Below are 230,686 nucleotides of genomic sequence, written 5' to 3' on the forward strand. Positions count from 1 at the left end.
TACAGCTACGTTGTTCGTTGTAGCGGTAACGGTTGAGGGTGACAAGATGAATTTCGCGATCGCTAATGACACGCTTCATGATGTCGCGAGCGCTCATCGTCTTCTTGAATTTACGAGGGTAAGCAACGGTCATGATTTTGTATCGTTTTGTAAACGGCTTCCCGTATTCTAACGGAGTTTTTTGGCTCTCTTGGATTTGGTGGGTAAAATGTATTCTAAGATACATTCCTCCTAGAGAGGGGGTGGAACGAACCACAAAGACACAAAGGACACAAAGATCGATCAATCCTATGTAAGTTAAACTTATCACACACAACCTAGAAGAGCCGTTTTTTCCCGATCTGGCAAGGGATTGGCAAGTGGCCAGCTTTTTTCAGTGACCAGTGAAAGATAAGCTGCCCGCGCATTTAAATTGCTTGTGGAGATGAGATACTCTTTACTGTTGGCTCTTGCAAGAGTAAAGAGATTGGGGGGAGATTCGGCTAATCTAAGAATAAGCGGTTAAAATGCGTCTTAGCTTATCAAGGACAACTAGAACTGTCTATGAACACATTTACTCCCCATCAAATTGTTAGTTTATTCTGCAAAAATCGAACTTTATACGGAGAAGTAATTCAGGTTATCGAAAGTCGTTCGGCTCTTTGGGTGCGTCCTCTTTGGTTAATTATAGCCGATAATTTTGAGGCCATTGATGTGCGGGAATGCTCCGATTTAATTCTACCTATCAACTTATTTAACCCCGCCTTAGATACGGAAGTTTTACCCCTATTTTCTCAAGCAATTAAAGATAATTATATCGCCAATATTTCCTATCCTCTCCAGGACTTTGTGCAGAAAGTTTGTCAAAATTATCCCGAATATTTTCAGAAAAATCTATGATTGATGAAGGTTACGTTAAATACAATTGTACTTGGATTCCTGACCGTCCCTTAATAAGCTCAGAGATTGCAGAATTAAATTATTGGCGCAATCGCCTCTATCGACTGGGATTAATCGGTCAATACGATAACGGAATCGGTTTTGGGAATGTGAGTCAACGAGGAAAAATAGACAAAGAAATCATTATTTCTGGCACTAACACCGGGGGGATTCCAGTATTAAATGAATCCCATTACACCACAGTTATAGACTACGATTGGCGAGAAAATCGGGTCACTTGTCGGGGAACAATTGCCGCTTCTTCGGAAACTCTCACTCATGGAGCAATTTATGAAGCGAATCCCCAGATCAATGGGGTGATTCATATTCATCATCGCCCCCTGTGGCAAAATTTAATGTATCGAGTGCCGACCACTCAAGAAAATATCGCCTATGGAACCCCAGAAATGGCCGCAGAAATTATCCGTTTATGTCAAGAAGAGCGTCTAGAAGAGCAACAAATTTTAGTGATGAGTGGTCATGAAGAAGGAATTATCGCCTTTGGGCAGGATTTAGCAAAAGCGGGCAATTTATTATTATCCTATTACCAGCAATCTCAATCATCTTGAAAGTGACCTCCTTTCCAACTAACCGCCGGGGAGACAAAAGTGGTTTTGATTTAGTCGTTTTCATGTTAACTTATTCTGTAGATTTTCGTTTTTAAGGAATGCCATCGTGATCAACATCTTCCATCATCTATCTGTCTCGATCGACTTTTCGCCTCTTACCAATGTCTTGATGACTATTTCCGAGCAAGACGTGGATATCATCGGCAATGTCCAGAAAGCCTTCTCAAATTTCGTCAAAACTGGGCAAGCATGGGCCCTATTAATCGGTTTCATTGCCGGTTATATGTTTCGAGGTTTTACTTCTTATTAGCTTTTCGCCTATGGGCATTCAGCCAGAGCGAGCAATTCTTGCTATTCTTATGTTTGTAGGGTTGGAGATTTTTCTAACCTGAAGCGGTAATGCTATCAGCGCCGGATTATTCCCCAAAATTGTCCAGCATATTTTGGTTAACTTTATCCACAATCATCTAACGAAAACAGTGACAGCAAAGAAAACTTGGAGCGATCGCTTTGAAGGTAGTCTCCATCCTACGATCGTAGAATTTAACGCCAGTATTGGCTTTGATATCGAATTAATCGAGTATGATCTCACCGGATCGATCGCTCACGCTAAAATGCTCGCCTATACGGGTATTATCAGCTCCGAAGAAGCAGATAGTCTCGTCTCTGGATTGGAACAAATTCGTCAAGAATACCGCACCGGCAACTTTAACCCCGGCATCGATCAAGAGGACGTGCATTTTGCCGTGGAACGTCGTTTAACCGAGATTGTGGGAGATGTGGGCAAAAAACTGCACACGGCCCGTTCGCGGAATGATCAGGTAGGAACGGATATACGTCTGTATCTTAGACAACAAATTGATGATATTAGGCAAGAAATTCGCAATTTTCAGCAAGCTTTAGTCAATCACGCTGAAAACCATCTGGAAACCCTGATCCCCGGTTACACCCACCTACAGCGCGCTCAACCGATTAGTTTAGCCCATCATCTCCTCGCTTATTTTCAAATGGCCGAACGGGATCACCAAAGATTAGGGCAAATTCGCGCCAGGACTAATATTTCGCCTCTAGGATGTGGCGCTTTAGCAGGGACGACTTTTCCGATTGATCGTCATTACAGTGCCAATTTACTCGATTTTGAGCAGGTGTATAACAATAGTCTCGATGGAGTCAGCGATCGAGATTTTGCCATTGAATTTATGACGGCCGCTAGTCTGATTATGGTCCACCTGAGCCGTTTGAGCGAAGAAATGATTCTCTGGTCTTCCCAAGAATTTAGTTTTATCACTCTCACCGATAGTTGTGCCACGGGATCTAGCATTATGCCCCAGAAAAAAAATCCCGACGTTCCCGAATTAGTGCGCGGCAAAACAGGGCGGGTTTTTGGGCATTTACAGGCGTTATTGACCTTAATGAAGGGTTTACCCCTAGCCTATAACAAAGACTTGCAGGAGGACAAGGAGGCGTTATTTGATGGCGTTAAAACCGTGCGGATTTGTTTGCAAGCGATGACGGTACTTTTAGCCACCGGGATTCAATTTAAAACCGACCGATTAGCTAACGCGGTGGCGGAAGATTTTTCTAATGCGACGGATGTGGCGGATTATTTAGCCAGTAAGGGAATTCCCTTCCGAGAAGCTTATAATTTAGTCGGGAAAGTCGTTAAAAGCAGTTTGGCAGCGGGTAAGTTATTAAAAGATTTAACCCTGACGGAATGGCAAGAATTACATCCGGCTTTTGAGTCCGATATCTACGACGCGATCGCTCCTCGTCAGGTGGTAGCAGCCCGTAATAGCTATGGTGGCACAGGTTTTGAACAAGTGCGATCGGCTTTAATTCAAGCTAAAGCCATTCTCGATCATGATTGATATTGTTAGGGGTTTTGGGGTTTTGGGGTTTTGGGGTATTAGTTAAAATTTCCCTATCTCCCTATCTCCCTATCTCCCTATCTCCCTATCTTCCTATCTCCTAATTCCTATGGGTCGTGTTTGGCATTTTATTAAAAGTGTGATGGGAATTATCTTTCGTCATCCTGTAACTGGGGTGACAATGATTCCGCTGCTTGCTGATGGTACAATTGTTTTAATCCGACGCAGAGACACCGGCAAATGGGCCCTACCGGGGGGAATGATCGATTGGGGGGAAGATATTTTTAATACTGCCCAAAGGGAATTAAAAGAGGAAACAGGATTAAATTTAGTCAGTTTAGGGCGTTTAGTCGGGGTTTATTCCTCTTTTGAGCGTGATCCGCGCATTCACTCCATTTCATTGTTAATTGAAGTGACGGCCGCGGGGAATTTTCAGATCAAAGATACATTAGAAGTTAGCGAGGTGAGAGCTTTTAGCGTCGAAACTTTACCTCTAGGCAATCTCAGTCACGACAATGATCGCCAACTAGAAGATTATCTCAGGGGTGCCACTGTAGTGGCTTGATTTTTTTCTAGTATCTGCGACCCTAAGTAGCTGGTTATAATTAAATTAAAAATAGATTTTAGGTTCGATCCCCCCCAACCCCCCTTAAAAAGGGGGGAGAAGAGTTCATAGTAGGGTGGGTTAGAAGGCAACAATCTAGGCGTTAAAGTCAATCTAACAATCCGTCGTAACCCACCGCTTTAGTCAACCGAAAGGATGTTTGATTTATGTTTGAAAATAAAATTGATCAGGTTTTACACGCGTTATAAGGAGATGTTGGGATGAAGTATATGTCTCTAGATGATATCTGTGAGATGGTTACAGATGGAACTCATGCCTCATTTAAGGACTCTGGTAAAGGGTTTCCATTTTTAACCGTCAAAGACATGACAGAAAACGGGTTGGACTTTAGCGGATGTATTCATATTAGCCAGGAGGAGTATGATCGCGCTGATGCTGGAAACTCAGCACCAAAGCTGGGTGATGTCCTTTTCTCTAAAGATGGAACAGTTGGAAAAGTTTGCGTAGTTAGAGAGAAGCGAGAATTTGCCGTACTCTCATCAATTGCAATCCTAAGACCAAAAAAAGAGATTGCGGATAGTAGTTATTTAGGCTATATATTAGGTTTCCAGAAAACTATTGATGAAGCATCAAAGAGAAAAACTGGTTCAGCTGTTCGCAGAATTATTCTCAAAGACTTAAAACAAGTAGAAATCCCCCTCCCACCCCTCGAAGAACAGCGAAGAATTGCGGCAATTTTAGATAAAGCGGATGGGGTGCGACGCAAGCGCAAAGAGGCAATTCGTTTGACTAAGGAGTTATTGCGATCAACTTTCCTAGAGATGTTCGGTGATCCTGTTACTAATCCGAAAGGGTGGGAGATTGTAAAGTTAGAAAAAGTATCAGAAAGTATTAGCTATGGAATTACTGCGTCTGCGGATTTTGTACCTACTGCCACTAAAATGCTTAGAATTACTGATATTCAAAATGGTGAAATTAATTGGGAAAGTGTACCGTTCTGCTCAGGTGATAAAAAAGATATACAAAAATATTCTATAGTTTCTGGTGATATCGTTTTTGCTAGAACTGGAGCAACAACAGGTAAGAGTTTTTTAATTCGTCACTGCCCTGAAAATACTTTATTTGCATCATATTTAATAAGAGTCAGACCATCTAGCTTGATAAGTCCTGAATATTTAGCATATTTTTTTAAAACTGAGTTCTATTGGAAGCAAATCCAACAAAATTCCAGTGGTTCAGCTCAACCTGGTGTTAATTCCAGTAAGCTCAAGGAATTATTAATTATACTTCCCCCTATTGAGCTTCAAAAAGGTTTCGCAAGATTAGATATATTTATTCAAAATAATTTAATGAAGATGAATAACTTTCTGCATCAGCAAGACAATCTCTTTAATTCCCTTTTACAAAAGGCATTTAGGGGGGAACTGTAGCCATGGCAGCCGGCGGATTACTACCATAATCTTGTGGGAAATGCCATTAAAAAAGACCGTTGGACAATTAACCAAGATTCAGCTACCGCCGCGGCGACTTCGACCTCTGCGGTTTTCGGGTGGTGTGCGGTGCTGGGAGGACTTTGTAACCCTTTTTCTCTTTTTTCCCTTTTTACCCTTATTCCCTATTTTTTCTCTTTTCCTTTCTTTCCCGCTCTTAGGCGGGTCGATTTTTTTGAGAAAATGGCGTTAATGTTAAATTTTATACTAAATCCAGTTATTAAAAACTGATTATTTATTCCCCCTTTTGTCTTTTGCATGAGTAGAAAACGGGTTTCTCCGAGAAACCCGTTTTCTGTGCATTACTCAACGGATTTAAAAATTAGGTAAAACCCTACACTCAGCCCCCAGGAAAAACTTTTTGCCGCATACCCTAAATATTGGCTTTCTCTCTTTAACGGCTGATTCCGCGAAGTTGCTGCAGAAGTTGATCAAGAATGTCTTCCATCTCTTCCGGGCTTCTGCCCATCCTGACCGGTCCGCGCAGAAACTCTTTAACCGTTATCTTTTTATCGCGGAAGTCACGGACAAAATTATAGATTTTTTCGGTGGATTGAACTTGTAATTTCATCTCCTCTAGCATTTGCTCAATCGGGTCGATGCCATCCTTCTCACAAGCGCGGCTGGCCCTCACCATCTCGCCTTCCGGGGTATTTCGCACCGAGCGCAGTTCTCTTTTCAGGTTCTCGTATTGCTTTTTAAGTAGTTCGTTATTGGTTTCAACCCTCTCGCACTGTCGTTGGAGGTCGCTTTCCGATGAGCCTTCAACCTCGAAAGTGTCCCCCATTTGATACTGTCGTTCGATTTCGAGCAGTTTGGCAATATCTCCCTCTTTATAGGCACGGTTGACTTCCTTCATAATCTCGTTGTGACGCATCCGAGTTTCGGGGTCTGTAACCTTGTCGGGGTGAAAAATCTCGGCCATTCTCAGGAAAGTGCGGCGTATTTGTCTAGATTCAGGAGATTTAGGCGAGCTTTCAGGTGATATCTCTGTTCCATCCTCGTGACGGTTATAGGAGTCTCCCCCAGAGAAGAAATCCTGCGCGGATTGCTCCGATGATCCTTCTGGTTCTTCGTCTCCGAAAAGTTCGTCTAGTTCTTCATCTCCATCCTCAAATTTCGGGCTAATCACCCCCGTTAACTGAAGTGTCTCGTAAATTCCGAGAATGCTTTTTTTTGTCTGCTGCCCCATTTTTCTAGCAGTGAGGATTTCGTCAAAAAGGGCGTGTATTTCGCGGTCGAGGTCGGTAAGTTTTTCATAGAGAGGTTGCCCTCTCTGGAAAATCTCCGTCGCTAAGGAACGCATCTGGTCGAGGAATTTCTTCAGTTCGTTGCGTTTTCTGCCAATCTGCTTGAGGAGCCACTGATGCTCCTCCTCTAAAGCTTGGAGACGAAAATGTAGGGAAGACAGAGCCAAGGAAGGAGAGGTAGGCGAATCAGAGGAGTTCGGTGATTTCGGCTTTTTAGATCTGGTCATTACTTTGGGGTGAAAGCATATTGTCCATTCTACCAAGCCAGAAGGAGCCGCATTCCTAAAACTCACCCTTGGCTCATTTTGTTGTTTCTCCCCACTTCCATCACCCCATCACCCCTGCTCCAGCACCCTACGGAAACCTTTTTAAGTGGCTAGAAGCTAGATATATCAATGGTCTTAATTAATTCTTATCAATCGAATTAAATTTTTGTAAATAAAATTCTCGCTCGGATTAATTATTTTTTCCAAATTCCGCTAGACTTATTTAGTAAGTTCAATCGAGATTCAATATTCCATAGCTAAATTTCTATAGCACGGGCTAGAGGGAAAGTTTAGCGAGGGATTCCTTTACCCATAATTCAGCACACATACTTGCTTTAGCAAGCAGGTAGGAGGACTCTATGTCAAATTTTTCGAGACGGAAATTTTTAACCACGGCGGCAGTTTCAGCGGCAGGGGCTGTTGTCCTCAAAGGTTGTTTGGGTAATCCCCCCGACACTACGGGTGGAACCACCACCACCGCGCCCGCTGCCCCGGTTGCTTCTCCCGTCGCCATCGCCCCGGAACAAGCTCCTGAAACCACCAAAATTAAATTAGGTTATATTCCTATCGTTGAGGCCGCACCCTTAATTATTGCCAAGGAAAAAGGCTTTTTTGCTAAATACGGGATGCCCGATGTGGAAGTCTCCAAACAAGCAAACTGGGGATCCGCTAGAGATAACGTCGAAATTGGGGCAGATGCGGGCGGAATTGACGGGGGACAGTGGCAAATGCCCATGCCTTACCTAATTTCTGAGGGACTAATCACTAAAAATAACGTTAAAGTCCCCATGTATGTGTTAGCGCAGTTAAACACCCAGGGTAACGGAATTGCGATCGCGGGTAAACACGAGGGCAAAAATATCGGTTTAGACCTGAAACCCGCCAAAGATTACATCCTCGCCATGAAAACGACGGGAACTCCCTTCAAAGCTGCCTATACTTTCCCGAAAGCTAACCAAGACTTCTGGATTCGTTACTGGTTAGCCGCCGGTGGTATTAACCCCGATACGGATATTAACCTAATTGCCGTACCCGCAGCCCAAACCGTGGCCAACATGAAAACGGGAACCATGGATGCGTTTAGTACCGGCGATCCTTGGCCAGCGCGAATTGTGGCTGATCAGATCGGTTTTATGTCAGCTTTAACCGCAGAAATCTGGCCCTATCACCCAGAAGAATACCTCGCTATCCGCGCCGATTGGGTGGATAAAAACCCGAAAGCCACCAAAGCGGTGTTAAAAGGAATTATGGAAGCGCAGCAATGGCTCGATCAAGAGGCAAATCGGGCAGAAGCGGCGGCAATTCTCGCTAAACCGGCTTATTTCAACCTCAAAGAAGAAATTATCGCCGGTCCCCTCAAAGGAATGCAGAAAATGGGTGACGGTAAACCGGAAATCACCGACAAAAATAAAGGGGTTTTCTACTGGAAAGATCCCGCCGGTAGCGTTTCCTATCCCTACAAGAGTCATGATCTCTGGTTTTTAACCGAAAGTGTTCGTTGGGGTTTCTTGCCGAAAGAAACTTTAACCACTGCCTCAACATTAATCGACAAGGTTAACCGCGAGGATCTTTGGAAAGCGGCAGCTACAGAATTAGGAGTTCCCGCAGCTGATATTCCCACCAGTACCTCCCGGGGTGTCGAAAAATTCTTTGATGGCAAAACTTTTGATCCTGCCAATCCCCAAGCTTATCTCGATAGTTTGGCGATCAAAAAATAGCGAGCTTTTCTCGATAGGCTAGGGGCATAAAATATCTAGTCTATCAATCCCAAAAATGTTTTCTTCTCTTCCCAATCAAGTAACTTTATCTTCAACAAAGGAAAACGGCAAAATGGCAAGTAGCGTCAGCAGAACAGGTAAAGGTGGTTTCAACTTCGGTAAATTCTGGAAAAAGCATTCCCATGACATTCTTCCCCCCATTATCGGTACCCTGGGTTTTCTGATTGTTTGGCAATTAGTCTCGATGGTGGGATTAATCAAATTACCCCCCCCATCCGACCTAATCACCAATGAACGGACTCGTACTTATTTAATGTATCCTTTCTTTGATCGTGGGGGCATTGATAAAGGACTATTCTGGCAAACTTTAGCCAGTCTGCAACGGGTATTAATCGGTTATTCTTTAGCCGCAGTGGTGGGTATTGGCGTTGGGATTATGGTCGGTTTAAATTCCTTCTTAAATAAGGCACTCGATCCCCTTTTCCAATTCCTGAGAACAGTTCCTCCTCTTGCTTGGGTTCCCCTATCTTTGGCCGCTTTACAACAAAACCAACCAGCTGCTTTATTCGTTATCTTTATTACCGCAGTTTGGCCGATTTTGATTAATACCACCGTCGGTGTCCAACAAATTCCCCAAGACTATATCAACGTTAAACAAGTCTTGCAATTGTCCAGCAAAAAATTCTTTTTCAAGATATTAATTCCCTCGGCACTTCCCTACATATTCACTGGTTTGAGAATTGCGATCGGTTTAGCTTGGTTAGCAATTATTGCGGCTGAAATCGTTATGTCGGGTATCGTCGGTATCGGTTTCTTTATCTGGGATGCCTACCAAAATAACTACATCAGCGATATTATTCTTGCGCTGTTTTATATCGGTGGTGTGGGTTTATTACTCGATCGCTTTATGGCTTGGTTGCAAAATCAAATCGTTCGTCAATAGGGAATTTATGGGGAAACTTTCCCCATTTTTCAAATAACTGAAACTTGAGCCAATTTAAGGAGAAAAAAACTATGAGTTTGTTTGTCGCTGTCGATAACATTGATAAAGTATTCCCCCTCAGTAGTGGCGGTGAATATGTGGCCTTGAAAGGTATCGATTTACAGATCAAAAAAGGGGAATTTATCTCCCTTATCGGTCACTCCGGTTGTGGAAAATCTACCCTCTTAAACATGATCGCTGGTTTAGATTTGCCCACGGAAGGGGTGGTGACTTTGCAAGGTCAAAGCATTAAAAAACCAGGACCAGATCGCATGGTAGTCTTCCAAAACTATTCCCTTTTACCCTGGTTAACCGTCAAAGAAAATATCACTCTAGCCGTCGATCAAGTTCTCGCCCAACTATCAGAAGACGAAAGAAAAGCTGAAGTCGAAAAATATATCGATCTGGTCAATCTTCGTCATGCAGTGGATAAACGTCCCAACGAATTATCGGGGGGGATGAAACAACGGGTAGCGATCGCTCGCGCCCTAGCCATCCGTCCGAAAGTCCTCCTTTTAGATGAACCCTTTGGGGCGTTAGATGCCCTGACTAGAGGTAATCTACAGGAACAGTTAATGCAGCTGTGCGAAGAATACCAAATGACCTCGGTAATGGTGACGCACGATGTGGATGAGGCAGTTCTATTATCCGATCGCATCGTCATGCTCACCAACGGCCCCGGCTCAAAAATTGGCGGTATTTTGGAAGTAGATATCCCCCGTCCCCGCAAACGCATGGAAGTGGTGGAACACCCCAGTTACTACAGTCTCCGGAGTGAAATTATCTATTTCCTCAACCAACAAAAACGGATCAAAAAACTACGCGCTCGCAAAGTCGAAGTAATTGCCCGTCACGGTTTAGAAAAAGTCAATCTAGAGATCGGTTTTGTTCCCCTCACCGCTTGCGCGCCCCTAGCAGTGGCCAAAGAAAAGGGATTCTTCACTAAACATGGTCTAGATGAGGTAAATTTGGTCCGGGAAACCAGTTGGCGAGGCGTTGTGGACGGGATCGCGGGGGGATTCCTCGACGGGGCGCAAATGCCTTCAGGAATGCCCACCTGGTTAACCGTCGGTGGTTATCAGGAGCAACCTTTGCCGATTGTCAGCGCCCTGACTATGACTCGTAACGGTAACGGTGTCACCCTCGCTAAACGCTTCTATGACGAGGGGGTGATTGACGGTAACGCCTTAAGACAGATGCTATTGGAATCGAGGGATCAGCGCCATATTTTTGGCATTGTTCACCCCTCCTCGATGCACAATTTGCTCCTGCGTTACTGGTTAGCGGCAGCGGGAATTGACCCCGATAAAGACGTTCACCTCGAAACTATTCCCCCGGCCCAAATGGTGGCCGACCTGAAAACCGGTAGTATTGACGGTTACTGTGTCGGTGAACCTTGGAATCTCAGGTCCGCCATGGAGGGTATCGGTTACACCGTCGCCACCGACTTAGAAATCTGGCAGGGCCACCCGGGTAAGGCCCTGGGAGTCCGGGAAGATTGGGCCAATAAATACCCTAATACCCACGTCGCTTTAGTTAAAGCACTGCTGGAAGGTTGTCGCTACTGTGCCGAGGAAGGGAATCAGGAAGAAATTCGTCGAATCCTCGCCAGTCGTCAGTACCTTAGTACCAATATCGATTATATCCAACTGGGTGATCCCAACTCCTATGCGTGCAGTCTCGATCGACCGATGAAAGAATATGCACACCATCTGTTCTATGGAGATGGGGTAAATCGTCCCAGTCGTACCGAACACCTCTGGATGATGACCCAAATGGCTCGCTGGGGCCACATTCCTTTCCCCCGTAACTGGGTAGAAATTCTCGAACGCGTCTGTCGGGTGGGTGTTTTTAGTACCGCGGCCCGGGAATTGGGTCTAGGGGATATTAAATATCGTCGCACACCGATCCTTTTATTCGATGGTATCGAGTTTGATGCCGAGGATCCGATCGGTTATCTCAATAGTTTAGAGATCAAACAAAACGTCACTATGGCCGAAGTGGCTATTGATGCTCGTCCTAGTGCCAGTGAATCCCGCAAAATTGCCTAAAAATCGACTAAGGGGATAATTCCTAGCCAATTATCCCTAGCCATTGCTCCTATTATCTAATTTCCCCCAAAGACTAATCATGTACACCACCACCGACACCGTTAACCGGGCAACCCAGACCCCCACTAAAGAAGCTTTTGTTACCATTGAAGGAGTTTCTAAGGTTTATCCCACTCCCAGAGGCCCCTACACCGTCCTCAAGGATGTTAATCTCAGCATCAATGAAGGTGAATTTATCTGCGTGATCGGTCACTCTGGTTGCGGTAAATCGACCCTATTAAATATGGTGTCGGGTTTTTCTTCTCCCACCGATGGCATCGTTAAAGTTAACGGTAAGACAATTACTAAACCCGGTCCCGATCGCATGGTAGTGTTTCAAAACTATGCTTTATTGCCTTGGTTAAGCGTTTTTGAAAATGTCTATCTCGCGGTAGACGCGGTGTCTCCCAATGCTCCAGAGGCACAAAAACGCTCGATCGTGCGCGACCATTTAGCTATGGTGGGTTTAACCGAAGCTATGGACAAAACCCCTCCCCAAATCTCCGGGGGGATGAAACAACGGGTTTCGATCGCCCGGGCCCTTTCTATCCGTCCGGAAGTGTTGATTCTTGATGAACCTTTCGGCGCTTTGGATGCGATTACCAAAGAGGAATTACAGGAAGAATTGCTGAAAATCTGGCAAGATAAACGCTGTACGGTCTTGATGATTACCCACGATATCGATGAGGCTCTTTTCCTCGCTGATAAGCTGGTAATGATGACCAATGGACCGGAAGCGAAAATCGGCGAAGTGATGAATATTCATTTCCCCCGTCCCCGCGATCGGGAGAGAATTATGGAGGATCCGGAATATTATCGTCTGCGTAACTATGCCCTCGACTTCCTCTATAATCGTTTCGCTCACGATGATGTTAGCTAGATGTGAGCATTTGTATTAGTTTTGGGTGCGGTTGACTTAATAGCGATCGCACCTAGATTTTTTTTCTAGGGAAGCCTTCTTCAAGTAAAATTATTTCTAAGTAGGTAGATTTTAAAAATTGTCAGATACCCCCCTTATTAAGGGGGCAGGGGGGATCAACGCCCCCCTTATTAAGGGGGGATCAAGGGGGGATCAACGCCCCCCTTATTAAGGGGGCAGGGGAGATCAACGCCCCCCTTATTAAGGGGGCAGGGGAGATCAACGCCCCCCTTATTAAGGGGGGATCAAGGGGGGATCAGCTTACTTATTAACTAAATAGAACAATTAGCAATAAAATACAATAATAATTTTTACTTTTTACTTAATTGATCATGCTCAAACAGATACGGAAACTACTTATCAATTTTGGTCAACAATGGCGCGATGAAGATTTCATGAGGTCGATTCATCTCATTGAAAACATAGTTTCTAAGGTTTTATCCGTAGCCTTAATTGTTGTTATTATTGTTTCTCTTTATGATCTAGTAGTTATCTTAATCCAAGATTTATTTACTACGGAACCCGTCGGTTTTTTTAGTAAAACTTTAATTGAAATCTTCGGATTATTTCTCAATATTTTAATCGCCTTAGAGTTATTAGAAAACGTCACTGCTTACTTAAGAAAACACATCGTACAGGTTGAATTAGTCGTAGTTACGGCTTTAATTGCCATCTCTCGAAAAATTATTATTTTCGATCCCAAGAAATACAGTAAAGATGATTTAATTGCGCTCACCGTGGGAACCTTAGCTTTAGCGGCAAGTTATTGGTTAATCAGAAAAGTTAATCGCGATAATCGCTCTTGAAGTAGTGATTGAATACCTAGACAGAATTAATCACAGATATTTTTTACTTCTGGAGTTGAGCAGTTCTGGGGTTCTCTCCTGCCAGAGTGTCAATTTAATTTTGTCCAATTACTGATTAGGGAAAGGGGTAGATTTAGAAAACCTAACCCTTATAAATATTTACTCGACTCTGGAAATATTACCTGCTTTAATCCAACCTTCGCGACCATCGGACAGACGCACGCGATGCCATTGCCCATCGCTGCTGGTTCCCACCACACTGACTTTAGTATTATAATCCAGACCGCCGAGACGAGTGGATTCACTGGTAGGTTCCGAGCGCAGACTTAAACCGCTTTGCCATGTCACCCGCGCTTGATAACCCTCGGATGTGGTTTCTTTTTTTGTTTCTTCGGGACTGGGTTTCGGGGCAGCTTTTGGTGCTGGGGCAGCTGTGGGAGACTCTTTCACCTCAGCTTGGGGTTGTTCTTGGACGGGAGTAGTGGGGATGGGTTTAGCGGCTTTTTCCTCCTTAGTTTCCTCTTTTTTCTCCTCGGTAAAGACGGGTTTAGGAGGATTAGAATTCATACCAGAGAGAAGTATATAGGCGACAGCAGTGGCCCCACCGACTAAAATGAACACTCCCAGGACAAAACCAACCATAAATTGTAATAAACCAGATAAACGCTTCATATTGGTGCTAAATTAACTGTTAGGATTAACATTAAAACGATCATCGCGAGAGGCTAAACGAGCTTTACCGGACTTGGCCCAATCCTGTAGAAACTGGATCTGTTCTTGAGCAGTGCGGGCTAGGGGTATAATCTGACTAGCGGCCTCAAGCACATCATCGGTGCTAAAGTCGCGATTTTGACTAAACCCGATGTGCATCGCTTCCACGATGGTTTGTTCGATTTCTGCCCCCGAAAAATCGGGAGTTTCGTAGGCTAGTCGCTTTATATCATAACTTTTTAGATTATGGGGCCGGACTTTCCCTAAATGAACGCTAAAAATCTCCTCGCGGGACTTTTGGCTAGGTAGTCCGACAAAAAATATCTCATCGAAGCGTCCTTTTCGCAACATTTCCGGGGGCAAAGATTGGATGTTATTAGCCGTAGCGACGACAAAAACTGGCGATTGTTTCTCCGCTAACCAAGTGATAAAAGTCCCGAAAACCCGTCCGGTGGTTCCTCCGTCGCCTTTTCCCTCCGCTCCGGCGAAAGCTTTATCGATTTCGTCTATCCACAGCACACAGGGGGCTAAAGCTTCGGCGAGATTAATCATCTGACGGGTACGCGATTCCGATTCTCCCACCAATCCGCCAAATAAACGCCCCACGTCTAGACGTAGTAGCGGTAAGTGCCAATGATGGGAAATAGCTTTCGCTGTCAGGGATTTACCCGTTCCTTGAATTCCCACCAATAGTAAACCCCGGGGATTGGGTAAACCGTAGGCGCGGGCGCGTTCACTAAAAGCACCACCGCGACGAATCAGCCAATCTTTGAGATTATCTAGGCCGCCGATGTCAGAAATCTGCTCTGTGGCGGGATAAAAGTCCAATATCTGGGTTTGACGAATCGATTGGCGTTTTTCTGCCAAAATTAATTCCACGTCCTCTGGCTCAATTTTGCCGTGACTGGCTAAACATTTAGCTAAAACCCGACGAATTCTCTCTAGGGATAATCCTTGGGCAGAAAGCACTAATTCATCGAGGAGTGGTTCTTTGACGGGTTGTCCGGTGGCAGCGATTAATCGCTGAATTTCCTGTTTAATTTCTTCGCCACTGGGGAGGGGAAAATCGACGACGGTGATTACTTCGGTGAGATCCGAGGGGATAGACAGTTCGGAAGCGACGATAATTAGGTTTTTAGGCTGAGATTTCAGGGAACGGGCAAGATTACGCAATTTTCTGGCGATGGAAATATCTTCGAGAAAGCGCTGGAAATCGCGTAAAATCATGATGGCGGCGATGTTAGTCGGCAGCTTTTCGACGAATTCAAGAGCTTGCAGGGGATTACGCCGAGCAAAGTTCTCATTATTGGGATTATCTTGATAACCATCCACAAAATCCCAGACATAGACAGCACGGTTATTGCTCTGTTTGGCAATATCGGCGATCGCTTTTTCGAGACGTTCTTCTTCTAAGGTGGTAATATAGATGAGAGGATAGCGCGCCCGCAGCAGTAATTGAAATTCTTCACCAAAGCTCATAGCTATTCGTCTATAGTTTTTGCTATTTATGTCGTCATCAGAAAATATAGCAGTTAGCCGTCAGTCAAATAACGATAGTAGGTAATCTGTACTACATTTTAAGATAAGTTAAGCTCGTCTATAAAAAGATTTTAAAAAAACCAATTTACGCTTGTATTTTTTTAAATGTATGGTATAGTGTCATTGCCTTAATCGAGATTAAACCTGTATTAACTAAATCAATATCTTGTTAATTAGATTAAGCTTTAGTAAATTAAATCAGCCCATTAGGAGGGTAAGCCAATCTTAACAATCCTTGATCAAATAAACTTTATGTGAGTTGCTTACCCAGAGGCCGGTTCAGGCATATTTAAGTAGAATTTGCCATCTCAATTGTTAAGCAAAAATCAACCAAATGGGTCGAGTTCGTAACTATGATGATTGACTGGTATCACTTGAAATGCCGACGCGGATCACAAGTCAATTGTCAATAGCGTTTGAGATGCTCTCACCCTGGCCTATTAGGGGTTAACCACAGAAACCAAAAACCTAACTAAAGCTTTTTAAAGTTACTCATTCCTGTAGCTATATAACTAAAATAAGTAACTTTTGCCACCGATAGATTTTAAGAACGTTAAGTACCTAAGCAAAATTAATTACACATTTCGATAAAGCTTTTGCCTCTTGCCTATTGCCTCTTGCCTGTTTTCACTAGGAAATTTATTTTGCACGACTACTTATCAGGTATAATCAAGATATGAAGCTAGTTGAACGTCATATTATCAGTCAAAACCATCCCTTCTGGTCAGAAATCGACCATTATGCCTTTTTGTCAAAAAATTTGTTCAATCTAGCTAACTACCATTATCGCCAATATTTCTTTGAAAACTCCCAAAAACTGAGTTTCAATCAACTCTATTATCTGGTATCTAAAACCTCAGATTATTTAGCTTTACCCACGAAAGTGAGCAAGCAGATAATCAGAAGATTGGAGCAAGCTTGGGTTAGTTATTTTGCCGCTTTTAGAGCTTGGAAAAAACACCCTGAAAAATTTTTAGGAAAACCCAAAATTATTAAGTATAAGGACAAAACCAAAGGAAGAAACCTGCTGATATATTCTCAGGAATCAATTTATAAAAAACCTCTAAAAGAAGGAATTTGTCACTTGTCTATGAGCGACTTAAAAATTACCACTTCCCGAAGAGAAATAATTGAGGTGAGAATTGTCCCCAAAAGTAGCTGTTATGTCATTGAAATAGTCTATGAAAGACGGTCGGAAACCACAGATAAACAAGAGATAGCTGGGATAGATTTAGGAGTTAATAACTTAATGGCTGTAACTACAAATCAAACAGGTGTAGCACCTCTTTTGGTAAATGGCAGACCGTTAAAAGCAATTAACACCTTCTACAACAAACAACGTTCCCGCTTACAATCTCAACTGAAAACCCAAAATAATCAACCCTCATCTAAGAGATTGCTATTCCTGACCCATAAACGAAACTGTCGAGTAGAAAATTATCTACACACAGCCAGTAAAAGAGTAATAGATTGGTGTACTATTCATCAAATAGGGACGTTAATAATTGGGCATAATGAGTGGATGAAACAATCTCTTAATCTAGGAAAAAGGAATAATCAACAATTTGTCAATATTCCCCATAATAGATTAATAGAAATGTTAACCTACAAAGCTCAATTAAAAGGAATAAAAGTTATAATAACTGAAGAATCCTATACCTCACAATCCAGTGCTTTAGATAGGGATGAGTTACCGAAATATGGTGAAGAAAAACCATTATTTAAGGGAAAAAGGTTAGCTAGGGGACTTTATAAAATGGAAACAAATCAGTTGTTAAATGCCGATGTCAATGGGGCATTTAACATCATTAGAAAAGTAATTCCTGATGTCATTGACCAGGGAATAAAGGGTTTGCCGTTTAATCCTGTAGTGCTTGACCCACTACGAATGACTAAGCTTTCAGGCTTTTAAGTAAGTTTGAGTAAGTTTAGTTGAGCGGTAACAAAAGTTAGTCATAGGTTGGCCGTTTCTTTTCTGTAAATTAATTTCAGCCTTTCTCACAACCATTTCCTAAGGAGGGTTCAATTCATGTTTAAACTAGCTGCAGACTTTTTATCTTTGGATTTTCTCTGCCGACCAAATCAGAAAAATAAGCCAGAAAGTAAGGTTCTTCGGTTTGTCTTATGCAATGGACGGGGTTATAAGGAATGAAACCTTTATAGAGACAGACATTGCCGCAATTTTTGTCAATTGTTTGCGATCTGGAGCGAACTAATCAATTAAATCTCTTGCCAGATAAGGATTGAGTCGATTTATGCCCCCCTATCGAACCATACCAAGTCCCGAAGAGCCGAAAGTAAATTTAAGGCTCTTCTAGGTTCTGTGTGATCAGCTCAACTTACCATAGAAGCGATCGATCTTTGTGTCCTTTGTGTCTCTGTGGTTCGTTCCACCCCCTCGCTAGGAGGAATGTATCTTAGAATACATTTTACCCACCAAATCCAAGAGAGTCAATTTAACTCTTTGCCAATTTCTCAAATCATGAAAGAGGGTAAAGTTTTAGCGATAATTCTCCGACGAAAGTTTAACCAAGAGGGAGTTCATTTCCTAACTCCCGATGATTTTTCCGGCTCTTCGGTTTGTGTTATGCAATGGACGGGGGTTATAAGGGATGAAACCCTTATAGAAACAGACATTACCGCAATTTTTGTCAATTGTTTGCGATCTGGAGCGAACTAATCAATTAAATCTCTTGCCAGATAAGGATTGAGTCGATTTATGCCCCCATATCGAACCATACCAAGTAACGAAGAGCCGAATTTCAACAGGAGATTAGCACATTTATTCAACCCGAACAGGAGGGAGTTATGCAGATTACCACCAGTGGGATGCGCCGAGGTTTAGAACAGAGTTTAGCAAGAGAAAGAAATCTAATTATTCGTCTGATTAAACGTAAGTTAGGAGCTATTGATGTGGCTCTAGAGAGTTGGATTATAACCTTAAATATTGATGCTCTGGAACGAGTGGGAGAAGCTTTATTGGATTTTTTGACAGTGGAGGATTTAACTAATTGGTTAAATGCTTTAGACGCTTAGTATTTTTCTATTAAACTTCACAGAAGGATATTTATTGTTATGGGTATAACTTTTGAAAATGCTATCCAGCAAACTCAAGATTTACTAAGTCAAATTGAGTTTTTAGATACCGATACAATCACTCAGGAAATTACTGAGTTAGTCTCAACAGAAAATGGAGCCAGAGGATTCTTTGTTACTTATTCAACCAGCGATTTATCCTATACGGAATATCCTAGTTTGGAGGTAATCACCGCTTTAAAAACTTCCCCGACATTGGTGAATGAATTATTAGTTAAAAATCTGGTCATGTCCACGGCAATGGTCATCTATCATCGCAGTCAAGGAGACGAAGAAAATGCTCGAGGTTCTGAGAAAGTCCAAGAAAAAACCAGTCAACTAATTAAGCAGTTATTATCGCCAGCCTTGGGGGAAAAATTACGACAATTAGCTACCAGTTTAAACACAGGACAAGGAGAATATCAAGCCTTTCTAGAACGCTGGGGATATGACGATTGCCAACGTCAAGCGATCACAGAAATTATTCAAACTTTTCTTTAGTAACTAGCTGATTTTTTCCCAAAGATTTCGACCAAAATAGGGAACGATCGGTTAGAGGAATTAACTCTTTTACCTCTTGTTTGCTGCTAAAATGGCTTATTGAAGTCAATCGGCTCTCTTACTCTTGTTGTGATAAGTTTAACTTATATAAGACCGATCAATCTTTGTGTCCTTTGTGTCTTTGTGGTTCGTTCCATTCGCTCGCCAGTGGGAATGTATCTGAGAATAGATTTTACCCACCAAACCCAAGAGAGCCGCAAATCTCTGGCAAAGGCCTTAGGGGGTTTTGCCATAGCCGCCACAAAACCAAGGCATTTAACCACTGTACCAGTATTTCTTAGTCAACTTCCGGGAGGTAAAACCCCAAGCCGATGATGGGATTTGAACCCACGACCAATTGATTACGAATCAACTACTCTACCACTGAGCTACATCGGCACATTGCCAGTTCCCGATTATATCACGGACAATAGATACAAAGCTAGAAAGATTTTTTTATGAGCAAATCCCCTCGACTCGATACCCAAAAATACGCCCGCTTGAAAGAGGAAGCGGCCAATCCCTACCGAGGTCTGCGGCAGTTTATCTATCTCGGTTTAGGTGCTTCCGGTTTTATTGGTGCGGTGGTTTTTCTGGCCCAATTAGCGGCAGGCAGGGACGTAGCCACCGCTTTACCCAATTTTGCCCTACAAATCGGTGTGGTGGCCCTGATGATTTGGTTATTTCGTCGGGAGAAAAAAGCTGGCGGTTGAGGGAGTAGCCACCGATAGCCAAAACAGTCTCTTGCCCCAGAGAATAAAAGTTAACATTAACTCCAGTCTTTTCGTGTTATGATCGAGGCGAGAGTCAAGATTGGTGTTCAAGTTCGTTTTCAGTATTAATTCGGTAAGTCTTTTACTTTAGTATTGTTCGGCTTCTCCCTGAATTTTGTGTCTCCACACCGTTTCGAGTATTGTTCGAGGATTCAAGTATTATGTCTATTTTTGTTGGTAATCTCTCTTACGAGATTTCCCAAGATGATCTGGTCGAGGTCTTTCAAGACTACGGCAAGGTCCAAAGAGTCCATATTCCCGTTGAGAAAGAGACAGGCCGCAAACGCGGTTTTGCCTTCGTGGAAATGGAAAATAAAGCCCAGGAAGCCAAAGCGATTGAGGCACTAGATGGCGCTGACTGGATGGGGCGATCAATTAAAGTTAACGAAGCCCGCGAGCGTGAAGAGCGTGCGCCCTTCAATGGTGGTGGTGGTGACAGAAAAAAACGCTATTAAGCTTTTTTTGTGAATAATTGTGGGAGGGTGGACAGGGTTCACCCTTTTTTTGTCGTTAATTAGGGTTTGCGGCAAAAAGTTTTTCGTGGGGGCAGGGTGTGGGGTGTGGGGTGTGGGGTGTGGGGTTTTACCCATTTTCAGGGGGTCAGTTACCTAATTTTCAGGGAAAAAGTACCTGAATTTTACCCCCGATCACTCCAAGGGTCAGCACTTTTTGAGGTAAAAAAAGTCTAAAAACCTTATCTAACAAGGTTTTTAGATTTATTCAGCAAACCCCAAGTAAACTATAAGGGATATCGCCATCAGATTCTGATCGGCGATCGACTCTTTCTGTGTTATGATCGAGGCGAGAGTCAAGATTGGTGTTCAAGTTCGTTTTCAGTATTAACTCGGTAAGTCTTTTACTTTAGTATTGTTCGGCTTCTCCCTGAATTTTGTGTCTCCACACCGTTTCGAGTATTGATCGAGGATTCAAGTATTATGTCTATTTTTGTTGGTAATCTCTCTTACGAGATTTCCCAAGAGGATCTAACCGGTGTCTTTGCAGAGTACGGCAAGGTTAAAAGAGTCCATATTCCCGTGGATCGGGATACGGGCCGCACACGCGGTTTCGCCTTCGTGGAAATGGAAAATAAAGCCCAGGAAACCAAAGCAATTGCCGCACTGGATGGTGCTGAATGGATGGGGCGATCAATTAAAGTTAACGAAGCCCGCGAGCGTGAAGAGCGCGCACCCTTCAATGGTGGTGGTGGTGACAGAAAAAAACGCTATTAGGCTTTTTTTGTGAATAATTGTGGAAGGGTGGACAGGGTTCACCCTTTTTTTGTTGGTAATTGCGATCGCTGATCCCCTCAAAACCAATAGAAATCTAAATGTCTGAGTCTCTCCAAAAGGTAACAAGTAAACTATAAAGGATATCGTCATCAGGTCTGATCGGCGATCGACTCCCGAATATATGGACAACAAAAACCCATGGAGACAACCTCTACCCTAGCTGATGGGCGTGAAGCACTTCAATGCCCCACTTTAGTTGAAGACGATCGCACCGGCATGAGTCCCGAAACCCTAAAACGGGCTTTTCTGGACAATCTATTTTATTTGCAAGGGGTTAACCGCACTAATGCCAGTCCCTACAATTACTATGTCGCCCTTGCCTACACCGTTCGCGATCGCCTGCTGCGTCGTTTTCTGAAATCCACCGACACCTACAAACAAGAAAAAGTTAAACTCGTCTGCTATTTCTCCGCCGAATTTCTCATGGGGCGGTATTTAGGTAATAATCTCGCTAATTTGGGTATTTACGACCTAATCAAAGAGATGATCGAGGAATTAGGTCTTGATTTTGAGGAAATTATCGAACAGGAACCAGATCCCGGCCTCGGCAACGGCGGTTTAGGGCGTTTAGCGGCTTGTTTCCTTGATTCTCTCGCTTCCTTGGAAATTCCCGCCATCGGCTACGGTATCCGCTACGAATTTGGCATTTTCCATCAAATGATCCAAGACGGTTGGCAGGTGGAAATCCCCGATAACTGGCTACGCTTCGGCAATCCTTGGGAATTACCCCGTCCCGATGAAAGTGTGGAAGTAAAACTGGGTGGCCGGACGGAAATCTATCACGATGATAAGGGACAAGAACGGGTACAATGGCTGCCGGAACGTCGGGTTTTAGCCATTCCCCACGATACCCCCGTCCCGGGTTACAAAACCAACACGGTTAATGCTTTGCGTCTCTGGAAAGCAGAAGCAAGTGAATCGTTTAATTTTGAGGCTTTTAACGCCGGGTTATACGATCAATCCGTGGCCGAAAAAATGGACGCGGAAACCATTTCTAAAGTCCTTTATCCCAACGATAATACCCCCGCCGGTCGCGAATTACGTCTCGCCCAACAATACTTTTTTGTGGCCGCTTCCCTGCAAGATTTAATTCGCATTCACCTAAAAAGCCACAAAAATCTGCAAAATTTCCACGAAACCGCCGCTATTCAACTAAACGACACTCACCCCGCCATTGCGATCGCTGAGTTAATGCGTTTGTTAGTGGATGAAAACGGCTTAGAATGGTCAAAAGCTTGGGCAATTACCCAAAAAACCTTCGCTTATACCAATCATACCCTATTGCCAGAAGCCCTAGAACGTTGGTCGGCGGATCTGATCGGGAAATTGCTACCCCGACATCTAGAAATTATCTACCTGATTAATCACTTTTTCCTCGACGATGTGCGGACTTGGTTTCCCGATAACGAGGAATTATTGGGCAAATTGTCGATAGTTGAAGAAGCTGGTTGGGGTAATAAACAAATTCGCATGGCTAATTTAGCCTGTGTGGGTAGTCACTCGATTAACGGAGTCGCTGCCTTACACACGGAGTTACTGCAAAAAGACACCCTGAAAGAGTTTGCTATGCTCTGGCCAGAAAAATTCTACAATAAAACCAATGGTGTCACCCCGCGCCGGTGGATTTTATTGAGCAATCCCCAATTATCGGCACTATTTACCGAAAAAATCGGCGATAATTGGTTAAAAGACCTGAAGGAATTGCGAAAACTGGAACAATACCTTGATGATCCTGAATTCCGTCAGCGTTGGTATGAAATTAAACAGGCGAATAAGGCCGATTTAGCGGCTTATATGCTGAAAACCCGCAATATCGAAGTGGATGTTAATTCGATTTTCGATGTGCAGGTAAAACGGATTCACGAATACAAACGCCAACATCTGGCAGTTCTGCACATTATCGCCCTTTATAATCGCATTAAACAGAACCCTCAGATCGATATTGTGCCGCGCACTTTTATCTTTGGTGGTAAGGCAGCCCCCGGTTACTTTATGGCGAAGTTAATTATTAAGTTAACTAATGCTGTGGCTGAAATTGTGAATAAGGATCCTGATGTCAGAGGTCGTTTAAAATTGGTTTTCCTGCCTAACTTTAACGTTTCTTTGGGTCAACGCATCTATCCGGCGGCGGATCTTTCCGAACAGATTTCTACGGCGGGTAAGGAAGCTTCCGGAACCGGTAATATGAAGTTTGCCATGAATGGCTCCCTCACCATTGGGACTCTGGACGGCGCTAATATCGAAATTCGCGAGGAAGCAGGGGCAGAAAATTTCTTCCTTTTTGGCTTGACAGCAGAAGAAGTTTATGCTAAGAAAGCACACGGTTATGAACCGATGAGCTATTACAAAAATAATCGCGAATTGAAGGGAGTGATCGATCGAATTAAGAGTGGTTATTTTAGCCATGGTGACCAGGAATTATTCAGGCCGATCGTTGATTCTCTCCTCTACGATGACCAGTATATGCTTTTAGCTGATTATCAATCCTACGCTGATTGTCAGGAACAGGTAAGTGAAGCTTATCGCGATCGGGACAAGTGGACGCGGATGTCGATTCTTAACTCGGTTCGTATGGCTAAATTCTCTAGCGATCGCACAATCTGGGAATATTGTCAAGAGATTTGGAAAGTTAATCCGGTCAAGATTAGTTTAGAGGATTAAAAAACTCGGTCAAGTTCGGGTTTAGTCTTTGACTAGCCCGAATTCTGGAACCGTCGCCCCCAAAATGCTTTGTGAAAAGGATGAAATTTATTATTTTTTGCTATCCAAAAACTGGGTCAACACTTTTGAGTTTTAGGGTGAATGATTCGGGGAGCTTTTTGATTATGAGGAAAAATATAAATGTCAGTAATAATTGAACAAAACCTAGGGGAAATTTTAGCTCAAATTAATCACAAATTAGAGAATTTACAAAAAGATGTTACAGACATCAAAATTGAGTTAACAGAAGCTAAGGGGGAAAGACGGGTATTAAAGGTGGAAATCGATAACCTGAAGCAAGATGTTAAGGCAATTAAAGGTTCACAACAGGCTCAAATTTGGACATTAATTGGTATTTTAATTACGGCGGTAGGAGGGTTTTTAGTGGCAGTGGGTAGGTTTGTTATTTCCGGTAATCCTTAATTACAATACCGTCTAAACTATGATTGAGAGTGATTAAATGATCGACTATGATTAGATTGTTTTTAGACAATCACACAATCACAAAAATCCTATTCATTTGATTCCCAATTACTAAGGATATTCTAAGAATAAATTTTGAAAAGTATGGTTATCCTGCCAGCGATAGATTGAAAAATCGCGGCGATCTGACGTTAAAATTCTCCCGTGTCCTAAGTTTTCAGCTAATACTACTAATGAAGCATCAGCTAGATCCATTGGTATATCTTCATAACGGTCTATGAGTTGTTCCATTCGTCTAACATGATTTGATTGTAATTCAAATACTTCAAAACCACCTGCTAAGAAATTTTGAATAAATAGCAGTTGAGCATGATTACCGAGACGAGTTAGCAAAAGGTAACAAGTTTCGGTGACAACACACCAGGTTGTTATTAGGGGTTCTCGCAATCTTTGAATTACAAGCTGTGCTTGCTGATGATGATTATCTTGCTCATTGGCGAGAGCCAACCAGAAGCCTGTATCAACTATAATCATGTTTGGCTGACCATTCTTCCTTCAGGATGGTTTTATAATTAGTAGAAAGATCGGGCGAACCTTGTCCACACCCAATAAAACCGCTTTCTTTCAGCACTTTAAGGGAATCTGAGTTGCGCGGGTGTAGTTTGGTATATTGTTGCTCAATAACTTGATTGAGCAGGGTAGTGATATCCTGATCGCTATGTTGTTGGATGTAGGCGAGTTTTTCCCTTTGTTCTTGGCTAAGATGGATGGTGATGTCCATAGTCTTTCTCCTTAATAATGTCTAAACTATGATTAGAATAATTGAACGATAAACTATGACTAGGTTATCCTTTGTCCTAGACAATCACGAATATTTATTGTATCACATTATAGCGTTTCTCACACCTGTGTGGCACAGTGAAACCTTTGCTGATTAAACTTTTCACCATCGACAATGTACCTCTTGCGAACAGGAAACGCTATATATCATAGGGTTGGTCTCTCAAAAAAAAATCACAGTCCATCACATAATCACATCAATCACAGTACAGACAATGATGGAAAACTATGCAACAGGGTTAGAAGAACAAGGAAATAATACTCCTGCGGCTTGGTTACGGGATATAAAGTATAGAATCTTGTTAAGTACCTAAGCAAAATTGATTACACATTTCGATAAAGCTTTTGCCTTTTGCCTCTTGCATGAGTGCCTATCCTAACCAAGAAATTAATTTTGCACGACTACTTATGTAGAAGTCTAAAGCATGATCTATATGATTATTTAATTGACTGTCATTCTAGCCTGACCTATAATCATGGAAAGCTCAATCAGGAAAGTGAAAATGAGACAGGTACTTACAGCGAGAATTTTTCAAGAAGATAATTGGTTTGTTGCCCAATGTTTAGAGGTTGATGTTGCTAGTCAAGGGGAAACAGAAACCGAGGCGTTAAACAATCTGCAAGAGGCTTTAGAATTACATTTTGAACCGCCTTGTGCAACAGTTATTCCCCGATTACAGAAGATAGAGGTAGAAATCAATGCCGCTTAAGCCTTTATCTTATCGTGAGATTAAACGCAAGTTGGAAGCGGCAGGGTTTGAAGTTATTAGTCAAAAGGGGAGTCATGTTAAGTTTGCCAAGGATACTCCCGAAGGAAAAATGACAACGATTGTTCCCTGTTATAAGGAGGTAACAATCGGTACAATTAGCAGTATTTTAAGGCAAGCGGGATTAAGGGTTGATGAGTTTGAGCGTTTATAGTTAATATCCTCTATAGCATTCTGTGTCATAATCGCCCTATATCAAGGGGACTCATCCTATCATAGAGTCATCCGCCAAAAAACATCATAGTCCCTCATTCAATCATTCTAATCACAGTACAGACAATGAATGAACAACGCGCCCAAGCATATATTAATTTAATTAAACAGTTGCTCGCTTGTACTGATGATGAGGAACGAACTAATATTCTGCAAGCAAATCAGGAATTGATTGATCCCGAATTTTTGCAGGTGATGGAAAACTATGCAACATGGTTAGAACAACGAGGAAATCATAATCCTGCGGCTTGGTTACGGAATATAGCGCAACAGTTGGGGCAGTTTCTCACCCTTCGACTGGTCAATACTGGATTTAGGGCAAACGCATCTAAATTCTAGATTCCTTATCTAATAAGACTTTCAGCGTTTCAGAAAAAATCAACCATGATCTCGAAAACCCTTATCCAGCCTACCTTTCAAAAATAAGATGCGTTCCCCCTGATACTGGATTTAGGGAGATTGTATTTTTTGAAAAGCTATAATATAATTAATTATGATTATTCAGATAATATTGTTCAATGACTATGACCAAAACTAATCTTGCCAAAAATCTCAAAGAAGCTTACCGAGTTTGTAATCTTGATCCTCTAAGGGGTGAAGCTATGAAACGATATTATGTTGATTTATCAAAAGTTCGCAATACCAAAGCTATAGGTCAAGTTGATACAATTCTTGAATTTCAAGAACCTGAAAAATTTACAACAATTTTATTTACAGGTCATCGTGGCTGTGGAAAAAGCACAGAATTAAGGCGAATTCAGGAAAGATGGCAAGAAAAATATTTTATTATTTATTTAGAAGCTGATCGGGAAATTGACATTGAAGATGCGCGTTATATAGACTTATATTTAGTATTAATTAAGCAAATTGAATATGAACTCAGACAACGAGGAATTAAGTTTGATGATGAACTTCTGGGTAATTTTGAAGCTTGGTTTAAAGATATCACAGAAGAAACAGAGGAAACCGTTGAGAAGTCTGTGAGTATGTCGGGAACTTTAGATGTTAGTTCCTCTCCCTTTCCTATTCCTTTTGTAGCTAAATTATTAGTGAAATTATTAGCACAAATTAAAGGGTCTGATAAACGTAAAAAAACAATTCGTCAAACCTTGGAACAAGATATTTCTCGCTTACAAGCTGATGTAAATTTTTTACTAGATGATGGGTTTAGAAAATTACAGCAAAAATTTCCTCAATATCAAGGATTTTTAGTAATATTCGACAATTTAGATCGAGTAACACCAGAAGTAGGCGATCATTTATTTTTCGATTATGCAGCACAGTTACAAGCCTTGGGATGCAATATTATTTATACTGTGCCAATTTCTACAATCTATTCAGCTAAAAAAGTCAATAATTTTTTCGAGAACTCTAATATTGTCCCGATGATCAATATCTACAATTTACAAAGAAATAAGCCCGATTTAGACTATCAAGAAGAAGCCTTAAAAGCTGTTGCTAAATTAATTGAAGTTAGGGTTAATGTTCAGGATATTTTTGCTAATTACGATGATTTATTAAGTTTAGCTAAAGCTAGTGGCGGTCATGTTAGACAACTAATGCAAATGATGAGAACTGCTATTACTTCAGCAAATGCAAAAGGCGGCTCTAAAATTGATAGTGAAGACGTACAAACTGCCATTAAACAAGTACAATTTGATTTTGAAAGAGTCATTCCTGATGAGCATTATACTCATTTAGTAAATGTCTATTTAAACAAGGAAATTAATAACAATCAAATTGGACAACTTATGTTATTTAATACTTCTGCCTTAGAATATAATGGTAATGATAGATGGAACTATATCAATCCAGTTGTTGAATCTATTCAAGCTTTTAAAAAGGTATTAAAAAATGTTAGAAACTAAATCTTTCTCTATTTCTAATCATCGTTTATTTTTAGTAAAAAATCAGCAGAGATTAGCTGAGTTACTAACTTTTATTGATTTTGCCGAAGGATTAACTATTGGCTTTATTGAAGTTAACCGCAATGAGGAAGCTAACTGGATAGTTGAGAGTTTAATGAATAATTCTCAATGTCAAAATATACAATTTATTGTTTTAAATATAGATGATTCTCAGGTGCGTTTTTTATTAGATGAAATTTTAAACTATTTATCTAAAAATCCCCCTTTAGAAGATAAAAAGCAAGTGTTAATTATCAAAGGATTAGAAAATTCTATCGGATTTAAGGATTATCCCCCTATTTTACAAAATCTCAATTTTGTTAGAGACGCTTTTACTTATGATGTTCCTTATCCCATATTATTTTGTTTACAAAACGATACTATTACTAGATTTGCTAGATTTGCCCCTGATTTTTGGGCTTGGAAATCAGGTATTTTTAAGTTTGAATCTCTACCAGAAGAAAAAAATATTGATCGTCAATTTGTGAATTTTGCTCGGGTTCTTGAACGAGATGGAGTATCAGAAACTCAAGCAAGAATTGATCTATTAACTAGATTATTTGCAGAGTATTCAGCAGAAAAAAATATATCTATGATGATAACAACTTTACAGCAATTAGGGGTTGCTTATTACCGTAGAGGAGAGTTACAAAAAGCGGAAGAATCTTTGCTAGAAGCTTGGAATTTAAGTAATCAAATAACATCATTAGAACCGACAAAAGTAGCCACTCTTGAGACCTTGGGTTATGTATATAAGAAATTAAAGAAATATGAGGAAGCAGAAACAATTTATCAACAGGTTTTGAATGTTTATTCTGAGCAAAATTTTTCTCAAAAATGGGCTAAAATTCAAAATAGTTTAGGTAATGTTTATCTTGACAAGAATCAAGGCAGTAAAGCTGATAATTTAGAAAGGGCGATCTCTTGTTTTAATTCTGCTTTAGAAGTATATACCCGTGATAGCTTTCCTTCTGAATGGGCAATGACACAAAATAATCTGGGGGTTGCTTATAGTAATCGCATCAGAGGGGAAAGAGCGGATAATTTAGAGTTAGCTATTGTTGCTTATAACCAGTCTTTAGAAGTATATACCCGTGATAGCTTTCCTGAACAATGGGCAATGACACAAAATAATCTGGGCAATGCTTATAGTGATCGTATCAGAGGGGAAAAGGCAGAAAATTTAGAGTTAGCTATTGTTGCTTATAACCTGTCATTAGAAGTATATACTCGTGATAGCTTTCCTGAACAATGGGCAATGACACAAAATAATCTGGGCAATGCTTATAGTGATCGTATCAGAGGGGAAAAGGCAGAAAATTTAGAGTTAGCTATTGTTGCTTATAACCTGTCATTAGAAGTATATACTCGTGATAGCTTTCCTGAACAATGGGCAGGAACACAAAATAATCTGGGGAATGCTTATAATAAGCGCATCAGAGAGGAAAGAGCGGATAATTTAGAGTTAGCTATTGTTGCTTATAACCTGTCATTAGAAGTATATACCCGTGATAGCTTTCCTTATGAATGGGCAATGACACAAAATAATCTGGGCAATGCTTATAGTGATCGTATCAGAGGGGAAAAGGCAGAAAATTTAGAGTTAGCTATTGTTGCTTATAACCTGTCATTAGAAGTATATACCCGCGATAGCTTTCCTTATGAATGGGCAATGACACAAAATAATCTGGGCAATGCTTATAGTGATCGTATCAGAGGGGAAAAGGCAGAAAATTTAGAGTTAGCTATTGTTGCTTTAAACCAGTCTTTAGAAGTAATAACCCCGACTGCTTATCCTATAGACTGTTTACAAACAGGACGAAACTTAGGGAATGCTGCTAACCTAATCGAAGACTGGGAAACCGCTATCAAAGGCTACAATTTAGCCATCGAAGCGTCAGAAATAACCCTACTAGAAGCATTAAACCCCCAACGACAACAAGAAATCCTCTCCGATGCAATGGATGTTTATCATGGCATTGTTAAATCCTATCTCAACCTCAATCAACCAGATCGCGCCTTAGAATACGTTGAACGTAGTAAAAACCGCTATCTAGTCCAATTGCTTACCGATCGAGATATCTATCCTAAAGGTAATATCCCCCAAACTATTATTACCGAATTAGATCGCCTCCGTCGTGCCATTATTGGGGAAGAACAACGGTTAGCCATCCAAGAACAAACCCGCAATCGGGGAGGAATTTTAACCCTAGATGAACAAAAACAACCCATCTTAAATGACTATACTCACCTCAATCAATTAAAACAAGAATTAAATCAACTCATTGACCGTGAAATAACCACCATAGACCCCACTTTTAGCTTAACTCAAAAGGTTGAAAGCATTCCTCTAAGTGACATTCAATCCTTAATTGATCAAGATACTGCCATCTTAGAATGGTATATTGCAGGGGATAGTATTATGGCGTTTATTGTTACTAATGAGGGTTTGATCCCCCCTAACCCCCCTTCAAAAGGTTTGATCCCCCCTAACCCCCCTTCAAAAGGGGGGAATAGTGAGGTAAAAGGGGTTAAAGTTTGGCAATCTTCAGCAGAAGATCGAGGAAAATTGATTGATTTTATTAAAGATTATCGTGACGCTTATGAAAATAATAAAACCGAGTGGATTAAAAATCTTAATTCTTGTTTAAATCAACTGTCAGAAATTCTCCACATTGATGAACTTTTAGAACTGATTCCTAAATCCTGCGATCGTCTCATCCTAATTCCCCATTGGTTTTTACATATTATTCCCCTTCATTGTTTACCCCTAAAAAATGGACAATTTCTTTATCAACGCTTTTCTGATGGTGTAGGATACGTTCCCAATTGCCAACTTTTAAAACTGGTAAAATCATCACGGCGTGAAAAATTTGATCGTCTTTTTGCTATTAAAAATCCCACCAGAAAAGACCTAAAACCTCTCTTAGGAGCAAATCTAGAAATCGAGAGAATTAGTCAAGGATTTGCTGCTGAAAAAACTATTATTATTGGTGAATCAGAAGCATCAGAACAAACTCTAGAAAACCGTCGTCAAGAATTACAAGCATCTCATTGTATTCACTTTTCTTGTCATGGTAAATTTGATAATGAATCCCCTAGAGATTCCGCTTTAATGTTAGCAGATCCAGATGGTAACTTAGGAGAATCAGCTAACCTAACCCTAGCAGAAGTCTTTGAAAAATTTGATTTAAGACAATGCCGTTTAGCAACTTTGTTTTGTGATGAAAGTGGTATAATCGAAAGTAATGCTAATAGTATTAGTGATGAATATGTAGGTTTACCGAGTGGTTTTCTATTTGCAGGTAGTTCTAGTGTAGTTAGTACCCTTTGGACAGTAGATCCCCTAGCAACTACGTTATTTATGACTAAATTTTATCACGATCTTAAACGAATTTCTATCCGAGATGAAGGAAGTATCGCTATTGTTTTAAATCATACTCAAACTTGGTTAAGAACATTGAACAGTAAAAAATTAGCCAGAATTAAAAATAGTCAAAAATTCCAGCAATTACTTGATCGAGTCTTTGAAAGTAAACGGGATAGAAGAAAATTCCAAGACTTATTAGAAGCTGCGGTTAAACGTGAACCCTATCCCTTTGCCAATCCCTATTATTGGACGGCATTTATCGCAACAGGAGTTTAATCTATTGTTCCTTGAGAATACAATTAAGTTGAGGTATTCTCCCCCCTTTTTAAGGGGTGTTGGGGGGGATCACTTTGATTTAAGAATCAGGATAATTTTGACAAAATTTATCCAGTCCTTGATCCTGAATATAAACAGCAACTATAGCAGATAAAATTCCCGCGACTTGCGGAGGACACATCAAATATCCTACAATAATACCTGTTAAAGTAGGGATAAGTGCGGGTAAATATTTTTCTCGCAACTTCGGTTGACAAATAGAATCCCGACATTTATTAAGAACAATAACAAACCAACGAAAATCAGCATTATCTTCTACCCCTTCAATCCCGTTACGAGTGGCAATAGACTCAGCAGCATCTGCTAAATCTCCCTCCCATTCCTCAATAACATCAAGTGCAATTAAAGCGTTCTCATTGTCCGCAAATTGAATACGGTACTGAGCAATTTTTTCCGGTGTTAACTGCGTTGCGTCTGACATAATATGATTCTTAAAGCTAAAACCAATTTTTTCCCATTATCTCACCTTATAATCGTCTCGTCGCTAAAGGTTTTGACTTTACCGATGACAAGTTAATCCGGTCAAAATTAGCTTAGAAGACTAAGAATAAGCGAATTTTTTGGGGTGAGAATTTACTTTTGTCAAAAATTATTACATATTCGCCAAAAAATACACTTTTTTGAGCAAATTAATGTACCCTAATTATACAAGGCGATCAATTATTTTGTCCCAGGAATTACGCGCTAAACTTATCTCCTGTTATCCCGAAAGTCAGGAAAAAGAGGAAGTCTTAATGAAGATGATTTCTGAACATTAATCAATTGAGGATGGGGAGAGGTTGCTAACGGTCAATATTGCCACCTGAATCGCTTTTTCGATAGCCTGTTGTTTGCTTTCTAAACTAATCCCTTCCTCTTTGCTTCTTTCGGCAATCACAGCACAAATACAAGCGGCAGTAAATCCATAAACCCCCGCCATTTTAAATAAAGTTCCCGCTTCCATTTCATAATTGAGAATATTTAAACGTCGATATTCTTCCGTAATTCCCTCTAAGTGACGCTGAAGATAAGGGTTAGCAGAAGACAGGATTCTTTCCTGTCCTTCATAAAAACTATCCACAGAAGCGGTAATACCTACATGATAATTTACTCCCAAAAATTGAGCCGATTTGACTAGAGCAACTGTCAAAAAAGGATCCGCCACTGCGGGATATTCCGGAGGAGCAATATCATTAGCTGCACCTTGCCTACATAAAGCCGCTTGCGAGATAATAATATCACCGATTTTTATTCTATTTTGAATTGCGCCACAAGTACCGATACGAATAATAGTTTTAATTCCCACCTGTATTAATTCATTAACCACAATACTCAAAGATGGCGCACCCATGCCACTGGTAGCCAGAAGAATTGGGGTAGAATTATCTAGATAGCCAAGATAACTATTTAATCCGCGATAATCCGATAGTAAACGTGCATTTTGTAAATAAGTTTCAGCAATATAGCGCGAGCGTTCTGGTTCCCCCGATAATAGGGTGATAGTCGGTTTTACTGTGCCTAAATCCTCACTGCTAAAGTTGAGATGATAGGGTTTTTGGTGAGATAAGTTATTGGACATTGAAGTGAACTAAATACAGAAAAAAGGTAAGGAATTGATTTTCCTTACCTGATGATTGTACACTTTTGACAACAGAATTACACTTTTGCTGACTCTTTAACTAACTTATCCCAACCCAATTCCTTGAGGTTATTGTTGCGACGCAGGGGACGGGTAGCTAACTCTAAAATATCTCGCGCATTGGTAAAACCATGAATTTGAGCAAAAGTAAATTCTACCGACCATTTAGTGTTAATTCCCCGCGCTTCTAAGGGATTTGCATGGGCCATTCCTGTAATTACTAAATCAGGTTTTAACTCGTAAATGCGCTGAATCTGATTGTAGTTATCAGGTTTTTCAATAATTTTCGGGATGGGGACACCCATATCATTACAGGTTTTTTCTAGTAATGCTAATTCGGCCGCTTGGTAGCGTTTATCCATGTAGGGAATACCGATTTCATCACAAGTCATCCCACAGCGAATTAGGAAACGTGCCAGAGAAATTTCTAGTAAATTATCCCCCATAAAGAAGACCGATTTACCGCGCACAAGTTGCAGATAATCCTCTAAACTTTCCCAAATTTTTGCCTCTCTTTCTTCTAATCCCTGCGGTTGTACTCCCAAAACCGAACAGATTTTTTCTATCCAAGCGCGGGTTCCATCCGGACCGATGGGAAAGGGTGCGCCAATTAATTTACACTTACGACGACGCATTAAAGTGGTGGCAGTTCGTGATAGAAAAGGATTGACACCAGCCACATAATAACCTTCTTCAATTACCGGTAATTCAGTAAAACGTTTGGCCGGCAACCAACCATCTATTTTAATTCCTTGTTTTTTTAATTCTAGGGTTAAATTAGTCACAATTGGGTCGGGAACAGAACCAAATAAAACTAAAGGATGATGGTCTTTATATTCCGATTCTTCCTGTTTAATTTCTTCTTTTTTACGTCCAAAAGTTAAGAGTTTCTGGATGGCATTCCGTTCTTCTTTTTCATCTTCATGCTTAACTTTTTCGGGACATTTATGCACCATGGAAGCGAGGACGGTATCTTCGCCTTGGGTAAAGGCATAATCTAAACCATTAGCGCGTGCTGTCACGATAGGAATACCGATTTCTGACTCTAGTTTCGGTGCTAATCCTTCTAAGTCCATTTTGATAATTTCGGTGGTACAAGTACCAATAAAAACGATAACGCTAGGGTTTCTATCTCGTTTAATTTGTAAGCAGAGGCGTTTTAGTTCTTCGTAGTCTTTTAGTTGAGCGGAAATATCCCCTTCTTCTAATTCGGCCATAGCATAACGTGGTTCGGCGAAAATCATCACCCCCATAGCATTTTGCAGGAAGTAACCACAGGTTTTTGTGCCGATAACAAGGAAGAAACTATCTTCGATTTTTTGGTATAACCAAGCAACACAGCTAATCGGACAAAAGGTGTGATAGTTGCCGGTTTCACAATCAAATTGTAAAGCGCTCGGTTCTTGAGTGGCAGTCATGTTTTTTGGTTCTCCTTTAACTTGGTTTATTTAGGTTTTCTTGTTGTAACTCTTGGCGGATTTTTTGCAGTACAGGATCCTCAGTAGGATATAAAGAATTACTTAATTCTCTTTCTTTCTTTTCTAGTCGTTTTTTCTCAGGATCAAAATTTAATCCTAAAACTTCTAGAAGTTTGTTTCCATCGGAACTAAGCTGACAAAAGGGATACATCCACACTGATAATTGAGATTCTAAAACGGTCATTGCACCTATAATGATGTCAGCACTAGGACGTTTACCACCGTCGGGAGTTTTTCGCCACGAATCTTTAGAATCCATTAAAGACTTAATCCACGGTTGATTGTTTTGGTAGTAATCTAACCATTTATCTGGTAAGATTTTTAGCAATTCCTCAAAAATAATTACTTTGTTTTTTTCGACTGATAATTGTTTTTCTCGGAATCCGTTGAGATATTCAGTGTGCGAATTAGAAATCAGTAATTCTTTTTCCGATTTTTCCAACTCCTTTTTTTCAGAATCAAAATTTAGTCCTAAGACTTCTACCAGTTTGTCCCCATCGGAACTAAGTTGACAAAAGGGATACATCCACACTGATAACTTAGGTTCTAAAGCTGTTGCTGCCGCTATAATTATGTCAGCACTGGGACGTTTACCACCGTCGGGAGTTTTTCGCCACCAGCCTCTAGAATCCATTAAAGACTTAATCCAAGCTTGATTATTTTGGTAGTAATCTAACCATCGCCGCGGTAAGCTGGCTTTTAATTCCTCAAAGTTGCTCATTTTGTCCCCTTGGCTAAATAATGATGTTTTCCCTATTAGAATTCCCAATGAGAGGAAAAAATGATCATTATCAAGTCCTCGATAAAACTTCGTGGGTAGGGTGGGTTAAGTGACGATAAGGTTAGTCTATTAACTAATAAGTTAATTATTCGCCGTAACCCAACCAGAAAAAGAGTTTATTGGTGGTTATTGGTGGGTTACGCTGTCCCTAACCCACCCGACAAAATAATCTAAACCATCATTAGATCTAATTCCGCCTCGGCGTTAACTTTGGGTTTATCAGCATTAAGATAGAAATCCGATAATAAAGTGAATAATTCCCGGTCGGCAGATTCTTTGGGAATAACTCCTTCTGGTTTGGCTAAAATCTGATCGGCAATGTTGAGATAATAGTCACAAACGTAACTTAACATCGGATCTTTGTCGGCCATTTCAAAGAGAGTTTGACCTTTAACTCTGGAGACGCGAATATCTTCAATTAAGGGTAAAACTTCTAACACTGGCATGGGAACATGATCCACATATTTATTAATTAAATCGCGTTTTGAGGTGCGATTACCAATTAATCCGGCTAGTCGCAGGGGATGGGTGCGCGCTTTTTCCCGGACGGAAGCGGCGATGCGATTGGCGGCAAAAAGAGCATCAAAGCCGTTATCTGTGACAATTATGCAGTAATCGGCGTAATTTAAGGGTGCGGCAAATCCTCCACAGACTACATCCCCCAAAACATCAAACAAAATCACGTCAAATTCATCAAAAGCGTTCAATTCTTTTAATAATTTCACCGTCTCCCCGACGACGTAACCGCCACAACCAGCACCGGCCGGGGGGCCTCCCGCTTCTACGCATTTGACTCCACCGTAACCTTCATAGATAACGTCTTCGGGCCAGATGTCTTCGTAGTGAAAATCTTTTTCTTGTAGGGTATCGATGATTGTGGGAATAAGAAAGCCTGTCAGGGTGAAAGTGCTATCATGCTTGGGGTCACAGCCTATTTGTAGGACTTTTTTGCCTCTTTTGGCTAAAGCAGCCGAAATATTACAGCTTGTTGTCGATTTACCGATGCCACCTTTTCCGTAGACTGCGAGTGTTAAAGGCATGGAAGTTCTCCTAAATGTACGCTTGAATGGTGAGTTTGTTTATCAGTGCTTTGATCGCAATTATTGACCATCTCCCCACCCCTTGGCAAGAGGCTCAATTTTTATCTGCTATAGCTAGAGTGAGAATAAAAGCTTAAAAATTAGATTAACAATTTTTTACAGCCTATAAAGTCTCTGAAATCGACAAAAACTTATAAAAACAGTTTTATTTATATATTTAATTTAAATGCAAACAATAAACAAAAAACCGCCAAAGCTTTACAAAAACTCGATAAACAGGGTTTTACCGTGCCAAATCCAGATAAAAAAGGTCAAGATAGAGCCAGTCTAGAGACCGATGTCAGATTTTCGTGAATAATCATTACAATTTTCCCGGTCAGCAGATTAAATAAATCGATCCTGAGAAGGATGCCGAAAGGCTGTAGTACAATTAGAACAAAGTACCTGTAGGGTTTCCTATGCGAGTTAAGCAAAAAACGCTGACTACACTCTTATTAGAGAATAAAGCTCCTAAATATCGTCCTTTTCTGGGTTTTTTTCTGGCTGGGTTTCCTTTTCTGTTTTTAGCCTATGTAGTTTTTTCCCAGCGCGCTTATCTCGACTGCATTCGGTTAGGTACAAAAAGGATAGATTGTCAATATGTCCAAGAGTATAATTTTCCTATTTCTAGTCGGGAAAATTTTTCTTTAACTCACATTAAAGCTACGGCTGTCTATCAGGAAGTTTTTATCAGTGTTGAGCAGGAAAAAACTGTTAATAACGCGGTTTTATTGGTCGGAAGAAATAACCATCTCTACATCGAGAATTTTCTAGATGTGCAGTCAGCTAGTGATTTTAAAACTCGATTTGAGAATTTTGTGAATAGATATCAAGCTCGGGAAATTATTTCCAAAAGTCCCCTAGATACCTTGTCAGCACTGCTAGAACAGCATCATAATTATCCCTATTATCTCTGGGGTATGTTATGCTTATTCTCTGGTCTATTGTTATTTTATGATGCCAGCTATTGGGAGAGTTATGTCTTTAATCAGGGTACCGCCACCCTAACCCGTAGGCGACAACATTTAATTTTTAGAAGTGAAAGCGATTATCTTCTAAAGAGAATTGTTGAGGCAAAGATAGAAGATTACAATGGCTTTTTAGGGTCTAATTACCGAGGGATTATTTTAATCTTATCCAACGGGGAAAAAATTATTCTCAATCGCCGGTTACTGGAATCTATCAGTAACGGAAAAAGGGAAGAAAAAATCCTAGCAATGATTGCCGAAAAGTTAAACTTAACTCAAGAAGACCTGTTAATCTAAGTAAATGCGCTCAAATTCTAGTTATTTAAAGTCTCTTTTTTTCGGTTTCCTATTGGTGACTGTGTTAGTTTATGTATTACGCGGCATGGGAATATTATCCTTTTTACCCGGAGGATTAATTTTGTTATTAATTCTCTCTTCCGTGGTGACGGGAATCCTCTACGGAATCGATAAAACCCGCCGTTTTTAGGAAAATATTGGCTCTTCCTTCCAGTCGAGATACTGGAATCACTTCAACAGAATTAAAATACAAATTATTTGGAGATAGACTTGGCTAATTATATTCTACTCAGACAAGCAGAACGCTCCTTAGAAAGGATGCCTAAAAATGATCAAATTCCTATTCTTGAAGCTTTAGATACTTTGATTTCGGATTCTACAAAATTAGATACTAAACCCCTTTACGGAAGAGATGAACTAAGATTGCGAGTAGATAAATATCGAGTGTGATTTTTTGAAGATAGAGATAACAATCTATAGGTCATTACAACTATTAAACCTCGCGGCGATGTCTATAAATAATACCAGAACTCTTTTCTAGACTGCTGTTTCTCCTTTCGCCATAAGACAGTGATTCACAGAAGTAAGGAGTTTCTGGTGTTTTCCACTGTTTTACCGCTTCTCATGCTTAATATCGTCTTCCATAATGTCGAGGTTATAGCTCGTCTAGTAATTCTGGTGAAACCGTCTATTTGTGATAGCATAGAGTTAGACTTCGACCATTTGGGAGAGGCAAACTATGATAGATTATAATTTAGACGCGGCGCATAGCATTCTCTGTATGCGACCTACATCTGCACTTGCGGCAGAAGATTTTGTCAAGATTGCGGAGGCAGTGGATCCCCACATTGAAGCCACTGGTGGCCTTGCTGGCGTGATCATTGAAGTTCCCGAGTTCACTGGTTGGGATAGTTTTGGTGCCTTGGTCGCCCATTTCCAGCTCATACGCGACCATCACAAGTACGTCAGTAAAGTTGCAGTGGTGACTGATTCCACTCTGGTTAAACTCATCGAAAGTCTGGCTTCCCACTTTGTCTCAGCTGAAGTCAGGCAGTTCCCTTGGGGGGAGACTGAGGTAGCGACCCAATGGATCTTGGGCGGTTCCTGATTCCCTTGCAGTACATTGACATCTCCAGCAATTAACCTCAATCTAGCCTGAATTTTGGAGATGTCTAATAAGTAGTCGTGCAAAATTAATTTCCTAGTCGAGACAGGAGACTCCGAGACGGGAGACGGGAGACAGCTATTAGGGATCGGATTTGAGTTTTCAGTTCACTGTTTCCTCACACCAGAAGTCTGACGGAGTAGTGGCTTAGATGTGTAATTAATTTTGCTTAGGTACTTACCAAATCGGTTTTTAATAGTATGATTGACTGCCAAGTTATGAATTGTTTTTCGCTGCTCCCTGCTCTTCTATGCCTTTTAACAGGATTTAGCCATAATCGGTGGAGTTGTTAGGTTTCCTTCCGAGGGACTAACCTACGAAACTCACCCCATCACCGGCCAATTGATTTTTTTAGCAAACCCTAATCAAAAAATCTCCCCGTAATAAGGGAGATTTTAGCCAATATCTAGAGTTATTCCCCGACAAATTACACTAATTTCAGATCGGGATAATTGGCGAGAATGTCATCTTGACTGAGAATATCACCCTCGCTTTGGGGGGTCCAAATCACTTCTACTGCTAAAAGTCGATCGCCTCCCATACTACCAATTTGTTGCAGGGCTTGTTTCAAGTCTTGGGAATCATTAATTTTGGCTAGAGAAAATTTACCAACAATGCCGGCTAAAATAGTCACCAAAATATAGCCTTCCGGTGCGCTTTTAGCTAATTCCCCAGCCGATTCGGGTAAAATATTTTCTTGAGAACCTTGACGCAGTTGATTATTGTAATTAGTTAAGGTTTCCGCCGTTAGTTTACCGCGTTCGTTAAGAGACCACTGATTAAACTTCGCTTCTGCACTGCTGAGGCTGGTTTGTTGGCAATCGACGTTACCATAAACCCAGTATTCTGGATGACGTAACAGGGCGAGGGCCGATTCTTGTAAGACTTCGACTCGTCCCTCGGAGGTGCTAGTATCGACAGTTAGGGCGATTTGATTTAATTCTTGTTGCAGATAACGGGCATTAGCCAACAAACCCACCTGTACTTTAGCCACGGAGACGGTTTCATAACCGGATTCTATCGTCATACCATTCTCATCACTGCCTCCACCATTACGGAAAGCATTAACGAGGAAATTGGCAATAGCAAAAAAGATTAACAGAGAAATTAAGCCACCGCCACCACCACCCCAAAAGAAGGGTAAGAGGAAGGGAAAACCAATACCTCCACCGTAACCCGGGGAACTGTAACCACCACCTCTAGAAGGGCTAATACTGCGACTAGGGGCGCGAAAACTACCGCCACCCATTCTACCCCCCGATGCCGCTAAAGCACTGGGAATAGAACCGAAAATCAGCGTTGTCACTAATCCTAGAACTAATAACGGCTTGGCAAGCGATCGAACTTTAGTTAAAATTTTGTCAATCATAAGAACACCGAAGCAACCCTTTATTTACTAGCATAACCAGTTTATCGGTCAGGGATAGACAAATCTTGAATAGGGATAACCGAATCAGTTATCAGTGATCAGTTATCAGTTATCAGTTAGAAGGTGTTGGGTATTGAGATTTTAGGGTTTTGGGGTTTTGGGGTTTTTTAGTTGAATTCCCCCATTTCCCCATTTCCCCATTCCCCCATTCCCCCATTCCCCCATTCCCCCATTTCCCCAAATTTATGACTTGGAATTTCTCCCCTCCCACGGATTCGGACTTAGGCGATCGCGAAGTACCCTTAGAAAATCATCATCTCTGGGGTAAAAGGATTGCTTTACTGGTGACAGGAGGGATTGCGGCCATGAAAGCGCCGCTAATTGCCCGATCTTTGCGGAAATTCGGGGCCACAGTCGTGGCTTTTGTCTCGGAAGAAGCTTTAAGATACGTCACTAAGGAAGCTTTGGAATGGAGTACGCTTAATCCCGTAGTTAGTCAATTAACGGCAAAAGCAGAACATTTAAGCGATCAATCTCCCTTTGATCTTTATTTAGTCGCCCCTGCTACCTATAACACGATTAATAAGTTTCGTTACGGAATCGCTGACGGAGTGATCACTTCATGCTTGGCCTCGGCCTTGGGACGACTGGAAAAGGGAAAAACTAAAATTCTGCTCGTCCCCACCATGCACGGCAGTTTACATAATGCTATTCTGAGCGAATCTTTGCAAACTCTCGATCGCTTGGGAGTCGAGATTATGCCACCCCGGGATGATTACGGTAAGCACAATCTCCCCGGGGAAAAAGAGATCACCGTGGCAGCCTGTGGGATTCTCAGTAATTCTGTCCTGAAAAATAGGCCGATTTTAGTCACCGGTGGACCCACACCCGTGATTATCGATAATATTCGTCGTTTAACCAATCGTTTTACTGGACAATTAGGGGCCGCTATTGCAGAAGAATTATACCTGCGCGGGGCAAAGGTGCAGTTAATCCACGGACGGGGCAGCTATACACCCCCCGCTTATTTACCCCATGAAATTATTGAAACTTATGACGAGTATCTAGGGAAGGTTATGGGAGAATTAGAGAGTAAAGATTATAAATTTGGGATTTTTTCGGCGGCAGTGGCAGATTATCGCTTAGAAAGCCCTTTTTCTGGTAAGATTCCCAGTGGAGGGCAGTTAAATCTTAATTTTGTGCCGACGGAAAAAGTGATTGACAAGGTGAGAGAAAATTTTCCCGATTTAGAGATGGTGACTTTCAAGTATCAGGAGGGAGTCAGTCAGGAGGAGTTACTGGAAATCGCCCGCAAACGCCTAGAAAAGGGCTATCAGGCGGTCATTGCTAATAGGGGTGAGGAAAAGGGCGATCAAGGGGAACAGGTGGCTTATTTGGTCACAAAAGCGGCACTGGGGAAATTTATCGGTAAAAAAGCGATCGCTATTGCCATCGCCGAATATTTAGAAGAGCGAGCCAAAAATGTTACAATCAAAAAAATTTAATATTTTTTAATATTAATTTGCAAAAATTTAGGGTAATACAGTCATGGGTAACATCAACTTCGTCAAAGAGAATAAGATCGTGGTAGCGGCAGATGGAGCGAATTTACGAGAGAAAGCAGTCCAGAATGGCGTTGATATCTACACTTTTAGCGGTAAATTGATGAATTGTGGCGGTTACGGTCAGTGCGGTACTTGTATAGTGGCAATTGTCGAGGGAATGGAAAATCTCTCGGTCAAAACCGACTTTGAGCAGCGCTGTCTGAAGAAAAAACCCGAAAATTATCGTTTAGCCTGTCAAACCATGGTTAATGGCCCGATCAGCGTCCAAACTAAACCAAAATAGCACTTATCGGTTTTTTAGCTGCGGCCCGATCGGTGATCACCGATCACCGATCACTGATACAAACTAACTAGGAACAATATTTAAGAAAGCATCGAAGTCTTTTAATGCTTCTTGGAATTGATTAGCAGCAAGACTAGCATCTTTTTCTTTGGCTGCCGCATCGATACGTTCAAAGTGAACGAAAAGATTTTTCGCTAACTGCTTGGCTTTTTCTTGGTCTTTGGGCAGTAAATTACGGGATAATCCTACCATTTCCTGACGCAATTGCCCCAAAGGGCCGTGGATATAGGTGCGAGTATCTACCCAATTTTTGTCAGCGATGAGGTCTTGCAAAACGCTCATTTTTTGGCGAAATCCTTCTATGGGTTGGATGTAAACCTGTAACTGTTCGATTTTTTGGGGACTATAGACGGTGGGGATAGTTGCTTGGGGACCACTGCAACTAACCAGCAGGGTAGTAACTAGGACTAAAACTAGGGAAATAATCGAGCGAAGACGTGGCATTGGTTTATATGTACTATTTAACAAACTATTGACGTTCTCTCCCTTAACCAGTCAAGGTATCGGGACGATTTTTACTTTATCAGGTTGTGGGATTCCCAAATCAGATTTTACTCCCAACGGCCTTGACAGTAACTCGGTGCTATTGGACGATAATCAGCAATTTTGCCTCTGATCCCCCCTTAATCCCCCCTCCTTGATAAGGGGGGTGTCTGATAATTTTTAACACCTACCTACTTATTAACTAGAGCTTATCAAATTGTCTCATAAAAGCTCGATCGATCCGATCTTTCCATAACCATAATAACGGTGATTGCCAGCCAAAACCGCCCCAAGATGCGATCGCTTTTTGGTCTCCTGTGCCGATTAAACTCAGATAATTTTTCTGGGGAAAATAGGGTTTTAGGGGCTGATTTTGCAGAATTCTTGCTAAATTATCGAACAGGGGTTTTCCTTGTCGGACGGCAAAAACTCCCGCTTTCGGACGGGGATAATCTGGAATCGTGGCAATATCTCCCACGGCAAAAATATGGGGATGGGAAAGAGATTGCAGATAATTATTCACTAAAATAAACCCTTTTTCATCTGTCAGTAATCCTGACGCTTTTATCCAACTAGGGGCCGAGGCAGCCGTTACCCAAATTGTATAATCCATCGGTAAAACTAACCCCGATGAACAGATAATCTGGTCTGCTTGCACTGCCGTCACATCCGTTGATAAATATAATCTAATTCCCCTTTGTTTAAAAATATTCTCCAAACGTTGACCGACCCAATTATTATGGGCTGATAGGAGTTTTTTTCCTCGATGAATTAGAGATAAATTCAAATTACTGCTAGAGTTGAGAATTTTGGCCAAACGGGACTGCATATTTAAAGCTAATTCAACTCCGCCCGCGCCACCACCAACAATGACGATATTTAGAGTATTATTAGGGTTACTAACCGCTTTTTTGAGTATTTCTTGCCATCCTTCCCGAAAAATCGGCACGGGTTTGGCGGGGATAGCGTACTCTTTAGCACCGATAACATTATCCACTGCCGGAATGCTGCCGATATCGATCGAGAGATAATCAAAGGGAATCGGTGAAGAATTATGACAAATTACTTGACATTTTTCCGTATCTATGAAATTAGCCTTGTCTAAACAGAATTGCGCTTGAGAATACCTAGCTAGAGAAGGTAAATCGATATGAGTCTCGGCAAAATCATAAAAACCGGCGATGTGGCCGGGTAACATTCCCGAATAGGGGGTATGGGTGACATCGCTAATTAAAGTTAATTGAACGTTTTTTAGGGGTGATTGCCCCCAAAGACGAAGGGCGATCGCATGACTATGGCCACCACCGATAAAAACTAGGCGCTTGACTAAATCCATAAAAAAAGGGGATTGCTGCCGGAAAAGTTAAATTCTAATGAATATATCTTCTGACACAGAAATTCTGTTGCAAAATCGAGAGTAGATAGACAAAAACTCAAGGCATCGAGGCCAGGAACTTTTAACCAATGACAGTCAATTGGGATTTTGATCTTTTCGGACTCGATATTCTTAAGTAAATTCTATCTATTATCTTCGCTTCCCAATAGAGAGAAGTCTATGCAAGAAGTTTATATCGTGGCCGCTGTCCGGACTCCAATTGGTCGTTTTGGTGGGGGATTAATCGGATTATCCCCGGCCGATTTAGGGGCAACAGTGATGAAATCTGCCCTAGAAATCGCTAATTTGCCCCCAGAAGCCCTAGATTTGTACATTTTCGGCAATGTTTTGGGATCGGGTCATGGTCAGTTAATCCCCCGACAAGCGGCGATTAAAGCGGGAATTCCCGTAAGCGTGGACGGATATCGGGTGGATATGGTTTGTTCTTCCGGAATGATTGCCGTTAGTAACGCTGCCACCTCAATTCGCGCCGGAGAAGCGGATCTCGTCCTCGCTGGTGGTATTGAATCCATGTCCCAAACTGGCTTTTTTCTCTCCCATCGGGCCCGGTGGGGTTATAAATTCCTTATGGGTGCGCCGGAACAATTAACCGACCTATTACTACACGATGGCCTAACCGATGCTACCACGACTGAGGGCATGGGTTCCCAAGTCGATCGCCTCTGTCTCGATCGCGGGGTTTCTCGGCAAGCATTAGACGAAATTGCCGCCTTATCCCACCAAAGAGCGGCCACAGCCACAGAAAAAGGCTGGTTTAATGGCGAAATCGTGCCAATTGAGCTTAAATCTAAGAAAGGTTCCACAATTCTTGATCAAGATGAGGGTATTCGTTCCGATAGTACCCCGGAAGGTTTAGGAAAACTGCGGCCAGCTTTTAATCCGTCGGGAGTTTTAACCGCAGGGAATAGTAGTCAGATTTCCGATGGGGCTGCCGCTATCCTTTTAGCCAGTCAAAAAGCTGTGGATCAGTACGGTTTAAAACCAATTGCCAAAATCCTTGGCGGCGCTGTGGGTGCTGGCAAAACCGATCGCTTCCCAGAATTCCCCGTCCTCGCGGTGAAAAAATTACTGGCATCTCTCAATAAAACGATCGAAGATTTCGATTTAGTGGAAAATAACGAAGCTTTTGCCTTAAATAATCTGCTTTTTGAGATGGATCTGGGGTTAGCGAGGGAAAAACAAAACGTTCACGGTGGTGCGATCGCCTTGGGTCATCCCATCGGTGCTTCCGGTGCGCGGATTCTGGTGACGTTAATTAACGCGTTGAAAGTACAGGATAAAACCCTGGGTATGGCGGCCATCTGTCATGGGACCGGTGGCGGAACAGCGATCGCAATTGAAAGAGTTTAGGAGGAAAAAGCTATGGTATCTCTCGGACTAGAGGAGAAAGTTATCGTCGTTACCGGCGGAAATCGAGGCATTGGGGCGGCTATTGTCTCTCTTTTGATAGATTTGGGGGCCAAGGTGGCTTACACGGATTTAGTCGCCGATAATCCCCAGGGTTTAGGCATTGTCGCCGACGTGACTAAGTTGGAATCCATGGAAGCGGCAGCTCAACAAATTGAAGCGGAATTGGGACCGGTTTACGGTATCGTCGCTAACGCGGGGATTACCAGAGATAACTTTTTCCCTAAATTAACGCCGCTAGATTGGGATTTAGTGATTAATGTCAACTTAAAAGGGGTTAATCACACGATTAAGCCGTTTATTGAGGGAATGTATGAACGACAAGCGGGATCGATCGTTTGTATTAGTTCTATTTCCGGTGATCGCGGTAATGCCGGCCAAACTAATTACGCGGCTACAAAAGCGGCAGTTATCGGTTTAGTCAAATCCTTAGCGCGAGAAGCTGCCCGTTATAATATTCGCGCCAATGCGATCGCACCGGGGTTTATTAACACGGAAATGACTTTAGCGATTCCCGATAAAGTTCGCGATAAAATCACCGCCGAAATTCCCTGTCGTCGCTTCGGTGAACCCGCAGATATCGCCTGGGCAACTGCCTATTTACTCTCTCCTGTTGCCAGCAGTTATGTCTCTGGAGAAGTCCTTAGAGTTAATGGGGCCCATCACACCTAATCAGTTATCAGTTATCAGTTATCAGTTATCAGTTATCAGTGGGTAAGTTATCAGTTATCTAATTCAAAGATGGAGAATGTGTTTGTTATTGTCCCCGCTAACTTGCTTGATGGTAGCATAAATCTATGAAATTTTAATGGGATCAAGACAAGGCAAATAACAACATCAAAAAACATAGTATATCTTTTGAAGAAGCAGTGACCGTATTTGGGGCTCCATTGGCCGTAACGATTTTAGATCCCGATCATTCAGTGGGTGAGTTTCGTTTTCTGACGATAGGACAGTCAAAATCACAAAAGCTGTTAGTCATATCCCATAAAGAAAGAGAAAATGAGATTCGCTTAATTAGCGCCCGTTTAGCTAGTAAACAGGAGAGAAAAAATTATGAATCAGGAGTCTGAAGAAACGGTTAATGACGAGATGCGAACTGAATATGACTTTTCTGGTGGTATTCGTGGCAAATATTATCAAGCTTATCGACAGGCTAGTAATGTGATAATTCTCGATCCCGATGTGGCGGAAATTTTTCAAGATTCAGCCTCAGTCAATGAAGCGTTAAGATTACTAGCAAAAATTGCCAAGTCTGGAAAAATATGACTTATCGGTTATCAGTTATCGGGTGTAGAGTGGGTTAGTAAACTAGCGAAATCAGCGTTATAAGGAAAAGGGCAAAAATAATGGATAAACCGACACAAGCTTGGAGTGAGATGGCCACCGATTACGTCAATCTTTGGACAGAAACCGGGGCAAAAATGTGGTCAAGTTGGTTTGATATGATGGGAGCGATACCGACTCCTATGGGCAATATTAAACCAGAATTACAAGAGGCAACCCAGCGCTATTTTGATAATCGGGATTTATTGATCAAATTCCTAAAATTATCGATGGAAGCTTGGGAAAGTATCTTCCCGAAAATGCAAACAGGAGAAGACTGGCAAACAATTTTAGATAATTATACCCAACAGATGCGCGGTCAACTGAATAGTTTTACTACTACCACTTCCCAAAGTAGTCAAGATGTCAGTCAACTATGGACAATTTACCTGCAACAATTACAAAGTCTCAATCATTTATGGTTCGATCCTTTCGTCCTGTCAAATGACACAATAACCAAAGCTTGGTTAGGTAACACTTCTTCCTTGATCGAACTCAATAATATCTATTGGCAGAAGTTTTATGATGAGACTTTTGGCCAATGGTTACAGATGCCTTTATTGGGATTGCCACGAGAATTTAACCGCAAATTACTCGATAGTTTTGAAACTTGGCGCGTTCTTTATCAAGCTAGTATTAACTATCAAATTGTGCTGGCTGATATTCAAGTTAAATCCTTTGAAGCTTTAACTAAAAAATTAGTTTTCTTAGCAGAAAAAGGTCAACCTGTCAAGGATTGGCGAGAATTTCAAGATGTGTGGAGTGTCGTTGCTGATGATATTTTTGAAAAGGCTTTTTGTCAACCAGAAAACCTAAAAGTAAGGGGAAAATTTATTAATTCCCTCAATGATTATCGCCTCAAACAGCAGGATTTAATGGAAATTTACCTGCGCTCAATGAATCTGCCTACCCGCAGCGAAGTCGATGAAATTCATCGGACTATCTATGAATTACGCAAAGAGGTAAAAAGTCTCAAAAAAGCTTTAGGAGAAAAAAAAGAAACAGAAAGTAACAATTAGTTAATTGTGCTTGACAATCAGTTATCAGTTATCAGTTATCGGATTGCAGTTTTCAGTATATAGTGTTAGGTAAAAACTTCGGAACTTTCTTTTCACTGATTACTGTTTACTGTTCACTGCTCACTAAAAAATCCCCACTTCCCCAATTCTTTAGGAGAATTAAATTATGTGGCCATTTTTGACGCAAGTAAAACTGGAAGATTTTACCCAAGATTATCTAGAATTAACTCAGAAAAATCTCAAAGGTTTAGACAATCTCAAACGAGTTAAAGAAGAAGATATTGAGTGTGGAGTCTCGGAAAAAGAAGCAGTTTATCGGGAAGATAAAATCATTCTCTACCACTTTAAACCCGTGGTCGAAAAACCCTTCGAGATTCCCTTGCTGATGGTTTATGCTTTGGTCAATCGTCCCTACATGGTAGATTTACAGGAAGGGCGTTCTTTAGTGGCCAATCTGCTGAAATTAGGCTTAGATATCTACTTAATTGATTGGGGATATCCCACCAGAAGCGATCGCTGGTTAACCCTTGATGATTATATCAATGGTTATGTGGATAATTGCGTCGATTTTATTCGTCAAAGTCACCATCTCGACAAAATTAATCTGTTAGGAATCTGTCAGGGGGGAACCTTTAGTTTATGCTATAGTTCCCTCTATCCCGATAAGGTAAAAAATCTGGTGACAATGGTGACACCGGTGGACTTTTATCAAACCGAGACCCTCTTAAATATGCGCGGGGGGTGTTCCTTGGGAGCCGAAGCATTAGACATCGATTTAATGGTAGATACTATGGGCAATATCCCGGGAGATTTTCTCAACTTAGAGTTTCTGGAATTGAAACCTTTGCAGTTAGGTTATCAGAAATACCTCGATTTTCCTGACATCATGGAAGACGAATCAAAATTAGTTAATTTTCTGCGTATGGAAAAATGGATTTTTGATAGTCCCGACCAAGCGGGAGAATCCTATCGACAGTTTCTCAAGGATTTCTATCAGCAAAATAAACTGATTAAAGGGGAAGTGATGTTAGGAGATAAACGGGTAGATTTACATAATCTGACTATGCCAATTCTCAATCTTTACGCGGATAAAGATCACCTTGTCCCTCCCGCTTCTTCCCTCGCTTTAGGGAATTATATCGGTACTTCTGACTATACCGCTTGTGCTTTTCCGGTCGGACATATCGGAATGTATGTCAGTGGCAAAGTGCAACGGGATTTACCCCCCGCTATTAGCGATTGGTTGAAAGCAAGAGCTTAACAATCCTCGCACCTATCCCCTTTTCCAATTTGGGAGAGGGGTTTAGCAGTTTTCTTCTCTATCGGTGTAACACAATACAACACATCGATTAAAAAAAATCTACGGGCAGTAAAATAAACTTTTGTAACAGAGGATGTTAAGCACTGTTGCAAGATCGGGCAGAATCGGAGGATATCGTTCCTTTCGGCTAAACCCCTGTGGTACACTGCAAAGCGTACTCGCTCGTAAGTATGTAGGAGAAAACCTGAGTGTTAAGAGTCGCTGTTGTGGGTTCAGGGCCGGCCGGTTCTTCGGCGGCAGAAACATTAGCTAAAGCAGGCATTGAAACCTATTTATTTGAACGCAAATTAGATAATGCTAAACCCTGTGGTGGAGCGATTCCTCTCTGTATGGTGAGCGAATTTGACCTACCTCCTGAAATTATCGATCGCCGGGTGAGAAAAATGAAAATGATCTCCCCCTCTAACGTCGAAGTCGATATTAATCTCGATAATCAAGACGAATATATCGGAATGTGTCGTCGGGAAGTCCTCGACGGTTTTATGAGAGAACGCGCCCATAAATTAGGAGCGCATTTAATCAACGGAACCGTTTACGGTCTCGACATTCCCACCAATAGCACCGATCCCTATACCCTACACTACGCCGATCACTCCCACGGCAATTCCCAAGGGGAAATGAAATCTCTGAAGGTGGATATGGTTATCGGCGCCGACGGTGCTAATTCTCGCATTGCCAAAGCTATTGATGCCGGGGATTACAACTATGCGATCGCTTTCCAAGAACGCATCCGTCTTCCCCAAGATAAAATGGCCTACTACGAAGATCTGGCCGAAATGTATGTAGGAAAAGACGTATCCCCCGACTTCTACGCTTGGGTATTCCCCAAATACGATCACGTCGCTGTCGGTACTGGCACAATGAAGGTCAATAAAGCCATGATTAAAGACCTACAAGCTGGTATTCGCGCTCGCGCGGCCCGTCGTCTGGAAGGAGGCGAAATCATCCGGGTGGAGGCTCACCCCATCCCCGAACATCCCCGTCCTCGTCGTGTAGTTGGTCGCGTGGCACTGGTGGGAGATGCTGCGGGAACAGTTACTAAGTCTTCGGGAGAAGGCATCTATTTCGCCGCTAAATCGGCGCGGATGTGTGCCGAAACCATTGTCGAAGTCACCAACGGCGGCCAACGTATTCCCACAGAGGACGAGTTAAAACTCTACCTCAAGCGTTGGGATAAGAAATACGGTATGACCTATCTGGTATTAGATATCCTGCAACGGGTTTTCTACCGTACCGATGCCACCCGGGAAGCTTTTGTGGAAATGTGTTCCGATAAGGATGTACAGAAGATGACTTTTGACAGTTATCTCTATAAAACCGTTGTTCCCGCTAATCCTCTCGTACAGATGAAGATTACCGCTAAAACCATCGGTTCTCTCCTGCGCGGTAACGCTTTAGCTCCTTAAAATCAATGTGATAACCGGAAAACCCAATCTCCCCATAGCGGTGGTTGGGTTTTCTTTTGGGTTGTCCCTTCTTGTCTTCTCTAATTCGGGTTTGCTGAATAAATTTGAAATGTAGGCAAAGTAAAGGTTTTGGGGCTTTTCTCGCGAAACAGGTGCAAGATTTTGAGAGAATCGTCGTTCAAAACCTTGCGTCTTCATCGGCCCGCGTCCTGTAGGGGCGAAGCATTCGGACAATAACCTATCGGTGAAAAGGTAGATTTTCTATCCGAATGCTTCGCCCGTACTTATTCAGCAAACCCTAATTCAAATAAAAATGCCGAAAAAATATTTGATAAGCTGTTAAGCAATTTAAATGCGCGGGCAGCTGACAGTACAGTTTATGCCCTTTTGTTAAAGGGGAAGTCAAGATAGATGGTGTAAATGCGCTACTATTTAATGGCAAAGCCGTCCTCAAGAGACGGGGTTTCGGACTCAATTTTTCGATGACCAGAGTAAATGCGAAGTTAATTATTCATGGGGGAGCGAGTTCCCTAGAGGATAAAGGTGGTTTAGAATCAGTGCGCGATTCTCTCCGGGGGATTGTTAAGAATATTTACAACCTCCTTGACAATGGTGCTAGTGCTGTGGAAGCGGTGACAAAAGGATGTATGTTACTGGAGGATGAACCGCGATTTAATGCTGGAACCGGTTCGGTGGTGCAATCGGACGGTCAGGTGCGAATGAGTGCAGCCTTGATGGATGGTCGTCACCAGCGTTTAAGCGGTGTCATTAACGTCTCGCGGGTACAGAATCCCATTAGCCTGGCTCAATTTCTCCAAAGTCAAGAGGATCGCATTCTCTCGGAAATTGGGGCTGCAGATCTGGCCCGAGAATTACAAATTCCCCTCTATGATCCCCTAACCGATTATCGGATTCAAGAATGGATGGAAGAAAGAAAGACGAACTTTAATCGCAAAATGGCCCGTTTATTCGCCGATTCGTCAGCACAACGGGGAACTATCGGGGTGGTGGCCCTTGATCAGCAAGGAGACATCGCCGCCGGAACTTCTACCGGGGGGAAGGGATTAGAAAGAATCGGTCGCGTTAGTGACAGTGCCATGCCGGCCGGCAATTATGCCAATCCATGGGCCGGAGTAAGCTGTACGGGGGTCGGGGAAGATATTATCGATGAGTGTTTAGCCGCTAAGGTGGTCATTCGCGTCACCGATGGTTTTTCCCTCGCCGCTGCCGTGGAGAAATCGATGCACGAATCCCAAACTAATGGTCGGGATCTGGGCATGATTTCCCTTGATCGTCAGGGTAATATTGTTTGGGGGAAAACGGCGGAAATTCTCTTGGCTGCCTATCACGACGGTCAGGCGATCGGTGATACCCTAGAATGGCACGGTGAAAACGCGGGTTTAATCGGTCATGTCGCCGTCGGATAGTGGAACAAACTGCGATCGAGCCTAGTCCTTTTGGTTAATCTGTGCAAGATACTTCTTTGCGAAAAATCTCCGTGTGGCAATATATTATCCCTATTTTTGACCCCGATGTGAAAAACTGGTCAGCCGAAGCGCGATTATTGCGCTGGATGACTTTTTTGTGGCTGTTAGTCGGGTTAGTCGTGCTTTTTTCCGCTTCCTACGCTCTGGCTGACAGTCGCTTTGATAACGGACTATACTATTTTATCCGCCAATTAATCTGGCTTTGGGTTGGCTTAATTGGCTTTAATTTCCTGGTGCGATTGCCGATCGAGAAACTCCTCAAAATCGCCCCCTGGATGATTTTATTAGTTTTAGGATTAATTTTGATCACTCTCATCCCCGGTTTGGGAGCTAATATCAATGGTGCCACCCGTTGGATTAAAATCGGGCCGATTCTCTTGCAACCGTCGGAATTTATGAAACCGTTTCTCGTCCTGCAAGGAGCGGCGGTTTTCGGTGGATGGCCGCGTTTAAATGTCAATCAACGGTTAACTTGGATCGCTATTTTTGGACTAATTCTAGCCGGCATCCTCTTACAACCTAACTTGAGTACCACTGCTCTGTGTGGTATAACTCTCTGGCTGATCGCTCTCGCCTCTGGTCTGCCTTTATCCTACATGACCAGCACCGCTTTACTGGGTTTAACTATGGCCGTGGTCAGTGTTACTTTCCGCGAATACCAGAGAAAACGGATTTTATCTTTCCTAGACCCCTGGCAGGATCCCCGGGGTGATGGTTATCAATTAGTGCAGAGTTTACTGGCGATCGGTTCTGGCGGAACCACTGGCAGCGGTTACGGTTTATCCCAACAAAAATTATTTTATCTACCCTTCCCAGATACGGATTTTATTTTCGCTGTCTTTGGCGAGGAATTTGGTTTTATTGGCGGTATTTTACTGTTAATCATGCTATTTCTCTACGCTACTCTCGCCCTGATCGTGGCGGTTAAATGTCGTCATCGCATCAAAAAATTAGTGGCGATCGGGGCGATGGTAATTTTAATCGGTCAATCTCTGTTAAATATCGGTGTGGCTACTGGTTCTTTACCCACTACGGGCCTACCTTTCCCTCTCTTTAGCTATGGCGGCAGTTCCAGTTTAGCCAGTCTCTTTTTAGCCGCCCTCTTAATCCGGGTGGCCAGGGAAGAAAATGACCCCGATCCAGTTCCCACCAATAAAAAAAGTCCTCAGAAAACTGTCTCGGTTTTCAGTCATCAGTGATGGATTGGGAATTATGAAGTGGGGTGTGGGAAGAATAAATAAAAATAATCTCCTATCTCCTGACTTCTGACTCCTAACCCGATATTGGTCAAAGATAAGTAAAAATTATTGATTGATGCCAAAAACTTGAGAATATTCAAATTAACATTCCGCAATATTTACAAATTCTTAAAAATTAATTGAGAAAGATTTTTATTTAACAACGATGTTATCATGGTTACAGCGATTTTACTGAATTTCATAGTGGGCAGTTCTGTGCTTTTTTGGACAGCAACGCTTGAAACCCTTGCCACAGCTAGAAGGTGATCCTAATTAAGACGGGTAAATGAGTCAATTTCACCCACAACGATGATCTTTTTTTTGTGTAGTTTTGTTGCAAAAAAAAAGTTTTTTTGACAAAAAGCACAAAGTATGCTGCTGTCAACAGACTTCGTGGGTGTTGGGGGAGAGAGGGGAGAAGGAGAGCAGAGAGAATAAATAAAAACAATCTCCTGATTACTGATCACTGATTACTGATTACTGATCACTGATTAGGTGTCACCTGATCGATAACCTTGAGAGTGCCGTCATCATTAACAGTCCAGACATCGTAACTACCGACCACATCGCCATTTTCATCGATATCCACATTGCCACTGGCCCCCTGATAGTTAATATCTTCGCCTTTGCGAATCATTTCCATGGCTTGACAAGCATCGGTTACTTCCGTCCCAGGACCATTAGCCACCTCACGAATCTTGCTTTGAATCCCTTCCCCGGTGTTAGATTTAGCCGCCTCAGCTGCTAACATCAATAAAATCGCCGCGTCCCAAGTATGGGGAACAAAAGCGGTGACATCCTTGCCAGTTTTTTCTTTCCAGAGAGTAGTAAAAGCGCTTAAAGCTTGACCGTCGGCCCCGGGGACAGTGCCTAGGGCCCCAGCAATAATTGACTTACCATCAGTTCCTTTCCCCACCTGTTTGGTGAAATCTTCCGAATAAACCCCATCGGTGAGGAGGACGGTAACTCCTTTGGTCAATCCCTGTTTATAGGCCGCTTGTAGCAATAAACTGCCCGTTTCAGCGTAAAGGACTGCCGCTACAGCATCCGGTTGATTAGCGAAGGCAGCCGCCGCTTCACTATCGAGAGTGGCAGCTTTCGGGTCATAACGGACGGGATTTTGCTTATTAGTGATCGTGCCGCCTAATTTATCGAAAGCGCTCACGAATTCCCGTTCAAATCCGACTCCATAATCGTTATTGATCACGACGGTGGCCACATTTTGAAAACCCTTTTTCTTAGCTAGGACCGCTAAAGCTTGAGCTTGGTAGGTGTCCGGGGGAGCCGTCCGCGCCCAAAAACCTTGAAAATCGCCTTTTTTCGCCCTGTCAGTAAATACAGGACTGGTGCTACCCGGAGAGACTAACATAACTTTATTTCTCACCGCCACATCGACGGCTGCTCCCGAGACGCTACTGGCAAAGGAACCGATCACACCAGCTACTTTATCCACCTCCGCTAGTTTCGTCATTGCTGAAGCACCGGCGGCGGGATCGGTTTGGTCATCTTCTTTCACCAGGGTGACGGGTTTGCCATTGACTCCACCACAGGCATTGATAGTCTCCACCGCTAGGGCGGCTGCTTCGGGCATATTTTGACCAATAGCGGCTAAATCTCCGGTAATGGGCAGTAAAGCCCCTAATTTTAGTCCCTCATCACCGGGAGCAGTGGTGGTGGGACTAGAGGCAGTGTTATCGGGGGTTTGGGCATTATTACAAGCGGTTAAAAAATTAGCTAAGAGGCTGATGCTCAGGGTTAGGGCTAGGGGCGATCGAATATATCTCTGCATGGCAGTAAAATCAAGGATGAGTTAAGGTTGCAAGGCTGAAAAACCCGGACTGGGAAAATTCTAATCGATGTTAGCATTCTCTCCAAATCAAACAGGTTTTCATCTTAATTTAGATATTGATGGAAAAAATGGCTAATTTGTTCGATCTATGCCGTCCGGTGTGGGGTGTGGGAAGTTTTTTCAGTGTTGCCAAAGGCACGGCGTAGCCGTCCAGTGATCAGTAAACAGTAAACAGTGAACAGTGAACAGTGAACTGAAAACGGTTCTTTTTGTTTGTGTTAGGCAATGGAGGGGGTTATAAGGGATGAAACCCTTATATAGAAAGACATTGATGGGATCTTGGTCAATTATTTTCCCTCTCTAACGAACTAATCAATTAAGTCTCTTGCCAGATAAGAATTTAGTCGATTTATGCCACCCGATCGAAGCAGACCAAGTAACGAAGAATCCTGAAAACTCGCATCTGATAACTGGTAACTGATAACTGATAACTGAAAACCCCACTTAGGAAGCTTTGGCTAAAACGGTCTTCTGGTTTAAAAACTGAATTGCCGTTTGGTATTGACTATCTTTTTCGGTGCCGATTTCCTGATATGTGATCGGTTCCTGTGCCACCACTTGATCGGGCATAATTCCTAACTTATGAATATCATGGTGAGCGGGAGTTTCATATTTCGCCACGGTAATCGCTAATCCTGCCCCATCGGGTAACTCGAATAGGGACTGAATTAATCCCTTACCGAAAGTCTTTTCTCCCACTAAAACCCCTCGTTGATTGTCCTGTAATGCTCCGGCTAAAATCTCGCTGGCACTGGCGGTTCCCTGATTGACTAAAACGACTAAAGGCGAGTCGGTTAAAGCATTGCCAGAAGCGGCAAAACTATCGGCAATTCCCTCGCGATTAACCGTATAAACGATCGTTCCCTGATTAATCCACATCCGAGCGATTTCTATGCCCGCTTGCAGTAAACCACCGGGGTTATTTCTTAAATCTAAAATATAACCCTTGGCTCCTTGTTTTTGTAAGTTCGTCACCGCTTCCGAGACTTCTTTGGCAGCGTTAGCACTAAATTGATTTAAACGCACATAACCGATGGGCAAGGAACTAGAATTTTTATCTAAAACCGCTACCACTGGACTTAAAGAAATGCGTTGGCGGGTTAAAGATAGGGTTTTTGGTTGACTTTTTTGATCGGGAAGAATGACTAAGGAAACTTCTGTTCCGGGTGTCCCGCGCATTTTGGCTGCTGCTGCATCGAGGGTTAAAGTAGTGGTATCGATGCCATCAATAAACAAAATGCGATCGTGGCTAGTCAAACCAGCGGCCTCAGCAGGAGAACCGGCAAGGGGGGCAACTACTTCTAAGTAACCATTGTCAGGATTGATATTAATTTGCAGTCCTACCCCCGATAATTCCCCCGTGGTGCTAATTTGTAGGTTATGGTATTGATCCGGTCGCAAGAGACGGGTAAAAGGTTCATCGAGAGTGGCTAACATCTGTTCGATCGCATTATAGGCCGCCGTCCGATCGTTGAGGGGTTTTTTGATGAATTGTTCCCGCACCTGCCACCAGTTTTGATGATTAAAGGTGTCATCATAATAGGATTGGTTGACTAATCGCCAAGATTGCAGTATTAATTTTTGTTCTTCGCTAAAGGCGGCTGCTGTGGGTGTCCATGCCATCCAAGTCAGACAAAACCAAAATCCCACCAATAATCCCGCCCACAACGATTTTTTTCTCATCTTGCTTCTCTTATAAATCCAGTGCTGATCTGCTGATTATTTTCAGTATAGTCTTTTCTCTGAAATCGATTCGGCTCTCCCGGGTTTGGTGGATAAAATGTATTCTAAGATACAGTCCTGTGGCCGAGCGCGTAGAGCGAACCACAGAGACACAAAGGACACAAAGATCGATCGTTCCTGATAAAAAAGAGGGTAGTTATGGTTAACTACCCCAAAAAATTCTACTAGATCGGTGCCATTAAGCGATCGCTTAATTGTTCAGCCACTAGACAGCCACAACTTTTTTGCTGACTTGGGTTAATTGCCCTTTAGCATATTTGGCTGCGTAGTCATCGAGGGACATTTGTTTGATTTTGCTGGCGTTACCGGCGGTACCAAATTGTTGATAGCGATCAGCACAAACTTTCTGCATATAGGTGATCGAGGGTTTCAGGAAGGAACGGGGATCAAACTCTTTCGGGTTGCTGAATAGTGCTTCACGAACTGCGGCGGTAATTGCTAAACGGCAGTCGGTGTCGATATTGATTTTACGCACACCACTCTTGATGCCTTTTTGGATTTCTTCCACGGGAACACCGTAGGTTTCAGGGATAGCGCCACCGAATTGGTTGATTAATTCGAGGAGATCTTCGGGAACCGAGGAAGAACCGTGCATGACCAAGTGAGTATTGGGTAAGCGGTTATGAATTTCTTCAATACGGCTAATAGCGAGAATTTCGCCGGTGGGTTTGCGGGTAAATTTGTAAGCGCCGTGGCTAGTACCAATGGCTACTGCTAAAGCATCTACTTGGGTTCTTTCGACGAAATCCACCGCTTCATCGGGATCGGTTAACAGCATCGAGTGATCTAATTCTCCCTCAAAACCGTGGCCATCTTCCGCTTCTCCTTTACCGGTTTCTAAGGAACCTAAACAACCGAGTTCCCCTTCCACACTAGCACCGATCGAGTGAGCAACTTTTACTACTTCAGCAGTAACGTTAACGTTGTACTCGTAGGTGGCGGGAGTTTTAGCATCCGCTTCTAAGGAACCATCCATCATGACGCTGGTGAAACCGTTACGGATCGCCGAGTAGCAGGTGGCGGGTTCATTACCGTGATCTTGGTGCATCACGATGGGGATATGAGGATAGGTTTCCACCGCGGCGGTGATCAAGTGACGCAGGAAGTTTTCCCCTGCATATTTGCGCGCACCGCGAGAAGCTTGCAGGATAACGGGGCTATCGGTGGCTGCCGCCGCTTGCATGATCGCTTGGATCTGCTCCATATTATTTACGTTAAAAGCGGGGATGCCATATCCGTTCTCAGCCGCGTGATCCAACAATAACCGCATGGGGACGAGTGCCATATCCTTTACTCCTTAATCTATTTCTTGTTTTTTGTCTCTTTAAATTCAAGAAAGTTAATTCTCTTACCTGTTAATCTTAAGATAGTTTTTACACTTTGACGATCCCCAAAAAAAATTTTTCTAGGTTTCGTCCTAAGATGACCACAATCTCCGTTGCGCTGGTCCTTTAAGTAGTTCGTGTGTATCAAATAACAGACTGGGAATTGGCAATGTTTCCGGGCAGCGAGGTAAACAATCACCACATTCAGTACAATTATTCGCTTTGCGTCCGGGGAACCAATGACCGGCATTTTCCAGCATTCGATAGCGATACTGGCCAAAATCGGTCATTTCGTAAGCTACTGCCAGATTCCGCAGTCTCAACACTTCAGGGATGTTAATATTTTCAGGACAGGGTAAACATTGATAACATTGGCTACATAAATCTGTAGCCAATTTATCGGTTAAATGTGCCTCTAAACGCTTAAAAACGGCAATTTCTGCCGCATCTAGGGGCTGATCTTCTTCGCATACGTTAATAATTGCCTCTAATTCCTCTGGTATCGCTGCCCCGACGCTGAGGGTAGTAATGCGCGGATCGCTCAATAAAAAGCGATAATTTAGCTCTAGGGGTGAAAAAGGGGCGCATAACTCCTCTAGCTTCTTGGGAGGTCTGTGGAGACTACCTCCCTTATCAGCAGGGGAGATAATAAACACACCCATGTCCTTGGCTTGGGCTAAAGCGATCGCTGGTTGCTGTCTTTGCCAAAAAAAATAGTAATGGATATTGACAAAAGCGAAGAAATCTGTATTGATCGTCTCGAGAATAATTTCTAGGGGTGCATGGGTAGAAAAGCCAATATGACCGATTTTTCCAGCTTCTTGGGCCATAAAAACGGCTTTCATGCAGCCTTGCGGGTCTTTAATCCAGTTTAAATGCTCGCGGGTGTTAATACCGTGAATTGCTAGACAATCGAGGTGATTTAATTGTAATCGTTCTAGGGATTCGGCGATCGCTTTTTCCATAGTTTGGCGATCGGGAGTGGGGACCAATTTCGTGGTCAGATAAACCCGCTCCCGCACCCCTTGACGCTGCAGGTAGCGACCGAGAAAAACTTCGCTATTACCGTAACCTCTGGCCGTTTCTAGGTGATTAATCCCCAATTCTAGGGCGCGATCGAGTGTTGCGGCAAATACCGACTCTGAGGACAAACAGCGCATTGTCCCCAGAGAAAACAGCGAAAATTGCCAATTAGTACGGCCAAATCGTCGATAACGCATTGATTCAGTTACCAGTTACCAGTTACCAGTTATCAGTTACCAGTTATCAGTTATCAGTTACCAGTTATCAGTTATCAGTTATCAGTTACCAGTTACCAGTTACCAGTTAAGTAGGGCTTGCTGAATAAATCTAAAAACCTTGTTGGATAAGAATTTTAGACTTTTTTCCCATCAAAAAGTGCCAGACATTGGGGTGAGCGGGGGGAAGTTTAGGCACTTTTTCCCTGAAAATTAGGTAATTGACCCCCTGAAAATCGCTAAAACCCTAAACCCTACACCCTACACCCCACACCCTGCCCCCACGAAAAACTTTTTGCCGCAAACCCTAAGTAGGTAACCTCAGTTCGGGATAAGCTAAAACCCTGATGCTACCGTAGCCTGAAACTCGTATTCTTTCGTGGAAGCTATGGCAAAATTCCCTTATCCCGAACTGAAGTTAAGATACAGTCTTATGGGCGAGTGAGTGGAACGAACCACTCCAGACACAAAGGACACAGAGATCGATCACTACTATATAAGTTAAACTTATCACACAAAGAATAAGACAGCCACTGATAGAGCTTACAGTATAGTGATTAATATAAGCATTTTGCAAAGAATTATCGAGATAAAGAATGGATATTCGATCGACTGACACCTCGCTCCTTACTTGGACAGGAGATACTTTAGCCCTAGGTTTACCAGAAGGAGCCATAGAGATTGCAGGAGAATTGGCAGAATTGAACGATAAACTGGGGGGAACCCTAGGGGAACTCATCTCCGAGACGGAATTCGAGGGAAAATCAGGCAGCAGTGCGGCGACTCGTCTAGGTGGTGGGGGTCCGATTCGCAAATTAATCCTGGTGGGATTGGGAAAAACTGCCGATTTCGACCTGCAAACCCTGCGTCTAGCGGCCGCCGCCATCGCTCGTCTGGCCAAACAACAAAAAAGCCAAGCTCTGGCCATCAGTTTACCGGTAGTTGGGGATCAGTCCGCCACTGCCGGAGCAATCACGGAAGGGCTGCTGCTGGCCAATCATCAGGATACCCGCTTCAAGTCCACTAAGGAGGAAAAAGGAGCCAAATTAGCAACCGTCGAGTTATTGGGTTTAGGAGAGCAAGCATCTGCGATCGCCAAGGCCGAGCAAATCTGTTCCGGGGTGATTCTGGCCAGAGAATTAGTCAATGCTCCCGCGAACACCGTCACCCCCCTAACCATGGCAGAAACCGCCGAGCAAATTGCCACCGAATACGGATTAAGTCTTAATATTCTGGAACAGGAAGAATGCGAAAGCCTGGGTATGGGATCCTTCCTAGGAGTAGCCAAAGCCTCGGATATTCCCCCGAAATTCATTCATTTAATCTATAAACCCCAAGGAACCCCGAAACGTAAACTAGCAATCGTCGGTAAAAGTCTAACCTTTGATTCCGGCGGTTTGAATATTAAAGGGGCCGGCAGCGGCATCGAAACCATGAAAACGGATATGGGGGGTGGTGCCGCCACCCTAGGCGCGGCCAAGGCGATCGCCCAATTACGGCCAGAAGTGGAAGTACACTTTATCTGTCCGGCTACGGAAAATATGATTAGTGGTCGCGCTATGCACCCCGGTGACATTTTAACCGCTTCTAACGGCAAAACTATTGAAGTCAATAACACCGATGCCGAGGGACGATTAACCCTGGCCGATGGCTTGGTTTTTGCGGAAAAATTAGAGGTGGATGCGATCGTGGATCTAGCCACTTTAACTGGGGCCTGTGTCGTCGCTTTGGGGGACGATATCGCCGGTTTATGGAGTAGCGATGAGAGTCTCGCTGCTCAACTCCAAGAGGCCGCTAAATTAGCCGGCGAAAAATTCTGGCCAATGCCTCTAGAAGAAAAATATTTCGAGGGTCTGAAGTCTCCAATTGCCGATATGAAAAACACTGGCCCGCGCCCCGGCGGTTCCATTACAGCCGCTTTATTTTTGAAGCAATTCATTAATAATACTCCCTGGCTCCACCTAGATATCGCAGGACCCGTCTGGTCCGACAAAGAAAATGGCGTTAATAATTCCGGGGCCACTGGTTTTCCCGTCCGCACTCTAGTTAATTGGGTAATGGCCAATAATTAAGTTATCGGTGATCGGTAAGCGGTATTAAGTGAGGAGTATTTTCACTGATTACTGTTTACTGATCCCTGAAAAATCTGCCCCACCCCTCACCCCTATCTCAAGGTCGCGAGAGGACTCCCGTTAAACTGCGTAGCGGTTAACGGGAGATGAATCGCGACCAGAATGAAACTAACGCAGTAGCCTTTCCACTTTTGGGGAGTTTTGGTTCTCGACGTATTTTTTTAGTTGTTCGACAGTAACGTCGCCACAACTAGCCACGAAATAAGCTCCCGCCCAAAAATAGGGTTTGTTGTCGAAATACTTTGCCGCCAAATCTGGAAATTCTTGTCTAATTAAGCGACTACTAACTGTTTTAAGGTTAGCGATTAGTTTGGTCCATGATTGTAATCAGTTGAAATATTGGGCGGTAAGTGTTACAATTTAACTATACATCACATCACGAAGCTAACGACAGTGATAACGCTTACCTATCAGTACAAACTAAAGGTAAACAAGAAACAAGAACGAGAGATTGTCCACATTCTTGATGTTTGTAAGAGCGTTTATAATTACGCGCTCTCGGAACGGAAAGATTGGTTACACTCTCGAAAGTGTCTTGCGGATCGTTGTTCGTTAGTTTCCGAGTACATAATTCCTGCGGATGACCCCTATCCAAATTACTTCGTTCAAGCTAAAAATCTAACGGAAGCTAAAAAAATCTATCCGATATTAAAGACGGTTAACGCTCAAGTCTTACAGCAAGTCTTAAAAACTGTAGATAAAGCTTTTGACCATATAAAATCGAAAGGCTTCGGCTTTCCTAGATTCAAGAAAAAGATGCGAAGTTTTATTTTTCCCACGCTGTCAAAAAACTTCTTAGGTGACGAATACTTAAATTTTCCACAATTGGGAAAAATTCGGATTAGGAAATCCAGAAAGTACCCGTCTGGGTTTGAGCCTAAACAAGCTCGAATTATCCAAAAAGCGTCGGGATTTTACGTTTTGGTTTCTTTCCAATCTACGGAATTAGTTCCCGATATGACAGTAGGGAAGACCTGTTTAGGAATTGACGCGGGAATTGAGAGTTTTGTCGCTACTTCACGGGGAGATTTAATCAAAGCCCCTCGATTTTTGTTGAAAGTACAGAGTAAGCTTAAATTGCTACAAAGACGCTTGAAACATCAAGTCAAAGGCTCGAACAATTGGTTAAAACTCCAAGATAAGATAGCGAGATTACACGAAAAAGTGTCTAATACTCGTAGAGATTGGCATTTTAAGTTAGCTCATTACCTTTGCGATCTCGCTGATAATATCTTTGTTGAAGATATTAACTTCGTTTCCTGGTCTAGAGGGATCGTTAGAAAACAATCTCTGGATTCAGGTATCGGTAGTTTTATTAACGAGATATTACCGTTTGTCGCTTGGAAACGGGGAAAATATTATCTTAAGGTTGATAAAAACGGAACCTCGCAAGAGTGTCCGAATTGTGGCGCAATTACTGGTAAAAAAGCGTTATCGGAAAGAGTTCACCGGTGTGATTCTTGCGGCCACATTGAACCGAGAGATACGGCATCAGCGAAGGTAATTGAGAACCGAGGAAAAAACGCGGTCGGACTGACCGTGTTAGAAAACGCTCGCGGAGGCGATTTGACGGGGATCGACTGGGTTAAACTCGGTCGATCTAGTTAAAAGCCTAAGAACCGAGAATCCCCCGCTACACCGCGCGAGCGGTTAGCGGGGGAGAGTCAATCCCCGATAACTGATAACTGCTAGACTAATTGGGTGATGCTTGCAAGATTAATAAAACCAGTGTCGAGATTAGAATGCAGGGACTTTTAAGAAAACTTTGGCGTGCGATCGAAAACTTTTTTACCCGACTTTTGGGGGGACAAGGGGGAAAGGGGAAAGTACAAGCGATCGAATCTGTTCCCCTAACCGATACAGACTACGAGTTTCTCTATATGGAGTTACTCGATGGGGTGGCCCACGGTTGGCACGAAGGCAGAATTCTGAGATTTTTTGAGAAATTGGGCGATCGAGGTCGGCAAAAAGATTGGGTAGAATGGTTAGAGCTCTTTGGCACCCGTCTGCAATCCTCCGCTTCCCTTAACCAAATTCTCGCCACCAGAATGATCCGTTTGGGAGAATTAGCTCGCGCTTTCCCCGGGATTGAACGTATTGGTGAAGCTTCCTACGAGATCGGTTATCAACTCTACAGCAAAGAAACTGCCACTTTAATCTGGGAATACGCCGGGGAAGATGAGGCCCCGGGCAGTTATTCCCTGCCGCAACCCCCAGAAAATCTCTTATATTCCGGTGAAACTAGCGATTTTAACGGTAATGACCCAGAAAATCCCCAATTAGAAACCCTCACCCTCGATGAATTATTTGACCGTCTGCAAAACGATTCTACCCTAGCGGGCCAAATGGCCGAACAATTGGGCATCGAAAATAAGGACGCAGAAAGCATTATTGATAGTCTCATCGCTCAATTTTCCGCCCAGGAAGGTAAAAACCCTGAAACTGCCGAAGATTGGTTTCATCAGGGCTTAGAACAGGCAAATTTAGGCAATTGGTCAAATGCGATCGCCGATTGGGAACAGTCCTTGACGATCGACCCCCAATTAGCCTCGGCCTGGCATAATCGTGGTAGTGCCTTAGCCATGATTGGTAACTACGAAGAAGCGTTAAGTAGTTATGATCGCGCCCTAGAAATCACCCCCAACGATCACCAAATCATTAACGCTAGAGGCAGCGCCCTATACGGACTGCAACGTTGGCAAGAAGCTTTAGAATCTTGGCAACAGGTGCTAGAAGCGGACGATAATTTTTATCAAGCTTGGTACAATCGCGGCAGTACCCTAGAAAATTTAGGCGAAACCCAAGCAGCGATCGCCTGTTATCAAAAAGCTTTAGGGATTGCGCCGGATTTTGAGCTTGCCCAAACCCGTCTAGAGGCTTTACTAGAGCAAAAACCGCCCGAAGACGACGGTAATCCCCCTGCCTGATTTAATCTGAACTTGAGCAGTCAACAGCCTACAATGAGGAGAGGATAGAGAATAATTTTAATGAATCAGGCCCAGCAATGAGTATAAAAAGCAAACCTCCTTCACAATCCCGCCTGATCGGTAATGTTTTATTAGCCGTGGGCGGCTTATTTCTGATTGTTAACCTCCTTTTTCCGCAATTATTTGGCCCTAGCGTCCCCAAAGTTCCCTATAGTCTTTTTATCGACCAAGTGGAAGATGGCAACGTCGCTAGGGTATCCGTGGGACAGAATGAGATTCGTTATCAGCTTAAAAACGACCAAGAGGGCAACTACGGACGAATTTTCAGCACTACACCGATTTTTGACCTAGAATTGCCCAAACGTCTGGAAGCCAAGGGCGTAGAGTTCGCCGCCGCACCACCGCCAAAAAATGGCTGGATTGGTAGTGTCCTTAGTTGGGTGATTCCTCCCCTGATTTTTGTCGGTATTTGGCAATTTTTCCTCGCTCGCAGCGGTGGCGGTGGTCCAGCTGGGGCTTTATCGATTACCAAAAGTCGCGCTAAAGTCTATGTGGAAGGAGACACCACCAAAACCACTTTTGAAGATGTGGCCGGTGTGGAAGAAGCGAAAACCGAATTAGCCGAAATCGTCGAATTTCTCAAATATCCCCAACGTTACATTCAAATCGGGGCGCGGATTCCCAAGGGTGTCCTCCTAGTTGGTCCGCCGGGGACAGGAAAAACCCTGCTGGCAAAAGCAGTAGCGGGAGAAGCGGGAGTTTCTTTTTTTAGTATCTCGGGTTCGGAATTCGTGGAACTCTTTGTCGGTGCGGGTGCGGCCCGAGTGCGAGATCTGTTTGAACAGGCCAAGAAAAAAGCCCCCTGTATTATTTTTATCGATGAATTAGACGCGATCGGTAAATCTCGCGCTAACGGTAATTTTATGGGGGGTAACGATGAACGGGAACAGACTTTAAACCAATTATTGACGGAAATGGACGGTTTTAACGCTGGTGATGCGACGGTGATCGTGCTGGCCGCCACTAATCGCCCCGAAACTCTTGATCCCGCCCTTTTACGCCCCGGCCGTTTTGATCGCCAAGTGTTAGTTGATCGCCCCGATCTGGCTGGACGCTTAAAAATCCTCGAAATCTACGCAGGTAAGGTAAAATTAGGCTCGGATGCAGATTTAAAACAGATTGCTACCCGTACCCCCGGTTTTGCTGGTGCTGACTTAGCTAATCTAGTCAATGAGGCCGCTTTATTGGCAGCCCGCAATCAACGCAGCACCGTCGCCCAAGAGGACTTTAATGAGGCAATCGAGCGGGTAGTGGCCGGTTTAGAGAAGAAAAGCCGGGTTCTCTCGGAAAAAGAGAAGAAAATCGTCGCTTATCACGAAGTTGGTCACGCTCTCGTCGGTGCAGTTATGCCGGGGGGTGGTAAAGTTGCTAAGATTTCGATCGTGCCTCGCGGCATGGCAGCCCTCGGTTATACCCTGCAAATGCCCACGGAAGACCGTTTCCTTATGGATGATACGGAATTACGCGACCAAATTGCTACTCTTTTAGGCGGTCGGGCTGCCGAAGAAATTATCTTCGGTAGTATTACTACTGGGGCCGCTAATGACCTGCAGCGGGCGACAGACTTGGCCGAACGCATGGTGACAACCTATGGTATGAGTAAGACCTTGGGTCCCCTAGCCTACGAAAAAGGTCAACAGAATAGTTTTCTGGGAGATGGTATGATGAATCCCCGGCGTTTGGTGAGCGATGATACGGCCAAAGCGATCGATAATGAAGTGAAAGAGATTGTCGAAAATGGTCATCAGCAGGCCCTGGATATCCTGGCTCAAAATCGCGATTTGCTCGAAGAAATTGCCCAAGAAATCCTCAGTAAAGAGGTGATTGAAGGGGAACAATTGCAAGCACTGCTCGAGCGCGTTAAACCCCTCGATCGAGAACCTGTTACTGTTTAGATTGATTTGATTTTTGCCTTACCCCATCTTGAACAAAGATGGGTTTTTTGCCATTATACTAAATCTGATTATTAAAAACTGATTATTCATTCTTCCTTTTGCCTCTCCGCAGTCCCAGAACCCCAAAAGTTCCAATTAATCTTAACCCCTATTAGAGATTAATACTTTGTAGGGTTGATTCATGAATCAACCCTACAGCGTTCCCATTAATCTTAACCCCTATTAGAGATTGAAACTTGCAGGCAAAAATCAGCGATACTGATATTGAGATCACGATGGTGAATCCAGAAGAGCTAAAGGAGACAGAAAATGGCTAACGAAACCGTCACTTATTCCCTAGAAGCAGTTCTGACAAGGATTGAGGGGAAAATCGATTCTCTGGAAAAACGGATCGATGAGAGATTTGATCAGGTAGATGAGAGATTTGATAAGATAGAAGAACGGTTGACGAAAGTGGAAATAGGACAAGTCGAACTCAAAGGGGAGATTAAAGCCTTGGATGAGCGACTAACCACAGAAATTAAAGGGTTAACTGCAAGAGTTGCCTATCAGGAATTTACCAATCGGGGGATTCTCATCGCTCTGATTGTGGCCATTTTAGGAGGGGCTGCTAAACTTTTTGGTTTTTTCCCCAATCCCTAACAGCGATCGCCCTAAAATGCTGTAGAATTAACTTGACAAATATTAAAACGCAGCCAAAGACTCTCTGGGAAATGCAGTTAAATAATTGGATGGCGACCTAAAAATATGAGTGAATTAACTATTCGTCCAGCTAAAATTAGTGGTGTCATCCCAGATTCGATCGCCGCCGAGGTAGGTTTTGAAATCGGGGATTCGCTCGTCTCTATTAATGGTAATCGTCCCCGGGACTTAATCGATTATCAATTTTTATGTGCCGATGAATTTTTAACCCTAGAAGTGCTTGATAGTCAGGGCAAAACTCACCAAGTAAAAATCGAAAAAGATTATCATGAAGACTTAGGTTTAGAGTTTGAAACTGCCCTTTTTGATGGCTTAATTCAGTGTAATAACAAATGTCCTTTTTGCTTTATCGATCAACAACCAGAGGGCAAAAGAGAAACTTTATACTATAAAGATGATGACTATCGCTTAAGTTTTCTCTATGGCAGTTATTTAACCTTAACTAATCTCACCTCAAAAGAATGGCAGCGGATCGAAAAGATGCGGATATCACCGCTTTTTGTGTCCGTTCATGCCACGGAACCCGATCTGAGAATTCGTCTCTTAAAAAATCACCGCGCTGGTCAAATTTTAGACCATTTAAAGTGGCTACAAGCGAGACAATTACAAATTCATGCACAAGTGGTAGTTTGTCCCAATATTAATGATGGAATTCATCTCGAAAGAACCCTGTTAGATCTGGTTTCTTTTCATCGGGGAGATATTCCCTGTGTGGAGTCGATTGCCGTAGTTCCCGTGGGATTAACCCGCTTTCGTCCCCAAGAAGATGAATTAATTCCCGTTAGTCAAGAAAAAGCGCGAGAAGTTATTGAACAAGTCCAAACTTTACAGAAAAAATTTCGTCAAGAATTTGGCAGTAATGTGCTGTGGTTAGCCGATGAATGGTTTTTAATTGCCCGAGTCGATTTACCCCCTCAATCTCACTACGAAGACTATCCCCAAATCGGTAACGGAGTTGGCTCTATTCGTCAATTTATTAGGGATTTTCAGAAGACAGCCAAGAAGTTATTGCCTGCTCAAATTAGTCCCTCTAGACGGTTGGTATGGGTAGTGGGCAATGCGGTAGAACAAGCTTTTCAACCCCTAGTTAAACAGTTAAATAAGGTGCAGGGTTTAACCGTGGAATTAGTGGCTTTAAATAGTGATTATTGGGGGCAGGAAATCACGGTTACGGGTTTATTAACCGGGCAAGATATTCTCAAAGGATTACAAGGTAAAAATCTTGGGGATGGGGTTTTATTACCTTCTCTCATGCTTAAGCATGGGGAAGCGGTATTTTTAGATGATATCACCCTAGAAACTGTTATTAATCAGTTAAGAGTCCCTATTTATCCAGTCCTGGGAGTGGAGGAATTAATTAAAACTTGTCTTACTCTCAATCCTTTCTCTGACTTTCTCTCACATATAGGTGAGCAGTAAAAGTTATTAAAAGAGGGCGAATGCAATTCGCCCCTACAATAATATTATTGCGCCAATGGTAGGGGCGCATCGCGTGCGCCCAAAATGTAATATAGATATTTCGACCAAATTGATTTGAGTTTTTACTGAGCGGTATTAAGTAGAAAATTGCCGTTTTCTTGGCACTGATTACTGTTTATGGTAATCGGATTGGGTGCATCTCCTATCTGTGACTTTTTCTCACATATTGGTGAGCAGTAAAAGTGATTAAAAGAGGGCGAATGCAATTCGCCCCTACAATAATATTATTGCGCCAATGGTAGGGGCGCATCGCGTGCGCCCAAAATGTAATATAGATATTTCGACCAAATTGATTTGAGTTTTTAGTGAGCGTTATTAAGTAGAAAATTGCCGTTTTCTTGGCACTGATAACTGATAACTGATTACTGATAACTGTCTTAGCCGATTTCCACATTACCAGTCCCTTGAAACATCAGCCAAGAGAGGAAAAAATTAGCCACAAAAATCGCCAATAAAGAAGTTACCACAGCCGTGGTAGTGGATTGACCAACTCCTTTAGCACCGCCGGTGGTGGTTAAACCCCAACTGCAACCGATAATGGCAATTAAAATCCCAAAAATTAGGGACTTTAACATAGAACTAATTAAATCCCATGTTTGTAGAAAATTTTGGGCTGATTGTAAGAATAGGGAATAGGAAACACCGTAAAGACTATCAGAAATCAATAAACCACCCAGTAATCCCGTGACTAAAGAGATAATAGTGAGCAGGGGTAACATTAAACTACAGGCAATCACCCGGGGAATGACCAAATAATCGATCGGATCGGTTTTTAAAATATATAAAGCGTCAATTTGTTCTGTTACTCGCATTGTACCAATTTCGGCGGCAAAAGCCGAGCCAACTCTTCCCGCCACCACCACTGCGGTTAAAACCGGGGCTAATTCCCTGGTTAAAGCCAAGGAAAGGACTCCCCCAACAAAACTACCCGCCCCAAAAAAAATAAATTCTCTGGCTACCTGAATAGTGAAAACCATACCCACAAAAGCAGCAGTAATTAGGGCAATTGTCAAGGATTCTGGTCCAACAATGCTCATTTGTTCGAGAGTATTACGCCGGTGGATTTTGCCATTAAGAATATGTAAAAAAGTTTGTCCCGCTAACAAACCGGCAGCGCCCAAACGCTGAAACCATAAACTTAAACCACTGGCAGCATCACTTTTCCTTGGCATTTGTCGAGGGACTATCGCTAAAATTTAACTTATTATAGGCGAGAATTCCCTATGATACTAAATCCGTTGAGTAACGCACAGAAAACGGGTTTCTCCGAGAAACCCGTTTTCTACTCATGTATGATTATCCCTCGATTGTGGGGACTTGCTTTGATGCCACTCGATCGAGGGATAAGAAACTATGGTTTTGTGCTGCCAGCAGGGGATAATAGAGTTTCCAGTAGCCGTCAGCTATCAACCCTGATTCTTTATCCATGCCAGATTTACCGAAAATTATCCTGAGAAACCATAAAATTGATGCTGTTAAACGATTCCATCCTTGGATATTTTCCGGGGCGATTAAAGAGATGGAGGGGGAAGTCAAAGAGGGTGCTATCGTGGAGGTTTATAGCGATCGAGGCGAATATCTAGCCACTGGACTGTATAATCCTAGCAATATTGCCGTTAAAATTCTTTCTTTCCCAAAAGTCAGCGATATTGCTCAATTATTTCTCGAAAAATTCCAGAATGCCTATCAGCTGCGGCAACAAATCGGTTTAGTGGATAACCCGAAAACTAACTGTTATCGTTTAATTAACGCTGAAGGAGACGGTTTACCCAGTTTAATCGTCGATTGGTACAATGGCACGGCGGTTATTCAAGCTTATTCCCTAGCTTTATACCAACGTCTCGATCTGATTGTCGATTGTCTGAAAACTATCTACGCTGACAATTTACGGGCAGTTTACGATAAAAGTGCCGCAGTTTTGGCGAAAAGCGCCCATATTTCCGAAAATAAATACTTATTTGGTCAAAAAACCAGCGATGAGGTGTTAGAATCCGGCCATCGCTTTATTATTGATTGGGAAAAAGGACAAAAAACGGGATTTTTCCTCGATCAAAGGGAAAATAGAGCCTTATTATCTCAATATTCCCATAATAAACGGGTTTTAAACACTTTTTCTTATTCTGGTGGCTTTTCCGTCTATGCTATGCAAGCGGGGGCTGCCCTAGTCGATTCCGTTGATAGTTCCCACGGTGCGATCGATCTTACCGAAAAAAATATCGCCCTGAATAATCTCAGTCAAGTTCCCCATCAATCCTACAGCGCCGATGTTTTTAACTTCCTGCGCGACTGTCAGGAGGATTACGATCTGATTGTCCTCGATCCCCCCGCTTTTGCCAAAAGTATCCAATCCCGTCATCAGGCGGTTATGGCTTATAAAAGATTAAATCAGCAAGCTTTCCAGAAAATTCGCCCCCAAGGTATTATTTTCACTTTTTCCTGTTCCCAAGTGGTTAACGAAGAACATTTTCAGGGGGCTGTCATGGCTGCCGCCATTGAATCGGCTCGCCCAGTGCGAATTTTAGCACGTTTAAGCCAACCAGCCGACCATCCCACCAGTATTTATCACTCGGAAGGTTCCTACCTGAAAGGATTGGTTTTAGCGGTGGATTGATGGAAAATTAAACGATTACCATCGGGATCATAGATGTAGATTTCCGGACCGTGGGAAGTTTGGCTAATTTCTCCCCTAGCACCATAGCCGATTTCGCTCCAATGCTCAAGGGCTTTTTCGAGACTCTCCACCTCGAAACAAATGCTCATGCCACTGCCCCTAGAATCGCCAAATTCGTCTCTGTGGGACTCTTTAGGGCAAAAAAGACCTAATTTAAGGTTGATCAGCCTAAATTCCGCATAAACGTCGGCAAGGTAGGGGTTTGGTTCCTGTTGCAACAATTGACGATAAAACTGCACTGAGCGATCAAAATTACTCGTGCCTAGGGCAATAAAAGCCTCTGTGTAATTGAATGGACTATCGGGGGGGTTATTCATCGGGGTTGGCAAGCTTTTTCAGTGATCGGTAAACAGTAAACTGATAACTGAATAACTGATAACTGTTTACTGATTCAAGATTGATGCTGCTACCGTTGTGGTTGACAATCTTTTGGCTAAAGTTCCACAAATGAAAGTATCTTCGGGTGGACATTGCTACTATTTATTGAATTTTAACATTTAATTTATAGGTGGCATTGCCGCGAGTTCCTCCTACAATTATTTCATAATTTCCAGTAGCAGGTAATTTTAGACTAGATTGGGTAGCTTCTGTTGTCAATATTTCCCCATTCGGTGCAATCACATCAAATACGGCATTATTTTCTAATGATGTAATTTTCAGATCCATTCTCTGTCCTTGATTTGCTCTTAAGAGATAAATATTTCGACTCCCTCGCACAACCGATTGATTAACGGTGGCGCTATTAGTCCCTGGTGCAAACCGGATTTGAGACAATAAACAAGGTTGTCTTTGATAAACTTCTCGTCCCGTATTCAAAGAATCTGCGGTTAATGTCCAGATTGCTTGAGTTTTTTGGGTGTCTAACTCAATTTTTGTCGTGATATTTAAGTTTAACTGATTCCCCTTTTTTGTTCCTTGTAAGGTTTGAGTATAGGAACTATAATAAGCTGCTTGTTCATTATGAATTGTAGCTTCTACCCGACCCGTGACTTGATTTCCCTGAATATAAATCCTCGCGGTAGCATCCAGATTATCATTAGCGACCGAAAAACAATAACCTTGAATCGAAGAAGTGCTAGACGCTTGAGCAACTTGTCGGGGGGAATGAATTGCCATCCCTGGTGTAACATTGACTAAACTTGCAAAAATGACTAGACATCCTAATAATTTCATCATCATCGGAACCATTCCAAGTTTTCACTAATACTAAACTAATTATCGCCCTAGCCACCATATTTAGGAGAAGTTCATTTATGAACTATTTTACCCGATTTTAAAGAATTTTGTTCTGTTTTTTTCCTCCGTTGATTAAGATTCGTCGATCTTACTATTATAGACCCTAACCCTAGAAAAATTAGAGCGGCTGTTACCGAAGGTTCAAAAACAGTTACCGGTGAATTTTGGATTAGATGTAATGTGCTTTCTCTTTGGATGTTATAATCAGCTAAAGTTCGCCCCTCTTCTAAAACCTTACCAGCAAATATCAAAGTTTGCTGCTCTGGGAGAATACCTTCTTTGTCTTGAATCTTATCTTTTACATTCTCAATTGTATCAGATGGCTCAACCTCTAAAGTTATGGTTTTGCCAGTTATCGTTTTGACAAAAATTTGCATCGCTATTGCTGATGTAGCTCCTAAAGCTAAAAAGGTAATGGTTAACAAAATAACAATTGTACTCTTAGATTTTTTAAGCATTGATATTCTCTCGGGTATTTGACTCTTTTGGATTTGGTGGGTAAAATGTATTCTGAGATATAGTCCTGCTGGCGAGGGAGTGGAGGGAACCACTCCAGACACAGAGGACACAAAGATCGATCGATCATATAGTAAGTTAAACTTATCACACAGAACCTAGAAGAGCCCAGAGAGGGGAGAGGAGAATAAATAAAAATAATCTCCTGAATCCCGACTCCTGAATCCTGATAACTGATTAAATGCCGTGACTTTTGCCGATTACCCAATGACGACGGAAGAAGCGAGCGAGCGAAGTTTCTTCTAAGGATAAGTAAATCGGTCTTCCGTGGGGACAAGTGCGGGGATTACGAGTATTTTGCCAATCATCGAGTAAATTCTGCATTTCTTCTAAACTTAAAGCTGTACCGTTGCGGATCGCACTACGGCAAGCGGTAGCAACCTGAGCGGTTTGTAAATCGCCCCCTAAACTTAATTCTAGTAAAGCATCAGCCCGATCCTCCCGTTCTTTTAGTAGAACAGGAATACTACGAATTGCCCAAGAGCGATCGCTCTCCCCCTCTAAACTTTTGTGAAAAAAGCAACCTGAGGACTTAAAACTTAATCGCATAATTGGGAAAAAACCAACGATAACATCCTTGCAAGTATCCCTCGACTAAAGAGGAGCCAACCCGATGAAACCAATTACTTTCACCCTATCGGTGCTACTGGCCACCACTGGCCTACTCGTTCAACCAGGAGGCTTCCTGATGGAAAACATTCCACCCATCCTCGCACAGGAGCAGACCGCTTCTAGAGTCTATCAGAAAGCCAGCCCCGCCGTCGTCACCGTCAAAAATGGCAGCGGCCACGGTAGCGGCTTTCTCGTCAGTCCCGACGGTATCATCATTACCAACGCCCACGTTGTTGCGGACGGACCCCGGGTGGTGACGGTGAAATTTTCCAACGGACAGCAGGCCTCGGCAGACGTGATCGGCTTCGCTAAAAATGGCGTGGATTTAGCCGTCCTGCGGATCTATAACCGCCAAAACCTGCCCTATCTTCCCCTTGCCCGTCCGAACTCCGCCAAAGTCGGCGAAAGCGTTTTCGCCATCGGCACACCCTTAAACGAGGACTATCAAAACACCCTCACCCAGGGCATTATCAGCCGTCTCGACCCCGAAAAAGGCATTGTGCAACACAACGCTAATATCAACAAAGGCAATTCCGGCGGGCCGCTTTTGAATTCACGGGGGGAAGTGGTGGGGGTTAACGTCGCAGGCGATATCGGGAGTTACGTTTACGACGGTGCGGGAAACCCGATCGGCCTTACCCAGAGCGGCATTAATTTCGCCGTTTCCCTCGATCGCCTGCAAGCTTTCCTCACCGCAGTTAAAACAGGTGATGTCTCCACCGTCTCAACATTAGGACAGGACGATCGGATACAGTTACTCGCCCTCCCTCTTAACGGTCAGACCGTTCAAGGCAACTTGACCAAAGACCAAAACCAACAATATTACAGGTTCGAGGGTCGTGCCGGACAGAAAATCGTTCTGGATATGAACAGCAACGAGATCGCTCCCTATCTTGTCCTCTATCGCGTTCTCCAATCTTCCGAGGGGACAAAATACCCAGAGGTCGCCCGTAGTGACCAGCGCGTCGATCGCGCCCCCGGGGATTTTAACGCTCGACTTGTAACCGAATTACCCGCCGATGGAGTTTATATCCTAGTGGCCACCTCTCGCGAAGGGGGTGAATCGGGTCGCTACACCCTCAACGCCGCCGCTAACCCTTAAATAATCCCATTTTGACCCTAATCACGATTCTAATCCCTATTTTCTGAGGAACTATCCCTATGAACTCTAGATATATTTCCCACCGTCTCGCTTGCGTCGGCCTCCTCGCCACTGTCCTCCTCGGTGGTATCGCCCCCGGTTTCAGCCAATCGACCACCCCGAATCGCGTCACCTTCTTCTGTAAAGAGGTGTTCGATCGCGCATCGGGAGGAAAAATCCCCGCTACCCTGGCTTGGATTCCCCAAAGAAGCGGCAATGTGCGGATTATCGGCTGGAAATCGGAATATTTCTCCAAACGTTCCCCGGTTCGTTGCGAGGAAGTCACGAAAAAATTCCAGGAAGCATATAATCAAGGGCGTTTTAACTATCTCACCACCGGCCGGGCGAAGGGATACCCGATCATCTGCAGCGTTTCACGATCCGGCGATCCCTGCGACGGCAATAGCCAACTTTTTACCCTTAAACCCCACGACAATCCAGATTTAGTCTTGCAACAACTCATGGACATCCTAGAGGGGAAAACCTCGGATATGCTCCTCCAGAATTCCGGAGATAAAACCTATATCTCGATGAGGGAGTTTTTCGCCAAAGCTCCACTCGCCGATCGCGACGCACCCTGTGGTACGAGATCTGCTGGCCCGCAAAATAATTGCGTTCCCACCCGCTAGAATTTTCGCTGTTTTACCCCGAATTTCCCCATAATAACCATGTTGAAACCCTTTCCCCTACTCCTAAGCCTCCTACTTCTGCCCGTCGTACCGGTTAAAGCACTATCCCCTTTCTCTGCTCCGGCGATCGTGGCGGAAGACAGCCCAAACGCGCAGATCGAGCGATCGATCCGTCAAGTCACTGTTAAGATTACTAGCGAGATAAATCGGGGATCGGGAATCATTATCGGGAAAAAAGGCAGTATATACCTCGTTTTGACCAACGCTCACGTTATCCGCGGCGCGAAAACCCTACAGATCCAAACCCACGACGGCCAAACCCGCACAGCCTCGATCGCGCCGAATTCCCTTTTAAAAGATAAGGATCTGGCCCTGGTGGAGTTTAGCGATACCCGGGATTATCCGATCGCTAAAATTCGCGCCATTTCCCCGGATGCGGAACTAGATATCACTGTAACCGGTTATTCCGCAGAAACGGGGCAGTACACCACCGATAACGGGAAAATTGAACAGGTGAGCAATCGACCCCTCCTGGAAGGCTACAGCGTCGGTTATAGTGGCGATATCGTGCAGGGAATGAGCGGCGGTGGTATCTTTTTCGAGGATGAGTTAATCGGCATTAACGGGCGATCGGCCTATCCGATTCTCTCTAACTACACCTACGAAGACGGTACAAAACCCACAGACGCGGAAATCCAACAGATGAGAGCGGTTAACTGGGGCATTTCCATCAATACCCTATTAACCTACATCCGGCCCGAAATCCTGACCGCGTACCAATTACCCTTACCGAAAAGCTCACCGGGCATCGAAAACCCCACCTATACTGGCTATATCGCCCAATTAGAAACAAAAGCGAAGGGTTTCACCGTGCGGATCGATAGTAGCAGTCAGGCCAACGGTAGCGGCGCAATTATCGCCCGCGAAGGAAAAACCTACACCGTATTAACCGCCGATCATGTCCTCTGTGAGAAAATCGCCGAGGAGAAAACCTGTGCCGATTACACCTATACCCTCACCACCAGCGACGGCAAAACCCTTCCCCTCGACCGAAAAACCATTATTCGACAGGAAGGGGTCGATCTGGCCATTTTTACCTTCGAGAGTAACGAGAATTATCCGGTCGCAGAAATCGCCAACTATAGCCCCAATCGAGAGAGTCCCGTTTTTGTAGCGGGATTTCCCAAAATCGGCGATAAACGAGCGGGATGGCTCTTTAGCGGCGGTGCAGTGAAAAGTCAGGAGGAAGGACTTCTCGCCACGCGACAGAGTGATTTTACGATTACCCAAAGTGGGGCATCGATCAGGGTTAGTTCCCTGAGCGGCGGTTACGATATGGTCTATACCAGTATTACCTTCGGCGGTATGAGCGGCGGTCCAGTCTTAAACGCTGCAGGACAGGTGATCGGTATTCACGGACGCTCCGAGGGGGTTAAGGGGAAAATTCAGCTAGGTTTTAGCTTAGGGATTCCCATTAATAGTTTTATCGGTTTACAGGAAAGATTTCGAGTTAAATTATCTTCTTTCGTTACCGCTCAACCCCAGTTAACAGCACAACAACAGCAGGAGATCGATCGCACTCTTGTCAGTGTAGAAGTACCGGAAACCAACGCCTCCGCAGACATCTGGATCGAGCGGGGAAATCAACTCTGGCGCTTGAAAAAAGACGAGCGGGCCCTGCAAGCCTTCGATCGGGCGATACAATTAAACGATCCCGAATATACCTATTTAGCTTGGTACGGTAAGGCAATGGTTTACGGGCGCAAATACAAAGCTCGAGAAGCACTCGAAGCCCTCGATCAAGCCCTCGCTACTCTACCCGCTCGCGAGAAAGGTTCGGAATTTCATAGGGAAATTTTAAATTATCAGGGTGTATTTTATGAGCAGATGAATCAATCCGAAAAAGCGATCGCTTTTTTTGAACAAGCGATCAAAATCTCTCCCCAGAATCCCAACTATTACAATAGTCTATCGTCGGCACTACAAAACGTAAAACGGTACGATCGAGCCTTAGCAGCGATTAACCGCGCTATAGAAATCGCTCCTCGCTCCAGTTGGTATAGCAATCGCGGGAATATATACAAGGACCTAAAAAAATCGGATCTCGCTTTAGCTGATTATAATCAAGCTCTGGTGTTGAATCCGAATAACCCTAGGGCTTATATAGCTCGCGCCGATGTGTACGAAGAGCGGAAAGAATGGGATTTAGCCCTGGCTGATTATAACCGAGCCATCGAGATCGATGCTAATTTCGCGCCAGCCTACCGGTCCCGGGGATATTTTTACATGGCTCGAAAACAATGGGATTTAGCCCTAGCGGATTTTAACAAAGCAATTACCATCGATCCTAACAATCCTAACTCTTATGAAATGAGAGGTATTTTTTATAATTTTCAAAGTGAAGAGGAGTTAGCGATCGCCGATCTCACAAAAGCGATCGAAATCAATCCCTATTCCGTTGTCGCCTATTTAATGCGCGGTTTCGCTTACGACAACTGGCAAAAATGGGATTTAGCCCTAGCGGATTTTAATAAAGCGCTCGAACTCGATCCGAATTCCGGCTTCGGTTATGAGAGTCGCGGGCAATTCTATACGGAGCGGCAAGAATGGGACTTAGCTCTAGCGGATTTTAATAAAGCGCTCGAACTCGATCCGAATTCTGGCGCGGGTTACGGGTTGCGGGGAACTCTTTACAGTCACCAGAAAAAGTGGGATCTCGCTCTCGCTGATCTTAACAAGGCGATCGAACTCGGTTATTTTAGTAGTTATGGCAATCGAGGAAATGTTTATTTTCAACAACAAAAGTGGGAGCTCGCCCTCGCTGATTTTAACAAGGCGATCGAACTCTCGCCATACCCCGAATTCGCTTACGCAGCTAGAGCAATTTTATACTGGGATCGAAAAGAATGGGATCTGGCCCTCACCGATTTAAGTCAAGCGATCCGAATTAATCCTTATTTAGAGTTAGCCTATCGCTATCGGGGAGATATTTATCGCGATCAAAATCAATTCGATCTCGCCCTCGCCGATTATAACAAGGCGATCAAGCTTAATAGTAACGATGCAGAACTGTATTACAACCGTGGGGAAATTTACCGACAACAGCAAAAATCGGATATCGCCTTAGCTGATTACAGTCGGGCGATCGAACTCGATCCGAAATACTGGTCGGCTTATTTACAACGTTATATTATTTATGAGCAACAAAAGAAATGGGATTTAGCGATTGCAGATATCACGAAAGTTATCGAGATCAAGCAATTTCCCGGTGCCTACTTCGTCCGCGGATCCAAGTACCTAGAATGGCAAAAATGGGATTTAGCTCTAGCGGATTTTAATAAGGCAATTGAGCTTAAGCCGGATAATGCTTCATTTTACTTTACGCGAGGAATGCTTTACTATCAAACTCAAAAATGGGATTTAGCTCTAGCGGATTTTAATCAGGCGATCATTCTCGATCCCAAGCTCAAGGACTCTTATAATTTCCGGGGAGAAATTTACAAAAGACAAAAACGCTATAGCGAGGCATTACAAGACTATCAAAAAGTTCTCGAACTGGACGAAAAAAATCTGATTGCGATTACCAATATTGGCTTAATTCATTACGAACAAGGCGATCTAAATTTGGCCAGTAGCCAATTTCAAAAAAGTCTGGAAATTAACCCCCAATCTGCCGAAAATCAACTGGCTCTCGCTGTTACTCTCTACCGTCAAGGCAATACGGAGAAAGCGATCAAACTTGCTAAAAGTGCGCTTAAAATCGACCCTGAATTTGCTCAGGTTGAAACCCTGCAAAAAAATCTCTGGGGTGATCAAATCATCGCCGATGCTCGAAAACTGTTCTCGCAACTGTAGTAGTTTCTTAGGTTGGGTTGAGCGAATAAATATGTTAAAGAAAACCTCTAAATTCTCAGGAAAAGCGAAACCCAACAGCCAACATCTAAATCTGTCTGAATCTTTTTATTGGGTTTCCTTGGGTCTATGGTTGGGTTTCCTTAGGTCAATCCAACCTACTTTAGTTTCCTTGGGTCAATCCAATCGACGATAATTGCTATGATTACTATAGTCCGTAGTCGTGGTCTTTGGTTATTTTCCATATTATGCTCGCTTCTACTCAGGAACTCCTCGAAACCGCTCGCAAAAATATCTATGCGATCGGAGCTTTTAATGTTTATAACCTAGAAGGGGTCAAAGCGGTGATTAGTGCCGCCGAGGATTGCCGTAGTCCCGCTATGTTGCAAATTCACCCCAGTGCTTTGCGTTATGGCAGTTCCACCCTCGTCGCTCTCTGTTTAGAGGCCGCTCGCTCGGCCAAGGTTCCTATCTCAGTCCATCTTGACCATAGCACTAAAGCCAGCAACATCTACGAGGCCCTAGAAGCGGGAATGACCTCAATTATGGCCGATGGCTCTCATCTTCCCTACCAAGATAATCTCGCTTTTACCAAAGAAATGACTCGTCTCGCTCACGAATACGGGGCCGTGGTGGAGGCAGAAATTGGCCGAATTAGCGGCACTGAGGACGGGTTAACTATTGCCGAAAAAGAGGCTAAAATGACAGATCCGGAGCAAGCAGTGCAATTTGTGCAGGCGACGGGAGTGGATTCTCTGGCCGTAACTATCGGTAATGTCCATGGCGAGTACAAAAGTCCGCCCCGTCTCGATTTCGATCGCCTGGCCCAGATTCGACAACTTCTTTCTATTCCCCTAGTTTTACACGGTGCTTCTGGTTTACCCCCAGAAATGATCGGGCGATCGATCCAGTTAGGAGTCTGCAAATTTAATGTTAATACGGAAGTGCGTCAAGCTTATATGCAGTCCCTAAAACGGGAAATTTGTAGGCCAGAGGATAAGGATTTATTAGAGATCGCAGGAGAGGCAATTTCCGCAATGAAATCGGTAATTATCGACAAATTAACCCTTTTTGGTGCTGTCAATAAGGCCCACCTCCACGAAACTCCCTACGCTCAAATGTTAGCGGGACTATCAGTTATCAGTAAACAGTAATCAGTTATCAGTAGATATCTGCAATTCACTGAAAAAATACGGCTCTCTTAGGTTTGGTGGGTAAAATGTATTCTAAGATACAGTCCTGCTGGCGAGCGAGTGGAAGGAACCACTCCAGACACAGAGGACACAAAGATCGATCACTACTATATAAGTTAAACTTATCACACAGAACCCAGAAGAGCCCTCACATCTGATAACTGGTAACTGATCACTGATCACTGAGATAAAATGCCAATGAAAAAATTAATTCTAGCCACGAGTAATCCGGGTAAATTGGCAGAGATAGGGGAATACTTAACTGATATCGACCTAGAATTGCAGTTAAAACCCGATGATTTAGAGATAGAGGAAACCGGGGCGACTTTTGCTGAAAATGCCTATTTAAAAGCTGCTCAAATTGCCCTAACATTGGGAGAATGGTCGATCGCCGATGATTCGGGATTGGAAGTAACCGGGTTAGGAAATGCCCCGGGGATTTACTCGGCCCGCTATGGTAAAAATGATCGAGAAAGAATCGATCGCCTCGTCAGAGAATTAGGAGATAATCAGGATCGTTCGGCCCGTTTTGTCTGTGTAATTGCGATCGCCCGTCCCGATGGTGAGATTGCCTTGAGCGCCACAGGAATCTGTACGGGAGAAATTCTCACCAGTCCTAGGGGTAAAGGTGGTTTTGGTTACGATCCGATTTTTTATGTTCCCGAATACGCTTTAACCTTTGCGGAAATGTCTCCGGAATTAAAAAGAAAAATCAGCCACCGAGGACGAGCTTTTCAGCAATTGCTGCCCCATCTCAAGACTCTCGCGGGTACAAATTCATCAAGGCTCTGACTTGTTCAGCATGATAAGAGCTTCTTGTCAAGGGACTCGCAACAATTTGTAAAAATCCCAGAGATTCCCCGTATTCGCGCCAAGCTTGGAACTGTTCGGGGGTGATAAATTCCTGTACACCGAGATGTTTTGGCGATGGTTGCAGATACTGCCCGATGGTGAGAATATCACAATCGACGGCCCTTAAATCGCCCATCACTTGCCGCACTTCCTCGTCGGTTTCCCCCAATCCCACCATAATGCCCGATTTTGTGTAGGTAGCGGGAACAATGGCGCGAGCGCGCTGCAATAATTCTAGAGAACGCTGGTAATCACCCTGGGGACGCACGCGACGATAGAGACGGGGGACAGTTTCGGTATTGTGGTTTAAAACTTCAGGTTTAGCAGCAAGAATTAAAGCTAAAGCCTGCCAATTGCCGCAAAGATCGGGGATCAGCACTTCGATGGTGGTTTTTGGAGAAATGCGGCGAATTTCCTCGATACAACGGACAAATTGACTAGCGCCACCATCAGCCAAATCATCGCGATTGACAGAAGTGATCACTACATGATTAAGATCAAGACGTTGTACGGCTGCCGCTAGTCGCAGGGGTTCCGTGGAGTCTAAAGGTTGCGGTTTTTTCTCAAAATCTATATCACAGTAAGGACAGGCGCGAGTGCAAGCAGGACCCATAATTAGAAAGGTAGCCGTCCCCGCGTGGAAACATTCGCCGATATTGGGACAGGAAGCCTCCTCACAAACGGTATTTAAGCCTAAATCGCGTAAAACTTCCTTAACACTGCCGACTCGCTGCCATTGCGGTGCTTTCACCCGTAACCACTCTGGTTTGACCGTCACGCCTGAACTACTCCGATAATTTTTGCCTATATCCCTAATATCCTAGCAAGTCTCGACCCAATCAAGGCCGAATATGCTATGATGATTTAGCTGAAAATTTTCGGGATGTAGCGCAGCTTGGTAGCGCACTTCGTTCGGGACGAAGGGGCCGCAGGTTCGAATCCTGTCATCCCGATTAAAGACAATCAAGGTGTAATCTGTTCTACGGTTAAGTAGATAGGTGTTCAAAATTGTCAGTAGATCATGAAAATTGAGGAATTACTCAAAAACAAACGAGAAAAAATCATTGCTATTTATTGCTGCTAAACACGGCGCGAATAACGTGCGAATCTTTGGTTCTGTCGCACGGGGAGAAGCTGACGAAAAAAGCGATATTGATTTATTAATTGATTATTGTAGCGAACGTCGGAGTTCCTGGTTTCCTTTGCCGTTAATTCGAGAACTGGAAGCTTTGTTAGGCGGCAAAGTTGATATTGTTACCGAACAGGGACTTAAAGATAGAATCAGAGAGCGGGTACTTAAAGAAGCAATACCACTAGGAGAGATGATACCGAACGCTTGCGGGATATTTTAGAAGCAATTGAGCGTGTAGAAAAGTATGCTCCACAGGGAAAAACCCTGTTTGAACAACAAGAATTAATTCAAACTTGGATTGTCTATCATTGACAAATTATTGGTGAAGCAGCGAGAGCAACTTCTCAAGAATTTCCAGGAAGATACCCCGAAGTTCCTTGGCGAGATGCCAGCGTTCGGTGAGATGCGTCTGATGACGCATCCTCTCTGTTCAGGTTTTCTCACATTTTGCTGAGAATACGCTGGACTATATCCATTCCTGTGAAGGCTTGCCAGCCAAAAAGACCTAAAATGACGGCATTAAGGGTAATATGGGTGATTCTAGCCAATTCGTTGCCTTTTTGCATTAAAGGTACTAAAGCGGCACTGATTGAGATTAAACCCACCATCCCTAAACCGGCCAGCAGATGGGGACCAACAAATAATTTACCGTTATTAATATAAGTCACCGCCATACCTCCGATCGTCCCCAACACCATTAAAGCCAGGATTAGGGAGCCAATTTGATAGTGTTTAGTGCGAAAATTTTTGGGCAATAATTCTTTTTTTAGGTCTTTATCTGCTGTCCGCGTCCGTCGCCATTGTAGCCCCGAATAGAGCGCATAGATAGTTAATCCTAATAAAACCCACATTAAAATGGGATGGCCAAATTGTGACCAAGTTTTTACGGCACTGGGAATCTCGAAGTTCATAGTTGTCTGTTCTCATCAAAGATCGCTTCTTAATAAAAATTAACATGAATCGCTCGCGCTTCCTTGTTTTCTGGGTCATTAGACCTGTCATACTAAATCCCGTTTAAAAGCTATAGGAGAGGGGGGTATGGGGAGAATAAATAGAAATAGTCTCCTGAATCCTGACGACCGACTCCTATCTCCATCACTACTACCTTTGTGTAAACCAACGTTCAAATCAACCAAGGTCGATCGCAAATCGCTATGATAGAATATTGGGTCTTTAATTTCCGTCCCCTCCTCCCTTTATGAAACTGCCTGTCGTCGCTATTATCGGTCGTCCCAATGTGGGCAAATCTACCCTCGTCAATCGTATCGCTGGAGATCAACAGGCGATCGTTTTTGATCAACCCGGGATTACCAGAGATCGCACCTATCAACCGGCTTTCTGGTGCGATCGAGATTTTCAAATTGTCGATACAGGAGGGCTAGTTTTTAACGATGACAGCGAATTTCTCCCTTTAATCCGCGAACAGGCTTTAATCGCCCTAGCAGAGGCAAGTGTGGCGATTTTTGTTGTCGATGGCCAGGCAGGAATTACCGCCGGCGATCGAGAAATTGCCGCTTGGTTACGACAGCAAAATGTGCCGATACTTTTGGCAGTTAATAAATGTGAATCGGTGGAACAGGGTGTCCTGCAAGCGACGGAATTCTGGGAATTAGCCATCGGTGAACCCTTCCCCATCTCGGCCATTCACGGCTCTGGTACAGGTGAACTACTTGATGCGGTGATTAAATATTTGCCACCCGGGGCGGAAATTCCCGAAAATGAAGAGATTAAAGTGGCAATTATCGGTCGTCCTAACGTGGGTAAATCCAGTCTCCTCAATGCTTTAACTGGACAACAACGGGCGATCGTTAGTCCGATTTCGGGAACTACCAGAGACTCGATCGATACTTTAATTGAACGAGAAGGACAGGTGTATCGGTTAATTGACACCGCCGGGATTCGCCGTAAGAAGAATGTGGACTATGGAGCCGAATTTTTCAGTATTAACCGTGCTTTTAAGGCCATTCGCCGGTCTGACGTGGTGTTATTCGTCATCGATGTGCTAGATGGTGTCACCGAACAGGATTTAAAATTGGCGGGACGAATCATTGAAGAAGGGCGTGCGGTGGTGCTAGTGGTCAATAAATGGGATGCGGTGGAGAAAGACACCTACACCATCAATACTTACACCAAAATGCTCCAAGATCGGCTGTATTTTATGGATTGGGCAGAAATGATCTTTGTCAGCGCCATGACGGGGCAAAGAGTCACCAAAATCCTCGAATTAGTCGATATTGCCGCCGAATCTCACCGTCGTCGCGTCAGTACCTCGGTAATCAACGATGTAATCGAAGATGCGGTTAAATGGCACAATCCCCCCACCACAAGAGGCGGAAAACAGGGGAAACTATACTATGGCACGCAAGTATCGAGTCAACCTCCCACGATCGCCCTTTTCGTTAACGATCCCCAGCGCTTTAATGATAACTATCGCCGTTACATCGAAGGGCAATTCCGGCAACAGTTAGGCTTTAAAGGAACCCCGATCCGCTTAATCTGGCGCGGCAAACCGGCGCGAGAAGTGGAAAAAACGGTTAATAGAGCCACCAAGGTCTAATTTATGGATTTATTGCGAAGTTTGCCCATCGGTCTTTATCTCGATCAACCAATTACCCGACTACATCAACTAGATGCGCGGGTAAAATTTATCTGGTTAATGGCTTTTTTAGCAGCACCTTTATTGGCTAATCCTTGGTGGCGTTTAGCTTTGGTGGGATTGTTAATGTTGTTAACCCTGTTGGCTCCTATTCCCCCCCGCGTCTGGCGGCAACAGATGGGCTGGCTGATATTTTTAGCGATTATCGTCTTTCTGATTACTGCTATCACTCCCGATGGTTTAGGGGTGAGTATTCAGCCGCGTTTACCGGAGGAAGGGCTGAATTTACCGCCAGCAAGTGATTATCAGTATGTTTTATGGGATAGAGGCCGTTTATTTGTTACCCGACGTTCTTTGGAATTAGCAGTGAGAATTAGTACCCTAATTTTTACTTTGATTTATAGCACTAATCTCTTTTTATTGACGACGGCCCCGGAAGAAATTACCGAAGGTTTAGAGAATTTAATGAGTCCTTTACGGCGATTTAATGTGCCAGTGACGGAAATTTCTCTGACTCTGACCCTCTCTTTGCGCTTTATTCCCCTGGTTTTAGAAGAAGTGCAAAATCTGGCTAGGGCAGTGAGAACTAGGGCGATCGATTGGCAAAAATTAGGGATTAAAAGAAGTTTAAACGTCTGGTTAACAGTAGTGGAAAAATTACTAGATAATTTGCTTTTACGCGCCGAACAAATAGCGATCGCTATGGAGGTTCGCGGTTTTACCAGTCCCAATCAGCATCAAGTACGCTGGCACGAATTAAAGTTAAGATGGGCTGATTTTATCGCTTTATTTTTGTTAATTCCCTTTTGGGCAGCCCGATTAGTTTGGGGGGGTTTATAGCAGTTATCAGTTATTAGTTATCAGTTATCAGATTTGAGTTTTAAGTGTGCAGTATTAAATAGAAGTTTCCTACTGTCTTTGCACTGATTACTGATTACTGTTTACTGTTCACAGCAAAAAACTCCCCACAGCCTACACCCAGCCTAGACTTTAACCTCGTTGTCACCCTTTCAGGGCGGAGATGCTGATGGTAGTGACGAGCCTGCGTTCTCAGAACCGCAATGTTTTGGAATTTATAACCGAGGAACCCTTCGCGCCTCTGGGAGGAGTAGTAATTCTCCCTCTCTGCTACCCCAGGAGAGTCCTTCCATAGAATCAATGCCACTGGCTGCTTGCCCCCCCTAAATGGTTACATACGCTACATAATCTGTTATCATTTAGATACGGCGGTTCCTCTATCCGTGTGGCACCGATAACTCTTTATTGGATAAGCGTTTCCACTTAGAAGATGTACCAGACTGAGCCTGAATCTGCCGTATGTATAGAATTGTTGATTGGGAATTTTTATTATGACATTGCAGGAAGGCACTTACACCTGGGAATACGGCGACACCACCCAGGCTCTCTGGTTCACCGCTTCTTACAACACAGTCACAAATCAATGGACTGTTGATATGAAGAAGGGGTCAATGGACCTCAACGCGTTATGGTGGTCGAATGGCGATAGCAACGCGGATGGGACTATCAGATTGTTATCGAAGGATAACAGTCTCAATATGAATGGGACTGGTATCGTCTGGGATGGATACGACAAGATTTCCGATACGGGGTTAACGGGAACGGAGCATAATGGCAGCAGTCTTCTGACTGCGGGTAATACCTATACTTACAGCTACAGCAAGGATCAAGGGGTAGAGATTGAATCGTTATTGGCTCAGGGTGTTGTCACCCTTGGTGTCAGAGCCACAAGCGTCAACGGCACTGGTGGTATCAAGGCGGTAGATGGGCAATTTGTTTTCGTTCCCTACGACAATACCCCACCCACAGTGACGGTCGATATCGTTAATGCTTCTCTGAACGACGGAACTAACAGTTCTCTAGTCACCTTTGAGTTCAGCGAAGATGTCGCCGGTTTTGACAACAGTGATGTGAACGTCAGCGGCGGAACCCTGAGCGACTTCACCCTGGTGGATGGTAACAGCTATACGGCCATCTTCACGGCCGACGATGCGGTGGAAACCACCGGCTCGGTGTCCGTGGCAGCCGATAGCTACACCGATATTGCCGGTAACAATGGTGGAGCGGGTACGGATACGGTGACGATTGACACGCTCAATCCGACCCTTGCACTGGACATTGTTGATGCTTCCTTGAACGACGGAGACAACAGTTCTCTAGTCAGCTTTGAATTCAGCGAAGATGTCACCGGTTTTGACAACAGTGATGTGAACGTCAGCGGTGGAACCCTGAGCGACTTCACCCAGGTGGATGGTAACAGCTATACGGCCATCTTCACGGCCGACGACGCGGTGGAAACCATTGGCTCGGTGTCCGTGGCAGCCGATAGCTACACCGATATTGCCGGTAACAATGGTGGAGCGGGTACGGATACGGTGACGATTGACACGCTCAATCCGACCCTTGCACTGGACATTGTTGATGCTTCCTTGAACGACGGAGACAACAGTTCTCTAGTCAGCTTTGAATTCAGCGAAGATGTCACCGGTTTTGACAACAGTGATGTGAACGTCAGCGGTGGAACCCTGAGCGACTTCACCCAGGTGGATGGTAACAGCTATACGGCCATCTTCACGGCCGACGACGCGGTGGAAACCATTGGCTCGGTGTCCGTGGCAGCCGATAGCTACACCGATATTGCCGGTAACAATGGTGGAGCGGGTACGGATACGGTGACGATTGACACGCTCAATCCGACCCTTGCACTGGACATTGTTGATGCTTCCTTGAACGACGGAGACAACAGTTCTCTAGTCAGCTTTGAATTCAGCGAAGATGTCACCGGTTTTGACAACAGTGATGTGAACGTCAGCGGTGGAACACTGAGCGACTTCACCCTGGTGGATGGTAACAGCTATACCGCCATCTTCACGGCCGACGACGCGGTGGAAACCATTGGCTCGGTGTCCGTGGCAGCCGATAGCTACAGCGACGTGGCAGGTAACACCGGCTCCGCAGGCTCGGATACGGTGACGATTGACACCAAAAATCCGACCCTCGCAGTCGATATCGTTGATACTTCCCTCAACGACGACGATAACAGTTCTCTGGTAACCTTTGAGTTCAGCGAAGATGTCGCCGGTTTTGACAACAGTGATGTGAACGTCAGCGGTGGAACACTGAGCGACTTCACCCTGGTGGATGGTAACAGCTATACCGCCATCTTCACGGCCGACAATGCTGTGGAAACCACCGGCTCGGTGTCCGTGGCAGCCGATAGCTACAGCGACGTGGCAGGTAACAATGGTGGAGCGGGTACGGATACGGTGACGATTGACACCAAAAATCCGACCCTCGCAGTCGATATCGTTGATCCTTCCCTCAACGACGGCGATAACAGTTCTCTGGTAACCTTTGAGTTCAGCGAAGATGTCGCCGGTTTTGACAACAGTGATGTGAACGTCAGCGGTGGAACCCTGAGCGACTTCACCCTGGTGGATGGCAGCAGCTATACGGCCATCTTCACGGCCGACGATGCGGTGGAAACCACCGGCTCGGTGTCCGTGGCAGCGGCCAGCTACACCGACGTGGCGGGCAAAGATGGTGGAGCCGGCTCGGATACGGTGACGATTGATACGCTCAATCCGACAGTGGGCATCAACTTTGCCAGCCAACTGCTCACTGGCCAGAACTTTAGCACTACAGTTACCTTCCAGTTCAGCGAAGCCGTAAGCGGTTTCGCCGCCAGCGACGTGACCCTGACCAACGGGGTGCTGAGCAACTTCACCGGCAGCGGCAGCAGCTACACCGCCACGTTCACTGCCACCAACTTCCAGTCAGCAACGGGAACAGTGGCAGTGTCCAACGACTATTTCGATACCCTTGGCAACCAGGGTGTTGCCAATTCGGCCAACATCGCTATGACCGTGGGCGTCGGTCCTGACCCGAATGATGGTCCGTCTGGAGGCGATAGTGTGATTGGCTCAGGTACAATTGGCGCGGATTCCATCACTGGATCAACCGGTAATGACACCATCAATGGCGGCGAAGGCACTGACACCATCAATGGCGGCGACGGCAACGACATCATCGACGGCGGCAACGGCTACGACACTATCAGGGGCGGCACCGGCAACGACACCATCAGCGGAATCGGCGGCTTTGATCTGATCTACGGCGGATCTGGCAATGATATCATCAATGGTGGTAATGGTAATGACACCATCGTCGGCGGGTTCGGCAATGATTCCCTCGCTGGTAGCGGCGGCAACGACACCTTCCAGTTCCTGAGCATCTACGACCGGCAGGATGTGATTACCAATTTCAGTGCAATTTCCGGCGATACCGACACCATCGTGTTCAATACCACTGGTGCCAGCGCCTTCACGTCCTTGGGTAGCGTGTCTTTGGGAACCACAAACTATACCGACGCCCTTGCAGCTGGCTACCTCACCTACAGCGGTGGGGTACTCTCCTACGATGCCGATGGTTCCGCGGGATCAACCTTCAGTCCGTTGGCGATCATCACGTTGACGGGATCTCCTACTCTCAGTAACACCAACGTACTGTTCCAGAACCTCTAGCTCAAGCAGGCATTCCCCGCCTTATTTCTCCGGCCACTGCTGGCCATTATTGCGGGGAATGTTCTTAACTTCTTCTGCTCTGCACCTGCTGGTAATGATTTGGTAGTAAATGTTGATGGATGCAGCGACAACGGTTAAAGCTTATAAAAGTGTATCTCAAGTGGAGGAGGCATTTCGCTGTTATAAGTCAATTGATTTAACGGTGCGTCCTATCTATCATTATCAGGGTGATAGAATCAAAGCCCATATCTTTTTGTGTATGTTGGCTTATTATGTGGAATGGCATTTAAAACAGTGCTTGGCTCCTTGGTTATTTGAGGATGAAGAAATTGATGATAGTTCTCTGAATGTGATTAAAGCTAGTCGCAGTGAATCCGCTCAATCTAAAGAGAGAAAAAAACGGAATCAAGAAAACCTCCCTGTGCATAGTTTTCGGACTTTGTTGGAAGACCTGGGGACAATTTGCTTGCATACAGTAGAATGTACGATTAGAGAAGGAAGTTATCGTTTTTCTAAGATAACTTGACCGACTGAACTACAACAATCATGCGTTAGATTTATTAGGGGTTTCCCTAATTTGTACCCAGTAACGGGGCGGCGGAAATTCTTTTAATCCCTCCTACAGCACAGGTTATGGCCTTTTGTCAACAGGGAAGTCCAGTAATAGGTAAGAGATAAGAGTAGGGCTAATTCCGGAATTAGCCCTACTTTTTTAGGTTCCAACTAATCCTATTTGACCTAATAGGTAAAGACTACTCGAAACCGTCGAGCCGGATTGGGGAATAGCCTTGATGTTTCCAACTAATCCTATTTGACCTAATAGGTAATGGTGGTTCGATTGTCCATATCGACACCTACGATAAGAAGTTTCCAACTAATCCTATTTGACCCAATAGGTAAGGTTGCGAAAATTTCAAAGGCACTTGGTTAGAATGGGTGGAATTGCTTCCAACTAATCCTATTTGACCTAATAGGTAAGGCGATTACTTGGACAAGCGGACTAAATGAGGGGTTAACGTTTCCAACTAATCCTATTTGACCTAATAGGTAAGGGATAAGAGTAAGGCTAATTAATGAATTAGCCTTACTCTTTATGTTTCCAACTAATCCTAATTTGTCATTAATTTTGCTTAGGTACTTAACTATAAACGAGATTATTTCGGCCAAAGTTTTTGAAATTTTCCCTCTTGACCATTATTCTCGTCTAGAAAACCTAGAAAATAAGCACAATCATCAGAGTCATCAGGAAAAATTGTTAATAATTCTAGATATTTATAGGTGTCTTTCGGTCTTTTTTTGCCCTGTTCAGTAGTGATAATATTCACAAGGGGATACATTCGATGCCAAAGACAACCAATTTGATCGATACTTCCTGTCACCGAGGTTTTATAGATACTTAAATTATCCAATTTTTGATAGGCTTTGTGAAGCCATTTTATGGCTAGAGAATCATCTTTATCTTCGGCAATTCTTCCCCAAACCTCGACATTTTTAGGATGCCAACTTTCTCGCCAGTTAGCACTATTATCGGGAGTTATGGGGATATCTTTTTGTAAGGACATCCATTGTTTAGCAATAGTGCGAACATCTTTGATAAAGGGATGAACATGAGTTAAATCTATGACTTTATTATCGTTGATTAAAGAACTTTTATTCCCCCATTGCCAATGACAGCCAATTAAGGGTTTATTGGGATAATAATCCTCATAGAAAATACTATGATCTGCTCGTCGCCATGATTTACCAAATCCTCCTAATAACATGGCAAAACGAGTGAGAAAACAAATTAATTTTTTTAAGCATTCTTGCTGGTTTTCGGGGAGAGATTGGGATTGGGTGAGAATCCAGCGTAATTCTCCTGTTACTGTGTAGGTGGGTTCGTTGTAACCCTTGGCAAAGGTTCCTAACTCTAGAGATTTGACACAAAAATCGACCGCTAGTAAACCTTGGCTTGCTTCTCCGTCAATTCCTCCAAATAGCTGATTAACTAACTTTTCGGCATTTTTAGCATCAGTTAAACCGCCAAAAATACGCAAGGCATGACCGCGAATTGCTCCTCGAAAAATATTGGGTCGAAATTCCCTTGCACCATCGAGGCTTTTAGGAGCCATTCCTTGCCCTTTCAGAAAACATTTATATAAAGGTTCTTTTGAAGATTTAATGTCTTTTGGTAAGCCGTAACCGCTACTAACACGGCATCCTAGACCAGATTCTAAAGCTCTTTCCCAGATAGTCCAAATCTCCTCCCAATCGGGTTGTTCTATTGAGGTAGAAATGCCAAATTTTAGGGTAGGTTGATAGAGAGAAATTAAAGCAAAACCACTTTCTCCACTGGGTTTTTGTCGAGTGTTTGGGGTTTTTACTTGCCATCCCTGTTGCGGGTGAACAATATCTAAAAGATTTTCCGTCCAATCATTAACGGGATAACCGCCATGGAAGCGCAAAAGACTAGGGTTATCGCTATCTTTTTCGAGGTGATAACGTTGTTTTTGTTCGGGGGTGCAAGCTTGACAAAAGGCTCCTTTCATGCTGGAACCGGGATAAAATGGTATGCCATAAGCACCCATTACAGGCCGAATTATTCCTTCATCTTGTCCCCCATTAGTGACGAATCGCCACGATATTTGATATTCTTTGGTTTTTACTTCTTGACCAAATTGGGGAGGATTTTCATCGACTCGTTCTATCCATTCCTTTACCCATTTTTGGCTATCATTTTCATCTTTTTTAGAGTCAATATATTGTAATTGCGATCGCCCTTTGGTTTGTGCGCGAAACATCAGGGGGATTTTGTCACCAATATCGGGAATATTAACCATATAATTTATCGCTCCTTTGTTCCTTTATATCTTTGAGTCCACCAAACTAAACAATCGCATAGTTGCGTTAAAACAGCGAGGGTAATTCTCTGGTCTTCTAGCTTTAATTCCCAGAGTTTTTCTGCCATTGCTTGAACAGATTCGGTATCATTTACCTGTACGGTATCGTTAGGGATAGAAATCCCCGCTTCTGCCATGGTTTCGACTAATTTATCCCAAGTTTCTTTCCAGTATTGTGCTTTATTGGGTTCCTTGGATTGTAAGCGCAGATGTTCACCCCAGAATCTTTCTAGTCCATAGGAAACGGATTCACGCATTTTAAAAGATTGATTGAGAGAATCTCGATCCCGTAGTTTGGCAGCGAGAACTAATTTCTGAGCAATGCGATCGAGATTGTATTCTTTCCAAGCCATAATATTAGATAAAATGTAATTATTGATTAGCGTAGTTTAAAATAGTAACTTGGCAACGACCAAAACCGATAGATTCTAATCCTCCGAAATATAATTCTTTTTGGTTTACCGATTCTCCAAAAGGTTGCCATCCTGTTTCTTTGCAAGCAATGGGAAAAACTAAAATACTACCCACGGGTAAAGCTTCCACATTGAAAAAAGCTCCTTTTTCTGTATCCACTTTTTTCTGACCTTCTAGTAGTTTAACCCGGCTTTGTCGGTAGAGTGCCATATCGTGCAGCATGGATATATCGTTATCATCAACGACGACTAATTGAGAAGCTTTTAAATCCGCTTGCGGGGGAATCCACGAAGAAAGCTCCTCTAAGTGTTCAATTTCGAGAAATCCTAAGTTAAAAAATAAAACTTTGCTATTGCGGTTAACTCCCTGCACTACTCGCGCTTGTAAACTAGGGGAAGCAGTATAGGGATTGGGTACTTTTGCAGAGATTCCCGTGATTTGTTTGTAGCGTTTTAATAATAGGGGAGAAGTGACCCAAACTATCGGCTGCCCCGGACAAAATACCGGCAACCAAACGAGGGAAGCATATTCAAATTTAACTTTTGCTTCGGTGGTTCCTCCGTCTTCTTGTCCTGGGATTGTTTCGTGTCCGTACCATGTACGTTTTTCATCTATATTGTTCATATCGGCACGAAAACGGCCGCGAATAGAACTACCGGGGATAATTGCTGTTTGGGTGAATTGGTCACGAAAAATGAGGTTAAGATTACCCGTTTCTTCTCCTGCGGTTGCTCCCACATGAAGGGGTGCTAAGGTTTCAAGTATGCCATAACTTTTGTGATACATTTTTTGGTAAAAGTGAGTATTTTAGATGCTTAGGGATTATTCTAAACTAGGTTAACATTAATGTCAGGATTTTCTAAGATTTTGTTAATATTTGATCGTGGTATTTAGGCTATTAGGACAGCACAAAGCTATAGGTTTAGTCTTAATCAATTGCAACACCCTTTAATAATTCATCGATTTCTTTAGCCATTTCCTCTGTGTAAGGAGTGAGAGAAGAAGGGTTTTTAAAGGCATCTTCTACAAAAAAATCTAAAAACATACGCAGCATTTTATTTTTGCTAATTTTTGAGCTTTGATTATTACCACTTTTTCAATAATCTAATAAAGCTTTTCGGGTAAATCTAGTTTTTAGTTTTGCCATAGCTATCACTTATTCTCGTCTCATTTACCCTACTCAATAATTATAGGCTTTATTTGGCAATATTTTCTAAGGGTAAGGCTAATCCGCAGCCCCAACGTTTGAGAGAAACCCCTTCGCTGGGGAACCAAGATTCCTGCCAATTTTGCCAAGATGGTAAGGGGTTTTTTAAGCGATAAACTGTTCCTGCGGGAACTGCATAACGTCCCCTAGATAAGCGCTTAACTTTATCTTTTCCTCCGAATCGATAACGATAGGTTATTGGTCTTTCGGTGTTGAGGGTTTCTAATTGCCAATCACTGGGATTGCGAGTTGATAGGCGATTTGTTCCCCAGATTGCGGCAGTAATGAGGGCAAAATATTGACCGACATCTTGATTAAATAAAGTTTGGAGATGGCTGCTTAGTTCAAGTGATTTAACTTCCACTAGATGGGATTCTCCACCAAAGCGATACCAGCCATTTTCTAGGGGTTGATTAGCTAAATAAACTAGACAAGCATCTGGATGTAACTGGACGGCATTTTCGAGGAATAATTCTCCAGTTTTTACCTTTCTTTGCTCCTCTAACAAACGCGGATGGAGATGGGGATGATATTGCCACGGAGAACCATAGGCTTTTTGAGGATTATACCATTGGTTGATAGGAATCCAACTATCTCGATCGAATTTTCCCTCAATTTGTTTACTGTCTTTCTCTTGCCATTTTTCTTGCCATGTTAAGGTGTGTTGAATTTTTCCATTGTCGTTATTTTCTTGGTCTTGAAAATAATTTGCGAGGGGTTTTTTAGCCAAATAAATAAAGGGAGTGGGGACAAAAAAGTTATCTGGTTGTTCACTGTTTGCCCAAAAAGGGCCGGCAATTTGTAAATCGCGAATATTGGTGGGATTGCTGTGAGCAAATAGTCCCGAAACTGTGGCAGCAGTGGGGGGAAAACGATTTCCTGAACGTCCAACTAGATTTTCTGGAGACAGAAACGGACCGGCGCTACCGTAGAGAAATCCCAAAGGTTTAATTATGATCAGATATTGCAACATTTTTCTATGTTTAGGTGAGATGATTGGCCACTTTTGAGAGGTTAATTACCCAGTTATTTATATCTTGGTGAGAGGTGGTATCGATGGGTATATTTTGATTAAAATAAAGGTTAAAAACTGCATTGGCAATATCGTGATTATCATCGGTAAAACCGCGGCGATTTTCTAAAGTTGCTATATCATTATAGAAATGTGTCCAGTTTTTTCCTTCACTGAGATCGCAATAACTATCGAGGATATCTTTTAAGTTTTCCCAGGGACAAACCCACTCTAAATAGTTACCACTGTTAAAAAGGATTCGCACCGCTAGACGATTTTTACCTTGATTTTTAGCGGATTTTTCTGCTTCTCGACATTGTTGCAATATGTCACGCTGAGGAACTCCTGAAGCTGCCCAAACAAAACCGACGCTAACAGTTATATCCTGAGAATAACCGTGTTTTGGCCAGATTTCCCGATGAAATTGATCAAACCAATATAGACAATCTTGTAGGGTTAATTTTGGTTCTGATTTTTGTGAAAACAAAACCCCTAAAAAGTCATCTCCTCCCGCATAAATAATGCGACCAAAGTTAAGATAATTTTCTAGTTCTTCTCCCCATTGTCGCATTCTTTGACTAAATTCTTTTCTTGAGGATATGGACAGATTTTTTAGGTAATTTCCCATCCCGTCACCGTCCCCTTGAAACCATCCTGTATAGGATTTTTCCTCGTAGCGATTTAGTTCCACAAATTTTTTAGGAAGTTCTAGGTTTAAAGGCTTGCCAATATCATATAATGTAATCATTCTTTTGACTAATTCGGGAATGCTAAGACGTTCGGTTTCATCGAGGATAGCATTAGAAAGTTTTTGACTTAATTGCTGATAAAATTCAGTGATTTGCTGATTTTGTTGGGAAATACTAGAATATAAAGGATGGGTTTGATCCGTCATTCCATACCAAACAATGGCATCGGAACCCGATAAGCTAGAACTTTCTCCTTGCCAATTAATTCCCGTCCAATCTCGTTGATATTTTTTCTGTTGCAGACTTTTAAACGCACAATCGATCGAGTCCTCTTGCGCCCAGAAGAATTCCCAAGTATGATTAATCCATAGGTTCCATTCTCGTCGCCAAGTATAATTGTATTGTGGTAAATTTTGTTCAATCCAAACCCGACACTTATTAACCACTTTTTGCCATGCGTCATTGAAGACTTGTTCGGCCTCTTTTTTGGGAAAATTACCCGCGATTAAGATTTGGTTGGGAGTTCCTCTTTTAACGTCAATTAAAGCCGGAGAAATAAGGCTACATTCAGGATATTTATCCGCTGCCTGACAGATAGCATCGGCAAGATAGGATAATAAAAAAGAACCACCGTACAAGTCCCTTAGTTTACGCGATTTTTCGATGAATCCTTGCACAGGAGCAAAGGTAATTACAGTATAGTTCATTTTATCTTTATTGTCCTCGATAAAGTTTAAATTCCTGAAGATTAATAAGATTTCTGTAGGTAGAATTTTCGTATTGAGTTAGGAGAATTGGCCAGTATTGTTGAACGGCCATTCCGACAAGTATTCCCAAAGTTATAGGCATGGAATAAACTAGCTTAATCTCTTGATAGTTTTTTTGTTGAGCGATGTTGATAGTTTTAAAGATTTCTCTAGAATATTGTAGCCAATCTTCATTTTTTTCAATTGTACCACTGCCTTTACTTTTCAGATAAATTAAATCGCCGTAGTTTTCAATACTCTGATCATTAAGATTAATTTTATGGGAAGAAACATCGATGGCTATAGTTACTCTATCTTGACCTTTTTCGGTGACAACACGCTCAAATTTTTCGTATTCCTTAATATCTTCTTTGAGTTTGCGATCGCTAATTTCCACCACAGGATAATAACTATCAGAAGATTTATTATATTGAAAGATTTTTACTCCTTCAGTAGCGAGAATAGTGCCGACCATAATAGCGACGCTAATCGGACCGATATAGGCAAGATAAATAATAGTATTTTGGGGAGTTTTTTTCTTAAGTTTCTCTAGATTATAGCGGAGTATTTGCAGAAAAGCTTTCAGCATTTCTTGATCATAAATATCACAGGAGTAGTTAAAAATTAAGTCTGTTTCGCTAATATTGAGATACTGGTCAAGATTATTTTGATGATCTTTGTATTTATTTTCTGTTTCGATGATATTAAAAAGCGATTGCAGAGCCTTATTACTATCGGCAGGATTAGCAATTTTAATCACTATCGGTAGAGGAATCGCCTGATGTTTATAGAGGTCGTATTTCTGAGATTCTAGCCAGATACCGATGATAACTAGAGCCAAAGCAATCAGAAAAATTAGATAATATCCCTGGCCAAATTGATCGGCAATTAGTGCCAAAATAGCGGCGATGGCTAATGCTGCATTGGTGAGGGGATTAAAGATAATATTATAGGGATATTGACGCAGATTACCCAGGACATTTTTAAGAGATTTCAGCATAATTTTACTAGAGATTTAGGGCATAATATCGAGAAGACACAGAGACAATTCGGGAAAAACTGCCGAACTAATGCGCTCATAAAGACGATATAATTTTTGTTGATATTCATCACCTTCTAGCTGACAAATAGTCAAAGTAGGCTGTTTGGGTTTACCGATAAAAGAGATGCCACCCAATCCACGAAAATCGACAATCCAATATTCAGCAACACCTAAAGATGAGTATTCTTCAACTTTGCGTGCATAATCATCTTGCCAATTACTACTAACCACTTCTACCACTAATTTAATTGCTTGGGAGCTAGTTAAAATTTCTTGTTTTTCCCAGAGAGATTCGGTGCTAAAGTCCACTTCATCCAAAATGATGACATCGGGACGTAAAGCAGTAGCTTGACCCGATTCTGGACGGAGCAAACAGTTTTTAGGAATTGTCCAGAGTAGATGTAATCGCAAGATTTCTCCCCACAGTCTTCCTGCGATTTTTCCCGCTACGGATTCCTGAGGTCCAGTGGGTTCCAAGTCTCGCAACTCCCCGTCAATTAATTGATAGCGTGGGTCATCTCCATACTGGTTTAAAAAGTCTTCAAAAGTGAATAATTTAGGAGATAGGTAGGTCATGATTTTTATCGGATTAGACCTAAAGCTTGTTGTTGTTATCTATGATACTGATTGCTCGCCAGAATCGGGGGATTTTTGGGGTTAAAAAATCCTTAAAAAAAACTCCCACCCCTGCTACCCTCCTTAATCAGTAGCTAGACAATTAAGTAGGTAGGCGTTAAAAATTGTCAGATCCCCCCGCCTATCGGCACCCCCCTTATCAAGGGGGGCAGGGGGGATCGAACCTAAAATCCATTTTTAATTTAATTATAACCAGCTACTTAATTACAGATAATTACTTAAGCAAAATTAATTACACATCCAGAGGCGGAAACTGTACGCTAAAGTAGTAGAAAGGGTCAATCCTCAAGAGGATGATGTGCGCTTCTATGGGATTTCCGAAGAAGCTGTCTCTAGATTGTTGGTGATGGGAGGTTCTCCTCCTCAACCACCCCCAAATCTCTACATCATCTAGCTTGTCCCCTAACTCTTGACTGAAAATCGATGCACCCCCTCCCCGACCTAAAACCCCGATTCTCTGGTTAGATGTGTCGATTGCTCTCCCAGTCAGGGTTCTACCCTTTGGTATCGGGACTTTTACCCCCCCCAAGACCACTTTTTAACCCTCTTTTTGCAGGTGCGTCGATTTGGGGGTCTGTCTTCCCCTCTCGATGAGACTTTCCAAGGGGTACTCCTTACCTATTAGGTCAAATAGGATTAGTTGGAAACTTAACGGCAAAGAAATGTTTGCTGTAGGGTTCATACCCTTACCTATTAGGTCAAATAGGATTAGTTGGAAACCCAGAAATTTTCTTCACTTACGTGAATGCGGAACCCCTTACCTATTAGGTCAAATAGGATTAGTTGGAAACTGATAGATTGGGTCTCAATTATCTCAATTCCCGTGCCTTACCTATTAGGTCAAATAGGATTAGTTGGAAACACATGGATATCGTACGGGGCCCCTGCAACTTTGGCCTTACCTATTAGGTCAAATAGGATTAGTTGGAAACTAAAAAAGTAGGGCTAATTCATGAATTAGCCCTACTCTTACTCCTTACCTATTAGGTTAAATAGGATTAGAACGTAGGTTGGGTTGAAGCATGAAACCCAACGCCCGATTATGTTACGCTACCGCTAACCCATCCTACAAATAATTGTGCCTACCTACTTAGGACATTCTGGGCGCACGCGATGCGCCCCTACCATTGGCACAATAATAATAATATTATTGTAGGGGCGAATTGCATTCGCCCAAATAATTGTGCCTACCTACTTAGGACATTCTGGGCGCACGCGATGCGCCCCTACCATTGGCACAATAATAATAATATTATTGTAGGGGCGAATTGCATTCGCCCTCTTTAATTATAAACCCTTTTTCTAATAAATTGTGTCAAATAAACAAGATAAAAAATGTTAAATATATCTTGACAAAAATCGATAAAAATGCTAATTAAATTACGAACAGCTTAATATGTCCCGTGGGAAACAGTGGGACAAAAGCGAGCGGAAGACCGCCAAAAATGCCTCTTAGCTTAACTACTATAAGAATTCATCTTTCTATCGTATTGAGGACGACAGGGACTACCCCAAGCGACCTTTTGAGCGGGAATATCGGCAAATACGCTGCTTCTTGCCCCAATAACAACATTAGAGCCAATTTTTACCCCCGGAGCCAAAAAACAATCGGCCGCGATCCATGTACCATTACCGATGAGGATGGGAGTGGTTTTTAAGCCAAAAGAGCGATCGCCGGGATCGTGACTGCCAGTGCAAAGATAGCATTTTTGAGAAATCACACAATGACTGCCGATGGTAACATTATCCAAACTATAAATCACCACATCATCGCCGATCCAACTATAATCACCGATCGCCACTTTCCAGGGATAAGTCACCCTTACCGTCGGGCGAATTTTCACCCCAAGGCCGATTTTAGCCCCAAATAGCCGCAAAACAGCGCAGCGAAAGCTATCCATCTGGTGCAAACTGAGGGGAAAAAGAATTCCCTGTACTAACCACCAAAGTAGGATAATTAGATTAGAACGACCGCGATCGAACCAAGATTGATCGTAGGTACGCAGATCTAGCCACGCTTCCTCATCGGTGCGGATTTCTGGGGACATAGGACTTATTTAATCATTTCTACCGGTTGAGGTTCTGAGGGTTTAATCGGGGGATTAACATGGGTATTAACGTTTAATTTACCGCCAAATCTCCGTAATTCGTACAATTTAACCCCAATTTGGTATTCATACTGACTCAAAAGACGACCGTAGATATAACCAGCTTTGCCATCCAAGAAACCGAGACGGATAACATAAAAGAGAATAAAGCGCAGCAGCGGTTTAAAGGGCAATTTTACCCAAATTTTCTTTAAAAAACGTTTTCTCTGCACCGCATCACCGAACAGGTGCGCTCCGATCGTGCCACTTTCGTCATTACCCGTGAGAATATTGTAATAAACCCGGGCCTCCCAGTTGGAATAACGATTATGTCTTTCTAACCAATGATAGATATCGCGGAAATCGATGTGCAGCATATCATTTTTTAGATAGCCCACCTTGCCATTAAGGATAACGTGTTCGTGAACTTCGTTATCTCCCGTGTTGGGTATATCTTCCGTGTTTAAATTCTCATATCTACCCGACTTATGTTTAAATAAACGCAGATTCCAGTCGGGATACTTGCCACCATAACGAATCCATTGTCCGAGGAAGAAAACGCGACGATTGAGATAATAACCGTTATAGTTGGAATCTTGGATCACGGTGGCGATTTCGTCCCATAGTTCGGGGGTGATTCTCTCATCACAATCGACGATTAATACCCATTCGTTGCGAAAAGGCAGGTTATCAAGGGACCAGTTTTTCTTTTTCGGCCAACGACCATTAAAATAAAATTGGACTACATTAGCCCCATAGTTGGTAGATATTTCGATCGAGCGATCGATACTTTGGGAATCGACGACAAACACTTCATCAGCCCTAGCAACACTCTCTAAACAAGCGGGAAGGTTAGATTCCTCGTCTTTGGCGGGAATTAACACCGAAACGGGAATTTTTTCTGATTGACTAAACATTGGTACACTGTGGCTAGGTAAAGTGTTCGCATCTTTCCTTAAAACCCTCCGTCACTCAGAAAGCGAGAACTAGGACTTAAGATTTTTTTCAATCATACTATACCTTATTTGGTTTTTAAGTCATTCTCCTGCTTTTCTCCCTAAATTGCTAACTGCGAAATAGACGACTATACTGGGTTTCGTGGTTCATACTGGCAAAACTTAGCCCCCAACTCCAACTGGTCAGGTTTTCATCGGCTAAACTGATAATATCTGCTGTTGCTGTTAATAAACTGGGCTGTAAACCGATCAGAAGCGCTTGTCCTAGGGTTTGTCCAAGGGGAATTAAACGCAGTCCTGCATTGATTAAATTACTTGCCCAACTGTGTAAATAGCCTAAAACCGCTAATTCTTCCCCAATTTGCCAATGACTTGCCCCGATCGCAAAGGCGGTGGCATAATTAGCCTGTTCCGGTAGATTATCTCTGGCCGGTGCTAACTCCCGCAATAGGTTTAACAGCGATCGCCCCATTTGCCAGCTTTGTTGTCTTAATTCGGCCGTTTCCCGCGTTGCCGATAACCAATTGTCCCAATAATTAAGTTTTGTAAAATCTTCTTGACAAAAACAACGATATACCCTTAGCAAAACAGCCGCTTCTAAGCGAATCGAGCCTTGACAAAGCGATCGCTCTAACCAATCATTCAAGGTGGCACTATTGGAGATAATCCCCTTTTCGACGAGGGTTTCTAGCCCTTCAGAATAACTATAGGCCCCCACGGGTAAAATGGGACTAGCCAATTGTAATAAACACAAAAGTTCTTTCTGATCGAGCATAGAAAACCGAGAAAATTGTCCTTAACACAATCAGGGAAATGCTTGGCGCTTCGTTATTTAGATTGAGCGGGTAGAAAGCGGCACTTTGTGAATTATACCGTGATTAATAGGCACAATTATCAACTGTTATACTTATGTCCTCACGAAAACAGCATTTTCTGAAAATAAATCTTGTCGTTCTCCTCTTGATTTTAGCTTTGATTGCTGGGGTTGATCGGGCAGAATTACCCTCTAGTCTTTTGTTTTATCCTCCCGCTACTCCCCCAACTCCGATCGCTGGTTTATTAACCCATTCTTTTCAGTTTCTTTGTTGTTTACCTCCGATTGTTTGCCTTTTTAGTTATGCTTTATTGTCCCGCAAGACAAGTTTCAATAATTCTGACAATTTTTTACTTTTTTCTGGTATAGTAACGGGGCTTTTTGCCATCAATGAAATCTTCAGAATTCATATCATTCTCCTCTATTTTAATATTCCCAAATTCTTGACTATCTCTGTTTATGCCCTCGCAATTCTGATTTATGGGTTAGCATTTTGGCGGCGAATAGGACAAACTTATTACCAAATTTTAATCATTGCTTTAGCACTTTTAACTTTTGCGATTACTATCGATCTTCTCCAGATTAACAATCAAGGTTTTGCTAGTCTAAGTGAAGGAATTCCTAAACTGTTAAGCGCAGTGAATCTGGCCAGCTATTTTTGGGATGTATCTTTTCAAGAAATTTCAGACAAGATAAAATCTCAATAAATTATCCATTCATCTGTTTAACCAGATGTAAAATTTCAGGAAGAATCAGTTTTTCTAGGGCTAATTTAACGGCATTAGTGGAACCAGGGAGAGAAAAGACCAATAGGTTTTGATAAACCCCAGCTATTGCCCTCGATGCCATGGCACGGGAGCCGATTTCCTGATAGCTAAGATAACGAAATAATTCGCCAAAACCGGGCAAAGTAATCCTTAATAAAGGTACTAAAGCATCGTAGGTGGTGTCTCTGGGAGCAATACCCGTCCCCCCATTAAGAATTAAGACTTTTATCTGATTTTGATTGCTAATCTCTGGTAAAATTGCTTGAATTTGTAAGGGTTCATCGGGGATAATTAAGTATAGGCCGATATCATGACCCGATCGAGTTAGTAACTCTTGAATTATTTGGCCACTTCTATCCGTCTCTGGGGTACGAGTATCGCTCACCGTGACTACGGCACAGGTAAGGTGAAGGGGGGTGGTGTCGGGATGGGGAATAAAGGTCATAATTAGCGATCAGATGAGAGTTCGAGAAAAACAAGCATTAAGAACAAATGTATGTACTGACCGGCCAGTGCAGTCACCCTGAAATAAAAAACTTAACTTTGGCAAGTATTGCCGATTTTTGCTGGTTTTTGCAACCTTTTCGCTGGTAATGACGACAAAGTAAAGGGAACTTCTAGAGAACAGATTATCCCAAAATAACAAAATCGAGATTATCATCTAAGTTGGTATAGATTATGACTGGAATTATGAGTCAACTCAGTCCCCTACAAGCCGAACAAATCAAGGAAATCGGGACTTATTTACGTCAAAAACGAGAAGAAAGCTGCCTGAGCATAGACGATATCGCCGCCGTGACGATGATTAGATTGCCAATGCTAGAAGCGTTGGAAACGGGGAATTGGGAGAAATTACCAGAATTAATTTATGTCAAGGGATTTATCAAACGCTACGGTGATGCCCTAAAAATTGATGGTAAAGCTTTAGCCGATCGCTTGTCTCCTAGTGCGGAACAATTAGCCCAAGAGGTAACTATCCCGAAAACACTGCCCACAAAAGCTACCCCCATCTCCAAGGCTGAACCGGCTGCCCCAAAAGCGGAACGAGTGAAACCAGAAAACCCGGCCCCAGAAACTAGCCCCCAACCAGCTAAATCGACCTTTTTCGGGATATATCTCTGGTTAGGCTTACTGGCGGGCATATTTTGTGGTATTGGCTATCTTTTCCTCCGTCCCCCTCTCTCTAATCCCCCTGCCGTTACTCCCTCTCCTTCCCCCGTGGGTTCCCTCGCACCGGTAGTCCCTCCTGCGCTGGTAGCCTCTCCTTCCCCTTCTCCTCCGCCAAAAGTTCCCCTCTCAGCCGAAGTAACTATTGAACAGGCCACTTGGGTAAGGGTAATTGCCGATGGCAAAAAAGTCCACGAAGGCAATCTCCAACCCGGGACCAAACGAACTTGGACAGCCCAAAAGAGTTTAAATATTCGATCGGGCAATGCTGGTGCTGTTAAAATCTCTCTTAACGACAACCCTGCCCAATTAATGGGTAAAGCTGACCAAATCGGCGAAATCACCCTCACTGCACCCCCTCTCAGTGATCAGTAAACAGTAATCAGTGAACTAAAAACTCACATCTGAAAACTGAAAACTGATAACTGATTAGGCTGCATCATCCCAGATGGGGGTAAGGGTTTGATAATCGTAGCGGGAAGCGTTGGGATGACAGGTGACACAGGTGGTGTGACCGAGAGGAGTGGGTAAATTGACCCTAGGGTGCAAAACCTTTACATAGCTGGACTGTTCAATTAGGAGGGGAACAAAAGTAGTCTCCCTAAGAGGGCGGGAAGAATAACTGAGATAATCCCAGATAAGACGCTGAGTAATGCCGACAATTGGTTTTAAACGGATACCATAGTGAGAATTAGGATTTTCTAGGATTTTTTTCCAAGTTTGACTCGGTAGGATACTGGGAGCAATGGCAATATGGCAGCTGGCACAATTTTCTAGATAGGTTTGCTGTCCAATTTGATAACGATTTAGCAATGTATCCGAGGAGGGAGATTGGGCGATCGCTGGTTGTTGAAGTAGCGAAGCCAGTAGAATACCCCCTAGAATACTGAGGAGAAAGAGGATCAGAAAAAAAATCGATTTCACTTGACCGCTGGAAGGCATGACTGGGATGACGAGTAATTGAACACAATTTTGACACTCTCGCCATCACAATGCCAAGCTGTGTGATGGGAGATTCTTGCTTCACAGAAACCTGCTTTTTAAGACGAATCCCAACGAGTCTTACAGTCTCTCCACAAGTTTAAACTCCTGACTGCCCATCAGTATTTGGGTTCTTCTGGTTTATGTGTGGAAACGAGGTCTATACTGATATTTTCTAGTTTCTTCTGCGGCTCGACTGAGCATCGCCGAACGTCAAAATAGCCCTAAAAGTCTTGCTTGATAGGTATTTCACGGTTTCATAAGCAAAAATCAAGTAGGTAGGCGTTAAAAATTATCAGATGCCCCCCTTATTAAGGGGGGACTAAGGGGGGATCGGCACCCCCCTTATCAAGGGGGGACTAAGGGGGGATCGGCACCCCCTTTATCAAGGGGGGACTAAGGGGGGATCGGCACCCCCCTTATCAAGGGGGGACTAAGGGGGGATCGGCACCCCCCTTATTAAGGGGGGACTAAGGGGGGATTGGCACCCCCCTTATCAAGGGGGGACTAAGGGGGGATCGGCACCCCCCTTATCAAGGGGGGACTAAGGGGGGATCGGCACCCCCCTTATCAAGGGGGGACTAAGGGGGGATTGGCACCCCCCTTATCAAGGGGGGACTAAGGGGGGATTGGCACCCCCCTTATCAAGGGGGGACTAAGGGGGGATTGGCACCCCCCTTATCAAGGGGGGACTAAGGGGGGATTGGCACCCCCCTTATCAAGGGGGGACTAAGGGGGGATCGGCACCCCCCTTATCAAGGGGGGACTAAGGGGGGATCAGAGGCAAAATCCATTTTTAATTTAATTATAACCAGCTACTTATAACACAAAGTCGAGAAGAGCCTCTTAACTTTTTTTGTATCAAAATTACTTGAACGGGAGCATTAAAAGGGGGGAATTAATCCCCCCCATCAATTTAGACAAAGAAACTATTGACCGCAATAGTGCCGAGCGCCGGTAAATTACCCGTTAACCCAGTCAGATTAATCACCAAATCATTAGCACTTTGGAAGCCTGCTGTACCGTCGTTGATAATTAGGTAAGTAGAAGAACTATTGTCCCGCACTAAAACAGCGCTGTTCATCCCGAGAGCTTGATTTCCGGCTGTTGCCCCATTAGCATCGGTAAAGACGTTAGTAACAATGGTGTTAATATTGGTCGTGGTGCTATTTGTTGCCCGGGTAAAAGCGCCCGGGGCATTAATTGCCAGATTGACAAGGCATTACCCGTGCCATTAAGATTACCAGTACCAGTGAGGACGAGATTTTCCACGTTGTCAGGAAGGGTATAGGAAATGGAAACTCGCAGTGAAACACCTCGTGAAACTTGGCTGCAACCGATTGTCGCTCTTCTGGGAGAAGGGGAATTCGCCGAGGCTTATGCTTTGGCTGCATACTTTCCTAACACTCGTAACAGACAACTCGTACAACTTGCTGCATTGTTGGGACAAAATAAGTTTAGTGAAGCTGATACTCTCTTAAAGAAATTTGCTGCTGAAACTCAAAGCCTTGTGGCTGATTTTGCCACTATTATGAGCCAAGTCGATTTGGACCTCCTTGAGACAGCTTATCAAGCTATTAAGGATCAATATTTCGAGTTGGCTGATTTCTGTATTCAATTTCAACTGCTGACTCATCCAGAAACAAACTTATCAGTAATTGTTGATAGAAGCGCTATTACCAGTAAAGGCCTAACCATGAACGAGCGCAGAAGGATTATGCAAACGCTATGTATTATTGACGAGGAGACGAAGGATATAATCTTATACTGCGAGCAAAAACTACCCTTAATCTATCGGTTCCGTGAATATTTTGCTAGGGATAAAGATAAAAGCGTAACAATTGAACGCCACACTCGAATCGAATTCCCATCAGGATGTGTTCTTGAACAAAAAGTTGATTTAAAGATTCAGCTAACTGAAGAGATTCCAAAATTTACTCGTGTTCTAGAAAAAATTTTGCTTACAGTAGGACGTAATACTAAGCAAGTTGAACTAAATGTCAAGGTTACTGCTCCAGCATTTGCCATAAGACCTTATCAGCAGCAGTTGACTGTTCCAGTTAAAGGCGATTCCAACGAAGTGATTTTTACCCTTGTTCCTCTTGAAAGAGGTGAGCAAGTTATTGAGATTGAGTTTTTCAGAGGAGCAACAAGAGTTGGGTATGTAATCGTTCAAACTTATGTAAGTTCCTACAGGTATCGTGAAAAATCGCCAAAAGTTTTATCAATGGAAGACCCAATTGATGGTCTCAAAAACTTAGAAAGTATGACGGTTAATCCCGATAAACATACACTTAATGTTACTTGGATTGAGAGAGAAAGTAAATTACTCTATACTATCTTCCCAGCGAATCGCTTAGGCGAGTGGAAGAAAACAATTCCTAATATTCAGCAACAAATTGAAGATGATTTGCGAAGTTTGAATGCTTTCCTGACAGAAGTAGTGCAACAAGGAAACCCCTCTGATGAGCGTTGGGAGAGTATCTGTTTCAATCTTCAGAGTGTTGGCGCTAACTTGTTCGAGATGTTAATTCCCTCTGAAGTAGCAAAAAAAGTGCGAGATTGGAAGATTGGTTCTCCTGTCATTATCTCCACTAATGAACAGTGGATTCCTTGGGAATTAATGTACGACGGCGAAGATTTTTGGGGAAAGAAGTTTATTATTGCTCGCTCTCCTCGCCTCAGCGATAGTCAAGATTTACCAGATAAAAATAGACCTGAAAGTAAGGGAAAAAGACAAATCAAGCGGATTGTCAATATTGTCGGTGGAGATGTACCTTCCTCGGAAGCAGAGCGAGCTACCCATCTATTCTCTAATCTTCTCCCCCTGGAAGCGGTACAATTGTTAGCTAAACAGCCAATTTCGTCCCTTGTAAAAGCTATTCCAGGCACAGATGCGCTTCATTTTACCTGTCACGGACATTTAGAACCGCACCTACTCCAAATTGCTGGCGATAAAAACAAAACCCGAATTGAAAACTTGCTCCCTGAAACCATTCTAAGGCTACCCCTTGAGCCAGGTAGTCTTGTGTTTGCTAACGCCTGTGCTTCAACCGTTCCCGTGTTAACCTTTGGAAAATTTAGCAGTTTTGGCTGGAAATTTTATCAGCGTGGTGCAGATGCTTTCATTGGAACTTTAGGAGCCGTACCAGTGAAATATGCCGTCAACTTTGCCGAAATTGTTTACCGTGAATTATTCAACCCAGATGAGAAAATTACTATCGGACAGGCTGTAGCCAAAGCCAAAGAAGTTGCAGCCAATGAGAGAAACTTATTTTGGCTACTGTATTGTATTTATGGCGATCCAGATTTCTCGATTGTACAGCAAAAAAATTCCAAGGAGGAAGACCATGCCAATTAAAGTATATGCCACAGCCGTCGATCCAGCTTCAGTTAGTAGCTTACAAACTGAGGATGAGGAAATCCTGACTACTTTGGGACCACAAGAGGAAACCGTCGCAGTTCAGTTGCAAGAACTCTTTGAATCTGTCATGGAAGCTCTTTCTAGTAAGGTAGATGTAGAAAGTAAGTTGACTGTTGAAATTAATGGTTCAGTCAGCCTAAAGGCGCAGGGAGGACTCAAATATCTGTTTTTCAACATTGGAGCAGAAACAGCCAATACAAACACGATGAAAGTTACCCTATCTACAACTTTGCAGCCAAAAATACAGAAAACGAAGTAAATGTCCACCATTAAAACAAAAAGCCAGAGGTCGGTATCCGGTCTCTCAAAGAAAACGGGTTTCTCAAAGAGTTTCTCAAAGAAAACCGTTTTCTAGATATTGATTTTTGCCAAAGACTGCTTAAATTCTGCGAGAGAATTAGCAGTAGCTGCTAATTTAACAATCTCTTGTAATGTAGATAGTACCGAAACTTTATTCAGGTATTGTTCCACATCTAAAGGAACTTCACCTAAGCGAGCTTGCAAAACTGTTTTGACAAAATCACGAGCATTTTCTAACGCCCCAATTTCCTTACCGATTTCCTTACCGCGTTCTATCCCTCGTAACTCCCCAATTTCCTTACCAATTTCTTTACCGCGTTCGATTCCTCGTAACTCCATATTACTCATTAAAGGCATGGTTCTTTCCTCCTCAAATTGTTTGATTTTACTTTCTAAACTTGACTGTAATTCAGCGGATAAAGTCATCATATTGTCGATGATTTCAAACAGTTTAATTATCTGTTCTCTCTCGAACTCCTTTTCATATAATCCCCTGATTAACTTCCACTTCCACTGTTCCCGTTGTGGCATCTTTCCAGTAGTCGCTTTTGTTTTCAGGTGTGCCATCACTATTATAGCAAAGGGATTGCTACTTGTTTCTAGTTCTGTCCATCTTTCCTCATAGTCCAGTAATTTAACCGTTGGGAATTTCAGACTCACTTCACAGCCAGCAATGGTATAATTATAGGAATCTGGTCGCCAATTTACTCGTTCATCTCCTAAAATTGCCAGACTGATAACTGGTTTCTGATACAAATCAAAGGCACGATAGTTATAAATATACATCCTCTGAGGGAAGTTTTCTTCGTATTGACTTTGAATTTCAATATGAATCAAAATCCAGACTTCTTCACCTCTGAGTAACCAAACTTTATAGAGTTTGTCAGCGAAACGTTTTTTTGTCTTTGCTGAAGCGGTAATCCGTTTGAGTTCTTTTTCTAGGGATTCGGGAATTTTTGTCCAATCAATCAATTGGTGAACTTCGGGAAAAAAGAAGTATAAAAACGCTTCAAAATACTCGGTTAATGCTTCTTTCCAAGGTTCATCATAATTGGCGGTTGTTGGGTTCATGGCAAGTCGCTACCAATTGGAAAGTTAGGCACTCATCTAAATCTATTATTCCCCATAAATATCATCAATGCCACTTGTCGTCACAAAACTTCCCATTAGAGCAACCTACATCTACATCTTTGTCCTGTAGGGGCGAAGCATTCGGATAAAAAATCTACGGTTTCACCGATAGGTTATTGCCCGAATGCTTCGCCCGTACTTTTTGCCGCAAACCCTAGATAGAGTCCTATAGCAGCGGATAAAAGACAGGATTTTCGCCACTTTTGCCCCCTTTTAGAGAGATTCTTCGATCACGGAACCATCTTCTTGCACCCAGGCGAGATTTTTAATCATTCGATCGCGGGCATAGGTGCGAATTTGTGCCTCGCTGCGACCACCTAAATCGATCGCCACCCTCAGATTCGGATCACTGGTGCGAAGGGAGCGAGCTTTACTAAAAGTCGCTATCTGGGCGTTATTACCCAAAGGGATAAGTAACCAGTCGAGGGGGGGAGCTTGGGTGGGTAAAATCTGCCCTGATAATAGACTTTCGTGCAGTTCTTCGATATTTAGGGAAAAACCGATACCCGGAGCCGATTGGCCCTGGGGATGAAAAACGCCCAATAATTGATCATAGCGTCCGCCCTGGCCTAAAATACTGAGATTTTGCTGGTGATCACTAACCGCTTTAAAAACGATGCCGGTGTAGTAATCAAAGGTTTGAATCAGACTTAAATCGAGAATTAGGGGGAAAGGACTAGAGCGATCGGCATTAAGCAGCTCTACTAGGGATTTAAGGTTATTAACGGCTTTTTGGGCTGATTCTTCCTGGGCTAATAGGGCCACTTGTGCGAGGACATCCTCAGGATTACCGCGCAGATGAAATAATTGTCGGGCTTGCTGCCGGAGGATTTCGTTGGGATAGGGAAGATTTTCGAGGCTAACGTAGTCCAGGAGGGCTAAACAGCGTTTCACCTGTTCGCGTAAGGGACCGGGAAAAGGGGAAAGTAGGGAACGAGTCAAACCCGCTTCTCCTAAAATAATCTGCCAGTTAGGGACGGCCAAACTATCGAAACAGTCAGCCAAGAGCAGTAAAATCTCGGCATCAGCTAGTAAACCGCCAGAAAAGAGCAGTTCTACCCCCGCTTGATAGAATTCCACTTGACGACCGTGATAACCGGCGCTAGGGCGACGAAAAACGTTGGCCCGATAACAGAGACGTTGGGGATAGGACTCCCCACTCATGCGGGAGACGGCACTACGCGCAATGGAAGCGGTTAATTCAGGGCGTAATCCCGATAGTCCTTGACTATCCCCGTGGAGTTGGATCACGGTGCTGGGATCGATCGTACCGCCTGCGGTGAGGGTATCGAGCCATTCAATGGTGGAGGTGACGATCCTTTGATAGCCCCAACGCTGAAAGACAGACTGAAGGCGATCATTAATCCAGCCTTTTTGGGTAACTTCTAGGGGTAATAAATCCCTTGTCCCCGCCGGGGGTTGATGAATCATCGAAAATTTTGGGTCTGAAACCCCGTCGTTCTACGACGGCTTTACTGTTAAATATTAGCACATTTACAAAATATATGCTAGAATGTGAGACATGGAAAAAGCCTACTCGTTTCGATTTTACCCCACACCCGAACAAGAGTCGCTATTGCGGCGCACTTTGGGCTGTGTAAGATTAGTTTACAATAAAGCTCTCCACGAACGAACACAAGCATGGTACGAAAGACAAGAAAGAGTAGGATATGTTCAAACTTCTTCAATGCTAACCGATTGGAAAAAACAAGAAGAATTAAACTTTCTCAATGAAGTAAGCTGTGTACCTTTACAACAAGGGTTAAGACATTTACAAACAGCTTTCACTAACTTCTTTGCTGGTCGTACTAAGTATCCTAACTTTAAGAAAAAACATCAAGGAGAAAGTGCCGAATTTACCAAATCTGCTTTTAAATTTAAAGACAAACAAATCTATTTAGCCAAATGCACAGAACCTTTACCTATTCGATGGTCAAGACAAATACCAGAAAGCTGTGAACCAAGCACAGTAACAGTCAGATTACATCCTTCTGGACGTTGGCATATCTCAATTAGATTTGATGACCCAACAATTAAGCCATTACCAGTAACAGATAAAGCCATCGGAATTGACTTAGGAATTAGTAGCCTAGTAATTACCAGCGACGGCGATAAAGTGTCTAATCCCAAGCATTTTAACAAGTATTATCGGAGACTGCGAAAGGCACAAAAAAGCCTTTCGAGAAAACAGAAAGGGTCAAAAAATCGGGAAAAAGCAAGAATCAAAGTAGCCAAGATTCACGCTCAAATCACCGATAGTAGAAAAGACCATTTACATAAGCTAACCACTCAATTAGTTCGTGAAAACCAAACGATTGTGGTTGAGAATTTAGCTGTCAAGAATATGGTCAAAAACCCGAAATTATCTCAGGCAATATCTGACGTTAGTTGGGGAGAAATCACCCGACAATTAGCCTATAAATGCCGTTGGTATGGGAGAAATTACATCGAAATAGATAGATGGTTTCCTAGTTCTAAAAGGTGTAGTAATTGCGGGTATATTGCTGAGAAAATGCCGTTAAATGTTCGAGAGTGGGATTGTCCAGACTGTGGGACGCACCATGACCGAGATATTAACGCCAGTAAAAATATTTTGGCCGCAGGGCTTGCGGTGTCAGTCTGTAGAGCGACCATAAGACCAGAACAGAGTAAATCTGGGGCGGCAGGTGCGAAAAATCCTTCGGGAAAGAAGCAGAAACCCAAATCGTGAGGTTTGGGAATCGCCGTCCGTTTTACGGCGGCGAGGATGTCAAGGGAGTTTGCTAATCAAAATCGGTGGCACTGGTCAGTCCTATTTCTTTTTACCACCAAATCGAGACCAAAAACCGCCCTTGCGCTCTCCTTCCTCTTTTTGTCCTTTCTGGTCTGGCATTTCAGTATTAGAATTAATTACTTTATCTAGTTCCCGTTTGCTCCTAATCACCGTCGCATCTTTGGGGTTGGTTTGCCAAGCGCGATTGATATGAACCCGGGCCATGGATAGTTGATTTTGTCGCAGGTAGGCTAAACCGATCAGGGCGTGACAGATGCCATTATCCGGTTCTTGCCGCAGGGCATCGCGCAATTCTCGCAAAGCTTGGGCGGGGTTATTTTCGTCAAGAGAAGCTTGGGCGCGGCGAATATAGGCTTCTAGGGGCGATTCCTTCGCTTTAGCTGGGGCTGCCGTGGTTACAGTCGCTCTAACTAACTCGGACTGGTTAGTATTGCCCTGGGAGATAAAGACTTTCGGGGTGGTTTTCCTGTTGCCCCGACCTTCGGTTAAGATCAGATAAACGAGATTGAGTTCACTGAGTTGGGCGATTTTTTGATAGGTATTTTCCAGAGCGGTATATTGATCGATCGCCAAAGATTGCAGGATTTTTTGATAGACTAATTCGTAGTTAGCGCTAGATTGGGCTAGTTTTCTAGCTGGTTCGCTACTGATGGTGATTTTACTCAAATCTCTCCCCATTGCCTTGCCCATTTGTGCTAAAACAAGGCGAAATTCTTCGCGAGATAGATCGTGGCTCAGATGTTCGTAGGCGGGGTTAACTAATTTTGAAAGTAACTGATGAGCCTGTTCCTTTTCATCGGGGGTGTAAGTGCGACAGGTATCAGGATGGAGTTTATAGGCGATTTTTAAGTAACGCTGGCGAATCTCCTCCTGTTCGGCATCGATCGAGACTCCTAAAATAGCGAAGTGATCGATTAAATCATATTGAAATAATCCCTGGGAAATTGGAAAAGTCATAGAGAGTATCCTAACTTTAATCAAAATGATAATCACATTAAAACTGAAAGCTCCAAGAAGCCGCTTTTTGCAGAGCTTGGCTTAAGGGGGTGTGAATCTGTCCGTTAGTAGCCAGGATTCGCCCCGTTTCTATCAAAAAAGGACTCTCATCGTAGGCGCTAATTTTACCCCCAGCTTCTTCGATCAGAATAACTCCCGCGGCCAGATCCCAGGGATTAATTCCTCGTTCCCAATAACCATCTAAGCGCCCACAGGCCACATCGGTTAAGTCGTTGGCAGCGGAACCGCTGCGGCGTACCCCTTGGGTCAGATGGGTCAAATAACAGAATTCGGCATAATTATTATCGGGGGTTTGACAGCGATCGTAGGCAAAACCCGTCACCAGTAAACTTTTTTCTAGTTCACCGGTCCGGGAGACATGGATGGGACGACGGTTCAGAGTGGACCCCAAACCCTGGGCCGCCCGAAATAGTTCCTTTCTAAAGGGGTTATAGATGACTCCTACTTTTGCTATCCCTGCGATCAGTAGTCCGATAGAGACGACGGATACGGGATAACCGTGGGCATAGTTGGTGGTTCCATCGAGAGGATCGATCGCCCAGAGATAGTCGCTATCGGTCCCTGGCAGTTTTCCCGACTCTTCCGCTAAAATCCCGTGTTTGGGAAAGTGACGGCCAATAATTTTGAGAATTTCTGTTTCCGCTCGACGATCTATTTCTGTCACTAAATCGCCCGATCGCCCTTTTTCTTCTATTGTCTCGATTTTACCCCAATTATCGAGGATAATTGTTCCCGCCGCTAGGGCGGCTTCGCTGGCAATGTCTAAGTATTTTTCTAATTGGCTGCTGGTATCTAGCACGATTAATCCCTAATCTATTCCTCATCTAAGGGTAAACCAAAACGCACTTTCCCACGAGCAAAAAAGCGACCGAATTGCAGTTCATAGACTTCATCTTCGTCCTGGGTGGCTACTTCCAGATCGCCACGGGCATAACTGACACAAAGTAAAGCATAACCTCTGGCTTTTAATTCCGGCGATAGTCCGATCGCTTCTGGTTGATGGATATCTCCCGATAATACCCTGACCGCGCAGCTGGTACAAGCTCCATTGCGACAGGAAAAGGGTAATTGATAGCCCTGTTTTTCCAGACTGTGGAGTATATAGTTATCTTCAGGAACGGTGGTGGTAATTTTTTCGCCCGTCTGACGATTGTTAACGGTGATTTGATGATATTTAGTCATAGTTTAGTTAGGCGGAAATTAAAGCTGTAATTCTAGATAGTTCTGAATTTAGGTGCTATTTTGGTCAGCCGTCTTGATTATATCATAAATCATTGCTCAAATAGTCATCATAATCTCTATAAATGCTTCCTGACAAAGGGGGCGGTTTTCGGGGAATTTGCCTAAATCTAAGAATCTCCTACCATCATCTTTAATCCTCAAAAATCTACGCGCTTGAGATAGGCGAAAAATCAGCATCTTTTCTTAAATTACAATAAAATTGATTAATGTTAATAGTTCTCACAAAACGTTTAGGAGAGAGACTTATAAGGTTTCAGGCTGGGAATAGATTGACGCACGTATCTATTTGAAAAGATTGGTTACAATTTTGTAAATCTCTCGTTAGAAGTATAGCTAGTCTCTTAATACTGCATTACTCAGTTATTATCAATTACAAGTCAGCATCAAATCAGGTTATGCCGTCATAATCCCAATCGATCGCCCAGTAGTCAATCAAGGCAGCAAAGTTATCCTTAATCGCCTTCCTTAGTTCGGCTTTTTAGTGATCTTGTCAAAACCTGTACTTGATGCTTATCAATATTGTCATTAAACAGAGTATCGGTACATTCAGAACGTAAAGCTTTCCATAATGTTGCTTCTTCATAGTGTTCAATCTCTTTTGGAATATAGTCTAGGAGAGTTTTAGAGCAAACTACTATTAAACGCTTTTTAACTCTTGAAAATGCAACGTTTGAGCGATTTAAACTAAGAATGAACTCCACAGTCTTGCCAATTGCTGATGGATTACTTGCTGTTGCAGAAACGATCACATTGTCACGCTCACCACCCTGCACTTTCTCGACTGTATCAATTACATCTACAGCGTTTTCATAATAATTTGCTAATTTGGTTTTTAGTAGCGATCTTTGAGCGCGATGGGGTGTAAGAATTGCAGTAGAACCATTAGGAATATCTCCTCCCGCATCAAGAATTTTTTTGATTATTTTCACTTCAATTTGATTGCTACGTTTTGATTCACGTTCATCATGAACAACAAGATAAAGACCTCCATTTCCCTGTAAAAGTTTTTCCCAAGTTCCCGTAATTTCATCTTGTTTTATACGGGTATTTTGAGAATTTGATACTGCCCATTGATTATTTTCATCGATTTCTAAGTTTGTCTTAAAATCAAAAACATCTTGAAAAAAAACTTGATCTAAACTAACAACTTTACCACTAATTTTTCGTTGCCAATGATAACGCCTTCCAAACCACTTAAGAGAAGTGACAACCGCTAAATCTCTACCTGTCCATCCTAAAGCATAACGGCGATCTACTTCATCGGAAAGACAAGAGTAAATAAGTTGTTCTAAACTTTCTCGACATCCTAGTAACTCTCGTAAATGACTCAATAGTGCTGAATTAACGCGAGAACATCCCTCAACTAATTGAGTCATTTCTTGACGTGACCAAACATAAAAATGAATGGGGGCTTGTTCTGTTTCCGCAACCGAGTCGATTGCATCCACTAATTCTAATAAAAATCGTTGAATTAGCTGTTTTTCAGCACCATTATCTTCTTTGTAATCTCCTGTCCATCCTGATCTTTGAAAATCAATTACATCTTTTCCCTCAAGTTCTTTTTCTTTAAAAATAGGTTTATTATTTTCATCAATTCCTTCTTCTAAATATTCTTTAATATTGGGAACTGGTTGCCATTTACCATCTGCATTTTGCTCAAATTTTGGGTCTAATTTTCCCTCACTTTTAGTAACATGAGCAGCCAGCGCACCTATTCTATTTTCTACATAATCATACTCAACAGAAAGATAGACACGAATGAGTCTTTCTCCATTAATTTTATGTTCAGGAAGTTGACTGTTACCTGAATATTTTGGCAGTTGTTGCACTTCATAGGTTCCTGGATCTAAGTCTCCACCAGGAAGAGTCCGCCGACGAGTGTTTGCCTTTAATTTAAGCAGTTCTAGATTCTCTGTAAAACTTATATCTTTTTGAAGTTGAATAGCTTGATTTCCTGCTAAGTCAATCTCGGCTAAATCATCAAGATTTTGAATACCTACTTTATTCAATGATTTAACAACTGATGAATCTATTCCCAATAATTCTAAACGGCGTTCTCTTGCACTTTCAGCTAAACAATGAACACTCAATGTGCAGTCACTACATTTTTGGTCTAATTGATAATCTAAATCAGTTAAATCAGTTTCAATAATACGTTTTAGCACACCATCAGAAGCTACTAAACGATTAATATCAGCTTCTATTGTATCTAGGTTTAAAGCTTCAGATTTAATAATATCTTGACTTTTATTAGTATTTTCATCAATGCGAACTACAACACATTCAATATTTTTAGGCTTTAAATTTATTCCATTGATAGTGATTGGATTATCGTTTATCAGTTGACGTAAAAGCATTCTATATAAAGCAACTTGTACTCGATGATAAGTTCTATCTTTTCGAGACGCTTTACACTCAACTAATCGCAGTTTAGGTTGTTCATTTTCCCAAAAAACAATTACAAAATCAATTTGCCCACTAATCTCAAATTCTCCCAGTTTTCCATTGATACCAATTTCCCGTCCATAAGCTTTTTGTCCGACTGACAAATTTGTTAACTTTTCAACAAAGTCATTCCAATTAGTTGATTTGTCTTCCTTAGAATTCTGCTCTATTTGGGTTAAATCTACTAATCCTTCTTTCTGAAGTGATTTCTCCCATTCATCCTCTCTTTTTCGACCTTCTGCTTCTAAAACCGGGTCTAAAGAGGTTGAAAAAATCAACTCATAAAAAGGAATATCTTTTTTGGCAAGTTCATAATCTTTGTACTTTAACTTAAAACGGCGATCGCATGATTGATAACGAATATATTCAGCAATGTCAGTAGCTCTAACCAATGGCATTGTCATTTGAGCTTCTTGGTTCTCCGTATTTTCGTCGGGCATATTCGTAGATTTCTCGAATGTTTGTATTATAATTCACTAAAATTTGTCATTTTACAACACTTTAGAGGAGATATTTTCTCTATTTCCCCGTCCTCCTTCTTTTTTACCTGATAAATATCCCACCGCAATTGCAGATTCAGCCAGAAATCGGGTGAGTTGCCGAAGAACTTTGCCAGACGGAGTGCCGTGCTGGGGGTAATGCCTCGTCGGGCATTGACTAGCTCGTTGACTCGCTGGTAAGGAACGTGAAGTCTTAAAGCCAGCTCTCGCTGTGTCAGGTTCATCGGTTCCAGAAAATCATCAAGGAGAACTTCTCCTGGATGGCTGGGGGCGCGATGGGTTGGTACTCGGATCATCTTTCACCTCAATGGTAGTCCACTATCTCTACTTGAGAAGGTCCGCTTTCTGTCCAAACGAAACAGATGCGGTACGGGTCGTTGATTCGGATGCTGTACTGCTCCTTCCTATCTCCTCGGAGTGCCTCCAACTTATTCCCTGGTGGAATTCGGAGATGGTTTCTTGACTAGGTGCGCTTGTGCCACCTAGCAAAAGTGAGGGAATGGCCGCTAAAAAAGGAGATATTTTCATATTAAACAAGCAAGGGGAAATATCAGGTATTCCAGGAAGAATAATTTCCAAATAAATTGGTAAAATCGGCTGATTTCGCTTTTATCTTCTAAATTTACTCCGCGACTACGCCACCAAAGAAGAACAAGTAGGAGCAGATGGGCGACAATGGCCAGAGGAGAATTAATTCCCGTTATTCCCAAGAGACCGACGACAATCATACCTGCATAACACAGAGAAATTGTCAAGAGGGAAATTGTTAAGATTTTTTCTGGGCCGAGCAGCAGGGTAAAAGTAGTAATTTGGTAAATGCGATCGCCTTCTAGGTCAGGAACATCCTTGAAAATAGCGATCGCAACGGTGAAAACGAGAACAAAAGCGGTTAAAACCCAGACTGAGGGATAGATAGACTGATTTTGATTAATAACTGTGTTGTAGTGGCGAAAAAGACCTAAATTAACGATGACACCCCGGACGGTAAAAATACAGAAGGCTGCCCAGAGGGGAAAGCGTTTTAACCGCACTGGTGGCAAGGAATAGGCAGTGCCGATGAGTAAACTAATCCCCACGGTGATTGACAGCCAAAAACCACCGATAAAAGCCAGTATGATTGCTAAAATACCGCTAAAACCCACGATCAACCCGCCTGTTAACCGAGAAAATTCGCCCTTGGCTAGGGGAAGATGGGGTTTATTGATTTTATCGATGTCGATGTCTTCCAACTGATTTAAACCGACGATATAGACATTACCCGCAAGACAAGCAGTCCAAGTGAGCAATAAAACCGACCAATGGCTAAAAAAATCGCTAATATTGCCTAAAGCAATCAAATACAGACTTAAAACACTTAAAGAAGTGCCGATAATCGTATGGGGACGGGAAAATTTCCAGAGACTCCCTAACCGGTCGAGAAAGTTAGGCCGGGGATGGTTAACTGGAAGAAAAGGAGCTTGATTCATAAAAAAAAATCAATCCTAGGACAAGTAATCTGTTAAAATAATAATCCAGACTCAAACCCTGTGGAGAGGTGGCAGAGTGGTTGAATGCGGCAGACTCGAAATCTGCTTTAGGGTCACACCTAACGTGGGTTCAAATCCCACCCTCTCCGTTGAACTGATAACTTATAACTTAGTGCTGTCGTTAAGGAGCTTAAGGGATGTAGCGTTGTCCTGGGTGGTTTCCGCAAGAGCAAAAGCTTTTCTAATACCTCTTAACTTCTTCACTTTTTCATGGCCAGGGTCAAACCATCACCAATAGGAATAATACTGATATTGACCCGTTCATCCTGCTGAATTTTGGCATTAAGGGAACGGATAATTTTGGTGCGATTATCATTGCTATCGGCCGTCGCTACCCGTCCTGACCAAAAAACATTATCAATAGCGATAATTCCGCCGCTTCTGACCAATTGTAACGCCTGTTCGTAGTAGCAATCATAATTACTTTTATCGGCATCGATAAAGACAAAATCAAAACTATTACTTTCTCCCCCGGCGATTAATTGATCTAAAGTCTCCAGGGCCGGGGCAATTCTTAAATCGATTTTATCGGCGACACCGGCCTGCTGCCAATAACGGCGGGCTATACTGGTATATTCTTCCCTCAGATCACAGGCGATGAGCTTGCCTTGCGGGGGTAAAGCTAAGGCTACCACTAGCGCACTATAACCGGTAAAAACCCCTATTTCTAGGGCTTTTTTCGCCCCGATCGCCTGTACCAAAAAAGCCATAAACTGACCTTGTTCGGGGGCAATCTGCATGACTGCCAGGGGTTGAGAGGCAGTTTCTTGACGTAATTGAGCTAAAATCGGAGATTCTCGCAGACAGATAGATTGATAATAGGAATAAAATTGTCGATCGAGTCCAAGAGTTTGATTAGCCATAAAAAAATTCCTAGTGGATGGATTTATCGGGTAAAATTCTGGGTAATCTGAAGCTAGAGAGAGCGCATTGGTTGACCAAAAAGGAAGACTTGGCAGGAAGCAAATCATGATGAAACCCGACTGGGATCATTTCTTTAACGAAGATCTCGAACAGTTGTTAGAGAGTTTGGAAGACAAAGACACCGACGGTGACGAGACCCTAGACGAACTTAGCTTTTTATTTGAGCAGACTTCCCCGCCAGCGGCGAGGTATGGGGCTTCTCTTGACCAAACCCTGTCTTTCTTGCCCTTAGAACCGGAATTAGCAGAACTTTTTAGCGATAGCATCAATTGGGAAGAAACCGCCACTAATGATCTTCATTCTACCCGTGGGACTGCTGCCAAGTCAGAAGCCGAAGATTGGGATGATCTGGAATCGCTGCTGCTAGAAAATGCAACAGTCCAGGACTCAGAAGCAATTATAACCATCAGCAACCCGAATTTTTACGACAGCCTCGAAGACTTAGAAGCTTTTCTGGAAAAACCCACTCCACCAGCGCAATCGCCACTGCCGGACATCTTTGAATCCCTAGAGGTCCTCCTCTCGGAATCCACAGCAGGGGAGCCGCTGGCCGCGACAGAACCTCTCCAACGGTTAGAATCACTGGAAATTGCCACGGAAAGCTCCCCAGAGCCTGAATTCAAGGATTTAGAAAAACTCCTCGAAGAAACCAATCCACCGGTCGGGTTAAATAACCTGCGTCCCCTTGTTGGTAAAGCTTTTGAACAGACGATGCGGGTGCCGATCAAACAATTGGACAACCTCAGCAATCTGATCGGGGAACTGGTGGTTAAACGCAATCACCTTGAACAGGAACAGGATCGCCTGCGTCTCTTTTTAGATAATTTGCTAACCTGCGTCCAAAATCTCAGCGATGTGGGCGTTCGGATGCAGGATCTCTATGAAAGAAGCCTCCTAGAAGGGGCTTTACTGGCTAGTCGCAATGCTGGCGGTGCCATCGGTTATGGTGGAGTTCAGGGAAAAAATCAGGGCAATTCGACTATGACTGGGGAACTAGATGCCCTAGAGATCGACCGTTTTACCGATTTCCACTTATTATCCCAAGAGATGATCGAATTGATCGTGCGCGTGCGAGAATCGGCCTCTGATCTTCAATTTGTCGTCGATGAAACCGATCAGGTGACGCGCAGTCTGCGACAGGCTACCACCCAACTACAGGAAGGGATGACCAAATCGCGCATGGTTCCCTTTAGTCAAACTGCCGATCATCTACCCCGGGCAATTCACGATATTTCCCTGAAACTGCACAAACAAGCCAAATTAAAAGTGGAAGGAGGGGGTGTTCTCATCGATCAGATGATCCTCGAAAATCTCAATAGTCCCATGATCCATCTGGTCAACAATGCGATCACCCACGGCATTGAATCACCCGAAGAACGCCTGGCCAAAGGCAAACCTGTCCACGGTACGATCTCGGTCCGGGCATTCCTACAGGGCAATCAAACCGTGATCACCGTTAGTGATGATGGGGCCGGTATTGATGTTAATCTGGTTAAACTTAAGGCGATCGAAAAAGGCCTGATCAGCGATCGGGAAGCTCAAAACCTCAGTACCCAAGAAGTCTATGAAATTCTTTTTCATCCCGGTTTTAGTACCAAAGATCAGGCCGATGATTTTGCCGGTCGTGGGGTGGGTTTAGATGTGGTGCGTACCAGTTTAATCGATGTGCGCGGGACGATTACTATTGACTCGGTACTGGGCCAAGGAACCACTTTTACCCTCCGTTTACCCCTAACCCTGAGTATCTGTAAGGCCCTCTGTTGTGTTAGTAATCATGCTCGCATCGGTTTCTCCATGGACGGAGTGGAAGATGTGAGGGATTTCCGGGCCAGGGATATCCAAATGGATCGGGAGGGACGGCGCTGCGTTTTCTGGCAAAACACTTTACTACCTTTCCAACCCTTGAGCGATTTGCTTTCCTACAATCGACAACTTAGTCGCGGTAGTTTTTACACCGGCAAACAGGGGGAAGACTCTTTTGTGATCGTGATCCTGCGCGGTGGTAATAATCTCCTCGCGGTACAGGTGGATCAAGTGATCGGGGAACAGGAGATCGTGATCAAACAGATCGAAGGACCGATTCCGAAAACGGCTGGGATTGCTGGGGCGACGGTTTTAGGCGATGGTACGGTGATGCCCGTCGGCGATGTGTTAGAGTTGATCGACATCGCCAGCGGTCGTCTGCGTATCGATAACGGTGGTCTTTGGCACCAATCTGTACCGCCTGTAGATGTGGAAATTAGCCAAAAATCCGAGGCTATGGTTCTGATTGTCGATGATTCGATTACTGTTCGGGAATTGCTCTCTTTAAGCTTTAGTAAAACTGGTTATCGTGTGGAACAAGCTCGGGATGGTCAAGAAGCTTGGGAAAAATTACGCGGTGGTTTGCCCTGTGATATCGTTTTTTGTGATATCGAGATGCCCCGCATGAATGGCCTGGAATTACTGTCTAATTTGCAAAAATACCCCCGATTAGCGACGATTCCCGTGGCTTTGTTGACTTCCCGAGGCTCGGAACGTCATCGTCAGGTGGCGGCGAAATTAGGGGCCAGTGGTTATTTTACCAAGCCCTACACGGAAATAGATTTACTGTCGGCAGCTGAAAGAATGATTGCGGGGGAAGTATTACTAGCTAATAGTATTAAAGCGACCTCTAATCAGCTTTCATCCTCCGATACAACGATTATTGATAGTGATTCCGCTAATTTGTTAGCACAATCGAGTCCTCTCGTCTTGATTGTCGATGATTCGTTAATAGTGCGGGAAATGTTAGCGATTTCTTTGGTTAAAGCTGGTTATCGCATTGAACAGGCCCAGGACGGTTTAGAAGCATGGGAAAAATTACAGGCCGGATTAGCTTGTGATCTGATTCTCTGCGATATCGAAATGCCTCGCCTGAATGGGTTAGAATTACTCTCTCGTCTGCAAGAGGATGAACAACTTCAGGGGATACCAGTGGCGATAATTGCCTACCAAGGGACGCAAAAAATGCAGCATCTTGCCGCCGCTAAAGGGGCAAAAGGTTATTTTGTCAAGCCCTATATTGAGGATGTTTTACTTTCAGCAGCCCAACGTTTAATCGCTGGTGAGGTATTAATCCAGAAAGAAAGTTCCGTGGATTAGCTGAGGTTAAGTAGCTGGTTATAATCAAATTTAAAATGGATTTTAGGTTCGATCCCCCCTGCTCCCTAGGGTTGATTCATTTAAATTAAGTACAACTGATGCTAAATTCAGTTATTAAAAACTGATTATTTATTCTCCGTTTTGCCTGAGTGCCTCTCTTGATATGTAGTCCATACTCAACGGATTTAGTATGATAAGCATTTCAGGGCTCAGGAAGAAAGTATGGGGAAAATAGGCCAGCAATTCTAAATTTGCCCTGTAATAAGGCTTTTGGGAGTTAGTTCGCATAATACGGGGTAAAATTCAATGGGATGGCGAATTTCATTTCACGAGTCTTCGGGCTTTTGACGTGATAGTACACCCAAAGTTGCGCCAAAAATCCCCCTTTAAAATGTTCTTTAAATCCCTAAAAGGCTTGCTGTGTCTAAAACTGAGAATTGCTGAGGATTTTGCCGATAGCTTGCAGATGTTCTTGTAATTGCAGTTCTTCTTGAGCATTCATGATGCCTACATCTGGTATGGTTAGTTTAGGACTAATTATCCTCTATCTCCCTCTTCCTAGCCATCAGTATTTATACTCATTACATATCTGGGATGCTCCCCGTTGAACAAGCAATTTCCGATAGTGATAGGTCAAGAATCCCCCGTCACAGCGCAGCTTGACGGTGGGAGTATGTCAACTATTCTGATTGTTATTTGTGGGGCAACTGCCACAGGAAAATCCAGTTTAGCCCTACAATTGGCCGAAAAGTTTAATTCAGTAATTCTCAGTGCCGATTCCCGACAAATCTATCGAGAATTTAATATTGGTACTGCTAAACCTAGCTTAGAAGAATGTCAGCGGATTCCCCATTATCTAATTGATATTTGTGATCCTCAAGATAATTTTACCCTAGCACAGTACCAAGAACAGGCTGAGAATTTAATCAGCAATCTCCAATATTCTCCTCTGTTTTTGGTCGGTGGTACGGGACTTTATATCAAGTCCATTGTCAAAGGTTTAAAAATACCGAGGGTTTCTCCTCAAGCGGATTTGAGACGGCAATTACAAGCTTTAGGACAATCCTATCTTTATCAAATTCTAATGCAGGTAGATGAAGAGGCCGCTAAAAAAATTCATCCCCATGATCAGGTCAGGACTTTACGCGCTTTAGAGGTTTTTTATGTGACAGGAAAACCTATCTCTAGTCAGCAGGGAGAAAATCCCCCCACTTATCCAATTTTACAAATTGGTTTAGACTGTTCCCCAGAAAGTTTAGACAAGCGGATCACTGTTCGTACTCATCAAATGATCACAAGGGGATTAGTAGCAGAGGTGCAGAATTTGGGGGATAAATACGGTTGGGATTTGCCACTTTTGCAGACTTTGGGTTATGCAGAGATTAAGCAATATCTCCTCGGAGAAGTTTCTTTAGAACAGGCGATCGATCTAATTATCCTCCACACCCGTCAATTTGCCAAACGTCAGCGCACTTGGTTTCGTGCCGATGCTAATATTGTCTGGTTTCCCGTCGATAAAGAAAATTTATTGGAATTGGTGGAACGAAAAATTATTTTGTTTCTTGAGGGGTTGTCAAGGCCCGATATAAAAACACATCATCCTGATTAACGATTAACTGAAAGTTCTCATTTTGATTCAGTTTATTTAAGTGATCATCAATTAGTTCTGGTGAACTAGACCAACCGGGATGACGGCGATCAAGTAGAATATAATTAAATTGATTTAAATCTAGGGATTGGGAACCTTCGATCGCTAATTTGATCATTTTCCGATGGGTAAGATGGGGGGCAATTCTAGAAGTAGTCAAGACACTGTCACTGGTGGTAATTTGAGTGAGAGCTTTTTGGGTGGCGGACCAAGTATCGAGGGAATTTAAATACAGTGACCAAAAATAGCCGTATTTAGCTAGGGCAAGAAAGGCAATAGTTGCCCAAGTAATTATCCATTTAGGTTTTTTTAACCAGTTACCATTATGGGCTAAAGTGGCGATAACCGCTAGAAATAAAAAGGGCAAAATTGGCAGGGAATATTGAGTGGTTAAGTTTTTTTGTGGGGCATTATCTGCTAATAAATTTAAAGCGATTGCGGGAATAGCGGCAATTATTGCGGTAGAATAGCGCCAAGATAAACCCCAAACTAAGGGAATAATTAATAGGATGAGGTATTCTAGATTATTGCCAGTAAAGATTTTTCCTAAGACAAGATCGGGTTTGAGGAAAAGATTAAAGATAATTGCTGGCAAACTATCTCCTAGATAACTATATCGAGAATCAGCCATTTCAATAACTGCCGATTTTCCTGTCAGGAGAGGGATTAATAATTTCGTGGTGATAATAAACCAAAGAATGCCGCTAATCATAGCAATTATTCCTGGGATTTTTTTCTTTTCCCAGAGAAGTAACCAGATACCCATTCCCAACAATGTTAAAGAGAGAATTGCTTTACAACCGAGAATAATAATAATTCCTAGACAAAATCCCCAGAGATTATTTAATCTTGCCGCTAAAACCGTCCAAAAAATGGCTGGCACTGCGATAACTTCTGGATGAAAATCAAAGAGATTAACGTTAAAAATCAGGGGATAGAGCAGATAAACTAAGGCTAATGTATAAGCTTGTTTTTCTTTTAATCCCCCTTGTATTGCCAATTGCCAGAGGGGAAAAACGGCAAGGGAAAGGGAAAAAGCTTGCAAGAAAAGCAGCCAATAAACGCTAGGATAAATTTTATAAAGTAAGGCTATAGGATAGAGAATAAAAGCGATATGATCGCCTAAGATATGGTAGCCAACAAAAGATATAATCGGTGGTTTAGCTTGAGAAATTAAGTAAACTCCCTGATCGAACCAACCAAGATCAAGAGCATTAGATTGAAATAAAATATGTCTGATAGCACTGCAAATAAACAGGATTATTGTAGCGCAACCAATTAACCAAAATAAATCATTCTTTTTGTGCATAATCGTTAAATTTTACTGGGATCTTTCGGGATTATTACGACAATACTGCCAAGTATCTCTAAAATAAGAAGCAACTTCAGTAAACCATTTTTTAAAAATATTTCTGTTCTCACTGGTGACGATAACCCCATTAATAAACTCTTGCCATTGGGGATCATTAGCGGGAAGAATAAAACCATAATAATCACAATTTAAAGGATTGGGGGGTATAAGTTGATAATCTTTTCCTAGGGATAAACCGAGAATGACAGCTTCTCCAATTAGCAGAATCCCATCACTAGCAAAAGCATCTATTCTATTCCTTCTTAAACTTTGAATACCTCGCAGTCTTCCCGTCACTCCTTGAAATTCTTGATAGGTAGCAAGAGGATATTTTTGTCTTAATAATTCTTGAGTGGTGGTATCTCGCAAAACTCCAATACTTATACCTTCTAAGGACGAAGAAAAGTTAAAATTATTCTGATTATCACTCCGAACTAAAAACTGAGTTCCCGTCACAAAAAAAGGACGAGAAAAACTGACACCATTAGGTATAGTTTTTCTGATACTATTAGGACCACACTCGAAATCAACGGTTTTATTTTCCAATAACTGGAAGCGATTAAATAAAGTCGATTTATAAATTTTGACACTGATGATTTGGAGGTTTAATTTGTGCTTGAGTTCTTCTCTAAGCAATTGGATAAAATCTAAGCACAATCCCTGTAAATTATTATTACTATCTCGATAGCCAAACGGAATGGCATCTTCTCTCATCGCTACTTCTAATAATCCCGTGCGTTTAATTTTTTCTAGCACTGTTTCAGATTTAGCTGGGAGAGTAGCAAAAACATTAGATAAAATAACGAGAGTAAGAATGATTAATTTCATGGTTTTTGCCGAGATTATTTAAGATTTGTTATGGACTTGATCCCACTGATCTAAAATGTCTTTGAATAATAATTCATCTAACCATGTTTTTACTACCACTGTCAAAGGTAAAGCCAATAATAAACCTAAGATGCCAAACATTTGAGCGAAGAAAATTTGAGCGATTAGGGTAATTGCCGGTAGTAAAGATACCTGTTTAGCCATGACAGTGGGTGTCAGCCAATAACTTTCGACATTTTGGATAATAAAATAGAGAATCAGAATAGCGACAATTTTCCAAGGTGCATCGATAACAGCAATGAGGATCGGAAAAATCACACTAGCAGTCGGTCCGATATTAGGGATAAAATTGAGCAATCCTGCTAGGATAGCATGAACGAGAACTAGATTAATTTGTAGAACCAAAAGACCGAACCCACTTAATAATCCTACCATAGTTGAACTAATGGCAATTCCCAACAACCAATTACCTAAACCCGCTTCCGATAGGGTAAGAATTTCCTCAGCACGACGACGATAGAAGTTAGGAAATAATTTTAAGAAAGCTTGTCGATAGGGTTGGGGGTTGGCTAACATCATCATTGCTAACACCAGCACGAATAATAATTGCAAAATTGCCGCAACCGAGTTAGAAAAGAAAGTAAAAAAGTTACTAAAAACAAAAGTTCCTAAAGGTTGTAACTGCTGGACTAAATCAGTTAAATTAGGCAGGGATGGCAACCAATCAAATTGAAATTGTTGTCGCCATTGAATCGAGTTATTGCGGACTAAATTCCAAGCTTGCGGTAAAAGTTCAATTAATTTTTGAAACTGTTCGATAAAGGGGGGAACAATAATTATAAAAAATAAAATTGCAATTCCCAGACTCGTCAGCAGGGTAATTAAAATAGCCAAACCCCTTTTAATACCTAATCTCTGCAATCCTTTCACACATCTATTTAAGGCTACGGTAAACACGATCGCCATAAAAATCAATAATAACAGCTGTCGAATCTGCCACAATACATAAAGAGCCATTATTAAACAGATAAACCCCAACCACTGACCAAATTTCACGACCTTAATTTATCCTATCGGGACAAATTTTATCATACAGCAGTCCGCCGTCAGTGGTCAGGATTCAGGATTCAGTCTTCGGGAGATTATTTTTATTTATTCTCTCCATCTCCCCATTCCCCCATTCCCCCACTCCCCCACTTCCCACTTCCCCACCTCCCACTTCCCACTTCCCCTTTCAAATCAGCAACGCCTTGGCTTCTCTAGGATGATATTCTAGGAGTTAATCTTTATGTAAATCCGTTGTCACAGAGGGAGCTAACTCATGCAAGTAAATAATCTCGGCTTTATCGCTAGTATCCTATTCGTCCTAGTCCCCACCGTTTTCCTCTTGATTCTGTTTATCCAAACCAGAGAGGAAACCGAGGGTTAAATTCCTTCCCTATCCAGGGTAAGCGCATCTTAACAAGCCTTGACAAAATGAACTTTATGTGAGTTGCTTACCCAGAGAGCGATTCAGGCATCTTTGAGGAGAATTGGCCATCTAAATTGTTAGGCAAAAATCGACCAAATGGGTCGATTTCCTAACTATTTTGATTGACTGGTATCACTTGAAATCCCCATGCGGATCACAAAATTGGCCAATTGTCAATAGCGTTTGAGATGCTCTCACCCTGCTTCCCTATCCCTATTCTTCCTAAAAACCCCGGTGATTTCTGGAAGTCATGCGGGGTTTTTCCCTTGAATTAGGGGAAAATACCAGTTTCGTCACCTGATCCTCAATCCGCTGAGTATAGGCTACTTATGAGGACAAGCACTTATGCAAGAGGCAAGAGGCAAAAGGGTGAATAAATAAAGTGATTTCTGATCAAGAAGATACCTGATAAGTAGTTGGAAAAAAGTAAAGTTAACTGTGGGGTAAGGAGTCGGTCGTCGGTCGTCAGTAAGAATTACGGCAATTTACATTTCTTAAGATAGACAACAGAATTTATGTCCGACTACTTAGTAACCATAATTGAGAAAGTTTGTGCTGCTTAAATAAAGAGGTTTTGACAACCAAATTAAAGCATATCTAAAGAGTTTTGAGTTAAAAGTTAAACTTCAGGTTTTCATTTAGAACCAATTCACTAATTAACTAATTTTTCCCAAAAAATTAGTTAACTCGCCATTATAACATATAAGTAGGTAGGCGTTAAAAGTTGTCATACACCCCCCTTATCAAGGGGGGCAGGGGGGATCCCCCCGCCCATCGGCACCCCCCTTATCAAGGGGGGCAGGGGGGATCGAACCTAAAATCCATTTTTAATTTAATTATAACCAGCTACTTAACTAATTTTCAAGAGTTCTATAATTCATAATTCCCACTCCCAACTCCGGCTCTCCCTTTTGCTGAAGAAAAACCCCACGGTTATAGAAATCTTGGCGGAAAAGTCTCTACAACCAGGTTTTTCTAGGAATATTAGGAAAGGAGATTGCCGCGACTACCGTTAGGAAGAATAGTTTCTTCAAGGGAAGCGGAAAGAAGATTATTTTCGGTTAAAATCGCCCCGATTAAATTAGCTCGTTTGAGATTAGCTCGTTTAAGATTGCTTCCCACTAAATAACTCAAGAGTAATCCCGCTTGGTGTAGATTAGCACCGGAAAGGTTAGCGGAGGCTAAATTAGCGCCGAGAAGATTACAACCGGTTAAGTTAGCTTGGCGAAAATTGGCTTTATTCGCGTCAGTTTTGCTTAAATCGGCACCGGTTAAGTTAGCTCCCTCAAAATCACTACAATTGAGGTTAGCTCCCGTCAGATTAGCTCCTTCCAGGTTAGCATAACGTAAATCCGCCCCCCGTAAATCCGCCCCGCGCAAATCGGCATAGCTGAGGTCGGCGTATTGAAGGTGGCAGTTTTCCAGATTAGCTTGATAGAGATAGGCTCGAATTAGGTTAGCCTCTTTTAAGTTAGCGTGGCTAAGATTAGCAGAGCTAAGAATAGCACGAGTGAGAATAGCCCGTTTTAGGTTAGCTTTCTCCGCCATAGCATGGGTTAAAGTGGCTGAGGTGAGATTAGCCGCTTCCAGATTCGCCTTGAACAGTTGAGCAAAAAGTAGGCTACTGTGAATTAAACAGGCAGAACTTAAATCAGCCTTTTTCAGAACAGTATTACTCAAAATTGCGCCGCTTAGGTTACTTTGGTGCAAATTTGCCCCAGAAAGAGCGGCTTTAGTCAGGTTAGCATCGATAAGACAAGCTTTGCTTAAATTGACTTCTTCTAGGTCAGCAGCCTTGAAATTAGCGTTAATTAAACAAGCTTCGGTTAAATTGGCTTGTCTTAAGTAACTATGACTTAGGTTAATCTGGTTTAAACACTGTCTCTTTAAATTGACTCCGCTAAGTCTGACTTCCGCAAAGTTGCGTTCACCTCGATTATACAGTTCGATTAGATGTTCACGATCGATTAAGGCATTGCTACTCATAAAATAACTAAATTGTCCTGGAAGGTGATTTCCAGAGAATTGGTTGGGGAAAATTATTGATCATGAAGTCGATCTCTAGAATTAGTACAGGGAGCGACTGGGGATTTTTGCGAATAAATAGAAATTTTCAACCAATTATGGGCTTAAAATCCCTATTGGCAATTACTGAAGCGGGTAAATAACCACAAGAATCGGGGTTCAATACCAAAAACAACCTTTACCTAAACCCGCCACTTGTTACCAGCCAGGTCTAGGCATTAAATTAGAGAAGTCTTGTGCGTCAGTTTTTCTGACTGAATCTACTGCCTCGCCGATGTCTTGACTCGGTATCATACAGTTGAATTTGTTAGGTCTGCTTAGTCAGTCCAGTAGCCAACAGGCTAAAACTCTTAATCACCAGATTTCGGGGACTTTCCAGTTGGCAATCATAAAACTTCGTAAAAGTCAATCCCTCTTAGGGGTAAATCGCCCCATTCTCTTCCCTGAAACCCTAGTTTAACAAGTTTATCAGGTTGTGGTCTGTTTTGGCAAGAGGCGTTAATGGCTTTTCAGTAATTCCTAAGGCAAACGGTAGCACAGAATACAGAATCAGTCTTACTCTTGCCTTTCAAAATCAAGTGAAGGGTTTGAATAGTGGGTTTCGGGGGAATGGAAGTCAAACAACTGAATTTTATGGGGATGCGGAGCTATTTCCAGGTAGTTATCGCTGGGATAACTGACCCTCGAAATGCCAGCAATGCCAGCCGCTACAGTCTGAAAGACTCAATATTAGTGGCATTTGCCGAGTTTTTTCGCCAGAATGAATATTTCTAGAATATCAGCGTCAACTTAATATAAGTAGTCGTGCAAAATTAATTTCCTAGTCGAGACAGGAGACTCCGAGACGGGAGACGGGATACAGCTATTAGGGATCGGATTTTAGTTTTCAGTTCACTGTTTACTCACAGCAGAAGTCTGACGGAGTAGTGGCTTAGATGTGTAATTAATTGTGCTTAGATAATTAGCGATCCTAAATCATTTTCAAAAAAGTGATAAGACAATATTGAATGTTTAACTATACCAAAGACAAAATGATTTTTATTTGGGGTTGTAGAAGGCAAATCCTGATTTTTTGCAGAGGAGGGGATCGAGGTTGTCGAGCTTGTCTTTGTAATGGTTATAGGCTGCTAAGACCTCCTCTTTGGTCGGCTCTAACACGCAGTCGAAGCGACGCAGCACGGTGAAAGGCAAGATGACATCTTGATATTTGCCGCGCTTAAAGGTATCGCGGATCAAATCCGCGATACTCCAAATAAAACTTACCTTGTCACCGAAGTTGTTCATCTGTTAAGACCGCAGTTTCCCCGCGACCAACCCCATTCTTCCACTCCCACGGAAATTTGCGAACCGGGACGGACATCTCCTTTCGATAAGTCTATCAGAGTGACACTGACTGCGGCGAATAAACTGCCCCGATAAATCGGCTGTCCTTTGTTGTTAGTATTTTTAAAACTAAGACTAGAAACTTGGGGAGGTTGACCGGAGCGTGTCCAGCGAATGCGCTCAAAACGTCCATTGATAAATTCTGCTGAATAGGACCAACCGTTATTCATGCGGCCTCGACAAAAAAGCTGTTGTGTGGCTACAGTAGCGGGAATATTGACAGATAAACTCAGAAGGCTGAATGTAGCGAGAGCGATCGGCAAAAATTTCATAAAAGTTGGCACTATAGGGTCAAATAATCCTATTATAAGTTTTTAGTTCGCAAATTTAACTATCGCGGCCGCGGTAAGTTCCGGTTTTTCGAGGTGGGGAACATGACCACAGCGAGGAATCCAGACCAGTTGATTATTGGGTAAGGCCTGCTGAAATATCTTCGCGTCTTTTGTGCCTAAAATTTGATCGTTTTCTCCCCAAATAATCAGCGTTTCTCGGTTTATTTGGCTTAATTTCGGCAAAAATGCCCCATAACCGCCACTTTTGGTAAAGGAGATTAAAGCCGCACTCCAGTGGGGACAATTCAGGTGCAGATTGGCACAGGTGCAAGCATCAACAGTGGCTAAAGTTGCATCAAAATAGGCAGTACGACTGATATTTTGACGCACGCGGGGATTGGCTAAAAAATTAGTTGCCCACTTATCGAGGGGAGAAAACATCAATTTACCCAAAACTGGGGGGTTAGCTAGTCCTGCGCTGTCAATCAGGACTAATTTTGCCACTATTTCCGGGTAGGAGAGGGCAAAATCTAGGGCCACTGCACCCCCCATGGAAGCACCGACTAAAATTATCGGTTTAGCGATCGCAGTTTGCCAGAAATGGTAAAGATGGCTTTTAATAGTTTTCGGAGATACTTGTAAATCTGGGTATCGCTCAGTAAAACCAAAGCCGAGCAGATCTATCGCCCAAGTTTCCCTATTTTGGGCGAGTAAAGGTAGTAAACGCCGAAATTCCAGCAGGGAACTATCAAAACCGTGCAGGAGGAGAAAAGGCGGTTGACCTTGCCCTTGTTGACTATAGGTAGTTAGAATCGATCGAGGATAGATGGGGCTATCGATGGCAATTTGTTGGATATTTTCGAGGAGAGCAAGGGAGGTATCTTCACTCAATCCCTCCCTAACAGTGGGTAAAAAGTTGGGATAATTCACGGATGAGGGCGAAAGTTTTCTAGATTTTCCGAGCATCGGTGCTGATTTTAAGCTGTTGACTATCTAAATTACTCGTTAGGACTGTCTATGAGCAGGAGAGCGAGGAGAGAGAGTTTCAGCATTTGTACTAAAATACTCAATAGGCAGTTTAAATGCAGTACAGCTTAACTGATAGCTAAAGGTTATTTTAATAGCTAATTTCGAGGGTGACAGCAGCGCGCAGGGTTTGTTCCCCTCCGATAACTGGGCTACTGGCAGCATCGGCACTCCGAAAAACCGCTTCTGAGCGGGCTATTGGCACGGGATTACCTGTATTACCCACTTGGATAGAAACCGTTTCTTTCGGCACTAAACCGAGGGCTTGTAACACGATTGTAGCCTGTTCTCTAGCTTGTTCCGTGGCTTTGATGAGAGCGGTTCTTTGGGCAGCTGCGATCGCTGACTCTCCAGCAGTAAAACTGACCCCATCGATGCGTGTTGCCCCGACTTTGACCGCTTCATCGATTAAACTCCCCGCTTGGGCTATATCAATCTGAAAACTAATCAAATTAGCCCCGATATAACCGATTAAACGTCTTTGATTGTTGCTGAAGTCGTAATTGGGCTGTAAACTGATGCCAGTGGTTTCCAATTTTTCCACTTGACGGGAACGGAGAAATTTAACCACCGCATCGCTACGATTGGCGGTTTCCTGCTGCACTTTCCCCGCTTCTTTGCCTTGAACTTCTACCCCTAAGCGCACTATTGCTTGAGAAGTGGCGATATTTTCTATTCCTTCTCCCGTCACGGTAATTGTTCTCAATTCTCTTGCGTCTGCGTAACTAGGCATAACTAATCCAGTGTTGATGAGGATAAGGGACAGCAAAAAAGCCAAGCAAAATTTTTTGTAATTCATGAAAAATCTCTAGCGATCGATACTATATTTCGATTCTAGCCTTTATTTTGGGCAATTGAGTGGAAGATTATCCCTTTTCTGTCACTTTCAGAAAATCCCCGTTAACTCCAACTGCTGAAACTCTTACAGCCTTTCTCACAAACATGAAGTACAATGTTATCGATATCCTTTCCAAGAGAATTTACTGGAAATTCTGGCCAACTGGCGCAAGAGTTTGGAATTAAGAGATAATTTAAGTGCCGAAGAACAGGAGGACATTATGAACCTATCACCAGCTTATTTACAACAACGAGAAGAGTGGAAACAAGAAGGAAAGCAAGAAGGCACTTTAGAAGGACAACTATCCCTGATAAGCAGTCTTCTGGAAGGACGTTTTGGCAGCCTAGATACAGAATTATCTGGTCTGGTGGAACAGATTGCCCAACTTCCTATCTCGGAACGCACCGGGTTACTTCTTTCTCTGGCTAATTTATCTCGCTCAGAACTGTTAGAAAGATTCAGGGAAAATTAAACTTTCACTCCCCCTAAGCTAGGAAAAACTATCCCCAAGCATTAATAGAAAACGGGTTTCTCGGAGAAACCCGTTTTCTGTGCGTTACTCAACGGATTTAGTATGACAACTGATAAAAACCCCTCCAATTAATGAAGGGAAATTGTCGGATTTTATTGATGGTATTAGGAGACTTTTGTGGTTTCTTTTTCTGAAAAGACGGACAATAAAAGGAAAATACACACTTTTGTCTTTATAACTGTATTTTAAGCTACATTTTTATAAATATTTACATTCCTCTCCGTCAGGCTTCTTTGGCAACTTTAAGAGCGATCGCCTTCTATCTTTTAGTAGTCAATAATGCCGATGACAAGAGCTAAGTTAAGATTGAAGGGCATTCAGTTGTTAACTCATGTAATTCTTGAGTAGGGGGAAAATATGACGACACTACTTGTACAAACGACCTCGGCTCCTTTGATGATTGATCTTCCTTGGATTATGCCGATGACGGAGGAGCAGTTTTATGAATTTTGTTTAGCCAATCGAGATTTACGCATTGAACGCAGTGCTAGTGGAGAAGTGATCGTTATGCCTCCTGCTTTTTCAGATACGGGTAATCGCAATTTTAATATAGCTCTGCAACTGGGGAACTGGTCAGAACTAGATGGAACGGGGCTTGGGTTTGATTCTAGTGCGGGTTTTACGCTGCCCAATGGTGCGACTCGTTCACCGGATGCTGCTTGGATTAAATTAGAACGCTGGAATGCTTTAACAGAAAAACAAAAAACCTCTTTTGCCCCCATCTGTCCCGATTTTGTCATTGAATTACGTTCTGCTAGTGATACAGTATCCAGTTTGCAGAAAAAGATGGAGGAATATATTGCCAATGGTACTTTATTGGGTTGGTTAATAGATCGCCAAAATCGCCAAGTCTATATTTATCGTCCCCATCAAGAACCGGAGATTTTAAATGCTCCTGAAACCATTAGTGGTGATCCAGAATTGCCGGGGTTTGTATTAGTAATGGCTAAGATTTGGTAAATGCGATCGCTGATGAAAGGTTCCGTCAATATAGAACAACTAAGCACGATTAACGCTGTTCTATATTGTTGCTCAAGAGAATCCACTCAACATCGATAGAACAGCGATAACTAATCATCCTGTTAAGATTGGGTCAGGGTAGCCAATTCTAAGGCTAAAGGATCAACCCGGCGTAAATTCGCCCCTAATGCTCTTAATTTACCCTCTAAATTATCGTAACCTCGATCGAGGTGATGGAGTCCCTGCACAATAGTAGTCCCCTGGGCTGCCAATCCTGCTACCACCAAAGCTGCCGAAGCGCGTAGATCCGTGGCCATCACTGGCGCCCCGGAGAGGAAAGGCACACCGCGCACTAAAGCCACATTTCCTTTGACCTTGATATCTGCTCCCAGACGCTTTAATTCGGCCACATGACGCAGGCGATTTTCAAAAACCGTCTCATTAACCACGCTACTGCCCTCGGCTAAAGTTAATAGAGCCATAAATTGGGCCTGCATATCCGTGGGAAAACCGGGATAGGGCAGGGTTTCCATATCGGTGGCTTTTAAGTCTCTAGGGATAATCCGGAGACGATTAGGACCATCTTCCACTACTTCTGGACCGATTTCGTGCAGTTTGGCAATTACCGAAGCTAAATGGCTGGGAATCACGGGATAAAGACTAATTTCCGAGCGGGTAATCGCCCCGGCTATCAGTAAAGTCCCGGCTTCAATGCGATCGGGAATGATATTGTAATCGGTACTGTGCAGACGGGAAACTCCCTCAATAACAATTGTATTGGTCCCAGCACCGCGAATTTTTGCCCCCATGGAAACACAAAAATTGGCTAAATCAATCACCTCTGGCTCCTGGGCCGCATTACCGAGAATGGTTTCCCCGAACGCTAAAGTCGCCGCCATCATTAAGGTTTCCGTCGCTCCCACACTGGGATAATCCAGATAAATATTCGCCCCTTTCAGACGACCATTACCCTTAACGCGGGCGTGTACCATGCCGCCATCGATTAATACATCTGCACCCATTGACTGTAGGCCCCTAACGTGCAGATCCACTGGTCTGGCCCCAATGGCGCAGCCGCCGGGAAGGGGAACTTTTGCTTCTCCCAAACGGGCTAAAATCGGTCCGATGGCAAAAAAACTGGCTCGCAACTGGGAGACGAGATCGTAGGGCGCTTGAGCTTGTTTGAGGTCTCTGCCATCAATCTCTAGTCTATCTCCGGTGTGACGGACTTGCACGCCTAAAGCCGAGAGAATTTGACTCATCCGCTCGATATCGGCTAGGGCAGGTACATTACTAATCTGGCACTCGTCGGAGCAGAGTAAAGCTCCCGCCATAATCACTAGAGCGGCATTTTTGGCACCACTGATTTTAACTTCACCCTTGAGAGAGTGACGACCTTGAATTTCTAAATAGGGATGCTCGATATCGATAGTCATAGGATCATTCATTTATCTTAGTTGGGAGTCTTGGCTAAGGCAAGCTTCGGTAAAATTAGACTGCATCTTATCAGATTTTTGAACGAATTATCGGTGATTCTACCTCGAAAAACGATTTTTGTCTTAATTATCTCAACTATCTTGACTTATGGATTGTCCGATAGTATAATAAGAGATCGTGAAAGAAAAATGCGGAACTGGCGGAATTGGTAGACGCGCTAGATTCAGGTTCTAGTGTCTGCAAAGACTTTCGGGTTCAAGTCCCGAGTTCCGCATTATCTCCCTCAAAACGTAGTTATTTAGGGCAGCCCTAGCGGGGTGAAAAATCCGATTGGCTATGATTAGCAGTGTTCAAAACCCTTTAATCAAGCAAATTCGCAAGCTACACCGCACTAGAGAGCGACAGGAGCAGAATTTGTCCTTAATTGAGGGAACGCACTTACTAGAGACGGCTTTAGCGGTGAATTGTTCCCTAGAAACGGTTTGTTATACTGAAAAGTGGCAGCAAAGACAGGGAGAATTAGCAGAGAAGTTTCAAAATCAGGCGAAACGAGTCGAGATGGTTTCCCCGGAAGTCCTCGCTTCCCTAGCGACAACGGTTAATCCCGATGGTGTGATTGCCACTATTTCCCGTACTCACCTTCATCCAATCCCCCAAAATCCGCTACAATTGGGCTTAGTTTTGGAAAGATTGCAGGATCCAGGCAATCTCGGCACTATTATTCGCACTGCCGTGGCTACGGAGGTACAGGGTATCTGGTTAAGTCTCGATAGCGTCGAAATCGATAACCCTAAAGTGATCCGCAGTTCCGCCGGGGAATGGTTTCGATCGCCCCTGGTGGTAGAATCGGATTTATCGGCTTTAGTGAAAAAATATCAAGCACAGGGGGTAAAAGCGATCGCGACTTTACCCACAGCCACCAAAAGCCACTGGGAGATTGATTTTACCCGTCCGACTTTAATATTATTAGGCAATGAAGGAGCCGGTTTATCGCCCCAATTAGCGACTTTAGCCGATGAAACGGTGAAAATTCCCCTCTTTGGTGGTGTGGAATCTTTAAATGTTGCGATCGCTACTGCTGTCATCCTCTACGAAGCTAGAAGACAATTATCCTACAGTAGGGTGGATTAGCGTCAGCGTAATCCACCGTTAAACCAGACAAGAATTAGAGATTTATGTATTCTCGTTTTCTGTCTCCCAATCTAAATCATCTAGCATCTTCAATAATAAATCGATGAATACGATAATTGCTCCACCCTCCTCTGGTTTAGGATCGATGAATCGATGAGCGTAACGGTTACGAAAAAGCTTCATTGTACCCGAATATAAATCACGGTATGCCTCTAATTCTTCTGATGGAAGCTTATCTTTTTGTACAGATTTATTGCTTCCAAAAATTAGGTTAACAATACCATTACCCGTGGCTTTTTGATTAATATTATCAATATTTCCCAGTTTCCTCATGCGGTCCTCTAAAACCACTGTCGCATTGCGAATCGCAGTATCCCACGCTTTTGGATTATCTCCACCCGCACTCACAGAAAAACGGACTCTCTCCCATAGTTCGGAGTCTAAATGTTCAACTTCAGTCAAGGGAATTAGATGAGGAATAGCCGAGCGATTGGGTTCAGCAAAGTTAGAATCAACCGCTTCATAAGCTTTTCCTGTTAGAGTGCCTTTGTATTGATGCTGGCTTTTTTGTTGCCATTTAATATAACCATATTCTTCTAATATATCGAACGTTGCGAATTCGACATAAGGAGGGCTATCAGAACCCTTGTAATCAACCCAACCATAATCTGTAAGATTCCTAATGTACCAAATACTGTCCTCTTTAAGATTACCAGCCCGTACTTCTTTAACTATCCATCGCAAAAGGTTTTTTTGATTTTCTGTTAATGTCATATTGACACCTCCAAAAATAATTAACAGTACCATTATACTATGTAGTTTTGATTTTCGTAACGGGAATTTGCTAAAACCGACATCTATATAGGGTCTGCTGAAAAAGTACGGGCGAAGCATTCGGGCAATAACCTATCGGTGAAACCGTAGATTTTCTATCCGAATGCTTCGCCCCTACAGGACACGGGCCGATGAAGACGCAAGGTTTTAAACGAAGATTCTCTCAAAATCTTGCACCTGTGAGAGCAAAACAGAACCCTAAAACCCTTACCTCGTCTATATTTCACATTTATTCAGCAAGCCCTATATAAATCCCTCGGATAGGTGAAACTGTTTCTATGAATAGTGAAATTTGAGACAGTCAACCAATTTTTTACACTTCCGTTTTTTTGGCAGGTTTTGGCGGAATTTGCTCGGCTGTTAAGGTGACAATTTGGCCATCTTTGAAAATGCTGATAGATTCTCCTAAGAGGCGGTGTCTCTCAATTGCTTCTGCGATTGCGACTCTAACACCTGTATCGATTTTCTGATGCAGTTCCGTTAAGGTTGGTTCAGTCATTTTGGTTTCTGGTAATGATTCGGAAGGTGTCTGGGTTATAAATAATAGGAGGTTGATTAAATCCTAACGCAGCAACTAAGTGCGGTTCATCCCCAGAATTATCATAGATAATCCAAGTATCGCATAAAGGTAAATACAACTGCATGAGGTTATTACGTCCCCGCTCATAACGACGACGAACCACATCTTCAGGAATATTATGACCGCCACTGGCTACCCTTTTGTGAACTCTCTCTAAAGCTAATTGTGGACTTTGTAGCCAAAAATAAATAAGATTGAGCCTATAGCCAGAACTGCGACAGTCTCTCAAAAAACGGGCAAAATGTCGGGCTGCCAGGGTGCTTTCAAAGGCAAAATCTATTCCTTGGCACTTCAGTGTTATCAGTCTTTCTAACATCAACCGTCCTGCTTGGATAGCAACCGACTCAGGATTAAAAGGTGAGAGTCCGGCGGCAATTTCATCGGCGTTAACGTACTCGATAACGCCTAAAAAGTTGGGTAAAATTTTTTTAGCGACGGTGGTTTTCCCGGAACCATTGGGGCCAGCAATTAGATAAACATCAGACATGAGGGAAAAGCTCGTCCTCCAGATTATTTTGAGATAACCTCGAACTAAGTCGCTAGTTATAATTAAATTGAAGATAAATCCCCCCTTAATAAGGGGGGTTTTTGACAGTTTTTAACATCTAACTATTTAAGTATCAGTGGCTCTCAACTTTCCGTAAAAAAAGGTGAGATATCGATGGGGACCCAGTCTCCGTCTAATACTTGTTCGAGGGTGAATATAGACTCTAGGGGAATTATATTTTTATCGACAATTCTCCCATCAATTAGGGTTTGTCTTGCGTCTGAATAGGCCTCCCCAAAGGAATTAATGGCATGATTTTTTAGCGTTGGGGTTTTGATCTTTTTTTTCAGTTGCACTCGAAAAGTGGCTATCTCTCCTAGCCAATGACGCGCATTTCGTTCTCTTTCCGTTGTCCAATAACTCAGTTTTAAAAGATGGATTAATAGTTGAGTTAATAAACTTTCGACAGCTTGGCGCTCGCTTTTTCCCATGCACTCTACTTCCTCGATCAGATTTTCCCAGTCCACCCTGTCAAACTCTTTTTGCTTTAAAAGTTCGGCGGTTTTTTCTGTCCAGAGAACAAAATCTTCCTCGTAGAGAACGGAGAGCAATAGCGGGGTTTGTGCGGTCATAATAGATTTCTGGGGTTGCTGATTTGTGATAGGAATCTGCTTGTGTGGGGTTTTTAAAACCTGGAGCCAAACTAAGTAGCTGGTTATAATTAAATTAAAAATGGATTTTAGGTTTGATCCCCCCTTCCCCCCTTGATAAGGGGGGTGCTGATCCCCCCTTAATCCCCCCTTAATAAGGGGGGTATCTGATGATTTTTAACGCCTACCTACTTAACTTTTGGATAGGATGCACAGTTAGCATTCATAGCGTGAGTCAGCAACACCGCAGAAAAATTAATTATGACTCAAAAATAAACTGGGCAATCCGATAAGATTATCCTGCTTAAAAAAGATCGAATTTTGTTGTCGCAATTTACCGATTAATCTTGTTACTGTTACTCTGGTAGTGCCGATGGCACTGGCAATTTGAGCGTGAGTTAGGGGATAGGGGAGATAATAGCCTTCTACACAGGGTTGACCGTATTCTTCCAGTAATAAAACCAAGAACCCCATTAATCGATCGAGGGAGCGTTTTTGACCGAGAATACTCAACCAAAATAACTTACGCTGGTATTGATGGCGAAAAGTTTCCATAACAGCCGATCGCAATTGCGGCCATTGTTGTAGGTCTTCCCAGTATAACCAGACTAACTTGGTTCCGTCTAGATGAGCTTGGGCTTGTAATTGAAAGGGAAATTGAGAAACAATCTCAAAAGGTTGACCTGCACCCACAAAACCGAGAAATACTTCCTCACTATCAGCAATAGGTAGTTGACGGGGAAATTTTTGGTCGATAACGTTAACTTGTGCCTTACCAACAATACGAATCGCCCCAGATTCGACAAAGTATAACAGTCCGGGGCGTGTGGCGACTTTTTCATCTTTGGCAAAGGTATGATTACGATAATGGGATTTTGCCCAGTTAAAGATTTCTGTTTCTTGACCGATTAAGGGTATAAAATCCGACGAAGGAACCGAAGAAGACATTAAAATTAATAACCCATTGGGGCGTTGAGGGAACTGTAAACTAATGTAACAAAAAATTGCTGCGATTGGGGGGGTCTTGTAGCCGCTAGATGGTTATTGGTCAATAATCCCTAAAAGTTGCGGGGATTGAGCAGATAGGAGAATTATTAAGTATTCTTAACAGAATACCCGCCTCAATGTTACAAAAGCGAGATAATCACCTTATCTATTCTTAACTTTTTCTCGCTTTTCTGGGGACTATGGCATAAGATAGGATGCGTGACTATTAGTTTTCTATCTATGATATAGCGTTTCTCTTAAAGATGAAGTATAAAGAAATTTGGCATTATCTCTTGGCGACCGGCTACTGTTAACCGTTCCCTGTTCCCTAAAACCAGATACTTCGTACCTCACTATTAAGATAACTGCTATAGATTATAGTTGATAGATAATTTAAATTTATACTTTTCCTTAAAAACTTCGGTCAAACTTGTATGAATAGCATTAGACAAAAAGTGGAATCCCTCTTGAATCAATTACCAGATGATTGTTCAATTGAAGATATTCAGTATCATTTATACGTTCTGGAGAAGGTGCGTCAAAGTTTGAGCGCTGCTTCTCTAGAGAATACAATCCCCCAAGAAGAAGTTGAGGGTCTTTTAAACAAATGGCTGATCGAGTGAATTATCGCCTTGTCTGGTCGCCCAAAGCAATTGAAGACGTGGATGCGATCGCATCTTATATTAGTCGAGATTCCCCGTCCTACGCGGCGGCCGTCGTGCGTCGAATTCTTGATATAAGCTATTCTTTAGAAAATTGTCCCCTAGAAGCGAAAAAATGCGCCGAATTTAGCGATGATACCATCCGAGAAAAGTCTGCCTATGCCTACCGTCTGATCTATCAAATTCAAGGAGCAGTAGTTATTATAGCGGCGATCGTCCATAGTAAGCATTTCTTGGATTGATCGAGTCAGTGATCAGTTATCAGTGATCAGTTATCAGTGATCAGTGGTCAGATTTGAATTTTCAGTTCACAAGGGCTGAATCTAATACCAAATTTGTTAAGCTAAAAGCTTTAATTTACTCAGTTTCTAACCTTCTTTTTAGGTAGGAGAATTGCCAGATTCTTTCTGGGAGCCTATTGCCTATTGCCTGTTGCCTGTTGCCTCTTGCCTTCAGTTGACTGATTACTGATTACTGTTTACTGATCACTGAAAAGTCCCCCACCCCCCAATTTTGAGCCTAATTCCCGCTTAATCCGGTTGAGAATCGAGGTTTCGTCGAGGGAATCGAGAATACTGGCTACCACTGCCTTCGGGCCATCGGGTCCCCAGGTGGCCCCATTAGCGAGATAGGTTTTCGTCACTTGGCCGATCGCGTAACAGGATACACCGGCAACCCCCGCTTGAGTCAGGGCGATCGAAGTATAGGGAAGGAGAGAAATGCCGCCAGTGGCAGGAATCGAGAGGCCAAGCAGTCCTTTGAGGGAACTTAAGCCCAAAACCGCTAAAAATTCGCTGGCACTAATACCCCCCATATTGAGGGCAATTTTTTGTAAAAGAGCGATCGCCCCCTGACGAGTTAAATCGATGCCGTATAAGCGAGAAAGAGCGAGAATCATGGCTAAATCGATAACTGCTCCCGTCAACAGATCCAACACCGTCACCGGATTGAGAGCGATCGCCGATGCTTTGATCATCACTGCTTTTTGAATCAATTGATTAGCGCCGCGATCACGGATAGCCATTTTGCGGGCGACAATTTGCTCGTTTACCTCGTCCGCATACAGCATAGAATTGAGTGCCACGAGCGATTTACCCTCTCGCTCTAGAATTTCCAAAATTTTGAGTTTCAGGGCTTCTATCTGGGGGTTTCCCCGAAATCGTTGCGTTTTAAGCCGCCCATCCTGCCCTTTAACCGTCTCCGCCAAGAGGGGAGAGGCCGCCACCATAACGATCTCATCGGGGGAGAGTAGTTCTTTCACCCGTTCTGAGGCGATTTTCTCATAGATAGCGAGGCGATCGACTTCCGGATACTGATCGATTTTATTAAAGACCAAAATCATCGGTTTTCCCGCTTCCCGCAACTTGGCCAGGGCGGAAAATTCCACTTTGGTCATATCACCAGAGATGATAAAAAGGATTAAATCCACCTGCTGCGCCACCTGACAGGCGAGAATTTCCCTCGTTTGCCCATCTACCTCATCAATACCGGGAGTATCAAGCAATTGCACCTGAGCATTACCCTGGCCGTTCAGGGTCAGACGCGCTAGATTGGGGAAAGTATCATCGCTGCTCAACTGCCAATTTACCCCTTTAATGGTGCGGGTAACTCCGTGTAGAGGACCGGTTGTAAAGATTTCTTGACCGACCAGAGCATTTAAAATCGAGGATTTTCCCCGGCCCACCAGACCAAAAGCGGCAATTTGAATCAGGGAGCGATCGAGTTTTTCCAGCAGGGCCACTAGGCGATCGATCTCCGCTTCTAGACCAATTTTCTCGATCGAGGTAAGATCGAGACGCTCAACAAGTTTGCCCAGAGAATTGCGTGCCTGATTATAGTTGAGTTCTTCTTGAATAGTGCCGACACCTCGAAGCGCTTGTTCTAGGTCTTCGGTATTCCAAGCTCGATCGAGGAACGGGTCAGAGGTCATTTCAGTTATCAGTTATCAGTTATCAGTTATCAGTTATCGGTTATCGGTTATCAGTTGTCAGTGATTAAGTGGGTGGGTGTTAAAAATTGTCAGATACCCCCCTTATTAAGCTGTCCTTTAGTCACATCTTTCTTAACATTTCAAACCTTTGTAGCACAAGGCTTTCAAGACTCGGTTAACAATTTGTAATATTCCTTGTTGACACCCTTACAAAACAAAGAAAAAACTGAAATCAAGTCAGGATAAGGGTTGGAGTGCTTACTGCAAAAATTGTTAAGAAAGATCCCTATAAGGGATAGCTTATTAAGGGGGGATTAAGGGGGGATCAAGGGGGGAACCATCTTCAATTTAATTATAACCAGCTACTTTATTAAGGATAATCAGGATGAGTGTCATCTACGACTTGGAACACATCACCACCTATCATTATCGTAAACCGGTAACTTTTGGGGAACATCGGGCGATTTTTTTGCCTAGTGCCGGTCACGGTGAAAGAATTATCAGTTATTCTGTAGAAGCGAATATTGCCGCCAAAACGCGCTGGACTATGGATACTCTATCTAACAATGTGGTAGAGCTTGAATTCACTCAAGCAGCGTCAGAATTAATCGTTACCTGTCGATTACGGGCGGAACATTTTGGCTTAAAAGCGATTGCTGATTTTCCCCTCGCTCAACGGGCGATCGAAATTCCCATCCAGTACACCCCCGATGAATGGTTAGATCTAGTGGTGTTTATGCGTCCCCACGCTGAGGATGCCGACGGCAGCTTGGCAGCTTGGGCCAAAAGTTTTGTAGCGGGGGACCAAGATAATACCCTCGATGCCATGGCAAGAATGATGGCCGCTATCAAAGATAATTTTACTTACCAATCCAGAGAGAGTGAAGGAACTCAATCCCCCGGAGAAACCCTGCGGCTAAAGTCGGGAACTTGTCGCGATTATGCTTGGTTAATGATCGAAGCTTTGCGAAGATTGGGTTTAGCCTGTCGTTTTGTCAGTGGCTATCTCTACGATGCTGCCCTCGACGGTGGTGAAGTGGGGATGACTGGCTCTGGTGCTACCCATGCTTGGTTACAGGTTTATCTACCGGGGGCCGGTTGGCGTAATTATGATCCGACTAATCAAATTACCGCCGGCTTTGATTTAATTCGAGTGGCGATCGCTCGTCATCCCGGTCAAATCATACCTCTTTCCGGTTCTTGGTTTGGTGATGCCGATGACTTTTTGTCTATGGATGTTAAAGTGACCATTCGCAAGCTGGGGACGCTGCCGGATTTTGATCCGAGGGAATAGGTTGAATTATCGGGTTTTTCCTTGACTGGCGATTTTCCAACTAATCCTACTTGACCCAGGGTAAGCGCATCTTAACAATCCTTGACAAAAGGGACTTGATGTGAGTTACTTACCCAGAGAGCGATTCAGGCATATTTGATCAGAATTGGCTATCTCAATTGTTAAGCAAAAATCGACCAAATGGGTCGATTTCGTAGCTATTCTGATTGACTGGTAACACTTGAAATGCCCACGCGGATCACAAAATTGGCCAATTGTCAATAGCATTTGAGATGCTCTCACCCTGTACTACTACTGACTCATAGCTGTTATAATTAGATAAATGTCCCAGCCAGGGGAAAAACTATGACAACTCTCGACATTTTACCAGAAGTTACCTGTCCCCCCACGGATTTATGGAGTGATGAACCACCCTTGGAAAGTGATTTACACCTGCAACAAATCATAATTCTACTCAGTTGTCTAGAATTATTATGGCAAGAGAAAAACGATTACTACGCTTCCGGTAATCTGACTATCTACTATAACGAAGAACAACTGAAAAAGCGCGATTTCTGCGGTCCCGATTTTTTTGTGGTTTTAGACACAGAAAAACGTCCCCGCAAAAGTTGGGTGGTTTGGGGAGAACAGGGGAAATATCCCAATGTAATCGTCGAGATTCTCTCCGATTCCACGGCCAATATTGACCGAACTAAAAAGAAAATTCTCTATCAAAATACTTTTCGCACTCCTAATTATTTTTGGTTCGATCCTAATACCTTAGAATGGCAAGGATTTAGACTAATTGAGGGACAATATCAAGCTATTTCTGCTAATGAGCAGGGTTATCTATGGAGTGAAGAGTTAGGATTATATTTAGGCATATTTGACCGAAAACTGCGTTATTTTACCGTTGATGGTCAATTGGTTCCCACTCCCCAAGAAGCTGAATTACAGCAAAGACAAGCAAAGGAACAGATTCTTTTAGAAAAGGAACAGATTCTTTTAGAAAGGGAACAGATTCTTTCAGAAAAGGAACAGGAAAGACAGGCAAAAGAACAGGCTCTCCTAGAAAAAGAACAGGCTCTTTTAGAAAAAGAACAAGAACGACAAGCTAAGGAAAGATTAGCGGCAAAATTACGAGAATTAGGCATCAATCCCCAGACAATTTAGCCGGTTAAAATCTGCAAACAGCGATCGATAACCCCTTGAGTTACAATTATCTTGATTTGACTGGATAGACCCGAATGCAACTCACTCCCGAACAATACAAAGAAAAAATGCAGCGCCGCAAGGCAATCCAAGAAGAACGTTTAGCCGAAAAAATCGCTGAAAAAGGTTTAATTATCGTTAATACTGGCGATGGTAAGGGAAAAACCACGGCAGCCCTCGGTATGGTTTTACGTTCCCTCGGTCATGGTTACAAAGTGGCGGTGGTACAATTTATCAAAGGTGCCTGGGAACCTGCCGAACAAAAGATTTTTAGTGTTTGGGGGGAACAAATCGAGTTTTATGCAATGGGGGAAGGTTTCACCTGGGAAACCCAAGATAGAGAAAGAGATATAGAGAAAGCCCAAGAAGCATGGCAAAAAGCCCTAACTTTTCTCGAAAATCCCCAATATCAATTAATTTTACTCGATGAGATCAATATCGCCCTTAAATTCGGTTATCTGGATATTCAGGAAGTTATCGCTGGTTTAGCCCGAAAACCCGCTAATTGCCACGTTATTCTCACTGGTAGAGGAGCTTTACCCGAATTAATCGAGATAGCGGATTTAGTCACGGAAATGAAGTTAATTAAACATCCCTTTCGTCAACAGGGAGTGAAAGCGCAACCCGGCATCGAATTTTAACTACTGCTTAAGCGTTGTACCGTCTCTCCCGACAATAATCGATGAGTTTCAGCGAGAAGATGGGGAATTTGATCAGCGTGAGGACTAGCGGCTAAACAGGCAGTTAAATCGAGTTTTTCCACCTCTTTTGCCTGTTGACCCGGGAACCAATGACCCCCATTACCCAAGAGATTGTATCTGGCCCTAGCAAAGTCAATCATATCGTAGGCGATAGCGAGATTGCGTAACCAGAGGATAGAAGGAATATTGATGTGATTGGGGGTATTTTCCCAGCTAGGTAAACCTAAAGACCAAGTTTTCACCCAATTATCGCCTAAACAGTTGATCATCTCTCCTTGCAATCTCTCGATAATTGCTGGTAAAATCTCCTCGGCCCGATCAAGTAAGGGTAAAGTTTTCAGGTGTTCATCAAAATCCTTGGCTCGCGCTGCACCAATACTCAGGGTATGAACAGCCGGATGACTGAGACAGAATAGGTCATTAAAAACCATCGGACTGAGAGGAGAACAGAGAGCGACGAGCTTAGGGGGAGGATTGTAGAGATGGCCGCCCTTATCGGAGGGACTAATGATAAAAACGCCCATATCGTGCTGTTTTGCCGCTTCTATGGCCAGCCAGTTATTCTGAAAAATATAGTACCAGTGCAGATTGAGGTAATCGTAACAATTTGTTGCAATAATCTTGACAATTACATCAGTTGGTGCATGGGTGGAGAAACCGATAAAACGAACTTTTCCCTGTTGCTGTAATTTTTTCGCCTCTTGCCAACAACCGCCCTCGGCCATAGTGTCATCGAGAATTTCAGCGGTGTTGATGCCATGGATGCCCAACAAATCCACATAATCTAACCGTAAAAATTGCCTGGATTGCTCAAATTTACGGCGAAATTCCCGCACATCTTGACTAGGAGAAACTTTCGTCTGCACGATAATCTTATCCCTCGGTAGTTGCGGCAAAATTTTGCCCAATTGCATCTCGGAAGTGCCGTAACCCCTAGCGGTTTCGATGTGATTAATCCCCACTTCTAGAGATTTATTTATGATTGCCTCTAAATTGCCTTGATTCTCGTCGGGAATTTGCGACATCGGCACATCCTGCCACTGAAATTGATAGCGCATTCCCCCACAGGAAAACACCGGCATTTGTAGATTAGTGCGACCGAAACGACGATACTGCATATATTCAGTTATCAGTTATCAGTTATCAGTTATCAGTGGGGAGATGGGTGACCACTTCGTGCGCGTTGCGGGGGGTGATGGGGTATTAGTTGAAACTTCCCTATTTCCCCATTCTCCCATTCCCTGTTCCCTAAATTTAATCGGGTAAAGTGAGAATTTCGACACCGGTTTCAGTGACGGCAATGGTGTGTTCAAATTGGGCCGAAAGTTTACCATCTTTAGTAATAGCAGTCCAACCGTCTTTTAAGAGAATATGTTGCCAAGTACCCTCATTAATCATTGGTTCAATGGTGAATACCATGCCGGGGCGAATTGTTTTGCCTTTGCCGCGAATGCCGTAGTGGGGAACCTGCGGACCGGTGTGAAAAACATTACTAATACCATGACCGACAAAATTTCTAACCACTGAAAATCCTTGTCCTTCGGCGTATTCTTGGATAGCCGCGCCGATATCGCCGATTTTACCCCCCGGCTGCACTGCATCTATGCCTCTTTGCAGACATTCTCTAGTCACTTCTACTAACTTTTTCGCTAGGGGGGAGGGAGTACCGACAAAGAAAGTCTGGGAGGTATCGCCGTGATAACCCTCTAAAATCGGGGTGACATCGATGTTAATAATATCGCCGTCCTTAAGGATTTGAGCGGCGCTGGGGATGCCGTGACAGATAACCTCGTTAATGCTAGTACAGATGGACTTAGGAAAGCCATGGTATCCTAGGGGCGCACTTTTGGCTCCATGGGCGCGAGTCCAACGTTCTGCCTCGTCATTGATTTCTAGGGTACTTACCCCCGGTTTAACCATATCTGCCAGATGCTCTAAGAGTTTAGCTGCTAATCGTCCGGCTCGACGCATTTTTTCAATTTCCCGGGAGGAGAGTAAGGTGATGGTATCGTTGCCCATGAATTATCCGACTGTTAAGAAAGATTCTTGTTACATTTCTTATCCTAGCAAAATCGGGCAGCGTTATGGTTTCGGGAGTGGGGTGTAGGGTGTGGGGTGTAGGGTGTGGGGTGTAGGGTGTGGGGTGTGGGGAGAATAAATAAAAATAATCTCCTGTCTCCTGACTACTGATAACTGACTACTGATAACTGATCACTGATAACTGATCACTGATAAGAGAAATTAACCGAATCTACCGGCTACATAATCGCGAGTTTGTTGATTAACTGCATCGGTGAAAATTTTCTGGGTGGTGTCAAATTCCACCAAATGGCCGACGCGGCTTTCATCGGTATTAAAAAAGGCCGTGCGATCGGATACTCTAGAGGCCTGTTGCATATTATGGGTGACAATCACGATCGTGTATTGTTGCTTCAATTCATGGATTAATTCCTCGACTTTGAGGGTAGAAAGGGGGTCTAAAGCGGAACAAGGTTCATCCATTAATAATACTTTTGGTTTTACTGCCAAGGCGCGAGCAATACACAATCTTTGTTGTTGTCCTCCCGATAATCCTAAAGCGGATTTATTCAACAGATCTTTAACTTCATTCCAAAGAGCAGCTCCTTTTAAAGCTGATTCCACAATCCCATCTAATTCACTGCGACTAGCGGAACGATAAATTCTAATACCGTAGGCAATATTATCGTAAATACTAGCGGGAAAAGGATTAGGACGCTGAAACACCATACCCACCTGTCGCCGTAAGGTATGAAGGTTAACTTTGGGGGCGTAGATATCTTGGCCAAAAAACCTAACTTTGCCCTTAACTGTCACCTCTCCTTCTAATTCCCCGATGCGATTGAGGGCTTTTAAGAGAGTGGATTTACCACAACCGGAGGGGCCGATCATGGCGGTTACTTGCCTTTGCGGGATTTCTAAAGAAACCCCTTCCAGGGCTTTTTTACTACCGTAGAAAAAGCTAAGATTTTCGACTTCGATCGCCGAATTAGCTAGAGAAGTAGGGGTGTTCATGGTAGAGGAATCGATCATCATAAAAATGCTTAATTTGAGCGTTTACGAGTAACAAAACGGGAAAGAAGGCTAGTAATTAAAACTAAGATAATCAGCACTAAAGAAGCTGTCCAAGCTAGGGAATTTTGTTCAGGAAAGGGGGAACTAGCATAGTTATAAATCAACACCGTTAAAGCCGGTGTGGGCGACCAAAGACTTTCTTGCCAAAATTGACTAAATAAAGCCGTAAACATTAAAGGGGCAGTTTCTCCGGCAGCCCGGGCCACCGCTAATAATATCCCGGTCATAATCGGTGCGATCGCTGCTGGCAGGACAATGCGAAATACCGTATCGAAACGGGAACCCCCCAAAGCGGAGGAACCGAGACGGTAGGACATGGGTATTAGTTTTAGCGCCTCTTCCGTGGTTAAAGCGACGATGGGCAACATAATCACCCCTAAAGCAAAGGCCCCCGCTACGGCGGAAAATTGTTTGGTAGTTAACACCAAAACCCCGAAGGAAAACACCCCGACGATAACGGAAGGGGTACTACTCAACACCACGATCGCAAAGCGCAGAATACCGCCAATTTTGGAACCCCGAGCGAATTCCGAGAGAAAAACCCCGGTAAGAATCCCCAGAGGTATGCTGCCTAAGGCCGCTAAACCGACCATGGTTAAAGTCCCGACGATCGCATTAGCAAAACCGTTGGGAACACTAGGATCGGAGCCAACTGGGGCAGGTAAAGAGGTGAAAACTTGCCAATTAAATCCGGGTAAACCTTCTTTGACAATTTGAAAGAGGATAGCGAATAAAGGCAGAATAGCGACGGCACTAAGAGCGATCGCTAAACCCGTGAGACCGTTGGTAAAAAAATGCCGCCACGGTGACAGGGGTTGCTGTAAATCTTCTTCGGGAAAAGCTCCTTGAGTCATAAAATTAACGATTGCGGTTGATAAACTGTACTAACAAAGCCGCTACACTATTGACGGCCAAGGTAATAACAAATAGAATCAAAGCTAAATACATCAAAGCTCCGATGTGGATTTTTTCAAAAGCTTCTGGGAAAGTATTAGCTAGTACAGCAGGAATAGTATAACCGGGGGCCAAGAGGGAGGGACTAATAATCGAGGAGTTACCGATTACCATAGCCACCGCCATGGTTTCCCCTAAAGCACGCCCTAAACCGAGGATAATCGCCCCGATAATGCCAGAACTGGCCGCCGGCAACAGCACGCGCCAGATGGTTTCCCAACGAGTCGCACCTAGGGCCATGGAGGCGCTGCGTAATTCCGGGGGGACGGTAAGCAAAACATCGCGACTGATAGCGGAAATGGTCGGCACGATCATGATCGCCAGGATCACACCGGCAATCAACATACTCGGTCCCAAAGGTTGGGTACTAAATAAAGGGAACCAAGCAAGATTTTGAGATAACCATTCTTGCAGGGGTTTAAGCACGGGAATTAGCACGAAAATCCCCCATAAACCGATAATTACACTGGGAATCGAGGCAATTAATTCCACCAAAAAACCGATGGGATAACGGATACTGGCTGGCAAATAATTCTCGCTCGTGGTTAAAGCAACGGCAACACTGAGGGGAATAGCTAATAAAAGAGCCAGAATCGAGGAAACAACGGAACCGAAAATAAAGGGTAAACCACCAAATTTGAGGACGTTCACATCCCAAGTGGTTCCCCAGAGAAATCCCAGACCGAATTCATTGATCGCCGGCCGCGCATCCTGAAAAACAATCCAGGCCATCCAGAGCAGAAAAATTAAACCGGAGGCGGCACAAATCCAGACTAAGACTGTAAAAATGCGATCAAATAAACCGGCAGTGCCGGGGTTTTCGTTAAGATTGGCCGCTGAAAGCTCAAAAGACTCAACGGGTTTAGAAAAATTGGCCATAAGTATAGATCGCGATTACCAGTTATCAGTTATTTCAAATACAACTGTATGGGCTGAACATTGTTCAGCCCAGAGAAAAGAAATACTTGCCGTTATTAGTTATGGGGTTAACTGGTAACTTTTTTCCATCTTACTGGAAAGCGGTGACAATCAAGCCCAAACTAATACAAAAGTATTTAGGTTTGCTGAAAAAGTACGGGCGAAGCATTCGGTTAGAAAATCTCCGGTTTCACCGATAGGTTATTGCCCGAATGCTTCGCCCCTACAGGACGCGGGCCGATGAAGACGCAAGGTTTTCAAAGACGATTCTCTCAAAATTTGCACCTGTTTCGCGAGAAAAGCCACAAAACCCTTACCTTACCTACATTTCACATTTATTCAGCAAACCCTATTTATTTAATTTTGTTAACTTCGGCTAAAACTTTTTGAGTCACCGATTGAGGAATCCGGGTAAATTCCAATTGATTGTTAATACCTTGACCGGTGGTGAGAATCCAAGTCAACAGTCTTTTAATTTCCGCCGCTTTTTTGTTATCAGCGTAGTCTTTCGGTACTAATAACCAAGTAATCCCGACGATCGGATAACCACTGCCCGGATCGTCCATATTAGCGGTAAAATCGGCGTTAAATTTGATCCCTTCCATAGCTTTGTTAGCTTGGGTGAGACTGGGTTCGACAAATTGACCAGCTTTATTTTGAATTCTGGCGGTTCTCATGGTTGCCCCTTCATTTTTGCGGGCAAAGGTATCTTGAACGTAACCGATCGAGCCTTCTGTTTGTTTAACCAGGGCTGCCACACCATCATTTTTCGGTCCCTTGAGAACCGTAAAACCCCAGTTAGGTTCTTTGCTGGTTCCCACTTTACTTTTGAAAGAAGGACTAATAGCACTCAGGTGAGAGGTAAAAATCTCGGTAGTACCGCTACCATCAGCCCTAACCACTACTTTAATCGGTCGGTCGGGCAGTTTCGGATCTACTTGTTTCCAGTTGGTGATCTCGCCACTGAAGATTTTACCCAGGTTAGCCCGGGAAATTTGCAGGTTATTTACCCCCGGCAAATTATAAACCACGGCGACGGCTCCTCCGGCGGTGGGAACTAGCAGTAAACCGTTTTTCATCTGGCTTTTTTCCGAGGAAGAAGGAGCGGCATCGGAAGCCCCAAAATCGACGGTTCCGGCGATAAATTGCCGAATACCAGCACCGCTACCGACAGAATTATAGTTAACGGTGACACCAGTGGCGTTTTTATAGTCGGCAAAATAACGCTGGTATAGGGGCGCGGGAAAGGAGGCTCCTGCACCGTTCAGGGTTTGGGCGAGGGTTTCTCCCATCGTCCCTGCTAAGGCCGCTGCCGTGGCGAAGGAGACAGCACACACACGAGTTAGGGTAGCAGTTGAGAATATCATAAGTTTTCCGGTTGAAGAATCCTGCACAATTGGGAAAGTTAAACTTTCTTCAAGATATAGTTTAATGCACAAATATTACTTTTAAATCTAGAAATACTTTAGATTTTTTTGGTTAAGATTTGGTAAAGTTTAAGTTAAATTTACTTTAAAAAAGTCAAAACTTTTGGCAACAATTTAGTTAGACCGATCAAGACAAAAATCCATTGTAAGCTATAGGAATTTTCACACCAATTTGGCACATTTAAACCTTTGCTGATTGAACTTTTCAATATCAATAATGTACCTCTTGCGAACAGGAAACGCTATATAAATAGCTACCTTTTTAATGTTTCATCGCTTCTATTATTTTCATGGTTTCGACGCTGACAGTACAGACTCTTTGCAGTAAGTCAATTACTGTTTCTTTATAATCGGCGAAGCGATAGTTATTAAATCTTTCGGCGATGGTTTGATCTTTGGGTTTCTTTTCCTTATGTGAAGAAGCCGAAAATCAATTTAGTTGTAAAATACCTACACCTGTCAGAGAGGGCTCTTTTGGATTTGGTAGGTAAAATGTATTCTGAGATACAGTCCCCGTATTTCTCACAAAAAGTGCGATCACCAACCCCAGAAGCTTTACAGAATGAGGGTTTGAACAGAGCGCTCGCCTCGAAGTACAAAGGACAGTGTGTTGACGTTCCAAGACTTAAAATCATTATCAATTAGACGTTAGGAAAAAGAAGCAATTGATTACCATTTTTTTAGGCTAATTAATTGGGTTCTTCGGTTTGTGTTATGCAATGGACTGGGATTATAAGGGATGGACTCCTTATGTAGAAAGGCATTTGGCGATTTTTGTCAATTGTTTTTTATCTAGAGCGAACTCATCAATTAAGTCTCTTGCCAGAGAAAGATTTAGTCAATTTATGCCCCCCTATCGAACCATAACAAGTAACGAAGAGCCATAAATTTCCCAAAAGCTTCATCGAAATGTGTAATTAATTTTGCTTGGGTACTTAGCTGATTTTATTGGCTGTTCACTCAAAACGGTCGCCCATTGGTGTGTTCACGGCGATCCTAACAATTTAGAAAGTCTAGAAGATGGGAGAAAAAATGGAAATCATAAAAAAGCCACAGAGGAATATATTAATTTACTATTGAAAATAGTTGATGAAGACCCGAAGGAATTTGGATATGAATTCGGGAGATGGACAGCGGCAAGATTAGCAGAGCATCTAGAAAAGGAAACAGGAATTAAACTGAGTGGCTCGCAAGTGAGAAGAATATTGAGAAGAAAAAAGTATGTGTATATCTGGGCGAAATATAGTCTAGAAGATAAGCAAGACAAGAAATTAAGAAAAGCATTTAAAGAAAAATTAGATGAATATTTAAGGTTGGCTAAAGAAAAGCCAGAGTCAATCCAGGTATGGTTTTGAGACGGGGCTTTCAAGGTGGCGACGCAGGTTCGCCACACAGCTCCTCATGAGTGTGGATTTAGTTTGAGAGTAATAAGAAGGAGAGCTTGGACAAAAAAAGGAAAGCGAAAAAAAGTGAATGGACAAAGAAAAAGAGGAAGGGTGAATGTGATGGGAGCCTTAAGATATAATGACAAAAAACGAGTCTGTTTTATGATCAAAAAAGGAAATTCAGAAACTTTCCATGAACAATTAAAGAAACTTCATGAAGAGATTCGTCAAGAATGGATAAACTTGGGAAATCTGCCCGAAGATTTTCGAGAAAAGTGACCTAAGATTATCATTATATTAGACAATGCTAGTTATCACAAAAAGAAAGATGTTATTGAGCAGGTGGAAAAAGAGTTGCCCAATATTAGGCTAGAGTTTTTACCAGCTTATAGTCCAGATTACCACCTAATAGAATTAGTGTGGCATTCCGCTAAAGAATACATAGCTAATCGAGAATTTGAAAATAAAGAAGAACTGGAAAAAGTAGTCAATCAGCTTTTAAATGAAGGGGGATTGATTATTAAATGGAGTAGAAAACTTAAAAATAAGGGTAATGCTGTCAATGTAACTTAAATGCGTAAAAGCTTAGCCGATCAATTGATGCCCCGGAGTGATAAAGTTTTCTATTACTGATAATCTCGAAATTATCGTTCAACCAGATTAAAGATGCTTCTGTGACTAGACCTTCTTCAAGAGTGACTAGGGAAAAATTGCGAGATTTACCCTTATCGGAGTGGAGAATGCGAGGGACACTGGCAGCATTCAGATAAACAGTTCCCATCTCGGAAGTGACCACGGGATTGCGTAAACGGGAAGTAGTATGACGGAGACGGTGGTGCATATGACCGAAACTGACGAGAGGAACCTGTTTTCCTAATAGCTGTGCTTGTGCGATGGCCGCTGCTAAATCCGGATCCCCGTGGTCCCCTCCCAAGGGTTGCCAATCCCGACCACAGATAGCTTCCGCTTCCTTTCCCAGTCCGGCTGGACCATTGTGACCTAAAAAAATCAGGTTATTATAGGCAGTATCTTGAATATTAGCGATAATTTTGGCAGTAGATTCGGCAAAACTGCTGATATTATAGCGTTCTTGAAAAAATTCCCCATTTTTCCACTCGGAACCCCCCCAAGTAAAGGGACGACCCCCAACAATCGAAAGCTCTAAACTGGGTAGGTCTAGTTTTGAGTAACCCACATGGGCAACCCCTAATAATTCTAACTGGGCGGTGACACGATCTTCCTTGTTGCGATCGTAGGGACATTGTTTTCGTCCCCAGGGGGTGGCGCTATACCAAGCGTCATGATTACCGAGAATAACGGCTTTTGGTAAGGACAAACTGGCAATCCGACCGACAATTTCTAGGGATTCATTGCCAAAATCGCCGACAAATAGGGCTAAATCCACTTGTAAAGCTTCTAGAGCTAAATTATCTTCTATTTCCCATTGGTCGTGAATGTCACCGATGACGGCGATTTTATAGGTGCGAGGGAAAGAACTTACCATTACCAGTTATCAACTATCATTTACCAGTAACGATCATAGCTAGGATTGGCCGAATAAATCTAAAAACCTTGTCGGATAATATCTTGAGGCTTTTTTGAAATCAAAAAAGTGCCGGTCATTGGCGTAATCGGCTCAATTTGGTCGAAATATCTAGAGGAAATTTTGGGCGCAATAATATTATTGTAGGGGCGAATTGCATTCGCCCTCTTGGAATAACTTCTGCTGCTGACCTATAGGTGAGGTAAAGTCACAAATTAGGAGATGCAGCCGATAATTTTCTGGAGATGTAAAGATTTAAAACAAAGTTACCCACAGTCATCGGTTTGTTTGTAAATTTAGATACAGAATTATCAGGGTGATCTGTGTATGTCTTTACTACAATACCGCACTACTGCCGTTGTTACTTGTCCCCAAGCAAACACATGGGTACAACTCAGAATGCTCCCCTCTCCATACAGCTTTGATGAAGCGCTACTACTCTGTGAACAGGATCAGGGCCGTTGGGTGGCATGGATTCCCGATTTTGGCGAAATTATCTTGATCGAAGGGCAATTTGAGTCATAAACTAACTCTTGCTCACAATTAAAGCAGATAAACAGCGATCGATCACTTGTTTTAATACTAGAGCCGTCCAATCAATATCGGCTGCGCTGGTGTCCCTTCCCAGGGTTAAACGAATTCCCGCTAATGCTTCTCGATCGCTGTAGCCCATAGCTTTTAAAATTGGACTAGGGGAAAGTTTGCCACTATGACAGGCGGACCCAGAACTAATGCCGATTCCTGCTAAATTAAGCTGACGAACTAGCTGTTTTCCCGTGATCTGACTGTCATCGTCGGGACGGACAATAAAGCTGACGTGGTGGGGTAAACGATAGAATCGGTCCCCCGTGGGCAGCAGATAAGGATAATCGGCTAAGAGGTCAAATAATCGATCTCGCAGGGCGATTAAACGCATTTTTTCGCTAATTAAGTCTTTTTGGGCTAATTCAGCCGCTAAACCGAAAGCTGCGATCACCGGTACGGCTGGGGTTCCCGATCGCAGACCTTTTTCCTGGCCACCGCCCCGCAGTAATGGTAAAATATCGACACCGGCTCTGATGTATAAAGCTCCCGATCCTTGCATTCCATAAATTTTATGGCTGGAAAGAGATAATAAATCTACGGGCAGTTTCCGCACATCAATCGCGCATCTTGCCGCCACCTGCACCGCATCGGTGTGAAAAAGAACTCCCCTTTCTCTGGCAATGCTGCCCAATTCTTCAATCGGTTGTAGGGTTCCCACCTCACTTTGTCCGTAAATAATGGAAATTAAGACCGTATCGCTTTGAATTGCGGCTTTTAGGTCTAAAGGATTAACCCTACCTAGACGATTGACGGGAAGACGAGTAATTTGCCAACCTTGCTGCTCTAATTGTTTACAGGGTTCAGCGATCGCCGAATGTTCCACACTAGAAATAATTATATGACGGGGGCGGTTATACTGTTGAGCAACCCCGATAATCGCTAAATTATCGGCTTCCGTGCCGCCAGAAGTGAAGATAATCTGGTCTGGATTGGCATTAATTAACCCTGCTACCTGTTCTCTAGCCATTTCGATGACTGTTGCCGTATCCTGTCCCCAAGTGTGTAAACTGGAGGGATTGCCCCAATGATGCTGGAGAATAGTGGCAACCCGCTCGATCACTTGGGGATGAGTGGGGGTAGTGGCACTATAGTCAAGATAAATTTGCATTATTTTACAATCTGAGAAATGAGAGTCAAGACAGGCAGCTATTCTCAGTTTAGCCGTTTAAGAGATTAGAAAACGGGTTTCTTTAAGAAACCCGTTTTCTAAGAAACCCGCTTTCTTTAAGAATTGAGTTTTCGGCAGATTTGACGAGCTAAGTAAGGCAATCGATCACAAACTTCGGGGTCGCTTTCGAACGCAGATTTTTTTTAGTTAAAAGCATCACATTTCTGAGAGATATATCAGGAAGTCTTCTACTTTCTTCGGAATAGTATTCTGCCAGATCTTCAGAGGTAAAGCTGAAGCCTCTCTCAGAAGCCAGTATGACAGTAAGATCCATTAAACTTTGGACATCTGTTGTTAGTTCTAGACTATCTTGAATTTCTAGATCACTCTTAGCAATTTCATTAAACTGTCTGACGGCTTGGATAGACATAAGTTCTCCTGTGATGTATTAAGATTGAGACCAAGAACGGCCGATGCAAGTCTGAATTGCATCACTATCTGATCTAGCTTGATAGAATACCTCATTGGGTGTCTGATAGTCAAGACATTTTCGAGGACGATTGTTAATTAAGTTTACGGCTCTTTCCACCTCCTCTGGCTTAACGATTTTAAAATTCGTTTCCTTGGGGAAAAATTGTCTTAACAGTCCATTGGTATGCTCGTTTAATCCCCTCTCCCACGAATGATAAGGAGTAGCAAAATAAAAATCTGCTCCTAGTTTCTCACTCAACTCTTGATGTCCACAAAATTCTTTAACCTTGTCACAAGTAAAGGTTTTTCTTTTGTCAGGGTGAATCTCTTGGAAAATTTTTTCTGTGACTCTATTGATTTCCGATGCGGTTTTGTTTTTGGCTAATCCTGCTACTAAAAATTTCGAGGCTTTGTCCATATATGTAACGAGAAATCCTAGATGATTGCCTCCAATCATTGTGTCACTTTCCCAATGACCGATTTCGGTTTTCTGGTCAGCAATTGCTGGTCGCTCGCTGATATCTACACGCTCTGGAATCCCTCCACGCTTACTTTTTGCTCCATTTCGACTCTTTCTTTTTCCTCGTCCAGCCGCGTAGGTATTCTTGATACTTTCCACAGTCAAGGGTAGTTTTGATAGATCATTTGATAGATGGTTTCATGACTGAGCGATTCTTGACCAGCTTTTTTCAGACGACCTGCTATTTGTTCGGGACTATGATAATCTTTTAATCCTTTTTTCACCAACTCTAAGGCTGACTCGCTGACATTTTTAAAGGGTTGTTTGGCATTTTTTCGCCTTGTCTCGCTTTGAGCTTGTGCTGTGTCAGGTAGATAGCAGCCAAGGGAACTTTGATTCCTTTTTAATTCCCGTGATATTGTGCTTTGATGACATCCGAGCCAGACGGCCATTTGCCGTTGAGATAAATTTCCCTCCTGACTAAGTTGGTAGAGCAAGTTTCTTTGTTCTATGTTAAGATGTTGGTGGCTCATTTTGGGTCTGATTTGTTTTTGTTAATGATCAGACAGTACCTGATGAGCCTTTCTTTGTCAACTCTTGAGGTTGATGCGTTTCATTTTTGAATTGGCGAAATCATTGAAGCTAACAATGATGCAACTCTCGAAGAATTATCGGACTTACTGTATGAAAAGACACAGGTGAAAGTCAGTAGAGCCACCCTGGGGCGGCTGACGCAAAAACTCAATTACAGTTTCAAAAAAAAACACTACACGCGGCGGAAAAAGAAAGTGACAGGGTACAGCAAAAAAGAGTGGGATACTGGTCAGAAGTTCGGGAAATTGAGGCATCAAAACTAATTTTCATCGATGAATCGGGGGTAAATTTAGCCCTTTTGAGACTCTATGCTAGAGACTTAATTGGCCGAAGAGCTAGGGGAAGAAAACCACAAAAAAGAGGGGTTCTTCTAGGTTCTGTGTGATAAGTTTAACTTACTGTATGATCGATCAATCTTTGTGTCCTTTGTGTCTTTGTGGTTCGTTCCACCCCCTCGCTAGGAGGAATGTATCTTAGAATACATTTTACCCACCAAACCTGGTAGAGCCAAAGAGGGAGAAATATTTCAATAATTAGTGCTATAAGCTTAGAAAAAGTTGTGGCATCAGTCAACATATACGGTGCAGTGGATGCGGTAACATTTGAAGGATTTATTCTGAAGGAAGTGCTGCCAAAAATTAAAGAAGGAGACTGTTTGATCATGGATAATGCCAAGATTCATCTCGGAGAAATGGTCAGAGAAATAATCGAACAAGAAAAAGCTAGACTCATCTATTTACCTCCTTATTCTCCTGAATTCTCTCCTATTGAAAACTTTTGTTCAAAAGTGAAAGCGATGTTAAGAAAACTGGAGGTGAGAACTTACAAAGACTTAATAGAAGGGATTGAATTGGCTATGTTAGAAGTTACTCAAAAAGATATTCGCAATTGGTTTACTCACTGTTCTTACTGTACCTCATAAATCAGAGAATTGCTATAATTTATAATTTATAATTACCTATAGATAGTTAAGTTTTTGAGCGATTAGAGGTAACGCAAGAGCGATAGCAACACTAACAATCATACCGATAAAAGCTTTCAAGGCATCCCCTAAAACCAATTTACCCGTGGCGGCTAAATTAGGGTTTTCTCTGGTTAAAGTCAGAGAAATTTCTCGACCTCCTAATAAACCTAAAAATACCCAAGTGGTACTCATGGGAATATGATTATAGCCAACAAAAAAGAGTAAAATTAAGCCATAAATCAAGTTAATAATTGTTGCAGAACGCGGATCATGGGCGTTAGTTTTGCTAGTGACAATTTTCTCGATTTGACCACCATGATTAATAAAAATGATAGTTTGCAGGAGTAGCATAACTGTTAGAGATAAAACTAACCATGTTGCCGCTAACTTTCTGGGAAGATAGGCGAAAATATTAGCAAAATCTTGCATTAACCATTGACTCCAGAGAAACCCGGTGGATAACCACTGTAAAACTACCCAGATTTTTTGAGGTTCTTTATTAACTGTTTCTAGGAAAAAGTTTTCTAATCGATAAATAATTCGATAGATGACTAACCCCACTATAACAGCAATAGCATAACCCCAAGCGGATTTAACTAACATTTCATCTAGAGATTGGGGAGCAAAAACTGTTAAAACTAAAAAGGTTGTACTCACAGGTATTCCCCAAGTGGTGAGAATTAAAATTGCTAAGGGAGGAACGATATAAATCCAAGTAAAATTTTCTGGGAAGGGAATCATTTCTAGTCGATTATAGGCCACATCTCCCTGATTAATATACCAACCAGCGATAAAAATCGAGGCTAAGATTATACTGGAATACAGCCATAAAATCCACCAGGGACGTTCTTCATTGGCACTTAAAAAAGTCCCTAAAGTCTGTAGGGAATCGTTGGCAACAATCGCATAAGCTGATAGAATAAAGCCAGCAATCATAAAAAAATTACTCATAGACAGTGGGAATTATAAATTATGAATTAAGTAGGTAGCTGTTAAAAGTTGTTAGACACCCCCCTTATCAAGGGGGGATCAGAGGCAAAATCTATCTTCAATTTAATTATAACTACTTACTTATCAATTATGAATTAGGTAGAATAAATAAAAATAATCTCCTGACAACTACCTCCCTATTAATATAACCGCTATAACTCCTTAATTTTGCTTTAAAAAATCCCTCGCTAAATAGAAAGCAGCCAAACTACCAGAGACAGTAATTTCCTGGGTATTAATTTCCTGTAAAGGTCGAAGAATAACTTCAATTTCCTCGGTAACATCTAACTTTTGTTGACCGGTGGGGATAGCATTAAGAGCCAAAAAAATATGAATTCTGTTAGTATCTTTAACGGGATTATCATACAAAACACCTAGAGGTATTAGAGAATCACTTTGATAACCAGTTTCCTCCTCGAATTCTCGACGCGCTGCCGCAGTAATATTATCTTCACCCGCATCTACTGCCCCGGCGGGAAATTCTAATAAAATTTCCTTAACTCCGTGACGATATTGACGGACAAAAACTAATTGATTATCCCCGGTAACTGGAACAACTAACACAATTTCAGGACGAATATTAACAAAATAATCGTCGATAACTTGTCCAGAGGACAACTGCACCGCGTCTTGACGGACTTGACACCAACGATTCTGAAAAACTAGCTCAGATTTAATAATTTGCCATTTTTTTAAATTAGTCATCGACAATCCTGTTATAATTGCAGTGAAATTACTAAACTTTTTTCGCAGATAATTATAAGTAAGTAGGTAGGCGTTAAAAATTATCAGATGCCCCCCTTATTAAGGGGGGAATAAGGGGGGATCGGCACCCCCCTTATCAAGGGGGATCCCCCCGCCTTCGGCTTCCCCCCTTATCAAGGGGGGCTAGGGGGGATCGAACCTAAAATCTATTTTTAATTTAATTATAACCAGCTACTTAACCAGATTTAGTATGAATAGAAGCAAACCGGTTATCTAAGAGCTAATTTTACGACCGAGGTGGGCAAGCTTATCTAGAACAGATTGAAGCAAAGATCGCCGCTGCTCGACGACAATATCTAAGTTAGCCAACATATACTTTACGTCTTTGTAAGCATTGTCTAACAAGGCCAGTAATAATTCGCGATCGCCAGCGCTCTCTTTTTCTGATGGGGTGCGGGTCCGTTGGGGTAATAAGTCCGCCGGTGGAGAAGGAAGGGAGGGCGATCGCTCGGACTCTAGCTGTTGAATGGTTTGTTGTAAATTTTCAATCACCCCATACATTTCCATCGGGTCAAAAACCCTTAACAGACTGGTTTGTGTAACAATGCCCAACCCCCGACCCCAGTTCCAAGAAACCACCAAACGCCCCACCCGCCGTTTTTGCATTTCCTGATGGGCCGTCCACAGGGAATCCTCCGGGTTGAGGAGAAATAACGGCGTACTCATCACCGTCTGGGCCCTAGTTTTGTGCAGATCGATTTGAACTGCTTGAAACTGGACAAGATCTCGCTCTGTCACAATACCAACGGGGTAGTCATTGTCTTCGGAATTTCTCTGGGTGATCACCACACAACTAACACGATGTTCCGCCATTAACTGGGCCAATTGCAAGACTGTGGCGGTGAGTGGGGCCTGTACCACTTGACTGGTCATCACATCCGATACGCGACGAAACCGCAATAGATTGGCCGGACGCAATATCTGGCGAATACTTTCATGGGAGATCACCCCGATTAAGTGTCCTTGGTCATCCACAATCGGCAAATGGCGAATGCGGTAGCGCCGAAACAAAAACAGGGCAGCAAAAATGTCTTGAGCAGATTGCTGGGGTAACGTGATCAGGGGATGTACCATCACATCAGCAACGGTTGTCTCGGTCAGGTTAATTCCTTGAGCGGTGAGTCGCACCACATCCCGTTCTGTCAAAATTCCTAATAGCTCTTGCCCCTGCACCACCAGCAGACAGCTAACACGCGCTTCTCCGGCCGGAGCAGCTAGAGGGGATAGGTCATCGGTGAGTAAACACAGACGACTATGGGCCTGACCGATCATGGCGATCGCATCTGCCAGGGAAGTGGTTGGCGGCACCGTCAAGGGGTGGCGATCAATCGCTTTTTCCAGATCGGGGGCCCAACTCAGAGGTGTATCGAGAGACATCAGCACCATCCTGCAATCGCAAAGGCCAAGATAGACAGAACAGCCACTGGGCAAAGAACCCAGACTCTCAGAGTTGCCAAAACCCGTTCTAAAACTATCTCAAAGTGTAGCGTCATTTAACTTTTTCCTAAAAGATGTAACGTTTTGTTACAATTTTTATTAAACTCGTAAAGATTTTAGACCCACTTCGGTGTATCATAGAGGGATGTAACAGGTTAAAGCCTGAAACTTTTTATTTAGGGGTTATTCAGCCTCTAATGGTTTCAGGAGCGGTATCACCAGACGCTGGGGTGAGTACTTCCGGGTTCTGGTCGGCCTGAAGGGTTACTCCGGAAATTCTGGACACCTTTCCATAAAGTCGATCCAGCACTCGCTTTACGGAAATACGCTGCCATGGTTGACCGCGTTTGGTGGTGTAGCCCTGTTCATTAAGCCAATCGGCGATCTTCTGCAAGGATTTCCCCGATTTGTGATGACGGCGAATCAGTTCAATGACCCGGCACTCTTCCGGATCATCCACTAATTCCCCATCGATCGATCGTTGTCCAAAGGCAGGGGAGCCGTAGCCCGCATAACCACCGTTGCTTGCTTTTGCTTGTCTGCCTTGTTCTAGCCGCTCCCAGGCAGATAAATCGTTGGAAGGGGTCGCTGTCATAGGGTATCTAAATGCAATAACTTGCAAAACCATATTATCGCAACTTAACGTCGCAAATTTGTTTTGATTGGGGGCAGCCGATGACGACTTACAAATTAAAACCCCTGCATGAGCAGGGACTAGATGTCACCATCGATGTCTGGGACAACCAAACTATAGACGATACCCCCGGGAGGCGGACAAAGTTAAAGGGTCAAAGGCCAAGCATTTTTAGATGAGGAGCGGTTCAAAGCTGAATTTATCTTGTAAAACGCACCGAGAAGAGAATTTGTCCTGAGTTACACAGCATCAATCTGGAGATATAAACATGGGTACGGCTACATTTATTCAAGATGAAACTGAATTTGATTCCCTATTAAACAGTGAATCCCTGTTGGTGGTAGATTGCACGGCAACCTGGTGTGGACCTTGCAAACTGGTGGCGCCGTTGATCGATCGATTGGCCGATGACTATCGCGATCGCGCCAAAGTCTTCAAACTTGACCTAGACAGTAACAAACCCGTGGCCAAACGCTTTGGAATTAAAAGTATTCCGGCTGTCATGGTGTTTAAACAGGGGAAATTGATAGAAACATTAGTTGGGGTTAAACCCTATGAAGAATTTACGGCAGCCGTAGAACGACAATTATAGTCTTCCACCGTGAACAAACACTCTGGGCAAACGTCCGAAGTTGACCCTTTCCTTCTCACACCACTATTCAATTTTGAGGTATGGCGATGAACAAGCTTATAGAAATCCGGTGTCCCAACTGTGGCAGCGTAGCTCAACGGCTCTTGAGCGATCGCCTGCCCGCAGGATATAAGTGTCCGGCCCGGCAAGTTGCTCAGACGGAATGCCCAGTGTGTGATTATTTCATCGCCATGTGTTGGCAAAACGGTGCTGTGCTGGAGGCCTATGCTCCGGGCATTCAGGGGAACACAGCTGCGGCCATGCCGCCCCAGCCCCAACCAGCGATCGCCCATTGGTCTTTGTCATCTGTGTTCAAAGTGGCACTCAGCCCACAAGAGTCTAGGAAATTGCTATCGGGACAACCCTAGTCAACTTTTGCATTTATACCAGTTCTTTAATTTAACAACACCATCCAACTCCTATGCTGCAAGCTCAAGAAATTATGACCCAAAACGTTGTCACCATTCGTGGTTCGGCAACGGTTGCCGATGCCGTGAAATTGATGAAAGAAAAAAAACTGCGGGGTTTGATTGTCGAACCGCGCCATGAACAGGATCCTTATGGAATTGTCACCGAAACCGACATCGTTTACAAAGTGGCGGCCTTTGGCCACGATCCTAAAACTATGCGGGTTTACGAAATTATGGCCAAGCCCTGTGTGGTTGTCAATCCCGAACTGGGGGTGGAATATGTAGCCCGGTTATTTGCTCAAACCCGCATTCGCCGCGCCCCGGTGATTCAGGGTAAAACTTTGCTGGGTATTATTTCTGTCAGTGATATTCTCTTCAAGAGCGATTTTGTTGAAAAGCCCAAGCGGTTGTTCATTGAAGATGAAATTGAAGCAGCCCGGGAAGACGCACGGGCAATTTGTGCGGCCAAGGGTGAAACCTCTCCCGATTGCGCTGCGGCCTGGGATGTGGTTGAGGAACTCCAAGCCGAAGCCTCCCATCAACGGGTCAAAAAACAGGGGACTAACTCACTTCAGTCCTACTGCGAAGCCAATCCTGATGCCTTAGAGTGCCGCATTTATGAGGATTAAATCCTGGCGGGTTTTGGGAGAATCGATCGCCTTGAGGATCTTGCCGATCGGTTTCCCCGCGCGATCGAGTTCTTGATCTCCACCTTTTCGGATGCGATATAGATCGATCGCTTGCGCTTACCGAATTCGACTTGATCGGGGGTCTGTGGGTACATACACCCCTAATTCCCCTGAGAGGAGATAATCAAGAAAAGTCTTGGCGATCACGGATAGTTTTTTATCCTTGGGATAAACCACATACCAATGGCGTTGGATGGGAAAATCTTCCACGTCAAGGATGGTAAATTCCCCATTGGGAGGATCTAAATTTAAGACGTGCTGAGACAGAACCGAAATTCCTAAACCACCGGCGACCGCTTGTTTAATGGCTTCATTATTGCCGATTTCCAAACGCAGAGACACAGTGATGCCATGGTCGAGAAAAATTTGCTGTACTGCCCGTCTAATTCCCGATCCCATTTCCCGCATAATAAAAGGTTCCCCTTGCAGTCGTTTAATTGGAATTTTTTTCTGTCCCGCTAGGGGGTGATCTTTGCGAGCAATAACCACAAGGGGATTTTCCAGAAACGGTTGAATCTCCAGGTTTAGATCTTGGGGAGGTTCGCTTAAAATATATAGGTCATCAACATTATTGATAATCCTTGCTTCTAGGTCTTGGTGATTGGTCAATTCTAGGGACACATCCACCCCTTGGTACTGTTGACAAAAAGGACCTAGGATCTGAGGGATTAAATATTGGGCTGTGGATACCGCCGCTAAACGCAGTTTACCCTGTTTAATGCCCTTGATATCAGCGATCGCCATCTCAAAGTTATCAAGATCCTTGAGGACTGCCTGACAGGTTACTAATAAACTGCGTCCGGCCTCGGTTAAATACAAACGTTTGCCTATCTGTTCAAATAAGGGCAGACCCACTGCTTTAGTCAGTTGTTTCATCTGGGTGGAAACGGTGGGTTGGGTGATCAATAGTTCTTCAGCAGCCCTGGTGAAACTGCCATGACGAGCGGTTGCTTCAAAGACAATCAGTTGATGTAAAGTGGCGTGAATCAAGAGAGGCCTCTAGAGAGCTACACTTCTGTTACTGCCTTGAGGAGCTTTGCTAAACAGAAGCAGGAATGGAGGGGAACGAGTGAAAACCTCCCCACACCGCTTATATCATAGGTTTAAATCAATACTTTTGTAAAGATATATCGATTTAAACTCAATTTACAAAAATTTGCTTGTCAAGATATCCGTTCTAGTATAGATTTATAACAATCGATCTTTAAAAACCATAAAGTTTTGTCTATCAAGGCTGGTCTGTCAACCGCCGGCTTTGTTGTGGCAAAAAATCCTTTGCTCAGTTGGATTCTCATGGAAATAACCAATCGTATTCATTTTGACAATTTGCGGGGTGATATCTTCGGTGGTCTAACAGCTGCCATCGTTTATCACCCTCTAGCTCTCGCCTTCGGGGTAGCTTCTGGGACGGCGATCGGGGCCAGTTCAACCGCCAAAAATCCCGAATTAGGCTTACCTGCGGACTTGACACTGTCCAAAGTTCTGCCCGCAACAGGTTTGCTTAAGGGGTAAAGAGCCTTACTCTTACTCTCTTTCAGCTTTTGAAGGTTCATTTAGTCCGTTTATATTCAATACTCCTCATCAGGGGAGGCTTAAGGAGGTATTCGTGGATTTTTTCTCATTGTTTGTCATGGACTTTATCCAGCAGTTGCAGTCGCCAACGCTGGCCTTTTTGATTGGTGGCATGATCATTGCCGCTCTCGGTAGTGAATTGGTCATCCCAGAGTCGATTTGTACGATCATCGTCTTTATGCTGCTGACCAAAATCGGTCTGACCGGCGGGATTGCCATCCGCAATTCCAACCTGACGGAAATGGTATTACCAATGATCTTTGCCGTCATAGTAGGGATTATTGTGGTCTTCGTCGCCCGCTATACCTTAGCCAATCTGCCCAAGGTGAAAGTGGTAGATGCGATCGCTACTGGGGGATTATTTGGAGCCGTGAGTGGCTCGACAATGGCCGCCGGTCTGACGGTACTCGAAGAACAAAAGATCCCCTACGAGGCTTGGGCCGGCGCACTCTATCCTTTTATGGATATCCCGGCGCTGGTAACGGCGATCGTGGTGGCTAACATTTATCTTAACAAGAAGAAGCAGAAAGAAGCGGCCTACGACCACGAGTCTTTTAGCAAGCAGCCGGTGGCGGCCGGGGATTATTCCGATCAGCAGGATTATCCCAGCAGTCGGCAGGAATATCTCAGCCTACAGCAGCCAGCGGATAATCGGGTCAAGATTTGGCCGATCATTGAAGAAAGCCTTCGCGGACCTGCCCTATCGGCCATGTTATTAGGTCTGGCTTTGGGCATCTTCACCCAGCCGGAAAGTGTCTATAAAAGCTTCTACGATCCCCTCTTTCGCGGCTTGCTTTCGGTCTTGATGCTAGTCATGGGGATGGAGGCTTGGTCAAGGGTTGGTGAACTGCGTAAGGTGGCCCAGTGGTATGTCGTCTATAGCGTCATAGCACCGTTTATACATGGTCTAATCGCCTTCGGTCTCGGCATGATTGCCCACTACGCCACCGGGTTCAGCTGGGGCGGTGTGGTCATGCTGGCCGTCATCGCTTCCTCTAGTTCCGACATCTCTGGGCCGCCCACGTTGCGGGCCGGTATCCCGTCGGCTAATCCCTCCGCCTATATAGGTGCGTCCACGGCCATCGGTACGCCCGTAGCGATCGGCTTGTGCATACCCTTCTTCGTTGGTCTCGCCCAGGCCCTCAGCGGCGGCTAATCCGAGAAAGATTGTGGTCTGTCGGCGTTCCCTCGATCGGACAGACCAAGCAAATAAATGTACACATTTAAGGAGATAATCAACATGGCTAAACCAGCCAAAAAGCTCGTCATCGTCACAGAAAAGATTTTGCTGAAAAAAGTCGCCAAGATCATCGAAGAATGCGGGGCGAGTGGTTACACGGTGATGGATACTGGCGGTAAAGGCAGTCGCAACGTGCGCTCGTCGGGACAACCCCACGTTTCCGAAACCGATACGAATGTTAAGTTCGAGATACTTACCCCCGATCGAATTATGGCCCAAAATATTGCCAAGCAGGTTGCCGATCAGTTTTTCCTCAATTTTGCGGGCATGATCTATCTCTGTGATGCGGAGGTTCTGTACGGACAGAGTTTCTGTGGACCAGAGGGCTGTGAAATCTAGACAACTAAGCTTGTCTTGATCCGGGCCACCCCATCTGCAGCCTGACTGTCCTTGAGCGGTGGCCCTTTTTCCTATCCCCCAGTTTTATGACCACCTGAAATCTTTAACCCTCATCCCTTTAAACTGATGATTTTGTCCCCTATTCTGCCTCCTTCGATCGGGGAGATAGCAGCCCCCATGACTCCGCTCCCCTTGCTTGCCACCGTTGTGGCCGAGGATTCACCGATTATTCTCTCTGGCGTATTGCTGACACTGGTGGTGATTTATCTGGCCAGCAAGCTCGGCGCAGAGGCCGCCAGAAAATTAGATTTTCCGCCCGTACTGGGAGAACTGGTCGCCGGTGTGATTGTCGGCGTTTCGGCCTTGCATCTGCTCATCTTTCCCGAAGGGGGACTATCGGCCTCCGATTCGCTGATTATGACGGTACTGCAAGGATTGAATCAATTGGCCCCGGCTGCCGTGGACCGGATCTTTGAGTCCCAAAGTGAAGTGATTTCGGTTCTAGCTGAAATCGGTGTGATTATTCTGCTGTTTGAAATTGGCCTAGAATCCGACCTGCGACAACTCAAGGAAGTGGGAATTCAAGCCACGGTTGTGGCCTGTGTGGGGGTTGCGGCACCTTTTGCGGCAGGTACGGCCGGGTTAATGCTCGTCTTTCATGTGGCGGCTATCCCGGCGATTTTTGCAGGGGCTGCCTTGACAGCAACCAGTATCGGTATTACCTCGAAGGTGTTGTCCGAGTTAGGTCAACTCAAATCCAAAGAAGGGCAAATTATTGTCGGTGCAGCGGTGATCGATGATGTCCTTGGTATTATTGTTCTGGCTGTGGTCGCTAGTTTAGCCAAAACTGGTGAGATTGATGTGACCAATGTTATTTATCTGATTGTCAGCGCTACGGCCTTTTTGATCGGATCAATTTTGTTGGGAGGTATTTTTAACAAAAGTTTTGTGGCGATCGTGGAGCGGCTGAAAACTCGGGGAAATATTGTTATTCCGGCATTTGTCTTCGCTTTCTTTATGGCATTTTTAGGCAATGCTATTCATCTTGAAGCGATTTTAGGGGCCTTTGCTGCGGGTTTGGTGCTTGATGAAACTGATACCCGCAACGAGTTGGATGAGTTAATTAAACCGATCGCCGATTTGCTTGTACCGATTTTCTTTGTGACGGTGGGAGCGCGTGCCGACCTCGGTGTTTTAAACCCAACGGTACCGGAGAATCGGGCTGGACTTTTGATCGCTGTCTTTTTGATGGTTGTGGCGATTATCGGTAAACTGGTGACAGGCTGGGCAGTTTTTGGCATATCCGGAATCAATCGCCTCGCCATCGGTGTGGGTATGATTCCCCGGGGTGAGGTGGGTCTAGTTTTTGCCGGGATTGGCTCGGCCAGCGGAATTTTGGATAAGCCTTTGGAAGTGTCGATTATTATTATGGTAATCCTGACTACTTTCCTCGCTCCTCCCTTCCTCAGAGTCGCTTTTGGTAAGACGGAAACTGTTGCCGAAACCCTGGAAAGCAAGGGGCCAGCTAATCCTATTCCTTAATTTTGCGGGTAAAATCTGATTTTTTAGACGAGGCTGAAGCATTTTCAGCCTTTTTACAAATCTATGCTCAGGATAAGGGAGCGATCGAGGTAAGATTTGAGAGTATCTAATCTTTTTCCTATGTTCGAGCAGACATTTAATACCAATTCTCCAAAGTCTGACTACAGAAGTTTAATCCCCCTAAATCCCCCTTAAAAAGGGGAACTTAAAGGGGGATTTAAATTCGATGTGTAGTTTTCATTTAGAGAAATGGTATAACTGAACTTCCCCCATACATATATACTATAATAGCCGAAAACCCTTATCCATCAATGGATACGCCCCTTAACTTTTCTTAATGTACCCATGTAATTTGTAACATTTCTTAATGGACAAGAATTCTCTCTATTTGCTAGAATGGTGGTCATGTATATAGAAAAAGTTCCTAACCGTAATTCCCCCCCCCGCCGTTCTTCTTCGGGAGTCCTACCGAGAAGGAGATCAAGTCAAAAAAAGAACCCTGGCCAATCTCTCAAAATTACCCGATGATATTATCGACAATTTGAAACTGGCTCTCAAAGGGGCAACACTGTCCATGAATGAGGGCATTCCCAATCATTTTGAAGTGATTAGAAGTCTTCCTCATGGTCATGTGATGGCTATTTTAGAGACGATTAAAAAATTAGGTTTAGATAAAATAATCAGTGAAAAATCCTCACGAATCAGAAACTTAGTAGTGGCGATGATTGTGGCAAGAATCATCAATCCTAAATCGAAACTAGCCACAGCGAGAGGGTTTAATAGCGAGACTTGTAGTCAGAGTTTAGGACAATTGTTAGACTTAGAGAAAGCCGATGAAGACGAATTATATAACGCCTTAGATTGGTTATTAGAAAAACAAGAGGCCAATTCAAGTCTGAATTGCATCACTGTCTGATCTACCTTTATAGAATACCTCATTCGGGGTACGATAGTCAAGACATTTTCGAGGACGATTGTTAATCAAGTTTACGGCTCTTTCCACCTCCTCTGGCTTAACGATTTTAAAATTCGTTCCCTTAGGGAAAAATTGTCTTAACAGTCCATTGGTATGCTCGTTTAATCCCCTCTCCCACGAATGATAAGGAGTAGCAAAATAAAAATCTGCTCCTAGTTTCTGACTCAACTCTTGATGTCCACAAAATTCTTTAACCTTGTCACAAGTAAAGGTTTTTCTTTTGTCAGGGTGAATCTCTTGAAAAAGTTTTTCTGTGACTCTATTGATTTCCGATGCGGTTTTGTTTTTGGCTAATCCTGCTACTAAAAATTTCGAGGCTTTATCTACATGAGTAACGAGAACTCCTAGATGATTGCCTCCAATCATTGTGTCACTTTCCCAATGACCGATTTCAGTTTTCTGGTCAGCAATTACTGGTCGCTCGCTGATATCTACACGCCCTGGAATCCCTCCACGCTTACTTTTTGCTCCGCCTCGACTCTTTCTTTGACAAAGCCCCCGGCGTAAATATTTCTGGTACTCTCCACATCCGTGATAGTTCTGATAGATCATTTGATAGATGGTTTCGTGACTGAGAGATTCTTGACTGGCTCTTTTCAGACGACCTGCTATTTGTTCGGGACTATGATAATCTTTCAATCCTTCTTTGACCAACTCTAAGGCTGACTCGCTGACATTTTTAAAGGGTTGTTTGGCATTTTTTCGCCTTGTCTCGCTTTCAGCTTGTGCTGTGTCAGGTAGATAGCAGCCAAGAGAACTTTGATTCCTTTTTAATTCCCGTGATATTGTGCTTTGATGACATCCGAGCCAGACGGCCATTTGCCGTTGAGATAAATTTCCCTTCTGACTAAGTTGGTAGAGCAAGTTTCTTTGTTCTATGTTAAGATGTTGAGGGCTTCGTTTTTGGGTCTGATTTGTTTTTGTTAATGATCAGACAGTACCTGATGAGCCTTTCTTTGTCAACTCTTGAGGTTGATGCGTTTCATTTTTGAATTGGCGTAGAAAGATGGTAGAATCAGTAAAAAGTGTTGAAGCCGACTCTAATTCACCATCTAAAATGGGACCGAAACCTAAACTATCTATAGAAGAACAAGTTTTAGTAACGTTAGAATATTGGCGAGAATATAGAACATATTTTCACATTGGGACAAGCTGGGAACTATCAGAATCAACTATATGTCGGATTGTAAATAAGACGGAAAAAATGCTTTTACAATCGGGAAACTTCCGTTTAAAAGGAAAAAAAGCTTTACTCAATCAAGCAGAGATACCGGTCGTAACGGTAATGGATGTAACGGAAACTCCCATTGAACGTCCCCAAAAGAAACAGAAAGATTTTTTTTCGGGTAAAAGAGGTTATCATACTTTAAAATCCCAATTAGTAGCTGCTCAAAATACAGAGGAAATTATCTGTGTCTTTTGTGGGAAAGGTAAAGGTCATGATTTTAGTTTATTTAAAAAAAGTCGAGTTCGTTTTCATCCTTTAACTACCAGCATAGAAGACAGTGGTTATCAGGGAATAGCTGCATACCATAGTAATAGTTATACACCGAAAAAGAAATCGAAAAATAGAAAATTAACAGAGTTAGAAAAAGAGTATAACAAGGCTTTAGCCAAAGAAAGGATTATCATTGAACCTATAAATAGGAAACTCAAAATCTTTAAAATCTTATCCTGTAAATATCGGAATCGTCGTCGAAGATATAGTTTAAGAGTTAACTTGTTGGCGGCTATTTATAACTGTGAGTTAGGGATAGGTATAGCAGCTTCTTAAAAGTTGCCTAAAGATTAATCAAGTCAAGGAGAATTTATTCTCAATTTTTATAATTGAGATAGTTTGTGCCGCTTAAATAAAGAGGTTTTGATAACCAAATTAAAGCAGCTCTAAAGAGTTTTGAGTTAAAAGTTAAACTTCAAGTTTTCATTCAGGACGAATGTACTGATTAACTAATTTTTTGGGGAAAATTAGTTAGCCCATCATTATAACATATAATTAATTTGCAAGAGTTCTAATAATTAACTGAAAGTCCCTCCCATTATTGTTTCTATCGTTTGTTTTCGGATTTATGCAAGAGGTCTCTTGTAAGAAACCGTGGCACTTAACCTTAAACAACATTCCTCTAAAGCTGGACTAATTCTTTGATGGGATTCCAGATGTAAATACTCCGCTTGTTTTTCGGTGACGGGTAGTTGACCGATTATACTTTTTAGAATTCTTTCTCGTCCCGCTTTTGTTCCCGTTGTTTTTTCGATAAAAAAATTCCTAATTGGGGGGTAACATAATCTAAAGTCTGTTGTCGGATCGTTTTTTCAATATCCCCTAAACTGGCTAAGTCTTCGGGAGCGGCCTCTTGATAGAGAATTTCGGCGATTCCTCGGGCGTATTCTTGGAGTTTTTTCTGGTTTTCTGGGTTCATTGACCGTTTCCTCCTTTGATATATCCCTATTTTACTCGATTCTTCTACCGGTCTCCAGCGCACTCTTCTGCAAAACTGACTTGCTCCCAAGATAGACTCTCTCTCACCAGCCGAGAAATCCTTTGTCGAAAGGTATTATTTAATCTTTCAATAGGCGCGCTCTATCTGCACTGAATAGAATTTAACTTGGTATTACTAAGGCTGCGAATGTATGAAAACGCATCAATTGGGCAAAAGCTCAACAATGCTTTTTTAAGCTCCAAAAACCGCTATATTTGTAACCCAAAACAAATTAATTCTGATTAGAGTCAGTGTTTGTAGGCGCTTTTGCCGGTGGCGATTGATGTTCACTTATCGGAACTAGGAAGAACAATCTGTCTTTTACTTAGCTGTTGCCAAATATCTACTAGGAAAACTAGCAAGAATAGATGAACAGCACCTAGAAACTGATGTCTTTCAAAGATAAAGAAGAACTTGGGTAATAAGGGAATATTCGGTGGTTTTTGAAAACCTAAATACTGTTGTGCTTGTAGCACATAAGCATTAGATACTTGGGAATAAAGAAAACAACCGTAGGCAAAAGCAGCAAATAAAGAGGCGAGTAGGGCGCGTCTGGATATCAAGAAATCCTGATAGTAGAGCCAGATAATACTGATCAGGATAAAAGGATAACCTATATAGAGATAGCGCTGATGAGTGCCACTGAGAAGAATATTAAAACCTAGGTAACTTAGTCCATGGAAAAGGCAGAGAAGTACCATTAAATAGGTAGGATTATATTTAGGGCTAATCGCCTCGGTTTTGGTGGCGAGAATTTGCCAAATCTTGATTAAACCTGTACAGATAAGAAAACCCATGAAACCAGCATAGAGTAAAAGCCCTGCTTGGTGAGGGCTGATACCTTTTTTCCAGCTACCCAGTTGCAAATCCATAAAAGGTACTCGGGAGGAAGCACGGGGTTCTAAACCGAGAAATATCCAGATATTAAAGCCATTTCCTGAGATTTTGTCACCGTGACCACTACCAGATTTTAAGACAAAGAGGAAACTAGACTGAATCAGTCTGAGGGGAACCGCAAATAAGCTATCTAGGTAGAGGAAAAATCCGAGGCTTAAAAGTAGAGTTGCTCCCAGCCAGATTAAGCCTTTAGTCTGGTATCTTTGCTGGAATTTGTAACCTGTGGTGAGGATAAGTAGGGCAAAAAAGGGTAGGGAAAAAATAAAGAGTTGTTTAGTGAGAATAAATAAGACTAAACTAAACATCCCCAGGAGAAACCAGAGGATATTTTTGAGCAGAGTGTTTGTCTCACTCCAAGATTGGAAAAAAGCAATGGTCGCCAGAAGGCAAAATAATAAGCCTACGTTGTCAATCTGTCCCCAGAGAGAACCTGCCGCCCAGATAAATAGCACTAGGGTTATGCTTAAACCGATGATTACGGGGCGTTTGAATTTTAAGATTCTCGCTAGGTAGGTGAGAAGGAGAAAATTGACAGCATCAACAAATGCTAGGTAAAAACGGAAGTAGTAGATAGCTTCGGTTTTTTCGCTAATTCCCAATAGGGATTTTATCGCCGCAATTACGCCGCCACTCGCCAGTATACCTATACTAGGATAGTTGGGGACTTTGCGAGGACAATCCATATATACTTTACCTGCTGCGAGACAATCCCCCCATCTACTAAATTGGAAGACATCGGTAACGTGGTAAATGGGGAGAAAATAGACCAAAATAAAGGGTAGGGCCACTCCTAGCACATAGGCAAAGGGGATGAGGAAATTATTTTTTTCCCCTCGGTTAGTTGAGTCTAGAAAGTTTTTCATTATTTGGTAGGGTTTGCTGAAAAAGTCGCTCAAGTAATTGCAGCACTTTGCAGAACTGATACCATTTTTCTTTATTCGTGGCAGGTATCCCAGTCCCCTCTCCTTTTCTGGGAGAGGGGTTCGGGGTGAGGGTAATTAACCATCTCTGCCATTACTTTAGAAAAATGGCATGAGAGGCATAATAACAGCAATGGGGGAAATAGTTTCTCGAGTGTTTCTTGCTTACTAGCATCAAGCCAAGATGTAAGATAGCTTTTAAGGCTTCTTCCCTTTTCGGGGCGAGTTTTTTCACGAGAGATTTTAATTCCCACCAAAGATGTTCTATTAGCTCACCATTCAATTCTGATTAGAGTCAGTGGCTGTGGCCATTTGCATTCTCTGCACCAGATTATCGAGGGCTAATTCTAGATGCAAACCGGCATCCACGGCGGTCCAACCCTGTTCGGTTAGGTGTCGCCATTCAAAGTGTAGGTGCGGACCAGTAGAAACTCCCGTACTACCCACGCGACCGATAACCGCTCCCTGTTCCACCCATTCTCCCGGTTTGACGGTAATTTCCGAAAGGTGGGCATAACGAGATTCTTGACTACCATCGAGGTGACGCAAAATCACCGTTAATCCGTAACCTCCCAACCAGTCGGCGGTGGCCACTTCCCCTGCGTAGGCGGCTAATACAGGTGTTCCCATCGGTGCGCCTAAATCAGTACCCGCGTGCATGGCCCGATTCCCGCTGACCGGATGATTTCGCCACCCGAAAACCGAGGTAATTTGGGCGGGAAGAGCGAGGGGAAAGAGTAAATCGGTGCGTTGAGTTTGGTTAGAATCCGTGGGACTTAAACGGGTGGCCCGCTCATAGGTGGTCGCTTCGCTGATGGCCTCCACTTCTGCGCGAGTCACCGGGGCCAAAGCTAATTTTACGCCATTCCATTCCGGGGGATTGAGGGCTACCACCTGACTTGGAATCACCGTCGGGGCGGCCAGACGTACTGGGGAGCTAGAAGCGACGAGAGTGGGGGCATAACGACGCAGGGAATTATGAGCGATAACCGGCTGATTTTGAGACCGCCGTCCTACCCGCACGGCCGGATTAGGATTGAGACGCACCCGGGCCAGATTAACCGGGGGTAAGGGTTTGGCCACAGTGCTGACCGGCTGACGACGGGAGGCCCGGGCCGCCAGATTACAGCTACCTCCTACCAGTTGACCATTTTGGGCGATGGTTTGGCAACCACTGCGGCGCTCGGTGACGACAACGGAACTGGGGGGGTTAAAGTTTCTAGTATCGATAAAATTATTTTTACCGCCGGCCCGGGGGGCAAGGGTAGGCATATCGGTTTGATGGTTTTCGGGGATAGCCAGACGGGGGGCAGGATTAGTATTTTCTTTGATAACGGGGGCTTTCAGAGTCGGGGCGGGATTTTCCACTACCGGGGTTTCGCTGCCAATTTCGGAATTAGCGATCGCATTGGGAGCAAGAGTAATCAGACCGCTGATTACTAAACCGAGACCACTGCATAAACTCAGCTTCTTTTTTAAGGATTTTCCTAGAAAAAGTTTCAATATCACCGATGAAGGATACATAGGGCGGCCTCACTTCTCACAGTTTAGTCAAAAAAATATTTAGACTCAATTATAGCCGAGACTGACCCTACCGGCTGGTATATAGATTTCGCTACTGGCATTGTCCGAGGTTAATTTAACTTTTAATTCCCCTCGATCGCTTACCCCAGTTATTATGCCCTGATAGCCCTCAAAAGCTATCTTTTGACCAAAATTGGCAAAAAGTTCTAAATAGGAGGCTAATAGGGCTTTTATGCCGCGATGACAGTAATATTCATAGCCGTATAGGATAGCATCGCTGGTGAGAGAGGTTAACTGAGCGATCGAGGTACTTTTATTGCCAGTAAAAGCCTGTAAATTAATACCCGTGGGGGGGACAGGATTAGACCAATTGAGGCCTACTCCGATGACTGCTTGCGGGATTTTTTGACCCTGAATACGGGTTTCTAGGTTAATTCCCCCTAGTTTGCGCCCTAGTAATACTAAATCATTCGGCCATTTGATTTTAACAGGTATTTCCTGACAATTCAGCTGATGAGCGATGCCCCAAACTGTAGCGAGAACGAGATGGGCAGATTTATCCACCTCTAAATCCAGATTTAAAGCCAAAGATAAATATAATCCTCCCGGTTCAGAAATCCACTCCCGTCCCCATTGTCCCCTCCCGGCACTTTGTTGACTAGCAGTCACCACAAAAGGCGGCTTTTCCCCCGACTCTAATAATTCCCATGCTTTAGTATTAGTGGAAGGTAATAGCTCAAAGTGATGGATTTTGGTCATAAATTGGAAGTGGGGAGTATTTTCAGTGATCAGTAAACAGTAATCAGTGACCTGATACTAAATCCGTTGAGTATAGGCTACATATCAGGACAGGCAAAAGGCAAGAGGCAAAAGGCAAAAGAGGGAATAGATAATCAGTTTTTAATAACCGGATTGAGTATGAAAACTGACATCTGATCACTGATAACTGAATCACTGATAACTGATCACTGATAACTGATAACTGACCAAAAGCTTGGATTGAATGATCAAGTGGGAAGTAATACGGCCATCCGTTGAGTATAGGCTACATATCAGGACAGGCAAAAGGCAAAAGGCAAAAGAGGGAATAGATAATCAGTTTTTAATAACCGGATTGAGTATGAAAACTGACATCTGATCACTGATAACTGAATCACTGATAACTGATAACTGATAACTGATAACTGATCACTGATAACTGATAACTGACCAAAAGCTTGGATTGAATGATCAAGTGGGAAGTAATACGGCCATCCGTTGAGTATAGGCTACATATCAGGACAGGCAAAAGGCAAGAGGCAAAAGGCAAAAGAGGGAATAGATAATCAGTTTTTAATAACCGGATTGAGTATGAAAACTGACATCTGATCACTGATAACTGAATCACTGATAACTGATAACTGATAACTGATAACTGATCACTGATAACTGATAACTGACCAAAAGCTTGGATTGAATGATCAAGTGGGAAGTAATACGGCCATCCGTTGAGTATAGGCTACATATCAGGACAGGCAAAAGGCAAGAGGCAAAAGGCAAAAGAGGGAATAGATAATCAGTTTTTAATAACCGGATTGAGTATGAAAACTGACATCTGATCACTGATAACTGAATCACTGATAACTGATCACTGATAACTGATAACTGACCAAAAGCTTGGATTGAATGATCAAGTGGGAAGTAATACGGCCATCCGTTGAGTATAGGCTACATATCAGGACAGGCAAAAGGCAAAAGGCAAAAGAGGGAATAGATAATCAGTTTTTAATAACCGGATTGAGTATGAAAACTGACATCTGATCACTGATAACTGAATCACTGATCACTGATAACTGATAACTGATAACTGACCAAAAGCTTGGATTGAATGATCAAGTGGGAAGTAATACGGCCATCCGTTGAGTATAGGCTACATATCAGGACAGGCAAAAGGCAAAAGGCAAAAGAGGGAATAGATAATCAGTTTTTAATAACCGGATTGAGTATGAAAACTGACATCTGATCACTGATAACTGAATCACTGATCACTGATAACTGATCACTGATCACTGATAACTGATTAGGTGCAGGGGAGAGAACGCAGGTACTCACTGAGGTGGGAACGTAAACCGATGCCATGGAAAAGCGGGCCACGACTGCCTAATTCGACAATACTGACGGCGGCCACGGGCATTTCAAATCGATCGCGATAACGGCCCACATCAATGCCCATCAGACTACAGAGCATGATCCGGATGGTGGCCTTGTGGGAAACGATCAAGATATTGCCATCACTGTGGGTGTGTTCAATTTCCTCCAAAACGGCCGCGGAACGACGGGCGATATCGATCCCCCTTTCCCCGTTGGGGGGGGCATTCCAAGCCGGATCCGTCAACCAGCGTACATAGAGATCATGATATTGACGATCGATATCGTTGGGGTGCATACCTTCCCAAAGACCATAACCGATCTCTTGTAATCCCTGGCGGATTTCTAATTTCAGTCCCACCGCTTCACAGAGAGGTTTAGCGGTTTGAATAGCTCTTTGGAGGGGACTGACGTAGGCCGCACGCCAAGGTAAAGAACGATAGACATCAGCGAATTCTTCCGCCATTTCGATGCCTTCGGCAGTCAAACCGGGATCATTTTCTGGAGTACCACAGTATCCTCCCGTTTTGCTATAGGCTGTCTGTCCGTGTCGCAGAAAATATAACATCAAGCACATAGTTTTTCAGGAGACCAAATCCGGGGCTTCCTTGGTTACTGTTGACTGGTTAGGTTCCCGCTCGCGAGCGCAGGTCATTGCGGAGGTGAGAGCGATCGCCCATGACTTGAAAGAGGGGACCATGTTCGGCTAATTCGACGATCGTCACCGAGGCCACGGGCATGGCAATTCGATCGCGATAACGGCCGATATCAATGCCTAAAAGAGAACATAACACGATTCGGATCGTTGCTTTATGGGAAACGATCAAAATATGGCCATCATCGTGATGATGGTCGATTTCCTCTAATACTTCCGAACTACGGCGAGCGATATCGATGCCTTTTTCGCCTCCTGTGGGAGAATTCCAGCCCGGATCTGCTAACCAGCGCACATAATCATCATGAAACTCCTGATTAACCTCGGCTGCGGTTTTTCCCTCCCATTGGCCGTAGGCAATCTCTTTTAATCCTTCCCGTTTGTGGATGGGAATACCCAAGAGTTCGCTTAAAGGGTTGGCCGTGGCCATGGTACGTTTGAGGGGACTGGAATAGATCCCTGTCCAAGGCACATCTCGATAGGCAAGGGCGAAATCCTTGGCCATTTCATAGCCTGCTGGGGTTAGTTCCAAGTCTAATCGACCGCAAAAACTACCCGTTTGACTGGCTGTGGTTTCGCCATGACGCAAAAAGTAAAGTTTTAGACTCATCTTTTGGGTGCATCTCAATATTTGTGACTCTCTCCCACTTATAGTGATAAGCAGAAGTTATTAAAAGAGGGCGAAGGCAATTCGCCGCTACAATCATCCTTTTTACCTTTTGTTTCTCGGTAATTCTCTAAATTACCACTATATTTGGGACACCTCGAATAAAAGATTTTGTTAAGAAAGTGTTGGTCGGGGAAATCTCCTTTATATACAGTGGTGAAGAGGGAATAATTCGCCAATTCAAAAATGAAACGCATCAACCTCAAGAGTTGACAAAGAAAGGCTCATCAGGTACTGTCTGATCATTAACAAAAACAAATCAGACCCAAAATGAGCCACCAACATCTTAACATAGAACAAAGAAACTGGCTCTCCTGGTTTTCGTGTGTTAATTTTTGTTATAAATTAAAGCAAGCAAACAGCTTAAGTCGAAGATGTTCAAAATTGGTAAATCCATAACTCATTCTTTTAATAAGCTTGATTTTGGTATTCATTCCCTCAATTAATCCGTTGGTTGTATGATTTTCAAAGTAATTACAAATACCAGGCAAATGCTTCTGGATCATGCTGGCACTACTTTGATATAATATCCCGCCTATTCTTATCCATTTTTCCAATTTTCTCTCAGCACCTCTGAACGTTCTACTACTTTGATAAATTTGTCTAATTTCTTCTTTCATTTCCCAGGCTATTCCCAAGCAGGGATGTTCTTTCAGGATAACTTCTAGTTGTTGTTTTTGCTCGTCCTTTAAGTCCTCTTTATTCTTCCATAATAAATGAGGTAATCCTTTTTCATGCACCCCCATTAACTTTCTCAATTTATTAAGCTCGTCATTAATGATATCCATTACATGAAAACGGTCATAGATGATTTTAGCATTGGGAAATAATTCCTTGCTCACTGCTGTAAATCCTGACCACATATCGACGCTCACTTCTTTCACCTTCTCCCGAACTGCGTCTGGCTGTGCCTTTAAGGCTTCCATTAATTCTTCTTGCTTATGTCCTTTAATCACATCTAGTAAAATTTTTTTGTCCAGATCTACGACCGTTGTTATGAAATCTTTATGTCCTTTTAAGTTACTAAATTCATCCAAGCTTATTCGTTCTGGTGCTTCCCACTCTTCCTTTTCTAGTTCTTTAGCACAGTGATTAAATATTAACTCAACTTCTGACCATCCTAACCCTTCTTCTCGACTTATTTCTTCGATGCTACAATTTTTTACTCTCTCATAAATCATCGATTCATAGCGAATTGTCTGAGGCTGTCTTAATCTCATAAAACTCAGTCTTTCGCTGATATACTTTTGGCACTTTTGACAATGAAACTGGCGGCGTGGTACTTCTAAATATACCGGATTGCCTAATATTGACAAATCTCTGACTAGATTATACTCTGTCTGATTGATTCTGTCCAAGGTTTGATGGCAATTCGGACATTCAATTGTTTCATTTAAAAGAGCGAGCTTTAGGAAAATTGTCTGAGCAATTTTTTGATAATTGACCACTGTTACATTTGGTAAATCGAGGAGTTGATCAAAATTTATCCACATAACCCACCTCCTGTTCTGTGTTACTATTATACCATGCTCACACAGAACCTAGAATAGCCAGAAACTTGCTCTACCAACTTAGTCAGGAGGGAAATTTATCTCAACGGCAAATGGCCGTCTGGCTCGGATGTCATCAAAGCACAATATCACGGGAATTAAAAAGGAATCAAAGTTCTCTTGGCTGCTATCTACCTGACACAGCACAAGCTGAAAGCGAGACAAGGCGAAAAAATGCCAAACAACCCTTTAAAAATGTCAGCGAGTCAGCCTTAGAGTTGGTCAAAGAAGGATTGAAAGATTATCATAGTCCCGAACAAATAGCAGGTCGTCTGAAAAGAGCCAGTCAAGAATCTCTCAGTCACGAAACCATCTATCAAATGATCTATCAGAACTATCACGGATGTGGAGAGTACCAGAAATATTTACGCCGGGGGCTTTGTCAAAGAAAGAGTCGAGGCGGAGCAAAAAGTAAGCGTGGAGGGATTCCAGGGCGTGTAGATATCAGCGAGCGACCAGTAATTGCTGACCAGAAAACTGAAATCGGTCATTGGGAAAGTGACACAATGATTGGAGGCAATCATCTAGGAGTTCTCGTTACTCATGTAGATAAAGCCTCGAAATTTTTAGTAGCAGGATTAGCCAAAAACAAAACCGCATCGGAAATCAATAGAGTCACAGAAAAACTTTTTCAAGAGATTCACCCTGACAAAAGAAAAACCTTTACTTGTGACAAGGTTAAAGAATTTTGTGGACATCAAGAGTTGAGTCAGAAACTAGGAGCAGATTTTTATTTTGCTACTCCTTATCATTCGTGGGAGAGGGGATTAAACGAGCATACCAATGGACTGTTAAGACAATTTTTCCCTAAGGGAACGAATTTTAAAATCGTTAAGCCAGAGGAGGTGGAAAGAGCCGTAAACTTGATTAACAATCGTCCTCGAAAATGTCTTGACTATCGTACCCCGAATGAGGTATTCTATAAAGGTAGATCAGACAGTGATGCAATTCAGACTTGAATTGGCCATTTTAAATAACTAATACTAAATCCCTCTTTGCCACGGTATCAGTCGGTTCAAGTCCTGTAACTTGTCTTGGTTCTCTTCTGTCCCTGACTGGCGTTTTGGCTATTCTAGGTTCTGTGTGAGCATGGTATAATAGTAACACAGAACAGGAGGTGGGTTATGTGGATAAATTTTGATCAACTCCTCGATTTACCAAATGTAACAGTGGTCAATTATCAAAAAATTGCTCAGACAATTTTCCTAAAGCTCGCTCTTTTAAATGAAACAATTGAATGTCCGAATTGCCATCAAACCTTGGACAGAATCAATCAGACAGAGTATAATCTAGTCAGAGATTTGTCAATATTAGGCAATCCGGTATATTTAGAAGTACCACGCCGCCAGTTTCATTGTCAAAAGTGCCAAAAGTATATCAGCGAAAGACTGAGTTTTATGAGATTAAGACAGCCTCAGACAATTCGCTATGAATCGATGATTTATGAGAGAGTAAAAAATTGTAGCATCGAAGAAATAAGTCGAGAAGAAGGGTTAGGATGGTCAGAAGTTGAGTTAATATTTAATCACTGTGCTAAAGAACTAGAAAAGGAAGAGTGGGAAGCACCAGAACGAATAAGCTTGGATGAATTTAGTAACTTAAAAGGACATAAAGATTTCATAACAACGGTCGTAAATATGGACAAAAAAATTTTACTAGATGTGATTAAAGGACATAAGCAAGAAGAATTAATGGAAGCCTTAAAGGCACAGCCAGACGCAGTTCGGGAGAAGGTGAAAGAAGTGAGCGTCGATATGTGGTCAGGATTTACAGCAGTGAGCAAGGAATTATTTCCCAATGCTAAAATCATCTATGACCGTTTTCATGTAATGGATATCATTAATGACGAGCTTAATAAATTGAGAAAGTTAATGGGGGTGCATGAAAAAGGATTACCTCATTTATTATGGAAGAATAAAGAGGACTTAAAGGACGAGCAAAAACAACAACTAGAAGTTATCCTGAAAGAACATCCCTGCTTGGGAATAGCCTGGGAAATGAAAGAAGAAATTAGACAAATTTATCAAAGTAGTAGAACGTTCAGAGGTGCTGAGAGAAAATTGGAAAAATGGATAAGAATAGGCGGGATATTATATCAAAGTAGTGCCAGCATGATCCAGAAGCATTTGCCTGGTATTTGTAATTACTTTGAAAATCATACAACCAACGGATTAATTGAGGGAATGAATACCAAAATCAAGCTTATTAAAAGAATGAGTTATGGATTTACCAATTTTGAACATCTTCGACTTAAGCTGTTTGCTTGCTTTAATTTATAACAAAAATTAACACACGAAAACCAGGAGAGCCGCGTTTTTTGACTCTCCCCTGTCTTTTTACCATTTTCGTCGGCTCCTAAGGACTCTCCCCTCTAGTCCTATCCATTAGTCAGATCTTTCTTAACAAAAAGAGAAGAAACTTAAAAAAAGGGGAAACGATTGATAGGTATAGTTTTGAAAGAAGGAATTAAGGTGGAGGTAAGCAAAAAAATGGAGAAATGGGGGCTCTTCTCGACTTTGTGTGATAATTTTTGCTTATGGAATCGTGAAATGTTGACTGAGAAGGACTTTTACGACTATTTTGCCGAAGAAACTATCAGTATAGGCTTCGTTTCCACACATAAACCAGAAGAGCCAAATGGGCAGCCCAAGAATTACAGTATGCAGACCTGGGGGACACCAGAAGAAAGAAAAGGTTAATCAGTATCGTAGAAAACTTGGCCAGCCAACCTAGCACAAGTGTACCACAAGCTTCGGGAAATCTAGCCGCAGCGAGTGCCACCTACGACTTTTGGAATTCCCCCTATTTTCACCCCTCAGATATAATTGCCGCCCAAGCCAAAAGTACAGTAGAAAGAATCAAAGAACATCCAATAGTTTTGGCAGTGCAAGACACAACAAGTTTAGACTTTACGACCCAAAAAGCCAAAAAAGGAATGGGTTATCTAGATTGTAAAAAATCCTTTGGTCTCAAAGTTCATACCACATTAGGAGTGTCAGTGCAAGGAATACCTTTAGGACTGATTAATCAATATGTCTGGGCAAGAGAAGAAAAGAATTTAGGGATTGCCAAGCAAAGAAAAAAAAGAGAAACCGAAGAAAAAGAGAGTCAAAGATGGTTAGATTCTTTATCAGAAACACAACAACAAATACCCGAAGATATTCAAGTAGTAACAATCGGAGATTGTGAGGCAGACATATTTGATTTATTTGCCCAATCAAGAAGTCCTAACTCTCATTTATTAATCCGAGGAACTCATAACCGAAAAGTTAACGGTTCTTCCGAACTTACCATGTAAAATCAACTAGCAAAATGCCAATTTAATAAACATCTAAGACTAAAGTTTTTAAAGTTTCTAAATCCATAGCCTCTCCTTTTAATCACCTTCAGTTTATTATTACTGGACTTCCCCGTTGACAAAAGGCCATAACCTATGCTGTAGGAGGGATTAAGAGAATTTCCGCCGCCCCGTTACTGGGTACAAATCAGGGAAACTCCCAATAAATCTAACGCTTTTTGTTGCAGTTGGGTCGGTCGAGTTATCTTAGAAAAACGATAACTTCCCTCCCTAATCGTACATTCCACTGTATTCAAGCAAATTGTCCCCAGGTCTTCCAACAAAGTCCGAAAGCTATGCACAGGGAGGTTCTCTTGATTCCGTTTTTTTCTCTCTTTAGACTGAGCGGATTCACTGCGACTCGCTTTAATCACATTCAGAGAACCATCATCAATTTCTTCATCCTCAAATAACAAAGGAGCCAAGCACTGTTTTAAATGCCATTCCACATAATAAGCCAACATACATAAAAAGATATGAGCTTTGACTCTATCACCCTTATAATGATATATAGGACGTACCTTTAAATCAATTGACTTATAACAGCGAAATGCCTCCTCCACTTGAGACAAACTTTTATAAGCTTTAACCGTCGTCGCTGCATCCATCAAGGTTGACTCCAGAGAAGTTCTTAACACATACACACCATCCAAAGCCGTTTCTTGAGCGATTAATTCCCGCTGACGCTGATAAGAAAAGCCTTCCTCTGTTATCTCTAAGTTATAGTATTTATTGACCTTAAACTGATTAAGAACCTTGCCCACTCTCAAAGCTATCTTATCTTGACCCTTTAAAGCTCTTTTCTCCCTTTAAGTCGCCTGAACAATCAAATCTAGTTCCTTCTCTACCGCTTCTAATAATGCCTCTCTTTGTAGTTGATTTTTCTGGGCGATTAAGGGATTCCGACAAGCAATTAATCTTTCATCGGGATAATCTTCACTCTCAAATTCCACCAAGTTTACCTGATCAAATAATCCTAATTGAATCACTTCTACCTCAGCCAGTTTCCGAATTTGAGGCTTAGTTAAACCAGTAATATAGTCTAATCCTTCTATGGGTTTTACTAATTCGTTGATTTTCGAGTTGGTTAAAATTCCTCTATCGCTTACCCAGACAACATTCTCAATCCCCCAACCCTTTCTGACTTTCTCAATTTGTCCGCTTAAAGTAGCACCGTCTGAAGTGTTTCCTGCAAATACTTCTACCGCTATCGGACAACCCTTAGCTGAACAGAGCAGACCAAAAACTATCTGAGTTTTCCCTTTCTTTTTATCTCGGTTATAACCATATTTTCCCAGTTCACAACCATTTCCTTCTAGGTAGGTAGAAGTGACATCATACAAGACTAATGTTCCTGATTCTAAGTGTTTAATTGCTAGGTGCTTCTCAATTTTCTCTTGTTTTTCTAATAACCAATCTAAGGCGTTATATAATTCGTCTTCATCGGCTTTCTCTAAGTCTAACAATTGTCCTAAACTCTGACTACAAGTCTCGCTATTAAACCCTCTCGCTGTGGCTAGTTTCGATTTAGGATTGATGATTCTTGCCACAATCATCGCCACCACTAAGTTTCTGATTCGTGAGGATTTTTCACTGATTATTTTATCTAAACCTAATTTTTTAATCGTCTCTAAAATAGCCATTACATGACCATGAGGAAGACTTCTAATCACTTCAAAATGATTGGGAATGCCTTCAGTCATGGACAGTGTTGCGCCTTTAAGAGCCAGTTTCAGATTGTCGATAATATCATCGGGTAATTTTGAGAGATTGGCCAGAACGGAGGTGAACTAGGGGGGGTACTTTGTTCGGTGCTAGACTGATATTTCAGGAAGCCAGACAGGAGCCAGAAAAAGATATTTATCAGAAAAGTCATGATCAAGCTAGAGGTTTAAAGACTGATCGGGTTCCAATTATTTTTATTAATAAATATTTTACACAATTCATACCAGGTAAGCAAGAGGGCTACGCCACTACTACCAAATCATTACCCATCGGAGGCTATTTGGTTATCTCTTTAGTCTAGCGATCGCTCCGACTTGATACGTTATGACAGCAAATTAAATAGAGCATTCATTCGATCGCACTCAAGCGCGGGACTTCTGCTGACGCTAAGTTAAAATTATAAAAAGCCCACACTCCCAGAAAGCCATTTATTTTTTACAATGGAAGATTACCTGGATTATTTTTGCGGGGGGGCGATCGGTGATTCTCAATTTTTCCCTAAGGATTGTAGCGGCCAAAGGCAGACTATTCTGTAAGTTTTCACTCTACAAAACCTATCGGGTGGTCAGTAGCGCCCCCGTCGATGTCCTCTGGCAAAAATTAATCAATGTGGCCGATGTCTCTTGGCATCCTTTGATTGCCAAGGCCGATGTTCCCTTGGGTTTAATCGCTAAACCGGGGTTAATCTATCAAGCTGTCACCCGTCTGACTCCCATTCCTATCCGGGTTTTCGTGGAAAATGTCCGCCCCGGGGAACTCCTCAGCCTCAGAGTTCTCGCTATCCCCGGCATGGAACAGAAAATGACCTACCAAGTGGAATCAACCCTCTGTGGTACTTATATTTCCTATTCTGTCACCCTGCGCGGTTGGCTGTCCCCGTTTATCTGGTGGTTAAGTCGTCCCTATTTAGCCAAAGTCGCCGCCCAACTAGCCCACGCTGCCGAAGAATTAACGGCCTAAAAAAAAATTCCCCTCCATTGTGCTAATAAATAATCTGCCAAGGGTCAAGATCTAAGTCACAATAGTATATGGATAGACTTAAACAAAATTTTAGTCAGCTACATTGGTACATATAGTCTACTGATATCATCCCGACGAGTTGAGCGCAACAACCTCAATCCGCCGGGATGAACTATCTCTAGAGACTTTACTGATGAAGTAAGCTCTACAGGAGGGAATTATGGGGGAATTAAACACAGCCGAACTTCTAGTTAAATGTCTAGAGAATGAAGGGGTCGAGTATATTTTTGGGCTACCCGGGGAAGAAAACCTCGATGTTTTGGAAGCCCTAAAAAACTCCTCGATCAAATTTATCACCACCCGTCACGAACAGGGCGCGGCTTTTATGGCCGATGTCTATGGACGCTTGACGGGAAAAGCGGGGGTTTGTCTCTCCACCTTAGGACCGGGGGCGACTAACCTGATGACAGGGGTAGCCGATGCTAACCTGGATGGGGCACCCTTGGTGGCCATCACCGGCCAGGTGGGAACCGATCGGATGCACATTGAATCCCATCAATACCTGGATCTGGTGGCCATGTTCGCCCCAGTGACGAAATGGAATAAACAGATCGTCCGGCCGGGTATAACCCCAGAAGTGGTACGGAGAGCCTTTAAAACCGCCCAAAGTGAGAAACCGGGGGCAGTTCATATCGATCTTCCTGAAAATATCGCCGCTATGCCTGCCGATGGTAGTCCTTTGCCCCTCGACAGTCAGGAAAAAGTTTACGCTTCCTATCGGACTTTGAATATGGCGGCGGCAGTGATTTCTAAAGCCAAAAATCCCTTGATTTTGGCGGGAAATGGGGCAATTCGCGCTAATGCTAGTGAGGCTTTAACGGAATTCGCCACGGCCTTGAATATCCCTGTGGCTAACACTTTTATGGGTAAGGGGGTGATTCCCTATACCCATCCTCTGGCTCTTTGGGCGGTAGGATTACAGCAACGGGATTTGATTAGTTGTGCCTTCGATCGCAGTGATTTAATTATCGCTGTTGGTTACGATTTAATCGAGTATTCCCCGAAAAAATGGAATCCAGACGGGAAATTACCGATTATTCACATCGGCATGACTCCAGCGGAAATTGACAGCAGTTATGCTCCGGTGGTGGAAGTGGTGGGTGATATCACCGATTCTCTCATCGATATCCTCAAACGGGCCGATCGCCAGAATAAACCAACTCCTGTCACTGCGGGATTAAAGACGGAAATTCGGGCCGATTACGAAACCTATGCCAATGATACGGGTTTTCCGATCAAGCCACAAAAATTGATCTACGATCTGCGTCAGGTTATGGGACCAGAAGATATCGCTATTTGTGACGTGGGCGCTCATAAAATGTGGATGGCCCGCCATTATCACTCCGATTGTCCTAATACTTGCATTATTTCTAACGGTTTCGCCGCTATGGGTATTGCTATCCCTGGTGCGATCGCCGCTAAGTTAGTTCATCCCGATAAGCGCATTGTGGCGGTGACGGGAGACGGCGGTTTTATGATGAATTGTCAGGAATTGGAGACAGCTTTGCGGGTGGGAACTCCCTTCGTCACTCTCATCTTTAATGATGGCGGTTACGGTTTAATCGAATGGAAGCAGTTAAACTATTTTGGGACATCTTCTTTTATTAAGTTTGGTAATCCCGATTTTGTTAAATTTGCCGAAAGTATGGGATTAAAAGGCTATCGGGTGGAATCTACTCAGGATTTGATCCCGACACTAGAGGAGGCTTTCCGGCAAGAGGTGCCTACGGTGATCGATGTTCCCGTCGATTACGGTGAAAATCTGCGTCTTTCCCAAAAATCGGGCGATTTAAGCTGTCAGATTTGGGAATAGAAGTTGATAGCGGCAAGCAACCCCCTCGGTAGCTTGCCGTTAACTTCTCGAAAAAAATCCCCTAACTGAATCTCAGTTAGGGGGAAGTAATTAGGTTGGCTTTGGTAACGTTAGAAAACCCGATCTAGAATAACCATTCTAGAACCGCCTCATCTTTAGTGTTGGTATTGCGAGAGGGGGTTTCCCGGGTAAATTTCATGTGGATAGAACGATTTTGTTCACCATCGGCGGCCACGGCCATAATCGGATAATCGATTAAACCATCTTGGAAGGACATCTGATAGCGGAAAGTGCCATCGGGATTGAGTTTAATCGGACGACCACCGATAGTTACGGTGGCATCGGGTTCGGTGGCACCATAGACGATTAATTCTGCATCGGCAACTAACCAGAATTTGCGCGGACGTTGTAGGGTTTCCGAAGCACCCATACCGATACCAGAAGCAGTCATCCCGATACCGGAAGCGGTTAGTCCCGATACCGTGGGAACTGCCCACATACCAACCCCGGAGGGGAATACATAAGAACTGATCACTTCCGACATCGGTACGGAACCAGCGACGTGCTGCATGGAACCAAACAAGGAACCGGCCACCCGTAGGGCCTCCATATCGCCGACACTCTCGAAAATTTGGTCGTAGATAGGGCTTCCGGTGGTTCCGGTGCTGCTGTCGTAGCGTTTGCTGGGGGGAACGAGTTCGTAAACAGTTTTACCCACCAGTTCTTCTTCCCAGTTAACGGTGACAAAAATATCTTCAATCCAGTCGGAAGGATAGACGGGAGGAATGCGGACTAAAGGAGAACGGGCCAAAACTAACCAACGACCATCAGCACAACGATAACCGATATCGATAACATAATCTCGATCGCTGACCGGAATCGGTAAATACCATTCCCGGGCTAATTCATCACAGAGATATTCTTGGACGCTATGCGCGCCTTGGCTATTGATATCGATATCGGTGACATCATAAAGACGCAGGGCTAACTGTTGTCCTCCTTGACGACGGAGATCTTCTTTTGATTCGTTGGGGATATCCCAGTAAGCATAGGCCCACTGAGGATCGCGAGGTAGGAGGGTAATGCGATTTTCACCGTAGCCACCGGGCAGATCTCCTAAACCATCATCCACTGAACCTAGAATATCTTCGATCGGGTTAGCTTGACCTAATTCAAATTTTGCTGCTTCCACTGGTTTTTCCTCTTTAATAATAGATTTAAAATTGCCGCTTACTCCCATAGCTTGGGTAATTGCCTCGATTAATTGCGTTTTCCGCATCCGACTGTAACGAGAGATGCTGTATTGACTGGCAACTCGTCGTAGTTGCCGCAAGGTCATCTCATCTAAGGGGGGGTATTCTGGAACCATGAGTTGACGCTCTCCGATTAGTTACGACGGCAAATGTTTTTGGGCATTTGCAAAAGCAGTGATCTGGGTAATCCTTCAACTACTCATCGATTGCTTTGTGAACAAGAGATCCACTCGATGGGGATCAAGGGAATCGCTTGTTATAAATACCTATTAAACAGCAAGATTCCGATTTTGACCAAGTACATTGTCATGGTTTCTTGATAAAACCGCCAAACCCTTGATCCCAAAGAGATTGTTATATCAGAAAGTTTTGATATGCTGTGCTGCCTTGAAACTGTAGGCGATATTTTAGTACAAGTGTGCTATGCTAATTACTGATTACTGATCACTGATTTGTACTCCGATCCCGATCGCCTGTAATCTGATATTGAGACTTTTAGTTAAGGAGACTGAACCGCTTGGCTACTCGTGTGATTATTGTTCGTCATGGACAAAGCAGTTATAACGCAGAGCAGAAAATACAAGGTCGCAGTGATGGCTCGGTTTTGACGGAAAAAGGGCATCTGGACGCGGAAAAAGTAGGAAATGCCCTCAGTCAAATCGATATCGCCGCTTTTTACTGTAGTCCTCTCCAAAGAGCCAAATCTACTGCTGAGGTGATTCAGTCTCGTTTAAATCACTCTCCCGTCATTCAACCCACTTCGCAGTTACTAGAAATCGATCTGCCTATCTGGGAAAATATGGTCAAAGAGGAGGTAAAAGCTCAATACCCCCAAGAATATCGGGATTGGCACCAAAAACCTCACGAATTTAAGATGATACTGCCCAATGGTCAAGAACATTATCCCGTTCTCTCCCTCTATCAACAGGCCCAAGATTTTTGGCGAGAAATTATTCCCCAACACCAGGGCCAAACTATCCTCATTGTTGCCCATAACGGCATTAATCGCTGTTTAATCCTCAGTGCCATCGGTATTCCGGTTTCCTTATACCATTCCCTGCAACAATCTAACTGTTGCGTTAATGTTCTCAATTTTACGGGTAATTTTGGTGATCCTGTCCAGGTGGAATCCCTCAATCAAACGGCACACCTAGGGATAGCTTTACCCCCACCGCGTCCTCCTTTCCAAGGATCGAGGCTGCTGCTTGTGCGTCACGGAGAAACCCAATGGAATCGGGATAAACGTTTTCAAGGGGTGCGCGATATTCCTCTCAATGATAATGGCAAAGCTCAAGCTGAGAAAGCCGCCGAATTTCTGCGAGAAACGGCGATAAATCACGCTGTCACCAGTCCTTTATCCCGTCCCAAGGAAACTGCCCAAATTATCCTGCAATATCACCCCAATGTCACCTTAGACACCCAAGGGGATCTGACAGAAATCTGTCACGGACTTTGGGAAGGCAAATTAGAGGAGGAAATTGAAGCAAGTTTCCCCGGTATGTTAGAAGACTGGAAAAATGCCCCGGAAACCGTACAAATGCCGGAAGGGGAGAATTTACAGGAAGTTTGGGATCGAGCGATCGCTTGTTGGCGGCAAATCGTTAAAACCTATAGTAATAGCGATCAACCCAAAACAATTATGGTAGTGGCCCACGATGCCATTAATAAGGTGATTCTTTGTTATTTATTGGGTTTAAAACCCGCCAATTTCTGGAATATTAAACAGGGAAATGGTGCGGTTAGTGTTATCGATTATCCCAAAGGGGTTGACTCTCAACCGGTCCTACAAGCAATTAATATTACCTCTCATCTAGGAGCGGGAATACTCGATCGCACGGCAGCCGGCGCTTTATAACAGTTATCAGTTATCAGTTATCAGTTATCAGTGGGTAAGTTAACAGTTAACAGATTTGAATTTTAAGTGAGCAGTATGTGGTAAGTGTGCAGTATTAAATAGCAGTTTCTTGCCATCTTTTCACTGATTACTGATTATCAGCCAGTCAGCTGCCCTTGGCTTTCTTAATTAAGAACAGACTACCCCCAAGTATGGCGAAAGCAACAACCGCATTGGGTTCAGGAACTTTGGTAGCAAAAGAAGCATTGTCAATTTCAAAACCATCGACAGTTGTCGTATTATTGCTAAAGACAACAGAACTAAATTCTGCCGTCCCGACAATACCAAGAAAGCCATCACGTCCACCAATTGTATTATTGACGAGAATGGTTTGGTTCCCTGTGCCATCGAAATTCCCTATCAAGGTTAACCTGTCTGTATTAGTACTGAAAAAATCAGCACCGAATGCCCACACGGGAGCAGGAAACTGCCAGGTTATCGTATTAGAAGCACTATTAACTGTACCCGCTTGGGTAGCATTATCGTAAGCACCAGAAGTGACGACGTTAACACTGTTGTTATTAAACGGAGGATTAGGCAGTGTGGGAGGAGCGGAATTAGTGGAAACAATCCCTGAATCTAGGGTAATTGACTGTGCCGAAGAAATAGTATTGCTAAAGGTATCGGTGGTAATCTTGTACGAGGGGTTAGTGGCGAGTGCCGCTTCCCAGGCAGTCCGATTTGTATAAATGGTATAAGCACTAACAGAAGACACGCTACTTAACAGTAGAGTTACTGTCCCTGTGGCGAAAGCTAAAGAATTAAGGGTATTGAGCTTCACTAGGTTATTTCCTCTCATTAAAGGTGAATAAAAACCAGAGTATCAGAGCAGGTACGAAAAATCCTCTCATCTTTGTAAGGAATAATTACAACCCACCTTCCGCACTTCTTAACATTCAATTGATAATTTTTACTAATACATTGCTTACAACCCTTTGCCAGTAAAGATTGTAGCTACAAGGATCGATTTTCATCAAGGTGAAGAATTGTAATTTGTTTTCTCAGAAAAAATCAATTATTGAAAATGTTCTCAATAGTAGTTTCTACAATGAAGCTTTTTCGTCAAAACATCTTGGGGAATGTAAAAATATATAAAGGTATATGAAGATGTGCGGAATGTCGGATTTAATTCCAATTCCACCCACCCACTTAACTAGAAGCTAATAATTGATTCTCAATCTGTCTAACTACCGTGAGTGCCGAATAGCTGACTCCGGCAGTGCCTTCTCCCGGATGGGTGGAATCTCCTACTAACCAAAGATGGGGGATCGGAGTGCGCGTCGCTACGCCAAAAGGGCCAAAAGTGGACAGTCTTTGACCAATACCGCCGACAATGCCCTGATTTCGCCCCGTAAACCGTTCAAAAGTGCGAGGTGTAGCTGATTCGATATGAACGATGTGATCAGGACTAAGATGGAAATAATTACCGAGACGCTCGATCGCCTCTTGGGTGTATGCTGCTTTTAATTGCTGATAATTATCTTCTCCTTTTCGCCACCAAAGACTGGTATCGGTGAAGGAAGAAGCAATAATCGTCGCTTTTCCCACTGGAGCGCGACCATCCCCTTCTTTACTCACGGAAACAAACAAAGAGTTATTTTCGCCGATTATGCCATCGTAATCGTAGAGGAATTGCAAATGGGGGGGACAATCGGGGGGAATAGCAGCGCGATCGACTCCTAAGTAAACCACAAAAGCAGCGGATGCGGGGGGAAGTTTTTCAATTCTCCGGTGATAAAGACTGGGAATGGCTTCGCGATCGATTAATTGTGGTAAATTTTGGATCGGGATATTAGCGACAATCTCATCGGCCATTTCTGGATGTATTTGACCATTTTTTTGATTTCTGACGATAATTCCAGTGGCTTTTCCCTTTTCTGTCAGTATTTTTTTCACTGTGTGGCGCATTTGCAATTTACCGCCGTATTTTTCCAAAGCTGTTACTAGGCGATCGCTTAATACCTGCATACTACCCTGAAGGTGGGATAAACCTTGGGGAGACTGAGAAACTGCTAAAGCGGTGGCGGCATAAAGTAAAGCGGTTTCATCGGCAGTAACTTGGGAATAAAGCTTTAACTGGAGATCAAGGAAGGTTTTTAGGCGTTTATCCCTCTCTAAGCCGTATAATCGCAGAGCATCCCCCACAGTCATCAAAGTAAAGGGGAAGGTAATGGCAGTATCTACACGCAAAGCGGCGATTAATTGCCCTAAATCCCACCAGTTGCGCGGGGGTAAAACTGGATCGCGACTTTGAAAACGCCAACTTGCTTGAAAGAGTTTTTGTAATAATTGCCAAAAAGGTTCGCTGCCCGGAAATTGTTTTTGTCTTTCCTCTTGCCACTTTTGCCGATCGCGCCAGACATTAATCGGATTGGTTTCCCCCGGCAGAAAAACGGCACAGGCGGGATCGCAGGGGACAGAATCGGGTAAATCTATCCCTAATTCGGCAAAAATGCGCTGATGAATGCCCCCTACTTCTAATCCTGCCACTTGAGTTGCCCCCACGTCAAAAGTAAAACCCCGACGGGAAAAAGTCGAGGCACAACCCCCGGGGACAAGCGCCTGATCATATACTGTGACTTGATAACCTCGACGCGCCAATAATGCCGCCGCCGTTAGTCCGCCAATCCCTGCACCAATAACGGTAATTCGCGTCATTTTCTTAACAATTATGGCTCTTCTAGAGTAGTTATGATATGTTAGCAGAAAATAATCGACGCAAGCCTTGCCAAGTAAGGCTCACCAGAATTCAAAAAAGCAATTTTAATAAAAAAAGCTTTTTGCTTTGTTGGATTCCAGGCTATTTAAGGGTTTAGGCTCATTTAAACTACTAATTAAGGAAACTCTATGAACCAAGAATCCCTCGCTTTTAAGGACGGGAGTGTCAACACCTTAGTGATTTGTACTGGTTTTCATGATTCTAGATTGACGGAGGATTTTTTAGGACATCTGGGGAGCAAATCGGTCAAATTACGCTCCTATATTATTATTTCTCCTTTTTCTTGCTTAAATGAAGCTTTTTTACCCGGAGAAGACCTAACCTTGATTGGGTTTAGTGCGGGGGTGGTAAATGCGATCGCTTTAGCCTATTATTGGCAAGCTCAAGGGGTGAAAATTCGAGCTTTAATGGCTCTGGACGGGTGGGGAGTGCCATTAATCGGTAATTTTCCCATTTATCGCCTTAGTCATGATTATTTTACCCATTGGAGTTCCTGTTTATTGGGTAGCGGTGGAGAAAATTTTTATGCGGATCCCCCTGTAGATCATCTTAGCCTCTGGTCGTCCCCCGATCGAGTGACCGGTTGGTCTGTCAATGGTAATTTTGTCCAACGCACCACAGCGTTAACTTTTTTATCTAAAATCGGTTAGGCAAGAATGAATTAAGTATAATTGGCCAGTCGCCTCCCTATCTTTCCTATTTCTTTACCGCTGCCGACTAATGAGTACACCAGTTCTGAGTTCTTCGATTCTCTTGGTGGGAATTGAGGAGAATATCGCTAAACTAGCTAGTGCGAACTTGCAAGAAGCAGGTTATCGTCCCCTGATTGTGCCTAGCATTGATAGCGCTTTCCCAGAAGTGGAAAGTTGGCAGCCAGCGATGATTATACTCGATCGCCTCCTCGCGGCGGAGGCCGGTGTAAAGTTTTGTCGTCGTTTACGTTCCCAGGGAAGTCGCGTTTATATTATTTTATTAGTATCTCAAGAAACTCTAGAAGAACGTCTCGCCTGTTTGGAAGCGGGAGCCGACGATTATTTTCTCAAACCCTATAATTCGCAATCTTTCCTCAAATTAATCCGTTTTTACCTGCAACCGATGGAAACTATCCCCGAACAATTGCGCTTCGGTGACTTAGTATTGGATTTAGCCACTCGTCGTCTCTCCTATAAGAACAAAAATATTGAGTTGACGATGAAGGAATTTGAACTGCTCCGCTACCTGATGATTCACCCGAAAGCAGTATTATCAAGGGATCAAATTCTCGAAAATGTCTGGGGAGATGAATTTCAAGGAGAATCAAACGTTATTGAGGTATATATTCGCTATTTGCGCCTGAAAATGGAAGCTGGTGGTCAAAAACGCCTCATTCATACCGTGCGCGGTGTCGGCTACGTTTTACGCGAATCTTAACAGGAGATAGGAGCCGGTCGTCGGTCGTCAGGAGATTATTTTTATTTATTTTCCCTACACCCTACACCCCACACCCCACACCCCACACCCCACCACCCTAGTCAAGCTCTGCTATTCGATCTGGATAGAGGTGGGGGAATCGATGGGAGGGGTGGAACTCCCCGGGGTAATAGTTTGACGGTATTGACTATAAAGACGATCACGCCAGACAAAAAAGCCCTCGTAGGCGCTATTATCAGCTAACCCCGGAATCCCCTTGCCTTGCAATTCCGGGGGTAAGTTGAGATAGGAACCCTGGGGAAACTTAAGCAGTACACTTAATCCCGCCACAGCTAAATCGGCTAAAGTGGGCTGATCCCCGACTAAATAGGGACGATTGGCTAAAATGAGGTTTAAAGCCTCTAAGTCCTGTTGTAGCCCTTTTTTAGCCGTATTGATAGCATCTTTTCCCAGACCTACACCCGTCCCAAAAATATCAATTAATTCCCCCGGCAAGGAACCCAGCAACAAGCGCATAAAATCGGGAGTTTCCCGGGGTAAAAAGGCGGTACGAAAGTTTTGATTTTGGGCAAAAGCGCCGAGAAAAGCGGTTCTTCCTTTTAATCCCAGGGATTCATCGGCCCATTCTTCGATTAATAAACATTGACCCCGTTGGAGGGGATCCGTAGGGATAATTGGTTTTTCAGGATACTTGCGATCGAGATAAAAAGCAATCTCCGTCGAGTCAGCGATATAAGTGTCACCATCCTTGAGGACCGGGACCTGGCGCTGTCCGGAAAGACGGAATAATTCCAATTGTCCCACCCCTGGCACCACGTCCCTTTTTTTATAGGCAAGACCTTTATAGTCGAGGATGAGACGGACTTTCTCACAATAGGCAGATAATTCAAATTGGTAGAGTTCTAGCATAGGATAATATAGCCTCTCGATAAATCAGTTTCTCCCTGATTACTCTAACCCTATCCGGCATCAATCGCCTAAACCTAAAGACTTTACTCCGATTTTACTCAAACATTTGTGGTTCTTCGGTTTGTGTTATGCAATGGACGGGGGTTATAAGAGATGAAACCCTTATAGAAACAGAGATTACCGCAATTTTTGTCAATTGTTTGCGATCTGGAGCGAACTAATCAATTAAGTCTCTTGCCAGATAAGGATTTAGTCGATTTATGCCCCCCTATCGAACCATACCAAGTAACGAAGAAGCAGATGTTTTAAATTCATACCACACCCAGGAGTTTGAATGGTCTAATTGTAGTCGCTCAAATTCAATCTGTAAACTTTTAGAGGGAGGAAATTAAGAATTCTGCTACATTAATGAATATTCTAGACGAGAGACAAAAAAATGACCCTCGATCGAGTGATCGTCGGTTGGCGAGAATGGCTCGATTTACCCGATTTAGGCATTACCAAAATTAAGGCCAAGATTGATACAGGCGCTCGCTCCTCGGCCCTACACGCTTTTCATCTGCATCCTTTTCGAGATGGCGATCGCAATTGGCTGCGCTTTCAAGTTCATCCCTACCAAAAAGATAGTCACCACACTGTCACCACCACCGCAGAAATCCTCGAATGGCGACAGGTAAAAAATTCCGGTGGTCAAAGTCAACTACGTCCCGTTATCAGAACAAGTGTATTGCTTGGCGGTCGTCAATGGCCGATCGAATTAACCTTGACTAATCGCGATGTCATGGGGTTTCGGATGTTATTAGGACGAGAGGCCCTAAAAAAAGGCTTTCTTGTCCATCCGAATAGGTCTTTTTTACTGAGTTAAGTTATATTTAAAGCCGTCAGTTTTGAATCAGTTATCAGTTATCAGTTATCAGATGTGAGTTTTTAGTTCACTGTTTACTGTTTACTAAAAAGGCTCCACTACTTCCCGATCTCCTATACCTTTTAAACAAGATTTAGTATTAGATGCCCATAATATTGATTCTCTCTCAGATTCTTGAGGAATGCCTCTCGACATTCTTAATAATTTCAGGTGTATTATTATCTATCTAAATTCTTGGAGCTTGTTGCTGTATAATTGTGATGACTGCCCCCGCTTTTCATCTGAACTATGCCTATTCCCGATTTTCAATCGATTATGTTGCCTCTATTAAAAATACTTGCAGATGGCAAAGTGTATAAATATCGAGAAATTATTGAAGCCTTGGTCAGAGAGTTTCAAGTCACAGAAGCGGAAAGAAAAGAAATGCTTCCCAGTGGACAACAAGAAATTTTTTCTAATCGAGTCGGTTGGGCAAAAACCTATTTAAAGAAAGCGGGATTAATTGACTCACCCAAAAGGGCAACTTTTGTAATTTCCGAGAAAGGAAAAGAAATCTTATCTCAAAATCCTGCTCGAATTGATGCCAAATTTCTCAGACAGTTTCCTGAATTTCAAGAATTCAATCGAGTCAATAAGCAAAATGAAACTATTACTCTTGAAAGCAATTTATCAACTTCTGATCAAGAACAAAACCCAGAGGAATTACTAGAAAACTCCTATCAAGAAATTCGTCAAGCATTAGCAACAGACTTACTTTCTATTTTGAGAAAATTATCCCCAGATGCGTTTGAAAAATTAGTAGTAGAATTACTGGTAAAAATGGGTTATGGTGGCTCGATTAGAGATGCAGGTAAAGCAGTGGGTAAGAGCGGGGATCAAGGGATTGATGGGATAATAAAAGAAGATAGACTCGGTTTAGATATAATCTATATTCAAGCCAAAAGATAGGCTGATAATAATGCCGTTGGTCGTCCAGAAATCCAGAAATTTGTCGGGGCATTAGCGGGACAAGGAGCCAAAAAAGGTATTTTTATCACCACTTCCTATTTTACCCAAGAGGCTTTAGAATATGCCCCCAGAAATGAGATAAAAATAGTGCTGATTGATGGGGAAGAATTAGGTCAATTCATGATTGATTATAATTTAGGTGTATCGACAAAAGAAATCTATGAAATCAAGAGAATTGATCATGATTATTTTGGGGATGAATGAGAGAGAGAGAGGGACAAGGGTTACAGAAAACGGCCATGGCGTTAAAATAGATGGAAAAAACAGAGGATAAAAACTATGGACGGTATGACCTTTTTTCAGAAAAGTGCGGGACAGTGGAAATCTCAGCGCACCACCCATCATTTACCCTTTCGACGCGCAGAAACCGGCGATTCCGAGATTTATGTGGAAGCTTTAAGCGCCGATAACCCGAAAATTATCGCTATCTGTGAAATGCACGAAGTCGATCCCGCTAAGACTGTGGGGGGTGCCTTTGTCAGTTGGGATGGTTCGATGCAGTGGGACAAAGAAGACGAAAATCATCAAGGAACCACCGTTTTTGCGCTAATTCCCGATGAAGATAATCCCCAAGCTGGTGTTCTCCTGCGGGAGCGAGGTTATGCGGAAATCATTCCCGTGGCGGGCCGTTATCACATTGATGAACAGGAAGGTTTAGTCTTAATTACAGAATACGAAACTATGACCTCGATCGAGCGTTTTTGGTTTGCCGATGCCGATTTACGTCTCCGCACTAGCACAGTTCAACGTTTTGGCGGTTTTAATACGGCCACTTTTTGTGCTGAATCCCGCAATCAGTCATCGGAGTCAGTCTCTAGTGATTCCCCCGAACCATCATCCTATTCGATTAGTGGCTGGTAAATTCAGTTATCAGTTATCAGTTATCAGTTATCAGTCGAACGCTTTTTTCTCCCCTCTCCCTGCTCCGGCGCTCCCCAACACCCTGGATGGTAAGCAAGTTTTCTTAACAATTGTAAGAATTTTTAATATTTCTTTTCTAGTTGGCACCTACTCCCTTATCATTAGGAGGAAAGTTTTTTAAGCATTTCTAAGGATACGGAGGTTTACCCTTGGCCATTCCTCTTTTAAATTACGCCCCCAAGTCCCAAAACGTGCGGGTAGCTGGTTATGATGTCGGTGGAGACGAAAAACCGAAAGTTTACACGACAGAAAATGTCCTCTCCCCTACCGACCTGGACGATTTAATCGAAGCCGCTTACCGTCAGATTTTCTTCCATGCCTTCAAATGGGATCGGGAACCCTTCCTCGAATCCCAATTACGCAATGGACAATTATCGGTGCGGGATTTCATTCGTGGTTTACTGTTATCGAAAACCTTCTATAACAGCTTCTACGAGAAAAACAGCAACTATCGCTTTGTCGAACAGGTAGTACAAAGAGTTCTCGGTCGCGATGTCTATAGCGAAAGAGAAAAAATTGCTTGGTCGATTGTCGTTGCCACCAAAGGCATTCAAGGTTTTGTTGATCAACTTCTCAACAGTGACGAGTATCTGCAAAGCTTTGGTTATGATACCGTTCCCTACCAACGTCGTCGCACCCTGGCCAGCCGCGAAATCGGTGAACGTCCATTCAACATTACCTCGCCTCGCTACGATGGCTACTATCGTGGTATTTTGGGCTTCCCCCAAATCGTTTGGCAGAATGCTGTCCGTCGCTATGTTCCCCAAGAGCAAAAACCCAAAGCTGGCGATCCTTCCAGCTTCTTGGCCATGGCCCGGGGTCTCGGTAGCGCCAAAGGCAATCCTGTACCAAGAGTCTCCGCTATGAATATTAACATCGAGGCTTCTGTACCCCGTCGTTAATTTTTAGCTCAACTTGCCGGGGAGAGTCCCTAATTGGCAGAATGACCCGCGAACCATAATCAGGTTATTCTGTGAATTGGTGGCTCTCCCTATGGGGTGGCTCCTGAGATAATCCCCCCACCGAGGACGATTTCCCCTTCATAAATCACGGCTGCTTGGCCCGGGGTGATACTAAATTGTGGTTCATCGAAAACCAGCTTCACTTGCTCATTTTCTAGGGGGATAACATTGACGGGAACGGCCGGAGAACGATAACGTACCTGTACTTGAGCGCGGATAGGGGTGGTAGGTTCAGCAATAGAAACCCAGTTCATCCGTCCGACAAGACAAGCGGCACTAACGGCACTTTCGCGATTACCGACGATAACCCGATTCATGACGGGATCAAGTTTTACCACATAGAGAGGTTCGGCGGCGGCGATGCCGATGCCTTTGCGTTGTCCGATTAAGTGAAAGATAGGAAAAGGTAGTGTTGGGTTTCGTTGCCTCAACCCAACCGACAAGATCGGTGTACTGCTACGCAGTGCCTTCGGCATCGCACTATACAATTTGTGTTAATCTTCTTTTTGTACCAGATCTAAAACATTGCGTTTGGAGAAACCCCAGACAAAAATAAGAGCGATCGCACTAATCATATCATATTCCAAGGCTCTGTCTTGGAACAAGGATATGGTTATTGATTTCTTTTTGCTTCCTCCGCTAACTTTTTGTTATTAGAAGCATAAGGATGTTGAGGATTAATTTCAATGGCTTTATTAAAATCTTTAATAGCTTTATCATATTCTTTTAAATTATAGTAAACATACCCTCGATTATTGTAAGCATAAGCATCTTGAGGATTAATTTCAATGGCTTTATTATAATCTTTAATAGCTTTATCATATTCTTTTAAATTATAGTAAACATACCCTCGACCATTGTAAGCATAATCATTTTGAGGATTAATTTCAATGGCTTTATTATAATCTTTAATAGCTTTATCATATTCTTTTAAATCAGAGTAAACATTCCCTCGACCACTGTAAGCTTGAAATAATTGAGGATTAATTTCAATGGCTTTATTATAATCTGCCATTGCTTTATCATAGTCTTTTAAAATACGGTAAACAACTCCTCGATTATTGTAAGCTTCGGCATATTGAGGATTAATTTCAATGGCTTTATTGTTATCTGCCATTGCTTTATCATAGTCTTTTAAATCAAGGTAAACAATCCCTCGATTCTTGTAAGCTTCGGCATATTGAGGATTAATTTCAATGGCCTTAGTATATGCCGCAATCGCTTTATCATATTGATTATTATTACGGTAGTCTTCCCCTTGCTTAAAATAGGTTTCAGCAGTGGTAGAATTAGGTTGAGATGATTGCGCTACCGTAACAGGATTAAAAGAAAAATCCCCCACCAAAGAGGAAGACTCCCAAGGAACTTGCTTATTTTGAGTAGCTTGTACAACATCCTCCCGCACCCGTTTAAACATCAACTCCACATCTAAATTCGGTGTTTTCAGATGCTTTAATAAAAAAGAAGTATATAACCCATTTTCTCCCTCTCCATCAGCAGCAACCCCTCCTGGTTCCGTCGCAAAAGCAATCAAGGCACCCCTAGCTGATTGTATCGGAGCCAAACCCCGTTGACTAGAGCGCCATTTTCGAGCAAAGGGATTATTGCGACAAGCATCAAGAATGACAATATTCATCTGATTTGCCGCATCTTCCATCCTAGCTAAGACTTTTCCTACCGGAATCGCCTCATAGCGCACATCTTCTGCCACATCCAGCTTCGCATTTACCGGAATAAGATAATTTTCGCCATCCACTTGTTTACCATGTCCCGCATAATAAAATAATCCCACTCCTCCTGCCTTAAGTTGGTGGTGAAATGTGTCAATAGCATTTTCAATCTGCTTTAAATCAGCATTTTCCAGCAAAATTACGTCAAAACCAACATCTTTAAGCGCATTCGCCATCGCTTCTGCATCATTAATCGAGTTTTTGAGAGGATTATCCTGATAACTCGCATTTCCAATGACTAAGGCTGTGCGTCGTTGTTTTTGTTGACTTTGTGACTGATTTGTGGTAATAGTAATTCCACGATCTTGAGTTTGCTGGTTTTGACAGGATACGAGGGAGAAAATTAGGGGAAATAGGGATAAAATTAGGCAAAGTTTCAATAATTGCGGTTTCATGGCAATTCAGATAAGCATTGGAGGATAATAATGGGATTGAACTGATTAGGGAAAGGATAAAATTATTTCCCTACATTATCATATCTATTCCAATATTTGCTATAATTAACAATTATTTATTATTTGCTGACAACACTAGACGGCGGATGCAAGCAACTGTCCAGTATATTACTATGGAGGATGAGTTATCTTATGAAGATATTCAAGAAGCAGGGGAGGATTTCTCAGAGCAGTTAGGTCGAGTTTTAGAAGCTAAAATAGTAGTCAATGGAATTAGAATCCGATTGGAGAATTAACGATGACTTCAAAACCGTTTACTGAACAGGAATTAGCAGAAATCTTAAAAATCGCTCAGCAAGGAGAAAATAAACTCAGAGAAATGAGCGATTATGCCACAATTCTAGCAGAAAAATGGAGAAGCAAAACCCAAAACACTCCTAATCCCGTAAACAAAGGTATATTTTGAGTCTAAAACGCTGCACCATTGTTTGGATTAGATTGCTGTTTTGGGGATTTTTCTACTTTCAAAACCTCAGATAAATCATAAAAAACTTGCTGCTTTTTACCAGAATTTTTAGAATCATTTACTCCTCTAGTTAAGGGTGTATTGTTATCAGGTGCTTGACGAATTTCCATAAGATCATCTAATACTGCATAAGGCTCATCCTTAGTTTCCAAAGTAAAGAGTAAATCATCTTGATCACAAGTAGCACTTTTGGATTTTACTCCACAGACAACGGGAACTTCTCGATCATTAATCCAACTTGCTACCGTAGCCGTGACATACTGTAGTCCATCCCGATCATAAATATCTTGGAATCGTCTAGAAACTTGATCACATCGTTTTCGAGGATTCCATTGATTACCAAAATAATAATTATCTGGTTTCCAAATAATTATAGTAAAATCTCTGTCTGAATTTGGATTATGGACAATAGTAGCTGGCACATTTTTACCTAAATATTGAGCATTTCCACAAAAAAACTTAGATTTTGTTGCAGCATTAGAATTTCCTTGACATCCTGATGTCAGCATTAGCAAACCAAATAAAAGTGAGACTGCTATTCCCGAAGTATGACGCTTCATAAATCTTACTTACTCCTGTTAAACTTGTTCCTATTACCTTTATAGCTTAAAAAGCAGGTTGATGTTGTGTCTCATTGTTTTGTTGTCTCTCAGATAAATTGATCACCCCAATACCAATTACTCCTCCTAAAAGTAACATTAAAATTAGGGGAATAACGGCAATTTTACCCCCTTTATTTTGTATAGATGAAGAATGAGACATAAAAACTGTTGGCGCAATGGTAGGGGAGACTCCCTGTAAACCTTGAATTGCTTGCAAAGCTTCTGTAGCTGAGGGATAGCGTTGTTGAAAATCTGGATGACTCATTTTAACTAAAATATCAGTAAATTTAGGTGTTGTTTTGACTTTATTTTGCCAATGTATTTCTCCTGTTTGACTATCAACTAATTGGGTAGGATAATATCCCGTTAACATCTGAATAGCAATCATTCCCACAGAATAAATATCACTGCTAAAGGTAGGTTTTCCTAGATTTTGTTCATTTGACATATATCCTGGTGTTCCTATTCCAATTGTCTTAGGTTGGTTTTGAGGATTACTTAAATTAATAATCTGTTTTACCGCACCAAAATCAATTAAAATAATTTTATTATCTCGTTTGCGTCTAATTAAGTTATCAGGTTTAATATCCCGATGAATAACGTTATGCTGATGTACAAAAGCTAAAGTTGATAATACATCTTCTAAAAATTCAATTACTGCTATTTCTTCCCATTGTTTCCCTAGTATAGTTTCCTCACCTAAAGGATGTCCCTCAATATATTCTTGAACGAGATAAAATTGATTATTTTCAGAAAAATGGGCAAATAATTGGGGGATTTGAGCGTGTTTTCCCAATTGATAAAGACTTCTTGCTTCTGTATCAAATAAACGCATTGCTATTTGCCAAGATTGGGGATCAGATTGGGGTTTAAGTTGCTTGACAACACACCAAGGATGATCTGGTAATTGGGTATCTTTAGCTAGAAAAGTTTCACCAAATGCACCAGAAGCAAGCGATCGCACAATTTGATAACGATGGACTAATAAATTCACCCTTATCTTACCTGCTGATAAATAGTGGTTATTATAGCATTGATTGATCCCCCCTAGTCCCCCTTAAAAAGGGGGGAACCGGATTCAAAGTCCCCCTTTTTAAGGGCGATCGCAGATATTGTATATACTTTAGACGTTCATAATCTGAGATTTATTAAACTTCTGAAATCGTAGAGTGAGCAACGAATCCAGTTCTTTTTTATGTTTCAGATGGACATCATTCAGACATTCATAAATAGCTGAAGAAAAGTCAGAAAAGTTTTCATAATATTTACCATAACCCAAAGCTGGCGATCCTTCCAGCTTCTTGGCCATGGCCCGGGGTCTCGGTAGCGCCAAAGGCAATCCTGTACCAAGAGTCTCCGCTATGAATATTAACATCGAGGCTTCTGTACCCCGTCGTTAATTTTTAGCTAAACCTGCCGGGGAGAGTCCCTAATTGGCAGAATGACCCCCGAACCATAATCAGGTTATTCTGTGAATTGGTGGCTCTCCCTATGGGGTGGCTCCTGAAATAATCCCCCCACCGAGGACGATTTCCCCTTCATAAATCACGGCTGCTTGGCCCGGGGTGATACTAAATTGTGGTTCATCAAAAACCAGTTTCACTTGATTATTTTCTAGGGGAATAACATTGACGGGAACGGCCGGAGAACGATAACGTACCTGTACTTGAGCGCGGATAGGGGTGGTGGGTTGAGCAATAGAAACCCAGTTCATCCGTCCGACAAGACAAGCGGCACTAACGGCACTTTCGCGATTACCGACGATAACCCGATTCATGACGGGATCGAGTTTTACCACATAGAGGGGTTCGGCGGCGGCGATGCCGATGCCTTTGCGTTGTCCGATCGTATAATGATGGATACCGCTATGTTTACCCAAAACTTTGCCATCGAGATCTACTATATCGCCCTCACTAACGGCGATATACTTATCCAAGAACGATCGCATAGTTCCGTGAGCTTCAATCAAGCACAAATCCTGACTATCGGGTTTATCTGCCGTTTTTAAGCCAAATTCCTGGGCAATTCTGCGGGTTTCTGCCTTGGTTTGTTCTCCCAAGGGAAATAAAGTCCCACGCAGTACATCTTGAGTTAGATCATAGAGAAAATAAGATTGATCTTTATTTTTATCGACGGCACGCAGCAGTTGATAACGGTTATTTTCCGGAGAAAAACGAATTCTGGCGTAGTGACCGGTAGCAATAGTATCCGTTTCTAAGGTTTCCTTAGCATAATGCAGCATCGGGCTAAATTTTACCGATTTATTGCACTGAGAACAGGGCAGCGGTGTGATTCCCGCTTCGTAACCGGAAACTAGATAATCAATAATTTCTTTTTGGAAAAGCTCGCGACTATCGACGATATGATGGGGAACCCCCAACTGCTCACAAATAAAGGCCGCATCTACCATTCCCTCGGAGCAGCATTGACCTTTACCCTTCATTAACCACAGGGTCAAGCCAATAACATCATAACCTTGAGCGTGTAAGGCGGCAGCGGCAACAGAGCTATCTACTCCCCCTGATAGACCGACAACAACTTTTCCCATAAATCTTGTAATGATTTTTAACCAATATACTTTCTAGACTAGCATCTCCTACTTTAAAATTTGGACATGGTGTACCCAAATTTCGTGTGAGGACAAACCAGCATGATGAGAACAAACTTACTGTTTTTCTCGGCTTTATTTTGGTTAAAAGTCGGGATAATCGCTCAAGGAACGCTACTGCTAAAAGCAGACTTATCTTTTGCCCAGAATGTTTATCCCGGTCGTCGTTTACCCCCACCACCAGCGGTGAGACAACCAACTAAACGTTCAGACAGTCCCAGTGGTGCTAATTGTTCCCAATGTTCACCCTTAAATTTACCCCCAGTTAATTCTCCTTCAGTTCGTCCTCTGGTGGCGGACCCAGTTTCCGGTAATCAACCCCTGAGAGAATACGTTTTTCAAGCTCCCGCTACCGTGCGGCCCGCCGATGCTACGGTGGTTAATAATCATAATCGTCAAACTGTCAATCCACCAGCACCCAGACCTCAAAATCGCGCCAATAAACCCCCCGCACCACAGCAGCGGGTTATTGCCGCTAATCAACTCTTTCGCGTGGAAGTTAGTAGTAATAGTGCGGAAGCGTTGGCAAAAATTCAAGAAATTGAACCCCTCGCATTTATCCGCGCGGGAGAAAATGTTATTCAAGTGGGGTTATTTCAGCAACAATACCAAGCTAAACAACGGGTACAAGATTTAACTAAACAGGGTTTTAGCGCTCAGATTATTACCCTCAATAATTAGGGTATGCTGAAAAAGTCTGTTGGTGGGGTGTAGGGTGTGGGGTGTAGGGTGTGGGGTTTTATTCCCCCCCGTTCACTCCAATGGCTGACACTTTTTGATATCAAAAAAGTCTAAAATTTTTATCCAACAAGGTTTTTAGATTTATTCAGCAAACCCTAATTAGGGTTTGCGGCAAAAAGTCTGTTGGTGGGGTTAGCAGTCGGTCGTCAGGCTCCTTACCCCACAGTTAACTTTACTTTTGTCCAACTACTTACCTAGCACATAGAGTTAATTTTGTCAAGCAAAATTCTGACCGCATCGATGATCACATCCGGTTGATCCATCCAGATAAAATGGCCACTTTTATCCGCTTGTATTTCCATAAAATCTCTGGATAACTTGCCTAATTCTAGGTGCATCTCCTCCCGGAGTTGGTTGGCACTTTTGAGGGGAATAAAGCGAGTCCAAAGGGAAGGTTTAAAAAAAGAATTAGCTTTAATACTAACTATCGGTAAATTACCGAAATTGTTAGCCTTACTCACCTGACGAGCGCTTTGGTCGAGATTAAACATTTCTCTACTCATCGTCATCCAGTGTTTAGCGCGACAGAAAGAACGCTTAACTCGATGACAAGAATCTGGGGAAAAGCGACGCAATTCTGGTTTTAATAATTCAAAAACTCCCAGAACTCTCATAACTCTTATAATGCCTAAAATTGAGCCAATAATCGACATCAAAAATCCAGAGATGAAAAATAATTTTAATGCCTTTAATGCTGGCGACATTTTCAGCATTCCCTGCTCGTGTAAACCATCGGTGAGTACCAAACCTAATACTTTTTCTGGGAACAGATGAGCATACAGTCGAGCATTATAACTACCAAAAGAATCACCAACTAAAATATAAGGCGGTTCTATTTTTGCTTGGGTTAGTAATTTATCTAATTCCTGAACAATTTGGTAGCTAGTCCGGGGATAAGGACTAGAATCGCTCCAACCATAACCCGCTCGATTATAAATACAAACCCTAGCTAATTGTGACAATTCTTCTATCAAAAAATATCCCTCAATTCCCCCTAAACTATGGTCAATAATAATAGTGGGAATAGCCTCTCCTGCTAGACAAAAATGCAGGCGATATTTACCCAGATTAATCAAATGACCCGGCGGTGCTTTTTGTTCTTCTAACCAAACAGATAACGTCTGATAAACTGTTGTCGCTACTAGGAGAATTACTCGAATTGATAAATACATAACTACACCTCTTGTAAAAATAAAAAATTCTCTTGGTTGCTGGAGAATTAACCATGAATAATCATCAATTAAATGGTCAATTTAGCAGTGATTAAAAGAGAGCGCCAGCATTGCAGCCAAAATATAATACAAATGAACGCTTGACACGATGATTTTGAGCCAAGTATTGCCAGTCAATTGAGCATAAATACTTAAAAATACCCTCAAGTGCGAGCTGCTACGCAGTGCCTTCGGCATCGCATTTACCTAAGAAAAAGCGCTTAATAAGTTGTTAAATTTCGAGAACAACATTAGCAGTATGCTGATAATTGGCGAAAACTATTAAGATCATAGACCGAGTTTAATCTTATGCTAGAGAAAATACTATACGCTGATTCCGGCACAGGTCAAACCCAAGAAATGCTACAAGCATTAATGGATCTCCCGGCTATCCGGAAAGCGTCGATTACCATTCTCCGGGTTGTTCCCCCTCAGATTACCACCGAAGCTCTGGCCAGTAAATGGGAAGAAGGGACCCAAATGCTGACTAAAATTCTGCAAGAAGTCAAAATTGAACCGAGCAAAGTCTCCACGATTCTGCGGCAAGGAGATCCCAAAGATACCGTCTGTCAAGTTGCCGACGAAATCGGGGCCGATTTGATCCTGATGGGTTCCCGAGGACTGAAGCGACTGGAGGCAATTCTAGAAAATTCCGTCAGTCAATACGTCTTTCAACTGACTAATCACCCGATGTTATTGGTAAAAGACGATATTTACGTCAAAAAAATCAAAAAGGTGATGGTAGCTCTCGATAAGTCTAGTTCGGCTGATTTAGCTCTCGATCTGGCTATTTATCTCCTGCGGGATTATCCTTCAGCAGAGTTAATTCTGGCCCGCGTCAACCCCGACTTAAAACCGGAATTTGCCCCCACTTCCCCCAAAGAAATGGAAGAAAACCCGATTATAGGGCCGGCAGTGGCAAAAGCGAAACGGATGAATATACCCTATCGCTGCGTGGTGACGGGGGGTAAACCGGGAGAACAACTCTGCAAACTCGTCGATGATTATGGTGTCGATCTCTTACTGTTGGGTTCGCCCGATCGCCGTCCTTCCGTGGCTAAGAGTTTACCAGATCTCGATCGCCTTCTCGGTACTTCCCTCTCGGATTATGTGCGGGTTAATGTCAATTGTCCCGTCCTTTTAGCTAGAAAAGAAGGGATTTAGCCCCTATTGGGTGTAGGCAGGTAAGTCTTGACTCATTTGATTTAAGTTGCTGGCAATGGCTTTCATCGTCATAAAAGCCGAGCTAAAGGCGATTAGCTCATTTAAGGGATAACTTCGACTCTCAACCCCCAAGCTCAGTAATTGCTTCTCAAGAGATTCGATTTCTTCGATGAGCAATCCTAACTTTGGTGGGTTGAGAATTACCTGGGCAGCGATCGCAGCTTGTTGTGCGATCGCTAAAATCATCGGCCATTTTTACTTTTTTGGTGAGGACGGTGGGCAGACATTTGGAGCGTTTTGCCCGTAAATATGCACCGATATTTTCCAGTTCAATTTTCAGAACTTCTCGATAAAGGAAGAGGATGGCGTTGAGGGCTTGGTTCTGGGTGGCGGCGGCAACGTTTTTATCAACGGCAAGATGGGTCAAAAAGGCTCTAATTTCTTCACCCCCCATTTCACGGGGATGTTTTTTCTGATGGAAGAGCAGATAACGCTTAATCCAGTCCAGATAGGTTTGTTCGGTGCGGTAGGAGTAATGCGGTAGGGCGGCTCTCGTCTCTCGCACTACGTCTAGGAGTTCTCGGGGTGGGGGAGGGTTCATAACAGAGTATGCTAATCGGCATAACACGCTTATCGTAATATTATACGGAAAACTTCTCGCGATCGCTCCATTTGAGCGTAATATACGGAAAGATTCTTAAAAAAATGTGTATTTGGCGTGATATACGGAAAATTTCCGCATAATATGTAGTTATGCCAAGTCCGGTAAGCCCATTAAAATTGTCTGTCTTGATCCAAGGTTAGGTAATCAAAAATGGGTTGCTTCGTTGATAAGTCCCGGTAGATTTAGAGACGATCGTCTAGGTTAAGTGATTGCCAAAGCGATCGGGCATAACACACCATTCGAGCGGACGTAATCGGTATTTGTAGTGATAAACTCAGAGAAACGATCGCCGCTCAATTCAACCGTTATGCCAAAGCGCGAAGTCCGTTAAGGTTATCTGTTTCATGTTTAGGACTAGGTAATCAAAAATGGGTTGCTTCGTTGCTAAGTCCCGGTAGATTTAGAGACGATCGTCTAGGTTAAGTTATCGCTAAAGCGATCGGGCATAACACACCATTCGAGCGGACGTAATCGATATTTGTAGTGATAAACTCAGAGAAATGATCGCCACTCAATTCAACCGTTAGCTCTCTAGGTTGTCTTAGAGATCGCAACTCTAACATTATATGATAATTATCAGGATATTAGTAGAATGGATCGAATTTCGCACTCTATAAAATTAAATACCATTTCTAGAGAGCTATGGCTGAATTAATTAAAGCTATTGCTGATCTTGCCAGCAATCAAAGCAGTTTATTAATTGTGGCTGGCCTGATTTTCCTGGCAATAGGTGCTTGGGGAAAAATTGAAGGGAAAATCAATCTTGGTCGACCGGGTAGAATTATTTCTGGATTGATTGGTTTTACTCTTTTAATATGTGGCCTCTTATTGCCGCAATTAGGACTTAATAGAACAGATACAAACAGTAGTAGTTCTCATGCCACGTTACAAAAATCCTATGATTTAGCAAGCAGAGGAGACTTTGCAGGAGCAATTCAACTTGCTGAGACGATTCCGGCAAACTCCGATAAATATTCACAAGCTAAGCAGAAAATTGTGGAATGGCGGCAAGCCCTCAGCCAACAAGGGGGTAAATCGGATCAAGAGAAATTACAAAAATCCTATGATTTAGCAAGCAGAGGAGACTTTGCAGGAGCAATTCAACTTGCTGAGACGATTCCGGCAAACTCCGATAAATATTCACAAGCTAAGCAGAAAATTGTGGAATGGCGGCAAGCCCTCAGCCAACAAGGGGGTAAATCGGATCAAGAGAAATTACAAAAATCCTATGATTTAGCAAGCAGAGGAGACTTTGCAGGAGCAATTCAACTTGCTGAGACGATTCCGGCAAACTCCGATAAATATTCACAAGCTAAGCAGAAAATTGTGGAATGGCGGCAAGCCCTCAGCCAACAAGGGGGTAAATCGGATCAAGAGAAATTACAAAAATCCTATGATTTAGCAAGCAGAGGAGACTTTGCAGGAGCAATTCAACTTGCTGAGACGATTCCGGCAAACTCCGATAAATATTCACAAGCTAAGCAGAAAATTGTGGAATGGCGGCAAGCCCTCAGCCAACAAGGGGGTAAATCGGATCAAGAGAAATTACAAAAATCCTATGATTTAGCAAGCAGAGGAGACTTTGCAGGAGCAATTCAACTTGCTGAGACGATTCCGGCAAACTCCGATAAATATTCACAAGCTAAGCAGAAAATTGTGGAATGGCGGCAAGCCCTCAGCCAACAAGGGGGTAAATCGGATCAAGAGAAATTACAAAAATCCTATGATTTAGCAAGCAGAGGAGACTTTGCAGGAGCAATTCAACTTGCTGAGACGATTCCGGCAAACTCCGATAAATATTCACAAGCTAAGCAGAAAATTGTGGAATGGAAACTGCTAGCAGAAAAGCAAAAGAATTAAAGTCCTATTAATTTCTTTATCATGATGTTAGTGATCGTGGGCTAACAATCGTGTTGCAGCGGAACAATGAACTTGGTCGGTTGAGTTCGAGAGGTGATCTATGTCCGCTGAACACGGTCGTTAGGCGTGTTCTTTCACAAGGTATAAACGAGAATGTCAAATCTTATTGAGTATAACTGAACTTACCCCATACATATATACCATAATAGCCAAAAACCCTTATCCATCAATGGATGCGCCCCATTAACCTTTCTTAATGTACCCATGTAATTTGTAACATTTCTTAATGGACAAGAATTCTCTCCATTTGCTAAAATAGTGGTCATGTACATAGAAAAAGTTCCTAACCGTAATTCCCCCCCCGCCATTCTTCTTCGAGAGTCCTACCGAGAAGGAGATCAAGTCAAAAAAAGAACCCTTGCCAATCTCTCAAAATTACCCGATGATATTATCGACAATCTGAAACTGGCTCTTAAAGGAGCAACACTGTCCATGAATGAAGGCATTCCCAATCATTTTGAAGTGATTAGAAGTCTTCCTCATGGTCATGTAATGGCTATTTTAGAGACGATTAAAAAATTGGGTTTAGATAAAATAATCAGTGAAAAATCCTCACGAATCAGAAACTTAGTGGTGGCGATGATTGTGGCAAGAATCATCAATCCTAAATCGAAACTAGCCACAGCGAGAGGGTTTAATAGTGAGACTTGCAGTGCGATCGCCGATCTTGTAGGGTGCGTTAATGAAATGTAACGCACCTTATCTAACCCCAGTTCGGGTTAAGCAGCGGGGGGTAAAGCCCATTCCATCTTCAAGGAGGGTTTTTTCGGCTGGTGACAGTAAGCAATCAAACCACCCTTATTAGAAGCGGATAATTTCGATCGTGCATCGCGATCGTTGAAAACAGACATCAAATTCTCAAAAAAAGTTTGTTTGCCCAAGAATTAAGGGTATCTGAGAGGTTTTTGCCCAAGCAAAGGCTAGACGAACAGGTTCCAAATTCCCAATTTGAACATACACAAATAACCCTCGTGCTTCAACCCTTGCAAGATTTCCGGCCAATGGCAAGCGGACAGTTTGTTCCTCCCAAATTGCACCCAATTGCAGCCCGATGTCGTAAGGTAATAGATTGACCGTAGATCCGGTATCCAGCAGGGCATTCGCAGAAACAGAAAGGCCTGCATGACTCAGAGTGATGGGAATCGTGGGTAATGCTTCATCGTCGGAAAGGGGAAATTCGACTGTACTAGGCATGGGTAGATGCCTCTCGGTCATCCTGAATCATATGCATCAGAATATTGGCGGCTTCCGTGGCATCGTAGGGCGACCAAATCGGATACTCTGATGCGGAAAAGATAACCTGTAGTTCAGCATCCGGGATTTGTGCAGCTAGGAGTTTGAAGAGTGATAATTTGTCTGTCTGGCTCAGATTGTTGACCAGAAGAATTAACTCAGTGAGTGACATGGCTTAAACTTCTAGATATGCGAGAATAAATTGATCATAAGCGATCTGTGAGGTACGGTCTAACAATCCCGTTGCACACCGACCGTATCAGGTTGGTCGGTGCTGAGTAACAAGAACCACATCATGTGTTGCTACAATTTGATCCCACATCCATAATTCTATCAAGCTAAAATGGAGTGCTATCTAGAAGGAACTTATGATGAAATACAAAATTGTCCTTTATCGTTCTGAAGAAGGAATTACTGTTGGCGTTCCTGCGCTCCCCGGTTGTTGGTCCGAGGGAGATACTGAGGAAGAGGCATTAACCAATATCCAAGATGCAATTCGTGAGTATCTTGCAGCCTTAGAAGAACGCTTGCAAGATGGGGAAATTCGTGAAATTGAAATGCAGGTGTAACTATGCCTAGAATTCCTGGCGTAAATCACCTAGATGCAGTACGAGCCTTGGAGAAGGTAGGCTTTCGGATCATTCGCCAAGGCAAACATATCATCATGAGTGATGGGGTGCGTCAAGTTGCTCTTCCAAGGCACAATCCAATTAAGGCATTTACAATGGGTGGAATTGTTCAAGATGCTGGTTTGACAGTCGCAGAATTTCGTCAACTATTATGAGTGCGATGCCAAAGGCACTGCGTAGCAGATCGCCTCGCCCGTAGGTTGGATTGACCCAAGGAAACCCAACATCAATCAACTCATAACAGAGTGCGATGCCGAAGGCACTGCGTAGCAGCACGCCGATCTTGTAGGGTGTGTTAATGAAGTGAACGCACCTTATCTAATGTTCAAAATCCGTGGGTTACGCTAACGCTAACACAGGCTACATCATATCGATCGCCAAGATTAAGTGATTGCCAAACACACCCTATCAATTCAAAAGAGCGAGATCGTTCAGGTTAACATGGAGAAGGCAGTCAATGGGGCAAGGCTATGACAGTTCGGCAAAGGCGTTACAGCAAAGAGGAGATGGCTCGTCGGGGGAAAGAACTCTACGAGTCTGGCATTCGGCAGCAAGTCGAAGCGGGTAATGAGGGTAAAATTATCGCGATCGACATCGAAACCGGAGATTTTGAGGTTGATGAAACGGTCGTAGCTGCAACCAATCGGCTATTTGAGCGTAACCCTGATGCCCAGCCTTTTGGAATTCGGATTGGACACCCTGCCGTGTATCACTTTGGTTCGCGGAGCTTAAATAAGAATTCATGATACGCGGAGTTGTGAATTTGCGCCGTGAAGCTACACTTTCCCTTGTAGCCGTAGGGTGCGTTCCCTAATGCAAGTCCTACTGTTCCACCAATAGATTTTGGGGAACGCACCATGCACATTGATTGAAGCTGATTTTTCTTGGTATATTGGCAAAACGCGGTTAACTTGAGTTTCAGTCTGTCCAATTTGTCACCTTTAGAGAGGTTAGATTGTCGATGGAAAGTAGCGATCGCGTAGTCTGGCGCTATGCTCAAGAACACGAGATATTGAGTTAGATTCAGGAACGGAGGTACTGGCAAACTGTAATTGCGGGCTTGATTCGATCCGCTATAATTAAGAAACTATCCTTTGTCTACAAGGGGTACACCACACCTTTCCGAGTTGATGGGACTAAGACGGCAGACTAACACGACTATCGAAAGATAGTCCGCTGTGTGGGCAATCGGGTTAATCCTTAGTCCCTGATCTCCACTGTTATCTTTCCTGCAAAGGGAGAGCAATGCCGGTTCACTCGATCCGGAGGAAGACAGTGTTAAAGGGAAGTAAGCTCAACGGCAACGGGCAGCGCAAATCAAACCAGTCACTTCAGTCTTTTTGCCAAAGGCTAAAGGTGAGTATCAAGCGTCTAGATAAAACTTCTCGATCTTATTATCGAAGATTTAGATTAGTTATTAGGCGTTTTTTACCCTTCTTACAGGCTATCGCTGCACTCATTGCAATCGCTAAATCTCTAGGGTTCTTGTAACCCAATCTAAGTTCGTAAGGCAAGGGAGAGATGTTTCTCAATCTTGCCTTTAACGTTAGTAGAGGAAGTGCGATCGCTGATCTTGTAGGGTGCGTTACGGCGAATTATTAATTTTAGTTTTTTGACTAAATTGATAGCCGCCTAACGCACCCTACACTCTACTGAATATACAGCCCTGAGAGCAGAAATCCTTCAGGCTGATAATATTTGCCTATTACCTATTGGGTGTAGGCAGGTAAGTCTTGACTCATTTGATTTAAGTTGCTGGCAATGGCTTTCATCGTCATAAAAGCCGAGCTAAAGGCGATTAGCTCATTTAAGGGATAACTTCGACTCTCAACCCGCAAGCTCAGTAACTGCTTCTCAAGAGATTCAATTTCTTGGATGAGCAATCCTAACTTTGGTGGGTTGAGAATTACCTGGGCAGCGATCGCCTCAGCCATTTGATCAAAAGCGATCGCGGTCTGTTGTGCGATCGCTTGTAATTCAGGTAAAAACTTTTGTCGTATCGGTTCAGGAAGCGGTTGCTGTAGCCCATCTTGTAAAGCATCCAGTTGAGCCGAGAGTTTTTGTTCGTAGCCCATGGAGAAATTCCAAAAATTTTTGTTTTTAGTTGCTAAAACTGTGGAAATTTGTTCGAGACTGGCAATCTTAACCGAGGCTGGATGTTGAGCGATCGCCACTGTGATGGCCTGCTTCAGTTGGGGGATATCTGACGGTGGTATCGTATCCTGAAAATAGCCTGACAGCAGTTTTTGATATAGCTGTCCCATTTTCTTAAAAGTCACAGAAAAATCTGTTTCCAGTTGGTTTGTAGCCGATTTTGTCATAAATACAGTGGTCAGCAACACCCCCAGAAACGCACCTACGGGAACTGAAATTAGTGCGGCCCAAATTCCTTGCTCGAAAAAAGGAAAAATATCCTTCCCGATGGCATCGGCTGCTACAATCGCACCGATGCGAGCGATGGGCGTAAACCCCAGCCAAGCACAACTGAAGTAGGCGAAAAAATAAGCCAGACTGCTACTAAAAGGATTATAACCAAAGGACTTGACCAACAGGTAAATACAGAGAATCGTCAAACTCAACGAAACAGTGGCCGCCCAACCGATCGCGATCGCTCGACCCCTTGTCGGTTGAATGACAGTGACCACTGCACCTATGATCACAATATCTGCCACTTTTTCGTAAGCAGAAGGATAGGGAAACTCGATGTGACGAATAATAGCCAGTAACAAACCAATAACCACGCCAAGACTGACAATTTCTCTCAGGCGTTTTAGGGATATAGGGGCCCATTTGGGAAAGGTAATCAGGTGTCTTCGTCTGAAAGTTGCAGTTACTTTGGTTTTATCGATTATCCTGCCTCCTAATCCCTCGCATTGTTGGATAAATCGAGATACAAGTTGAATAAATTGATAAAACTGTAGTGATTCTTGAACATCATACCGATCAATCTCTCCACTTGTTCGGAGATGATCAAGTTTACCCCCAATATTCGCTAAATCTTCTTCTAATTCTGTCAGGTAGGGGGTAGCTAAGATTTTTTGGCCGTTACTCAAATCCCTCAAGCTATCAAAGCTGTCGGTAAGATGAGTCGCCAATTGGTTTAATTCATCACTGAACTGATGCACTAAATTTTGTTCATGCTTTTCGCCCTTAAAAGCCATCAGATCAGCTAATTGTCGAGTCAATTGGTTCTGAATTGCCAAGATTTCACTCCAATTTTCTGCCACCAATATCTCACTACCGAATTCATGGGTTGCTTTTGTGAGTATTGAAAGGCTAGTTTGTGTTGATTTTTTAATCTGATTGAGTAAGTTAAGCTCGTTCTGCTCAATAGAAAGAGAATAATCCCGCTCCTCGACCTCAGTTTTTAAGTGGCGATCGAGGATTTTTTGGAACAAGCGCGGTATATCTTGAAGGATTCCCATCAAGTTCCGGTTGAGATCGGATCGAGTATTCTGGGGCCAAAATAGTAAGGCCACAGCAATTCCCACAGCGATTCCGATCCAGTTATCGATCAGGCGCGACCGCAAATAGAGCCAGATATCTTGTTGTGCTGATGTTCCTACCACTCTCATGGCAATTAAAGCGCCCAGTAGTGTGGCTTGGGAATAAGCGGCTTGCCATCGGTAAGTTTCACAGATCAGGGCGGCTAAAATGTAGGTGAGAGAGGGAATGACAAAAAAACTTGAGCCTTGGATTCCGTAGGCGTTCACCAGGATAGCGGCAATGATTCCCCCCAAAGCACTTCCCCCCAAACGCCCCAAACCTGCCGCAATCGCACCTCCCATCGATGGCTCAATCAGTACAGAGACATACCCAAAGACGGGATAGACAAAGTTGTCTAATACATTTCCTCGGTGCCAAAAGAAACTCGTTAAGAGAGCAGCACCCAGGGAAAATTTCAATCCCTGTCTGATCATTAGCCCGTTTTTACTGTCCAAGGTATCTCTATATCCTTTTTCGACTTACTCATTGTTACCCATTAATCGCTCGCTCAATCCCATATAAAATCAGTGCCAAAAACGTCACCAACCAAAACCAAAGCTGAGGAGGCTCACTATGGATCAAGATTACTAAGACAAACGCTGCGGCAATAATCCACCACTTAAACCACCAAGTCCACCATTGAGAACGTCTTTTCGGATTTTCCATATTAGGTTTAACCGTTTATTCTAGTCGTTGTTTCTTTCAGCTACTTACGCTCGCAAGATTGTGGTTAACGGTCGTACACCCCTGTAATCCAGCGAAAAGCAGGGGTTATATAACTCACTAAAGAACGCTCTTCTACCACAGCATGGACATCTGCGGTAGTCCCGTTGGTAATTCTTTGGGGCGCTCCCTTGGCTTGAGTCCAGTAAAAACCACTCGGTGTATTGCGATCGACCTTCAGCGCTAAAGTGGCTTTGATAACACTTGCATTGACGGGTATAGGCTTATCGCGATCGTCTTCATCTCTACCCAGAAACAGTTTGCTGGCGAGTTCATGACTTCCGACTATATTTGCTAGTTCTGCCACAGTTACCGGCTGCTGATCGACGGTAATTACCTTAGCAACGATACCCCCATAGCGTTCGCGATCATAGAGATCGGGAACGACTTCTACTTCCTGGCCCGGTTCTAATCGTTTGGCATCACCGCTCTTAAACAAGGCCACCACGTTGGTCTTGGCCTTTAGATTGGAGACTTCTAACGTACCGATGCGCCCCCCCGGAGCCAAAACTTCCCCCGGATTAACAGATAAGTCTAAAATCTGGCCGTTGTACAGACTCACTACATTTTTGTTGGCTTGAATAGTGGTTTTTAACGTATTAATCTCTCGTTGCTGGTCAGCGATCGCATTGTAACGAAGAATATCACTGGCTGTATCTTGCAGGTCTATTTGCCGTTTTTCCGTGTTTAGTATATTATTCTGGGCCGTCAATGCGTTCATCTGCGCTCGCAGGCTTTCATCAACCCCCTTCAGGCGATCAAGTTCTATTTGGACGCGATTGATACTATTAGAAGCCTCTAGATTATTGAACTGAAACAAATAGGAGGGAAAATCTAGCTTGGCGACAGCCCCCTCTTCGATAAGTTTATCGTAGGCGGCTAGTCTTTCATCCGTTGAGTTCTGGAAATTTTTAAGATATCGAGCATGGGAGAGATAGGCTTCTCGCTGTTTTTGATTACTGGATAATTGAACTTGAAGTGCTTTAATCTGAAGCTGATTCGCCTTTTGCTGGCGATCTATTGAGGCTGCATTCAATTGGCGACGACTCACTTCAATAGAGTCAACTCTTTTATCCTGCTGCTTGAGATCTGCTAGTCTATCCTTTTTATCTTTTAATTCTGTTTCTAATTCAGGAAACTCTAAAGTTGCCAGTAATTGCCCTTTTTTGACAGAATCTCCCGGTTGAATCAGGAGGGTTAACACCCGTCCACCTTGACGGGGTTCGATATTAACAATAGAACGAGGAATCAAAATGACCGCTCGTCCTTGAATAGGAGTCGGAATCTTACCAACTATCGCCCAATAACTCAGTCCTCCGAGCAAAAGACCCAACGGCATTAAGCGCAGGATTATCTCCCCTAATCTTCCTGTTGGCTCCGAATATTTAAACGGTTTTTCCGAATCAATTTTAGGATCAATTCCCGTTTTTATTTGATTATTATCCTGATGTTCTATCCTAGCCTGCGTTGTTTTCTTCGCACCCATATCTGGCTGCTGATGATTCTGATCAGACATAGATTCTGCTTGATTTTTTGCCATTGTACTGAAATGAGTAAAAATCACTTAATTTGTAACATTATAAGCATTCAGAGGATATTACTTTAGACTAGAAAAATCCTCTGAAAAAATCGCTCAAGCTATTTTTGACATAAGATAACTAGGCTACATCGAAAGATTTACCGAAGGCTCAAACCTTTAAAATTTCCTGTAAGAAACCTAATAAAGTATTACTCTTGATGTGACCTAAAACAACCTAATTAGGGATCAAGTGTTTGAGTCCAACACTCCGACTAGAGAGATAATCTATCGAACGAGTTTACACCATTCTAGCTTCTAACTTACATAAGGCGCATAGCTTTATTGTAACCGTTCAGGGGGGGGATGTCAAGCCGCCAGTGGCATTGACTCAGTGGAAGGACTCTCCAGGGGCAGCACAGAGATGGATACTACTCTTTCACATTAGCCGCTCTTTTCCACGTCTTTTTAGATTATCAGATTTTGTCACCCCCTGAACGGTTACTTCAAGGGAGAAAAAGCGATCGGGCTATAATAGAGAAAATTTCATTTTAACTTGAGAAAATTCATTATGACAGCCACTATTGAAGACATTCGGGCAATACTAAAGGAATTGGCCCAATCCCAACAAGAGTTATCCCAATCCCAACAAGAGTTATCCCAAGCTCAACAAGAGTTATCCCAAGCTCAAAAAGAAACGGATAAACAAATCAAGGAAACAGATAAGCAAATTAACAGAGTTAGTAAGCAGATTGGGGAGTTGGGCAATGGTTTAGGAGAGTTTGTCGAGTGGCAAGTACGTCCTGCGGTGGTGCGTCTTTTTCAAGAGCGGGGTATTGATGTGCATGAGTTTCACCCTGGTATTTCGGTAAAACGGGATAATGAGGGTTTAGAGATTGATCTATTAGTAGTGAATGATACGGATGCCATTTTAGTGGAGGTCAAAAGTAAGTTAACTCAAAGGGATGTGGATGAGCATTTACAACGTTTGGCGAAGTTTAAGCGGTTAATGCCTCGTTTTCGAGATGTAAAGGCCTTGGGAGCGGTGGCAGCGATGATTGTTCCCAATGAGGTGGCGAGTTATGGTTGTCGTCAGGGTTTGTTTGTGTTGGTGCAGTCAGGAGAAAATGTAATAATTTTAAATGATGCAGAGTTTACGCCCCGGGTTTGGTAGGTTTAGCTTTCGTTCCACCCCCTCGCTCTTGAGAAATATATCTTAAAATACATTTTACCCACCAAATCCAAGAGAGCCGATTCCATTCCTGCCAATAATCAACTTAACTTGAGAAAATTCATTATGACAGCCACTATTGAAGAGATTCGGGCAATACTAAAGCAATTAGCTCAATCCCAACAAGAGTTATCCCAATCCCAACAAGAGTTATCCCAAGCTCAAAAAGAAACAGATAAGCAAATTAACAGGGTTAGTGAGCAGATTGGGGAGTTGGGCAATCGTTTAGGAGAGTTTGTCGAGTGGCAAGTACGTCCTGCGGTGGTGCGTCTGTTTCAGGAGCGGGGTATTGATGTGCATGAGTTTCACCCCGGTATTTCGGTAAAACGGGATAATGAGGGTTTAGAGATTGATCTATTGGTAGTGAATGATACCGATGCCATTTTAGTGGAGGTCAAAAGTAAGTTAACTCAAAGGGATGTGGATGAGCATTTACAACGTTTGGCGAAGTTTAAGCGGTTAATGCCTCGTTTTCGAGATGTAAAGGCTTTGGGAGCAGTGGCAGCGATGATTGTTCCCAATGAGGTGGCGAGTTATGGTTGTCGTCAGGGTTTATTTGTGTTGGTGCAGTCAGGAGAAAATGTAATAATTTTAAATGATGCAGAGTTTACGCCCCGGGTTTGGTAGGTTTAGCTTTTTCTCGAAATCTTATAGGTTCTGTGCGATCAGTTTAACTTACAATATGAGCGATCTTTGTGTCCTTTGTGTCTTTGTGGTTCGTTCCACCCCCTCGCTCTTGAGAAATATATCTTAAAATACATTTTACCCACCAAATCCAAGAGAGCCGATTCCATTCCTGCCAATAATCAACGCTAAAATTATACTAAATCGCTTGAGTATAGGCTACATCACTTTAACTTGAGAAAATTCATTATGACAGCCACTATTAGAACTCTTGCAAATTAATTATATGTTATAATGATGGGTTAACTAATTTTCCCCAAAAAATTAGTTAATCAGTACATTCGTCCTGAATGAAAACTTGAAGTTTAACTTTTAACTCAAAACTCTTTAGAGCTGCTTTAATTTGGTTATCAAAACCTCTTTATTTAAGCGGCACAAACTATCTCAATTATAAAAATTGAGAATAAATTCTCCTTGACTTGATTAATCTTTAGGCAACTTTTAAGAAGCTGCTATACCTATCCCTAACTCACAGTTATAAATAGCCGCCAACAAGTTAACTCTTAAACTATATCTTCGACGACGATTCCGATATTTACAGGATAAGATTTTAAAGATTTTGAGTTTCCTATTTATATGTTCAATGATAATCCTTTCTTTGGCTAAAGCCTTGTTATACTCTTTTTCTAACTCTGTTAATTTTCTATTTTTCGATTTCTTTTTCGGTGTATAACTATTACTATGGTATGCAGCTATTCCCTGATAACCACTGTCTTCTATGCTGGTAGTTAAAGGATGAAAACGAACTCGACTTTTTTTAAATAAACTAAAATCATGACCTCTACCTTTCCCACAAAAGACACAGATAATTTCCTCGGTATTTTGATCAGCTACTAATTGGGATTTTAAAGTATGATAACCTCTTTTACCCGAAAAAAAATCTTTCTGTTTCTTTTGGGGGCGTTCAATGGGAGTTTCCGTCACATCCATTACCGTTACGACCGGTATCTCTGCTTGATTGAGTAAAGCTTTTTTTCCTTTTAAACGGAAGTTTCCCGATTGTAAAAGCATTTTTTCCGTCTTATTTACAATCCGACATATAGTTGATTCTGATAGTTCCCAGCTTGTACCAATGTGAAAATATGTTCTATATTCTCGCCAATATTCTAACGTTACTAAAACTTGTTCTTCTATAGATAGTTTAGGTTTCGGTCCCCTTTTAGATGGTGAATTAGAGTCGGCTTCAACACTTTTTACTGATTCTACCATCTTTCTATATGTTTGTTTGTACACACCGAAACGGCGTTTGAATTGTTCATCTGATAAGTTTTGATAATCCATAATTTTGCTAATAAACATAGCAAAATTATAGATGATTTCCTGACCTAAGATCACATTTTATTCTTTTTTCCACTTCAATCTAAGAATTGAGAAAAAAGCAAAACCTTATATTATACCATAAAAAAATTATGCAAGAGGTCTATTGAAGAGATTCGGGCAATACTAAAGCAATTAGCTCAATCCCAACAAGAGTTATCCCAAGCTCAAAAAGAAACAGATAAGCAAATTAACAGAGTTAGTAAGCAGATTGGGGAGTTGGGCAATCGTTTAGGAGAGTTTGTCGAGTGGCAAGTACGTCCTGCGGTGGTGCGTCTGTTTCAGGAGCGGGGTATTGATGTGCATGAGTTTCACCCCGGCATTTCGGTAAAACGGGATAATGAGGGTTTAGAGATTGATCTATTGGTAGTAAATGATACCGATGCCATTTTAGTGGAGGTCAAAAGTAAGTTAACTCAAAGGGATGTGGATGAGCATTTACAACGTTTGGCCAAGTTTAAGCGGTTAATGCCTCGTTTTCGAGATGTAAAGGCTTTGGGAGCGGTGGCAGCGATGATTGTTCCCAATGAGGTGGCGAGTTATGGTTGTCGTCAGGGTTTATTTGTGTTGGTGCAGTCAGGGGAAAATGTAATAATTTTAAATGATGCGGAGTTTACGCCCCGGGTTTGGTAGGTTTAGCTTTTTCTCGAAATCTTCTAGGTTCTGTGTGATCAGTTTAACTTACATTATGAGCGATCTTTGTGTCCTTTGTGTCTTTGTGGTTCCTTCCATTCCCTCGCTAGGAGAGATGTATCAATGATAGAACAGATGAAGAAGCAATTTTTTGTCAGCTATAATGGGCGTGATGAGCAGTGGGCAGAATGGATTGCGTGGATACTCGAAGAAGCGGGTTATTCTGTCATTATTCAAGCTTGGGATTTTCGCCCCGGCAATAATTTTGCTTTAGAAATGCAGAATGCGACTGCTCAAGCTGAAAAAACGCTCGCTGTTCTCTCCAGTAACTACTTAAATGCGCTCTATACCCATCCAGAATGGGCGGCAGCTTTCGCTCAAGATCCAAAAGGTCAAAAAAGAACTTTAATCCCCATTCGTGTCTCAGAATGCGAAATTAAGGGGCTGTGGCAACAGATTGTTTATGCAGACGTGGTTAATCTTTCGGAAGCTGAGGCGAAGGATGTGGTTTTAGCCGCATTGCAGGAGAGGGCAAAACCGACGCAAGCACCGGGCTTTCCGGGAGTCAGTCTTCCCCCTGCTGAACGTATTACGCCGCAGCGAGTGGATTATCCGGGGGCAGAAGTTCCCCATAATTTAGCCAAGGCGCGTACTGGGGCGGTTAATTTTGTGGGGCGTGAAGATGCAATGACACAACTGCACCACCATTTACAGCAACAAGAAAGAATTGCGATTACCGCCGTCGTTACGGGAATGGCAGGAGTGGGTAAAACAGAGTTAGCTCTCCAGTATGCGCTATACCACAAGAAAAAATCGACTTATCCCGGCGGTATTTGTTGGATAGGGGTGCAAGCGGAAACAGTGGGGGTACAACTATTAGATTTTGCTAAGTCGCTGTTGGGTTTGTTTCCCCCGGAAGATTTGAATTTGCGGGGGCAATTGGATTATTGTTGGGCGAGATGGCAACCGCCGGGGGATGTACTGCTAATTTTAGATGATGTGCATCAATACGCGGAAATCCAAGATTATTTGCCTCCCCAAGAACAACGTTTTAAGGTATTGATTACGACTCGGCAAAATTGGCTGGCAGCATCGTTTGAGCAGTTGCGCTTACCCGTTTTAAGCGAATCAGCCGCCCTTGCTTTACTGGAATCTCTGATTGGTGCGTCACGTCTGCAAGCTGAATTAGAGGTAGGGAAGGGGTTATGTGCGTGGTTGGGTTATTTGCCTTTAGGGTTGGAATTGGTGGGGCGTTTCCTCAAGCGGCGTACTAATTGGACGTTGGCAAGGATGCAGCAGCAGTTGATAGATAAGGGTTTACAGTTGTCTGCTTTGCAGAATGCTTCGGCAGATATGACGGCGCAAAGAGGGGTAGAGGCTGCTTTTGAGGTGAGTTGGGAGGGGTTGAATCAACCAGCGCGGGATTTAGGCTGTTTTCTCAGTCTCTTTGCTTTGGCTCCTATTCCTTGGCGGTTGGTGATAGAGCGGTGTTTGTCGGCTGAGGATGAGGAGGAGTTGGAAGATATTAGAGAGGACAAATTACTCAATCTTCATCTGTTGCAAGCGGTAGCAGGAGAAGTTTATCAGTTTCATCCGTTGGTGCGACAGTTTTTTCAAGCTAAGTTAGCACTGCGAGAGGATGGAGATGAGTTGAAACGCTCCTTTTGTCGGGGTATGGTTGAGGAGGCAAAGACTGTTCCTCAAGATTTAACCAAGGAGCAAGTGGAAGCTGTCGCCCTATCTATTCCCCATATTGCGGAATCAGCGACAGAGTTAGAACAATGGCTGGAGGATGAGGATTTAATCCCGTCTTTTGAAGGATTGGGACATTTTTATTGTGGGCAGGGATTGTACGAACAAGCTAAACCCCTGCTTAAGCAATGTCTAAAACTAACTCACCGCCGTTTGGGAGAGGAACATCCCGATGTTGCACAATCCCTCAATAATTTAGCCACATTGTACGTATCCCAAGGAAAATATGCAGAAGCCGAGCCACTCTTAATACAAGCTTTAGAGTTGTATAAACGAATATTATGGGAAAATCATCCCTATGTAGCTGATTCTCTCAACAATTTAGCCATATTGTACCATTTCCAAGGAAAATATAAAGAAGCTAAATCCTTCTTTATAAAAGCTTTAGAATTGAGGAAACAACTGCTAGGTGAGAATCATCCCGATGTTGCTGCCTCTCTTAATGGTTTATCAAATGTGTACTATTGTCAGGGAAAGTACGAAGAGGCTAAATTACTCTTAGGACAAGCTTTAGAATTGGATAAACGACTATTAGGGGAGAATCATCCCAATATAGCTAATTCTCTCATTAGTTTAGCGAACTTGTACCATGCCCAAGGCAGATACGGAGAGGCTGAACCCATATTAATACAAGCTTTAGAATTGGATAAACGACTATTAGGGGAGAATCATCCCAATATAGCTAATTCTCTCATTAGTTTAGCGAACTTGTACCATGCCCAAGGCAGATACGGAGAGGCTGAACCCATATTAATACAAGCTTTAGAATTGGATAAACGACTATTAGGGGAGAATCATCCCAATATAGCTAATTCTCTCATTAGTTTAGCGAACTTGTACCATGCCCAAGGCAGATACGGAGAGGCTGAACCCATATTAATACAAGTATTAGAGTTGAATAAACGACTATTAGGGGAGAATCATCCTAATGTAGCTAATTCCATCAGCGGTTTAGCAGGATTGTACCATACTCAAGGCAGGTACGAAGAAGCAGAACTCCTCTTTTTACAAGCTTTAGAATTGGATAAACGACTATTAGGGGAGAATCATCCCAATATAGCTAATTCTCTCATTAGTTTAGCGAACTTGTACCATGCCCAAGGCAGATACGGAGAGGCTGAACCCATATTAATACAAGTATTAGAGTTGAATAAACGACTATTAGGGGAGAATCATCCTAATGTAGCTAATTCCATCAGCGGTTTAGCAGGATTGTACCATACTCAAGGCAGGTACGAAGAAGCAGAACTCCTCTTTTTACAAGCTTTAGAATTGAGGAAGCGACTATTAGGAGAGAATCATCCCGATGTAGCCATTTCCTTCAATGAGTTAGCATTATTGTACGAATTGCAAGGAAAGTACGAAGAAGCAGAACTCCTCTTTTTACAAGCTTTAGAATTGAGGAAGCGACTATTAGGAGAGAATCATCCCGATGTAGCCACTTCTCTCATGAGTTTAGCAGGATTGTACGAATCTCAAAGAAGGTACGAAGAAGCAGAACCCCTCCATTTACAAGCATTAAAATTGTATAAGCGACTATTAGGTGACAATCATCTCGATGTAGCTAATTCCCTCAACAATTTGGCAGAATTATACCGTTCCCAAGGAAAGTACGAAGAAGCAGAACCCCTCAATTTACAAGCTTTAGAATTGTATAAACGACTATTCGGGGAGAATCATCCCTGTGTTGCTACTTCCCTCAACAATTTAGCACTGATTTATAACTCTCAAAGTAAGTATGCCGAAGCCGAATCTATTCATTTGCAAGTACTGGAATTGAGGCAACGACGATTAGGGGAGAATCATCCCTATGTAGCTAATTCCCTCAAGAATTTGGCAGAATTATACCGTTCCCAAGGCAGGTACAAAGAAGCGGAACCTCTCTTTTTACAAGCTTTAGCAATTGCCGAGCAAGCTTTAGGGGAGAATCATCCTACTACTGTTAGGATTCGGGAAAACTTAGAGTCGCTCCCGTAGGATGGGTTATTAACCTATCCGATAATACAACAATATAAAATAATAGAATCACCTTCAATCAACCAAACAATCATGACTACACTCAAAGATATTGAATCCGCGATTCTCCAGTTGCCTGACGAAGAAATCCATCAATTATCAGCTTGGTTACAAGACTATCTTGATGATAGTTGGGACAAACAGATAAAAAACGATCTCGAATCAGGGAAACTCGATCGACTATTACAAAAAGTCAACAATGATATCAGTAACAATCAAGTTAAGCCTTTAGATGAAATCCTTAACAACTCCTGATTTTTGGCAATGTTATGCCAACTTACCTCCCTACATTAAGCAACAGGCCAAAAAAGCCTATCGTCTCTGGATTAGTAATGTTTTCCATCGATCATTACATTTCAAGAAAGTAGGGAAAAATGTCTGGTCAGTCCGAATAACTGAGAATTATAGAGCTTTAGCATTGAAAAAAGGTGAAGATTATTACTGGTTTTGGATTGGTTCTCATGATGAGTATGAAGAGTTAATTAAATAGAAGGAGAAAATTAACCATGCTAGA

General features: G+C 43.0%; 205 protein-coding genes, 4 tRNA genes, 27 pseudogenes and 1 CRISPR repeat array (2 of these 237 cut by a window edge). Of the genes and pseudogenes, 123 read left to right on the top strand and 113 right to left on the bottom strand.

The window, feature by feature from the left end; translation table 11 throughout:
- Positions 1–133, bottom strand: the start of a protein-coding gene (locus ACQY1X_RS18200; protein ID WP_002751461.1) for a ferritin-like domain-containing protein. It extends 761 nt beyond the left edge of the window; 133 of the gene's 894 nt are visible here — the first part of the coding sequence; it begins with the start codon at positions 131–133; its stop codon lies beyond the left edge, outside the window.
- 410 nt (positions 134–543) lie between these two features.
- On the opposite strand from ACQY1X_RS18200, the gene ACQY1X_RS18205 reads away from it, so the two are divergent.
- The 6 genes from ACQY1X_RS18205 to ACQY1X_RS18230 all read left to right on the top strand — a co-directional run bounded on the left by ACQY1X_RS18205 (position 544) and on the right by ACQY1X_RS18230 (position 5,350).
- On the top strand, positions 544–879 hold the full coding sequence (locus ACQY1X_RS18205) for a hypothetical protein (RefSeq protein ID WP_287637083.1): 336 nt from the start codon (positions 544–546) through the stop codon (positions 877–879).
- The gene (locus tag ACQY1X_RS18210) at positions 876–1,487 is read left to right on the top strand and encodes a class II aldolase/adducin family protein (protein ID WP_287637082.1); all 612 of its coding nucleotides are present in this window, start codon (positions 876–878) and stop codon (positions 1,485–1,487) included. The genes ACQY1X_RS18205 and ACQY1X_RS18210 overlap by 4 nt, the downstream gene beginning before the upstream one ends.
- Before the next feature lie 106 nt (positions 1,488–1,593).
- Positions 1,594–1,797: a hypothetical protein gene (locus ACQY1X_RS18215; RefSeq protein WP_002781387.1), complete on the top strand. Its 204-nt coding sequence runs from the start codon at positions 1,594–1,596 to the stop codon at positions 1,795–1,797.
- A 169-nt stretch (positions 1,798–1,966) separates the two neighbouring features.
- Complete coding sequence (argH, locus tag ACQY1X_RS18220; protein ID WP_430014981.1) at positions 1,967–3,355, top strand: argininosuccinate lyase; 1,389 nt, start codon at positions 1,967–1,969, stop codon at positions 3,353–3,355.
- A gap of 109 nt (positions 3,356–3,464) precedes the next feature.
- Positions 3,465–3,920 carry an NUDIX hydrolase gene (locus ACQY1X_RS18225; protein WP_002785137.1) on the top strand — a complete coding sequence of 152 codons (456 nt, stop codon included), beginning with the start codon at positions 3,465–3,467 and terminating at the stop codon, positions 3,918–3,920.
- 269 nt (positions 3,921–4,189) lie between these two features.
- Complete coding sequence (locus tag ACQY1X_RS18230; RefSeq protein ID WP_430013285.1) at positions 4,190–5,350, top strand: restriction endonuclease subunit S; 1,161 nt, start codon at positions 4,190–4,192, stop codon at positions 5,348–5,350.
- 454 nt (positions 5,351–5,804) lie between these two features.
- On the opposite strand, the gene ACQY1X_RS18235 is transcribed toward ACQY1X_RS18230, so the two are convergent.
- The gene (locus ACQY1X_RS18235; protein ID WP_430014982.1) at positions 5,805–6,887 is read right to left on the bottom strand and encodes a molecular chaperone DnaJ; all 1,083 of its coding nucleotides are present in this window, start codon (positions 6,885–6,887) and stop codon (positions 5,805–5,807) included.
- A 398-nt stretch (positions 6,888–7,285) separates the two neighbouring features.
- On the opposite strand from ACQY1X_RS18235, the gene ACQY1X_RS18240 reads away from it, so the two are divergent.
- The 5 genes from ACQY1X_RS18240 (at position 7,286) to ACQY1X_RS18260 (ending at position 13,441) form a co-directional block, all read left to right on the top strand.
- Positions 7,286–8,644, top strand: coding sequence for a CmpA/NrtA family ABC transporter substrate-binding protein (locus ACQY1X_RS18240; RefSeq protein ID WP_430014983.1), 1,359 nt, complete (start codon positions 7,286–7,288; stop codon positions 8,642–8,644).
- A 112-nt stretch (positions 8,645–8,756) separates the two neighbouring features.
- Entirely contained in the window at positions 8,757–9,587 is an 831-nt protein-coding gene (gene ntrB / locus ACQY1X_RS18245; protein WP_287728124.1) for a nitrate ABC transporter permease, read from the top strand.
- A 71-nt stretch (positions 9,588–9,658) separates the two neighbouring features.
- Positions 9,659–11,677 carry a nitrate ABC transporter ATP-binding protein gene (locus tag ACQY1X_RS18250; protein ID WP_430014984.1) on the top strand — a complete coding sequence of 673 codons (2,019 nt, stop codon included), beginning with the start codon at positions 9,659–9,661 and terminating at the stop codon, positions 11,675–11,677.
- Between the two features lie 79 nt (positions 11,678–11,756).
- Entirely contained in the window at positions 11,757–12,596 is an 840-nt protein-coding gene (locus tag ACQY1X_RS18255; protein WP_287232222.1) for a nitrate ABC transporter ATP-binding protein, read from the top strand.
- Positions 12,597–12,967: 371 nt separating this feature from the next.
- Entirely contained in the window at positions 12,968–13,441 is a 474-nt protein-coding gene (locus tag ACQY1X_RS18260) for a phosphate-starvation-inducible PsiE family protein (protein WP_002751476.1), read from the top strand.
- A 159-nt stretch (positions 13,442–13,600) separates the two neighbouring features.
- On the opposite strand, the gene ACQY1X_RS18265 is transcribed toward ACQY1X_RS18260, so the two are convergent.
- Both ACQY1X_RS18265 and ACQY1X_RS18270 read right to left on the bottom strand, forming a co-directional pair.
- Complete coding sequence (locus ACQY1X_RS18265) at positions 13,601–14,113, bottom strand: SH3 domain-containing protein (protein ID WP_430013289.1); 513 nt, start codon at positions 14,111–14,113, stop codon at positions 13,601–13,603.
- Between the two features lie 12 nt (positions 14,114–14,125).
- The gene (locus ACQY1X_RS18270) at positions 14,126–15,631 is read right to left on the bottom strand and encodes an AAA family ATPase (protein WP_002751478.1); all 1,506 of its coding nucleotides are present in this window, start codon (positions 15,629–15,631) and stop codon (positions 14,126–14,128) included.
- A 736-nt stretch (positions 15,632–16,367) separates the two neighbouring features.
- Between ACQY1X_RS18270 and ACQY1X_RS18275 the strand changes: the two genes are divergently transcribed.
- The 4 genes and pseudogenes from ACQY1X_RS18275 to ACQY1X_RS18290 all read left to right on the top strand — a co-directional run bounded on the left by ACQY1X_RS18275 (position 16,368) and on the right by ACQY1X_RS18290 (position 19,267).
- Positions 16,368–17,603 (top strand): RNA-guided endonuclease InsQ/TnpB family protein, encoded by a 1,236-nt coding sequence (locus tag ACQY1X_RS18275; protein ID WP_430014985.1) that lies wholly within the window; start codon positions 16,368–16,370, stop codon positions 17,601–17,603.
- Positions 17,604–18,101: 498 nt separating this feature from the next.
- Positions 18,102–18,371, top strand: coding sequence for a hypothetical protein (locus tag ACQY1X_RS18280; protein WP_069474347.1), 270 nt, complete (start codon positions 18,102–18,104; stop codon positions 18,369–18,371).
- Positions 18,372–18,398: 27 nt separating this feature from the next.
- Positions 18,399–18,727: pseudogene (locus ACQY1X_RS18285) on the top strand (DUF4351 domain-containing protein); the annotation flags it as partial.
- A gap of 39 nt (positions 18,728–18,766) precedes the next feature.
- The gene (locus ACQY1X_RS18290; RefSeq protein WP_430013292.1) at positions 18,767–19,267 is read left to right on the top strand and encodes a hypothetical protein; all 501 of its coding nucleotides are present in this window, start codon (positions 18,767–18,769) and stop codon (positions 19,265–19,267) included.
- Between the two features lie 366 nt (positions 19,268–19,633).
- On the opposite strand, the gene ACQY1X_RS18295 is transcribed toward ACQY1X_RS18290, so the two are convergent.
- Positions 19,634–19,705: transfer RNA gene (locus ACQY1X_RS18295), tRNA-Thr, on the bottom strand.
- Between the two features lie 59 nt (positions 19,706–19,764).
- Between ACQY1X_RS18295 and ACQY1X_RS18300 the strand changes: the two genes are divergently transcribed.
- The 5 genes from ACQY1X_RS18300 (at position 19,765) to ACQY1X_RS18320 (ending at position 24,491) form a co-directional block, all read left to right on the top strand.
- On the top strand, positions 19,765–20,019 hold the full coding sequence (locus ACQY1X_RS18300; protein ID WP_002791004.1) for a DUF3493 domain-containing protein: 255 nt from the start codon (positions 19,765–19,767) through the stop codon (positions 20,017–20,019).
- Between the two features lie 221 nt (positions 20,020–20,240).
- Positions 20,241–20,534 carry an RNA recognition motif domain-containing protein gene (locus ACQY1X_RS18305; protein ID WP_430013293.1) on the top strand — a complete coding sequence of 98 codons (294 nt, stop codon included), beginning with the start codon at positions 20,241–20,243 and terminating at the stop codon, positions 20,532–20,534.
- A gap of 480 nt (positions 20,535–21,014) precedes the next feature.
- The gene (locus ACQY1X_RS18310) at positions 21,015–21,308 is read left to right on the top strand and encodes an RNA recognition motif domain-containing protein (protein ID WP_430013294.1); all 294 of its coding nucleotides are present in this window, start codon (positions 21,015–21,017) and stop codon (positions 21,306–21,308) included.
- A gap of 198 nt (positions 21,309–21,506) precedes the next feature.
- Positions 21,507–24,029, top strand: coding sequence for a glycogen/starch/alpha-glucan phosphorylase (locus ACQY1X_RS18315; protein ID WP_430013295.1), 2,523 nt, complete (start codon positions 21,507–21,509; stop codon positions 24,027–24,029).
- A gap of 180 nt (positions 24,030–24,209) precedes the next feature.
- Positions 24,210–24,491 carry a hemolysin XhlA family protein gene (locus ACQY1X_RS18320; protein WP_430013296.1) on the top strand — a complete coding sequence of 94 codons (282 nt, stop codon included), beginning with the start codon at positions 24,210–24,212 and terminating at the stop codon, positions 24,489–24,491.
- Between the two features lie 111 nt (positions 24,492–24,602).
- On the opposite strand, the gene ACQY1X_RS18325 is transcribed toward ACQY1X_RS18320, so the two are convergent.
- Both ACQY1X_RS18325 and ACQY1X_RS18330 read right to left on the bottom strand, forming a co-directional pair.
- Entirely contained in the window at positions 24,603–25,025 is a 423-nt protein-coding gene (locus ACQY1X_RS18325) for a type II toxin-antitoxin system VapC family toxin (protein ID WP_002740818.1), read from the bottom strand.
- Complete coding sequence (locus ACQY1X_RS18330) at positions 25,012–25,272, bottom strand: hypothetical protein (protein WP_002740817.1); 261 nt, start codon at positions 25,270–25,272, stop codon at positions 25,012–25,014. The genes ACQY1X_RS18325 and ACQY1X_RS18330 overlap by 14 nt, the downstream gene beginning before the upstream one ends.
- Before the next feature lie 562 nt (positions 25,273–25,834).
- Between ACQY1X_RS18330 and ACQY1X_RS18335 the strand changes: the two genes are divergently transcribed.
- From ACQY1X_RS18335 to ACQY1X_RS18355, 5 genes are all read left to right on the top strand, one after another.
- Complete coding sequence (locus ACQY1X_RS18335; protein WP_002740815.1) at positions 25,835–26,041, top strand: type II toxin-antitoxin system HicB family antitoxin; 207 nt, start codon at positions 25,835–25,837, stop codon at positions 26,039–26,041.
- A complete protein-coding gene (locus tag ACQY1X_RS18340) occupies positions 26,031–26,252 on the top strand; it encodes a type II toxin-antitoxin system HicA family toxin (protein WP_002800940.1) in 222 nt (73 codons plus the stop codon). Before ACQY1X_RS18335 ends, ACQY1X_RS18340 begins: the two co-directional genes overlap by 11 nt.
- A 125-nt stretch (positions 26,253–26,377) precedes the next feature.
- The gene (locus tag ACQY1X_RS18345) at positions 26,378–26,650 is read left to right on the top strand and encodes a hypothetical protein (RefSeq protein ID WP_430013297.1); all 273 of its coding nucleotides are present in this window, start codon (positions 26,378–26,380) and stop codon (positions 26,648–26,650) included.
- Positions 26,651–26,829: 179 nt separating this feature from the next.
- On the top strand, positions 26,830–28,179 hold the full coding sequence (locus ACQY1X_RS18350; protein ID WP_002800942.1) for an AAA family ATPase: 1,350 nt from the start codon (positions 26,830–26,832) through the stop codon (positions 28,177–28,179).
- A complete protein-coding gene (locus ACQY1X_RS18355) occupies positions 28,166–31,864 on the top strand; it encodes a CHAT domain-containing protein (protein WP_430013298.1) in 3,699 nt (1,232 codons plus the stop codon). The genes ACQY1X_RS18350 and ACQY1X_RS18355 overlap by 14 nt, the downstream gene beginning before the upstream one ends.
- A 79-nt stretch (positions 31,865–31,943) precedes the next feature.
- Here the strand turns inward: ACQY1X_RS18355 and ACQY1X_RS18360 are convergent, their stop codons facing one another.
- The gene (locus tag ACQY1X_RS18360) at positions 31,944–32,345 is read right to left on the bottom strand and encodes a hypothetical protein (protein ID WP_008206040.1); all 402 of its coding nucleotides are present in this window, start codon (positions 32,343–32,345) and stop codon (positions 31,944–31,946) included.
- Positions 32,346–32,556: 211 nt separating this feature from the next.
- Between ACQY1X_RS18360 and ACQY1X_RS18365 the strand changes: the two genes are divergently transcribed.
- Positions 32,557–32,682, top strand: coding sequence for a hypothetical protein (locus tag ACQY1X_RS18365; protein ID WP_256377565.1), 126 nt, complete (start codon positions 32,557–32,559; stop codon positions 32,680–32,682).
- Here ACQY1X_RS18365 and ACQY1X_RS18370 read toward each other — a convergent pair.
- The 4 genes from ACQY1X_RS18370 to bchL form a co-directional block, all read right to left on the bottom strand.
- Positions 32,679–33,482, bottom strand: a complete 804-nt coding sequence (locus ACQY1X_RS18370) for a nucleoside phosphorylase (protein ID WP_430013299.1) — start codon at positions 33,480–33,482, stop codon at positions 32,679–32,681. The genes ACQY1X_RS18365 and ACQY1X_RS18370 overlap by 4 nt on opposite strands.
- Before the next feature lie 77 nt (positions 33,483–33,559).
- Positions 33,560–34,960 carry a ferredoxin:protochlorophyllide reductase (ATP-dependent) subunit N gene (locus ACQY1X_RS18375; protein ID WP_002773285.1) on the bottom strand — a complete coding sequence of 467 codons (1,401 nt, stop codon included), beginning with the start codon at positions 34,958–34,960 and terminating at the stop codon, positions 33,560–33,562.
- Between the two features lie 16 nt (positions 34,961–34,976).
- Positions 34,977–35,741 (bottom strand): DUF5331 domain-containing protein, encoded by a 765-nt coding sequence (locus ACQY1X_RS18380; protein ID WP_430014986.1) that lies wholly within the window; start codon positions 35,739–35,741, stop codon positions 34,977–34,979.
- A gap of 230 nt (positions 35,742–35,971) precedes the next feature.
- Positions 35,972–36,841, bottom strand: a complete 870-nt coding sequence (gene bchL / locus ACQY1X_RS18385) for a ferredoxin:protochlorophyllide reductase (ATP-dependent) iron-sulfur ATP-binding protein (protein WP_002735653.1) — start codon at positions 36,839–36,841, stop codon at positions 35,972–35,974.
- A gap of 458 nt (positions 36,842–37,299) precedes the next feature.
- On the opposite strand from bchL, the gene ACQY1X_RS18390 reads away from it, so the two are divergent.
- The 5 genes from ACQY1X_RS18390 (at position 37,300) to ACQY1X_RS18410 (ending at position 39,253) form a co-directional block, all read left to right on the top strand.
- The gene (locus ACQY1X_RS18390; protein WP_002751527.1) at positions 37,300–38,145 is read left to right on the top strand and encodes a hypothetical protein; all 846 of its coding nucleotides are present in this window, start codon (positions 37,300–37,302) and stop codon (positions 38,143–38,145) included.
- Positions 38,146–38,149: 4 nt separating this feature from the next.
- Entirely contained in the window at positions 38,150–38,335 is a 186-nt protein-coding gene (locus ACQY1X_RS18395; protein WP_002766362.1) for a hypothetical protein, read from the top strand.
- Between the two features lie 80 nt (positions 38,336–38,415).
- The gene (locus ACQY1X_RS18400) at positions 38,416–38,595 is read left to right on the top strand and encodes a type II toxin-antitoxin system RelE family toxin (protein WP_430014987.1); all 180 of its coding nucleotides are present in this window, start codon (positions 38,416–38,418) and stop codon (positions 38,593–38,595) included.
- A gap of 120 nt (positions 38,596–38,715) precedes the next feature.
- A complete protein-coding gene (locus tag ACQY1X_RS18405) occupies positions 38,716–38,898 on the top strand; it encodes a hypothetical protein (protein WP_002790980.1) in 183 nt (60 codons plus the stop codon).
- The gene (locus tag ACQY1X_RS18410) at positions 38,885–39,253 is read left to right on the top strand and encodes an STAS/SEC14 domain-containing protein (protein WP_002738247.1); all 369 of its coding nucleotides are present in this window, start codon (positions 38,885–38,887) and stop codon (positions 39,251–39,253) included. The genes ACQY1X_RS18405 and ACQY1X_RS18410 overlap by 14 nt, the downstream gene beginning before the upstream one ends.
- Positions 39,254–39,737: 484 nt before the next feature.
- Here the strand turns inward: ACQY1X_RS18410 and ACQY1X_RS18415 are convergent, their stop codons facing one another.
- The gene (locus tag ACQY1X_RS18415) at positions 39,738–40,679 is read right to left on the bottom strand and encodes a DUF1517 domain-containing protein (RefSeq protein ID WP_130756245.1); all 942 of its coding nucleotides are present in this window, start codon (positions 40,677–40,679) and stop codon (positions 39,738–39,740) included.
- Between the two features lie 215 nt (positions 40,680–40,894).
- On the opposite strand from ACQY1X_RS18415, the gene ACQY1X_RS18420 reads away from it, so the two are divergent.
- Positions 40,895–42,184, top strand: a complete 1,290-nt coding sequence (locus ACQY1X_RS18420) for a phosphopantothenoylcysteine decarboxylase (RefSeq protein WP_430015747.1) — start codon at positions 40,895–40,897, stop codon at positions 42,182–42,184.
- Between the two features lie 43 nt (positions 42,185–42,227).
- The gene (locus tag ACQY1X_RS18425; RefSeq protein WP_430013303.1) at positions 42,228–42,527 is read left to right on the top strand and encodes a 2Fe-2S iron-sulfur cluster-binding protein; all 300 of its coding nucleotides are present in this window, start codon (positions 42,228–42,230) and stop codon (positions 42,525–42,527) included.
- Between the two features lie 63 nt (positions 42,528–42,590).
- Here ACQY1X_RS18425 and psbQ read toward each other — a convergent pair whose 3' ends face one another.
- Together psbQ and ACQY1X_RS18435 are read right to left on the bottom strand one after the other, a co-directional pair.
- Positions 42,591–43,031, bottom strand: a complete 441-nt coding sequence (gene psbQ, locus ACQY1X_RS18430; protein ID WP_002737745.1) for a photosystem II protein PsbQ — start codon at positions 43,029–43,031, stop codon at positions 42,591–42,593.
- 241 nt (positions 43,032–43,272) lie between these two features.
- A complete protein-coding gene (locus ACQY1X_RS18435) occupies positions 43,273–44,406 on the bottom strand; it encodes an FAD-dependent oxidoreductase (RefSeq protein ID WP_149107473.1) in 1,134 nt (377 codons plus the stop codon).
- Between the two features lie 219 nt (positions 44,407–44,625).
- Here ACQY1X_RS18435 and phaA point away from each other — a divergent pair, with 219 nt between their 5' ends.
- From phaA to ACQY1X_RS18480, 9 genes and pseudogenes are all read left to right on the top strand, one after another.
- Positions 44,626–45,816, top strand: a complete 1,191-nt coding sequence (phaA, locus tag ACQY1X_RS18440; RefSeq protein WP_149107474.1) for an acetyl-CoA acetyltransferase PhaA — start codon at positions 44,626–44,628, stop codon at positions 45,814–45,816.
- A gap of 12 nt (positions 45,817–45,828) precedes the next feature.
- Positions 45,829–46,545 carry an acetoacetyl-CoA reductase PhaB gene (gene phaB / locus ACQY1X_RS18445; RefSeq protein ID WP_002751543.1) on the top strand — a complete coding sequence of 239 codons (717 nt, stop codon included), beginning with the start codon at positions 45,829–45,831 and terminating at the stop codon, positions 46,543–46,545.
- 149 nt (positions 46,546–46,694) lie between these two features.
- A pseudogene (locus ACQY1X_RS18450) lies at positions 46,695–46,946 on the top strand (BrnT family toxin); the annotation flags it as partial.
- Complete coding sequence (locus tag ACQY1X_RS18455; protein ID WP_002784823.1) at positions 46,930–47,142, top strand: hypothetical protein; 213 nt, start codon at positions 46,930–46,932, stop codon at positions 47,140–47,142. The pseudogene ACQY1X_RS18450 and the gene ACQY1X_RS18455, both read left to right, overlap by 17 nt.
- An 80-nt stretch (positions 47,143–47,222) precedes the next feature.
- Positions 47,223–48,218, top strand: coding sequence for a class III poly(R)-hydroxyalkanoic acid synthase subunit PhaE (gene phaE, locus ACQY1X_RS18460; RefSeq protein ID WP_002751547.1), 996 nt, complete (start codon positions 47,223–47,225; stop codon positions 48,216–48,218).
- A 166-nt stretch (positions 48,219–48,384) separates the two neighbouring features.
- On the top strand, positions 48,385–49,479 hold the full coding sequence (locus ACQY1X_RS18465; RefSeq protein ID WP_002737173.1) for a class III poly(R)-hydroxyalkanoic acid synthase subunit PhaC: 1,095 nt from the start codon (positions 48,385–48,387) through the stop codon (positions 49,477–49,479).
- Positions 49,480–49,727: 248 nt separating this feature from the next.
- Positions 49,728–50,945 (top strand): geranylgeranyl reductase, encoded by a 1,218-nt coding sequence (gene chlP, locus ACQY1X_RS18470; RefSeq protein ID WP_002751549.1) that lies wholly within the window; start codon positions 49,728–49,730, stop codon positions 50,943–50,945.
- Between the two features lie 482 nt (positions 50,946–51,427).
- Positions 51,428–52,372 (top strand): isoaspartyl peptidase/L-asparaginase, encoded by a 945-nt coding sequence (locus ACQY1X_RS18475; protein WP_002751560.1) that lies wholly within the window; start codon positions 51,428–51,430, stop codon positions 52,370–52,372.
- 71 nt (positions 52,373–52,443) lie between these two features.
- Positions 52,444–53,631, top strand: coding sequence for an FtsW/RodA/SpoVE family cell cycle protein (locus ACQY1X_RS18480; RefSeq protein WP_024968545.1), 1,188 nt, complete (start codon positions 52,444–52,446; stop codon positions 53,629–53,631).
- Positions 53,632–54,154: 523 nt separating this feature from the next.
- On the opposite strand, the gene ACQY1X_RS18485 is transcribed toward ACQY1X_RS18480, so the two are convergent.
- The 4 genes from ACQY1X_RS18485 to ACQY1X_RS18500 all read right to left on the bottom strand — a co-directional run bounded on the left by ACQY1X_RS18485 (position 54,155) and on the right by ACQY1X_RS18500 (position 59,807).
- The gene (locus ACQY1X_RS18485) at positions 54,155–55,459 is read right to left on the bottom strand and encodes an ABC transporter substrate-binding protein (protein WP_130756238.1); all 1,305 of its coding nucleotides are present in this window, start codon (positions 55,457–55,459) and stop codon (positions 54,155–54,157) included.
- A 504-nt stretch (positions 55,460–55,963) separates the two neighbouring features.
- Positions 55,964–57,202, bottom strand: a complete 1,239-nt coding sequence (ctpA, locus tag ACQY1X_RS18490) for a carboxyl-terminal processing protease CtpA (protein WP_002773231.1) — start codon at positions 57,200–57,202, stop codon at positions 55,964–55,966.
- Positions 57,203–57,467: 265 nt separating this feature from the next.
- A complete protein-coding gene (gene fba, locus ACQY1X_RS18495) occupies positions 57,468–58,547 on the bottom strand; it encodes a class II fructose-bisphosphate aldolase (protein ID WP_002751568.1) in 1,080 nt (359 codons plus the stop codon).
- Between the two features lie 132 nt (positions 58,548–58,679).
- Entirely contained in the window at positions 58,680–59,807 is a 1,128-nt protein-coding gene (locus ACQY1X_RS18500) for an aldo/keto reductase (RefSeq protein WP_430014988.1), read from the bottom strand.
- A 614-nt stretch (positions 59,808–60,421) separates the two neighbouring features.
- Between ACQY1X_RS18500 and ACQY1X_RS18505 the strand changes: the two genes are divergently transcribed.
- The gene (locus tag ACQY1X_RS18505) at positions 60,422–61,897 is read left to right on the top strand and encodes a leucyl aminopeptidase (RefSeq protein WP_430014989.1); all 1,476 of its coding nucleotides are present in this window, start codon (positions 60,422–60,424) and stop codon (positions 61,895–61,897) included.
- A 168-nt stretch (positions 61,898–62,065) separates the two neighbouring features.
- On the opposite strand, the pseudogene ACQY1X_RS18510 reads toward ACQY1X_RS18505, so the two are convergent.
- Positions 62,066–62,272: pseudogene (locus ACQY1X_RS18510) on the bottom strand (IS200/IS605 family transposase); the annotation flags it as partial.
- 78 nt (positions 62,273–62,350) lie between these two features.
- On the opposite strand from ACQY1X_RS18510, the gene ACQY1X_RS18515 reads away from it, so the two are divergent.
- The 5 genes from ACQY1X_RS18515 to ACQY1X_RS18535 all read left to right on the top strand — a co-directional run bounded on the left by ACQY1X_RS18515 (position 62,351) and on the right by ACQY1X_RS18535 (position 68,960).
- A complete protein-coding gene (locus tag ACQY1X_RS18515) occupies positions 62,351–63,565 on the top strand; it encodes an RNA-guided endonuclease InsQ/TnpB family protein (protein WP_430014990.1) in 1,215 nt (404 codons plus the stop codon).
- Positions 63,566–63,699: 134 nt separating this feature from the next.
- On the top strand, positions 63,700–64,884 hold the full coding sequence (locus ACQY1X_RS18520; RefSeq protein ID WP_430014991.1) for a tetratricopeptide repeat protein: 1,185 nt from the start codon (positions 63,700–63,702) through the stop codon (positions 64,882–64,884).
- A gap of 77 nt (positions 64,885–64,961) precedes the next feature.
- Entirely contained in the window at positions 64,962–66,839 is a 1,878-nt protein-coding gene (ftsH4, locus tag ACQY1X_RS18525; RefSeq protein ID WP_430014992.1) for an ATP-dependent zinc metalloprotease FtsH4, read from the top strand.
- Between the two features lie 309 nt (positions 66,840–67,148).
- Positions 67,149–67,481 (top strand): DUF4164 family protein, encoded by a 333-nt coding sequence (locus ACQY1X_RS18530; RefSeq protein ID WP_002737391.1) that lies wholly within the window; start codon positions 67,149–67,151, stop codon positions 67,479–67,481.
- A 105-nt stretch (positions 67,482–67,586) separates the two neighbouring features.
- On the top strand, positions 67,587–68,960 hold the full coding sequence (locus ACQY1X_RS18535; protein WP_002735707.1) for a TIGR03279 family radical SAM protein: 1,374 nt from the start codon (positions 67,587–67,589) through the stop codon (positions 68,958–68,960).
- 437 nt (positions 68,961–69,397) lie between these two features.
- Here the strand turns inward: ACQY1X_RS18535 and ACQY1X_RS18540 are convergent, their stop codons facing one another.
- Positions 69,398–70,192 carry an MlaE family lipid ABC transporter permease subunit gene (locus tag ACQY1X_RS18540; protein ID WP_123230344.1) on the bottom strand — a complete coding sequence of 265 codons (795 nt, stop codon included), beginning with the start codon at positions 70,190–70,192 and terminating at the stop codon, positions 69,398–69,400.
- Between the two features lie 124 nt (positions 70,193–70,316).
- Positions 70,317–70,448: a hypothetical protein gene (locus tag ACQY1X_RS18545; RefSeq protein WP_430014993.1), complete on the bottom strand. Its 132-nt coding sequence runs from the start codon at positions 70,446–70,448 to the stop codon at positions 70,317–70,319.
- On the opposite strand from ACQY1X_RS18545, the gene ACQY1X_RS18550 reads away from it, so the two are divergent.
- Positions 70,447–71,631 (top strand): class I SAM-dependent rRNA methyltransferase, encoded by a 1,185-nt coding sequence (locus ACQY1X_RS18550; protein WP_430013313.1) that lies wholly within the window; start codon positions 70,447–70,449, stop codon positions 71,629–71,631. The two genes, ACQY1X_RS18545 and ACQY1X_RS18550, sit on opposite strands and share 2 nt — an antisense overlap.
- Here the strand turns inward: ACQY1X_RS18550 and ACQY1X_RS18555 are convergent.
- The 4 genes and pseudogenes from ACQY1X_RS18555 to ACQY1X_RS18570 form a co-directional block, all read right to left on the bottom strand.
- Positions 71,598–72,008, bottom strand: coding sequence for a VOC family protein (locus tag ACQY1X_RS18555; protein WP_430013314.1), 411 nt, complete (start codon positions 72,006–72,008; stop codon positions 71,598–71,600). The genes ACQY1X_RS18550 and ACQY1X_RS18555 overlap by 34 nt on opposite strands.
- Before the next feature lie 163 nt (positions 72,009–72,171).
- Complete coding sequence (locus ACQY1X_RS18560) at positions 72,172–72,879, bottom strand: hypothetical protein (RefSeq protein ID WP_193977310.1); 708 nt, start codon at positions 72,877–72,879, stop codon at positions 72,172–72,174.
- 59 nt (positions 72,880–72,938) lie between these two features.
- Positions 72,939–73,385: a ubiquitin-like protein gene (locus ACQY1X_RS18565; protein WP_430014994.1), complete on the bottom strand. Its 447-nt coding sequence runs from the start codon at positions 73,383–73,385 to the stop codon at positions 72,939–72,941.
- A 235-nt stretch (positions 73,386–73,620) separates the two neighbouring features.
- Positions 73,621–73,932, bottom strand: a pseudogene (locus tag ACQY1X_RS18570) (DNA mismatch repair endonuclease MutL); the annotation flags it as partial.
- Between the two features lie 124 nt (positions 73,933–74,056).
- Here ACQY1X_RS18570 and ACQY1X_RS18575 point away from each other — a divergent pair.
- From ACQY1X_RS18575 to rdgB, 5 genes are all read left to right on the top strand, one after another.
- Positions 74,057–75,157 (top strand): S1C family serine protease, encoded by a 1,101-nt coding sequence (locus tag ACQY1X_RS18575; protein ID WP_430013315.1) that lies wholly within the window; start codon positions 74,057–74,059, stop codon positions 75,155–75,157.
- Positions 75,158–75,216: 59 nt separating this feature from the next.
- Positions 75,217–75,825: a COP23 domain-containing protein gene (locus ACQY1X_RS18580; RefSeq protein WP_430013316.1), complete on the top strand. Its 609-nt coding sequence runs from the start codon at positions 75,217–75,219 to the stop codon at positions 75,823–75,825.
- A 39-nt stretch (positions 75,826–75,864) separates the two neighbouring features.
- Positions 75,865–79,680 carry a tetratricopeptide repeat protein gene (locus tag ACQY1X_RS18585; protein ID WP_430013317.1) on the top strand — a complete coding sequence of 1,272 codons (3,816 nt, stop codon included), beginning with the start codon at positions 75,865–75,867 and terminating at the stop codon, positions 79,678–79,680.
- A 245-nt stretch (positions 79,681–79,925) separates the two neighbouring features.
- Positions 79,926–80,831: a class II fructose-bisphosphate aldolase gene (locus ACQY1X_RS18590; protein WP_002774772.1), complete on the top strand. Its 906-nt coding sequence runs from the start codon at positions 79,926–79,928 to the stop codon at positions 80,829–80,831.
- 237 nt (positions 80,832–81,068) lie between these two features.
- Complete coding sequence (rdgB, locus tag ACQY1X_RS18595) at positions 81,069–81,662, top strand: RdgB/HAM1 family non-canonical purine NTP pyrophosphatase (RefSeq protein WP_052275329.1); 594 nt, start codon at positions 81,069–81,071, stop codon at positions 81,660–81,662.
- Here rdgB and lipA read toward each other — a convergent pair.
- Positions 81,625–82,530 carry a lipoyl synthase gene (gene lipA, locus ACQY1X_RS18600; RefSeq protein WP_128575114.1) on the bottom strand — a complete coding sequence of 302 codons (906 nt, stop codon included), beginning with the start codon at positions 82,528–82,530 and terminating at the stop codon, positions 81,625–81,627. The genes rdgB and lipA overlap by 38 nt on opposite strands.
- 71 nt (positions 82,531–82,601) lie before the next feature.
- On the opposite strand from lipA, the gene ACQY1X_RS18605 reads away from it, so the two are divergent.
- The 3 genes and pseudogenes from ACQY1X_RS18605 to ACQY1X_RS18615 form a co-directional block, all read left to right on the top strand.
- Positions 82,602–82,675: transfer RNA gene (locus ACQY1X_RS18605), tRNA-Pro, on the top strand.
- 68 nt (positions 82,676–82,743) lie between these two features.
- A pseudogene (locus ACQY1X_RS18610) lies at positions 82,744–83,074 on the top strand (nucleotidyltransferase family protein).
- Positions 83,059–83,247: pseudogene (locus ACQY1X_RS18615) on the top strand (HepT-like ribonuclease domain-containing protein); the annotation flags it as partial. The pseudogenes ACQY1X_RS18610 and ACQY1X_RS18615, both read left to right, overlap by 16 nt.
- 47 nt (positions 83,248–83,294) lie before the next feature.
- Here the strand turns inward: ACQY1X_RS18615 and ACQY1X_RS18620 are convergent.
- Positions 83,295–83,765 (bottom strand): DUF4079 domain-containing protein, encoded by a 471-nt coding sequence (locus tag ACQY1X_RS18620; protein ID WP_002741005.1) that lies wholly within the window; start codon positions 83,763–83,765, stop codon positions 83,295–83,297.
- A 287-nt stretch (positions 83,766–84,052) separates the two neighbouring features.
- Between ACQY1X_RS18620 and der the strand changes: the two genes are divergently transcribed.
- The 4 genes and pseudogenes from der to ACQY1X_RS18640 all read left to right on the top strand — a co-directional run.
- Positions 84,053–85,411 (top strand): ribosome biogenesis GTPase Der, encoded by a 1,359-nt coding sequence (der, locus tag ACQY1X_RS18625; protein ID WP_430013318.1) that lies wholly within the window; start codon positions 84,053–84,055, stop codon positions 85,409–85,411.
- 3 nt (positions 85,412–85,414) lie between these two features.
- Positions 85,415–86,290 carry an energy-coupling factor transporter transmembrane component T family protein gene (locus ACQY1X_RS18630; protein ID WP_002774784.1) on the top strand — a complete coding sequence of 292 codons (876 nt, stop codon included), beginning with the start codon at positions 85,415–85,417 and terminating at the stop codon, positions 86,288–86,290.
- Between the two features lie 509 nt (positions 86,291–86,799).
- Positions 86,800–89,991, top strand: coding sequence for a beta strand repeat-containing protein (locus ACQY1X_RS18635; protein ID WP_430014995.1), 3,192 nt, complete (start codon positions 86,800–86,802; stop codon positions 89,989–89,991).
- Between the two features lie 112 nt (positions 89,992–90,103).
- Positions 90,104–90,581 (top strand): annotated as a pseudogene (locus ACQY1X_RS18640) (IS1634 family transposase); the annotation flags it as partial.
- A 564-nt stretch (positions 90,582–91,145) separates the two neighbouring features.
- Here the strand turns inward: ACQY1X_RS18640 and ACQY1X_RS18645 are convergent.
- The 11 genes from ACQY1X_RS18645 to ACQY1X_RS18695 all read right to left on the bottom strand — a co-directional run bounded on the left by ACQY1X_RS18645 (position 91,146) and on the right by ACQY1X_RS18695 (position 102,434).
- The gene (locus ACQY1X_RS18645) at positions 91,146–92,810 is read right to left on the bottom strand and encodes an RAMP superfamily protein (RefSeq protein ID WP_430014996.1); all 1,665 of its coding nucleotides are present in this window, start codon (positions 92,808–92,810) and stop codon (positions 91,146–91,148) included.
- A 5-nt stretch (positions 92,811–92,815) separates the two neighbouring features.
- Positions 92,816–93,223 carry a hypothetical protein gene (locus ACQY1X_RS18650; RefSeq protein ID WP_069474142.1) on the bottom strand — a complete coding sequence of 136 codons (408 nt, stop codon included), beginning with the start codon at positions 93,221–93,223 and terminating at the stop codon, positions 92,816–92,818.
- A 19-nt stretch (positions 93,224–93,242) separates the two neighbouring features.
- Positions 93,243–94,070, bottom strand: coding sequence for an RAMP superfamily CRISPR-associated protein (locus ACQY1X_RS18655; RefSeq protein WP_002736838.1), 828 nt, complete (start codon positions 94,068–94,070; stop codon positions 93,243–93,245).
- A 142-nt stretch (positions 94,071–94,212) separates the two neighbouring features.
- Complete coding sequence (locus ACQY1X_RS18660; protein ID WP_430013321.1) at positions 94,213–94,338, bottom strand: hypothetical protein; 126 nt, start codon at positions 94,336–94,338, stop codon at positions 94,213–94,215.
- Between the two features lie 142 nt (positions 94,339–94,480).
- Positions 94,481–95,464, bottom strand: coding sequence for a type III-B CRISPR module-associated Cmr3 family protein (locus tag ACQY1X_RS18665; protein WP_004268164.1), 984 nt, complete (start codon positions 95,462–95,464; stop codon positions 94,481–94,483).
- Between the two features lie 10 nt (positions 95,465–95,474).
- Positions 95,475–96,899 carry a Cas10/Cmr2 second palm domain-containing protein gene (locus tag ACQY1X_RS18670; RefSeq protein WP_430014997.1) on the bottom strand — a complete coding sequence of 475 codons (1,425 nt, stop codon included), beginning with the start codon at positions 96,897–96,899 and terminating at the stop codon, positions 95,475–95,477.
- A gap of 7 nt (positions 96,900–96,906) precedes the next feature.
- Positions 96,907–97,938, bottom strand: a complete 1,032-nt coding sequence (locus tag ACQY1X_RS18675; RefSeq protein ID WP_430014998.1) for an SAVED domain-containing protein — start codon at positions 97,936–97,938, stop codon at positions 96,907–96,909.
- A 15-nt stretch (positions 97,939–97,953) separates the two neighbouring features.
- A complete protein-coding gene (locus ACQY1X_RS18680; RefSeq protein WP_430014999.1) occupies positions 97,954–98,556 on the bottom strand; it encodes a Uma2 family endonuclease in 603 nt (200 codons plus the stop codon).
- Positions 98,557–99,228: 672 nt separating this feature from the next.
- Positions 99,229–99,626: a CRISPR direct-repeat array (repeat unit 36 nt; unit sequence CCTTACCTATTAGGTCAAATAGGATTAGTTGGAAAC).
- A 447-nt stretch (positions 99,627–100,073) separates the two neighbouring features.
- Positions 100,074–100,664, bottom strand: coding sequence for a hormogonium polysaccharide biosynthesis acetyltransferase HpsU (gene hpsU, locus ACQY1X_RS18685; RefSeq protein WP_430015000.1), 591 nt, complete (start codon positions 100,662–100,664; stop codon positions 100,074–100,076).
- Between the two features lie 5 nt (positions 100,665–100,669).
- Entirely contained in the window at positions 100,670–101,620 is a 951-nt protein-coding gene (locus ACQY1X_RS18690) for a glycosyltransferase family 2 protein (RefSeq protein ID WP_002752838.1), read from the bottom strand.
- Positions 101,621–101,768: 148 nt separating this feature from the next.
- Positions 101,769–102,434 carry an urease accessory protein UreF gene (locus ACQY1X_RS18695; protein ID WP_123230328.1) on the bottom strand — a complete coding sequence of 222 codons (666 nt, stop codon included), beginning with the start codon at positions 102,432–102,434 and terminating at the stop codon, positions 101,769–101,771.
- Between the two features lie 134 nt (positions 102,435–102,568).
- On the opposite strand from ACQY1X_RS18695, the gene ACQY1X_RS18700 reads away from it, so the two are divergent.
- The gene (locus ACQY1X_RS18700; protein ID WP_190537804.1) at positions 102,569–103,180 is read left to right on the top strand and encodes a hypothetical protein; all 612 of its coding nucleotides are present in this window, start codon (positions 102,569–102,571) and stop codon (positions 103,178–103,180) included.
- A 1-nt stretch (position 103,181) separates the two neighbouring features.
- Here ACQY1X_RS18700 and ACQY1X_RS18705 read toward each other — a convergent pair whose 3' ends face one another.
- Positions 103,182–103,685, bottom strand: a complete 504-nt coding sequence (locus ACQY1X_RS18705) for a MogA/MoaB family molybdenum cofactor biosynthesis protein (RefSeq protein ID WP_002735591.1) — start codon at positions 103,683–103,685, stop codon at positions 103,182–103,184.
- A 233-nt stretch (positions 103,686–103,918) separates the two neighbouring features.
- On the opposite strand from ACQY1X_RS18705, the gene ACQY1X_RS18710 reads away from it, so the two are divergent.
- Positions 103,919–104,782 (top strand): helix-turn-helix domain-containing protein, encoded by an 864-nt coding sequence (locus ACQY1X_RS18710; protein WP_430013326.1) that lies wholly within the window; start codon positions 103,919–103,921, stop codon positions 104,780–104,782.
- 54 nt (positions 104,783–104,836) lie between these two features.
- On the opposite strand, the gene ACQY1X_RS18715 is transcribed toward ACQY1X_RS18710, so the two are convergent.
- Both ACQY1X_RS18715 and ACQY1X_RS18720 read right to left on the bottom strand, forming a co-directional pair.
- A complete protein-coding gene (locus tag ACQY1X_RS18715) occupies positions 104,837–105,349 on the bottom strand; it encodes a dihem cytochrome c family protein (RefSeq protein ID WP_430013327.1) in 513 nt (170 codons plus the stop codon).
- 955 nt (positions 105,350–106,304) lie between these two features.
- Positions 106,305–106,699: pseudogene (locus ACQY1X_RS18720) on the bottom strand (bluetail domain-containing putative surface protein); the annotation flags it as partial.
- On the opposite strand from ACQY1X_RS18720, the gene ACQY1X_RS18725 reads away from it, so the two are divergent.
- Positions 106,683–108,749: a CHAT domain-containing protein gene (locus ACQY1X_RS18725; RefSeq protein WP_311131682.1), complete on the top strand. Its 2,067-nt coding sequence runs from the start codon at positions 106,683–106,685 to the stop codon at positions 108,747–108,749. The pseudogene ACQY1X_RS18720 and the gene ACQY1X_RS18725 overlap by 17 nt on opposite strands.
- Positions 108,739–109,071, top strand: coding sequence for a hypothetical protein (locus ACQY1X_RS18730; RefSeq protein ID WP_194018217.1), 333 nt, complete (start codon positions 108,739–108,741; stop codon positions 109,069–109,071). Before ACQY1X_RS18725 ends, ACQY1X_RS18730 begins: the two co-directional genes overlap by 11 nt.
- Before the next feature lie 92 nt (positions 109,072–109,163).
- Here the strand turns inward: ACQY1X_RS18730 and ACQY1X_RS18735 are convergent, their stop codons facing one another.
- On the bottom strand, positions 109,164–110,183 hold the full coding sequence (locus tag ACQY1X_RS18735; protein ID WP_430013329.1) for a hypothetical protein: 1,020 nt from the start codon (positions 110,181–110,183) through the stop codon (positions 109,164–109,166).
- A gap of 273 nt (positions 110,184–110,456) precedes the next feature.
- The gene (locus tag ACQY1X_RS18740; RefSeq protein WP_430013330.1) at positions 110,457–111,674 is read right to left on the bottom strand and encodes an ATP phosphoribosyltransferase regulatory subunit; all 1,218 of its coding nucleotides are present in this window, start codon (positions 111,672–111,674) and stop codon (positions 110,457–110,459) included.
- 91 nt (positions 111,675–111,765) lie between these two features.
- On the opposite strand from ACQY1X_RS18740, the gene ACQY1X_RS18745 reads away from it, so the two are divergent.
- Entirely contained in the window at positions 111,766–112,953 is a 1,188-nt protein-coding gene (locus ACQY1X_RS18745; RefSeq protein ID WP_430013331.1) for an RNA-guided endonuclease InsQ/TnpB family protein, read from the top strand.
- Between the two features lie 81 nt (positions 112,954–113,034).
- On the opposite strand, the gene ACQY1X_RS18750 is transcribed toward ACQY1X_RS18745, so the two are convergent.
- The 8 genes and pseudogenes from ACQY1X_RS18750 to ACQY1X_RS18785 form a co-directional block, all read right to left on the bottom strand.
- The gene (locus tag ACQY1X_RS18750; RefSeq protein WP_069474130.1) at positions 113,035–113,973 is read right to left on the bottom strand and encodes a J domain-containing protein; all 939 of its coding nucleotides are present in this window, start codon (positions 113,971–113,973) and stop codon (positions 113,035–113,037) included.
- A gap of 37 nt (positions 113,974–114,010) precedes the next feature.
- Positions 114,011–114,832: an inositol monophosphatase family protein gene (locus ACQY1X_RS18755; RefSeq protein ID WP_430015001.1), complete on the bottom strand. Its 822-nt coding sequence runs from the start codon at positions 114,830–114,832 to the stop codon at positions 114,011–114,013.
- Positions 114,833–114,846: 14 nt separating this feature from the next.
- Complete coding sequence (locus ACQY1X_RS18760) at positions 114,847–115,215, bottom strand: 2Fe-2S iron-sulfur cluster-binding protein (protein ID WP_002737677.1); 369 nt, start codon at positions 115,213–115,215, stop codon at positions 114,847–114,849.
- 96 nt (positions 115,216–115,311) lie between these two features.
- Entirely contained in the window at positions 115,312–115,452 is a 141-nt protein-coding gene (locus tag ACQY1X_RS18765) for a hypothetical protein (protein WP_002737679.1), read from the bottom strand.
- Between the two features lie 275 nt (positions 115,453–115,727).
- Positions 115,728–118,160, bottom strand: a complete 2,433-nt coding sequence (locus ACQY1X_RS18770; RefSeq protein ID WP_430015002.1) for an AAA domain-containing protein — start codon at positions 118,158–118,160, stop codon at positions 115,728–115,730.
- A gap of 26 nt (positions 118,161–118,186) precedes the next feature.
- A complete protein-coding gene (locus tag ACQY1X_RS18775; protein WP_193958981.1) occupies positions 118,187–118,516 on the bottom strand; it encodes a HigA family addiction module antitoxin in 330 nt (109 codons plus the stop codon).
- Positions 118,517–118,524: 8 nt separating this feature from the next.
- Positions 118,525–118,671, bottom strand: a pseudogene (locus ACQY1X_RS18780) (type II toxin-antitoxin system RelE/ParE family toxin); the annotation flags it as partial.
- Between the two features lie 73 nt (positions 118,672–118,744).
- Complete coding sequence (locus ACQY1X_RS18785) at positions 118,745–119,686, bottom strand: homogentisate phytyltransferase (protein ID WP_069474128.1); 942 nt, start codon at positions 119,684–119,686, stop codon at positions 118,745–118,747.
- Positions 119,687–119,748: 62 nt separating this feature from the next.
- Between ACQY1X_RS18785 and ACQY1X_RS18790 the strand changes: the two genes are divergently transcribed.
- A tRNA-Ser gene (locus ACQY1X_RS18790) sits at positions 119,749–119,835 on the top strand.
- A 111-nt stretch (positions 119,836–119,946) separates the two neighbouring features.
- Here the strand turns inward: ACQY1X_RS18790 and ACQY1X_RS18795 are convergent.
- Complete coding sequence (locus ACQY1X_RS18795) at positions 119,947–120,609, bottom strand: class I SAM-dependent methyltransferase (protein WP_002735180.1); 663 nt, start codon at positions 120,607–120,609, stop codon at positions 119,947–119,949.
- Positions 120,610–120,715: 106 nt separating this feature from the next.
- Between ACQY1X_RS18795 and ACQY1X_RS18800 the strand changes: the two genes are divergently transcribed.
- Both ACQY1X_RS18800 and miaA read left to right on the top strand, forming a co-directional pair.
- Entirely contained in the window at positions 120,716–123,793 is a 3,078-nt protein-coding gene (locus tag ACQY1X_RS18800) for a hybrid sensor histidine kinase/response regulator (protein WP_430013334.1), read from the top strand.
- 673 nt (positions 123,794–124,466) lie between these two features.
- Entirely contained in the window at positions 124,467–125,402 is a 936-nt protein-coding gene (miaA, locus tag ACQY1X_RS18805; RefSeq protein ID WP_036396432.1) for a tRNA (adenosine(37)-N6)-dimethylallyltransferase MiaA, read from the top strand.
- Here miaA and ACQY1X_RS18810 read toward each other — a convergent pair.
- From ACQY1X_RS18810 to ACQY1X_RS18820, 3 genes are read right to left on the bottom strand one after another with little or no spacing between them, the layout of a single operon-like run.
- Positions 125,344–126,750 (bottom strand): DUF2079 domain-containing protein, encoded by a 1,407-nt coding sequence (locus tag ACQY1X_RS18810; protein ID WP_430015003.1) that lies wholly within the window; start codon positions 126,748–126,750, stop codon positions 125,344–125,346. The two genes, miaA and ACQY1X_RS18810, sit on opposite strands and share 59 nt — an antisense overlap.
- Positions 126,751–126,762: 12 nt before the next feature.
- Positions 126,763–127,620: an amino acid ABC transporter substrate-binding protein gene (locus tag ACQY1X_RS18815; RefSeq protein ID WP_430013336.1), complete on the bottom strand. Its 858-nt coding sequence runs from the start codon at positions 127,618–127,620 to the stop codon at positions 126,763–126,765.
- Positions 127,621–127,638: 18 nt separating this feature from the next.
- Positions 127,639–128,676 carry an AI-2E family transporter gene (locus tag ACQY1X_RS18820; RefSeq protein WP_430013337.1) on the bottom strand — a complete coding sequence of 346 codons (1,038 nt, stop codon included), beginning with the start codon at positions 128,674–128,676 and terminating at the stop codon, positions 127,639–127,641.
- A gap of 265 nt (positions 128,677–128,941) precedes the next feature.
- On the opposite strand from ACQY1X_RS18820, the gene psbM reads away from it, so the two are divergent.
- Positions 128,942–129,049 (top strand): photosystem II reaction center protein PsbM, encoded by a 108-nt coding sequence (gene psbM / locus ACQY1X_RS18825; protein WP_002745897.1) that lies wholly within the window; start codon positions 128,942–128,944, stop codon positions 129,047–129,049.
- Between the two features lie 1,026 nt (positions 129,050–130,075).
- Here psbM and ACQY1X_RS18830 read toward each other — a convergent pair.
- From ACQY1X_RS18830 to ACQY1X_RS18850, 5 genes are all read right to left on the bottom strand, one after another.
- Positions 130,076–131,077 (bottom strand): pentapeptide repeat-containing protein, encoded by a 1,002-nt coding sequence (locus tag ACQY1X_RS18830; RefSeq protein ID WP_002737262.1) that lies wholly within the window; start codon positions 131,075–131,077, stop codon positions 130,076–130,078.
- Between the two features lie 1,077 nt (positions 131,078–132,154).
- On the bottom strand, positions 132,155–132,400 hold the full coding sequence (locus ACQY1X_RS18835) for a type I restriction-modification system subunit M N-terminal domain-containing protein (RefSeq protein ID WP_002752797.1): 246 nt from the start codon (positions 132,398–132,400) through the stop codon (positions 132,155–132,157).
- Complete coding sequence (locus ACQY1X_RS18840) at positions 132,397–132,771, bottom strand: hypothetical protein (protein ID WP_002752795.1); 375 nt, start codon at positions 132,769–132,771, stop codon at positions 132,397–132,399. Before ACQY1X_RS18840 ends, ACQY1X_RS18835 begins: the two co-directional genes overlap by 4 nt.
- A gap of 42 nt (positions 132,772–132,813) precedes the next feature.
- Positions 132,814–133,737 (bottom strand): alpha/beta fold hydrolase, encoded by a 924-nt coding sequence (locus ACQY1X_RS18845; protein WP_430013338.1) that lies wholly within the window; start codon positions 133,735–133,737, stop codon positions 132,814–132,816.
- A gap of 151 nt (positions 133,738–133,888) precedes the next feature.
- Positions 133,889–134,596 (bottom strand): SIMPL domain-containing protein, encoded by a 708-nt coding sequence (locus ACQY1X_RS18850; protein ID WP_430013339.1) that lies wholly within the window; start codon positions 134,594–134,596, stop codon positions 133,889–133,891.
- A gap of 166 nt (positions 134,597–134,762) precedes the next feature.
- On the opposite strand from ACQY1X_RS18850, the pseudogene ACQY1X_RS18855 reads away from it, so the two are divergent.
- Positions 134,763–135,107 (top strand): annotated as a pseudogene (locus ACQY1X_RS18855) (hypothetical protein); the annotation flags it as partial.
- Positions 135,108–135,524: 417 nt separating this feature from the next.
- Positions 135,525–136,127: a Uma2 family endonuclease gene (locus tag ACQY1X_RS18860; protein WP_430015004.1), complete on the top strand. Its 603-nt coding sequence runs from the start codon at positions 135,525–135,527 to the stop codon at positions 136,125–136,127.
- A gap of 122 nt (positions 136,128–136,249) precedes the next feature.
- Here ACQY1X_RS18860 and murA read toward each other — a convergent pair whose 3' ends face one another.
- Positions 136,250–137,563, bottom strand: a complete 1,314-nt coding sequence (gene murA, locus ACQY1X_RS18865; protein ID WP_043997523.1) for a UDP-N-acetylglucosamine 1-carboxyvinyltransferase — start codon at positions 137,561–137,563, stop codon at positions 136,250–136,252.
- 191 nt (positions 137,564–137,754) lie between these two features.
- Between murA and ACQY1X_RS18870 the strand changes: the two genes are divergently transcribed.
- Together ACQY1X_RS18870 and ACQY1X_RS18875 are read left to right on the top strand one after the other, a co-directional pair.
- Positions 137,755–137,838: transfer RNA gene (locus ACQY1X_RS18870), tRNA-Leu, on the top strand.
- Between the two features lie 62 nt (positions 137,839–137,900).
- On the top strand, positions 137,901–138,695 hold the full coding sequence (locus tag ACQY1X_RS18875) for a TrmH family RNA methyltransferase (protein ID WP_430015005.1): 795 nt from the start codon (positions 137,901–137,903) through the stop codon (positions 138,693–138,695).
- A 42-nt stretch (positions 138,696–138,737) separates the two neighbouring features.
- Here the strand turns inward: ACQY1X_RS18875 and ACQY1X_RS18880 are convergent, their stop codons facing one another.
- From ACQY1X_RS18880 to ACQY1X_RS18900, 5 genes are all read right to left on the bottom strand, one after another.
- Positions 138,738–139,469 (bottom strand): TIGR02391 family protein, encoded by a 732-nt coding sequence (locus ACQY1X_RS18880; protein WP_430015006.1) that lies wholly within the window; start codon positions 139,467–139,469, stop codon positions 138,738–138,740.
- 373 nt (positions 139,470–139,842) lie between these two features.
- Positions 139,843–140,028 carry a hypothetical protein gene (locus ACQY1X_RS18885; protein ID WP_430013344.1) on the bottom strand — a complete coding sequence of 62 codons (186 nt, stop codon included), beginning with the start codon at positions 140,026–140,028 and terminating at the stop codon, positions 139,843–139,845.
- The gene (locus tag ACQY1X_RS18890; protein WP_287636962.1) at positions 140,021–140,596 is read right to left on the bottom strand and encodes a zeta toxin family protein; all 576 of its coding nucleotides are present in this window, start codon (positions 140,594–140,596) and stop codon (positions 140,021–140,023) included. The genes ACQY1X_RS18885 and ACQY1X_RS18890 overlap by 8 nt, the downstream gene beginning before the upstream one ends.
- Positions 140,597–140,739: 143 nt before the next feature.
- On the bottom strand, positions 140,740–141,228 hold the full coding sequence (locus ACQY1X_RS18895; protein ID WP_430013345.1) for a DUF29 domain-containing protein: 489 nt from the start codon (positions 141,226–141,228) through the stop codon (positions 140,740–140,742).
- A gap of 273 nt (positions 141,229–141,501) precedes the next feature.
- Positions 141,502–142,194 (bottom strand): Crp/Fnr family transcriptional regulator, encoded by a 693-nt coding sequence (locus ACQY1X_RS18900; protein WP_002778985.1) that lies wholly within the window; start codon positions 142,192–142,194, stop codon positions 141,502–141,504.
- A gap of 473 nt (positions 142,195–142,667) precedes the next feature.
- On the opposite strand from ACQY1X_RS18900, the gene ACQY1X_RS18905 reads away from it, so the two are divergent.
- A complete protein-coding gene (locus ACQY1X_RS18905) occupies positions 142,668–142,856 on the top strand; it encodes a hypothetical protein (RefSeq protein WP_002752772.1) in 189 nt (62 codons plus the stop codon).
- Positions 142,841–143,137 carry a type II toxin-antitoxin system RelE/ParE family toxin gene (locus ACQY1X_RS18910; protein ID WP_002737690.1) on the top strand — a complete coding sequence of 99 codons (297 nt, stop codon included), beginning with the start codon at positions 142,841–142,843 and terminating at the stop codon, positions 143,135–143,137. The genes ACQY1X_RS18905 and ACQY1X_RS18910 overlap by 16 nt, the downstream gene beginning before the upstream one ends.
- Before the next feature lie 236 nt (positions 143,138–143,373).
- Here the strand turns inward: ACQY1X_RS18910 and ACQY1X_RS18915 are convergent, their stop codons facing one another.
- Positions 143,374–144,825, bottom strand: a complete 1,452-nt coding sequence (locus ACQY1X_RS18915; RefSeq protein WP_430015007.1) for a GTP-binding protein — start codon at positions 144,823–144,825, stop codon at positions 143,374–143,376.
- A 385-nt stretch (positions 144,826–145,210) separates the two neighbouring features.
- Between ACQY1X_RS18915 and ACQY1X_RS18920 the strand changes: the two genes are divergently transcribed.
- From ACQY1X_RS18920 to cobO, 3 genes are all read left to right on the top strand, one after another.
- The gene (locus ACQY1X_RS18920) at positions 145,211–146,119 is read left to right on the top strand and encodes a transglutaminase family protein (protein ID WP_430015008.1); all 909 of its coding nucleotides are present in this window, start codon (positions 145,211–145,213) and stop codon (positions 146,117–146,119) included.
- A 345-nt stretch (positions 146,120–146,464) separates the two neighbouring features.
- Positions 146,465–147,271 (top strand): Uma2 family endonuclease, encoded by an 807-nt coding sequence (locus ACQY1X_RS18925; protein ID WP_430013347.1) that lies wholly within the window; start codon positions 146,465–146,467, stop codon positions 147,269–147,271.
- A 74-nt stretch (positions 147,272–147,345) separates the two neighbouring features.
- Complete coding sequence (gene cobO / locus ACQY1X_RS18930) at positions 147,346–147,951, top strand: cob(I)yrinic acid a,c-diamide adenosyltransferase (RefSeq protein ID WP_002737079.1); 606 nt, start codon at positions 147,346–147,348, stop codon at positions 147,949–147,951.
- Here cobO and ACQY1X_RS18935 read toward each other — a convergent pair.
- From ACQY1X_RS18935 to pstS, 6 genes are all read right to left on the bottom strand, one after another.
- On the bottom strand, positions 147,948–149,129 hold the full coding sequence (locus tag ACQY1X_RS18935; RefSeq protein WP_430013348.1) for an aldo/keto reductase: 1,182 nt from the start codon (positions 149,127–149,129) through the stop codon (positions 147,948–147,950). The genes cobO and ACQY1X_RS18935 overlap by 4 nt on opposite strands.
- A gap of 136 nt (positions 149,130–149,265) precedes the next feature.
- A complete protein-coding gene (map, locus tag ACQY1X_RS18940; RefSeq protein WP_002737845.1) occupies positions 149,266–150,030 on the bottom strand; it encodes a type I methionyl aminopeptidase in 765 nt (254 codons plus the stop codon).
- Between the two features lie 222 nt (positions 150,031–150,252).
- Complete coding sequence (gene pstB, locus ACQY1X_RS18945) at positions 150,253–151,065, bottom strand: phosphate ABC transporter ATP-binding protein PstB (protein WP_002794329.1); 813 nt, start codon at positions 151,063–151,065, stop codon at positions 150,253–150,255.
- A gap of 8 nt (positions 151,066–151,073) precedes the next feature.
- A complete protein-coding gene (gene pstA, locus ACQY1X_RS18950) occupies positions 151,074–151,958 on the bottom strand; it encodes a phosphate ABC transporter permease PstA (protein ID WP_002778972.1) in 885 nt (294 codons plus the stop codon).
- A gap of 4 nt (positions 151,959–151,962) precedes the next feature.
- Positions 151,963–152,937, bottom strand: coding sequence for a phosphate ABC transporter permease subunit PstC (gene pstC / locus ACQY1X_RS18955; RefSeq protein ID WP_430015009.1), 975 nt, complete (start codon positions 152,935–152,937; stop codon positions 151,963–151,965).
- A 392-nt stretch (positions 152,938–153,329) separates the two neighbouring features.
- Positions 153,330–154,343, bottom strand: a complete 1,014-nt coding sequence (gene pstS / locus ACQY1X_RS18960) for a phosphate ABC transporter substrate-binding protein PstS (RefSeq protein WP_002778969.1) — start codon at positions 154,341–154,343, stop codon at positions 153,330–153,332.
- Positions 154,344–155,338: 995 nt separating this feature from the next.
- On the opposite strand from pstS, the pseudogene ACQY1X_RS18965 reads away from it, so the two are divergent.
- Positions 155,339–156,361, top strand: a pseudogene (locus ACQY1X_RS18965) (IS630-like element ISMae23 family transposase); the annotation flags it as partial.
- Here ACQY1X_RS18965 and ACQY1X_RS18970 read toward each other — a convergent pair.
- Entirely contained in the window at positions 156,348–157,292 is a 945-nt protein-coding gene (locus ACQY1X_RS18970; RefSeq protein WP_430013349.1) for a TIGR04168 family protein, read from the bottom strand. The pseudogene ACQY1X_RS18965 and the gene ACQY1X_RS18970 sit on opposite strands and share 14 nt — an antisense overlap.
- A 366-nt stretch (positions 157,293–157,658) precedes the next feature.
- On the opposite strand from ACQY1X_RS18970, the gene ACQY1X_RS18975 reads away from it, so the two are divergent.
- Positions 157,659–157,856, top strand: a complete 198-nt coding sequence (locus ACQY1X_RS18975) for a hypothetical protein (RefSeq protein ID WP_002736283.1) — start codon at positions 157,659–157,661, stop codon at positions 157,854–157,856.
- 1 nt (position 157,857) lies between these two features.
- Here ACQY1X_RS18975 and ACQY1X_RS18980 read toward each other — a convergent pair whose 3' ends face one another.
- From ACQY1X_RS18980 to ACQY1X_RS18990, 3 genes and pseudogenes are all read right to left on the bottom strand, one after another.
- Positions 157,858–159,024, bottom strand: coding sequence for a cysteine desulfurase family protein (locus ACQY1X_RS18980; RefSeq protein WP_430013350.1), 1,167 nt, complete (start codon positions 159,022–159,024; stop codon positions 157,858–157,860).
- Positions 159,025–159,172: 148 nt separating this feature from the next.
- Positions 159,173–159,454 carry a Nif11-like leader peptide family natural product precursor gene (locus ACQY1X_RS18985; protein WP_430015010.1) on the bottom strand — a complete coding sequence of 94 codons (282 nt, stop codon included), beginning with the start codon at positions 159,452–159,454 and terminating at the stop codon, positions 159,173–159,175.
- 18 nt (positions 159,455–159,472) lie between these two features.
- A pseudogene (locus ACQY1X_RS18990) lies at positions 159,473–160,488 on the bottom strand (IS30 family transposase).
- 96 nt (positions 160,489–160,584) lie between these two features.
- Between ACQY1X_RS18990 and ACQY1X_RS18995 the strand changes: the two are divergent.
- Positions 160,585–160,909: pseudogene (locus tag ACQY1X_RS18995) on the top strand (IS630-like element ISMae26 family transposase); the annotation flags it as partial.
- A 151-nt stretch (positions 160,910–161,060) separates the two neighbouring features.
- Positions 161,061–161,471, top strand: a pseudogene (locus tag ACQY1X_RS19000) (transposase); the annotation flags it as partial.
- Positions 161,472–161,507: 36 nt separating this feature from the next.
- Here ACQY1X_RS19000 and ACQY1X_RS19005 read toward each other — a convergent pair.
- The 4 genes from ACQY1X_RS19005 to ACQY1X_RS19020 all read right to left on the bottom strand — a co-directional run bounded on the left by ACQY1X_RS19005 (position 161,508) and on the right by ACQY1X_RS19020 (position 165,333).
- Positions 161,508–162,449 carry a hypothetical protein gene (locus tag ACQY1X_RS19005; protein WP_430014693.1) on the bottom strand — a complete coding sequence of 314 codons (942 nt, stop codon included), beginning with the start codon at positions 162,447–162,449 and terminating at the stop codon, positions 161,508–161,510.
- 216 nt (positions 162,450–162,665) lie between these two features.
- On the bottom strand, positions 162,666–163,208 hold the full coding sequence (locus ACQY1X_RS19010) for an NUDIX hydrolase (protein WP_430013352.1): 543 nt from the start codon (positions 163,206–163,208) through the stop codon (positions 162,666–162,668).
- 273 nt (positions 163,209–163,481) lie between these two features.
- Positions 163,482–164,654, bottom strand: a complete 1,173-nt coding sequence (locus ACQY1X_RS19015; RefSeq protein WP_430013353.1) for a CBS domain-containing protein — start codon at positions 164,652–164,654, stop codon at positions 163,482–163,484.
- A gap of 238 nt (positions 164,655–164,892) precedes the next feature.
- Entirely contained in the window at positions 164,893–165,333 is a 441-nt protein-coding gene (locus ACQY1X_RS19020) for a recombinase family protein (RefSeq protein ID WP_002751593.1), read from the bottom strand.
- A gap of 274 nt (positions 165,334–165,607) precedes the next feature.
- Between ACQY1X_RS19020 and trxA the strand changes: the two genes are divergently transcribed.
- From trxA to ACQY1X_RS19035, 3 genes are all read left to right on the top strand, one after another.
- A complete protein-coding gene (gene trxA, locus ACQY1X_RS19025; protein ID WP_002751595.1) occupies positions 165,608–165,931 on the top strand; it encodes a thioredoxin in 324 nt (107 codons plus the stop codon).
- An 80-nt stretch (positions 165,932–166,011) separates the two neighbouring features.
- Complete coding sequence (locus ACQY1X_RS19030; protein WP_002751596.1) at positions 166,012–166,338, top strand: hypothetical protein; 327 nt, start codon at positions 166,012–166,014, stop codon at positions 166,336–166,338.
- Between the two features lie 53 nt (positions 166,339–166,391).
- The gene (locus ACQY1X_RS19035; protein WP_409805871.1) at positions 166,392–167,009 is read left to right on the top strand and encodes a CP12 domain-containing protein; all 618 of its coding nucleotides are present in this window, start codon (positions 166,392–166,394) and stop codon (positions 167,007–167,009) included.
- Positions 167,010–167,126: 117 nt separating this feature from the next.
- On the opposite strand, the gene ACQY1X_RS19040 is transcribed toward ACQY1X_RS19035, so the two are convergent.
- Positions 167,127–168,059, bottom strand: a complete 933-nt coding sequence (locus tag ACQY1X_RS19040) for a LysR family transcriptional regulator (RefSeq protein WP_430015011.1) — start codon at positions 168,057–168,059, stop codon at positions 167,127–167,129.
- Between the two features lie 231 nt (positions 168,060–168,290).
- Here ACQY1X_RS19040 and ACQY1X_RS19045 point away from each other — a divergent pair, with 231 nt between their 5' ends.
- The 5 genes and pseudogenes from ACQY1X_RS19045 to ACQY1X_RS19065 form a co-directional block, all read left to right on the top strand.
- Entirely contained in the window at positions 168,291–168,581 is a 291-nt protein-coding gene (locus ACQY1X_RS19045; protein ID WP_104396137.1) for a sulfate permease, read from the top strand.
- A gap of 94 nt (positions 168,582–168,675) precedes the next feature.
- Positions 168,676–169,797: a sodium-dependent bicarbonate transport family permease gene (locus ACQY1X_RS19050; RefSeq protein ID WP_430015012.1), complete on the top strand. Its 1,122-nt coding sequence runs from the start codon at positions 168,676–168,678 to the stop codon at positions 169,795–169,797.
- Between the two features lie 84 nt (positions 169,798–169,881).
- Positions 169,882–170,220 (top strand): P-II family nitrogen regulator, encoded by a 339-nt coding sequence (locus ACQY1X_RS19055; RefSeq protein ID WP_002757700.1) that lies wholly within the window; start codon positions 169,882–169,884, stop codon positions 170,218–170,220.
- A gap of 126 nt (positions 170,221–170,346) precedes the next feature.
- Positions 170,347–171,762: a cation:proton antiporter gene (locus tag ACQY1X_RS19060; protein ID WP_430015013.1), complete on the top strand. Its 1,416-nt coding sequence runs from the start codon at positions 170,347–170,349 to the stop codon at positions 171,760–171,762.
- Positions 171,763–172,167: 405 nt separating this feature from the next.
- A pseudogene (locus ACQY1X_RS19065) lies at positions 172,168–172,645 on the top strand (IS1634 family transposase); the annotation flags it as partial.
- 6 nt (positions 172,646–172,651) lie between these two features.
- Here ACQY1X_RS19065 and ACQY1X_RS19070 read toward each other — a convergent pair.
- Positions 172,652–173,635 (bottom strand): annotated as a pseudogene (locus tag ACQY1X_RS19070) (IS30 family transposase); the annotation flags it as partial.
- A 103-nt stretch (positions 173,636–173,738) separates the two neighbouring features.
- Here ACQY1X_RS19070 and ACQY1X_RS19075 point away from each other — a divergent pair.
- Positions 173,739–174,512: pseudogene (locus ACQY1X_RS19075) on the top strand (IS5-like element ISMae4 family transposase); the annotation flags it as partial.
- Between the two features lie 305 nt (positions 174,513–174,817).
- On the opposite strand, the pseudogene ACQY1X_RS19080 reads toward ACQY1X_RS19075, so the two are convergent.
- From ACQY1X_RS19080 to ACQY1X_RS19110, 7 genes and pseudogenes are all read right to left on the bottom strand, one after another.
- Positions 174,818–175,155: pseudogene (locus tag ACQY1X_RS19080) on the bottom strand (ISKra4 family transposase); the annotation flags it as partial.
- Between the two features lie 347 nt (positions 175,156–175,502).
- Entirely contained in the window at positions 175,503–176,975 is a 1,473-nt protein-coding gene (locus ACQY1X_RS19085; RefSeq protein WP_002736650.1) for a hypothetical protein, read from the bottom strand.
- Between the two features lie 336 nt (positions 176,976–177,311).
- Positions 177,312–178,556 carry a M23 family metallopeptidase gene (locus ACQY1X_RS19090; RefSeq protein ID WP_430015014.1) on the bottom strand — a complete coding sequence of 415 codons (1,245 nt, stop codon included), beginning with the start codon at positions 178,554–178,556 and terminating at the stop codon, positions 177,312–177,314.
- 45 nt (positions 178,557–178,601) lie between these two features.
- Positions 178,602–179,315: a biotin--[acetyl-CoA-carboxylase] ligase gene (locus tag ACQY1X_RS19095; protein ID WP_430013355.1), complete on the bottom strand. Its 714-nt coding sequence runs from the start codon at positions 179,313–179,315 to the stop codon at positions 178,602–178,604.
- 1,300 nt (positions 179,316–180,615) lie between these two features.
- Positions 180,616–181,260, bottom strand: coding sequence for a histidine phosphatase family protein (locus ACQY1X_RS19100; protein ID WP_002759710.1), 645 nt, complete (start codon positions 181,258–181,260; stop codon positions 180,616–180,618).
- Between the two features lie 49 nt (positions 181,261–181,309).
- The gene (locus tag ACQY1X_RS19105) at positions 181,310–181,948 is read right to left on the bottom strand and encodes a histidine phosphatase family protein (RefSeq protein WP_430013356.1); all 639 of its coding nucleotides are present in this window, start codon (positions 181,946–181,948) and stop codon (positions 181,310–181,312) included.
- A gap of 395 nt (positions 181,949–182,343) precedes the next feature.
- Entirely contained in the window at positions 182,344–183,498 is a 1,155-nt protein-coding gene (locus ACQY1X_RS19110) for an ISL3 family transposase (protein ID WP_430013357.1), read from the bottom strand.
- A gap of 53 nt (positions 183,499–183,551) precedes the next feature.
- Between ACQY1X_RS19110 and ACQY1X_RS19115 the strand changes: the two genes are divergently transcribed.
- The 4 genes and pseudogenes from ACQY1X_RS19115 to ACQY1X_RS19130 all read left to right on the top strand — a co-directional run.
- Entirely contained in the window at positions 183,552–184,514 is a 963-nt protein-coding gene (locus ACQY1X_RS19115; protein ID WP_430014694.1) for an IS30-like element ISMae39 family transposase, read from the top strand.
- Positions 184,515–184,679: 165 nt separating this feature from the next.
- Positions 184,680–185,834, top strand: coding sequence for an ISL3 family transposase (locus ACQY1X_RS19120; protein WP_430015015.1), 1,155 nt, complete (start codon positions 184,680–184,682; stop codon positions 185,832–185,834).
- A gap of 210 nt (positions 185,835–186,044) precedes the next feature.
- On the top strand, positions 186,045–186,254 hold the full coding sequence (locus ACQY1X_RS19125; protein WP_430014695.1) for a hypothetical protein: 210 nt from the start codon (positions 186,045–186,047) through the stop codon (positions 186,252–186,254).
- Positions 186,224–186,829: pseudogene (locus ACQY1X_RS19130) on the top strand (IS4-like element ISMae7 family transposase); the annotation flags it as partial. The gene ACQY1X_RS19125 and the pseudogene ACQY1X_RS19130, both read left to right, overlap by 31 nt.
- Before the next feature lie 26 nt (positions 186,830–186,855).
- Here ACQY1X_RS19130 and ACQY1X_RS19135 read toward each other — a convergent pair.
- Together ACQY1X_RS19135 and ACQY1X_RS19140 are read right to left on the bottom strand one after the other, a co-directional pair.
- Positions 186,856–186,954: pseudogene (locus ACQY1X_RS19135) on the bottom strand (transposase); the annotation flags it as partial.
- Positions 186,955–187,026: 72 nt separating this feature from the next.
- A pseudogene (locus ACQY1X_RS19140) lies at positions 187,027–188,670 on the bottom strand (IS1634 family transposase); the annotation flags it as partial.
- A gap of 427 nt (positions 188,671–189,097) precedes the next feature.
- On the opposite strand from ACQY1X_RS19140, the gene ACQY1X_RS19145 reads away from it, so the two are divergent.
- On the top strand, positions 189,098–189,577 hold the full coding sequence (locus ACQY1X_RS19145; RefSeq protein WP_002735718.1) for a hypothetical protein: 480 nt from the start codon (positions 189,098–189,100) through the stop codon (positions 189,575–189,577).
- 220 nt (positions 189,578–189,797) lie between these two features.
- Entirely contained in the window at positions 189,798–191,450 is a 1,653-nt protein-coding gene (locus tag ACQY1X_RS19150; RefSeq protein WP_002737584.1) for an acetolactate synthase large subunit, read from the top strand.
- A 124-nt stretch (positions 191,451–191,574) separates the two neighbouring features.
- On the opposite strand, the gene ACQY1X_RS19155 is transcribed toward ACQY1X_RS19150, so the two are convergent.
- Positions 191,575–192,819: a DUF4912 domain-containing protein gene (locus ACQY1X_RS19155; RefSeq protein ID WP_002737786.1), complete on the bottom strand. Its 1,245-nt coding sequence runs from the start codon at positions 192,817–192,819 to the stop codon at positions 191,575–191,577.
- Positions 192,820–193,220: 401 nt separating this feature from the next.
- On the opposite strand from ACQY1X_RS19155, the gene ACQY1X_RS19160 reads away from it, so the two are divergent.
- Positions 193,221–194,558, top strand: coding sequence for a histidine phosphatase family protein (locus tag ACQY1X_RS19160; RefSeq protein WP_430015016.1), 1,338 nt, complete (start codon positions 193,221–193,223; stop codon positions 194,556–194,558).
- A 145-nt stretch (positions 194,559–194,703) separates the two neighbouring features.
- Here the strand turns inward: ACQY1X_RS19160 and ACQY1X_RS19165 are convergent, their stop codons facing one another.
- Together ACQY1X_RS19165 and crtD are read right to left on the bottom strand one after the other, a co-directional pair.
- Positions 194,704–195,396 carry a PEP-CTERM sorting domain-containing protein gene (locus ACQY1X_RS19165; RefSeq protein ID WP_430015017.1) on the bottom strand — a complete coding sequence of 231 codons (693 nt, stop codon included), beginning with the start codon at positions 195,394–195,396 and terminating at the stop codon, positions 194,704–194,706.
- 350 nt (positions 195,397–195,746) lie between these two features.
- Entirely contained in the window at positions 195,747–197,255 is a 1,509-nt protein-coding gene (gene crtD, locus ACQY1X_RS19170) for a C-3',4' desaturase CrtD (protein ID WP_430015018.1), read from the bottom strand.
- Between the two features lie 189 nt (positions 197,256–197,444).
- Between crtD and ACQY1X_RS19175 the strand changes: the two genes are divergently transcribed.
- Both ACQY1X_RS19175 and nblR read left to right on the top strand, forming a co-directional pair.
- Positions 197,445–197,966 carry a hypothetical protein gene (locus ACQY1X_RS19175; protein ID WP_002736927.1) on the top strand — a complete coding sequence of 174 codons (522 nt, stop codon included), beginning with the start codon at positions 197,445–197,447 and terminating at the stop codon, positions 197,964–197,966.
- Between the two features lie 70 nt (positions 197,967–198,036).
- Positions 198,037–198,726 carry a response regulator transcription factor NblR gene (gene nblR, locus ACQY1X_RS19180; RefSeq protein ID WP_430015019.1) on the top strand — a complete coding sequence of 230 codons (690 nt, stop codon included), beginning with the start codon at positions 198,037–198,039 and terminating at the stop codon, positions 198,724–198,726.
- 111 nt (positions 198,727–198,837) lie between these two features.
- Here nblR and ACQY1X_RS19185 read toward each other — a convergent pair whose 3' ends face one another.
- Positions 198,838–199,635, bottom strand: coding sequence for a glutathione S-transferase family protein (locus tag ACQY1X_RS19185; RefSeq protein WP_069473748.1), 798 nt, complete (start codon positions 199,633–199,635; stop codon positions 198,838–198,840).
- Between the two features lie 128 nt (positions 199,636–199,763).
- Here ACQY1X_RS19185 and ACQY1X_RS19190 point away from each other — a divergent pair.
- The 5 genes and pseudogenes from ACQY1X_RS19190 (at position 199,764) to ACQY1X_RS19210 (ending at position 203,331) form a co-directional block, all read left to right on the top strand.
- Positions 199,764–199,944 (top strand): annotated as a pseudogene (locus ACQY1X_RS19190) (hypothetical protein).
- A gap of 127 nt (positions 199,945–200,071) precedes the next feature.
- A complete protein-coding gene (locus ACQY1X_RS19195) occupies positions 200,072–200,500 on the top strand; it encodes an ATP-dependent zinc protease family protein (protein ID WP_002737273.1) in 429 nt (142 codons plus the stop codon).
- Between the two features lie 288 nt (positions 200,501–200,788).
- Positions 200,789–201,712 (top strand): annotated as a pseudogene (locus ACQY1X_RS19200) (restriction endonuclease).
- A 75-nt stretch (positions 201,713–201,787) separates the two neighbouring features.
- Entirely contained in the window at positions 201,788–202,369 is a 582-nt protein-coding gene (locus ACQY1X_RS19205; RefSeq protein WP_024969812.1) for a phycobiliprotein lyase, read from the top strand.
- Positions 202,370–202,578: 209 nt separating this feature from the next.
- Positions 202,579–203,331 (top strand): phycobilisome rod-core linker polypeptide, encoded by a 753-nt coding sequence (locus ACQY1X_RS19210; RefSeq protein WP_002744197.1) that lies wholly within the window; start codon positions 202,579–202,581, stop codon positions 203,329–203,331.
- A gap of 89 nt (positions 203,332–203,420) precedes the next feature.
- On the opposite strand, the pseudogene ACQY1X_RS19215 reads toward ACQY1X_RS19210, so the two are convergent.
- Together ACQY1X_RS19215 and ACQY1X_RS19220 are read right to left on the bottom strand one after the other, a co-directional pair.
- A pseudogene (locus ACQY1X_RS19215) lies at positions 203,421–203,783 on the bottom strand (aminomethyltransferase beta-barrel domain-containing protein); the annotation flags it as partial.
- A gap of 221 nt (positions 203,784–204,004) precedes the next feature.
- Positions 204,005–205,516, bottom strand: a complete 1,512-nt coding sequence (locus ACQY1X_RS19220) for a tetratricopeptide repeat protein (RefSeq protein WP_430013359.1) — start codon at positions 205,514–205,516, stop codon at positions 204,005–204,007.
- Positions 205,517–205,662: 146 nt separating this feature from the next.
- Here ACQY1X_RS19220 and ACQY1X_RS19225 point away from each other — a divergent pair, with 146 nt between their 5' ends.
- Together ACQY1X_RS19225 and ACQY1X_RS19230 are read left to right on the top strand one after the other, a co-directional pair.
- Entirely contained in the window at positions 205,663–205,812 is a 150-nt protein-coding gene (locus ACQY1X_RS19225; RefSeq protein ID WP_155726598.1) for a hypothetical protein, read from the top strand.
- Positions 205,813–205,814: 2 nt separating this feature from the next.
- The gene (locus tag ACQY1X_RS19230; protein WP_002788754.1) at positions 205,815–205,982 is read left to right on the top strand and encodes a hypothetical protein; all 168 of its coding nucleotides are present in this window, start codon (positions 205,815–205,817) and stop codon (positions 205,980–205,982) included.
- 2 nt (positions 205,983–205,984) lie between these two features.
- Here ACQY1X_RS19230 and ACQY1X_RS19235 read toward each other — a convergent pair whose 3' ends face one another.
- From ACQY1X_RS19235 to ACQY1X_RS19245, 3 genes and pseudogenes are all read right to left on the bottom strand, one after another.
- Positions 205,985–206,602 (bottom strand): COP23 domain-containing protein, encoded by a 618-nt coding sequence (locus ACQY1X_RS19235; RefSeq protein ID WP_430013360.1) that lies wholly within the window; start codon positions 206,600–206,602, stop codon positions 205,985–205,987.
- A gap of 46 nt (positions 206,603–206,648) precedes the next feature.
- Positions 206,649–207,638: a protein kinase domain-containing protein gene (locus tag ACQY1X_RS19240; RefSeq protein WP_430013361.1), complete on the bottom strand. Its 990-nt coding sequence runs from the start codon at positions 207,636–207,638 to the stop codon at positions 206,649–206,651.
- 129 nt (positions 207,639–207,767) lie between these two features.
- Positions 207,768–207,917 (bottom strand): annotated as a pseudogene (locus tag ACQY1X_RS19245) (IS630 family transposase); the annotation flags it as partial.
- Between the two features lies 1 nt (position 207,918).
- Between ACQY1X_RS19245 and ACQY1X_RS19250 the strand changes: the two are divergent.
- Positions 207,919–208,044 (top strand): annotated as a pseudogene (locus ACQY1X_RS19250) (phycobilisome rod-core linker polypeptide); the annotation flags it as partial.
- Positions 208,045–208,133: 89 nt separating this feature from the next.
- Here ACQY1X_RS19250 and mnmA read toward each other — a convergent pair.
- Positions 208,134–209,192, bottom strand: a complete 1,059-nt coding sequence (gene mnmA / locus ACQY1X_RS19255; RefSeq protein ID WP_430013362.1) for a tRNA 2-thiouridine(34) synthase MnmA — start codon at positions 209,190–209,192, stop codon at positions 208,134–208,136.
- 102 nt (positions 209,193–209,294) lie between these two features.
- Between mnmA and ACQY1X_RS19260 the strand changes: the two genes are divergently transcribed.
- Positions 209,295–209,933, top strand: coding sequence for a hypothetical protein (locus ACQY1X_RS19260; protein ID WP_430013363.1), 639 nt, complete (start codon positions 209,295–209,297; stop codon positions 209,931–209,933).
- A 254-nt stretch (positions 209,934–210,187) separates the two neighbouring features.
- Here the strand turns inward: ACQY1X_RS19260 and ACQY1X_RS19265 are convergent, their stop codons facing one another.
- Positions 210,188–211,165, bottom strand: coding sequence for an alpha/beta fold hydrolase (locus ACQY1X_RS19265; protein ID WP_430013364.1), 978 nt, complete (start codon positions 211,163–211,165; stop codon positions 210,188–210,190).
- Between the two features lie 348 nt (positions 211,166–211,513).
- Here ACQY1X_RS19265 and ACQY1X_RS19270 point away from each other — a divergent pair, with 348 nt between their 5' ends.
- Positions 211,514–212,368 carry a universal stress protein gene (locus ACQY1X_RS19270; protein ID WP_002781003.1) on the top strand — a complete coding sequence of 285 codons (855 nt, stop codon included), beginning with the start codon at positions 211,514–211,516 and terminating at the stop codon, positions 212,366–212,368.
- A gap of 3 nt (positions 212,369–212,371) precedes the next feature.
- Here the strand turns inward: ACQY1X_RS19270 and ACQY1X_RS19275 are convergent, their stop codons facing one another.
- Entirely contained in the window at positions 212,372–212,545 is a 174-nt protein-coding gene (locus ACQY1X_RS19275) for a hypothetical protein (protein ID WP_002760464.1), read from the bottom strand.
- On the bottom strand, positions 212,517–212,969 hold the full coding sequence (locus ACQY1X_RS19280; protein WP_430013365.1) for a phage integrase N-terminal SAM-like domain-containing protein: 453 nt from the start codon (positions 212,967–212,969) through the stop codon (positions 212,517–212,519). The genes ACQY1X_RS19275 and ACQY1X_RS19280 overlap by 29 nt, the downstream gene beginning before the upstream one ends.
- 705 nt (positions 212,970–213,674) lie before the next feature.
- Between ACQY1X_RS19280 and ACQY1X_RS19285 the strand changes: the two genes are divergently transcribed.
- Both ACQY1X_RS19285 and ACQY1X_RS19290 read left to right on the top strand, forming a co-directional pair.
- On the top strand, positions 213,675–214,892 hold the full coding sequence (locus ACQY1X_RS19285) for a hypothetical protein (RefSeq protein WP_430013366.1): 1,218 nt from the start codon (positions 213,675–213,677) through the stop codon (positions 214,890–214,892).
- A 324-nt stretch (positions 214,893–215,216) separates the two neighbouring features.
- Positions 215,217–215,606, top strand: a pseudogene (locus ACQY1X_RS19290) (IS1634 family transposase); the annotation flags it as partial.
- A gap of 65 nt (positions 215,607–215,671) precedes the next feature.
- Here ACQY1X_RS19290 and ACQY1X_RS19295 read toward each other — a convergent pair.
- Genes ACQY1X_RS19295 through ACQY1X_RS19305 form a run of 3 tightly spaced genes read right to left on the bottom strand, consistent with a single transcriptional unit; the run spans position 215,672 to position 216,357 of the window.
- Positions 215,672–215,803 (bottom strand): hypothetical protein, encoded by a 132-nt coding sequence (locus tag ACQY1X_RS19295; RefSeq protein ID WP_430015755.1) that lies wholly within the window; start codon positions 215,801–215,803, stop codon positions 215,672–215,674.
- A 7-nt stretch (positions 215,804–215,810) separates the two neighbouring features.
- Positions 215,811–216,146: an aspartyl protease family protein gene (locus ACQY1X_RS19300; RefSeq protein ID WP_430015020.1), complete on the bottom strand. Its 336-nt coding sequence runs from the start codon at positions 216,144–216,146 to the stop codon at positions 215,811–215,813.
- Complete coding sequence (locus ACQY1X_RS19305; protein WP_002753442.1) at positions 216,139–216,357, bottom strand: hypothetical protein; 219 nt, start codon at positions 216,355–216,357, stop codon at positions 216,139–216,141. Before ACQY1X_RS19305 ends, ACQY1X_RS19300 begins: the two co-directional genes overlap by 8 nt.
- 199 nt (positions 216,358–216,556) lie before the next feature.
- Here ACQY1X_RS19305 and ACQY1X_RS19310 point away from each other — a divergent pair, with 199 nt between their 5' ends.
- From ACQY1X_RS19310 to ACQY1X_RS19320, 3 genes are all read left to right on the top strand, one after another.
- A complete protein-coding gene (locus ACQY1X_RS19310; protein ID WP_002738180.1) occupies positions 216,557–216,754 on the top strand; it encodes a type II toxin-antitoxin system HicB family antitoxin in 198 nt (65 codons plus the stop codon).
- Between the two features lie 2 nt (positions 216,755–216,756).
- A complete protein-coding gene (locus tag ACQY1X_RS19315; protein ID WP_002776326.1) occupies positions 216,757–216,969 on the top strand; it encodes a type II toxin-antitoxin system HicA family toxin in 213 nt (70 codons plus the stop codon).
- 315 nt (positions 216,970–217,284) lie between these two features.
- Positions 217,285–217,560, top strand: coding sequence for a hypothetical protein (locus ACQY1X_RS19320; protein WP_110543635.1), 276 nt, complete (start codon positions 217,285–217,287; stop codon positions 217,558–217,560).
- A 963-nt stretch (positions 217,561–218,523) separates the two neighbouring features.
- Here ACQY1X_RS19320 and ACQY1X_RS19325 read toward each other — a convergent pair.
- From ACQY1X_RS19325 to ACQY1X_RS19335, 3 genes are all read right to left on the bottom strand, one after another.
- Positions 218,524–220,734 carry a hypothetical protein gene (locus ACQY1X_RS19325; RefSeq protein ID WP_430014696.1) on the bottom strand — a complete coding sequence of 737 codons (2,211 nt, stop codon included), beginning with the start codon at positions 220,732–220,734 and terminating at the stop codon, positions 218,524–218,526.
- Between the two features lie 55 nt (positions 220,735–220,789).
- The gene (locus tag ACQY1X_RS19330; protein WP_002735384.1) at positions 220,790–220,966 is read right to left on the bottom strand and encodes a hypothetical protein; all 177 of its coding nucleotides are present in this window, start codon (positions 220,964–220,966) and stop codon (positions 220,790–220,792) included.
- Between the two features lie 64 nt (positions 220,967–221,030).
- On the bottom strand, positions 221,031–222,563 hold the full coding sequence (locus ACQY1X_RS19335; protein ID WP_430013367.1) for an NHLP bacteriocin system secretion protein: 1,533 nt from the start codon (positions 222,561–222,563) through the stop codon (positions 221,031–221,033).
- A gap of 547 nt (positions 222,564–223,110) precedes the next feature.
- On the opposite strand from ACQY1X_RS19335, the gene ACQY1X_RS19340 reads away from it, so the two are divergent.
- Both ACQY1X_RS19340 and ACQY1X_RS19345 read left to right on the top strand, forming a co-directional pair.
- Complete coding sequence (locus ACQY1X_RS19340; protein WP_430013368.1) at positions 223,111–223,713, top strand: DUF3782 domain-containing protein; 603 nt, start codon at positions 223,111–223,113, stop codon at positions 223,711–223,713.
- Positions 223,714–223,836: 123 nt separating this feature from the next.
- Positions 223,837–224,397 carry a DUF3782 domain-containing protein gene (locus ACQY1X_RS19345; protein WP_430015021.1) on the top strand — a complete coding sequence of 187 codons (561 nt, stop codon included), beginning with the start codon at positions 223,837–223,839 and terminating at the stop codon, positions 224,395–224,397.
- 498 nt (positions 224,398–224,895) lie between these two features.
- On the opposite strand, the gene ACQY1X_RS19350 is transcribed toward ACQY1X_RS19345, so the two are convergent.
- Complete coding sequence (locus tag ACQY1X_RS19350; RefSeq protein ID WP_420065461.1) at positions 224,896–225,753, bottom strand: IS5-like element ISMae4 family transposase; 858 nt, start codon at positions 225,751–225,753, stop codon at positions 224,896–224,898.
- A gap of 99 nt (positions 225,754–225,852) precedes the next feature.
- On the opposite strand from ACQY1X_RS19350, the gene ACQY1X_RS19355 reads away from it, so the two are divergent.
- From ACQY1X_RS19355 to ACQY1X_RS19375, 5 genes are all read left to right on the top strand, one after another.
- Positions 225,853–226,404, top strand: coding sequence for a DUF3782 domain-containing protein (locus ACQY1X_RS19355; protein ID WP_430014697.1), 552 nt, complete (start codon positions 225,853–225,855; stop codon positions 226,402–226,404).
- 123 nt (positions 226,405–226,527) lie between these two features.
- Positions 226,528–230,133: a tetratricopeptide repeat protein gene (locus tag ACQY1X_RS19360; RefSeq protein ID WP_430015022.1), complete on the top strand. Its 3,606-nt coding sequence runs from the start codon at positions 226,528–226,530 to the stop codon at positions 230,131–230,133.
- A gap of 72 nt (positions 230,134–230,205) precedes the next feature.
- The gene (locus tag ACQY1X_RS19365; protein WP_002736659.1) at positions 230,206–230,427 is read left to right on the top strand and encodes a hypothetical protein; all 222 of its coding nucleotides are present in this window, start codon (positions 230,206–230,208) and stop codon (positions 230,425–230,427) included.
- Positions 230,405–230,662 (top strand): hypothetical protein, encoded by a 258-nt coding sequence (locus ACQY1X_RS19370; RefSeq protein ID WP_002737575.1) that lies wholly within the window; start codon positions 230,405–230,407, stop codon positions 230,660–230,662. Before ACQY1X_RS19365 ends, ACQY1X_RS19370 begins: the two co-directional genes overlap by 23 nt.
- 16 nt (positions 230,663–230,678) lie before the next feature.
- Positions 230,679–230,686, top strand: partial view of a tetratricopeptide repeat protein gene (locus ACQY1X_RS19375; RefSeq protein WP_430015023.1) — the beginning only. The gene runs 253 nt beyond the window's last position; 8 of the gene's 261 nt are visible here — the first part of the coding sequence; its start codon is at positions 230,679–230,681; its stop codon lies off the right edge, out of view.

It is taken from the genome of Microcystis protocystis FBCC-A270 (assembly GCF_050500235.1).
In the GTDB taxonomy this organism is placed as follows: Bacteria; Cyanobacteriota; Cyanobacteriia; order Cyanobacteriales; family Microcystaceae; genus Microcystis; species Microcystis ichthyoblabe_A.

Excerpts from the sequence above, each read along its gene's own strand:
- ACQY1X_RS18205 (WP_287637083.1), top strand. The coding sequence starts at position 544 with ATGAACACATTTACTCCCCATCAAATTGTTAGTTTATTCTGCAAAAAT.
- ACQY1X_RS18210 (WP_287637082.1), top strand. The coding sequence starts at position 876 with ATGATTGATGAAGGTTACGTTAAATACAATTGTACTTGGATTCCTGAC.
- ACQY1X_RS18225 (WP_002785137.1), top strand. The coding sequence starts at position 3,465 with ATGGGTCGTGTTTGGCATTTTATTAAAAGTGTGATGGGAATTATCTTT.
- ACQY1X_RS18230 (WP_430013285.1), top strand. The coding sequence starts at position 4,190 with ATGTCTCTAGATGATATCTGTGAGATGGTTACAGATGGAACTCATGCC.
- ACQY1X_RS18235 (WP_430014982.1), bottom strand. The coding sequence starts at position 6,887 with ATGACCAGATCTAAAAAGCCGAAATCACCGAACTCCTCTGATTCGCCT.
- ACQY1X_RS18240 (WP_430014983.1), top strand. The coding sequence starts at position 7,286 with ATGTCAAATTTTTCGAGACGGAAATTTTTAACCACGGCGGCAGTTTCA.
- ntrB (WP_287728124.1), top strand. The coding sequence starts at position 8,757 with ATGGCAAGTAGCGTCAGCAGAACAGGTAAAGGTGGTTTCAACTTCGGT.
- ACQY1X_RS18250 (WP_430014984.1), top strand. The coding sequence starts at position 9,659 with ATGAGTTTGTTTGTCGCTGTCGATAACATTGATAAAGTATTCCCCCTC.
- ACQY1X_RS18255 (WP_287232222.1), top strand. The coding sequence starts at position 11,757 with ATGTACACCACCACCGACACCGTTAACCGGGCAACCCAGACCCCCACT.
- ACQY1X_RS18260 (WP_002751476.1), top strand. The coding sequence starts at position 12,968 with ATGCTCAAACAGATACGGAAACTACTTATCAATTTTGGTCAACAATGG.
- ACQY1X_RS18265 (WP_430013289.1), bottom strand. The coding sequence starts at position 14,113 with ATGAAGCGTTTATCTGGTTTATTACAATTTATGGTTGGTTTTGTCCTG.
- ACQY1X_RS18270 (WP_002751478.1), bottom strand. The coding sequence starts at position 15,631 with ATGAGCTTTGGTGAAGAATTTCAATTACTGCTGCGGGCGCGCTATCCT.
- ACQY1X_RS18275 (WP_430014985.1), top strand. The coding sequence starts at position 16,368 with ATGAAGCTAGTTGAACGTCATATTATCAGTCAAAACCATCCCTTCTGG.
- ACQY1X_RS18280 (WP_069474347.1), top strand. The coding sequence starts at position 18,102 with ATGTATCTTAGAATACATTTTACCCACCAAATCCAAGAGAGTCAATTT.
- ACQY1X_RS18290 (WP_430013292.1), top strand. The coding sequence starts at position 18,767 with ATGGGTATAACTTTTGAAAATGCTATCCAGCAAACTCAAGATTTACTA.
- ACQY1X_RS18300 (WP_002791004.1), top strand. The coding sequence starts at position 19,765 with ATGAGCAAATCCCCTCGACTCGATACCCAAAAATACGCCCGCTTGAAA.
- ACQY1X_RS18305 (WP_430013293.1), top strand. The coding sequence starts at position 20,241 with ATGTCTATTTTTGTTGGTAATCTCTCTTACGAGATTTCCCAAGATGAT.
- ACQY1X_RS18310 (WP_430013294.1), top strand. The coding sequence starts at position 21,015 with ATGTCTATTTTTGTTGGTAATCTCTCTTACGAGATTTCCCAAGAGGAT.
- ACQY1X_RS18315 (WP_430013295.1), top strand. The coding sequence starts at position 21,507 with ATGGAGACAACCTCTACCCTAGCTGATGGGCGTGAAGCACTTCAATGC.
- ACQY1X_RS18320 (WP_430013296.1), top strand. The coding sequence starts at position 24,210 with ATGTCAGTAATAATTGAACAAAACCTAGGGGAAATTTTAGCTCAAATT.
- ACQY1X_RS18325 (WP_002740818.1), bottom strand. The coding sequence starts at position 25,025 with ATGATTATAGTTGATACAGGCTTCTGGTTGGCTCTCGCCAATGAGCAA.
- ACQY1X_RS18330 (WP_002740817.1), bottom strand. The coding sequence starts at position 25,272 with ATGGACATCACCATCCATCTTAGCCAAGAACAAAGGGAAAAACTCGCC.
- ACQY1X_RS18335 (WP_002740815.1), top strand. The coding sequence starts at position 25,835 with ATGAGACAGGTACTTACAGCGAGAATTTTTCAAGAAGATAATTGGTTT.
- ACQY1X_RS18340 (WP_002800940.1), top strand. The coding sequence starts at position 26,031 with ATGCCGCTTAAGCCTTTATCTTATCGTGAGATTAAACGCAAGTTGGAA.
- ACQY1X_RS18345 (WP_430013297.1), top strand. The coding sequence starts at position 26,378 with ATGAATGAACAACGCGCCCAAGCATATATTAATTTAATTAAACAGTTG.
- ACQY1X_RS18350 (WP_002800942.1), top strand. The coding sequence starts at position 26,830 with ATGACTATGACCAAAACTAATCTTGCCAAAAATCTCAAAGAAGCTTAC.
- ACQY1X_RS18355 (WP_430013298.1), top strand. The coding sequence starts at position 28,166 with ATGTTAGAAACTAAATCTTTCTCTATTTCTAATCATCGTTTATTTTTA.
- ACQY1X_RS18360 (WP_008206040.1), bottom strand. The coding sequence starts at position 32,345 with ATGTCAGACGCAACGCAGTTAACACCGGAAAAAATTGCTCAGTACCGT.
- ACQY1X_RS18365 (WP_256377565.1), top strand. The coding sequence starts at position 32,557 with ATGTACCCTAATTATACAAGGCGATCAATTATTTTGTCCCAGGAATTA.
- ACQY1X_RS18370 (WP_430013299.1), bottom strand. The coding sequence starts at position 33,482 with ATGTCCAATAACTTATCTCACCAAAAACCCTATCATCTCAACTTTAGC.
- ACQY1X_RS18375 (WP_002773285.1), bottom strand. The coding sequence starts at position 34,960 with ATGACTGCCACTCAAGAACCGAGCGCTTTACAATTTGATTGTGAAACC.
- ACQY1X_RS18380 (WP_430014986.1), bottom strand. The coding sequence starts at position 35,741 with ATGAGCAACTTTGAGGAATTAAAAGCCAGCTTACCGCGGCGATGGTTA.
- bchL (WP_002735653.1), bottom strand. The coding sequence starts at position 36,841 with ATGCCTTTAACACTCGCAGTCTACGGAAAAGGTGGCATCGGTAAATCG.
- ACQY1X_RS18390 (WP_002751527.1), top strand. The coding sequence starts at position 37,300 with ATGCGAGTTAAGCAAAAAACGCTGACTACACTCTTATTAGAGAATAAA.
- ACQY1X_RS18395 (WP_002766362.1), top strand. The coding sequence starts at position 38,150 with ATGCGCTCAAATTCTAGTTATTTAAAGTCTCTTTTTTTCGGTTTCCTA.
- ACQY1X_RS18410 (WP_002738247.1), top strand. The coding sequence starts at position 38,885 with ATGATAGATTATAATTTAGACGCGGCGCATAGCATTCTCTGTATGCGA.
- ACQY1X_RS18415 (WP_130756245.1), bottom strand. The coding sequence starts at position 40,679 with ATGATTGACAAAATTTTAACTAAAGTTCGATCGCTTGCCAAGCCGTTA.
- ACQY1X_RS18425 (WP_430013303.1), top strand. The coding sequence starts at position 42,228 with ATGGGTAACATCAACTTCGTCAAAGAGAATAAGATCGTGGTAGCGGCA.
- psbQ (WP_002737745.1), bottom strand. The coding sequence starts at position 43,031 with ATGCCACGTCTTCGCTCGATTATTTCCCTAGTTTTAGTCCTAGTTACT.
- ACQY1X_RS18435 (WP_149107473.1), bottom strand. The coding sequence starts at position 44,406 with ATGGATTTAGTCAAGCGCCTAGTTTTTATCGGTGGTGGCCATAGTCAT.
- phaA (WP_149107474.1), top strand. The coding sequence starts at position 44,626 with ATGCAAGAAGTTTATATCGTGGCCGCTGTCCGGACTCCAATTGGTCGT.
- phaB (WP_002751543.1), top strand. The coding sequence starts at position 45,829 with ATGGTATCTCTCGGACTAGAGGAGAAAGTTATCGTCGTTACCGGCGGA.
- ACQY1X_RS18455 (WP_002784823.1), top strand. The coding sequence starts at position 46,930 with ATGAATCAGGAGTCTGAAGAAACGGTTAATGACGAGATGCGAACTGAA.
- phaE (WP_002751547.1), top strand. The coding sequence starts at position 47,223 with ATGGATAAACCGACACAAGCTTGGAGTGAGATGGCCACCGATTACGTC.
- ACQY1X_RS18465 (WP_002737173.1), top strand. The coding sequence starts at position 48,385 with ATGTGGCCATTTTTGACGCAAGTAAAACTGGAAGATTTTACCCAAGAT.
- ACQY1X_RS18475 (WP_002751560.1), top strand. The coding sequence starts at position 51,428 with ATGACCAGAGTAAATGCGAAGTTAATTATTCATGGGGGAGCGAGTTCC.
- ACQY1X_RS18485 (WP_130756238.1), bottom strand. The coding sequence starts at position 55,459 with ATGCAGAGATATATTCGATCGCCCCTAGCCCTAACCCTGAGCATCAGC.
- ctpA (WP_002773231.1), bottom strand. The coding sequence starts at position 57,202 with ATGAGAAAAAAATCGTTGTGGGCGGGATTATTGGTGGGATTTTGGTTT.
- fba (WP_002751568.1), bottom strand. The coding sequence starts at position 58,547 with ATGGCACTCGTCCCCATGCGGTTATTGTTGGATCACGCGGCTGAGAAC.
- ACQY1X_RS18500 (WP_430014988.1), bottom strand. The coding sequence starts at position 59,807 with ATGCGTTATCGACGATTTGGCCGTACTAATTGGCAATTTTCGCTGTTT.
- ACQY1X_RS18505 (WP_430014989.1), top strand. The coding sequence starts at position 60,422 with ATGGATATTCGATCGACTGACACCTCGCTCCTTACTTGGACAGGAGAT.
- ACQY1X_RS18520 (WP_430014991.1), top strand. The coding sequence starts at position 63,700 with ATGCAGGGACTTTTAAGAAAACTTTGGCGTGCGATCGAAAACTTTTTT.
- ftsH4 (WP_430014992.1), top strand. The coding sequence starts at position 64,962 with ATGAGTATAAAAAGCAAACCTCCTTCACAATCCCGCCTGATCGGTAAT.
- ACQY1X_RS18530 (WP_002737391.1), top strand. The coding sequence starts at position 67,149 with ATGGCTAACGAAACCGTCACTTATTCCCTAGAAGCAGTTCTGACAAGG.
- ACQY1X_RS18535 (WP_002735707.1), top strand. The coding sequence starts at position 67,587 with ATGAGTGAATTAACTATTCGTCCAGCTAAAATTAGTGGTGTCATCCCA.
- ACQY1X_RS18540 (WP_123230344.1), bottom strand. The coding sequence starts at position 70,192 with ATGCCAAGGAAAAGTGATGCTGCCAGTGGTTTAAGTTTATGGTTTCAG.
- ACQY1X_RS18550 (WP_430013313.1), top strand. The coding sequence starts at position 70,447 with ATGCCAGATTTACCGAAAATTATCCTGAGAAACCATAAAATTGATGCT.
- ACQY1X_RS18545 (WP_430014993.1), bottom strand. The coding sequence starts at position 70,448 with ATGGATAAAGAATCAGGGTTGATAGCTGACGGCTACTGGAAACTCTAT.
- ACQY1X_RS18555 (WP_430013314.1), bottom strand. The coding sequence starts at position 72,008 with ATGAATAACCCCCCCGATAGTCCATTCAATTACACAGAGGCTTTTATT.
- ACQY1X_RS18560 (WP_193977310.1), bottom strand. The coding sequence starts at position 72,879 with ATGGTTCCGATGATGATGAAATTATTAGGATGTCTAGTCATTTTTGCA.
- ACQY1X_RS18565 (WP_430014994.1), bottom strand. The coding sequence starts at position 73,385 with ATGCTTAAAAAATCTAAGAGTACAATTGTTATTTTGTTAACCATTACC.
- ACQY1X_RS18575 (WP_430013315.1), top strand. The coding sequence starts at position 74,057 with ATGAAACCAATTACTTTCACCCTATCGGTGCTACTGGCCACCACTGGC.
- ACQY1X_RS18580 (WP_430013316.1), top strand. The coding sequence starts at position 75,217 with ATGAACTCTAGATATATTTCCCACCGTCTCGCTTGCGTCGGCCTCCTC.
- ACQY1X_RS18585 (WP_430013317.1), top strand. The coding sequence starts at position 75,865 with ATGTTGAAACCCTTTCCCCTACTCCTAAGCCTCCTACTTCTGCCCGTC.
- ACQY1X_RS18590 (WP_002774772.1), top strand. The coding sequence starts at position 79,926 with ATGCTCGCTTCTACTCAGGAACTCCTCGAAACCGCTCGCAAAAATATC.
- rdgB (WP_052275329.1), top strand. The coding sequence starts at position 81,069 with ATGAAAAAATTAATTCTAGCCACGAGTAATCCGGGTAAATTGGCAGAG.
- ACQY1X_RS18620 (WP_002741005.1), bottom strand. The coding sequence starts at position 83,765 with ATGAACTTCGAGATTCCCAGTGCCGTAAAAACTTGGTCACAATTTGGC.
- der (WP_430013318.1), top strand. The coding sequence starts at position 84,053 with ATGAAACTGCCTGTCGTCGCTATTATCGGTCGTCCCAATGTGGGCAAA.
- ACQY1X_RS18630 (WP_002774784.1), top strand. The coding sequence starts at position 85,415 with ATGGATTTATTGCGAAGTTTGCCCATCGGTCTTTATCTCGATCAACCA.
- ACQY1X_RS18635 (WP_430014995.1), top strand. The coding sequence starts at position 86,800 with ATGACATTGCAGGAAGGCACTTACACCTGGGAATACGGCGACACCACC.
- ACQY1X_RS18645 (WP_430014996.1), bottom strand. The coding sequence starts at position 92,810 with ATGGTTAATATTCCCGATATTGGTGACAAAATCCCCCTGATGTTTCGC.
- ACQY1X_RS18650 (WP_069474142.1), bottom strand. The coding sequence starts at position 93,223 with ATGGCTTGGAAAGAATACAATCTCGATCGCATTGCTCAGAAATTAGTT.
- ACQY1X_RS18655 (WP_002736838.1), bottom strand. The coding sequence starts at position 94,070 with ATGTATCACAAAAGTTATGGCATACTTGAAACCTTAGCACCCCTTCAT.
- ACQY1X_RS18660 (WP_430013321.1), bottom strand. The coding sequence starts at position 94,338 with ATGCTGCGTATGTTTTTAGATTTTTTTGTAGAAGATGCCTTTAAAAAC.
- ACQY1X_RS18665 (WP_004268164.1), bottom strand. The coding sequence starts at position 95,464 with ATGTTGCAATATCTGATCATAATTAAACCTTTGGGATTTCTCTACGGT.
- ACQY1X_RS18670 (WP_430014997.1), bottom strand. The coding sequence starts at position 96,899 with ATGAACTATACTGTAATTACCTTTGCTCCTGTGCAAGGATTCATCGAA.
- ACQY1X_RS18675 (WP_430014998.1), bottom strand. The coding sequence starts at position 97,938 with ATGCTGAAATCTCTTAAAAATGTCCTGGGTAATCTGCGTCAATATCCC.
- ACQY1X_RS18680 (WP_430014999.1), bottom strand. The coding sequence starts at position 98,556 with ATGACCTACCTATCTCCTAAATTATTCACTTTTGAAGACTTTTTAAAC.
- hpsU (WP_430015000.1), bottom strand. The coding sequence starts at position 100,664 with ATGTCCCCAGAAATCCGCACCGATGAGGAAGCGTGGCTAGATCTGCGT.
- ACQY1X_RS18690 (WP_002752838.1), bottom strand. The coding sequence starts at position 101,620 with ATGTTTAGTCAATCAGAAAAAATTCCCGTTTCGGTGTTAATTCCCGCC.
- ACQY1X_RS18695 (WP_123230328.1), bottom strand. The coding sequence starts at position 102,434 with ATGCTCGATCAGAAAGAACTTTTGTGTTTATTACAATTGGCTAGTCCC.
- ACQY1X_RS18700 (WP_190537804.1), top strand. The coding sequence starts at position 102,569 with ATGTCCTCACGAAAACAGCATTTTCTGAAAATAAATCTTGTCGTTCTC.
- ACQY1X_RS18705 (WP_002735591.1), bottom strand. The coding sequence starts at position 103,685 with ATGACCTTTATTCCCCATCCCGACACCACCCCCCTTCACCTTACCTGT.
- ACQY1X_RS18710 (WP_430013326.1), top strand. The coding sequence starts at position 103,919 with ATGACTGGAATTATGAGTCAACTCAGTCCCCTACAAGCCGAACAAATC.
- ACQY1X_RS18715 (WP_430013327.1), bottom strand. The coding sequence starts at position 105,349 with ATGCCTTCCAGCGGTCAAGTGAAATCGATTTTTTTTCTGATCCTCTTT.
- ACQY1X_RS18725 (WP_311131682.1), top strand. The coding sequence starts at position 106,683 with ATGGAAACTCGCAGTGAAACACCTCGTGAAACTTGGCTGCAACCGATT.
- ACQY1X_RS18730 (WP_194018217.1), top strand. The coding sequence starts at position 108,739 with ATGCCAATTAAAGTATATGCCACAGCCGTCGATCCAGCTTCAGTTAGT.
- ACQY1X_RS18735 (WP_430013329.1), bottom strand. The coding sequence starts at position 110,183 with ATGAACCCAACAACCGCCAATTATGATGAACCTTGGAAAGAAGCATTA.
- ACQY1X_RS18740 (WP_430013330.1), bottom strand. The coding sequence starts at position 111,674 with ATGATTCATCAACCCCCGGCGGGGACAAGGGATTTATTACCCCTAGAA.
- ACQY1X_RS18745 (WP_430013331.1), top strand. The coding sequence starts at position 111,766 with ATGGAAAAAGCCTACTCGTTTCGATTTTACCCCACACCCGAACAAGAG.
- ACQY1X_RS18750 (WP_069474130.1), bottom strand. The coding sequence starts at position 113,973 with ATGACTTTTCCAATTTCCCAGGGATTATTTCAATATGATTTAATCGAT.
- ACQY1X_RS18760 (WP_002737677.1), bottom strand. The coding sequence starts at position 115,215 with ATGACTAAATATCATCAAATCACCGTTAACAATCGTCAGACGGGCGAA.
- ACQY1X_RS18765 (WP_002737679.1), bottom strand. The coding sequence starts at position 115,452 with ATGCTGATTTTTCGCCTATCTCAAGCGCGTAGATTTTTGAGGATTAAA.
- ACQY1X_RS18770 (WP_430015002.1), bottom strand. The coding sequence starts at position 118,160 with ATGCCCGACGAAAATACGGAGAACCAAGAAGCTCAAATGACAATGCCA.
- ACQY1X_RS18775 (WP_193958981.1), bottom strand. The coding sequence starts at position 118,516 with ATGATCCGAGTACCAACCCATCGCGCCCCCAGCCATCCAGGAGAAGTT.
- ACQY1X_RS18785 (WP_069474128.1), bottom strand. The coding sequence starts at position 119,686 with ATGAATCAAGCTCCTTTTCTTCCAGTTAACCATCCCCGGCCTAACTTT.
- ACQY1X_RS18795 (WP_002735180.1), bottom strand. The coding sequence starts at position 120,609 with ATGGCTAATCAAACTCTTGGACTCGATCGACAATTTTATTCCTATTAT.
- ACQY1X_RS18800 (WP_430013334.1), top strand. The coding sequence starts at position 120,716 with ATGATGAAACCCGACTGGGATCATTTCTTTAACGAAGATCTCGAACAG.
- miaA (WP_036396432.1), top strand. The coding sequence starts at position 124,467 with ATGTCAACTATTCTGATTGTTATTTGTGGGGCAACTGCCACAGGAAAA.
- ACQY1X_RS18810 (WP_430015003.1), bottom strand. The coding sequence starts at position 126,750 with ATGCACAAAAAGAATGATTTATTTTGGTTAATTGGTTGCGCTACAATA.
- ACQY1X_RS18815 (WP_430013336.1), bottom strand. The coding sequence starts at position 127,620 with ATGAAATTAATCATTCTTACTCTCGTTATTTTATCTAATGTTTTTGCT.
- psbM (WP_002745897.1), top strand. The coding sequence starts at position 128,942 with ATGCAAGTAAATAATCTCGGCTTTATCGCTAGTATCCTATTCGTCCTA.
- ACQY1X_RS18830 (WP_002737262.1), bottom strand. The coding sequence starts at position 131,077 with ATGAGTAGCAATGCCTTAATCGATCGTGAACATCTAATCGAACTGTAT.
- ACQY1X_RS18835 (WP_002752797.1), bottom strand. The coding sequence starts at position 132,400 with ATGAACAACTTCGGTGACAAGGTAAGTTTTATTTGGAGTATCGCGGAT.
- ACQY1X_RS18840 (WP_002752795.1), bottom strand. The coding sequence starts at position 132,771 with ATGAAATTTTTGCCGATCGCTCTCGCTACATTCAGCCTTCTGAGTTTA.
- ACQY1X_RS18845 (WP_430013338.1), bottom strand. The coding sequence starts at position 133,737 with ATGCTCGGAAAATCTAGAAAACTTTCGCCCTCATCCGTGAATTATCCC.
- ACQY1X_RS18850 (WP_430013339.1), bottom strand. The coding sequence starts at position 134,596 with ATGAATTACAAAAAATTTTGCTTGGCTTTTTTGCTGTCCCTTATCCTC.
- ACQY1X_RS18860 (WP_430015004.1), top strand. The coding sequence starts at position 135,525 with ATGACGACACTACTTGTACAAACGACCTCGGCTCCTTTGATGATTGAT.
- murA (WP_043997523.1), bottom strand. The coding sequence starts at position 137,563 with ATGACTATCGATATCGAGCATCCCTATTTAGAAATTCAAGGTCGTCAC.
- ACQY1X_RS18875 (WP_430015005.1), top strand. The coding sequence starts at position 137,901 with ATGATTAGCAGTGTTCAAAACCCTTTAATCAAGCAAATTCGCAAGCTA.
- ACQY1X_RS18880 (WP_430015006.1), bottom strand. The coding sequence starts at position 139,469 with ATGACATTAACAGAAAATCAAAAAAACCTTTTGCGATGGATAGTTAAA.
- ACQY1X_RS18885 (WP_430013344.1), bottom strand. The coding sequence starts at position 140,028 with ATGACTGAACCAACCTTAACGGAACTGCATCAGAAAATCGATACAGGT.
- ACQY1X_RS18890 (WP_287636962.1), bottom strand. The coding sequence starts at position 140,596 with ATGTCTGATGTTTATCTAATTGCTGGCCCCAATGGTTCCGGGAAAACC.
- ACQY1X_RS18895 (WP_430013345.1), bottom strand. The coding sequence starts at position 141,228 with ATGACCGCACAAACCCCGCTATTGCTCTCCGTTCTCTACGAGGAAGAT.
- ACQY1X_RS18900 (WP_002778985.1), bottom strand. The coding sequence starts at position 142,194 with ATGTCTTCTTCGGTTCCTTCGTCGGATTTTATACCCTTAATCGGTCAA.
- ACQY1X_RS18905 (WP_002752772.1), top strand. The coding sequence starts at position 142,668 with ATGAATAGCATTAGACAAAAAGTGGAATCCCTCTTGAATCAATTACCA.
- ACQY1X_RS18910 (WP_002737690.1), top strand. The coding sequence starts at position 142,841 with ATGGCTGATCGAGTGAATTATCGCCTTGTCTGGTCGCCCAAAGCAATT.
- ACQY1X_RS18915 (WP_430015007.1), bottom strand. The coding sequence starts at position 144,825 with ATGACCTCTGACCCGTTCCTCGATCGAGCTTGGAATACCGAAGACCTA.
- ACQY1X_RS18920 (WP_430015008.1), top strand. The coding sequence starts at position 145,211 with ATGAGTGTCATCTACGACTTGGAACACATCACCACCTATCATTATCGT.
- ACQY1X_RS18925 (WP_430013347.1), top strand. The coding sequence starts at position 146,465 with ATGACAACTCTCGACATTTTACCAGAAGTTACCTGTCCCCCCACGGAT.
- cobO (WP_002737079.1), top strand. The coding sequence starts at position 147,346 with ATGCAACTCACTCCCGAACAATACAAAGAAAAAATGCAGCGCCGCAAG.
- ACQY1X_RS18935 (WP_430013348.1), bottom strand. The coding sequence starts at position 149,129 with ATGCAGTATCGTCGTTTCGGTCGCACTAATCTACAAATGCCGGTGTTT.
- map (WP_002737845.1), bottom strand. The coding sequence starts at position 150,030 with ATGGGCAACGATACCATCACCTTACTCTCCTCCCGGGAAATTGAAAAA.
- pstB (WP_002794329.1), bottom strand. The coding sequence starts at position 151,065 with ATGATGATCGATTCCTCTACCATGAACACCCCTACTTCTCTAGCTAAT.
- pstA (WP_002778972.1), bottom strand. The coding sequence starts at position 151,958 with ATGACTCAAGGAGCTTTTCCCGAAGAAGATTTACAGCAACCCCTGTCA.
- pstC (WP_430015009.1), bottom strand. The coding sequence starts at position 152,937 with ATGGCCAATTTTTCTAAACCCGTTGAGTCTTTTGAGCTTTCAGCGGCC.
- pstS (WP_002778969.1), bottom strand. The coding sequence starts at position 154,343 with ATGATATTCTCAACTGCTACCCTAACTCGTGTGTGTGCTGTCTCCTTC.
- ACQY1X_RS18970 (WP_430013349.1), bottom strand. The coding sequence starts at position 157,292 with ATGGTAAGTTCTTTCCCTCGCACCTATAAAATCGCCGTCATCGGTGAC.
- ACQY1X_RS18975 (WP_002736283.1), top strand. The coding sequence starts at position 157,659 with ATGTCTTTACTACAATACCGCACTACTGCCGTTGTTACTTGTCCCCAA.
- ACQY1X_RS18980 (WP_430013350.1), bottom strand. The coding sequence starts at position 159,024 with ATGCAAATTTATCTTGACTATAGTGCCACTACCCCCACTCATCCCCAA.
- ACQY1X_RS18985 (WP_430015010.1), bottom strand. The coding sequence starts at position 159,454 with ATGTCTATCCAAGCCGTCAGACAGTTTAATGAAATTGCTAAGAGTGAT.
- ACQY1X_RS19005 (WP_430014693.1), bottom strand. The coding sequence starts at position 162,449 with ATGATTGCTGGCTTTATTCTATCAGCTTATGCGATTGTTGCCAACGAT.
- ACQY1X_RS19010 (WP_430013352.1), bottom strand. The coding sequence starts at position 163,208 with ATGACTAATTTAAAAAAATGGCAAATTATTAAATCTGAGCTAGTTTTT.
- ACQY1X_RS19015 (WP_430013353.1), bottom strand. The coding sequence starts at position 164,654 with ATGGTGCTGATGTCTCTCGATACACCTCTGAGTTGGGCCCCCGATCTG.
- ACQY1X_RS19020 (WP_002751593.1), bottom strand. The coding sequence starts at position 165,333 with ATGGTTTTGCAAGTTATTGCATTTAGATACCCTATGACAGCGACCCCT.
- trxA (WP_002751595.1), top strand. The coding sequence starts at position 165,608 with ATGGGTACGGCTACATTTATTCAAGATGAAACTGAATTTGATTCCCTA.
- ACQY1X_RS19030 (WP_002751596.1), top strand. The coding sequence starts at position 166,012 with ATGGCGATGAACAAGCTTATAGAAATCCGGTGTCCCAACTGTGGCAGC.
- ACQY1X_RS19035 (WP_409805871.1), top strand. The coding sequence starts at position 166,392 with ATGCTGCAAGCTCAAGAAATTATGACCCAAAACGTTGTCACCATTCGT.
- ACQY1X_RS19055 (WP_002757700.1), top strand. The coding sequence starts at position 169,882 with ATGGCTAAACCAGCCAAAAAGCTCGTCATCGTCACAGAAAAGATTTTG.
- ACQY1X_RS19060 (WP_430015013.1), top strand. The coding sequence starts at position 170,347 with ATGATTTTGTCCCCTATTCTGCCTCCTTCGATCGGGGAGATAGCAGCC.
- ACQY1X_RS19085 (WP_002736650.1), bottom strand. The coding sequence starts at position 176,975 with ATGAAAAACTTTCTAGACTCAACTAACCGAGGGGAAAAAAATAATTTC.
- ACQY1X_RS19090 (WP_430015014.1), bottom strand. The coding sequence starts at position 178,556 with ATGTATCCTTCATCGGTGATATTGAAACTTTTTCTAGGAAAATCCTTA.
- ACQY1X_RS19095 (WP_430013355.1), bottom strand. The coding sequence starts at position 179,315 with ATGACCAAAATCCATCACTTTGAGCTATTACCTTCCACTAATACTAAA.
- ACQY1X_RS19100 (WP_002759710.1), bottom strand. The coding sequence starts at position 181,260 with ATGTGCTTGATGTTATATTTTCTGCGACACGGACAGACAGCCTATAGC.
- ACQY1X_RS19105 (WP_430013356.1), bottom strand. The coding sequence starts at position 181,948 with ATGAGTCTAAAACTTTACTTTTTGCGTCATGGCGAAACCACAGCCAGT.
- ACQY1X_RS19110 (WP_430013357.1), bottom strand. The coding sequence starts at position 183,498 with ATGTGGATAAATTTTGATCAACTCCTCGATTTACCAAATGTAACAGTG.
- ACQY1X_RS19120 (WP_430015015.1), top strand. The coding sequence starts at position 184,680 with ATGTGGATAAATTTTGATCAACTCCTCGATTTACCAAATGTAACAGTG.
- ACQY1X_RS19125 (WP_430014695.1), top strand. The coding sequence starts at position 186,045 with ATGGAGAAATGGGGGCTCTTCTCGACTTTGTGTGATAATTTTTGCTTA.
- ACQY1X_RS19150 (WP_002737584.1), top strand. The coding sequence starts at position 189,798 with ATGGGGGAATTAAACACAGCCGAACTTCTAGTTAAATGTCTAGAGAAT.
- ACQY1X_RS19155 (WP_002737786.1), bottom strand. The coding sequence starts at position 192,819 with ATGGTTCCAGAATACCCCCCCTTAGATGAGATGACCTTGCGGCAACTA.
- ACQY1X_RS19165 (WP_430015017.1), bottom strand. The coding sequence starts at position 195,396 with ATGAGAGGAAATAACCTAGTGAAGCTCAATACCCTTAATTCTTTAGCT.
- crtD (WP_430015018.1), bottom strand. The coding sequence starts at position 197,255 with ATGACGCGAATTACCGTTATTGGTGCAGGGATTGGCGGACTAACGGCG.
- ACQY1X_RS19175 (WP_002736927.1), top strand. The coding sequence starts at position 197,445 with ATGAACCAAGAATCCCTCGCTTTTAAGGACGGGAGTGTCAACACCTTA.
- nblR (WP_430015019.1), top strand. The coding sequence starts at position 198,037 with ATGAGTACACCAGTTCTGAGTTCTTCGATTCTCTTGGTGGGAATTGAG.
- ACQY1X_RS19185 (WP_069473748.1), bottom strand. The coding sequence starts at position 199,635 with ATGCTAGAACTCTACCAATTTGAATTATCTGCCTATTGTGAGAAAGTC.
- ACQY1X_RS19195 (WP_002737273.1), top strand. The coding sequence starts at position 200,072 with ATGACCCTCGATCGAGTGATCGTCGGTTGGCGAGAATGGCTCGATTTA.
- ACQY1X_RS19205 (WP_024969812.1), top strand. The coding sequence starts at position 201,788 with ATGGACGGTATGACCTTTTTTCAGAAAAGTGCGGGACAGTGGAAATCT.
- ACQY1X_RS19220 (WP_430013359.1), bottom strand. The coding sequence starts at position 205,516 with ATGAAACCGCAATTATTGAAACTTTGCCTAATTTTATCCCTATTTCCC.
- ACQY1X_RS19225 (WP_155726598.1), top strand. The coding sequence starts at position 205,663 with ATGCAAGCAACTGTCCAGTATATTACTATGGAGGATGAGTTATCTTAT.
- ACQY1X_RS19230 (WP_002788754.1), top strand. The coding sequence starts at position 205,815 with ATGACTTCAAAACCGTTTACTGAACAGGAATTAGCAGAAATCTTAAAA.
- ACQY1X_RS19235 (WP_430013360.1), bottom strand. The coding sequence starts at position 206,602 with ATGAAGCGTCATACTTCGGGAATAGCAGTCTCACTTTTATTTGGTTTG.
- mnmA (WP_430013362.1), bottom strand. The coding sequence starts at position 209,192 with ATGGGAAAAGTTGTTGTCGGTCTATCAGGGGGAGTAGATAGCTCTGTT.
- ACQY1X_RS19260 (WP_430013363.1), top strand. The coding sequence starts at position 209,295 with ATGATGAGAACAAACTTACTGTTTTTCTCGGCTTTATTTTGGTTAAAA.
- ACQY1X_RS19265 (WP_430013364.1), bottom strand. The coding sequence starts at position 211,165 with ATGTATTTATCAATTCGAGTAATTCTCCTAGTAGCGACAACAGTTTAT.
- ACQY1X_RS19270 (WP_002781003.1), top strand. The coding sequence starts at position 211,514 with ATGCTAGAGAAAATACTATACGCTGATTCCGGCACAGGTCAAACCCAA.
- ACQY1X_RS19280 (WP_430013365.1), bottom strand. The coding sequence starts at position 212,969 with ATGAACCCTCCCCCACCCCGAGAACTCCTAGACGTAGTGCGAGAGACG.
- ACQY1X_RS19285 (WP_430013366.1), top strand. The coding sequence starts at position 213,675 with ATGGCTGAATTAATTAAAGCTATTGCTGATCTTGCCAGCAATCAAAGC.
- ACQY1X_RS19295 (WP_430015755.1), bottom strand. The coding sequence starts at position 215,803 with ATGTCTGTTTTCAACGATCGCGATGCACGATCGAAATTATCCGCTTCT.
- ACQY1X_RS19300 (WP_430015020.1), bottom strand. The coding sequence starts at position 216,146 with ATGCCTAGTACAGTCGAATTTCCCCTTTCCGACGATGAAGCATTACCC.
- ACQY1X_RS19305 (WP_002753442.1), bottom strand. The coding sequence starts at position 216,357 with ATGTCACTCACTGAGTTAATTCTTCTGGTCAACAATCTGAGCCAGACA.
- ACQY1X_RS19310 (WP_002738180.1), top strand. The coding sequence starts at position 216,557 with ATGAAATACAAAATTGTCCTTTATCGTTCTGAAGAAGGAATTACTGTT.
- ACQY1X_RS19315 (WP_002776326.1), top strand. The coding sequence starts at position 216,757 with ATGCCTAGAATTCCTGGCGTAAATCACCTAGATGCAGTACGAGCCTTG.
- ACQY1X_RS19320 (WP_110543635.1), top strand. The coding sequence starts at position 217,285 with ATGACAGTTCGGCAAAGGCGTTACAGCAAAGAGGAGATGGCTCGTCGG.
- ACQY1X_RS19325 (WP_430014696.1), bottom strand. The coding sequence starts at position 220,734 with ATGATCAGACAGGGATTGAAATTTTCCCTGGGTGCTGCTCTCTTAACG.
- ACQY1X_RS19330 (WP_002735384.1), bottom strand. The coding sequence starts at position 220,966 with ATGGAAAATCCGAAAAGACGTTCTCAATGGTGGACTTGGTGGTTTAAG.
- ACQY1X_RS19335 (WP_430013367.1), bottom strand. The coding sequence starts at position 222,563 with ATGGCAAAAAATCAAGCAGAATCTATGTCTGATCAGAATCATCAGCAG.
- ACQY1X_RS19340 (WP_430013368.1), top strand. The coding sequence starts at position 223,111 with ATGACAGCCACTATTGAAGACATTCGGGCAATACTAAAGGAATTGGCC.
- ACQY1X_RS19345 (WP_430015021.1), top strand. The coding sequence starts at position 223,837 with ATGACAGCCACTATTGAAGAGATTCGGGCAATACTAAAGCAATTAGCT.
- ACQY1X_RS19350 (WP_420065461.1), bottom strand. The coding sequence starts at position 225,753 with ATGTTTATTAGCAAAATTATGGATTATCAAAACTTATCAGATGAACAA.
- ACQY1X_RS19360 (WP_430015022.1), top strand. The coding sequence starts at position 226,528 with ATGATAGAACAGATGAAGAAGCAATTTTTTGTCAGCTATAATGGGCGT.
- ACQY1X_RS19365 (WP_002736659.1), top strand. The coding sequence starts at position 230,206 with ATGACTACACTCAAAGATATTGAATCCGCGATTCTCCAGTTGCCTGAC.
- ACQY1X_RS19370 (WP_002737575.1), top strand. The coding sequence starts at position 230,405 with ATGAAATCCTTAACAACTCCTGATTTTTGGCAATGTTATGCCAACTTA.